This window comes from Rhodococcus indonesiensis (assembly GCF_047782815.1).
Lineage (GTDB): Bacteria > Actinomycetota > Actinomycetes > Mycobacteriales > Mycobacteriaceae > Rhodococcus > Rhodococcus indonesiensis.
On record NZ_CP180630.1, the window covers coordinates 5,343,552 to 5,536,171 of the forward strand.

At 68.7% G+C, this 192,620-nt stretch carries 169 protein-coding genes (1 of these 169 only partly in view); 69 read left to right on the forward strand and 100 right to left on the reverse strand.

The annotated features are described in order from the left end of the window. The 5 genes from dnaB to rpsF form a co-directional block, all read right to left on the reverse strand. Positions 1-1,597, reverse strand: the 5' portion of a protein-coding gene (gene dnaB / locus ACM26Y_RS24610; RefSeq protein WP_416062220.1) for a replicative DNA helicase. 614 nt of this gene lie to the left of the window's left edge; only the first 1,597 of its 2,211 coding nucleotides appear in the window; it begins with the start codon at positions 1,595-1,597; its stop codon lies beyond the left edge, outside the window. Positions 1,598-2,067: 470 nt separating this feature from the next. Next, positions 2,068-2,523, reverse strand: a complete 456-nt coding sequence (rplI, locus tag ACM26Y_RS24615; RefSeq protein ID WP_003938622.1) for a 50S ribosomal protein L9 — start codon at positions 2,521-2,523, stop codon at positions 2,068-2,070. 19 nt (positions 2,524-2,542) lie between these two features. Continuing rightward, positions 2,543-2,785 carry a 30S ribosomal protein S18 gene (rpsR, locus tag ACM26Y_RS24620; RefSeq protein WP_003938621.1) on the reverse strand — a complete coding sequence of 81 codons (243 nt, stop codon included), beginning with the start codon at positions 2,783-2,785 and terminating at the stop codon, positions 2,543-2,545. 43 nt (positions 2,786-2,828) lie between these two features. Further along, the gene (locus ACM26Y_RS24625; protein WP_010596250.1) at positions 2,829-3,341 is read right to left on the reverse strand and encodes a single-stranded DNA-binding protein; all 513 of its coding nucleotides are present in this window, start codon (positions 3,339-3,341) and stop codon (positions 2,829-2,831) included. 64 nt (positions 3,342-3,405) lie between these two features. After that, positions 3,406-3,693, reverse strand: coding sequence for a 30S ribosomal protein S6 (rpsF, locus tag ACM26Y_RS24630; RefSeq protein WP_003938619.1), 288 nt, complete (start codon positions 3,691-3,693; stop codon positions 3,406-3,408). Between the two features lie 130 nt (positions 3,694-3,823). Between rpsF and ACM26Y_RS24635 the strand changes: the two genes are divergently transcribed. The 3 genes from ACM26Y_RS24635 to ACM26Y_RS24645 all read left to right on the forward strand — a co-directional run bounded on the left by ACM26Y_RS24635 (position 3,824) and on the right by ACM26Y_RS24645 (position 6,066). Beyond that, on the forward strand, positions 3,824-5,167 hold the full coding sequence (locus tag ACM26Y_RS24635; RefSeq protein WP_416062221.1) for a glycosyltransferase 87 family protein: 1,344 nt from the start codon (positions 3,824-3,826) through the stop codon (positions 5,165-5,167). 123 nt (positions 5,168-5,290) lie between these two features. Next, positions 5,291-5,641: a CD225/dispanin family protein gene (locus ACM26Y_RS24640; RefSeq protein ID WP_003938617.1), complete on the forward strand. Its 351-nt coding sequence runs from the start codon at positions 5,291-5,293 to the stop codon at positions 5,639-5,641. 11 nt (positions 5,642-5,652) lie between these two features. Next, the gene (locus ACM26Y_RS24645; RefSeq protein WP_416062222.1) at positions 5,653-6,066 is read left to right on the forward strand and encodes a DUF2752 domain-containing protein; all 414 of its coding nucleotides are present in this window, start codon (positions 5,653-5,655) and stop codon (positions 6,064-6,066) included. Positions 6,067-6,150: 84 nt separating this feature from the next. On the opposite strand, the gene ACM26Y_RS24650 is transcribed toward ACM26Y_RS24645, so the two are convergent. The 3 genes from ACM26Y_RS24650 to ACM26Y_RS24660 form a co-directional block, all read right to left on the reverse strand. Then, positions 6,151-7,728 (reverse strand): glycosyltransferase family 87 protein, encoded by a 1,578-nt coding sequence (locus ACM26Y_RS24650; protein WP_289378397.1) that lies wholly within the window; start codon positions 7,726-7,728, stop codon positions 6,151-6,153. A 9-nt stretch (positions 7,729-7,737) separates the two neighbouring features. Then, complete coding sequence (locus ACM26Y_RS24655; RefSeq protein WP_416062223.1) at positions 7,738-10,290, reverse strand: transglycosylase domain-containing protein; 2,553 nt, start codon at positions 10,288-10,290, stop codon at positions 7,738-7,740. A gap of 340 nt (positions 10,291-10,630) precedes the next feature. After that, a complete protein-coding gene (locus ACM26Y_RS24660; protein ID WP_048771266.1) occupies positions 10,631-11,053 on the reverse strand; it encodes a DUF5318 domain-containing protein in 423 nt (140 codons plus the stop codon). A 97-nt stretch (positions 11,054-11,150) separates the two neighbouring features. Here ACM26Y_RS24660 and ACM26Y_RS24665 point away from each other — a divergent pair, with 97 nt between their 5' ends. The 3 genes from ACM26Y_RS24665 to ACM26Y_RS24675 all read left to right on the forward strand — a co-directional run bounded on the left by ACM26Y_RS24665 (position 11,151) and on the right by ACM26Y_RS24675 (position 13,016). Continuing rightward, positions 11,151-11,258 (forward strand): DUF1707 domain-containing protein, encoded by a 108-nt coding sequence (locus ACM26Y_RS24665; protein ID WP_416063750.1) that lies wholly within the window; start codon positions 11,151-11,153, stop codon positions 11,256-11,258. 119 nt (positions 11,259-11,377) lie between these two features. After that, entirely contained in the window at positions 11,378-11,935 is a 558-nt protein-coding gene (locus ACM26Y_RS24670; RefSeq protein ID WP_003934937.1) for a PadR family transcriptional regulator, read from the forward strand. Further along, positions 11,928-13,016, forward strand: a complete 1,089-nt coding sequence (locus tag ACM26Y_RS24675) for an inositol-3-phosphate synthase (RefSeq protein WP_003934938.1) — start codon at positions 11,928-11,930, stop codon at positions 13,014-13,016. The genes ACM26Y_RS24670 and ACM26Y_RS24675 overlap by 8 nt, the downstream gene beginning before the upstream one ends. A gap of 122 nt (positions 13,017-13,138) precedes the next feature. Here ACM26Y_RS24675 and ACM26Y_RS24680 read toward each other — a convergent pair whose 3' ends face one another. From ACM26Y_RS24680 to ACM26Y_RS24690, 3 genes are read right to left on the reverse strand one after another with little or no spacing between them, the layout of a single operon-like run. Beyond that, complete coding sequence (locus tag ACM26Y_RS24680) at positions 13,139-13,891, reverse strand: SDR family oxidoreductase (protein ID WP_289381461.1); 753 nt, start codon at positions 13,889-13,891, stop codon at positions 13,139-13,141. Continuing rightward, a complete protein-coding gene (locus ACM26Y_RS24685; RefSeq protein ID WP_003934941.1) occupies positions 13,888-14,958 on the reverse strand; it encodes a phosphotransferase family protein in 1,071 nt (356 codons plus the stop codon). The genes ACM26Y_RS24680 and ACM26Y_RS24685 overlap by 4 nt, the downstream gene beginning before the upstream one ends. Further along, a complete protein-coding gene (locus ACM26Y_RS24690; protein ID WP_416062224.1) occupies positions 14,955-16,205 on the reverse strand; it encodes an acyl-CoA dehydrogenase family protein in 1,251 nt (416 codons plus the stop codon). The genes ACM26Y_RS24685 and ACM26Y_RS24690 overlap by 4 nt, the downstream gene beginning before the upstream one ends. Before the next feature lie 82 nt (positions 16,206-16,287). Between ACM26Y_RS24690 and ACM26Y_RS24695 the strand changes: the two genes are divergently transcribed. Then, positions 16,288-16,851 carry a TetR/AcrR family transcriptional regulator gene (locus ACM26Y_RS24695; protein ID WP_371382751.1) on the forward strand — a complete coding sequence of 188 codons (564 nt, stop codon included), beginning with the start codon at positions 16,288-16,290 and terminating at the stop codon, positions 16,849-16,851. On the opposite strand, the gene ACM26Y_RS24700 is transcribed toward ACM26Y_RS24695, so the two are convergent. Next, positions 16,829-17,542 carry a class I SAM-dependent methyltransferase gene (locus ACM26Y_RS24700; protein WP_371382752.1) on the reverse strand — a complete coding sequence of 238 codons (714 nt, stop codon included), beginning with the start codon at positions 17,540-17,542 and terminating at the stop codon, positions 16,829-16,831. The genes ACM26Y_RS24695 and ACM26Y_RS24700 overlap by 23 nt on opposite strands. 116 nt (positions 17,543-17,658) lie before the next feature. On the opposite strand from ACM26Y_RS24700, the gene ACM26Y_RS24705 reads away from it, so the two are divergent. After that, positions 17,659-18,360 (forward strand): TetR/AcrR family transcriptional regulator, encoded by a 702-nt coding sequence (locus ACM26Y_RS24705; RefSeq protein ID WP_416062225.1) that lies wholly within the window; start codon positions 17,659-17,661, stop codon positions 18,358-18,360. On the opposite strand, the gene ACM26Y_RS24710 is transcribed toward ACM26Y_RS24705, so the two are convergent. The 6 genes from ACM26Y_RS24710 to ACM26Y_RS24735 all read right to left on the reverse strand — a co-directional run bounded on the left by ACM26Y_RS24710 (position 18,263) and on the right by ACM26Y_RS24735 (position 25,210). Further along, positions 18,263-20,404: a transglycosylase domain-containing protein gene (locus ACM26Y_RS24710; RefSeq protein ID WP_416062226.1), complete on the reverse strand. Its 2,142-nt coding sequence runs from the start codon at positions 20,402-20,404 to the stop codon at positions 18,263-18,265. The two genes, ACM26Y_RS24705 and ACM26Y_RS24710, sit on opposite strands and share 98 nt — an antisense overlap. 169 nt (positions 20,405-20,573) lie before the next feature. Then, positions 20,574-20,771 carry a hypothetical protein gene (locus tag ACM26Y_RS24715; RefSeq protein WP_054371784.1) on the reverse strand — a complete coding sequence of 66 codons (198 nt, stop codon included), beginning with the start codon at positions 20,769-20,771 and terminating at the stop codon, positions 20,574-20,576. Next, positions 20,768-21,619, reverse strand: coding sequence for a carbohydrate ABC transporter permease (locus ACM26Y_RS24720; protein ID WP_054371783.1), 852 nt, complete (start codon positions 21,617-21,619; stop codon positions 20,768-20,770). The genes ACM26Y_RS24715 and ACM26Y_RS24720 overlap by 4 nt, the downstream gene beginning before the upstream one ends. After that, positions 21,616-22,698 (reverse strand): carbohydrate ABC transporter permease, encoded by a 1,083-nt coding sequence (locus ACM26Y_RS24725; protein ID WP_054371782.1) that lies wholly within the window; start codon positions 22,696-22,698, stop codon positions 21,616-21,618. Before ACM26Y_RS24725 ends, ACM26Y_RS24720 begins: the two co-directional genes overlap by 4 nt. 14 nt (positions 22,699-22,712) lie before the next feature. Continuing rightward, positions 22,713-23,990: an ABC transporter substrate-binding protein gene (locus ACM26Y_RS24730; protein ID WP_289381449.1), complete on the reverse strand. Its 1,278-nt coding sequence runs from the start codon at positions 23,988-23,990 to the stop codon at positions 22,713-22,715. 146 nt (positions 23,991-24,136) lie between these two features. Beyond that, on the reverse strand, positions 24,137-25,210 hold the full coding sequence (locus ACM26Y_RS24735; RefSeq protein ID WP_003934949.1) for an ABC transporter ATP-binding protein: 1,074 nt from the start codon (positions 25,208-25,210) through the stop codon (positions 24,137-24,139). A gap of 89 nt (positions 25,211-25,299) precedes the next feature. Between ACM26Y_RS24735 and ACM26Y_RS24740 the strand changes: the two genes are divergently transcribed. Then, entirely contained in the window at positions 25,300-26,109 is an 810-nt protein-coding gene (locus tag ACM26Y_RS24740) for a DUF2786 domain-containing protein (RefSeq protein ID WP_416062227.1), read from the forward strand. Next, positions 26,106-26,621 carry a TIGR04338 family metallohydrolase gene (locus ACM26Y_RS24745; protein ID WP_203011262.1) on the forward strand — a complete coding sequence of 172 codons (516 nt, stop codon included), beginning with the start codon at positions 26,106-26,108 and terminating at the stop codon, positions 26,619-26,621. Before ACM26Y_RS24740 ends, ACM26Y_RS24745 begins: the two co-directional genes overlap by 4 nt. 4 nt (positions 26,622-26,625) lie before the next feature. On the opposite strand, the gene ACM26Y_RS24750 is transcribed toward ACM26Y_RS24745, so the two are convergent. Further along, the gene (locus tag ACM26Y_RS24750) at positions 26,626-26,847 is read right to left on the reverse strand and encodes a hypothetical protein (RefSeq protein WP_054371778.1); all 222 of its coding nucleotides are present in this window, start codon (positions 26,845-26,847) and stop codon (positions 26,626-26,628) included. Between the two features lie 294 nt (positions 26,848-27,141). Between ACM26Y_RS24750 and ACM26Y_RS24755 the strand changes: the two genes are divergently transcribed. From ACM26Y_RS24755 to ACM26Y_RS24800, 10 genes are read left to right on the forward strand one after another with little or no spacing between them, the layout of a single operon-like run. Beyond that, entirely contained in the window at positions 27,142-27,843 is a 702-nt protein-coding gene (locus ACM26Y_RS24755) for a hypothetical protein (protein WP_203011263.1), read from the forward strand. Positions 27,844-27,848: 5 nt separating this feature from the next. Further along, positions 27,849-29,099 (forward strand): SRPBCC family protein, encoded by a 1,251-nt coding sequence (locus ACM26Y_RS24760; RefSeq protein WP_416062228.1) that lies wholly within the window; start codon positions 27,849-27,851, stop codon positions 29,097-29,099. After that, on the forward strand, positions 29,096-29,509 hold the full coding sequence (gene gvpJ, locus ACM26Y_RS24765; protein ID WP_124258484.1) for a gas vesicle protein GvpJ: 414 nt from the start codon (positions 29,096-29,098) through the stop codon (positions 29,507-29,509). Before ACM26Y_RS24760 ends, gvpJ begins: the two co-directional genes overlap by 4 nt. Then, entirely contained in the window at positions 29,509-30,306 is a 798-nt protein-coding gene (locus ACM26Y_RS24770) for a GvpL/GvpF family gas vesicle protein (protein WP_124258483.1), read from the forward strand. The genes gvpJ and ACM26Y_RS24770 overlap by 1 nt, the downstream gene beginning before the upstream one ends. Positions 30,307-30,309: 3 nt before the next feature. Then, entirely contained in the window at positions 30,310-30,567 is a 258-nt protein-coding gene (locus ACM26Y_RS24775) for a gas vesicle protein GvpG (RefSeq protein ID WP_003934957.1), read from the forward strand. A gap of 6 nt (positions 30,568-30,573) precedes the next feature. Beyond that, positions 30,574-30,915 (forward strand): gas vesicle protein GvpO, encoded by a 342-nt coding sequence (gene gvpO / locus ACM26Y_RS24780; RefSeq protein WP_003934958.1) that lies wholly within the window; start codon positions 30,574-30,576, stop codon positions 30,913-30,915. Continuing rightward, on the forward strand, positions 30,912-31,301 hold the full coding sequence (locus tag ACM26Y_RS24785; RefSeq protein ID WP_119700212.1) for a gas vesicle protein: 390 nt from the start codon (positions 30,912-30,914) through the stop codon (positions 31,299-31,301). The genes gvpO and ACM26Y_RS24785 overlap by 4 nt, the downstream gene beginning before the upstream one ends. Then, a complete protein-coding gene (locus ACM26Y_RS24790) occupies positions 31,294-32,082 on the forward strand; it encodes a GvpL/GvpF family gas vesicle protein (RefSeq protein ID WP_416062229.1) in 789 nt (262 codons plus the stop codon). Before ACM26Y_RS24785 ends, ACM26Y_RS24790 begins: the two co-directional genes overlap by 8 nt. Continuing rightward, the gene (locus ACM26Y_RS24795; protein ID WP_003934961.1) at positions 32,079-32,315 is read left to right on the forward strand and encodes a gas vesicle protein; all 237 of its coding nucleotides are present in this window, start codon (positions 32,079-32,081) and stop codon (positions 32,313-32,315) included. The genes ACM26Y_RS24790 and ACM26Y_RS24795 overlap by 4 nt, the downstream gene beginning before the upstream one ends. Then, positions 32,308-32,601, forward strand: a complete 294-nt coding sequence (locus tag ACM26Y_RS24800; protein ID WP_054371770.1) for a gas vesicle protein K — start codon at positions 32,308-32,310, stop codon at positions 32,599-32,601. Before ACM26Y_RS24795 ends, ACM26Y_RS24800 begins: the two co-directional genes overlap by 8 nt. A 10-nt stretch (positions 32,602-32,611) precedes the next feature. Here ACM26Y_RS24800 and ACM26Y_RS24805 read toward each other — a convergent pair whose 3' ends face one another. Together ACM26Y_RS24805 and ACM26Y_RS24810 are read right to left on the reverse strand one after the other, a co-directional pair. Next, entirely contained in the window at positions 32,612-33,748 is a 1,137-nt protein-coding gene (locus ACM26Y_RS24805) for an acyl-CoA dehydrogenase family protein (protein ID WP_124258481.1), read from the reverse strand. 9 nt (positions 33,749-33,757) lie between these two features. Then, positions 33,758-34,930, reverse strand: coding sequence for an acyl-CoA dehydrogenase family protein (locus ACM26Y_RS24810; RefSeq protein ID WP_003934964.1), 1,173 nt, complete (start codon positions 34,928-34,930; stop codon positions 33,758-33,760). A 188-nt stretch (positions 34,931-35,118) separates the two neighbouring features. On the opposite strand from ACM26Y_RS24810, the gene ACM26Y_RS24815 reads away from it, so the two are divergent. Next, entirely contained in the window at positions 35,119-35,757 is a 639-nt protein-coding gene (locus tag ACM26Y_RS24815; RefSeq protein ID WP_416062230.1) for a TetR/AcrR family transcriptional regulator, read from the forward strand. Positions 35,758-35,763: 6 nt separating this feature from the next. Here the strand turns inward: ACM26Y_RS24815 and ACM26Y_RS24820 are convergent, their stop codons facing one another. Then, positions 35,764-36,240 carry a nitroreductase family deazaflavin-dependent oxidoreductase gene (locus ACM26Y_RS24820; protein WP_416062231.1) on the reverse strand — a complete coding sequence of 159 codons (477 nt, stop codon included), beginning with the start codon at positions 36,238-36,240 and terminating at the stop codon, positions 35,764-35,766. Positions 36,241-36,332: 92 nt separating this feature from the next. On the opposite strand from ACM26Y_RS24820, the gene ACM26Y_RS24825 reads away from it, so the two are divergent. The 7 genes from ACM26Y_RS24825 to ACM26Y_RS24855 all read left to right on the forward strand — a co-directional run bounded on the left by ACM26Y_RS24825 (position 36,333) and on the right by ACM26Y_RS24855 (position 45,757). After that, entirely contained in the window at positions 36,333-37,127 is a 795-nt protein-coding gene (locus ACM26Y_RS24825; protein ID WP_416062232.1) for an LLM class F420-dependent oxidoreductase, read from the forward strand. A 122-nt stretch (positions 37,128-37,249) separates the two neighbouring features. Continuing rightward, entirely contained in the window at positions 37,250-38,476 is a 1,227-nt protein-coding gene (locus tag ACM26Y_RS24830) for an acetyl-CoA acetyltransferase (protein WP_416062233.1), read from the forward strand. A gap of 10 nt (positions 38,477-38,486) precedes the next feature. Beyond that, positions 38,487-40,004, forward strand: coding sequence for a carotenoid oxygenase family protein (locus ACM26Y_RS24835; RefSeq protein ID WP_003934969.1), 1,518 nt, complete (start codon positions 38,487-38,489; stop codon positions 40,002-40,004). Positions 40,005-40,014: 10 nt separating this feature from the next. Next, positions 40,015-40,956 carry a winged helix-turn-helix transcriptional regulator gene (locus ACM26Y_RS24840; protein ID WP_416062234.1) on the forward strand — a complete coding sequence of 314 codons (942 nt, stop codon included), beginning with the start codon at positions 40,015-40,017 and terminating at the stop codon, positions 40,954-40,956. A gap of 36 nt (positions 40,957-40,992) precedes the next feature. Continuing rightward, entirely contained in the window at positions 40,993-42,795 is a 1,803-nt protein-coding gene (locus ACM26Y_RS24845; protein ID WP_416062235.1) for an ABC transporter substrate-binding protein/permease, read from the forward strand. 3 nt (positions 42,796-42,798) lie between these two features. Then, positions 42,799-43,542 carry an amino acid ABC transporter ATP-binding protein gene (locus ACM26Y_RS24850; protein ID WP_003934972.1) on the forward strand — a complete coding sequence of 248 codons (744 nt, stop codon included), beginning with the start codon at positions 42,799-42,801 and terminating at the stop codon, positions 43,540-43,542. Positions 43,543-43,678: 136 nt separating this feature from the next. Next, complete coding sequence (locus ACM26Y_RS24855) at positions 43,679-45,757, forward strand: PhoX family protein (protein WP_416062236.1); 2,079 nt, start codon at positions 43,679-43,681, stop codon at positions 45,755-45,757. 52 nt (positions 45,758-45,809) lie between these two features. Here ACM26Y_RS24855 and ACM26Y_RS24860 read toward each other — a convergent pair whose 3' ends face one another. From ACM26Y_RS24860 to ACM26Y_RS24900, 9 genes are all read right to left on the reverse strand, one after another. Continuing rightward, positions 45,810-46,529 carry a haloacid dehalogenase type II gene (locus tag ACM26Y_RS24860; protein ID WP_416062237.1) on the reverse strand — a complete coding sequence of 240 codons (720 nt, stop codon included), beginning with the start codon at positions 46,527-46,529 and terminating at the stop codon, positions 45,810-45,812. 37 nt (positions 46,530-46,566) lie between these two features. Further along, positions 46,567-47,862 carry a PucR family transcriptional regulator gene (locus tag ACM26Y_RS24865; protein WP_371382773.1) on the reverse strand — a complete coding sequence of 432 codons (1,296 nt, stop codon included), beginning with the start codon at positions 47,860-47,862 and terminating at the stop codon, positions 46,567-46,569. Next, a complete protein-coding gene (locus tag ACM26Y_RS24870) occupies positions 47,855-49,282 on the reverse strand; it encodes a phytoene desaturase family protein (RefSeq protein ID WP_416062238.1) in 1,428 nt (475 codons plus the stop codon). The genes ACM26Y_RS24865 and ACM26Y_RS24870 overlap by 8 nt, the downstream gene beginning before the upstream one ends. Beyond that, positions 49,279-51,066, reverse strand: a complete 1,788-nt coding sequence (locus ACM26Y_RS24875; protein ID WP_416062239.1) for a DUF3556 domain-containing protein — start codon at positions 51,064-51,066, stop codon at positions 49,279-49,281. Before ACM26Y_RS24875 ends, ACM26Y_RS24870 begins: the two co-directional genes overlap by 4 nt. Before the next feature lie 82 nt (positions 51,067-51,148). After that, entirely contained in the window at positions 51,149-52,609 is a 1,461-nt protein-coding gene (locus ACM26Y_RS24880) for a class I adenylate-forming enzyme family protein (RefSeq protein ID WP_416062240.1), read from the reverse strand. Positions 52,610-52,768: 159 nt separating this feature from the next. After that, positions 52,769-54,238 carry an amino acid permease gene (locus ACM26Y_RS24885; RefSeq protein WP_416062241.1) on the reverse strand — a complete coding sequence of 490 codons (1,470 nt, stop codon included), beginning with the start codon at positions 54,236-54,238 and terminating at the stop codon, positions 52,769-52,771. A gap of 170 nt (positions 54,239-54,408) precedes the next feature. Next, positions 54,409-55,776 (reverse strand): purine-cytosine permease family protein, encoded by a 1,368-nt coding sequence (locus ACM26Y_RS24890; RefSeq protein ID WP_416062242.1) that lies wholly within the window; start codon positions 55,774-55,776, stop codon positions 54,409-54,411. Between the two features lie 162 nt (positions 55,777-55,938). Then, entirely contained in the window at positions 55,939-57,900 is a 1,962-nt protein-coding gene (locus ACM26Y_RS24895) for a hydantoinase B/oxoprolinase family protein (protein ID WP_289380032.1), read from the reverse strand. Continuing rightward, positions 57,900-59,960, reverse strand: a complete 2,061-nt coding sequence (locus tag ACM26Y_RS24900) for a hydantoinase/oxoprolinase family protein (protein WP_371382779.1) — start codon at positions 59,958-59,960, stop codon at positions 57,900-57,902. The genes ACM26Y_RS24895 and ACM26Y_RS24900 overlap by 1 nt, the downstream gene beginning before the upstream one ends. Before the next feature lie 110 nt (positions 59,961-60,070). Between ACM26Y_RS24900 and ACM26Y_RS24905 the strand changes: the two genes are divergently transcribed. Further along, positions 60,071-61,630 carry a PucR family transcriptional regulator gene (locus ACM26Y_RS24905; protein ID WP_416062243.1) on the forward strand — a complete coding sequence of 520 codons (1,560 nt, stop codon included), beginning with the start codon at positions 60,071-60,073 and terminating at the stop codon, positions 61,628-61,630. A gap of 28 nt (positions 61,631-61,658) precedes the next feature. Further along, positions 61,659-63,209, forward strand: a complete 1,551-nt coding sequence (locus tag ACM26Y_RS24910) for a PucR family transcriptional regulator (RefSeq protein WP_416062244.1) — start codon at positions 61,659-61,661, stop codon at positions 63,207-63,209. A gap of 122 nt (positions 63,210-63,331) precedes the next feature. Here ACM26Y_RS24910 and ACM26Y_RS24915 read toward each other — a convergent pair whose 3' ends face one another. Then, positions 63,332-64,339, reverse strand: a complete 1,008-nt coding sequence (locus tag ACM26Y_RS24915) for an NADP-dependent oxidoreductase (RefSeq protein WP_416062245.1) — start codon at positions 64,337-64,339, stop codon at positions 63,332-63,334. 30 nt (positions 64,340-64,369) lie between these two features. Further along, complete coding sequence (locus ACM26Y_RS24920) at positions 64,370-65,305, reverse strand: amidohydrolase family protein (RefSeq protein ID WP_289380038.1); 936 nt, start codon at positions 65,303-65,305, stop codon at positions 64,370-64,372. A 230-nt stretch (positions 65,306-65,535) separates the two neighbouring features. On the opposite strand from ACM26Y_RS24920, the gene ACM26Y_RS24925 reads away from it, so the two are divergent. The 4 genes from ACM26Y_RS24925 to ACM26Y_RS24940 are packed head-to-tail and all read left to right on the forward strand — an operon-like array spanning position 65,536 to position 69,015. Next, entirely contained in the window at positions 65,536-66,528 is a 993-nt protein-coding gene (locus ACM26Y_RS24925; protein WP_416062246.1) for a zinc-binding dehydrogenase, read from the forward strand. Further along, the gene (locus ACM26Y_RS24930; RefSeq protein ID WP_416062247.1) at positions 66,525-66,971 is read left to right on the forward strand and encodes a hypothetical protein; all 447 of its coding nucleotides are present in this window, start codon (positions 66,525-66,527) and stop codon (positions 66,969-66,971) included. The genes ACM26Y_RS24925 and ACM26Y_RS24930 overlap by 4 nt, the downstream gene beginning before the upstream one ends. Before the next feature lie 3 nt (positions 66,972-66,974). Continuing rightward, on the forward strand, positions 66,975-67,337 hold the full coding sequence (locus ACM26Y_RS24935) for a hypothetical protein (protein ID WP_416062248.1): 363 nt from the start codon (positions 66,975-66,977) through the stop codon (positions 67,335-67,337). A 25-nt stretch (positions 67,338-67,362) separates the two neighbouring features. Further along, complete coding sequence (locus tag ACM26Y_RS24940) at positions 67,363-69,015, forward strand: 3-(methylthio)propionyl-CoA ligase (protein WP_416062249.1); 1,653 nt, start codon at positions 67,363-67,365, stop codon at positions 69,013-69,015. Between the two features lie 127 nt (positions 69,016-69,142). Here ACM26Y_RS24940 and ACM26Y_RS24945 read toward each other — a convergent pair whose 3' ends face one another. Then, positions 69,143-70,201: a YeiH family protein gene (locus tag ACM26Y_RS24945; RefSeq protein WP_416062250.1), complete on the reverse strand. Its 1,059-nt coding sequence runs from the start codon at positions 70,199-70,201 to the stop codon at positions 69,143-69,145. A gap of 99 nt (positions 70,202-70,300) precedes the next feature. Between ACM26Y_RS24945 and ACM26Y_RS24950 the strand changes: the two genes are divergently transcribed. Next, the gene (locus ACM26Y_RS24950) at positions 70,301-71,215 is read left to right on the forward strand and encodes a LysR substrate-binding domain-containing protein (protein WP_416062251.1); all 915 of its coding nucleotides are present in this window, start codon (positions 70,301-70,303) and stop codon (positions 71,213-71,215) included. A 335-nt stretch (positions 71,216-71,550) separates the two neighbouring features. On the opposite strand, the gene ACM26Y_RS24955 is transcribed toward ACM26Y_RS24950, so the two are convergent. From ACM26Y_RS24955 to ACM26Y_RS24985, 7 genes are all read right to left on the reverse strand, one after another. Beyond that, on the reverse strand, positions 71,551-72,981 hold the full coding sequence (locus tag ACM26Y_RS24955) for an NAD(P)(+) transhydrogenase (Re/Si-specific) subunit beta (RefSeq protein ID WP_416062252.1): 1,431 nt from the start codon (positions 72,979-72,981) through the stop codon (positions 71,551-71,553). Continuing rightward, entirely contained in the window at positions 72,978-73,319 is a 342-nt protein-coding gene (locus ACM26Y_RS24960) for an NAD(P) transhydrogenase subunit alpha (protein ID WP_003935203.1), read from the reverse strand. The genes ACM26Y_RS24955 and ACM26Y_RS24960 overlap by 4 nt, the downstream gene beginning before the upstream one ends. A 140-nt stretch (positions 73,320-73,459) precedes the next feature. Further along, complete coding sequence (locus ACM26Y_RS24965) at positions 73,460-74,605, reverse strand: Re/Si-specific NAD(P)(+) transhydrogenase subunit alpha (protein ID WP_416062253.1); 1,146 nt, start codon at positions 74,603-74,605, stop codon at positions 73,460-73,462. 97 nt (positions 74,606-74,702) lie between these two features. Further along, positions 74,703-75,698, reverse strand: a complete 996-nt coding sequence (locus ACM26Y_RS24970; RefSeq protein WP_416062254.1) for an ABC transporter substrate-binding protein — start codon at positions 75,696-75,698, stop codon at positions 74,703-74,705. 52 nt (positions 75,699-75,750) lie between these two features. Next, positions 75,751-76,587, reverse strand: a complete 837-nt coding sequence (locus ACM26Y_RS24975; protein WP_416062255.1) for an ABC transporter ATP-binding protein — start codon at positions 76,585-76,587, stop codon at positions 75,751-75,753. Positions 76,588-76,605: 18 nt separating this feature from the next. After that, positions 76,606-77,445, reverse strand: a complete 840-nt coding sequence (locus tag ACM26Y_RS24980; RefSeq protein WP_416062256.1) for an ABC transporter permease — start codon at positions 77,443-77,445, stop codon at positions 76,606-76,608. Positions 77,446-77,589: 144 nt separating this feature from the next. Further along, positions 77,590-78,384, reverse strand: a complete 795-nt coding sequence (locus ACM26Y_RS24985) for a TauD/TfdA dioxygenase family protein (protein WP_289378473.1) — start codon at positions 78,382-78,384, stop codon at positions 77,590-77,592. A gap of 244 nt (positions 78,385-78,628) precedes the next feature. Between ACM26Y_RS24985 and ACM26Y_RS24990 the strand changes: the two genes are divergently transcribed. Continuing rightward, positions 78,629-79,423 (forward strand): GntR family transcriptional regulator, encoded by a 795-nt coding sequence (locus ACM26Y_RS24990; RefSeq protein WP_289378475.1) that lies wholly within the window; start codon positions 78,629-78,631, stop codon positions 79,421-79,423. 79 nt (positions 79,424-79,502) lie between these two features. Here ACM26Y_RS24990 and ACM26Y_RS24995 read toward each other — a convergent pair whose 3' ends face one another. The 10 genes from ACM26Y_RS24995 to ACM26Y_RS25040 all read right to left on the reverse strand — a co-directional run bounded on the left by ACM26Y_RS24995 (position 79,503) and on the right by ACM26Y_RS25040 (position 92,085). Next, positions 79,503-82,754 carry a protein kinase domain-containing protein gene (locus ACM26Y_RS24995; RefSeq protein WP_416062257.1) on the reverse strand — a complete coding sequence of 1,084 codons (3,252 nt, stop codon included), beginning with the start codon at positions 82,752-82,754 and terminating at the stop codon, positions 79,503-79,505. Positions 82,755-83,366: 612 nt separating this feature from the next. Further along, positions 83,367-83,567, reverse strand: coding sequence for a hypothetical protein (locus tag ACM26Y_RS25000; RefSeq protein ID WP_416062258.1), 201 nt, complete (start codon positions 83,565-83,567; stop codon positions 83,367-83,369). A 63-nt stretch (positions 83,568-83,630) separates the two neighbouring features. Next, positions 83,631-84,791 carry a thiolase family protein gene (locus ACM26Y_RS25005; RefSeq protein WP_416062259.1) on the reverse strand — a complete coding sequence of 387 codons (1,161 nt, stop codon included), beginning with the start codon at positions 84,789-84,791 and terminating at the stop codon, positions 83,631-83,633. Between the two features lie 29 nt (positions 84,792-84,820). Continuing rightward, positions 84,821-85,600 (reverse strand): crotonase/enoyl-CoA hydratase family protein, encoded by a 780-nt coding sequence (locus ACM26Y_RS25010; RefSeq protein WP_416062260.1) that lies wholly within the window; start codon positions 85,598-85,600, stop codon positions 84,821-84,823. Next, entirely contained in the window at positions 85,597-86,361 is a 765-nt protein-coding gene (locus ACM26Y_RS25015; RefSeq protein WP_289378484.1) for an SDR family NAD(P)-dependent oxidoreductase, read from the reverse strand. Before ACM26Y_RS25015 ends, ACM26Y_RS25010 begins: the two co-directional genes overlap by 4 nt. A gap of 60 nt (positions 86,362-86,421) precedes the next feature. Beyond that, positions 86,422-87,570, reverse strand: a complete 1,149-nt coding sequence (locus ACM26Y_RS25020) for an acyl-CoA dehydrogenase family protein (protein ID WP_416062261.1) — start codon at positions 87,568-87,570, stop codon at positions 86,422-86,424. 46 nt (positions 87,571-87,616) lie between these two features. Continuing rightward, positions 87,617-88,807 (reverse strand): CaiB/BaiF CoA transferase family protein, encoded by a 1,191-nt coding sequence (locus tag ACM26Y_RS25025; RefSeq protein WP_416062262.1) that lies wholly within the window; start codon positions 88,805-88,807, stop codon positions 87,617-87,619. Next, positions 88,804-90,060 (reverse strand): MFS transporter, encoded by a 1,257-nt coding sequence (locus ACM26Y_RS25030; protein WP_416062263.1) that lies wholly within the window; start codon positions 90,058-90,060, stop codon positions 88,804-88,806. The genes ACM26Y_RS25025 and ACM26Y_RS25030 overlap by 4 nt, the downstream gene beginning before the upstream one ends. A 233-nt stretch (positions 90,061-90,293) precedes the next feature. Beyond that, on the reverse strand, positions 90,294-91,310 hold the full coding sequence (locus ACM26Y_RS25035; protein ID WP_416062264.1) for a LysR family transcriptional regulator: 1,017 nt from the start codon (positions 91,308-91,310) through the stop codon (positions 90,294-90,296). Between the two features lie 166 nt (positions 91,311-91,476). Further along, positions 91,477-92,085, reverse strand: coding sequence for a TetR/AcrR family transcriptional regulator (locus tag ACM26Y_RS25040; RefSeq protein ID WP_416062265.1), 609 nt, complete (start codon positions 92,083-92,085; stop codon positions 91,477-91,479). 142 nt (positions 92,086-92,227) lie between these two features. Here ACM26Y_RS25040 and ACM26Y_RS25045 point away from each other — a divergent pair, with 142 nt between their 5' ends. From ACM26Y_RS25045 to ACM26Y_RS25065, 5 genes are all read left to right on the forward strand, one after another. Continuing rightward, a complete protein-coding gene (locus ACM26Y_RS25045; RefSeq protein ID WP_416062266.1) occupies positions 92,228-93,445 on the forward strand; it encodes an acetyl-CoA C-acetyltransferase in 1,218 nt (405 codons plus the stop codon). A 15-nt stretch (positions 93,446-93,460) separates the two neighbouring features. After that, positions 93,461-94,192, forward strand: a complete 732-nt coding sequence (locus tag ACM26Y_RS25050) for an SDR family oxidoreductase (protein ID WP_416062267.1) — start codon at positions 93,461-93,463, stop codon at positions 94,190-94,192. Positions 94,193-94,214: 22 nt separating this feature from the next. Beyond that, positions 94,215-96,011, forward strand: a complete 1,797-nt coding sequence (locus ACM26Y_RS25055; protein WP_416062268.1) for an acyl-CoA dehydrogenase — start codon at positions 94,215-94,217, stop codon at positions 96,009-96,011. Positions 96,012-96,030: 19 nt separating this feature from the next. Beyond that, positions 96,031-96,792 carry an SDR family NAD(P)-dependent oxidoreductase gene (locus ACM26Y_RS25060; protein WP_416062269.1) on the forward strand — a complete coding sequence of 254 codons (762 nt, stop codon included), beginning with the start codon at positions 96,031-96,033 and terminating at the stop codon, positions 96,790-96,792. A 1,116-nt stretch (positions 96,793-97,908) separates the two neighbouring features. Continuing rightward, on the forward strand, positions 97,909-99,057 hold the full coding sequence (locus ACM26Y_RS25065) for a hypothetical protein (protein WP_416062270.1): 1,149 nt from the start codon (positions 97,909-97,911) through the stop codon (positions 99,055-99,057). A 919-nt stretch (positions 99,058-99,976) separates the two neighbouring features. Here the strand turns inward: ACM26Y_RS25065 and ACM26Y_RS25070 are convergent. The 5 genes from ACM26Y_RS25070 to gabT form a co-directional block, all read right to left on the reverse strand. Next, positions 99,977-100,771 carry an NAD(P)H-dependent oxidoreductase gene (locus tag ACM26Y_RS25070; RefSeq protein WP_416062271.1) on the reverse strand — a complete coding sequence of 265 codons (795 nt, stop codon included), beginning with the start codon at positions 100,769-100,771 and terminating at the stop codon, positions 99,977-99,979. 681 nt (positions 100,772-101,452) lie between these two features. Further along, positions 101,453-102,568 (reverse strand): CaiB/BaiF CoA transferase family protein, encoded by a 1,116-nt coding sequence (locus tag ACM26Y_RS25075; protein ID WP_416062272.1) that lies wholly within the window; start codon positions 102,566-102,568, stop codon positions 101,453-101,455. Beyond that, positions 102,565-104,031, reverse strand: a complete 1,467-nt coding sequence (locus ACM26Y_RS25080; protein WP_416062273.1) for an aldehyde dehydrogenase family protein — start codon at positions 104,029-104,031, stop codon at positions 102,565-102,567. The genes ACM26Y_RS25075 and ACM26Y_RS25080 overlap by 4 nt, the downstream gene beginning before the upstream one ends. A 32-nt stretch (positions 104,032-104,063) precedes the next feature. Then, positions 104,064-105,257, reverse strand: a complete 1,194-nt coding sequence (locus tag ACM26Y_RS25085; RefSeq protein WP_003934993.1) for an acyl-CoA dehydrogenase family protein — start codon at positions 105,255-105,257, stop codon at positions 104,064-104,066. Between the two features lie 34 nt (positions 105,258-105,291). Continuing rightward, a complete protein-coding gene (gene gabT, locus ACM26Y_RS25090) occupies positions 105,292-106,650 on the reverse strand; it encodes a 4-aminobutyrate--2-oxoglutarate transaminase (RefSeq protein ID WP_054370751.1) in 1,359 nt (452 codons plus the stop codon). Positions 106,651-106,828: 178 nt separating this feature from the next. Here gabT and ACM26Y_RS25095 point away from each other — a divergent pair, with 178 nt between their 5' ends. Then, positions 106,829-109,963 carry an NAD-glutamate dehydrogenase domain-containing protein gene (locus ACM26Y_RS25095; protein WP_416062274.1) on the forward strand — a complete coding sequence of 1,045 codons (3,135 nt, stop codon included), beginning with the start codon at positions 106,829-106,831 and terminating at the stop codon, positions 109,961-109,963. Positions 109,964-110,093: 130 nt separating this feature from the next. Here the strand turns inward: ACM26Y_RS25095 and ACM26Y_RS25100 are convergent, their stop codons facing one another. The 9 genes from ACM26Y_RS25100 to ACM26Y_RS25140 all read right to left on the reverse strand — a co-directional run bounded on the left by ACM26Y_RS25100 (position 110,094) and on the right by ACM26Y_RS25140 (position 119,370). Beyond that, on the reverse strand, positions 110,094-110,420 hold the full coding sequence (locus ACM26Y_RS25100) for a putative quinol monooxygenase (RefSeq protein WP_416062275.1): 327 nt from the start codon (positions 110,418-110,420) through the stop codon (positions 110,094-110,096). 106 nt (positions 110,421-110,526) lie between these two features. After that, positions 110,527-112,176 (reverse strand): chaperonin GroEL, encoded by a 1,650-nt coding sequence (gene groL / locus ACM26Y_RS25105; RefSeq protein WP_003934997.1) that lies wholly within the window; start codon positions 112,174-112,176, stop codon positions 110,527-110,529. Positions 112,177-112,212: 36 nt separating this feature from the next. Next, positions 112,213-113,238: an NAD(P)-dependent alcohol dehydrogenase gene (locus ACM26Y_RS25110; protein ID WP_003934998.1), complete on the reverse strand. Its 1,026-nt coding sequence runs from the start codon at positions 113,236-113,238 to the stop codon at positions 112,213-112,215. Beyond that, positions 113,235-113,993: an iron-sulfur cluster assembly protein gene (locus ACM26Y_RS25115; protein WP_054370756.1), complete on the reverse strand. Its 759-nt coding sequence runs from the start codon at positions 113,991-113,993 to the stop codon at positions 113,235-113,237. The genes ACM26Y_RS25110 and ACM26Y_RS25115 overlap by 4 nt, the downstream gene beginning before the upstream one ends. Then, positions 113,990-115,033, reverse strand: coding sequence for an amidohydrolase family protein (locus ACM26Y_RS25120; protein WP_003935000.1), 1,044 nt, complete (start codon positions 115,031-115,033; stop codon positions 113,990-113,992). Before ACM26Y_RS25120 ends, ACM26Y_RS25115 begins: the two co-directional genes overlap by 4 nt. Before the next feature lie 78 nt (positions 115,034-115,111). Next, on the reverse strand, positions 115,112-115,447 hold the full coding sequence (mimD, locus tag ACM26Y_RS25125; RefSeq protein ID WP_085999772.1) for a propane 2-monooxygenase effector subunit MimD: 336 nt from the start codon (positions 115,445-115,447) through the stop codon (positions 115,112-115,114). 2 nt (positions 115,448-115,449) lie between these two features. Then, positions 115,450-116,556 carry an aromatic/alkene monooxygenase hydroxylase subunit beta gene (locus ACM26Y_RS25130; protein WP_003935002.1) on the reverse strand — a complete coding sequence of 369 codons (1,107 nt, stop codon included), beginning with the start codon at positions 116,554-116,556 and terminating at the stop codon, positions 115,450-115,452. Positions 116,557-116,606: 50 nt separating this feature from the next. After that, on the reverse strand, positions 116,607-117,650 hold the full coding sequence (locus ACM26Y_RS25135; protein WP_371382789.1) for an FAD-binding oxidoreductase: 1,044 nt from the start codon (positions 117,648-117,650) through the stop codon (positions 116,607-116,609). Positions 117,651-117,741: 91 nt separating this feature from the next. Further along, positions 117,742-119,370 (reverse strand): methane monooxygenase, encoded by a 1,629-nt coding sequence (locus ACM26Y_RS25140; protein WP_010596327.1) that lies wholly within the window; start codon positions 119,368-119,370, stop codon positions 117,742-117,744. A gap of 162 nt (positions 119,371-119,532) precedes the next feature. Here ACM26Y_RS25140 and ACM26Y_RS25145 point away from each other — a divergent pair, with 162 nt between their 5' ends. Beyond that, a complete protein-coding gene (locus ACM26Y_RS25145) occupies positions 119,533-121,344 on the forward strand; it encodes a sigma-54-dependent Fis family transcriptional regulator (protein ID WP_416062276.1) in 1,812 nt (603 codons plus the stop codon). Between the two features lie 106 nt (positions 121,345-121,450). Next, complete coding sequence (locus ACM26Y_RS25150) at positions 121,451-122,908, forward strand: catalase (protein WP_416062277.1); 1,458 nt, start codon at positions 121,451-121,453, stop codon at positions 122,906-122,908. Between the two features lie 111 nt (positions 122,909-123,019). Here ACM26Y_RS25150 and ggh read toward each other — a convergent pair whose 3' ends face one another. Continuing rightward, positions 123,020-124,357, reverse strand: a complete 1,338-nt coding sequence (gene ggh, locus ACM26Y_RS25155; RefSeq protein WP_054370761.1) for a glucosylglycerate hydrolase — start codon at positions 124,355-124,357, stop codon at positions 123,020-123,022. 190 nt (positions 124,358-124,547) lie between these two features. Between ggh and ACM26Y_RS25160 the strand changes: the two genes are divergently transcribed. From ACM26Y_RS25160 to ACM26Y_RS25170, 3 genes are all read left to right on the forward strand, one after another. Next, entirely contained in the window at positions 124,548-125,657 is a 1,110-nt protein-coding gene (locus ACM26Y_RS25160) for an alcohol dehydrogenase catalytic domain-containing protein (protein WP_003935008.1), read from the forward strand. Between the two features lie 605 nt (positions 125,658-126,262). After that, the gene (gene ctaD, locus ACM26Y_RS25165) at positions 126,263-127,993 is read left to right on the forward strand and encodes a cytochrome c oxidase subunit I (protein WP_416062278.1); all 1,731 of its coding nucleotides are present in this window, start codon (positions 126,263-126,265) and stop codon (positions 127,991-127,993) included. Between the two features lies 1 nt (position 127,994). Then, positions 127,995-128,222: a hypothetical protein gene (locus ACM26Y_RS25170; protein WP_289378520.1), complete on the forward strand. Its 228-nt coding sequence runs from the start codon at positions 127,995-127,997 to the stop codon at positions 128,220-128,222. A 125-nt stretch (positions 128,223-128,347) separates the two neighbouring features. On the opposite strand, the gene ACM26Y_RS25175 is transcribed toward ACM26Y_RS25170, so the two are convergent. Genes ACM26Y_RS25175 through ACM26Y_RS25195 form a run of 5 tightly spaced genes read right to left on the reverse strand, consistent with a single transcriptional unit; the run spans position 128,348 to position 134,193 of the window. After that, positions 128,348-129,889: a bifunctional 3-(3-hydroxy-phenyl)propionate/3-hydroxycinnamic acid hydroxylase gene (locus ACM26Y_RS25175; RefSeq protein ID WP_416062279.1), complete on the reverse strand. Its 1,542-nt coding sequence runs from the start codon at positions 129,887-129,889 to the stop codon at positions 128,348-128,350. Next, positions 129,886-130,242: a DoxX family protein gene (locus ACM26Y_RS25180; RefSeq protein WP_416062280.1), complete on the reverse strand. Its 357-nt coding sequence runs from the start codon at positions 130,240-130,242 to the stop codon at positions 129,886-129,888. Before ACM26Y_RS25180 ends, ACM26Y_RS25175 begins: the two co-directional genes overlap by 4 nt. Beyond that, positions 130,239-132,128, reverse strand: coding sequence for an acyl-CoA synthetase (locus tag ACM26Y_RS25185; RefSeq protein WP_416062281.1), 1,890 nt, complete (start codon positions 132,126-132,128; stop codon positions 130,239-130,241). The genes ACM26Y_RS25180 and ACM26Y_RS25185 overlap by 4 nt, the downstream gene beginning before the upstream one ends. After that, positions 132,125-133,063: a fumarylacetoacetate hydrolase family protein gene (locus ACM26Y_RS25190; protein ID WP_416062282.1), complete on the reverse strand. Its 939-nt coding sequence runs from the start codon at positions 133,061-133,063 to the stop codon at positions 132,125-132,127. The genes ACM26Y_RS25185 and ACM26Y_RS25190 overlap by 4 nt, the downstream gene beginning before the upstream one ends. Next, complete coding sequence (locus ACM26Y_RS25195; protein WP_416062283.1) at positions 133,060-134,193, reverse strand: VOC family protein; 1,134 nt, start codon at positions 134,191-134,193, stop codon at positions 133,060-133,062. Before ACM26Y_RS25195 ends, ACM26Y_RS25190 begins: the two co-directional genes overlap by 4 nt. A gap of 395 nt (positions 134,194-134,588) precedes the next feature. Here ACM26Y_RS25195 and ACM26Y_RS25200 point away from each other — a divergent pair, with 395 nt between their 5' ends. From ACM26Y_RS25200 to ACM26Y_RS25210, 3 genes are all read left to right on the forward strand, one after another. Further along, positions 134,589-135,164 (forward strand): hypothetical protein, encoded by a 576-nt coding sequence (locus ACM26Y_RS25200; protein ID WP_416062284.1) that lies wholly within the window; start codon positions 134,589-134,591, stop codon positions 135,162-135,164. 118 nt (positions 135,165-135,282) lie between these two features. Continuing rightward, positions 135,283-135,939 (forward strand): TetR/AcrR family transcriptional regulator, encoded by a 657-nt coding sequence (locus ACM26Y_RS25205; RefSeq protein WP_003935017.1) that lies wholly within the window; start codon positions 135,283-135,285, stop codon positions 135,937-135,939. A gap of 114 nt (positions 135,940-136,053) precedes the next feature. Continuing rightward, positions 136,054-136,926: a spermidine synthase gene (locus ACM26Y_RS25210; protein WP_416062285.1), complete on the forward strand. Its 873-nt coding sequence runs from the start codon at positions 136,054-136,056 to the stop codon at positions 136,924-136,926. Between the two features lie 5 nt (positions 136,927-136,931). Here the strand turns inward: ACM26Y_RS25210 and ACM26Y_RS25215 are convergent, their stop codons facing one another. Beyond that, positions 136,932-137,960, reverse strand: coding sequence for a PHP domain-containing protein (locus tag ACM26Y_RS25215; protein WP_416062286.1), 1,029 nt, complete (start codon positions 137,958-137,960; stop codon positions 136,932-136,934). Between the two features lie 39 nt (positions 137,961-137,999). Between ACM26Y_RS25215 and ACM26Y_RS25220 the strand changes: the two genes are divergently transcribed. Next, on the forward strand, positions 138,000-138,662 hold the full coding sequence (locus ACM26Y_RS25220) for a SanA/YdcF family protein (protein WP_416062287.1): 663 nt from the start codon (positions 138,000-138,002) through the stop codon (positions 138,660-138,662). 9 nt (positions 138,663-138,671) lie between these two features. After that, entirely contained in the window at positions 138,672-139,343 is a 672-nt protein-coding gene (locus ACM26Y_RS25225) for an SDR family oxidoreductase (RefSeq protein WP_054370778.1), read from the forward strand. Between the two features lie 29 nt (positions 139,344-139,372). Here the strand turns inward: ACM26Y_RS25225 and ACM26Y_RS25230 are convergent, their stop codons facing one another. From ACM26Y_RS25230 to ACM26Y_RS25250, 5 genes are all read right to left on the reverse strand, one after another. After that, positions 139,373-140,398: a DUF6777 domain-containing protein gene (locus tag ACM26Y_RS25230; protein WP_416062288.1), complete on the reverse strand. Its 1,026-nt coding sequence runs from the start codon at positions 140,396-140,398 to the stop codon at positions 139,373-139,375. A 51-nt stretch (positions 140,399-140,449) separates the two neighbouring features. Then, the gene (locus ACM26Y_RS25235) at positions 140,450-141,730 is read right to left on the reverse strand and encodes a hemolysin family protein (protein ID WP_416062289.1); all 1,281 of its coding nucleotides are present in this window, start codon (positions 141,728-141,730) and stop codon (positions 140,450-140,452) included. Between the two features lie 134 nt (positions 141,731-141,864). Beyond that, positions 141,865-142,248 carry a nuclear transport factor 2 family protein gene (locus ACM26Y_RS25240; RefSeq protein ID WP_416062290.1) on the reverse strand — a complete coding sequence of 128 codons (384 nt, stop codon included), beginning with the start codon at positions 142,246-142,248 and terminating at the stop codon, positions 141,865-141,867. A gap of 148 nt (positions 142,249-142,396) precedes the next feature. Continuing rightward, positions 142,397-143,410, reverse strand: coding sequence for a hemolysin family protein (locus ACM26Y_RS25245; RefSeq protein WP_040782353.1), 1,014 nt, complete (start codon positions 143,408-143,410; stop codon positions 142,397-142,399). Continuing rightward, positions 143,403-144,773 (reverse strand): hemolysin family protein, encoded by a 1,371-nt coding sequence (locus ACM26Y_RS25250; protein WP_416062291.1) that lies wholly within the window; start codon positions 144,771-144,773, stop codon positions 143,403-143,405. Before ACM26Y_RS25250 ends, ACM26Y_RS25245 begins: the two co-directional genes overlap by 8 nt. Positions 144,774-145,048: 275 nt before the next feature. On the opposite strand from ACM26Y_RS25250, the gene ACM26Y_RS25255 reads away from it, so the two are divergent. Next, positions 145,049-145,864, forward strand: a complete 816-nt coding sequence (locus ACM26Y_RS25255; RefSeq protein ID WP_003936687.1) for an alpha/beta hydrolase — start codon at positions 145,049-145,051, stop codon at positions 145,862-145,864. Between the two features lie 40 nt (positions 145,865-145,904). On the opposite strand, the gene leuS is transcribed toward ACM26Y_RS25255, so the two are convergent. Continuing rightward, a complete protein-coding gene (leuS, locus tag ACM26Y_RS25260; RefSeq protein ID WP_416062292.1) occupies positions 145,905-148,766 on the reverse strand; it encodes a leucine--tRNA ligase in 2,862 nt (953 codons plus the stop codon). Between the two features lie 104 nt (positions 148,767-148,870). On the opposite strand from leuS, the gene ACM26Y_RS25265 reads away from it, so the two are divergent. Next, the gene (locus ACM26Y_RS25265; RefSeq protein ID WP_416062293.1) at positions 148,871-149,275 is read left to right on the forward strand and encodes an SdpI family protein; all 405 of its coding nucleotides are present in this window, start codon (positions 148,871-148,873) and stop codon (positions 149,273-149,275) included. A gap of 104 nt (positions 149,276-149,379) precedes the next feature. Continuing rightward, positions 149,380-150,513: a response regulator transcription factor gene (locus ACM26Y_RS25270; protein ID WP_416062294.1), complete on the forward strand. Its 1,134-nt coding sequence runs from the start codon at positions 149,380-149,382 to the stop codon at positions 150,511-150,513. Positions 150,514-150,536: 23 nt separating this feature from the next. On the opposite strand, the gene ACM26Y_RS25275 is transcribed toward ACM26Y_RS25270, so the two are convergent. Continuing rightward, positions 150,537-151,190 carry a hemerythrin domain-containing protein gene (locus tag ACM26Y_RS25275; protein ID WP_289381668.1) on the reverse strand — a complete coding sequence of 218 codons (654 nt, stop codon included), beginning with the start codon at positions 151,188-151,190 and terminating at the stop codon, positions 150,537-150,539. A gap of 116 nt (positions 151,191-151,306) precedes the next feature. On the opposite strand from ACM26Y_RS25275, the gene ACM26Y_RS25280 reads away from it, so the two are divergent. Both ACM26Y_RS25280 and ACM26Y_RS25285 read left to right on the forward strand, forming a co-directional pair. Beyond that, positions 151,307-152,260: a DUF1648 domain-containing protein gene (locus ACM26Y_RS25280; protein WP_416062295.1), complete on the forward strand. Its 954-nt coding sequence runs from the start codon at positions 151,307-151,309 to the stop codon at positions 152,258-152,260. Positions 152,261-152,373: 113 nt separating this feature from the next. Then, the gene (locus ACM26Y_RS25285; RefSeq protein ID WP_416062296.1) at positions 152,374-153,762 is read left to right on the forward strand and encodes a glutamate decarboxylase; all 1,389 of its coding nucleotides are present in this window, start codon (positions 152,374-152,376) and stop codon (positions 153,760-153,762) included. 52 nt (positions 153,763-153,814) lie between these two features. On the opposite strand, the gene ACM26Y_RS25290 is transcribed toward ACM26Y_RS25285, so the two are convergent. Further along, positions 153,815-154,423, reverse strand: a complete 609-nt coding sequence (locus ACM26Y_RS25290; protein ID WP_054370794.1) for a YqgE/AlgH family protein — start codon at positions 154,421-154,423, stop codon at positions 153,815-153,817. Between the two features lie 54 nt (positions 154,424-154,477). Then, a complete protein-coding gene (locus tag ACM26Y_RS25295; protein ID WP_119700239.1) occupies positions 154,478-155,173 on the reverse strand; it encodes a TetR/AcrR family transcriptional regulator in 696 nt (231 codons plus the stop codon). A 130-nt stretch (positions 155,174-155,303) separates the two neighbouring features. On the opposite strand from ACM26Y_RS25295, the gene ACM26Y_RS25300 reads away from it, so the two are divergent. Beyond that, positions 155,304-156,230: an NAD-dependent epimerase/dehydratase family protein gene (locus ACM26Y_RS25300; protein ID WP_416062297.1), complete on the forward strand. Its 927-nt coding sequence runs from the start codon at positions 155,304-155,306 to the stop codon at positions 156,228-156,230. A gap of 3 nt (positions 156,231-156,233) precedes the next feature. On the opposite strand, the gene ACM26Y_RS25305 is transcribed toward ACM26Y_RS25300, so the two are convergent. After that, positions 156,234-157,103 carry a class II glutamine amidotransferase gene (locus ACM26Y_RS25305; protein WP_003936677.1) on the reverse strand — a complete coding sequence of 290 codons (870 nt, stop codon included), beginning with the start codon at positions 157,101-157,103 and terminating at the stop codon, positions 156,234-156,236. A gap of 121 nt (positions 157,104-157,224) precedes the next feature. Between ACM26Y_RS25305 and ACM26Y_RS25310 the strand changes: the two genes are divergently transcribed. Then, the gene (locus ACM26Y_RS25310; RefSeq protein WP_416062298.1) at positions 157,225-158,502 is read left to right on the forward strand and encodes an MFS transporter; all 1,278 of its coding nucleotides are present in this window, start codon (positions 157,225-157,227) and stop codon (positions 158,500-158,502) included. A 73-nt stretch (positions 158,503-158,575) separates the two neighbouring features. After that, complete coding sequence (locus tag ACM26Y_RS25315; protein WP_416062299.1) at positions 158,576-160,093, forward strand: DUF4185 domain-containing protein; 1,518 nt, start codon at positions 158,576-158,578, stop codon at positions 160,091-160,093. Positions 160,094-160,170: 77 nt separating this feature from the next. Here ACM26Y_RS25315 and ACM26Y_RS25320 read toward each other — a convergent pair whose 3' ends face one another. The 8 genes from ACM26Y_RS25320 to ACM26Y_RS25355 form a co-directional block, all read right to left on the reverse strand. Beyond that, the gene (locus ACM26Y_RS25320; RefSeq protein ID WP_416062300.1) at positions 160,171-161,229 is read right to left on the reverse strand and encodes a sulfate/molybdate ABC transporter ATP-binding protein; all 1,059 of its coding nucleotides are present in this window, start codon (positions 161,227-161,229) and stop codon (positions 160,171-160,173) included. Beyond that, on the reverse strand, positions 161,226-162,020 hold the full coding sequence (locus ACM26Y_RS25325; protein WP_416062302.1) for an ABC transporter permease: 795 nt from the start codon (positions 162,018-162,020) through the stop codon (positions 161,226-161,228). Before ACM26Y_RS25325 ends, ACM26Y_RS25320 begins: the two co-directional genes overlap by 4 nt. Beyond that, positions 162,017-162,781 carry a molybdate ABC transporter substrate-binding protein gene (modA, locus tag ACM26Y_RS25330; protein ID WP_416062303.1) on the reverse strand — a complete coding sequence of 255 codons (765 nt, stop codon included), beginning with the start codon at positions 162,779-162,781 and terminating at the stop codon, positions 162,017-162,019. Before modA ends, ACM26Y_RS25325 begins: the two co-directional genes overlap by 4 nt. Continuing rightward, on the reverse strand, positions 162,778-163,182 hold the full coding sequence (locus ACM26Y_RS25335) for a TOBE domain-containing protein (RefSeq protein WP_124258689.1): 405 nt from the start codon (positions 163,180-163,182) through the stop codon (positions 162,778-162,780). The genes modA and ACM26Y_RS25335 overlap by 4 nt, the downstream gene beginning before the upstream one ends. Positions 163,183-163,243: 61 nt before the next feature. Beyond that, positions 163,244-167,314 carry a molybdopterin-dependent oxidoreductase gene (locus ACM26Y_RS25340; RefSeq protein ID WP_416062304.1) on the reverse strand — a complete coding sequence of 1,357 codons (4,071 nt, stop codon included), beginning with the start codon at positions 167,312-167,314 and terminating at the stop codon, positions 163,244-163,246. A gap of 241 nt (positions 167,315-167,555) precedes the next feature. After that, positions 167,556-169,742 carry a catalase/peroxidase HPI gene (gene katG, locus ACM26Y_RS25345; RefSeq protein WP_010595419.1) on the reverse strand — a complete coding sequence of 729 codons (2,187 nt, stop codon included), beginning with the start codon at positions 169,740-169,742 and terminating at the stop codon, positions 167,556-167,558. 39 nt (positions 169,743-169,781) lie between these two features. Beyond that, positions 169,782-170,225 carry a Fur family transcriptional regulator gene (locus ACM26Y_RS25350; protein WP_010595420.1) on the reverse strand — a complete coding sequence of 148 codons (444 nt, stop codon included), beginning with the start codon at positions 170,223-170,225 and terminating at the stop codon, positions 169,782-169,784. 105 nt (positions 170,226-170,330) lie between these two features. Next, a complete protein-coding gene (locus tag ACM26Y_RS25355; RefSeq protein WP_003936667.1) occupies positions 170,331-171,785 on the reverse strand; it encodes a CCA tRNA nucleotidyltransferase in 1,455 nt (484 codons plus the stop codon). Between the two features lie 98 nt (positions 171,786-171,883). Here ACM26Y_RS25355 and ACM26Y_RS25360 point away from each other — a divergent pair, with 98 nt between their 5' ends. The 5 genes from ACM26Y_RS25360 to ACM26Y_RS25380 all read left to right on the forward strand — a co-directional run bounded on the left by ACM26Y_RS25360 (position 171,884) and on the right by ACM26Y_RS25380 (position 179,995). Next, on the forward strand, positions 171,884-172,477 hold the full coding sequence (locus ACM26Y_RS25360; RefSeq protein ID WP_003936666.1) for an NUDIX hydrolase: 594 nt from the start codon (positions 171,884-171,886) through the stop codon (positions 172,475-172,477). Then, positions 172,474-174,807, forward strand: coding sequence for a glycoprotein (locus ACM26Y_RS25365; protein WP_416062305.1), 2,334 nt, complete (start codon positions 172,474-172,476; stop codon positions 174,805-174,807). The genes ACM26Y_RS25360 and ACM26Y_RS25365 overlap by 4 nt, the downstream gene beginning before the upstream one ends. After that, positions 174,804-178,628 carry a murein biosynthesis integral membrane protein MurJ gene (gene murJ / locus ACM26Y_RS25370; protein WP_416062306.1) on the forward strand — a complete coding sequence of 1,275 codons (3,825 nt, stop codon included), beginning with the start codon at positions 174,804-174,806 and terminating at the stop codon, positions 178,626-178,628. The genes ACM26Y_RS25365 and murJ overlap by 4 nt, the downstream gene beginning before the upstream one ends. An 83-nt stretch (positions 178,629-178,711) precedes the next feature. Then, the gene (sigM, locus tag ACM26Y_RS25375; protein ID WP_003936663.1) at positions 178,712-179,257 is read left to right on the forward strand and encodes an RNA polymerase sigma factor SigM; all 546 of its coding nucleotides are present in this window, start codon (positions 178,712-178,714) and stop codon (positions 179,255-179,257) included. A 54-nt stretch (positions 179,258-179,311) separates the two neighbouring features. Further along, positions 179,312-179,995 (forward strand): hypothetical protein, encoded by a 684-nt coding sequence (locus tag ACM26Y_RS25380; RefSeq protein ID WP_289381735.1) that lies wholly within the window; start codon positions 179,312-179,314, stop codon positions 179,993-179,995. 12 nt (positions 179,996-180,007) lie between these two features. Here the strand turns inward: ACM26Y_RS25380 and ACM26Y_RS25385 are convergent, their stop codons facing one another. Continuing rightward, positions 180,008-180,577, reverse strand: coding sequence for a TetR/AcrR family transcriptional regulator (locus ACM26Y_RS25385; RefSeq protein WP_003936661.1), 570 nt, complete (start codon positions 180,575-180,577; stop codon positions 180,008-180,010). Between the two features lie 81 nt (positions 180,578-180,658). Between ACM26Y_RS25385 and ACM26Y_RS25390 the strand changes: the two genes are divergently transcribed. The 4 genes from ACM26Y_RS25390 to ACM26Y_RS25405 all read left to right on the forward strand — a co-directional run bounded on the left by ACM26Y_RS25390 (position 180,659) and on the right by ACM26Y_RS25405 (position 185,010). Further along, complete coding sequence (locus tag ACM26Y_RS25390; protein ID WP_416062307.1) at positions 180,659-181,858, forward strand: NADH:flavin oxidoreductase; 1,200 nt, start codon at positions 180,659-180,661, stop codon at positions 181,856-181,858. A gap of 509 nt (positions 181,859-182,367) precedes the next feature. After that, positions 182,368-183,336, forward strand: coding sequence for a thioredoxin-disulfide reductase (gene trxB / locus ACM26Y_RS25395; protein ID WP_416062308.1), 969 nt, complete (start codon positions 182,368-182,370; stop codon positions 183,334-183,336). A 31-nt stretch (positions 183,337-183,367) separates the two neighbouring features. Beyond that, a complete protein-coding gene (gene trxA, locus ACM26Y_RS25400; protein WP_003936658.1) occupies positions 183,368-183,697 on the forward strand; it encodes a thioredoxin in 330 nt (109 codons plus the stop codon). Positions 183,698-183,825: 128 nt separating this feature from the next. Then, the gene (locus ACM26Y_RS25405) at positions 183,826-185,010 is read left to right on the forward strand and encodes an N-acetylmuramoyl-L-alanine amidase (RefSeq protein ID WP_289381730.1); all 1,185 of its coding nucleotides are present in this window, start codon (positions 183,826-183,828) and stop codon (positions 185,008-185,010) included. Positions 185,011-185,019: 9 nt separating this feature from the next. Here ACM26Y_RS25405 and ACM26Y_RS25410 read toward each other — a convergent pair whose 3' ends face one another. The 9 genes from ACM26Y_RS25410 to rpmH all read right to left on the reverse strand — a co-directional run bounded on the left by ACM26Y_RS25410 (position 185,020) and on the right by rpmH (position 192,007). After that, positions 185,020-185,709 (reverse strand): GNAT family N-acetyltransferase, encoded by a 690-nt coding sequence (locus tag ACM26Y_RS25410; protein ID WP_416062309.1) that lies wholly within the window; start codon positions 185,707-185,709, stop codon positions 185,020-185,022. A 57-nt stretch (positions 185,710-185,766) separates the two neighbouring features. Continuing rightward, positions 185,767-186,840 (reverse strand): ParB/RepB/Spo0J family partition protein, encoded by a 1,074-nt coding sequence (locus ACM26Y_RS25415; RefSeq protein WP_416062310.1) that lies wholly within the window; start codon positions 186,838-186,840, stop codon positions 185,767-185,769. Then, a complete protein-coding gene (locus ACM26Y_RS25420) occupies positions 186,837-187,841 on the reverse strand; it encodes a ParA family protein (RefSeq protein ID WP_040782345.1) in 1,005 nt (334 codons plus the stop codon). The genes ACM26Y_RS25415 and ACM26Y_RS25420 overlap by 4 nt, the downstream gene beginning before the upstream one ends. An 823-nt stretch (positions 187,842-188,664) precedes the next feature. Then, positions 188,665-189,345: a 16S rRNA (guanine(527)-N(7))-methyltransferase RsmG gene (gene rsmG / locus ACM26Y_RS25425; protein ID WP_040782341.1), complete on the reverse strand. Its 681-nt coding sequence runs from the start codon at positions 189,343-189,345 to the stop codon at positions 188,665-188,667. Positions 189,346-189,442: 97 nt separating this feature from the next. Then, a complete protein-coding gene (locus tag ACM26Y_RS25430; protein ID WP_003936652.1) occupies positions 189,443-189,988 on the reverse strand; it encodes a protein jag in 546 nt (181 codons plus the stop codon). Between the two features lie 21 nt (positions 189,989-190,009). Further along, positions 190,010-191,116: a membrane protein insertase YidC gene (yidC, locus tag ACM26Y_RS25435; RefSeq protein WP_003936651.1), complete on the reverse strand. Its 1,107-nt coding sequence runs from the start codon at positions 191,114-191,116 to the stop codon at positions 190,010-190,012. Positions 191,117-191,186: 70 nt separating this feature from the next. Next, the gene (yidD, locus tag ACM26Y_RS25440; protein WP_003936650.1) at positions 191,187-191,468 is read right to left on the reverse strand and encodes a membrane protein insertion efficiency factor YidD; all 282 of its coding nucleotides are present in this window, start codon (positions 191,466-191,468) and stop codon (positions 191,187-191,189) included. After that, positions 191,465-191,842 carry a ribonuclease P protein component gene (gene rnpA, locus ACM26Y_RS25445; RefSeq protein ID WP_416062311.1) on the reverse strand — a complete coding sequence of 126 codons (378 nt, stop codon included), beginning with the start codon at positions 191,840-191,842 and terminating at the stop codon, positions 191,465-191,467. The genes yidD and rnpA overlap by 4 nt, the downstream gene beginning before the upstream one ends. Before the next feature lie 21 nt (positions 191,843-191,863). After that, positions 191,864-192,007: a 50S ribosomal protein L34 gene (rpmH, locus tag ACM26Y_RS25450; RefSeq protein WP_003936647.1), complete on the reverse strand. Its 144-nt coding sequence runs from the start codon at positions 192,005-192,007 to the stop codon at positions 191,864-191,866. Between the last annotated feature and the right edge of the window lie 613 nt (positions 192,008-192,620).

The window sequence follows — 192,620 nt, forward strand, 5'->3', positions numbered from 1 at the left end:
GGGAGAACATGACAGAAGCCATGCCGTGCTTGACCGAGCAGGACCGCAGGAAGTCCATGCCGAGCGTGGAGTTGTGGGTGGGCACCATCGACCGCCCGGCAAGATACAGGTGCTCGCCGTCGACCTCGACGCACCGCACCGGCACGGACTCGACCGGACGGACGGCGACGATGCGACGCTGCCGCGGCACCGTCGTGCGGGTCTGCTTGTGCGCCTTGGCCTTGCTGGGGAGGACGAACACGTCGTCGTCGGTGGCGAATCGCACCGCCGATCCGGTGGCGGTGCAGGTGTAGCCGAGGCCGGCCAGCAGCTCGGCGACGTCGGCCCGCAGGCGGGCGCAGTCCGATTCGAATCGCACGGTGCCGTCGTCCTCGACGTGGCCACCGGCGTCGAGCAGACCGGCGAGCAGTTCGCGCCGCTGCTGTTCCGACGCCCGCTGGTAGGCACCGGGGATGTGCGCGCCGAGCGTCATGAGTTCCTCGGCGAATCCGCCCTCGCCCTGCACCCGCATGTGCACGTGGGGATCGGCCGACGGACCACCGAGCCAGGCGCCGAGAGTGAACGGGGCGACGGGCAGCTCGGCGACGGGCAGGTGCAGCGGAGCGACGTTGCCGACGATGTGGCCGGCGGAGAGCGAAGCCGCGAGCTCCCCGGTGGTGCGCACGCGCGACGGACCGCCGTCGGAGGTGAGCCACTGGTGCTGTTCGTCGGCGACGAGGACCGTGCCGTCGGAGAACTCCACCTCGAAGCAGGGGCGGCCGTGCAGCACGTCGGTGGCGGCCAGCACCCGGGTGGGACGGCCGTGGGCGTCGAGAAGTTCGTCGCCGACTGCGACCTCGCCCATGGTCGTCCAGCCGCCGGGCGTGGGCAGGGCGGTGTCGAGGGCCAGCGCCTTGCCGACGCCCGGGCGGGCAGCGACGATGATCATCTGCCCGGCGTGGAGACCGTTGGTGATCTCGTCGAGTTCGGCGAACCCGGTGGGCACGCCGAGGGAGATGCCGCCGCGGCTGGCGATCGAGTCGATCTCGTCCATGGTGGGCTGCAGCAGCTCTTCGAGCGGGACGAAGTCCTCGGAGGTGCGGCGCTCGGAGACCTCGAAGATCTCGGCCTGGGCGCGGTCGACGACCTCGGCGACGTCCTGCCCCTCGGAGCCGGCGTACCCGTACTGGACGATGCGGGTGCCGGCCTCGACGAGGCGGCGCAGGATGGCCTTCTCGGCGACGATCTCGGCGTAGTAGCTCGCGTTCGCGGCGGTGGGCACGGTCTGGGTCAGCGTCACCAGGTAGGCGGCGCCACCGATGCGGCGGAGCTCTCCGCGCCGGTCGAGTTCTGCCGACACCGTGACGGGGTCGGCCGGCTCACCACGGCTGTAGAGATCGAGGATCGAGTCGTACACCGCCTGGTGGGCGGGACGGTAGAAGTCGCCGGGCCGCAGTACTTCGAGCACGTCGGCGATGGCGTCCTTGCTGAGCAGCATCCCTCCGAGCACCGACTGCTCGGCGACCATGTCCTGCGGGGGCTGGCGGCCGAAGTCGCCCGCCGGCTCCTCCGGCGGTCCCGGGTACTCGGAATGGCCCCGATCGTCCACTACAGCCACGCGACGCCGTCCTTCCCCATCTCGGCACCTTCGCGGGGGACAGGCCCTGTCCAACCGCGCTCGTCACCACTTCTACCCGGCCCCACCGACACGTCCTTCGGACGCGCGCGCTCGACGTTAGGCACTGGGAACGCCCCGTCCAAATCCGCCTGTGCACACATCTGTGGATGAATTGTGGAAACGGGAGGACGGCCTTGTGCACCCCTTGGGGACAACCTGGGGACAACGCATCTCACACTCTGCATCGGTGCTGCTCAGAGGGAACAAATCGAGTTTCACACGTGTGGAGAACAACCCGCTCGGCGTGTCGCGCCGTATGTGTTTCCGGGCGTGTTACCCGGTTCCGACACCCGCGTCGCTATGCCGCAGGTCACAAACCTACCGGTACCCTTGGCGAGTTATCCACAGGCCCTATGGACAGACGACGAAGAGCCCTGCACCGGGGGCGCAGGGCTCTTCGAGGACCGGAATCAGGCGGCCACGACGTTCAGATCGAACTTCGCGGTCACGTCCGGGTGCAACTTCACGATCACCGTGTGCTTGCCGGTCGACTTGATGTGCGCCTTGGGCAGCTCGATGATGCGCTTGTCGACGACGGGGCCGCCGGCGGCCTTGACGGCACCGGCAACGTCCGCTGCGGTGACCGAGCCGAACAGCTTGCCCGAGTCGCCGGCGGTCTTCACAGCCAGGGTGACGTTCTCGAGGCCCTCGATCGCGGCCTTGAGCTCCTTGGCGTGATCGAGACCGCGCACCGCACGAGCCTCCTGAGCCCGGCGGATGCCCTCGACCTGCTTCTGGGCACCACGGGTGGCGACGATCGCCAGGCCGCGGGGCAGCAGGTAGTTGCGGCCGTAGCCGTCCTTGACCTCGACGGTGTCGCCAGGCGCACCGAGGTTGTCCACGTCGGCAGTGAGAATGAGCTTCATCGTGTGTCCCTCCCTTTCCTTAGCGAGCCGTCGAGACGTAAGGAAGCAGGGCCACCTCACGCGAGTTCTTCACAGCGATGGCAACGTCGCGCTGGTGCTGCACGCAGTTGCCCGTGACACGACGGGCGCGGATCTTGCCGCGGTCGCTGACGTACTTGCGCAGCAACGTCGTGTCCTTGTAGTCGATCTGCACGTTCTTTTCCTTGCAGAAGGTGCAGACCTTCTTCTTCAAAACCTTTTCGCGCGCGGGCGCCTTAGGCATGGTCTTTCTCCGTACTTTCCGAATGTTCCGATCGAAGGTCGGATCAGAACGGCGGCTCGTCGTCCCCGCCGAAGGAGCCCGCCGCCGGAGCGCTGCCCCACGGGTCGTCCCCGCCGGTGCTCGCGCCCGCACGGGCCCCGCCCGATCCTCCGGAGGAACCACCGAAGCCGCCCCCGCCACCGCCTCCGCCACGGCTGGCCTTGTTGACCTTGGCCGTCGCGTAGCGGAGCGAGGGGCCGATCTCGTCGACCTCGAGCTCCACGACAGTGCGCTTCTCGCCTTCACGCGTCTCGTAGCTGCGCTGCTTGAGCCGGCCCTGCACGATGACGCGCGAGCCACGGGTCAAGCTCTCGGCCACGTTCTCCGCTGCCTCACGCCAGATGTTGCAGCGCAGGAACAGCGCCTCGCCGTCTTTCCACTCGTTGGACTGACGGTCGAAGATGCGGGGCGTGGACGCGACGGTGAAGTTCGCGACCGCGGCCCCCGCCGGGGTGAAACGCAGCTCGGGATCAGCCGTCAGATTGCCGATGACGGTGATGACGGTGTCGCCTGCCATGTGGTTCCTCCTGCTGTGTGTGGAGTCCTGATGCGCCCGAGCCTACGGCCGGACGCCGACAGACTCACTTGCCGTGGCGCAGAACCTTGGTGCGGAGCACCGACTCGTTCAGGCCGAGCTGGCGATCCAGCTCTGCGACAGTGGCGGGCGTAGCGCTGATGTCGATCACCGCGTAGATGCCTTCGCTGTGCTTGGCGATCTCGTACGCGAGACGACGCTTACCCCACACGTCGACCTTGTCGATCTTGCCGCCGTCCTGGCGAACGACGTTGAGGAACGTATCCAGCGACGGGGCGACAGTGCGCTCGTCCAGGCTGGGGTCGAGAATGACCATCAGTTCGTAATGACGCATAAGACCTCATCACCTCCTATGGACTATGGGCGGTCACGGACGGTCCGTGACAGGAGGGTCGTTGCGTCAGCAACCCATGCAGGCTACACGACGCGCCCTTGACCAGCGAAATTGACCTAGGGTGAAGAACATGCGCACGAGTTCCCGGACGCCCGCGCTCGTCGCCGTCGCGACGTGCGCGCTCGCCATGTGGCTCGGCTACCTGAACAAGGCCCGCTGTGCCGGGCCGCCGTTCGACCCGCAGGGCCGCAGCGTGCGGTTCGACGCGGTCAAGGACGCCACGGTCTGCTATTCCGACATCCAGCAGTTGTGGATCGGGCGCGGCATCAACCTGCATCTGTTCCCGTTCCTCGACGGCGGGATCACCCGCGACGGCGTGCTCACCGGCGGCACCGTCGAGTACCCGGTGCTCAGCGGCATCCTCATGTGGGTCGGGGCCCTGCGTGCCCACACCGACGCCGAGTTCCTCCTGCACTCCGCGCTGCTGCTGGCGCCGTTCGGCCTGCTCGTCGCGTGGCTCCTCGGCCGGCTGGCCGGATGGGCCGCGCTGCTCTGGTCGGTCACGCCGCCGCTGGTGCTGTACGGCTTCCTCAACTGGGACCTGCCCGTCGTCGCGACCACCGTCGGGGCCGTCGCCGTGCTCGGGGTGCGACGCTGGTCCCTGCGCACCCGTGCGGTGGCCGCGGCCGTCCTGCTCGCGATCGGGTTCTGCCTCAAGGTGTATCCCGGCATCTTCGTCCTGCCGCTGATCGCGTACGTCCTCACCGGCGGGGACGAACCGCGACCCCGGCGCGACGTGCGCGGCGCGGTGACGGTGGGCGCCGCAGCGGCGGCCACGGTGATCGCCGTGAACCTGCCGTTCGCGCTGCTCGGGTATCCGGGGTGGCGGGCATCGTTCGAGTTCCAGGGCAACCGTGCGGCCGATGCCACGAGCAACTCGATCTGGTACTGGGGGCTGCGGCCGCTGGTCGGCGGCTACCAGGACACCGAGGTCACGGCCGAGTACAACGACATCGTCTCCGTCGTCTCGCCGTTGTCGATCTGCGCCGCCTTCGCGCTGGCGCTGTGGCTGGGGTGGCGGCGGTACCGCCGCGACGGCAGCTACCCGTGGGTCGCGGTCGGCGCCGCGATGCTGTGCGGATTCCTGCTGCTGCACAAGGTGCATTCGCCGCAGTACACCCTGTGGCTGCTGCCGTTCCTGGTGCTGTTGCGGGTGCGCTGGCCGCTGATCGTCTCGTACCTCACCGTGGACCTCGCCATCGGGATCGGGGTGTTCCTGTGGTTCGACGCGACCATGACCCACAGCGACACCACGATCCCGCTGCTGCTCACCCTCGTCGGGGTGTGGGGCCGGGCCGCGCTGCTCGTCGTGCTGTTCTTCGTGTTCGCCGGCGCACCGCTGCGCCGGCCCGGCCCGACCCCACCCGACGAGGAGCAACCCCGGATGCCGGCGATGAGCGGGGAACGCCGCTGAACACGTCCCGGCCGGGCAGCCGATGCGGTCGTCGTGGGTGCGGCAGCACCGAGGCTGGTCTACCCTTCCGCGCGGGGGGACTCGGAACAGGCCGAGATCCCGACGGGGTGATCGAGGACGAAGATGAGTGACTATCCGCAGTACCCGCCGAACAATCCGGGCGGGTATCCCCCGCCGGGCGGCTACGGGTACTACCCGGGGCCGCAGTTCGGGCCACCGCCCGACAACAACCTGGTGTGGGGCATTCTCACGACGATCCTGTGCTGCCTGCCGCTCGGCGTCGTCTCGATCATCAAGGCGAGCCAGGTCAATTCCCTCTGGGCGCAGGGCCAGTTCGATGCCGCGCGCCGATCGGCCGACGACGCGAAGAAGTGGGCGATCTGGTCGGTGGTGGCAAGCGTCGCGGTATGGGCGGTGATCGTCGTCTTCTACATCGTCGTCATCGCCGCGGCGGTTTCGTCGTCGAGTTACTGAGGCACCCGGCCGTGCAGACGCTCACCGCCCGGCTCGCCGCTCCCGTCGGGGTGGCGGCCGTGTCGGTGTGCGTGTGCGCGGCCGTCGCGTGGGCGGATCCGACGACGCCGGGTGGCCCGATTCCGCCGTGCCCGACCCGCGCGCTGTTCGGTATCTGGTGCCCCGGGTGCGGCTCGTCGCGAATGCTGTATTCGATGGTGCGCCTCGATGTTCCGGCAGCGCTGCGCTACAACGCCCTCGGTGTGGTCGCGGTGCTCCTGCTGGGGTGGTCGTTCGTCGTGTGGACGGCCGGCCGGGTCCGTGGCCGCCGGATCACCCAGTGGTACCAGTGGCGGTGGGCGCCGCAGATCGTGCTGTGGGCGGTGCTGGGCTGGTTCGTCGTCCGCAATCTCCCCGTCGCGCCCTTCGACGCGCTGCGCGTGTAGCGCACGGACGCGCGCCCGCGCGCGGAAGTTCATCCTGCGCATGTTCTTACGCGCGCGGGAAACACCTTTGCGCGCGGCTCTCAACTACGGCGCGGCACTCGACGCGGGTGTTCGTGGATCGGACGATTCGGGGGGCGATTTCCGCCGGGCGCCGGGCCGGAGCCGCTCCGGTATCCACCGCGGGGGAGCGTCGGGGGCGTGGTCGAGCACACCACCGACGGGATCGTCGACGAATCCGTAGCGCACGAGATCTTCGGCCGGACGGAGAATCTGCCGGACGACGAGCGCGCACAGCGCCACGACCGCGAGGTCGCGCAGCAGCACGGTCGTCGTGAACCACTGCTCGGGCAGACCCTTGTTCTCGGCACCGAGATAGAAGTACATGCGCGGCACCCAGACGAGGGCGTCGATCGTCATCCACGCCAGCAGGATCCGCCGGTGCGGCAGAGCCAGTACGGCCAGCGGCACCAGCCACAGCGAGTACTGGGGACTCCACACCTTGTTGGTGAGCAGGAACGCGGCGACCACCAGGAAGCACAACTGGGCGAGGCGGGGGCGGCGTGGAGCCGTCCACGCGAGCCACGCGATGCCGGCGCAGGCCACGGCGAACAACAACAGCGACACCGAGTTCAGTGTGGAGGTGTCCCAGCCGGACCACCCGGTCAGTGACCGCGCGACGTTGTAGATCGAATCGGGGTCCGCACCGCGTTCGGTGTTGAGCCGGAAGAACTCGGCCCAGCCGCGTGGGTAGAGGATCATGATCGGCAGGTTCACGGCGAGCCAGGCAGCCGCCGCGGCACCGGCCGCCTGTCCCAGCGCCCGCAGCTTCCCGGTGCGCAGGCACAGCAGCAGCAGCGGACCGAACAGCAGCAACGGGTACAGCTTGGTGGCGGCACCGAGTCCGAGCAGCACCCCGGCGAGCACCGGCCGCCGCCGTGCCCAGGCCAGCAGCCCACCGGCCGCGAAGGCGGTGGCGAGGGCGTCGAAGTTGGTGAAGGCGTGCACGACGACCAGCGGGGAGGCGGCGACGAGCGCCGCGTCCCAGATTCGCCGGCCGGCGGAGAGCGCGGTGGCCCACACGGTGACGAGCCAGGCCGCGGCGAGACCGACGGCGACGATGTCGAAGTAGATCGCCACCTGCAGGCCGCCCGGAAGCCACGACGCGGCGTCCCAGGCCTTCGCGGCCCGCATCGAGACGTACTGGTAGAGGCCGGCGAGGACCGGATACTCCATGTACCGGACCTGGGTCTGCCCGTCCGGCCCGGGTTCCTCCCACGACGTCTTGTACGGGAAGGCGCCGGCACTGAGACGTTCGGCGCCGTAGAGCGGCACGACGTCGGAGTAGCACATGGCGACGTACTGCCGGTTGCCGCTCCAGTCCAGCCCGAGCACGCCGTTCTCACCCACCGGCCCCTGCTGGATGCAGGCCGCCTTGGTGAACCAGCCGAGAGCGAGGAACACCACCGCCAGGAGCAGCAGCGCGCGCAGCGGCGTGAAGAACCGGGTGCGACCGAGCAGCGCGTACCGCCCGACGGGGCCGCCGATGGCGGTGGACAGACGCGACACCGTCGGGTCGGTCCATCCGGGTGCGTCGCGCCAGTCCGCGGAGCGGCGGTCGGCGACGAGCGGACCCGGCGACGCGAGCTCTCTCTTCTCGGTCACCCCGCGAGGCTACCCGCCGGGTGTGGCGCCGACGGGGTCCTCCTGGAAGCGGCTGTTGCCGGACTGCTCGTCTCCGCCGGCGCCGGTCGACTCGTCCTGCGTCCCGAAGCCCGGCGTGTCCTCCTCCGTGGTGGGGGCCGGGGTGGGCACCTGCCGGGTGGTGGTCTGCGGCGCCACGCCCGGCATGGGGATGGTCACGCCCGGGAGGATCTCGACGTTGCGGGTCGTGATCTCCGGCGGCGTGGGCAGCTCCGGCGTCGTCCGCTCGGTCGTCGTCGGGGTCTGCGTCGTGGTCCTCGGCGGCGCGGGCGCCGAGTACGCCGGCACACCGGCCTGTCCGGCGATCGGTTCGGGAGTGGGGAACTTCTCGACGTCGGTGCCTTGGAGGGCACCGTCCATCGTGTCCTTCCAGATGTCCGACGGCAGGCCGGACCCGTAGATCATGCCGCCCCAGCTGTTCTCCAGGGGCAGGCCCTGTTCGGTGCCGACCCACACGGCCGTCGACAGCGACGGCGTATAACCCACCATCCAGGCGTCCTTGTTCGAGCCGGTGTCGCCGAGCTGCGCGGTGCCGGTCTTGGCGGCGGACGGGCGGCCGCCGGCGAGGGCGTGTCCGTTGGAGTACGCGGCGATCGGCATCATCGCGGCGGTGGTGTTGTCGGCGACGGCCTCGTCGACCCGCTGTTCCCCGGCCGGGGTGCCGCGGTCGAGCAGCACGGTGCCGTCGGCGGTGACGACCTTCTGCACGAAGTAGGGCTCGTGGTAGGTGCCGGACGCGGCGAGCGTCGCATACGCCGACGCCATGTCGATCACGCGGGACTGGTACTGGCCGAGCACGATGCCGTAGTTGGGGCCGACGCCGCCCGGCTCGGTGAGGGTCTCGCCGACGCCGGGGATCTCCTCCGGGATGCCGAGCTGGTGCGCCATGTCGGCGATGGCCTGCGGGCCGTTGTCCATCTCGAGCATCATCCGGTAGAAGCTGGTGTTGAGCGACCGCTTCAGCGCCTCGGCGATGGTGCAGGTGCCGCAGTTCTCGCCCTCGACGTTGCCGATCGAGATGCCGTTGACGGTGAGCGGGCCGCTGTCGTACATCGCGGACAGCGGGTTGCCCTGGTCGAGGTTGGCAGCCAGGCCGAACACCTTGAACGACGAACCGGTCTGCAGACCGGACTGGGCGAAGTCGAAACCACCGCCGTTGTCGCCGCCGTAGTAGGCGCGGACGGCGCCGCTGCGCGGGTCGACGGACACGACGGCGGTGCGCAGCTCCTCCGGCTCGCCTTCCATGTTCGTGCGGACCGCGTCGAGCGCGGCCTCCTGCGCCTGCGGGTCGATCGTGGTGGTGATCTGGAGTCCCTCGGTGTTCAGGAGGTTCTCGTCGATGCCTTCTTCGGAGAGTTCCCGGAGCACCTGGTTGCGTAGCAGCCCCTCCGGTCCGTTGGACTGTCCGCCGTTGTCGACCTCGGCCAGCGGCACGTACCGCGGATACTGCATCGACGCCCGGTCGGCCTCGTCGAGGGTGCCGGCGGTCACCATCCCGTCGAGGACGTAGTTCCAGCGCGCCTGGGCGCCCTCGGGGTTGGTCTCCGGATCCAGCAGCGACGGCAGCTGGATGGAGGAGGCGAGCACGGCACCCTCCTCGACGGTGAGCTCGCCGACGGGCTTGCCGAAGTACGCCGTCGAGGCAGCAGCGATGCCGTACGCACCGCGCCCGAAGTAGATGGTGTTCAGGTAGGCGGCGAGGATGTCGTCCTTGGACCACTGGTTGGCCATCTTGGACGCGAGGACGAGTTCCTTCATCTTGCGGGTGAGGGTGCGCTCGGAGCCGACCAGCGCCGTCTTCACGTACTGCTGGGTGATGGTCGAGCCACCGCCGGCGCTCTCCCGGCCGAGGATGTTGTCGCGGGCCGCGCGGGCGAAGCCGCTGACCGAGAATCCGGGGTTGCTGTAGAAGTCGCGGTCCTCGGCGGCGAGCACGGCGTTGCGCACGTGCTCGGGGATCTCGTCGAGGCGCACCTCGGTGCGGTTGCCCTCAGGGGGCACCACCTTGGTGATGACGGTCGAACCGTCGGAAGCGAAGACGGTGGCGACCTGATTGGTCTTCAGGTCACCGGGACGCGGGACCTCCTGGACGACGTAGGCCAGCATGAACGCGAGGATCGGCAGCACCAGGGCCAGGGCCACGGCTACGTAGCCGACGCGCCGCACGGTGCGCCAGCGCGTCGACTTGGGGTCGCCCGGACCACGCGGCGGCTCGTCACCCCCGCCACGTGCGGTCGGGGGCGGGGTCGGCGGGCGCCCGCCGGGGGGCGCGCCGGCGGGCCGGTCGGGCGGCTGCTGAGGGTTGCGGTTCTGCACCGGCGGCCGGTTCTGCGGTGGAAGCTGCCGGGTCCGGTCGGCCGGCGATTGCTGCGGTCGCGGCCCGCGAGCGTCCGGCGACGGCATCCCTGCGGCCCCGTACTGGTGCGGGGGACGTTGCTGCGGCGGATACGGCTGGGGCCGCGGGCCGCCCTGCTGGGGGCGCGGCGGCTGCGGCGGGTACGGGCGTCCCTGCGGCGGGGGCATCCGCCGTTCGCCGGGCGGCGGGCCGCCGGGACCGCGCTGCGGTGGGGGACCCCCCACAGGTCCCGGTCGCCGCGGCGGCGGGGGACCGGCCGGTCCGTTCCCGTGCGGCGGCATCGGCCGTTCGCCCTGCGGGTCGTTGTGGGGGGAACTCACGTACTCATCTCCAACCGGTAGCGCGGACGCGCGGCACGCGTCCTCGTTTCACGTCTGCAGACTTCGGTCTCGTCGGGCAGCGCGCGTTCGGGCAGTGCAGTGTTCGGGCAGTGCAGTGTTCGGGCAGTGCGGTGTCGCCCGGGGACTTCACCGGGGACGGGGCGGTTCAGCAGGGGTCGCGCACGGCTCACTCGCTCGCGGTGCGGCGGCTCTGGCCGGTCGACCTGCGGCGGGGCCGCTTCGGAGCGGGCTCCGCCCCCAGGACATACGACTGGACGAGGTGGTTCCAGCTGCACGTGCGGCACACCTCGACCACGTGGACGGAGAACTCCTCCTGGCTGGCGGCCAGGCGGACCAGTTCCTCCGCGGTACGGGCCGACCCGGACACCGGGCCGAGCTTGTCGCCGAACACCCACGACACGAGTGTCAGCTGCTCCTTGCGGCAGATCGGGCAGACCACGTCACTGCCCCGACCGTGGAACTTGGCGGCGCGGAGCAGGTAGGGGCTGGCGTCGCACACCTCCGAGACGCCGGTCCGCCCCGAGTAGACCTGAGCGAGCAGCGACCTGCGCTGCAGCGCGTAGTCCACCACCTGCCGCTGTATCCGCACGGGTCCAGAGTACGTGCGGACGGCACGCGGGTGGGCGGGGTGTGGGCCGCGTGACTGTGCGACACGCACATATCGGACGTTCCAGGCTGCCCGGGTGGTGAGCCGACACACGCCTCGAACGCGGGCACGCGACACCGACCGGGCGCAAGCCTGCGGTCGTCTCGACACCGCCTACGCGGACGGTCGGCTCGACTTCGAACCCTGACATTCTTACCGATACCCGTTGTCACATGAACTTCTGTCAGTTATCGTCCTATATATCGGTGCGATATAATCGGTGATCGCATCACTCGGATAGTTCGACGACACGGTGGAGGAGGCCTCTTGCTCGAGCTGGCAATTCTCGGGCTGCTCCTCGAGTCGCCCATGCACGGCTACGAGCTCCGCAAACGACTGACCGGGCTGCTCGGCGCGTTCCGCGCCTTCTCCTACGGTTCCCTCTATCCGACGCTGCGACGGATGCAGGCCGACGGACTCATCGAGGAGGACTCGGGACCACCCGGCACCGTCAAGCGACGAGCCCGTCGCGTGTACCAGCTCACCCCGGAGGGCCGCAAGCGCTTCTCCGAGCTGGTGGCCGACACCGGTCCGCAGAACTACACCGACGACGGTTTCGGCGTGCACCTCGCCTTCTTCAGCCGCACCCCCGCCGAGGCGCGGATGCGGATCCTCGAGGGCAGGCGCCGCCAGGTCGAGGAGCGCAGGGAAGGGCTCCGCGACGCAATCGGACGGGCCAGCGGGACGTTGGATCGCTACACCCGTCAGCTTCATCAGCTCGGCCTCGAGTCCAGTGAGCGCGAGGTCCGCTGGCTCAACGAACTGATCGCCGCCGAGCAGTCGACAGCACAACGCAACAAAGAAGGAGAACCCGACCATGGGTGAGAACAGCACCTCGGTGCGCGTGGCCATTGTAGGCGTGGGGAACTGTGCCTCGTCCCTGGTCCAGGGCGTCGAGTACTACAAGGACGCGGAAGCGAACACCACCGTTCCCGGCCTGATGCACGTCGAGTTCGGCTCGTACCACGTGCGCGACGTCCAGTTCGTCGCCGCATTCGACGTGGACGCGAAGAAGGTCGGCTTCGACCTCTCCGAGGCGATCTTCGCCAGCGAGAACAACACCATCAAGATCGCCGACGTTCCGCCGAGCGGCGTCACCGTCCAGCGTGGCCACACCCTCGACGGCATCGGCAAGTACTACGCCGAGACCATCGAGCTCTCCGAGGCCGAGCCCGTGGACGTCGTCCAGGCGCTGAAGGACGCGGAGGTCGACGTGCTCGTGTCCTACCTCCCCGTCGGGTCCGAAGAGGCCGACAAGTTCTACGCCCAGTGCTGCATCGACGCCGGTGTCGCGTTCGTCAACGCGCTGCCCGTGTTCATCGCCTCCGACCCGGAGTGGGCCGCCAAGTTCACCGAGGCCGGCGTCCCGATCGTCGGCGACGACATCAAGTCGCAGGTCGGCGCCACCATCACCCACCGCGTGATGGCGAAGCTGTTCGAGGACCGCGGCGTGCAGCTCGACCGCACCATGCAGCTCAACGTCGGCGGCAACATGGACTTCAAGAACATGCTCGAGCGTGAGCGCCTCGAGTCGAAGAAGATCTCCAAGACCCAGGCCGTCACCTCCAACCTCAAGAAGGAGATGGGCGCCAACGACGTCCACATCGGCCCGTCCGATCACGTCGGCTGGCTCGACGACCGCAAGTGGGCGTACGTCCGCCTCGAGGGCCGCGCCTTCGGCGACGTGCCGCTGAACCTCGAGTACAAGCTCGAAGTGTGGGACTCGCCCAACTCCGCCGGCATCATCATCGACGCGATCCGCGCCGCGAAGATCGCCAAGGACCGCGGCATCGGCGGCCCCGTCCTGCCGGCGTCCGCCTACCTGATGAAGTCCCCCCCGGTCCAGATGGCCGACGACAAGGCCCGCGCCGAGCTCGAGGCCTTCATCATCGGTGCCGACGCCTGATCCCTAGCGTCACAACACCCCTCGCGGGTGGTAGTGGTAGTAACGGTGGTGGTGGTGGCCGAATGTCACATCGCGTCGATTAGATCGACCGAATGTGACATTCGGCCACACACGCGGCGTCGTCAGACCATCCGGCTGACGACGGACAGCGGCAGTACCTTCATCGCGTAGGCGATCGGTGTCCACGGCCAGGCCGGGACGTACGCCTTGTGCGGTTCCTTCTCGATCGCGGCCGCCAGTGCGCGGCAACCGGTCTCGGTGTCGACGATGAAGGGCACGTTCTTCACTTTCTCGTTGATCTCCGAGCGGATGAACCCCGGGAAGATCGTGCTCACCCGGATGCCCGTGCGCGCCAGGTCCGCACGCATTCCCTCCCCGAGCGCCGCGACGGCAGCCTTCGACGCCGCGTACGTCGTGAGATTGCGCGGCATCCCGCGCACCGCACTCACCGACGAGATCAGCACCACGTGACCGGCATTGCGGGGACGCATGAGTTCGAGGGCCGCCTCGCTCTGCGCCAGCGCACCGAGGAAATTGGTGTTTGCCGTCTGCGCATTGGCACGGAAGTAGCCCGTGCCCAAGGGCTGCCCCTTGCCCAGGCCCGCATTGACGACGACGCGGTCGAGGCCGCCGAGCTCGTCGTCGAACTCCCGGAAGACGGTGAACACGTCCTCGTGCCGGTCGACGTCGAGCCGCCGCACCGCGACGGTGATGCCCGGATGCTGCGCGAGCAGTTCGTCGCGCAACTCCTCGAGCCGCTCAGTCCGTCGCGCCGCGAGGGCGAGGTTGCGCCCCCGCGCGGCGAACTCGCGGGCCATGCCGGCGCCGAGGCCCGAGCTCGCCCCGGTGATGAGGATGTTCTGCCGCGTGCTCATGCTCGTCCCGCCTCGATGTCGTCGATCAGCTTGTTGCACCGCGAGTCCAGATAGCCCACGATCACCCAGAAGTCCTTGAATGCCGGGTTGGTGGTCTGCCCGTGGTGGTAGCGGTAGTAGATCTGCTGCGCGATCACCGCCAGCCGGAACAGGCCGAAGACCTCGTAGAAGCCCCAGTTGTCAACGGCCAGACCGGTCTTGCTCGAGTAGTAGTCGACGATCTCGCGTCGGGTGAGCATGCCCGGCAGATCCGACGGCTGCCGCTTGGTGGCGAGCAGCATCGGATCGTCGTCGGCCTGCACCCAGTAGGCGAGGGAGGAACCGAGGTCCATCAGCGGATCGCCGACGGTGGCCAGTTCCCAGTCCAGCACCGCGACGGGCTGCAGCGGGTCGTTCTCGTCGAGCACTACGTTGTCGAGCCGGAAGTCGCCGTGGATGACGGCCGAGGCCACGTCGGCGGGCTGGGTGTCGTTCAGCCACTTCGTGACCCGGGCGAAGTCCGGAACGTTCTCGGTGCGCGCCTTCTCGAAGCGCGCAGTCCAGCCCGACACCTGGCGCGCGACGTATCCGGAGCCGCGGCTGAATTCGCTCAGCCCCGTGGCCGCGGGATCGACGCCGTGCAGCTCGACGAGCAGGTCGACGATCCGCAGGCACAGGGTGCGGGTGCGCTCGGGGGTCAGGTCGAGTTCGGCCGGGGGGTTCGCCCGCAGGATCGTCCCCGGTACCCGTTCCATCACGTAGAAGTCGCTGCCGAGCACGCTGTGGTCGGTGCACAGGCCCACCATGCGCGGCACGTACCGGTAGGCGGGCGCGAGGAGCGACTGGATGCGGTACTCGCGGACCATGTCGTGACCGGAGGACGGCTTGGCCCCCACCGGCGGCCGGCGCAGCACGAGGTCCCGGTCGGGGTAACGCAGCAGGTATGTGAGATTCGATGCGCCACCGGAGAACTGGTGCACCTCCGGGAGTCCGGTGATGCCGGCGTGCTCGCCGAGCCAGGCCGCGACGGCCGCGACGTCGAACGCGTCCTCGTCGCGGACGGCGCGGGCGTTGTCGGGAATTGTCACTTGCGACCCTCCGGGTTGGTGTACTTGCCGAGTTCGAAGCGCGCCACCAGCCCCTGGTGCACCTCGTCGGGACCGTCGGCCAGGCGCAGTGCCCGCGCGGCCGTCCAGGCACCGGCGAGCGGGAAATCGTCCGAAAGTCCGGCGCCGCCGTGGATCTGGATGGCGAAGTCGACCACCTGCTGCACGACGCGCGGGGTGGCGACCTTGATCTCGGAGACGGCGGAGCGCGCGCCGGCCAGGCCCTGGGTGTCGAGCAGCCAGGCGGTGCGCAGCACGAGCAGCCGCAGCTGGTTGATCGCGATGCGGGCGTCGGCGATGCGTTCGCGGTTGCCGCCGAGGTTGACCAGGGGCTTGCCGAACGCGACGCGGTCGAGACCGCGCCGGCAGGCGAGTTCGAGGGCGTGTTCGGCGAGCCCGATCAGGCGCATGCAGTGGTGGACGCGGCCGGGACCGAGCCGGCCCTGGGCGATTTCGAATCCGCGGCCGGGTCCGGCGATGATCGCGTCGAGCGGCAGGCGCACGTCGGTGAACGACACCTCGCCGTGGCCGCCGGGCTCGTCGTAGAAGCCCATCGTGGACAGCATCCGTTCGACCTTCACCCCCGGGGTGTCGATCGGCACCAGCACCATCGAGTGCTGCTGATGCTTGGGCGCCTGGGGATCGGTGAGACCCATGAAGATCAGGATCTTGCAGTCGGGGCTGCCGATGCCCGTGCTCCACCACTTACGTCCGTTGAGCACCACCTCGTCGCCCTCGACGACGGCGGTGGCGGCCATGTTCGTCGCATCGGAGGAGGCGACACCGGGTTCGGTCATGCAGAACGCCGAGCGGATCTCGCCGTCGAGCAGGGGGCGCAGCCAGCGTTCCTTCTGCTCGGGGCTGCCGTAGTGGTACAGCACCTCCATGTTGCCGGTGTCCGGGGCGTCGCAGTTGAAGATCGACGACCGGAACGGGGAGCGGCCCATCTCCTCCGCGAGGGAGGCGTACTCGACATTCGTCAGTCCCGCTCCGAGTTCGGCGTCGGGGAGGAAGAGGTTCCACAGGCCCTGGGCGCGGGCCTTGCGCTGCAGTTCGCGGAACTCCTCGGGTACCGACCACGTCGCGTCACCCGAGGAGTCGCCGCGTGCCGCGAAGGGGGCGACCCGTTCGCGCCGCAGCTTTTCCTCCACGGGCACCACCTCGGTGGCGACGAAGTGGCGCAAGCGCTCGAGGTAGTCGCGCGAGCGTTCCGACTGACCGAAATCCATGAGGCCTCCGTAGCTCTAACTGAGCAATGCTTAGTTAGACTAGCCGGGCGCGCAGCACACCATCAAGAGGGAGGGACCACCCGTGAGCACCGAGAAGCGGCGGCGCCTTCCTCCGGAGGAACGCAAACGCCAGCTCGTCGCCATCGGCCTGCAGGAGCTCGCCACCCGCCCGATTCACGCCCTGTCCGTCGACCGGGTCGCCGAGATCGCCGGCATCTCCCGCGGCCTGCTGTTCCGCTACTTCCCCACCAAGCAGGACTACTACGTCGCGGTGGTCGCCGCCGCGGCGCGGCGCCTGCTGCGGGCCGCCGTCCCCGATCCCGACGACGCCGACCCGCTGCGCGCCGTCGTGCAGCCGTTCGTGGCGTTCATCGATCGGCACGGCCGGCACTATCAGGCGTTCTTCCACGGTGGATTCGGCACCGATCCGCAGATCCGGGCCATCCACGAGAACATGCGGAACACGATGGTCGAACGCACCGTCGCGGCGATCGGTATCGAGCCGACCCCGATGACGCGGATACGGATCCGGGGGTGGTGGTCGCTGGTCGAGTCCATGGCGATCGACCGGCTCGACGAGCCGTCCGTGACGGTCGGCGACGTCGTCGACCACGCCGTGCGGCTCATCCGCGAGGAGCGGGCTTGACGGCGATCAGACAGCCGGTCGACGGCCTGATCCGATGGAAGACCGGCTCGCCGAATCCGGTACTGCGCAGAGCGCCGGCGTAGCGACGGACGTCGACGGCGGCGATCGGGTCGCGGGCCACGTCCGAGGCGTCGGCCCCGCCGTGCCGGTGCCCCATCGCACGGGCCAGCACCCGCACCGCGAACGGGCGGACCCGGTCGGTGGGGAACATGTCCGCGAGCAGCAACCGGCCGCCGGGGCGGAGTACACGGAAGAACTGGGCCAGCGCGTGGTCGCGCCGATCCTCGGGAATGTGGTGCATCGAGAACGTCGCGGTCACCGCGTCGAACGACTCGTCCGGATCGTCGAGGTCCTGCGCCGTCCCGACGCGGAACTCGCACTGCGGCACGGTCCCCGCCCGGGCGGTCGCATGATCGATCATCGGCCGTGACGGGTCCACGCCCACCACACGGCCCGTGGGACCGACCCGCGCCGCCAGCACCCGGGCGAAATCACCTGGTCCGCAACCGATGTCGAGGACTCGCTGGCCGAGCTGCAGGTCGAGCAGGTCCGCCGCCGCGGCGTCGACCCGCGAACGTCGCCCGGCGAAGAAGACCGCGTTGAACGCGGCGTACCCGCGGACCCGGGTGATCAGCACCCCCGGCGCATCGTCGTGTACTTCGGGGCGTTGCCGGAATTCGTTGTGTGTCATGGCTCCATGGTGGAGGCGACGGTGGCACGGCACCAGGAGCGAAACCCCGGAAAGCGTCCGGTTCGGCACACTCGGGCGCACAATGTCCGGTAACGCCGACGATCGCAGGAGAACCCGTGCCTCCCCACCAGGACCGCCGTGTCCGGCGGACCCGCACCGAATTGCACCGCGCGCTGATCGAGCTGCTCACCGAGAAGGGATACGACCGCGTCTCGGTCCAGGACATCCTCGACCGCGCCGACGTGGGCCGCTCGACGTTCTACCATCACTTCCGCGATAAGGACGACCTGCTGGTGGTGAGCTGCACCGAATACATGCAGCGAGCCGTCGAGGAACGCGCCCGGGGACGGTCGTCGCCCTGGGAGCCGGTGCGCACCGTGTTCGACCTGTGTGAGGAGTACCCGCGGGTGTATGCGGCCCTGGCCGGCCGACGCAGCGACGCCGTGCTCGTGCGCGCCACCGCCCACATGGTCCACGAGGTCCTCACCCGTCACCTGGGTGCACCCCGCGGGGCGGACGACGCGGCGCTCGATCCCGCGGTGCAGTTCCTCGCGTGGGGGATCGTCGGCCTGTTCGGTCCGATCACCGCGGGGAAACTCACGGCAGCGCAGGCGTTCGCCACCTTCGAGGCCGCCGCGCAGCCGTGGCGGCGTGCAGGGTCCGAGTGGGTCCGCGACGATGCCACGGCGGCGGTGCCGCCCACACCCACGGCGGCGGTGCCTACCCCGGGATCTGGATCGTCACGCCCGGCAGCACCTCGATCTGCTGCGGCACCTGGATCTGCGGTGGCAGTTCCACCGGAGGTGCCGGGATCGTGATCGGCGGCAGCTCCGGCAGCTGCAGCTGGGGTAGCTGCACCGGGGCGGGGACGTTGTTCGACGGCGCCGTGACCCCGGTGTCGACCGGCACACCTGCCTGCCCGCCGATCGGATCGGGCCACGGGAAGCTCTCGACCTCGGTGCCCTCGAGGGCGCCGTCCATCGTGCCCTTCCAGATGTCCGACGGCAGCATCGAACCGTAGATCGACCCGCCCCAGCTGTTGGTGATGGCGGTGCCGTCCGGCGTGCCGACCCACACTGCCGTCGACAGCGACGGGGTGTACCCGACCATCCAGGCATCCTTGTTCAGTCCGGTGTCGCCGAGCTGGGTGGTACCGGTCTTCGCCGCCGACGGCCGCCCGCCCGCGAGCGCGTGTCCGCGCGAGTACGCGGCGATCGGCTGCATGGCTTGCGTGACGTTGTCCGCGACGGCCGGATCGAGGCGCTGCTCGCCCGGAGACGCGGGCCGGTCCAGCAGCACCTCACCCTCGGCGTTGACGACGCGCTGCACGAAGTAGGGCTGGTGGTAGGTCCCCGAGGCGGCGAGCGTGGCGTATGCCGACGCCATGTCGATCACCCGCGACTGGTACTGACCCAGCACGATGCCACCCTCCGGCGCGCCGCCGTTGTGGCTGAGCGTGGGGCCGTCGACGCCGGGAATCTCGAGCGGGATGCCGGCCTCGTGGGCGGCGTCGGCGATCTTCTGCGGCCCGTCCTCCATCGCCATCATCAACCGGTAGAAGCTGGTGTTCAGCGACCGCTTCAGCGCCTCGGCGATGGTGCACACCCCGCACGATTCGCCCTCGACGTTGCCGATCTCGAGATTGCCGACGGTCAACGGGGCGCTGCTGAACCGGGCGTTGAGGCCGATGCCGTCCTTCAGCGCCGCGACGAGACCGAACACCTTGAACGCCGAGCCGGTCTGCACCGGGGCCTGCGCGAAGTCGAACCCGGCCCCTTCCTCACCGCCGTAGTACGCCCGCACCGCGCCGGAGCGCGGATCGATCGACACCACGGCCGTGCGCAGGTTCGCCGGTTCTCCCTCGAGAGTCTCGCGCGCCGAATCGATCGCCGCCTGCTGCGCCCGCGGATCGATGGTCGTCGTGATCTGCAGGCCCTCGGTGCTGAGCACCTGGCCGCTGATGCCCGCCGCCTCGAGCTCGCGGATCACCTGGGTACGCAGCAACCCCTCCGGGCCGGTGGCAGCATCGGCCTGCGTCGCCTGGGCAGCCGGCACCGTCGGGGGGAACTCCTGCACGTCGCGTTCGGCGGTGTCGAGCTCGCCCATCTCGACCATGCCGTCGAGTACGTAGTTCCAGCGCGCCTCGATCGCCGGCCGGTTGAATTCGGGGTCGAGCGCCGACGGGGTCTGGATCACCCCGGCGAGCACGGCGCCCTCCGCGACCGACAGCTCACCGACCGGCTTGCCGAAGTACGCCTGCGCGGCGGCGGCGATGCCGTAGGCGCCGCGGCCGAAGTAGATGGTGTTCAGGTATGCCTGCAGGATCTCGTCCTTGGACCACTGCCTGGCCATCTTCGTCGAGATCACCAGTTCCCGCATCTTACGGGTGACGGTCCGGTCGGCGCCGACGAGCACGTTCTTCACGTACTGCTGGGTGATGGTGGACCCGCCGCCGGCGGTCTCCTTGCCGAGCACGTTGTCGCGGGCCGCGCGGGCGAAGCCGCTCACCGAGAAGCCCGGGTTGCTGTAGAAGTTGCGGTCCTCGGCCGAGAGCACGGCGTTGCGCACGTGCTCCGGGATCTCTGCCAGATCGACCTCGACACGGTTGCCCTCGGGTGGCACGATCCGGCTCAGCTCGGTGGTACCGTCCGCGGCGAGGACGGTCGCGACCTGGTTGGTCTTCATGTCCGACGGGCGGGGCACGTCCGTCGACATGTACGCCACCGCGAACATCAGCGCCGGCACGAGCACCAAAACGGCTACCAGGGCGAGCGCGAGGTTGCCGACGATGCGCCACCGCCGCGCTTTCGCGCCGGCGGCGGGTTTCCTGTGCTGGGGGTTCGACGGGGTCGTAGAACTCACACGTACCACTTTCTCGGATAGATCCGGGTCCGACGAATGATCGCACCCTCTCGACCGCATGGTACGGAGTTCCGCCCCGATGTGACGGGTACCGCAGGCCGCGCAGACCCGGTCCGGCCCGCGGTCCGGGGTCGAGAAACCGGCCCCGACCTGCGGCGCTGCGAGCCCCTCAGGAGCCGGTGCGCCGCCAGGCCCGGAACGTCAGCCCCCACGCCACCACGCACGCGAGCAGCAGCAGCGACGGGACGACACCGGGCGTGGCGGACAGCAACCCGGCGACCGCGCCGACCAGCGCCAGCAGCGTGACCATCGTCAGGAACCCGAGCAGCAGCTCGAGTCGCTGCCGGCGCGACGGCCGTCGGCTCACGACTTGACGCCGCCGGCGGTCAGTCCCGCGATGATGCGACGCTGGAAGATCAGCACCATCACCACCAGCGGCACCATCACCAGGGTGCCGCCCGCCATGATCGACGCATACGGGGTGACGTACGGGTCGGTTCCCGTGAAGCGGGCCATCGCCACCGTCACCGGGGCGGTCCTCTCCGTCGACAGCTGCGACATGAGCAGGAACTCGTTGACGGTCGCGATGAACGCGAGGATCGCGGTGGTGAACAGCGCGGGCGCCGCGAGCGGCAGCATGATCATCCGGAACGCCTGCCCCCGGCTGGCGCCGTCCATGCGGGCGGCCTCCTCGAGCTCCCACGGCAACTCGGAGAAGAACGACGTCAGGGTGTAGATCGTCAGCGGCAGCACGAACGAGATGTTCGGAATGATCAGGGCCTGGTACGTCCCGATCCAGTCCAGGTCGGTGAACAGCTGGAACAGCGGCGTCACCAGCGCGACGACGGGGAACATCGACGCACCGAGGATGATGCCGGTGACGAAGTACTTGCCGCGGAAGTCGTACCGCGACAGGGCGTAGGCGGTGAACACACCGACCAGCAGCGCGATCGCGGTGGTGGCCCCGGCGATGATCACACTGTTGAGCAGGGCCCGGGAGAAGTTGACCTTCGCCGACGGATCCAGGGCGTCCGCGAAGTTCTGCAGCGTCGGATTCGACGGCCACAGCGTGGTGCTGAAGGTGTCGGCCGGGTCGCGTAGCGCCGTGACGATCATCCAGTAGCACGGGGCAAGGCCCCACACGACGATGAGCGCGACGCCGACGTAGGTGCCGATACTGCCGCGCAGTGCCTTGCCGGTGCCCGGTCGGCTCATGCCGGGGTCCCCTTCCGCTGTTCTTCCTGCGTGCGCACCGCGTTGGCACCGAGGAACCGGACCAGGACGAACGCCACCGCGAAGATGATGAGGAACGTGATCGTCGACAGGGCCGACGCGGAGTTCGCGCCCTGACGCATCTGGTCGACCACCAGCACCGAAATGGTCGAGGTGGCCGGGTTGGAGCCCATCATGATGGCGGGCAGGTCGTACATGCGCAGCGCATCCATCGTGCGGAACAGGATCGCGACCATGAGCGCGGGCTTGACCAGCGGCAGCGTGATCTGGGTGAACCGCTGCCAGGCGGTGGCACCGTCGACCTTCGCCGCCTCGTACACGTCCGACGGGATCATCTGCAGCCCGGCCAGGATGAGCAGCGCCATGAACGGTGCGGTCTTCCACACGTCGGCGACGATGATCGCGAAGCGCGCGGGCCACGGGTCGGCGGTCCACAGGATCTCGGTGCCGAGGATCTGATTGGCGATGCCGTCGTTGGCGAAGATGAAGAACCACAGCTTCGCGGTGACCGCCGTCGGGATCGCCCACGGCACGAGCACGGACGCGCGCAGCAGCCCGCGACCGCGGAACGACTTCGCCATCACCAGCGCCATCGCGAACCCGATGACCGTCTCGAGCGCGACCGTCACCACGGTGAAGAAGAAGGTGTTGCCGACCGAACCCCAGAACTGCGAGCCGAGGGTGCCCGGTGGGCACGGGATCGAGCCCGTCGCGGTGCCGCAGGTCTGCGTGATCCAGCGGACGTAGTTCTCGAGTCCGACGAAGCCGCCGGTGACGAACCGGCCCGTCTCGGGGTCGAGTTTCTTCGCGTCGCCGTGGAACGACATCCATACCGCCCGGCCGAGCGGATACAGGATGACGACGGCCAGCACGACCAGGGTCGGCGCGACGAACGCCCACACCGGGATCCGCCGGCGCGGCTTCGCGGCCGCGGCCGGCGGCTCGGGGGGTTCGGGGGCTCGGTGCCGGCCGCCTCCACGGCCACGGTCGGGACCGATCACTGCGGTCCCGACCGTGGTGAGGGGCGACTGATCCGCGGGCTCGACCTGCGGCTTCGCCATGTACTACTCCTGCATCAGTTGCCGGCGGTCTCGATGCCGGCGCGGGTGTCCGCGAGCGCCTGGTCGACCGTCTTCTCACCGCGGATCGCCGCGTAGGCGTTGTCGCGGATGGCCTTGGAGACCTGCGAGTAGTACGGGGTGACCGGACGCGGCTGCGCGTTGGCCAGAGATTCCTTCAGGGTCGCGAAGTACGGGTACTGCTCGAGGATCTGCGGGTCGTCGTAGACCTCCTCGAGGACCGGCGCGCCGCCGGCCTCGGCGTAGTAGGTCTGCGACTTACGCGTCTGCATGAACTCGAGGAAGTCGCGGGCGGTCGCCGGCGCGTCGGAGAACGCGCTGATACCGACGTTGTAGCCGCCCAGGGTGGAGGCGCCGGGGCCGTCCACGCCCGGCAGCACGGCGATGCCGTAGCGGCCGGCGACCGACGAGGACTCACCGTCGGTGAAGAAGCCCGGCCAGGTCCGCATGAACAGGGCGCGGCCCTCGCCGAAGGCGTTCTGCGACTCGCCCTCGGTGTAGGTCTGTGCGGCTTCGGGGATGGTTCCGTCCTCGAACGAGTCGACGATGAACTGCAGGCCCTCGGCGGTCTTGTCGTCGATGGCCGGCGTGGTGCCGTCCTCGGCGACGAAGGCTCCGCCGTAGGCGTTGACGATCTCGGAGACGTTGACCGTCAGGCCTTCGTAGTTCTTGTACTGCCCGACGTAGCAGTCGATGCCCGCCTCCTGCGCCTTCGGGCACTGCTCCTTCAGCTCCGTCCACGTGGCCGGGGCCTTGTCGACCAGGTCCGTGCGGTAGTACAGGAACGCGCCGTTGGTGTTCTTCGGCGCCGCGTACAGGGTGCCGTTGTAGGTGGCCGAGTCGACCGTGGCGGGCAGCAGGCCGTCGGTCTCGATCGCGTAGTCGCCCTCGAGCGGCCGCAGCCAGCCGTTGGCCGCGAACTCGGCGGTGTTGGTGACGTCCACGGCGATGAGGTCGTACTCGTCACTCTGGGCCTGCATGCGCTGGGTGATGTCGTCGCGTTGCTGGTCCGCTTCCTTACCCAAGGGCTTGAAGGTGACCTGCTCGTCCGGGTTCTCCGCGTTCCAGTCGGCGATGATGCTCTCGAGTGCCGTGTTCAGCGGATCCTGACCCTCGACGATCGTGATCGGTCCGCGGCCCTCACCGCCGGCGGCGGTACCCCCTTCGCTGCCCGAGTCCGAGCCGCCGTCGGAGGAACAGGCCGTGAGCACCAGCATCGACGCGGCGGACGCCGCGACCGCTGCGCGGCGCATCGCCTTCGAGTTCAGAATCATGAATGACTCCCCGTTGAGATCGTGAGAAAACCCTCGTCGGCGGCACCGGGCCACCGACATCGGCCCTTACTCTGGCATGGAGGGCACCGAACTGCAGGCATTCCACCTGACCTTGATCGGTTCCGTGTCGGCGCCCCGGCACCCGGTCAGCCCAGGCGACGACCGTCGGATGTGGTGAAGACGTGCACCTGGTCGGGATCGAACCGCAGGTGCACCCGCTCGCCCTTCTGCGGCGGATTCCGCCAGTCCCCGCGCGCGACGATCTGCTGCGGACGGCCGGCGACCTGGGCGCGGCCGTAGACATAGGCGTCGGAGCCGAGTTCCTCGACGACGTCGACGTCCATCGCGAGACCGTCGGGTGCGATCTCGAAATGCTCGGGGCGGATGCCGACCACCACCTCGGACTCGGTGACCCGGCCGACGACGTCGCGCGGCACCTGCACGGCGGTGTCGCCGAGCATCACCCCGCGGTCGAAGACCGGCAGCGTGAACAGGTTCATCGCCGGTGATCCCATGAACCCGGCGACGAACACGTTGGCGGGCTTGTTGTAGAGCACGCGCGGCGAGGCGCACTGCTGCAGGATCCCCTTGTCGAGCACGGCGACGCGGTCGCCCATCGTCATCGCCTCCACCTGGTCGTGGGTGACGTAGACGGTGGTGGTGCCGAGGCGGCGCTGCAGCTGTGCGATCTGGGTGCGGGTCTGCACGCGCAGCTTCGCGTCGAGGTTGGACAACGGCTCGTCCATCAGGAACACCTGCGGTTGACGGACGATGGCGCGGCCCATGGCGACGCGCTGCCGCTGACCGCCGGACAGCGCCTTGGGTTTGCGGTCGAGGTACTGCTCGAGGTCGAGCATCTTCGCCACCTCCTCGACCCGCGCCCGGATCTCCGCCTTCGGTGTCTTGGCGAGCTTGAGCGCGAAGCCCATGTTCTCGGCGACGGACATGTGCGGATAGAGGGCGTAGTTCTGGAACACCATCGCGATGTCCCGGTCCTTGGGCTCCTGCGCCGTGACGTCGCGGCCCCCGATGAGGATGCGCCCACTGTGCACCTGTTCGAGCCCGGCGAGCATGCGCAGGGAGGTGGACTTGCCGCAGCCGGACGGGCCGACCAGGACGAGGAACTCGCCGTCCTCGATCTCGAGGTTCAGCGCGTCGACGGCAGGCGTGGTCGACCCGGGGAACAGACAGGTCGCGTGGTCGAAGGTCACTGGGGCCATGGCAGGAGAATAGGCGACCCCGTCGCCGTCGTGTCGTCTCGGATCGCCACAGGCCCGGAAAGGCACCGCGACAGGCGTAACCTGCCTGAGTGAGTTCGGAGAAGATGCTGACCCGCATCGGTGGCCTGCTCCGTCAGGCGGAATCCACCGACAACCCCCACGAGGCCGACGCATTCCTGGCCGCCGCGCAGCGGCTGGCCACGGCCGCGTCGGTGGATCTGGCGGTCGCGCGTGCCCACACGGCGAGCCGGGAGCGCCGGGCGACGCCGGTGCAGCGCCTGATCACGATCGGGGAGAGCGGGAAGAAGGGGTTGCGCACGTACGCGCAGCTGTTCCTGGCGATCGCCGCCGCCAACGACGTGCAGTGCGATATCACCACCACGTCGACGGTGATCTACGCCTACGGCTTCGCCTCCGACATCGACGTGTGCGAGGCCCTGTACTCGTCGCTGCTCGTGCAGATGGTCCGCGCCTCCGACGCCTACCTGCGTTCGGGTACCTACAAGGACGAGACGACCGTGCGCACGGTGGTCGAGATGCGCGGGGGGCGGCGGGTGCGGACGCGGGTGCGCCGGCCCGTCGCGGCCGTCACCGCGCGGCTGAACTTCCAGTCGGCTTTCGCGACGCGCATCGGGCAGCGGCTCTCGGACGCCAAACAGGACATCGAGCGGGAGGCGAGCGTCGACACCCCCGGGGCGGCCCTGGCGCTGCGCGACAAGCAGATCGAGCTGCGGGACTTCTACCGCAGCACGTCCGAGGCGCGCGGTAGCTGGCGCGGACCCGCGGTGGGGGTAGGGCACTCGTCCGACGCCCGTCGTGCCGGGGACCGGGCGGGGCGGCAGGCGCGCCTCGGTTCCGGCCCGGAACTGCCGGCCGCGGCCCGGAGGTTGCCGCGGTGACCCGGTTGCGCGACACCCAGAGGACTGCCGTCTACGAGGCGGAATCGTTGGTACGCACGATGTTCGACCGGGCCGACGAGCGCGGCCTGCGGGTGGTGGAGCTGGCCGGATCGCAGGTCACCCTGCCGGTGGAGCGGCGCTTCGCCTCCCTCGAGTCCATCCAGGCGTACGTGGACGCGGTGCTGGCGCTGAACTGGGTGCGGGCCCGCTGGCCGCGGGCGTCGGTGCGAGCACGCGTCCGGGCACGCGCCGGAAATTCTGCCGCCCACTACGAAAGCGATTGCGCCACAATCGCACTCCCGGAGCACCATGCCAACACCGCGTGGGCGTTCCGGGAGCTGGTGGTATTGCACGAGCTGGCACACCATCTGGATCCGTCCGATCCGGACGACCCGACCGAACCGCCGCACGGGCCCGCGTTCGTCGACCGGTTCCTGACCCTGGTCGGCGAGATCGTCGGGCCCGAGGCGGCGTTCGCCCTGCGCGCCTGCGGCATCGCCGCCTGCGAGTGACGGCTCAGCGGAGATCGGAACGATGTGACCTGTTCTTGAACCGCCCTTGGGCATTTCTTACCGCATGCGTGAGATTGTCACCGAACCCCTTGATTCGCCCGGAGACCTGACCGCGCCGACCCACGCTCTGCAGGTTCCTGTTCCCGGTCCGCTTGCCCAGGTTGTAGCGGGTCTTGCCGACCATTTCCTCGGCCTTGTGCATCATCCTGTTGGCGAGGTGAGCCATGGTGCCCTCCTTGTGGATTCCGGCGAGGACGGAGCCGCGCCCCATCGAGTGTTGCGATACCCGCGGCGCACCGCCCGGAAACGCCCCATGGGCATACCGATCGGTTCGTTATCACACCCCTGCCATGACGGATGGGTATTCCGGTCGATCGTCAGCGAATCGATGTTTGAAATGCGTAGTGTGGGATACATCACATTCGAACCGCACCGCGGGCCCACCGCATCGGACGAGACACCGTGCGCGACCGGAAACCTGCCCGCAACCGCGGCCACGTGCAGGCGAAGGAGAATGGTCATGAAAGGTGGGGCACGAGTCGCCGCCGGGGTGAGTATCGGATACTTCCTCGGTCGCACGCACAAGATGCGGCTGGCGTTGATGCTCGCGGGGGCAGGCCTGACGGGACGCCTGCCCAGCAACCCGCAGGACATCCTCAAGCGTGGGGCCTCGATGGTCGGGTCCTCACCGGAATTGGTCAAGATCACCGATTCGGTGCGGGGTGAGCTGATGAGCGCCGCCCGCGCGGCCGCGGTCACCGCCGCGAGCAATCGGATCGACTCACTCAACGAGCGACTCCAGCAGCGGGCCGCCGGGCGCCCCAAGGCTTCCGAGGAGGAGCCGGAGGAAGAGGAGTACGCCGGCGAGGAGCCCGAAGACGAGTACACAGAAGGCGAATACGAGGAGGAACCGGCCGAGGAGTCCGCCGAGGAGGAGTACCCGGAGGAGGAGTCCGAAGAGGAGGAAACGCCGGAAGAGGAAGAGGGCGCTCCGGAAGAGGCGGAGGAAGAGGAAGCCCCCAAGCCCGCGCGCCGACGGCCGGCCGCCAGGCGACGCACTGCCGAATCCGCGAGCCGTCCCAAGACATCCCGAGCCAAGAAGGCGAAGGAACCGGAGGAGTCCGGCGACGAGGACGAGGAGCCGGCGAAGCCCCGGCGCCGTAGTACCCGCGCCGAGGCATCCGCCTCGGGGCGCGCTCCGGTCCGGCGCACGAGGAAGTGAGTCCGATGACGCGATCACTCGAAGACGCCACCCGCCGGTTGGGCAAGACCGCCAGGGAGACGGCCGGCAAGGCCGGGAAGACCGCCACCGGCACTGCGGGACGGGCGGGAAAGACGGCGACGGGGGCGGCCGGCAGCGCCGGCAAAGCGGCACAGGATCTCTCGCCCACCAAGCACCTGCAGAAGTCGCTGCAGGGCTTGGCCGGCACGTTCGCCGAGCGTGCCCTGTCCACGGTCTCCGACAAGGTGACCGGAACGGCAGGGCGTCTCAACGACTATGCCGAGGGCGGCGGCGGGAATCTGCTCGGCGCGATCACCGGTGTGCAGAAGTCCGCCGAGGGCAAGTCGCCGATCACCGCGGCGCTGAGCGGCGGGTTCGATAACGTCAAGCAGACCGCCAAGGACAAGTTCGACGACGTCAAGGAATCCCTCGGCGGCGGCGAAGGCAAGGGTAAGGGCGGCGGCAACAAGAAGCTCAAGCTCACCAACATCGTCGAGCAGATCGACGTCGGTGTTCCGATCGACCTCGCCTACGACCTGTGGACGCAATTCGCCGACTGGCCGAAGTTCATGAAGAAGGTCGAGCAGGTCGAGCAGGCCTCCGACGAGAAGCTGCAATGGACCGGGAAGGTCTTCTGGTCCCGGCGCAACTGGGAGTCGACGATCCTCGAGCAGGTTCCGTTCGATCGGATCGTGTGGCGCTCGAAGGGCGCCAAGGGCTACATCGACGGGGCGGTGACCTTCCACGAACTCGCCGACAATCTGACCCGGATCATCATGGTGCTCGAGTACCACCCGCGGGGGTTGTTCGAGAAGACCGCCAACCTGTGGCGCGCTGTCGGTCGACGAGCGCGCTTGGAACTCAAGCACTTCGAGCGGCACGTGATGACGGAGGCAGTCCTGCACCCGGACGACGTCGTGGGCTGGCACGGGGAGATCCGTGACAGCGAGGTAGTCAAGGACGACGAGACCGCCCGGCGCGAGGAGGAGGAACGGGAACAGGAAGAGCAGGAGCAGGACGTCGGAGAGGAAGGCGCCGAGGACGAAGGCGCTGAGGACGAACTCTCCGACGAAGAGGACGAGGACGAACTCCCCGAGGAGCAGGACGAGGAGGACGAGGGTCTGCAGGACGACGAGGACGAAGGCATGCAGGACGAGACCGAGGAGGAGCCCGAAGAGGAGGACGAGGAGGAGGCACCGGCACGGCGGCGGCGCACGGGCACACGTAGGGGCGCCAGGCGAGGAGCACGCACATGACCATCCAACCCGCCGGCGGCGGGGGCGGAGGGGGCGGCGGCGGCACGATGGCCCGCCCGAACTCCTCCGGTCTCGCCGACGTCATCGACACCATCCTGGACAAGGGACTCGTCATCGACGCGTTCGTGCGAGTGTCGCTGGTGGGCATCGAGCTGCTGACCATCGACGCACGCATCGTCGTGGCCAGCGTCGACACCTATCTGCGGTTCGCCGAGGCGGTGAACCGCCTGGAAATCGCCGACAACGAGCCGAAGGGCCTGCCCGACCTCGTCGGTGACATCACCCAGGGCGGGTCCAAGCACAAGACCAAGGGCGCGCTCGAGGCCGCGGGCGAGAAGGTGATGGACTTCCTCGGCGACGTCGAGGACAAGCGGGAGACGGCAAGCCGACCGAAGCGAAGGGGGGATTGATGTCCACCGATCAGGCCGCAGAGGCACCCGAGAGCGAAGGCGGGCAGAGCACCGCCATGTACGTCTACGGCATCGTGCCGGCCGACGTGGAGCCCGAGGAGCACGCGAAGGGTGTGGGTGATCCGCAGAGCGACGTCACGGTGGTGCGTCACGGCGACGTCGCCGCCTTGGTCAGCGAGATCTCGGTCGACAGGCCCCTCGGCACGCCCGACGACCTGAAGGCGCACGCGGAACTGCTGGACGGTTCCGCGGCCGTCGTCCCCGTACTGCCGTTGCGGTTCGGGGCGGTGATGACCGACGCCGAGGCGGTCGAGAAGGAACTCCTCGAGGAGAACCACGACGAGCTGAAGGCTGCCCTCGACGAGCTGGAGGGCCGGGCACAGTTCGTGATCAAGGGCCGCTACGTCGAGAACGCCGTGCTGCGCGAGGTGCTCGACGAGAACTCCGAGGCCGCCCGGCTGCGCGAGGAGATCCGCGACAAGTCGGAGGACGCCACCCGCGACGCCCGAATGGCGCTCGGGGAGATCATCAACCAGGCGATCGAGGCCAAACGCGCCGAGGACACCCGCCGGGTGATCGACGCCCTCGAGGCCCTCGAACCGATGGTCAACGAGCGGCAGCCCACCCACGAGGAGGACGCGGCGCACATTGCCGTCCTCGTCGAACTCGACCGGCAGGACGAACTCGAGGAGGCGGTCGGCTCGCTCGCGCAGGAATGGGACGGCCGCGTCGAGATGACGCTGCTGGGCCCCATGGCGGCGTACGACTTCGTGATGAAGCGGGAACCGGAGGGCTGACGCATGGGACTGATCTCGGCCATCCTCACGCTGCCGCTGGCACCGGTCAAAGGCGTGCTCTGGCTCGGCGAAGTCATCCAGGACCAGGTCGAGCAGAAGATGCACGACCCCGCGACCATTCGCAAGGAACTCGAGGAGATCGACGAGGCGGCGGCGGCCGGACATCTGTCGGAAGAAGAGAAGGAGAAAGCACAGCAGGCGGTCCTGGACCGCATGATCCGGCCGGGCGGCGGCACGACACCCGCCGCGAGGGGGGAGTGAGAACCCGTGAGCGCCAAGGCCACGCCCGAGGATTCCGGCGACGTCCACGACGACGAGGAAGCGGGCGAGCTGCCACCCCTGACGGCAGCGCAGGCCGCCGCGGCCGCCCTCGAGCACCTCGTGGAGCTGACGTCCAAGGAGGCGCAGGGGGCCACCTCGGTGGAACCCACGGATCACGGCTGGACCGTGGAGGTCGAGGTGCTTGAGGACCGGCGCATTCCGTCGTCGGCGGACATGCTGGCCCTCTACGAGGTGGAGATCGACCTGGACGGAAACCTGCTGGCGTACCGCCGGACCAAACGGTACGGCCGCGGCAGCAGCGACATCGGCGAAAGGGACCGGCGATGACGGTGGTGGGGGGCAGTTCGTCGCCGCAGCCGTACGGGGGCGGCCATCAGTCGACGAACCTCGGCGACATCCTCGAACGGGTCCTCGACAAGGGCCTCGTGATCGCCGGGGACATCCAGGTGAACCTGCTCGACATCGAGTTGCTCACCATCAAACTGCGGCTGGTGGTCGCGTCGCTCGAAACGGCGAAGGCGGTGGGCATCGACTGGTGGGAATCGGATCCGTGGCTCAGCAGCAAGGCCCGCAACCGCGAGCTCGATCGGGAGGACGACAAGCTGGAACTCGAGAACCGGCGGCTGCGCGAGCGGATCGCCGAACTCGAGGCCGGGCAGGGCCGGCGCGCGGCCGTCGAGAGCGCCCGTGACGAAGAGGAGGACCGTGGCTGACGGAACGGGAGTGTGGCTGTACGCCGTGACGGACGACCGGCTCGCCGAGAAGGACCTCGGCGAGCTGACGGGCGTCGCCGGTGAGGTGGTACGCGCCGTGCGGTCCGGGGGGCTCACGGCCGTCGTGGGTTCGGTGCCGCTCGAGGTGTTCGGGGAGGAGGCGCTGAAGCGCCACCTCGAGGACCTGACCTGGCTGGAGGCGACGGCCCGGGCGCACGACGCGGTCGTCTCGGCCGTCGCACAGCGCGGCCCGGCGATCCCGCTGCGCCTGGCGACCGTCTACCTCGACGACGCCCGTGTGCGCGACCTGCTGGACGAGCGGCAGGCGGATTTCGAGTCGGCGCTGACCCTCGTGACCGGCCGCACCGAATGGGGGGTCAAGGCGTACGGCGACCGGCAGGCGCTCGCCGACGCGGTGGCGGAAGCGCAGATCGCAGGGAGCGCCAAGGGATCGGGCACGGCGTATCTGCTCCGCCGCCGCGCGCAGCTGGCCGCGCAGGAGTCCGTCGAACGCGACGCCGCGGCCCGCGCCGACGAGATCCACTCCCGGTTGCTGCGGAAGGCCGCCGCCGGACGGCGGCAGGCCGCGACAGATCCGGCGCTGAGCGGCCGCCGGGACTGGATGGTGCTCAACGGCACCTACCTGGTGGACGACGACCGCGCGGACGAGTTCGCCACCGCAGTCGAGGAACTCGGCAGGGAGTACCCGGGAATCCGGCTCGAGCTGACCGGGCCGTGGCCGCCCTACTCGTTCGCCGGCGTCGAACGGGAGACCACATGAAGCACGTCGACCCGTCCGTGGACGGCGAGCGCCGCATCGCCCTGATCGATCTGCTGGACCGGGTGCTCGCCGGCGGTGTCGTCATCACGGGCGACATCAAGCTCTCGATCGCGGACGTCGACATGGTGCAGATCTCGCTGCGGGCGCTCATCTCCTCCGTCAGCACACTGTCGGTCACGGCGATCGAGCCGCCCGTCCCGCGGGACGCCCTGGAGCTTCCGGCCGATGACTGAATTCGAGGGCATTCCGCCGCGTATCGACTCCGATCCCGAGTCGGTCGAGCGCGGGCTGGTCACGCTCGTGCTCACCCTCGTGGAGCTGCTGCGGCAACTGATGGAACGGCAGGCGCTGCGGCGCGTGGACGAGGGCGACCTGAGCGACGAGCAGATCGAGCGGATCGGCACCACCCTCATGCTGCTCGAGGAGCGCATGGGGGAGCTGCGCGACCATTTCGGGCTCACCCCCGAGGATCTCAACATCGACCTCGGACCGCTGGGGACGCTGCTGCCCCGGGAGTGAGCCCGCATCGTCACATGCCGGCGACCTCGATGCGGTCGTAGTCCGCGACGGACCCGGCGAGCACCCGCACGTGGTCCTCCATGGTGCCGAGCGTGTGCTCGATCGCGGTCAGCCGGCTCACGTAGTGGCCCACCGGGTATTCGGCGGTGATGCCGATACCGCCGTGCATCTGGATCGCCTCGTGCCCGAGCTTGCGCGCCGACCGGCCCACCTGGAGCTTCGCCCGCGACGCGATGGTCGGGTCGACGATGCCGTCGGCGAGAGCCATGGTGGCGTACAGACTCATGCTCGACGCCAGTTCGAGCAGCACGTACATGTCGGCCGCGCGGTGGGTCAGCGCCTGGAAACGGGCGAGCGGAGCACCGAACTGCTTGCGCTGCTTGAGGTAGTCGGTGGTCAGGCGGAGCGTCTCGGACAGCGCGCCGACGGCCTCCGCGCACAGCGCGGCCTGAGCCCGCACCTGGGCGGCGGTGATCGCCGCGGTGGCGTCCGCGGCCTCACCGAGCGGCACGGCAGCCGCCGAGTCGAGGACGAGTTGCGCGGCGCGGCGCTCGTCGTGGGTGCGGTACGCGGTGCGGGTGACGCCGGTCGCGTCGGCGTCGACGAGGAACAGCCCGACCCCACCGTCCGGCAGCTGCGCCGAGACCAGGAACGTCTCGGCGCAGTCCCCGTGCAGCACAGGGTTCTTGCGGCCGGTGAGGGCCCAGCCGTCATCGCTGCGGGCGGCGCTCGTGGCGACCTCGGCTGCCGGCCAGCGGCTGCCCGGTTCGTCGTGGGCGAACGCGAGCAGCAGCGCGCCCTCCGAGAGGCGCGGCAGGATGTCCGCGCGCTGCTCGTCGGTGCCGATCTCGGCGACGAGGCCGCCCGGCAGGAACACCGCGTTCAGGAGCGGTTCGGGGGCCAGCGCCCGGCCGATCTCGCCCATCACGGCCATGATCTCCACCGGGCCGGCACCCATTCCGCCGTGTTCCTCGGCGAACGGCAGGCCGAGCACGCCGAGTTCGGCGAGCTGGCGCCACACGTCGGCGCTCCAGCCGCGGTCGGTGTCGGCGACCTTGTTACGGGTCTCGGTGTCGTAGGTGCCCGAGAGCACGTCCCGGACCGTCTTGCGAAGCAGGTCCTGTTCGGTATCGAGTTCGAAGTTCATGACAGTGGCTCACAATCCGAGGATCGAGGAGGCAATGATCGAGCGCTGCACCTCACTCGATCCGCCGTAGATGGACACCTTGCGGTAGTTCAGGTAGGTCGGGGCGGTGCGCTGCGCCCACTCCGGCGAGTCGATACCCTCCGCGCCGACCGGCAGCGAGTCGGGACCGGCGATGTCGGTGAGCAGTTCGGTGACCGCCTGCTGCAGCTCCGAGCCGCGCAGCTTGAGCAGCGACGACGCCGGATTGGGCTTGCCGTCGGCGGAACCGGCGACCACCCGCAGCTGGGTGAGTTCGAGCGTGAGGAGCTCGTTCTCGATCTCGGCGAGGCGCGCGGCGAACAGCGGATCGTCGAGCAGGGTGCCGGATCCGGCCCGGGTCTGTGCGGCGAGCTGCTTGGCGCGGGCGAGCCGGACCTTGGTGGCCCCGACGCGGGCGATACCGGTGCGTTCGTTGCCGAGCAGGAACTTCGCGTAGCTCCAGCCCGCGTTCTCCTCGCCGACGAGGTTCTCGGCGGGGACGCGCACGTTCTCGAAGAAGACCTCGTTGACCTCGTAGCTGCCGTCGACGAGCTTGATCGGACGGACGGTCAGGCCGGGGGTGTTCATGTCGATGAGCAGCATCGAGATGCCGGCCTGCTTCTTCGGCGCATCCGGGTCGGTGCGCACCAGGCAGAAGATCCAGTCGGCGTGCTGGGCGAGGGTGGTCCACGTCTTCTGGCCGTTGACGATGTAGTCGTCGCCGTCGCGCACCGCGCGGGTCTTGAGGGAGGCCAGGTCGGAGCCGGCCTCGGGCTCCGAGAATCCCTGGCACCACCAAATGTCGAGGTTCGCGGTGGCGGGCAGGAAGCGTTCCTTGAGCTCCTGCGACCCGAAGTGCGCGATCACGGGACCGATCATGGATGCGTTGAACGGCAGCGGATCGGGCACGGAGGCGAGCTGCATCTCGTCGAGCCAGATGTGGCGCTGGACGGGGGTCCAGTCCTTGCCACCCCACTCGACCGGCCAGTTCGGCACCGCCAATCCCTTGGCGTTGAGGATCTGCTGACTCCGGACGACCTCGTCGCGTTCCAGGTGCCGGCCGGCAGCGACTTTCTCTCGGATCTCGGCGGGGAACTCGGTGGTGAAGAACGTGCGCAGTTCGTCGCGGAACGCGAGCTCTTCGTCGGTGAGCTTCAGGTTCATGGGGGCCTTCCGTCACGGTTGTGCCTGTGCGAGCGCAACACCGGCGACGACCGATCCCCGCGCCGCGCTACCCGATTCGCGAGGACGAGGGGGTGGTTCGCTCTGGTGCTGCCTACTCCCCGACTGTAACCTGACAGTGTAAGGTTGTCCAGGTCCGCCCCGGATTCGACGTCGAGGAGGGAGCGCCGATGGCCCGGCCCCGCACCCCGCTTCTGAGCCGCCCGCTCATCCGCGATACCGCGCTGCGCCTCGTCGACGAGCACGGCCTCGACGAACTGTCCATGCGCAAGATCGCCGCGGAGCTCGGTGTCCGCGCCCCGTCGCTCTACAGCCACTACGCGAACAAGGACGAGCTGCTCGACGACATCGCCGACCGGATCGGCGAGTCCGTCGACGTGGGCGGGTTCGACACCGACGACTGGCAGGACGCGCTACGCCGCTGGGCGAGGTCCTATCGCGCAGCCCTCGCCGAGCATCCGAATCTCGTTCCGTTCCTCGCACGCAGCCCCGGCCGGCGTGAGCTCGCCCTCGACCACGCCAACGCCGTGCACGGCGGCCTCACCCGGTGCGGCTGGCCCCCACGCACCGCAACCCTGATCGGCGCGTCGATCAAGTACCTCGTCGTCGGCTCGGCAATCGCCTCGTTCTCCGGGGGCTTCCTGGACGATCTCACCATCTACCGGGAACGCTATCCGCATCTGTCCCAGGCACACCGGCTGCGCGAACACGCGGACGAGATCGACCGCGACGGCTTCGAACTGGCACTCGAATCGTTCCTGCAGGGCCTGGCGCAGCGGTTCGCGAGCCGGGCCGGGGCAGACCGCTGACCCGCCTCAGGTACGCCGCAACCGCACGAACCGCAGATGCCGGCCTGCTTCCCGGTAGTCGGTCTCACTGCCGTCGACCTCGAACCCCATCGCCGCGCACAACCGCGGCGCGACCTTCGGGTGCCGGCGCCCGTACCGCGCCATGAACTCCGCGGCTTCCTCCGGACCGAGGAACTCGGCGGTCACCGCGACCCGTTCACGACCCGACTCGATCCGCGCCGCAGGGTGCGCCCGCAGGTTCCGGTACCAGTCGGTCTGCTGCCCGTGACCCACGGCGACGACGAACCCGCCGGACGTGTCCTCGTGGTTCACCACCTCGAGCACCGCCTGCCGGGGCGCACCGCTACGCCGGCCGACGTGGTGCAGCAGCAGGAATCTGCGGCCCAGCACTCGTCCCAGCCCGATCCGGTAGAGGTGGATCGGAGCGCGCAGGAATCGGCGGCGCAGCCCGGTCGGGGGTGCGGCAGGCTCGGTGAGGCGCATTCCTCCACTGTGCGCCCGGGCCGCCGGCCGCACCACCGGAACGCGGCCGCCGATCGGCTGCGAGACCTGCGCGACGGCCCTACCGTTGACCCATGCACCGTCCCATACGCATCGGTCTCCAACTCCAGCCCCAGCACCAGCCCGACTACGGCAGGATCCGCGACACCGTGCGCCGCGCCGAGGACGCGGGCGCCGACATCGTCTTCAACTGGGACCACTTCTATCCCCTCTCCGGAGACCCGGACGGCGCCCACTTCGAATGCTGGACGATGCTCGGGGCCTGGGCGGAGCAGACCGAGCGCGTCGAGATCGGAGCACTCGTCACCGGCGGTGGCTACCGCAACCCCGATCTGCTCGCCGACATGGCCCGCACCGTCGACCACATCAGCGGTGGCCGGCTCATCCTCGGCATCGGTGCCGGCTGGTTCGAGAAGGACTACGTCGAGTACGGCTACGACTTCGGCACCAAGGGCTCCCGGCTGAAACTGCTCGGCGAGTACCTGCCCCGGATCACCGCCCGCCTCGGCAAGCTCGAGCCGCAGCCCACCCGGCACATCCCGCTGCTCATCGGCGGCGGTGGGCCGCGTAAGACCATCCCGCTGGTCGCGCAGTACGCGGACATCTGGCACAGCTTCGGCGACCTCGACACCCACCGGGAGAAGGCCGAGATCCTCGCCGCGCGCTGCGCCGACGTCGGCCGTTCGCCGAACCAGATCGAACGGTCCGTGCCGTGGCGCGGCACGGAGAACGCGGCCGCGCTGGTCGACGCCGGCGTCACGCTGTTCACGGTGGGCGTGAGTGGACCCGACTACGACCTGACGGATCTCGTCGAGGCGATCGGGTGGCGGGACGAGAACTCCGCGCCGCCGCTCTCCGGCCTGGCCTGACACCGAGCCGCCGGGGACGCGACAGCCGGACTATCCGGTTCCCGGCCACCCGTACGCACCGTTGCGCCGGACCAGTCACTCTGTTTACTGTAGTTGAAACCACGGACGGTCGAACCCAGGCGGTGAGCGGCGTGAACCCTGAAGGCGTATGGATCGCCGGTGGATATCAATCCGACTTCGCGCGGAACCTCACCCGGGAAAATCTGACCGTCGCGGACCTCGTCGCCGAGACGGTGACGGAGACGCTGCGCGACGCCCGCATCGACGCCGCCGACGTCGGGGTGATCCACGTCGGCAACGCCTTCGGACAGCTCTACACCGGTCAGGGACACCTCGGCGGCATGCCGGCCTCCGTGCTGCCCGAACTGTGGGGGATCCCGGCCACCCGGCACGAGGGGGCCTGCGCGTCCGGCTCCTTGGCCGTGCTCGCCGCGACGGCCGATCTCGAGGCCGGGCGCTACGACTGCGCCCTCGTCCTCGGCGTCGAACTCGAGCGGTGTGTCCCCGGCGACGCCGGCACCCGGGTCATGGATGCCGCGGCCTGGGTGGGACAGGAGGGCTCCGAGGCGAAGTACATGTGGCCGTACATGTTCGACAGGATCGCCGACGAGTACGACCGCCGCTACGGCCTGGACGACGAGCACCTGTGGGCGATCGCGGAACTGAACGTCCGCAATGCGCGCGCCAATCCGAATGCCCAGACCCGCAACCGGACCTACGGACCCGGCAGCTTCGGCCCGGACGAGACCGCCAATCCGGTGGTCGAAGGACGACTCCGCAGGGCCGACTGCAGTCCGCTGACGGACGGGGCCGCGGGCGTGGTGCTGCTGAGCAACCGCTACCTGAGCCGGCACCCCCGCACCGTCGACGACATGACCCGCATCCTCGGGTGGGGACATCGCACGGTCGGACTGTCCTTGTCCGGCAAGCTCACCCGCGGCGGCGACGATCCCCTCGTCATGCCGCACGTGCGCGCCACGATCGTCGACGCGTTCGAGCGGAGCGGCATCGGCGGCGTCCGGGACCTCGACCTGATCGAAACACACGACTGCTTCACCGTCGGCGAATACCTCGCCGTCGACCACTTCGGGATCACCGCCCCCGGACAGAGCTGGCGGGCGATCGAGAACGGCGACCTCGAGATCGGCGGCCGCATCCCCGTGAACCCCAGCGGCGGACTCCTCGGCGGCGGGCACCCGGTCGGCGCCACCGGAGTCCGGATGCTGCTCGACTGCCACCGCCAGATCACCGGGCGCGCCGGCGACTACCAGGTCCCCGGCGCCGCACGAGCCGCGACCCTGAACATCGGCGGAAGCACGACCACCACGGTCAGTTTCGTCGTCGGCTGAAAGGACATCCATGGAACTCGAGATCCTGGGACGGGCACTGTCCACCCTGCCCGCGGACGACGACCACCCGTACCGCACCGGTCCGTGGCGTCCGCAGCACACCGAGCGTCGCGCCGACGACCTCGAGGTGGTCGGCGACCTGCCGGCCGACCTGGACGGCGTCTACCTGCGCAACACCGAAAACCCGGCGCACCCGGCACTCGAAGGTCTCTACCATCCGTTCGACGGGGACGGCATGGTGCACGTCGTCGGCTTCCGAGACGGAAAGGCATTCTACCGAAACAGATTCGTGAGGACCGACGGTTTCCTGGCCGAGCAGGAGGCCGGCGGCCCGTTGTGGGCGGGCATCGCCGAACGGCCACAGAACTCGATCCGCCAGGACGGCTGGGGCGCTCGCGGCCGCATGAAGGATGCCTCCAGCACGGACGTCACCGTGCACCGCGGCGTCGCCCTGACCAGTTTCTGGCAGTGCGGCGACCTCTACCGCCTCGACCCGACCACACTCGAGACCGTCGGCAAGGCCACGTGGGACGGCCGATTTCCCTCCGACTGGGGCGTTTCCGCGCATCCGAAGGCCGACGCCCGCACCGGCGAACTGCTGTTCTTCAACTACGGCACCGATGCCCCGTACATGCACTACGGCGTGGTCGATGCCGAGGACCGGCTGGTGCACTACGTCGACGTTCCCCTGCCCGGCCCCCGCCTGCCCCACGACATGGCGTTCACCGAGAACTACGCGATCCTCAACGACTGCCCCCTGTTCTGGATCCCGGAGGCTCTCGCATGCGGTAAGTACGTGCCGCGCTACCACCCCGACCTGCCGATGCGGCTCGGCGTCATACCCCGGCGCGGCCGGGCGGACCAGATCACCTGGTTCGACGCCGACCCGACCTACGTGCTGCACTGGACCAACGCCTACGAGGACGGCGACGAGATCGTGCTCGAGGGATTCCATCAGGAGACGCCGGAACCGCCGGACGACGGCACCGGAACGATCTACCGGCGGCTGTTCCGCTCACTGGCGCTCGACCGCATGGGCACCCACCTGCACCGCTGGCGGTTGAACCTGCGCACCGGTTCGCTCACCGAGGAGCGGCTGTCCGAGTCCGTCACCGAATTCGGAATGATCAATCCGCACCACGGCGGCGTCCGTCACCGCTACACCTACGCCGCGACGGGGGTACCGGGCTGGTTCCTCTTCGACGGGCTCGTCAAACACGACGTGCAGACCGGCGCAGAGGAGCACTACTCGTTCGGCGAGGGCGTCTTCGGCAGCGAGACGGTGATGGCGCCCCGCACCGGGTCCGCGGGCGAGGACGACGGCTACCTGATCACGATCACCACCGACATGAACCGGGACCGGTCCGAATGCCTGGTCTTCGACGCACAGCGACCCGCGGACGGACCGCTCGCGCGGATCCGACTGCCCGAACGGGTCTCGAGCGGCACCCACTCGACGTGGGCGGCGGGGTCGGACCTCCCGGGATGGCGGGACGCGGACCGGGCCGGCGACGTCCTGAACCTATGATCATGTGTCGATGGCAGGTTCCGGCACGGTCACCGAACTCGAGCCGGGCGGTGACAACGCGATCGCGGTCACCCTCGGCATCCTCGGCGACGAATGGAACCTGTGGATCCTGCGGTACGCGTTGCAGGGCGACCGCCGCTACCGGGACTGGATCGAGCGGGGGGAGATCTCCAACGCCGTGCTGACCGCGCGGCTGACCCGCCTCACCGACTCGGAACTCCTCGAGCGGGTGCAGTACCAGACGCGGCCGGCTCGGCACGAGTACCGGTTGACGGCGCGCGGCCACGGCGTGTGGCCGGTCCTGCTCACCATGTGGGCGTGGGAACAGCAGTGGGCGCCGGACCACAGGGGGCAGCTCCCGGCCCGGCGGCACACGGTCTGCGCCGCCCGGTTCACCCCGGTCCTCGTCTGCGGCCACTGCGACCGTCCCGTCGGCACGCCCGACGTCGAGGCGCAGCCCGGCCCCAGCGGGCAGTGGTCGCGGAGCGTGCCCGCGGCGACCGGGCGCCGCCGGTCCGGCCGCGCCCGCTCGCCGGAGATCCTGCCGCACACGATGGAACTGCTCGGCGACCGGTGGTCGGCGGCACTGCTCGGGGCGGCGTTCCTCGGCGCCACCCGCTACGGCCAGTTCGCCGAGCGCATGGGTGCGCCGCCGACGGTAGTCGCCGGCCGGCTCCGGCGCTTCACCGAACTCGGCGTGCTCCAGGAACTGCCCAATCCCGCCCGCCCGGCGTGGGTGACCTACCACCTGACCGACAAGGGGCGCGCGTTCTTCCCCGTCGTCGCCTGCATGATCGACTGGGGGCTGCGCTGGTTCCGCGCACCGGAGGGACCGGCGATCGTCCTGTGTCACCGCGAGTGCGACCACACCTTCACCCCCGTCCTGGCGTGCAGTCACTGCGGGGAGCGACTGCGGGCCTCCACGGTCTCGATCGAGCCGTCCGGCGGCTGACCCGCCCAGCGCCTCGATTCGGATTAGGCTCCCACCATGCCCGAATCCGTGATCGCGAAACGGAGCACCGTGGCAGCGCTGCTCCTGGCGGTGCTCCTGGCGCTGACCATGACGGCCTGCTCGTCGGGCGGTGATCGATCGTCTGCTCCGCAAGACCTGTGTTCCCCGCCCGGAGTCGGCTCGGCGTCCGCGGCACCGGCGAACCTGGACACGTCGGCCGCCGCCGCGGAGGACCGGTACACGACGCCGGACGTGGTGCCCCTGGACTCGATCGACGTCGCGCGGCTGAACCTCATCACCCCCGGGGTGCTCACCGTCGGTACGCTCTCCGACGCGCCGCCGAGCATCTGCGTGAACTCGAGCGGGGAATTCACGGGCTACGACAACGAACTGCTGAAGGCGATCGCGGAAAAGCTCGGCCTGCGTGTGCAGTTCGTGGGCACCGAATTCGCGGGCCTGCTCGCCCAGGTGGCCGGCCGGCGCTTCGACGTCGGCTCGTCGTCGATCACCACCACCGACGAACGCCGCCAGCTGGTCGGCTTCACCAACGGCTACGACTTCGGGTACTTCTCGCTGGTCGTGCAGAACGGCAGCCCGATCCGCGGGTTCGGCGACCTGAACGCCGCGACGCGCGTCGGGGTCGTGCAGGGCACCGTGCAGGACGACTACGTCGTCAACACCCTCGGCCTCGATCCGGTGAAGTTCCCGGACTACAACACCGCCTACGCGAACCTGAAGACCGGCCAGATCGACGCGTGGGTGGCGCCGTCGCAGCAGGCCGAGGGTGCCATCGCCCCCGGCGATCCCACATCGATCGTGCAGAACACCTTCAGCCTCAACAACTTCGTCGGCTGGGCCGTCGCGAGGGAGAACCAACCGCTGATCGACGCCCTGAACTCCGGGCTCGACGCGCTGATCGCCGACGGCACCTGGGCCGAGCTGTACACCCAATGGGTGCCCAGGGAACTGCCCGAGGGCTGGAAACCCGGCAGCAGGGCCGCGCCGGAACCGGACCTACCGGACTTCGCGGCGCTGGCCGCCGAGAATGCCGCCACCGGCGAGGAACCGGCGTCGACCGAACCGAAGTCCACGCTCGAGCAGCTGCGCGAGACGTTCTTCTCGTGGGAGCTGTACCGGGATGCCTTCCCGGATCTGTTGAAGACCGGGTTGCCCAACACGCTGATCCTCGCCGTCACCTCGGGCGTCGCCGGAACGATCCTCGGCATGCTGCTCGCCATGGCCGGGATCTCCCGCACCCGCTGGCTGCGCTGGCCCGCCCGCGTCTACACCGACGTCTTCCGCGGCCTGCCCGCCGTGGTGATCATCCTCCTCGTCGGCCTCGGCGCCGGACCGGTGGTGCAGGGCCTGACGGGCAACAACCCGTACTGGCTCGGCGCCGCCGCCCTGGCGCTGCTCGCGGCCGCCTACATCGGGGAAATCTTCCGGTCGGGCATCCAGTCGGTCGAACCGGGGCAGATGGAGGCTGCCCGCGCTCTGGGCTTCAGCTACCGCCGGGCGCTGACGCTGGTGGTGATCCCCCAGGGCGTGCGGCGCGTGCTGCCCGCGCTGATGAACCAGTTCATCTCGCTCATCAAGGACTCGTCGCTCATCTACTTCCTCGGCCTGCTGGCCACCCAGCGGGAACTGTTCGCCGTCGGCCGCGACCTGAACGCCCAGACCGGCAATCTCTCCCCGCTCGTCGCGGCGGGCCTGTTCTATCTGATCCTCACGGTGCCGCTGACGCACCTCGTGAACTACATCGACCACCGCCTGCGCACCGGCCGGCCCGAGGCCACCCTCGACCCGCTCGAACAGGAACTCGTCGTGGAGAGGGGCTGACCGATGCCGACCACCGTCCCCGAGAGCGTGTCCCTCACCGGGACCGGGCTGCACCTGGCCTTCGGAACCAACCGCGTGCTGCGCGGCGTCGACATCCACGTCGACGCCGGGAAGACCGTCACCGTGGTCGGCCCGTCCGGCTCGGGCAAGTCGACGCTGCTGCGCGTGCTCAACCGGCTGCACGAACCCGACGCCGGCGACATCCTCCTCGACGGCCGCTCGGTGCTGAAAGACAACCCCGACGAGCTGCGGCAGCGGATCGGGATGGTGTTCCAGCACTTCAACCTCTTCCCGCACAAGACGGTGGCCGAGAACATCGCGCTCGGCCCGCACAAGCTCAAGGGGCTGTCGAAGGAACGGGCCCGGGCACTCGCCCTCGAACAACTCGATCTGGTCGGCCTGAAACACAAGGCCGACTCCCGTCCCGGCAACCTGTCCGGCGGGCAGCAGCAGCGCGTCGCGATCGCCCGCGCCCTCGCGATGGCCCCGCAGGTGATGTTCTTCGACGAGGCCACCTCGGCGCTCGATCCGGAACTCGTCAAGGGCGTGCTCGCCCTCATGGCCGACCTCGCATCGGGCGGCATGACGATGGTGGTCGTCACCCACGAGATGGGCTTCGCCCGCTCGGTGTCGGACACCGTGGTGTTCATGGACCACGGTGCGGTAGTCGAGACCGGCGCGCCCGAGGAACTGTTCGACGCCCCGAAAACCGAGCGCCTGCAGCAGTTCCTGTCCCAGGTGCTGTAGACCGCTCCGGCCGGTGTGTCCCTTGGGCGGCTGGGGCAGCCCAAAGGACACACCGCACGTTCACCTCGTCTTTCCCTTCGCCTGGTTTCGGTCTCCTACGGTGCCCGCGTTGAACCGATTCGACGAGGGAGTACCTGTGAGTCCGAATTTCCTGCCGCTGATCGTCACGCACGACGGCAAGTCGTCACGCGCCGCCGTCACCTGCCGCTACAAGTGTGGCAACGCGTGTTCCCACGCCGTTCCCAACACCTCCGGTGGCGAGTACTTCGGTGACGTCGTGCGCACCGCCATGAGCCGGCGCGGCGTGCTGCGCGGCGGCGCGATGGCAGTGCTCGCGGTCGGAGCGGGCGGCGTGCTCGCCGCGTGTTCCGACGATGCGGGTAGCACCGGCGGCGGCGCCGCCACGTCGGGTCCGGCCGATCTCGGTCCTGCCCCCACCGGCACGGATTTCGTCGCGGTCGCGCCGAACACCGACGACGTCGTGACCGTTCCCGAAGGCTACGACCAGGCCGTCGTCATCCGGTGGGGCGACCCGGTGCTGCCCGACGCGCCCGCCTTCGACATCGGCAACCAGAGCGCGGCGGCGCAGGAGAAGCAGTTCGGCTACAACAACGACTTCGCCGGGTTGCTACCCGTCGACGGCGTGCCGAACACCTACCTGCTGGTGGTCAATCACGAGTACACGTCCGAGCCGTTCATGTTCGCCGGCTACGATCCCGACAACCCCACCGAGGAGCAGGTGCGCATCGGATGGGCCAATCACGGGCTGTCCGTCGTGCAGGTCAAGGGTGAATCCGGATCCGGTCGTCTCACACCGGAATTCGGTCCGTACAACCGGCGCATCACCGGTCTGACCGAGTTCCTCCTCACCGGTCCCGCCGCGGGCAGTGACCTGGTCCGGACCGCCGCCGATCCGACCGGCACCCGCGTGCTCGGCACCCTGAACAACTGCGCCGGCGGCCTCACCCCGTGGGGCACCGTGCTCTCCGGCGAGGAGAACTTCAACCAGTACTTCGCCAACGCCGAGAACGTCACCGATCCCGTCGCCGCGGAGCGACTCGCTCGCTACGGCCTCGAGGGCGGCGCGTCGGAACGCCTGTGGGAGCGCTTCGACCCGCGTTTCGACATCGTCGCCACCCCCAACGAGGTCAACCGGTTCGGGTGGGTCGTCGAGGTCAACCCCTGGGACGCGACGTCCGTGCCGGTCAAGCACACCGCGCTCGGTCGGTTCAAGCACGAGGCCGCGACGATCCACGTCACGGCCGACGGCACCGTCGTCTCCTACAGCGGCGACGACGAACGCTTCGACTACATGTACAAGTTCGTCTCCTCCCGCAGGATGCAGCCCGGCACGTCGCAGGCGGCGATGCGGCACAACATGACGCTGCTCGACGCCGGAACCCTGTACGTGGCCAAGCTGACCGGTGATGCGCCGGACGAGATCGACGGCAGCGGTGCGCTTCCCGCGTCCGGTGCGTTCACCGGCACGGGGGAGTGGATCCCGCTGCTGCGCACGGCCGAGGACGGCCGCGGCGAGTCCCTGGTCGACGGCATGACCGCCGAGGAGGTCGCGGTGTTCACCCGCCTGGCCGGGGACAAGGTCGGGGCCACGAAGATGGACCGGCCCGAGGACTTCGAGCCGAACCCCGTCACCGGCAAGGTCTACGTCGCGTTGACCAACAACACCAAGCGCGGCGAGGACGGCAAGGCCGCGGCCGACGTGGCGAACCCCCGCAACAACAACAAGAACGGGCAGGTGCTCGAGATCGACGACGATCACGCGGGCACGTCGTTCACCTGGAGCCTGCTGCTGGTCTGCGGCGATCCGGAGGCCGCCGACACCTACTTCGGCGGCTTCGACAAGGCGCAGGTCAGCCCGATCTCGTGCCCGGACAACCTCGCCTTCGATCCGCACGGCAACCTGTGGATCTCCACCGACGGCAACGCCCTGAAGTCCAACGACGGGCTGTTCAGCGTCGCGCTCGACGGTCCGCACCGCGGGGAGACCAAGCAGTTCCTCACCGTGCCCGTCGGTGCGGAGACATGCGGTCCGATCGTGCAGGAGAACCGCGTCGTCGTGTGTGTGCAGCACCCCGGCGAGACCGACGACGCCACGTGGGACGCCCCGTCGTCGCACTGGCCCGACGGCGGCACCGCCCAGCCGCGCCCGGCGGTCGTCGCGGCCTGGAAGTCCGACGGCCTGATCGGCGCCTGACCCCGTGCGCGCTTTTGGTAGCAGCCGCTACCAGAAGCGCGCACGGGCGCCGTCAGGCGCCGAGGCGGCGGGCGAGGTCGACCAGGTCGTCGGCGATCACGTCCCAGTCCTGTTCCGCGTGCAGATCCGTGGTCTGGTCCGGGCCGTGCTCGGTGGGTCGCGCGAAGAACGCGGTCCGCAGGCCGCAGGCCTGCGCGGCCGCGAGGTCCTCGTTGTGGGCGGCGCACATGCACACCTCGCCCGGCTCCAGGCCGAGAACCTCGGCCGTGCGGAGGTACGCCTCGGGCATCGGCTTGTACGCCTGCGCGACCTCGGCGCCGAGGACGGCGTCCCAGGGCAGACCGGCCCGTTTGGCGATGTCGACCATCATGCCGATGTTGCCGTTCGACAGCGGCGCGACGACGAAACGCCGCTTCAGCCGGGTCAGGCCCTCGACGGCGTCGGGCCACGGGTCGAGCCGGTGCCACGCGAGGTTGAGCCGATCGAGCTCGTCCCCCGGGACGCCGGCCGGATCGACGCCGACCTCGCGCAGGGCGTCCTCGAGGTTCTCCCGATGCAGCACGTCCAGGCGGACGAACGGCCGCGCGCCCGCCCGCACCGCCTCCATCGCCGGTTGATAGCGGGCCCGCCACGCGTCGGCGAACACGGCCGGGTCGGCGGCGCTTCCGTGGCGGGCCAGGAACGGCGCCGCCTCCCGCGCGATGCTGGTGCGCCAGTCCACCACAGTGCCGAACACGTCGAAGACCAGTGCCTTCACCCCGAAGATGCTCATACGCCGCATCCTCCCAGAACCGCCGGGCCGGTGCGCGTCAGCGCAGCACCGCATTTCCGAGGAACTCGCACGCCTGCAGCGCCAACGCGATGTCCAGCTTGTCGTGCACCGCGGGTGCGCTGGTCGGGTCGCCGAGCGCCTTGTTGATCCGGTACTTGACGGTGTTGCGGTGCAGGTTCAGTCGCTCCGCGGTGTGCAGGTGGCTCTCACCGGTGGCGAAGTAGGTGCCGAGGGTGACCCTCAGCATCGCGGCCTGCTCGGTGTCATCAGCGAGCGGACCGAGGATCTCGCCCACCCACGCGCGCGCGGCGTCGAGGTTGCGGGCGAGCAGCGACACCACCGCGACCCCGCGGTCCCCGAAGCCGACAACCCGCCGGGTGCACGTGGCCTGAGCCACCGCAATCGAATACGCGGCCTGGGCCTGCTCGTGGGAACGCCGGAAGCCGGCCAGGCCGGAGCCGGGCAGACCCACCGCGAGGCGACCGGCCGGATGGGAGCGCACGACGGTGCCGAGTGCCGCCGTGTCGATCACCGGCCGGCGCCGATCGAACGGGAGCCACGCCCACACCGTGCGCCGGTCGATGGCGGTGAGGATCGGCGGTGCGTCCGAGCCGAGTTGCACTGCCACCGCGCGCACCAGCCGGTCCAGCGGATTGAGGGCGCCGTCTGTGGATTCGGCTGTGGTCCAAGCAATCACCGCGACGTGACAGTGGCCGAGCCGGTACCGGGTCTCCGCCTCGAACGCCGCGGCGTCGGTCTCGGACCCGTCGACGAGACCGTGGATGAGGGCCGAGTGCACGTTGCCGCGCACGGCCGACCACCGGCGACGTTCCTTCTCGTACGCGTCGAACACGTACAGGGTGATCCAGTCGATGTACCGGTAGACCACCGCGGAGATGTACTCGACGACGTCGAGCGTCACCTGTGGCGGCAGGTTCATCGACCGCACCTCGTCGAAGCACAGCCGCATGAGGTCGTTCTGCCCCATGTGGTACGCCCGGACGAGGGAATGCGACGGCACGTCGCGCTGCGCGAGCCGGAGCGCGTATTCCACTGCTGCCGTGGTGGGTTGGAGGTGGTCGGCGGGGATCTCGTTGGTGAGCACGTGGATGATCGTCGCGATGTTGCCGTGCACGCTCGCCTCGAGGAGTTCGACGAGTTGCGGATCCTCGTCGAGGTGGGCGATCTCGCGCGCCATCATCGCGGTCATGGACCGGGTGATCTCCCGCTGGCGGGCATCGAACCGGCGCGCGACCTCGGCGACGACGCGCCGGACCTCGTCGGCGGCCGACGCTGCGCCCGCCGGCTGCCCCGAGAGCACCGGCTCAGTCACGGCCCGTGCTCCGCAGGTGCCGCAGCGCCGACTCGGCGGCGTTGTAGCCGCACATCCCGTGCGCGCCCGCCCCGGGTGGGGTGGAAGCCGAGCACAGGTACACCCCCGGAACCCCGGTGCTGTAGGGGTCCAGGGCAATCCGTGGCCGGAAGACCACCTGCAGGTCCGCGTTGGCGCCGCCGACGATGTCGCCGCCGATCTGGTTGGGGTTCTGCCGCGCGAGATCGGCCGGTGTGGTCGTCGAGGTCGCGACGACGCGGTCCCGGAACCCCGGCGCGAACCGCTCGATCTGCGCGACGATCGCGTCCGTCGCGTCACCGGTGTAGCCGGCCGGGACGTGGGCGTAGGCGTACACCGGGTTCAGGCCGCCCACCGAGCGGGTCGGGTCGGCGACGTACTGCTGGCCGAGCAGCACGAAGGGCTTGTCCGGCATGCGTCCCGTCGCGACGTCGCGTTCGGCCTGGGCGATCTCGGCGAACTCGCCGCCGAGGTGGACGGTCCCGGCCCGTCCGCAGTCCGGATCGGCCCACGGGATCGGGCCGTCGATCGCGAAATCGACCTTGAAGGCGCCGGGCGCATGCCGGAACCTGCGGTAGGACTTGGCGATCCGCGGCGGCATCATGTCGCCGAGGATGTCGAGGGCAGCGCCGGGCGCGACGTCGAGTAGGACGACGTCCGCCGGCGGCAGGTCCGCGGCGCGACGGACCCGGACGCCGGTGTGCACCTTGCCGCCGTGCTCGGCGAGCTGGGCTGTCAGGGCGCGCGCGATCGCGACGGAACCACCCTCGGCGACCGGCCACCCGTAGCGGTGTCCCGCGGCGGTGATCATCAGGCCCACGGCGGACGTCGCCGGGCGGTCCAGCCGGTGGTAGGCGTGGGCGGCGATGCCGCCGAACAGGGCTCGCCCCTTCGGGGTCCGGAACCAGCGGGCCGCGGCCGTCACGGGCAGCAGAGCCCGCGGCCCGAACGCCGCCAGCCGCAGCGGATGCCGGGGGACGTTCAGCACCGGTCGCATCAGGTCCGCGGCGAGTGCGTCGAACCCGGATGCGAGATCGGTGAACATCCGCCGCCACCGCGGCCCGTCCGCGCCGAGGCCCGCCGCGGTGACGTCGAGGGAGCGGTGCAGCAGAGCAGCCTCGCCCCCGTCGAGGGGATGGGCACAGTCGATCTCCGGCCACCGCCACCGCAGGCCGTACCGTTCGAGGCCGAGGGTCTGCAGGTAGGGGGAGCCGGCGCCCATCGGATGGAAGGCCGAGCAGTGGTCGTGGACCAGGCCGGGGACGGTGAGCTCGCCGGAGCGGGTACCGCCGCCGATCTCCTCGGCTGCCTCGAGGACCTGGACGTCCACACCGCGACGGGCGAGGTGGACGGCGGCGGCGAGCCCGTTGGGCCCGCTGCCGACCACGACCGCTGTACTCACGCCTTCACCTCCAACTGCCCGTCGTCTGTGCGGTCCATTGTCCACTGCACGTCGAACGGGATGGGTCCGTTGGGCAACCAGGGCTGCTCGGCGACGGCGTCGGCCACCCGATAGGTGCCGCGTTCGATCACGCCGAGGGCCGCGTCGATCACCTTGTACTCCTGGGTGCCCTTGTGGATGGGCTGCGATTCGATCCACGCGACGACGAACTCGCCGGGGGCGAAGTTGCAGCGGCGCTGGATGGCGGCGATGAGGTGCTCGTTGTGCAGGTGCCCGTCACCGAAGTTGAAGGCGACGATCGAGTTGCAGGAGAACTCGGCCTCGCGCAGGTCGTAGGTGTCGATGTCGTCCCCGAGGTGCCGCATCATCAGGGAGAACAGGGCCCGGCCCTGACTGTGCAGGGACCGCCAGCCGAGCAGCTGGTGCATCACCACGTCCGCGACGTCCTCGGGGTAGGTGGCGAGCAGCTGGGTGCGGGTGTTCTGCGCGCCACGGACGATGTGCCGGTTCAGCTTCTCCTCGGCGCCCGGCGCGAACGCCCAGGTGGCCGACGCCCAGTTGCCGGCGTACTGCCGCATCGACGGCAGGAACGACACCAGGTCGGGCCGCAGGTTGCCCAGCACCGGGAAGAAGCACAACGCGGCGGTGATCGCACCGGCCAGCCACAGCGACGACATGTCGGTCACGGCGTAACCGTCCCACGCGGGGAAGCCCCAGAACAGGAAGACCGCGGCGTAGGCGAACAGCAGGTTCCATTCCAGCGGCACCGCGAGCGGGAAGGTCGACGCGATGAAGAAGTGGAACGCCACCATCAGCAGCACGGCGAGCAGCGTGAGGGTGCGGTTCGTGGAGAACAGCAGCACGAGCGGGGTGGCGATCTCGACGAGGGTGCCCAGGACGTGCCCGACGCCGCTGGCCAGCACGGACGGGCGCAGATCGTTCGGGAAGTTGCGGTAGTGCGCGCGCTTGACCGTCTTGGACAGCATCCACGGCGTGTTGCTGATCATCGGCGGGATCACCATGGAGAAGTGGTGGCCGAACTTCGAGACGCCGGCACCGACCCAGACGGTGACGATGAGCAGCTTGAGGGCGACGATCATGTCGACGAACGGCAGGAAGGTGAAGAACACGAGCGCGGGCAGGTACTGCTCGCTGCGCGCGGCGATGAAGATCACCTTGTCGCGCAGGCCGATCAGGACGAGCAGCACGATGACCGGTGCCACGACGGTGGGCCGGACCAGTCCCGCGTTGTCGGCGACCACCGCGTCGATCGAAGCGGTGTGGACACCCGGAAGAACAATGGCGACAAGAAGAGTGACGATCAGGACGGCGTAGAGCGCGACGTCGCCGACGGTGCGGCGGTCACCGGCCGTGCCCGGCACCTTGTCCGGCCACGGTGGGAGCCGGATCGTGTCCGGTTTCAGCCAGGAATGGAATCCGCCGGTCATCGGCTTGAAGTGCCCGGCGAGCGGGCCCCACGAGCCGCCGATGCCGAGCGCCTCCACCAGCACCGTCCACAGGATCAGCTTCTGGTAGACGATCGGCTGGTTCCACCACGACGCTACGTCGAGCCACGACAGGCCCGAGGTCAGCGTCGCGAGGGCGGTGCCCGCACCGATGTAGAGGAACAGCAGCTTGAGGACGTAGACGGTGTGCACCATCTTCGGGGTGCCGAATCCGTGGTCGACCCAGTGGGTCGCCATGGCCCGCAACCGATCCCGGAACGGGAGCTGACAGAAGGTGGCGGGATCCACTTCCGGGAAGTGGCCGGTCTTGAAACCCATGGGAATTCGCCTTTCGGGTAGGGGTGGCCGCCCCACCGGCCCGGGGCCGGCGAGTCGGAGCGTGTGGTGTCTTCGGGAGCGATCAGGCGTGCACGGGAGCACCGTGGCTGCGCCGCAGGCCGGGCTTGTCGATCTTGCCGACGGGGTTGCGCGGCAGGGAGTCGACGACGTGTACCTCGGTGGGCACCTTGACCCTCGTCAGCCGTTCGGCGACGTGTGTGAGCAGTTCGGTCCCGGTGACGGCCCGGCCGGGACAGGCCACGACGTACGCGACGGGGACCTCGCCGTACACCTCGTGCGGCGCGCCGATCACCGCGGACTCGAGGACCGCGGGGTGGGTGGCGAGCGCGTTCTCGATCTCCTTGGGGTACAGGTTCTCCCCGCCGCGGATGATCATGTCCTTGATGCGGTCGACGAGGATGAGGTAGCCGTCCTCGTCGAGGCGTCCGACGTCGCCGGTGTGCAACCAGCCGTCGACGACGGTGCGGGCCGTCTCCTCGGGCCGGCCGAGATAGCCGCGCATCACGTTGGGGCCCTTGATGATCACCTCGCCGGTGGCACCGGGCGGCAGGTGCCGGCCGTCGGGTCCGGCTACGGCGATCTGCTGACCGGGCAGCGCGGGACCGACCGTGCCGAGTTTGCGGGGGCCGTCGACGGGGTTGCACGCCGACGCACAGGTACCCTCGGTGAGCCCGTAGCCCTCGACGACGACGAGCCCGAAGCGCTGCTCGACGCGGTCGAGGAGTTCCTTCGAGATCGGGGCCGCGCCGCAGATCGCGAAGCGCAGCGACGAGGTGTCCACCGGGGTGTCCTGCGGCTGGGAGACCAGCAGGGCGTAGATGGTGGGCACGGCCGAGAAGTAGGTCGGTCGGAGCCGGGCCACGTCGTCGAAGAAGCGGTCCGGGGAGAACCTGCCGGTGATGCTGAGCTGCGCCCCGGCCAGCAGGGGCGCGAGGAAGCTGACCGCGATCGCGTTGACGTGGAACAGCGGCAGGATCAGCAGGCAGTGATCGGTCTCGGTCAACCGCAGGTGCGTGCGGAAGGAGTCCGCCATGAACTGCAGGTTCGCGTGCGTGAGCTGCACGCCCTTCGGGCGGCCCGTGGAGCCGGAGGTGTAGATCAGCAGGGCGGTGTCGTCGGGTTCCGGGTCGGCGCCGGCCGCCCATCCCGAGGGAGCGGCGACGGCCATGTCGTCCACGTGGATCACCGGGCGGCCGCCCGACGGGGCGCCGGGACCGGCGTTCACGACGAGTGCGGCTCCGGCGTCGGCGATCTGGTACTCGGCCTCGCTCGCGGTGAAGGCCGGATTGACGGGGGTGGCCGTCGCGCGCAGCCGCCACGCCGCCATGAGGGCGACGAGCAGTTCGGCGCGGTTGGGCAGCATCACCGCGACGACGTCACCGGCCGCGATGCCGTGCTGCTGGAGCTGCGCCGCGAAACCGTCTACTCTGCGGGCGAATTCGGCGTAGGTGAGCTGCCGGTTGTCGTCCCGCACGCAGGGCCGGTCCGATTCGTGGTGCCACACCAGATATTCGATCGTCACTACCGTCGGTCCTCTCCTTTTCGGCTGACTACGACGGTAGTGACGGGGATCACGTCCCGGCTACGGCCTCGCGGGCTCGAGTTCCGGCCGGGTGTTGTCCTCCGAGCACAACACCGCGCCGCCGGCTGCGGAAGGCAGCCGGCGGCGCGGAGCGGATCGTCAGTGGGCCGGATCGCCCGAGGAGGCAGGTTGCGGTGCCGCCTCGACGTGCATCGCCCGGGCCAGTGCCACCTCCTCGGGCGGAGTGGTGCGTGCACCGCCGCGCCGGCGCAGATACCGGGTCTTGAGGTGGTACGCGGCGAGGATGACGGCGAGCGCGATCAGCGACTGCACCAGTTCGGCACGGGCGCCGGTGAACCACATGCCGACGAGGATCGCGACGATGCCGGCCGTCACGACGACGGGCAGGGCCGGGTAGAGCCACACCCGGAACTGCAGGATCTCCGGCGACGTGCGCTCCCAGCGGCGGCGCAGCACCAGTTCCGACAGGCAGATCATGATGTACACGAACAGGCAGATCGCACCGGACGACGTCACCAGGTACAGGAAGATGGTGTCGGGCCAGACGTACGCGGCGACGATGCACACGTATCCGACGAACGTGCACGAGAGCACGCCCTTGAGCGGAACGCCCTTGGAGTTGACCGCCGTCATCCAGGCCGGGGCGTCACGATGCGCGCCGAGCACGAACAGCATCCGCGATGCGGTGTAGAGCCCGGAGTTCAGGCACGAGAGCACGGCGACGAGGACGACGAAGTTGAGGATCTCGGCCGCTCCGGGGATGCCCAGCAGGTCGAGGGCGGAGACGAAGGGGGATTCGCCGACGACATAGCTGTCCCACGGCTGCATGGTGACGAGCAGGAACGTCGCACCGACGAAGAACGCGAGGATCCGGAACACGACGGTGCTGGTGGCGCGGCGGATCGCCGCGGCCGGCTCCTTCGACTCGGCCGCGGCGATCGTGACCAGCTCGGCGCCGGTCATCGAGAAGATGACGGCGACCACCCCGACCAGGACGGGGGTGAAGCCGTTCGGCAGGAAGCCGCCGTGGGCGGTCAGGTTGCCGAACGACAGGTCGGCCCCCGGCCAGACGCCCAGCACGTAGAGACCGGCCAGGACGAGGAACGCGATGATCACCGCGACCTTGATTCCGGCGAACCAGTACTCGGCCTCACCGAAGTTGCCGACCGACAACAGGTTCACCACGGTCATGATCAACAGTAGACCGGCCGCCATCAGCCACAGCGGAACACCGGGGAGCCAGCGGCCGAGCAGGGTGGCCCCGACCACGGCCTCGATTCCGACGACGACCACCCAGAAGTACCAGAACAGCCAGCCGGTGGCGAAGCCCGCCCAGTTGCCCATGGCGTCGCGGGCGTACTCGGTGAACGAGCCGGTGCAGGGTTTGGCGACGGCCATCTCCCCGAGCATCCGCATGACGAGGAAGACGATGAGCCCGCAGATCAGGCAGGTGAGGATGGCTCCGGGGCCGGCTTGGCCGATGATCGCGCTGATGCCCACGAAGAACCCCGCGCCGATCACCCCGCCCATGGACAGCATGGTGAGATGGCGCCTCTTCAGCGCATGCCCCAGGGTGTCGGACCTGTCGGCCGGTGAATCGGTGTGCACGGCACTCCCTTCGAGACCTGGTGTGCGGCGCCGTGGGGTGCCGGTTCCGGCGTCCCGGCGGCGCTGTCGCTCGGATGGGAGAACACTAAGACCACAATGTGACCCACGACATGTCCGCGATGTACACGTCTGTGGGCCACATTGGCCGCCGGGGCGATTGTCGGCCGGATTCAGACCGGTTGCGCCTCGTCCGGCGCCGCCTCGGGCTCCTGCGACGGCTCGGGTCCCTGCGCCACCTCGGGTTCCGAGGGCGCACGATCCGTCGATGTGAGCAGCACGTAGCTGCCCGCAGCCAGCAGCACCGTCACCACCGGGGCGAGCTGCGCCCACGTCGCGCTGACCTCCTGCACGGTGAGCACGATGCCCGCGACGGAGGAGATCAGCCACGCCAGTTCGCCGCCGGACGCGGTGCGGGGCATGACGCGACCCCGATCGCGCAGCACGTAGACCACCGCGATCGCCACCCACGCGGTGATGAGCACGCCCTGCCAGGCGAGGGCCTGCAGCAGGTATCCCAGCACGTCGGTGAGCATGAGCAGGTAGGCGAGCACGGCGGTGACCACCACCCACACCGCCCGGGGCACGTCGAGGCGCAGGGCCCGGTGGACGAACACCTGCAGGTTGGTGGAGGCGAGGTAGAAGTTGGCCGAGTTGATGCGGGTCTGGGACACGATGATCAGCAGCACGCCGGCGAAGCCGAGGGAGCCGACGACCGCCTCGACCACGCCGGTCTCGGTGCCGGCGATGTCCCAGGCGCCGAGGAGGTAGAGCCCGACGAGTCCGTTGACGCCGAAGGTCAGCGCGTAGAACACCCAGCCGAAGGTGACGGTGCCGTGGAAGCCGGCGTCGGCGCGGCGACCGAGCCGCGCGTAGTCGAAGGTGTACATCATCAGCACCCAGACGCCCATGTAGACGAGGTAGGCGGTGAGCCAGCCCGGAAGCGGACCCGACGCCACCGTGGCGGTGAGCCACCCGGTGGGGTAGCCCTGTTGCACGGTCGCGGCCACCACCACGGCGACCATGCCGACGAGGTAGAACGGCAGCAGGATCCCGTTGAGCTTGTCGAGCCATGCGGCCACGCCGCCGATCACCACGGGGATCATGTACACCGTGCACAGCAGGTACCACAGCCTGATGTCGCCGCCGAAGTACTCCTGCAGGGCCACGGCGACGATGGATCCTTCGAAGACCCCGTAGTAGAGCGCGGTGGCGGCGAACAGGGCCGGGGCGAGCAGTGAGCCGACGGCACCGAACATGCGCCGCGACAGCAGCTCGACGGACAGGCCGGTGTGGATCGCATAGCGGGAGAGCAGCAGATTGACGACGCCGAAGGTGGCGACGGAGGCGGCCATGCCGGCGAGGGTCGCCGGCACCCCGACCGCGCCGGCCGAGGCGACCGCGATGTAGAGCCAGAACATGGCGCTGAACATGGCCCACCAGGCCATCGTCAACGACCATCGGGACAGCCGACCGGATTCGGGCACGCGTTCGTGTTCCGCGGAGGATTCGGGAGCGGAGTCGGTGAGGTGATCGGACATGGGGTCGCCTCTCGAGGGGAGGGAATCCGAACCGGCGCAGGGGCGCACGACCGCCCGCGGCACGGGAGGTTCGGCAGGGGAGTCTTCGGGGAAGGGTGAGTCTTCGAGGAGGGGTGAGCGGAACCGAGGCGGGGCAGCGGGATCGCTGCCCCGCCTCAGGTTTCAGGACCAGTGCGCGACGGAACGGGTCTGCAGCAGGTCGCGGAACTGGGCAGTGGTGGTGGGCAGCAGTTCGCCGGTGCCCCAGTCGACGATCACGCCGTAACGGCGCACGAGGTCGAGCATGGACAGCTCACCGGTGCGGTAGCGGGCCGCGACGGATTCGGGGTCCTCGTCGAGCCAGTCCCGGCGTGCCGACCGGATCTCGGTCCGCATCCGGTCCGTCGCGTCCACGTCCAGCTCGTAGCGGTCGATCTCCGGGTCGACGGGGACGATCACCACGCCGTAGTCCAGGGCGGCGCGCTCGACGGAGACGTAGCCGTCGATCACGTCCTCGAGAACGGCCTCCGGGTCCCGCTGCAGCGGATCCCCGTAGCCCCCACCGCCCGCGGACGGCCGATCGAACGAATCACCTGATTGGACAGGAACATTGGAGAACACCGATCCGAGGAAACGCTCCTCGGGGGTGCCGCGGTTGAGCCAGACGCCGTGCGGGATGGACGGCAGACCACCCTCGATGCCCCAGGTGACCGAGCGGGAACGGTCACAGCAGTACGACATCACGCTGTTGTCACTGTCGGTGAGGACGCCGCCCTTGGACAGGCCGCACCCACCACGGTATTCGCCGGGCCCACCGGAATCGGTGATGATGGCGTGCTCGGTGGTGAGCACGGGGGTGAGGCGTTCCTGTCCCTCGCAAGGCTGCACGGCCAGGCCGATGCCGAACACCGGTGCAGTGGCGCTCGATCCGTCCTTCGAGCTGCGGCCTCCCCAGCCGCCGGCCATCCAGTCGTACCACATGAAGAACGGCCGCTCCTCGGTGCGGGCGTCGCGCCCACCGACGAGCAGGTACTCGAGGTTGAACGAACACGCGATGGCCCGGGAGGGCACGACCTTCGACCACAGTTCGAAGATCGCGTTCATGATCTTCTCGTAGGGGCCGGAGCAGAACCCGGTCACCGCGTGCGGCCAGCCGGCGTTGACGACGGTGCCTTCCGGCCCGAGGTCGGTGTGAATCGCGTTGTACAGGCCCGAGTTCAGCGGCACGTCGGGGAAGAAGGACTTGGTGCCCGCCACGATTCCGGAGAAGGCGGTGCCGTAGCCGCTGTTGAGGAAGCTGGCGACGGCGGGCGCACTGCCGGTCAGGTCGTAGCTGAGCTGGTCGCCCTCGATCGTCATGGTGACGCGGATCGGAACGAGGCCCTCGGGACGCGCCGGATCGGAGTCGAGGTAGTCCTCGGTGGTCCAGGTGCCGTCCGGCAGGTCGGCGACCCGGCTGCGCACGATGCGCTCGACGTAGTCCTGGACCTCGCGCATCGCATCGGTGACGGTGCCGCGACCGTATTTGTCTACCAGACGGTGGATTTCGCGTTCACACACGCCCGTCGCCTCGGCCTGGGCGTGCAGGTCGCCCATGCTGATCTCCGGCGACCGGGTGTTCGCGACGAGCAGTTTCGCGACGTCGGCGAGGAAGCGGCCCTCGTGCCACACCCGCACCGGGGTGATCCGCAGGCCCTCACCGAAATGTTCGGTGGCGGTCACGTCGAACGAGCCGGGGACGCTGCCGCCGATGTCGGCCCAGTGTCCCTTGTTCTGCGCGAAGGCGATGAGGACCCCGTCCGCGAAGATGGGCCGGACGAAGCTGACGTCGTTGAGGTGGGTGCCGCCCCGGTAGGGGTCGTTGACCATGAAGATGTCGCCGGGGTTGATGTCGGAGCCGAATTCCTCCAGCACGGCCTTGCACTGGAAGTGGAGGGTGCCGACGTGGACGGCGATGTCCTGGCTGCCCTGCATCACGGTGTTGCCCTCGGCGTCGCAGAGCGCGGAGGAGAAGTCCCGCGAGTAGATGACGAACGAGTAGCAGGTGCGCAGGATCTGCTCGGACATCAGGTCGACCGACGTGGCGAACGCGTTCTTGAGGACCTCGAACGTGACCGGATCGAGGGTGGGGGAGGTGGTGGTCATCAGGACTCCTGGATGTCGATGCGGATGTTCGCCCACTCGTCGATGGTGGCGGTGGTCCCCGGGGGGACGACGGTGGTGGAGTCGAGCTGGGTGATCACGGCGGGGCCGGGGATGCGCGTACCGAACTCCAGGGTGTCGCGGTCGAAGACGGGTGTGTCGAGCCGTCCGTGCACCTCGTCGAAGTAGACGCTGCGCCGTTCCACGGGCACTGGCTCCGCCGTGGTGGGTTCGGAGGTGCGCGGGAAGTTCGGCTTCGGTGTGGTACCCACCGCGCGCAGGCCGATCTGGTAGATCTCCACGGGCGTGTCGTCGCGCCGGAACGAGTAGTCCCGCTCGTGCTCCTCGTGGAATCGTTCGACCGCCTCCGCGAGGAAGCCGGGACCGCTGCCGGCGGTGACGGTGAGCGACCGCCACTGTCCCGCGTAGCGCATGCTGATGTGACGGTCGAGCACCATCCGATCGGGTGCGACCCCCTCGTGCCGAAGACGCTGTGTGCCCTCCTGTTCGAGGCGCAAGAACTCACGTTCGAGTGCGGTCGTGTCGATCTCGTCGACCCGGCCCTGGAACATCGCCGACAGGTCGTGCCGGATGTCGACGAGCAGGCACCCCTGCGCCGAGGTGATGCCCGGGTGGGGCGGCACCACGACGGTGGGAATGGACAGCTCCTTCGCGAGGGCCGCGCCGTGCAGGGCGCCCGCGCCGCCGCAGACGACGAGGACGAAGTCGCGCGGATCGTAGCCCCGGCGAATCGACAACAGCCGCACCGCATCCGCCATGTTGGCGTTGGCCACCTGGATGATGTTGCTCGCCGCGGTGTCGGCGTCGAGGCCGAGGGGTCCGGCCACGCTCTGCTTGATCGCGTTCTCCGCGGCCGCCACGTCCAGGGTGAGTCCACCGCCGATGAGGGCGGTGCCCAGGCGACCGAGCAGCACATTGGCGTCGGTGTTGGTCGGCTCGGTGCCGCCGCGCAGGTAGCAGGCCGGGCCGGGGGAGGCGCCGGCGGACTGCGGCCCGTTGCGCAGCGAGCCCGCCTCGTCGAGCCAGGCCAGCGATCCGCCACCCGCACCGATCGTGAGCACCTCGATGCTGGGGAAGGAGATGGGGAAGCCGTACTCGACCTGCCACTGCTTGGTGGTGCGGACCTCGCCGTCGTAGACGAGCGAGATGTCGGTGCTGGTGCCACCCATGTCCAGGCCGATCGCGTTGGGGTATCCGCAGCGGGTCGCGATGTCGGCCACGGCGATCGCGCCGGCGGCGATGCCCGAGGCGGCGAGGCGGACGGGGTACTTCTCCACCATCGCGGGGGTCATGGAACCGCCGCCGGAATGGAGCAGGAGCAGGTCGCCGTCGTACCCGTCGGTGCGCAACTGCGCTTCGAGCCGGTTGACGTATCCACTGACCAGCGGTGCGAGCACGGCGTTGGCCACGGTGGTGGAGGCGCGGTCGTACTCGAAGATCTCGGGAAGGATCTCGCTCGAGGTCGACACGGTGACGTCGGGCAGCTCGGCCTCGAGCAGGGCCCGTACGCGCTCCTCGTGAGCGCTGTTGACATAGCTGTTGATCAGGCACACCGCCACGGTCTTGATGTTCTTGCGGCGCAGGATCCGGGCGATCTCGCGGACCTCCGCCTCGTCGAGGGGGGTGACGACCTCGCCGGCGTAGTCGATGCGCTCGGTGACCTCGTACCGGTCACGGCGGCGGATGTAGGGGGTGCCGACGTCGACATACGTGTCCCACAGCTCGTCCTTGGTGCCGTCGCGGATCTCGAGCACGTCGCGGAACCCCCGGGTGGTGACCAGGGCCGCGGGCGGGAAGTTGCGGGTGATGAGCGCGTTGGTCGCGACGGTGGTGCCGTGGGAGAACAGAGTCACCTCGGCCAGGTCGATACCCGCGGTGCGCACACCGTCGATGACGGCGCGCATGGGATCGTCGGGGGTCGAGGGGACCTTCGCGATGCGGGTGGTCGATGCGCTCTCGTCGAAGATGCACACGTCCGTGAAGGTGCCGCCGACGTCCACGGCGACGCGCAGGTGGGGGTTGCGAGATGTGATCATCGTCATACTCCTGAATCGGGTGGACTCAGTATTCGACCTGGTCGGCAACCCATCAATTGGAGAAAGTGAATCGAGTTCCCCGAATCATTGGAGATTCTCACAGCGGAGGGAGAAAGATGTCGGGCATGCTTCCGGACCGTTTCCGGCTCGTCGACCTGCTGCTCGAACCCGACCTCGGGCTCCGGCTGGTGACCGACGCCGACCCCAATGTGGGAATCACCGGGGCGCACCCGATCGAGATCGAGAACCCGACCCGATGGTTGCGGCCGGGATCGATGATGCTCACCACCGGCTCGCGCTTTCCCGCCCTCGAGCACCCGCAGCAGGCCTGCCGCGAGCTGATCCGCGAACTCGTCGGGGCCGGCATCACCGCACTCGGGTACGGCGTGGGAGTGATCACCGGCGACATCCCCCGGTCCCTGCTCGACGAGGCCGAACGCCATCGGTTCGCCGTGGTGGCGATCCCGCCGGAACTGCCGTTCATGGAAGTGGTCGGACGCGTCAACGCGGCAGTGCAGGCGCAGGACTCGATGCTGCTGCGACGTACGCTGCAGATGCAGAACCACCTGCTCGAGGCGATGACCGCCGAGTCCCCCGAGGCCGACCTCGTGGCCCGCCTCTCCGGGCTGCTCCGCAGCAGCGTGGTCCTCTACAACGAGGTCGGCGACGTCGTGGCCTCGGCCGGCGGCGCGCCCGTGCACCTGATCCGCAATCAGTTGCGCGGCCGGGACGGGCGGCTGCTGTTCCGGGTGGGCCGGTGGTCGGTGAGCGCGCACTCGATCTCGCCGGGCGATCAGCACTACTGGCTGGCCCTCGCGTCCAAGAGCAACGAACTCGCCGACCCGCTCACCGCACCCGCGGTCGAGGTGTCGCTGCGGCTGCTCAACACGATCGAACGCACCCGCCAGCGCGCCACCATCGAGAACCGCGCGCGGCACGCCGCACTGGTGCGGGCACTGGCGTCGGGCGATCCGTCCGACACCGACACCGTCCTGGACCAGCTCGAGATGCTCCGATTCGGCCCCGAACCGGACATGCGGATGCTGGTCCTGTCCGCCGCCCCCGACTACGACAACCGCCGATGGGTGTTCCGGGCGAACTCCCTGCTCGACGCCGTCGAGTCGGACGTGTCGGGTCTGGCCCGCGACATCGGGTTGACCCTGCTGCTCGCCCGCGGCGACGACGGCCTGGTCGGAGTGGTCCCGGCGCGGGCCGAGGCCTTCGAGTCGTGGTCCCACAACCTCCCGCAGGGATTGACGTGCGGCTCGAGCGAGCCGTTCACCGATCCCGCGCGCGGGCCCGGCAAACTGCGGGAGGCGCGCTGGGCGCGACGGTCCGCCGAACGGCTCGGCAGAACCGCTCAGCGCTTCGAGGACGTGAGCCTCGCCGACTGGCTGCTGGCGGGCCGCGACCCGCAGCAGGCCCTCCGGCGCGCCACCACGGTGCTGGGCCCCCTGCTCGACGGTCACGACGACCTGGTCGACTTCCTCGTGCTGCACCTGGCCCGGGACCTGGACGTGGGGCGCACCGCACGGGAGCTGAACCTGCATCCGAACACCGTGCGGCACCGGGTGAAACGCGTCGAGGACCTGCTGGGCCGGTCCCTGCGTTCCCCGCGGGACGTCACCGACCTCCATTTGGCCCTCGAAGTACTCGCCGAACGCCCCACCTCATAGCCGCCCGGTGCGGGGAAGGATCGTCCTCATGGCCATCACCGTGCGTCGGCTCACGACGCTGCCGGAACTCGGGCTCACCCTCGTGGCGGGTCGCGACGGCGCCGACCGTGTCATCGAATGGGCCCATCCGATCGAGCTTCCCGACCCCACCCCGTGGCTCTCGGGCGGAGAGCTCGTCATGACCACCGGTCTGGAGATCGGTGCCGACGCCGACGCGCAGTTCGCGTACCTCCAGGGCCTGGTCGGGGCCGGATGTGTGGCATTGGCGTTCGACACCGGGACCCGGTTCGACCGCGTGCCCGACGGTCTTCGCGCCGCGGGTGACGCGCTCGGGTTCCCGGTACTCGCCGTGCCCGCCTCGACGCCGTTCATCGCCATCACCCGGGCGGTCATCGACGAACTGACCGCCGATCAGGTTCGCGCGGTGCAGCGGGTCGTCGATCAGCAGGAGCGGCTGGCCCGGGCCACGCTGCGCGGGGGCGTGCCCGCGGTGGTGACCGCGCTCGGCCAGGCACTCGCCGGCGTCGTCGCCGTCGTCGACCCCGACGATCGCGTGCTCGCGGAGTACGGCTCGGACACGAGCCGGGCGATCCGGCACGCCCGCGCGGTGTCGGAGTCGGCGTCCCGGTCGCCGCGGCGGCGGCAGCTGAGCAAGGTGCTGGCCGACGACGGCGGCCACTACACCGTGCAGAGCATCGCGGCCGCCCAGGACCTCTACGGATACCTCGCCGTCGGCACCGCGGAACCCCTCCCGCCGGCCGACCGCCTGCTCCTCGCGCACGCCGTGTCGCTGATCTCCATCGAACTCGGCAAGCCCGCGAAGGTGCAGAGCGCGGAGCAGCGGCTGCGGGCCGTCGTCACCCGGACGCTCTTCGACGCACCCGAACGCATGGACGCCGGCCTGCTCCGGTACTTCGGATTCGAGCCGGCCGACACCGTCGCGGTCGCCGTGCTGACCGAGGTCGGTCCGCTGCTGCCGGCGGAACGGCAGGTCGGCGCAGCCCTCGCCGCCGAGGGGATCCCCCACCTGACGGCCTCGGTCGGTGCGGATGTCGCGGTGGTCCTGCCGGCCGACCGGGCACGCGAGATCGCGGCACGGGTCCAGGACCGCGTCCGCGCGCAGCTCGGCCGCCCGGTGCGCTGCGGGCTGGGCGGCCCGTGCGCCGTGACGGACGCGAACACCAGTGTCCGTCAAGCGCTCTCGGCTGCCCGCGCGGTGCGGGACGGGGGCGGGGCACCGGTGGTGTTCGCCGAACTGGGCACCTTCTCCGTGTTGCTGGGCATGCAGGATCCGGATGCGCTGCAGGCCATCGCCCGCACCGGGCTGGAAGCCCTCGATGCCTACGACGAGAAGAACGGTGCGAGCGGACGATTGGTCGAGACCCTTGCCGCGTACCTCGCGCACAACGGTCAGGCCGAAACCACCGCCGTCGCGCTCGGCATCCACCGGCACACCCTGCGTAACCGGCTCGCCCGCATCGCCGAACTCACCGGGCGCGACCTCGACTCGATCCACACCCGGGTGGAGTGGTGGCTGGCCGTCAAGGCGCGCGAGATGCTGGACGGCCGTGGTGGATAGGCGCCGGCGGTGGCTGTCCCCAGCCGGTAGCTGTGAACGAGCCGACATCGGAGCGCGGCAAGTCGCCGCGGCCGCGCGGTCGGCATGCCGCGCGGCCCGGTATCGCGACTTTGCTCAGAGTTTCAAGATGCCGCCACTTCCACGAGTTGCTTCCCGAAATTCCTGCCGGTCAGCATCTCGATGAATGCCTTGGGCGCATTGTGCAGCCCCGGTGCGATGTCTTCTCGATAGCGCACCTTGCCTTCGCGTACCCACTGGCCGATCTCCGCGATGGCACCTGGCCAGTACTCACGGTGATCAGCGATGACGAAGGCAGACATGCTGACCCGGTGCACCAGCAGGTATCGCATGCCGGTGATGCCGTACGGTTCGTCGGCATTGTATTGACTTACGTTTCCACACAGTGCGATTCGAGCGTGATCATTGATGCGCGTCAGGACCGCATCGAAAATCGGACCGCCCACGTTCTCGAACAGTACGTCCACGTAATCCGGCGTAGCAGCGGCAAGCTGCTCGAGGAAATCGGGGGCGCGGTGGTCGAGACACTCGTCGAACCCGAGTTCTTCCCGGACATAGCGGCACTTTTCGGGACCGCCTGCGATGCCGATCGTTCGTGCACCACGGATCTTCGCGATCTGGCCGACGACGGAACCGACCGCCCCCGATGCAGCGGTCACGACGACTGTCTCTCCCGCCTTGGGCTTGGCCAACTCGAGCAGTCCATAGTGCGCGGTTGCACCCGTCATTCCGAGGACATGGAGAGCTGCGGAGGTCGGTCCTGCCTCGGTATCGACGATGCGGCATGTGCCGGGCGTGACGATCCCGTGTGTCTGCCATCCGAGCATGCCGGACACGATCGAGCCGACAGGTAGTGACGGCTCGTTGCTTTCGACGATTTCGCCGACGGCTGCACCAGGCATCAGATCGCCCGGGTTCAGATGAGGGACGTACGACCGCAACGGATCCATCATCGGTCGCATGTACGGGTCCAGTGACAGGTAGTGAGTCTTGACCACGGCCTCTCCGGGGCCCGGCACGGGTACGTCCACGCTGACGATGTCGAAGTCGTCCTCCGTCACCATTCCTTCGGGGTGACGGCGCATGCGGACCTGTACGTTCTGCTCGACCATAAGGTCTTCTCTCCTTCGCTGCTGTTCCGGTCAGCGGCCCAGGACGGGACGCAGCAAGCTCTCGGCGTTTCGGTACATGTATGCGTCGAGAGCGTCGTCGGTCAGATCCAGTTCGACGGTCCTGAGTACCGACTCTGCAACCCCGGCGAAGGAATAGGCGGAGGCGTAGACGAAACGATTGGGTAGCCAGTTCACACCCTCGACGAAGGTTTCACCACCCGGGGCGAACATGTAGACGTCGGGCGAGACGAATACGTTGTGGACACCGGTGGCCTCGCTCTTGAAGGCGAGCGCCACGGCCTCGTTGGCGTAGGGATAGCATCCGTGCCCGAGGATGACCGGCATCGACGGGTGCCGGCGGGCAACCCGGTCGAAGCGCACAGGGTCGGTGTAGCTGATGTCGGGTCCGGCAAGCGGACCGGACATGAACAGCAGTGGGATACCGAGATCGGCGATCTTCTCGTAGATCGGAAACAGGCGCTCGTCGTCGGCGTACATCGGTTCGCGGGCGAGGCCCGGTTCGAGGCAGACCCCGACGAGGCCGTGCTCCTTCGTCGCGACATCGAGTCCCTCGATGATCTCCTCTGTGGGCTTGTCGAAGTCGACCCCCGCAAGTCCGAGGACGCGGTGGTCGGTGCGTGCGCTCAGGTCCGCGAGGTCACTGTCTTCGATGTGCACGGGCACCGGACGGTTGACAGAGTGACGGCCGTTCATCACTCCCAACCGGACTCCTACCGAGTCCATTTCATCGACGAGCGCAGCAATCGCCCGGTCTTCGGCATGGGGGAACGGATCGGTGCTGATCGAGTACGAACGCGGGGTCGGCATCCCGAGGATCCGGTTGACTGCCCCGACGACGGTCGGCGTGAAGAAGTTGCGGTACGGACCGGTGGGCGGACGAAGGCGGAAGTCGATGATCTTGCCCCGGAGGCGGTCGAGGCGCTCGGCACTTCTGGTCTGGGTCATGTCCCCTCCTGAAATCGGGTGGTAGGGCTTCGACCTGACCTGGCAGGTCGCAAACCAGACCCTAGCCGCACTCACGTTTATTGTCGACATAAATTTTTAAGAGGTACATCTTGCCGACGCCCACCGCCCGGCCCACAGGCTGGCCGGGACGCGATTCGAGGTCGAGACCTCTAGCGATGTGCAGGAAGTTTTATTAATGTCGACATAATTCTCGGAGACTAGGAGGAGAGATGCGTGCTGCGCGTATCGTCGGTGAACCTGCCGGCGGGAAAGTGACCGTCCTGGAGGTGCCCTGCCCTGAGCCAGGCCCGGACGAAGTACTCGTGAGGGTGAAGGCATCGGCACTGAACCGAGGTGAAATTCTGCAGGCCGGTCGCGTCACCTCCGGCGATCCTGTCCCCATCGGGGTCGAGTTCGCCGGTGAGGTGGAACAGGTCGGGGCGCGAGTGAGCCGATGGCGTGTCGGTGATCGCGTCATGGGCCATGGAACGGGTGGACAGGCGGAGTACGTGGTGGCGGCGCCACTGGCCCTGATGCCGGTGCCGGACAACGTCTCCTGGGTGCAGGCCGCAGCTTTTCCCAATGTCTTCATCACCGCTCATGACGCATTGATCACCAATGCCCGGATGCAACCCGGGGAATCGGTCCTGGTGAATGCCGCATCGAGTGGTATCGGACTGGCTGCGATTCGCATCGCTCAGGCGATGGGGGCAGGCCGTATCGTCGCGACCACCCGTTCGAACGACAAGGCCGACCGCCTGAAGACATTGGGGCTCGACTGTGTCGTCAACGTCTCGACCCACGACCAGGTAGCCGAGGTCTCGGCCGCCACCGAGGGCGCAGGTGTCGATGTCATCATCGACTCGGTCGGCGGGACAGTGTTCGAAAGCAATCTCGAATGCCTTGCCGTACAAGGGCGCCTGGTGAACATCGGACGCCTCGGATCCGCGACCGCGTCCATCGACCTCAATGCCCTCTGGTTGAAAAGGCTACAGCTGATCGGCGTCACCTTCCGCACTCGCACCGAAACCGAACGCCTCGAGTGTGTGCAAGCCGCCGCACGCGACTTGATGACGCCGCTGGCCGCGGGACTGCTGAACACGCCGATCGATCGCACCTACCAACTCGGGGACATTGCTGCCGCGCACGAGTACATGAAGACCGATCAGCATTTCGGCAAGATTGTGTTGCTGGTGGATCCGGCGGCGGACGAAGCCGCATGAACATCGCATCGCACTTGGACAAGTTCGAGCGGCTGTGCCATCTGCGGGACCGACTTCATCCCCTCGAGGACTTCGAGCTGTGGTACTGGACCACGCTGACTGCCGGGACGAACGCGTACAACGCATGTTTGCACGACGCGGGCCTCACTCGCGACGACCGAGTGTTCTCCACGATCCCCGGAGTCCATGTGGCTCCTCAACCCGACGGCACATACCGGCGGATCCTGTGTGGTCTCGGCGATGTGAGCCATGTGGGCTGGCCACCCGTACCCCGACCGGTTCCGGCCGACATCGAGACGCTCGAGAGCGCCCTCGAGACCGTCGAGCACCATCGCGATCCCTGCCTACGGGGCTACCACATCCCGAACCAGCACATCGTCGACGAGTGCGAGCACGCGTTCTCGCAGATCCGGGCCATGCTGGCCGCTCGAACACGAGGATGACCGATGAACCCCGAACGACACCGCTACCTCGCACAGCGAATCGAGAAGTCGGTCGCACACTGTAGTGAGCAGGACTGGGAAATCACGATCGAAGCCGCGATGCTCGCGGGCACCCACTGGGCGAACTATGCCCTGCACAGACACGGTGTCTCCGCAGAGAACGAGGACATCGTCCACATGTCGATGCTCGTCGTGAACACCCTGCGCAAGTACAGGATCGTCGAGCCCGAGCTGCTCCGCGCTCTCGACGAGATCGAAGAACTGCGCCCGCTTCATGTCCGCGGCGACGCCGCCGGCAGCCGCGAGGCCGCACGCCGCGCGCGCGCTCTTCTCGATCAGATCTCGCTCCACGCCCAGCGCGTCTGACGCGCTACACAGACAGGAGTCCTCCGTGATAGGTCAGATGATGCAGCAACCCTTGCTCATTTCCTCCCTACTCCGACACGCAGAGCGCCACCACAGCCGGCAGGAGATCGTGTCGCGCCGCGTCGAGGGCGACATCCACCGCTACACGTTTCGCGATCTTGCGGATCGATCGAGAAGACTCGCACAGGCATTGGGACGCTTGGGCATCGAGCCGGGATCCCGCGTCGCGACCCTGGCCTGGAACGGCTACCGACATCTCGAACTCTACTATGCCGCTTCCGGCTCGGGGGCCGTCCTGCATACGGTCAATCCTCGACTCCACCCAGACCAGATGGCGTGGATCATCACCGACGCCGCCGACGACGTGCTCTTCTTCGATCTCACGTTTCTACCGCTCGTGCGTGAACTCGCTCCGCGACTCGCGAGCGTGCGACATTTCGTCGTCATGAGCGACCGCGATCATCTCCCCAGCGACACCGACGAATTCCTCGCATACGAAGACCTCGTCGGAGCCGAATCCGGCGACTACCAGTGGCCGACCTTCGACGAGAACACCGCCTCCTCCCTCTGCTACACCAGTGGCACGACAGGAAACCCCAAAGGAGTGCTCTACAGCCACCGATCGACCCTTCTCCATACGTTCGCTGTGTCTTTGCCCGACTCGATGGGCCTGTCGGCACGCGACACGGTGATGCCGGTAGTTCCGATGTTCCACGTCAACGCCTGGGGACTGCCGTACGCAGCATGCATGGTCGGAGCGAAGGTGGTCTTTCCCGGCGCCGATCTCGACGGTCGCTCCCTGCACGAACTGCAGGAAACCGAGCGGGTCACCCTCTCAGCGAGCGTGCCGACCGTGTGGCAAGGCCAGCTGCAGTACGCGCAGGACCACGGCGTGCGGTTCACCGCGCTCGAACGCGCCGTGATCGGAGGCGCGGCATGCCCACCCTCGATGTTGCGCCAACTCGAGCAGGAATACGGCGTCACCGTCATCCACGGCTGGGGCATGACCGAGACCAGCCCCTTCGGTACCGCATCTGTTCCGAAACCCTCGAGCGAAGGTCTCACGGTGGACGAACGCCTCGCGGTCCAGGCCAAGCAGGGTCGTTGCGTATTCGGGATGGATCTGAAGATCGTCGATGATGCCGGCAACGAGCTTCCTTGGGACGGCAGCAGTGCCGGCCACCTACACGCTCGCGGACCGTGGGTGCTCGAGACCTACTACCACCGCGAGGACATCGATCCCTTGGTCGACGGCTGGTTCCCGACCGGAGACATCGCCACCATCGACGCGGACGGCTTCATACAGATCACCGACCGCAGCAAGGACGTGATCAAGTCCGGCGGTGAATGGATCAGTTCCATCGACCTCGAGAACCTCGCCATGAACCACCCGGGCGTCGCAGCTGCGGCATGTATCGGAGTCCGGCATCGAAAATGGGACGAACGACCGCTGCTGGTGGTGGTCCGAACTCCTGAAGCGGACCTCACCGCAGCCGAACTCCTGGACTTCTTCGACGGCAGAATCGCCAAGTGGTGGCTGCCGGACGACGTGGTGTTCGTCGAGGCCCTCCCGATGGGTTCGACCGGTAAGGTTCTCAAAGCTCCTCTACGAGAGCAGTTCCGGGGCCATTTGACGACGGCCCGAACCACCGTACCGGTCAGGCCGTCCACGCCCTGAACTGTCGCTCTCGCCACCTCCGACGCGTTGCTCGCCACCCACCCGTGCGCGCATCCCCGCAGTCCTGCAGCAATCGGTGTCGCCTCCCGCGCCAGGAAGCGACACCGATTGCTGCAGAGCTCGGCACCTATACGGCCAGCAGCACTCCGGCCAGCGCGATCGAGGCCACCCACACGGTGGACGCGGCGGCAAGCACGAAGGGGCGCAGACCGACCTTCTTGATCAGCGACAATCGCACCCCGGCCCCGAGAGCGAACATCGCAGCTGTGAGCAGGAGCGTCTGAAGATCTTTGGCTACCGTCAACGCGTTGTCGGGCACCACTCCGATCGTCCGCAGGACGGCGCACACCAGGAAGCCGACCACGAAGAACGGCACCAGAGGCGGCCGGCCGCTCTCGTGGGTCGTGTCCGTTGCGCGCCGACGCTGCACCATGCTCAGAACTGCAATCACCGGTGCGAGCATCAGGACGCGGGCGAGCTTCACGATCGCAGCGACGGTGAGTGCGCCTCCCCCGATGATGCCGCCCACCGCCACCACCTGGGCTACCTCGTGGATCGCCCCGCCGGCCCACAGACCGGCCACGGTGGGTTCCATCCCCATCGCACCCGCGAGGAGAGGGACAGTCGGGATCATCAGCGTGCCGAAGATGACCACCAGTGCAACCGCGGTCAAGACCTCTTCTTCGTCCGCGTCGACGACGCCGTCCGCGGCTGCTACCGCCGCGGCGCCGCAGATAGAGAATCCGCATGCGACAAGGACGCGTTGTGTCCACGTCAACCCCAGCAATCCACCGACGAACATGGTGCCTGCGATACCCAGCGAAACGACGGCAACAACGACCGCCACCATCTTCCAACCCAGGCCGAAGATGTCGGACACCATCAGTTGCAGTCCGAGAAGGGCGATTCCGATACGCAGCAACTTCTTCGACGAGAAGGTCATTCCCGGCTGGAGTCGTTGTGGGATCGTGAGCAGATTGGCCACGATCGTGCCGATCACGATTGCAATCAACAGAGGGCTCACGGCCGGGAGAAATCGGCCCGCTGCCATCGAGAGCACGGCCACTGCCAGGCAGACCATGACACCGGGAGCTAGTTCACCGCCGAGTTTCCCGATCCGAATCGTATGTGCAGATGCGGCTCTGCGATGGCCGACGGTTCGTGTCTGCTCTTGTATGGGATTCATCTCTCCACCATCGGATATCCCGAAAGAATCTGGTAGACACCAAAAACCCTACAGGTCATATCTAATTGATATGCCTATTGCCGGAGGTGGGACCACATCGTGAACACCAGACACGTCGACATGCGCTCTCTGGAATTGCTCTCCGGGATCGAAGAATGCGGGAGTGTGGCGGCGGCAGGTCGCCGATTGGACATGACGCCGACGAATGCGTGGCGACACGTCCGGCAATTGGAACGAAGTATCGGCACCTCGTTGGTTCGTCGCGATCCGACAGGATCCACTCTGACCACGCAAGGAAGGACGGTCGTCGAGTCGGCACGAGAGGTGCTCGATGCGCTTGCGGAATTCTTCGCAGTGGCGGAAGGACTGCGACACGATCGGCATCCTGCGCTGGACGTGTGCGCCAGTACGACGATCGCGGAGCAACTGATGCCGCGTTGGCTTAGCTTGTATCGCAGAAAGTTTCATGACATCGAGACTCGATTGCAGGTCCGGAACTCGCGGCAGGTGCTCGAGCAGATGCACCATGGTTCCTGCCAGTTAGGCTTCGTCGAATGCCCCGATGTCCCAATGCATTTACATAGCGTAGTGATCGCCCGCGACCAACTCGTCGTGGTTGTGCATCCACACCACCCGTGGGCGCATCGGGATGTTCCGATCACCGCAGCGGAGTTGGCCGCTACCCCCATGTTGGTTCGCGAGGCCGGATCGGGAACACGGATGACCATCGATCGTGCATTAGGTGAGCACCGTGTGTCGCCGCTGCTCGAGTTGGGCAGTACAGGAGCGATCCGTTCCAGCGCACTGGCCGGAATGGGGCCGGCAGTAATGAGTAGCCTTGCTGTGGCGAACGATCTGGTCAGCGGCGCCCTGCAACCAGTCCCTGTACGCGATCTGAAACTCGAACGCGATCTCCGTGCGGTCTGGCGAGCCGACCGGCCGGTGCCGCTGGCCGCTCGTAATTTCCTCACCCTCATAAAACAATTCGGACGCGGCGCCATCTCCCATGGTTGACCGAATCGGGCAGCCCGTTTCCCGACCGAAGAAGCACCGGAGAACCCGGTCGACGCCAGAGGTTGCGCCGACGCCGAATGCACCGGCCCCGTGGGGACACGAACGTGTCGATCAGCAGGCGTACCGGCGGGCACGTGTGTCGACGGCGTAGCCGATCGACGATCGCCCTACGTCGAGTGGCTCAGCTGTTGGGTCGTCACCCTTGGGGAAAGCAACCCCGCCTGCCACTTGCGACGGTCGCACACGAGCGGGGCGTCCGCACGGTGTTTCCGTGCGGACGCCCCGGACGCGCCGATCTGCTTACGGCGCCTCGAGTTTTTACAGCGCCTCGGGTTTTACAGCGCCTTGAGTTCCTCGGTGACCTCGGAGACCATCTTCTTCGCGTCGCCGAACAGCATGGAGGTCTGATCGGCGGTGAACAGCGGGTTGTCGATGCCGGCGTACCCGGAGGACATCGAGCGCTTGAGCACGATCACCGACTTGGACTGGTCGACGTTGAGGATGGGCATGCCGTAGATCGGCGAGGACGAATCCTGCCGGGCGGCGGGGTTGGTGACGTCGTTGGCGCCGATGACGACGGTGACGTCGGTGCGGGAGAACTCCCCGTTGATGTCGTCCATCTCCTTGAGCGCCTCGTAGGGCACCTCGGCCTCGGCGAGCAGGACGTTCATGTGCCCGGGCATCCGGCCGGCGACCGGGTGGATGGCGTACTTGACCTCCACCCCCTTGTCCTCGAGCAGCGCCGCCATCTCCTTGACCGCGTGCTGCGCCTGCGCCACCGCCAGCCCGTACCCGGGCACCACGATGACCTGGTTGGCGTAGGCCATCTGGATCGCCGCATCCGAGGCGGAGGTGGCCTTGACGGTGCCGCCCGCCCCGGCCGGACCCGCGCCGGCGCCGCCGTCGCCGCCGAACGAGCCGAACACGATCGCCGGGATGGACCGGTTCATCGCCTTGGCCATCAGGTTGGTCAGGATCGACCCCGACGCGCCGACGATCATGCCGGCGACGATCATCGCCTGGTTGTTCAGCGCCAGACCCGCCGCCGCCGCCGACAGACCGGTCAGGGCGTTGAGCAGCGAGATCACCACGGGCATGTCCGCGCCGCCGATCGGCAGCACCACGAACAGACCCATCAGCCCGGCCACCACCAGCAGCCCCACGATCCACACCGCGGAGGTCGGGTCGTTCGCCGGATCGGCGCGCAGGCCGATGTACACCGCGATCGCGATCGCCGCCAGCGCGAGCACGATGTTCGCGACCTGGAAGGCCTTGGCCGCGCCGACCAGGCGGCGTTCGAGGTTCTTGTTCAGCAGTTCCTGCAGCTTGGCGAACGCCACCAGCGAGCCCCAGAACGAGACCGAGCCGACGATCGCGGCGAACAGCGAGCCGACCACCACGTGCACCGTCGGCGCCTCGTCGAGGGTGGTGAACCCGTCCGAGTCGAGGAACTCGGCCCAGGCGATCAGCGCGACGGTGCCGCCGCCGACACCGTTGAACAACGCCACCAGCTGCGGCATCGCGGTCATCTTCGTGCGCAGCGCCGGCGGCACCCCGAGCACCACACCGACGGCCAGGCCGGCGACGATCCAGATCCAGTTGTCGGTCTCGCGGATGTCGATCAGCACCGCCACCACCGCGACGGCCATGCCGGCGGCGGCGATGTAGTTGCCGCGCACCGCGGTCTTCGGACCGGTCAGGCCCATCAGACCGTAGATGAACATCGCGAACGCGACGATGTACAGGACGGAGACGAGGTAGCTCATTTCGCGTCGGCTCCCTTCTCCACCGGGGCGGCCGACACCGGCACCCGCTTCTTCGGTTTGAACATCCCCAGCATGCGGTCGGTGACGACGAACCCGCCGACGACGTTGAGCGTGCCGAACACCAGCGCCACGAACAGGATGACCTTGATGCTCCACGGGGCGTCGGCGGGCAGATGCCCGAACACCACCAGCGCACCGAGCACCACGATGCCGTGGATGGCGTTGGTGCCCGACATCAGCGGGGTGTGCAGCGTGTTGGGCACCTTGGAGATCACGGCGAAGCCCACGAACCCGGCCAGCACCAGGATCGCGATGTTCGCCAACAATTCCGTATACATCTATGCCCCCCACAGCGACGCGGAGTGTTCCTGCCATTCGTGTGGTTCGAGTAGCTCCACGGAACTGAGCCGTTCGAGTGTTCCGGCCGCGACATCCCCAGTCCACGACAGGGCGGTAGCGAGCAGAAGACGGATGTTGTTCAACGGAATGCTCCTGCCATCGTGGTCGAATCGTTCGTCGCGGTGCGCGGGGTGACGCACGCGCCGGCGAGGATCTCGTCCGAGAAGTCCGGCGCGAGCCCGCCGTCCTCGTCGAGCATCAGCTCGAGCAGGGCCACGACGTTCTTCGAATACAGCTGCGAGGCGTGCTCGGGCATGGTCGCCGGCAGGTTCAGCGGGCTGGCGATCGTCACCGCATGCTTGACCACCGTGCGTCCCGGCTCGGTCAGCTCGCAGTTGCCGCCGGTCTCCCCGGCCAGATCCACCACCACCGAGCCCGGCTTCATGCCCTCCACTGCGGCGGCGGTCACCAGCCGCGGCGCCGGCCGGCCCGGCACCAGCGCGGTGGTGATCACCACGTCGAAGCCCTTGATGGCCTCCTCGAGCGCCGCCTGCTGCTGCGCGCGTTCGTCCTCGGTGAGCTCGCGGGCGTACCCGCCCTCCCCGGCCGCGTCGATCCCGAGATCGAGCCACTGCGCCCCGACCGAACGGACCTGATCGGCGACCTCCGGCCGCACGTCGTACCCGGTGGTGCGCCCACCGAGGCGCTTGGCCGTGGCCAGCGCCTGCAGCCCGGCCACCCCCACACCGAGCACCAGCACCGTGGCGGGCTTGACCGTGCCCGCGGCGGTGGTGAGCATCGGGAAGAACCGGGTGGACTCCGACGCGGCGACCAGCACCGCCTTGTACCCGGCGACGTTCGCCTGCGACGACAACGCGTCCATCACCTGCGCCCGGGAGATCCGCGGGATCGACTCGACGGCGAACGCCTGCACCCCGGCCGCGGCGAGCGCACCGATCTGGTTCTCCGCATTGCGGGGGGCGAGGAACCCGATCAGGGTCTGCCCCGACCGCATCCGCGCGACCTCCGCGTCCGACGGCGGCGCCACCTTGAGCACCACGTCCGCCGACCACCCGTCCCCGATCCGCGCCCCGGCCTCGACATAGGCCTCGTCCGGGATCAGCGCACCGAGCCCGGCCCCGGCCTCGACGACCACGTCGAGCCCTTTTTTGATCAACGACGGCACGATCATCGGCACCAGCGCGACCCGCCGCTCGCCGTCGCCCGTTTCCCGAACGACACCGACGGTGGAATCGGGACGGGCCCCATGTCGAGTGATATTCATGAAATCGCTTTCCTTCGTCGAGCGAGTACCGACACCGACGTATGCGGCCGACCGATTGGAAACACTGCATCGGACAGGGGACGGTGCTCGCCCCGGTCTACTGCTGCTCACCGCACTCGGCCATCACGTGATCGGCATACGGCAGCTCCGATTTGTTCTCCTCGAGGATCCACTCGCTGACCTTGCTCCACTTCTCCTGATCGACCTGGTACGTCCAGGACAAATGCGTGCGATTCCAGATCTTTTCTGCAGTTTCCTCCGGCACCGCCAACAACGTGGACAGCTTCTGCACTCCCGCCTCACGATTCGCATCGTCCGAGATCCACGCGCCGGCGCGCTTCATAGCGGTGCAGAAGCCGTTCACGACCCCGGGATTCTGCTGTTGAAACGCTCCCGTGGTTGTCCACAGGGTCTGCATCCCGAACGTTCCAGCCTCGCCTCCGGTTCCGTCCAGTGAACTTGCCAAGGTGTGGACGTCGAGGCCGTGCTGTTCCAAGAGAGCGATCGTGGATGTCGCCCCCACCGTGGCGTCGACCTTGTGGTTGCGCACAGCTGGTTCCATGGTGGCACCTGAACCCACCGCGACGTATGTGACGCTGTCGGGATCGATTCCGTGATCGGCGAGTACGCTGCGCGCGAACTTCTCGGAAAAGCTCCCGCGCTGTACGACACCGACCTGCTTACCGGCGAGCTCCGCAATGTTCTCGATACCACTGTCCTTCAAAGTCACCAGGGACATATCGAGCTGCCCGAACGGTGGAATCGCGAGGATGTCCTGGCCCTGTGCCATGGCTGGCATCACATTCTCCGGCGTTCCGACGGCAATCTGGGTCGTGCCGCCGATGAGAGCCGCGGTCAATTCCGGCCCCGAAACGGAATTGACTGTTTCGACCCGCAATCCGGCATCGGCAAAGAACCCTTCGTCTTGCGCCACGAGGAGGGGAAAGGTGAGGGAGTTGCTGTTCATGTTGCCGACAGTGACCGATGCAACTCCGTCGTCGGCCGTGACCGATTCGGTTCCGCTGCATGCCACGAGGACACCCAGTGCAGCCACTGCGCCCACCAGGGTGATCGTCCGGCGGGATCTCGACATCGGTGCTCCTTGGAATAGTGAAGTTCGTACAGGCATGGTTCGGCGCATGGGATCAGTACAGTTGCGCGCGAAGACGCTCGTAGATCGACTGATATCGACTGTCCCCGGCGATGGTGGCGAGATCTCGTGGGCGGTCGAGTTCGACTCTCACGTCGTCGAGAACCTTTCCTTCGCCCATCAGCACGACTCGATCCGCCAATGCGACAGCCTCTCCCAGGTCGTGCGTTACGAAGATGACGGTGCGATGTTCCTCGCGCTGCCACAGCTGAAGGAACTCTTCTTGGACCGACAGTCGCGTGTTGACGTCCAACGCCGCGAACGGCTCGTCCATCAGCAGGACGTCAGGATCCAGCGCCCAGGTGCGAGCGAGCGCAACTCGCTGTCGCATTCCCTGCGACAGTTGCCACGGCCAGAGCTTTTCCGCCTCGTCCAGGTGCACTGCGTTCAGCCATCGACGGGCGATGCTGCGCCGCTCTGCCTTACCCATTCCGCGCAGTTCCAGCCCGTATTCCACGTTACGAAGCGCGGAACGCCAGGGCAACAATGCATCTCGCGCTGGCATGAAGCCGAGGTGATGTCGGGCGGAACGCGGCTTCTCGCCGACGACCGACACCGTCCCCTTGGTGGGTTCGACCAGGCCGGCAACCATATTGAGCAATGTCGTCTTCCCACAACCGCTGCGTCCCACCACGGCCGTGAATTCCCCTGCGGGAATAGACAGGTCGATGTCGGTCAGCACGGTCCGCGTACCACCCCGGGGGTCGGGAAAATCGACCTGCACGCCGGCGAGCACGATCGCGTCGTGACGGCGATCCTGCGTCGCATGCGCAGTGGGGGCAGAGCTTTGTTGCACCATCGATGTTGCGCTCACTTCTTCACTCCAGTTCATGTCCGAGTATCGGATCTGTCAGCGGTCGACGGGGGGCTGCCAACGCAGGAAACGGCGCTCAGCCAATCCCATAATCTGATTGAGAACTACTGCGATAGCCGCGAGTAGCAGGAGGATCGCATAGACGGCCTCCATCCGATAGGTTGCGGAGTACGTTGCAATCAACTGACCGAGTCCGTTTCGCGCCGAGATCAGTTCCGAACCGACCACCCCGAGCAGGGAGTAGATCAGCCCGAGACGGAGCCCTGCGAAGATGGCCGGGGTCGCCACCGGCAGAAGCACCTTCACGAATATCTGGTACTTGCGGGCTCCGAGGACCGTCGACATGCGTAGCCACTCCGCATCCGTGGAGCGCACGCCGGCGCGAGCTCCGGACAGAACCAGGAAGAACACCAACGTGGATGCCAAGGCGACCTTCGCGGAGGTGTTGATACCGAGAGCGACGATGAACAACGGCGCGAGAGCGATACGGGGCATGGCGTTGGCCGCTTCGAGATAGGGCGTGAGTACACGCTCTACCCTGGGCAGCAACCCCAAGGCCACCCCGACGATCACACCGACCGACCCGGCGAGAATCCAAGCGATCAGGACCGCGGTCATCGTGTACCGGGTGTTGCTCCAGAGCTCACCCGATTGAACTGCAGCGACAAAGTAGTCCCACGACTGTCCGGGAGACTTCGCAAGAACGGGGTCGAGCCATTGCTGTGTGGCCGTCAGCTGCCACAGCCCCAGCCATACCACCGCAAGCAGAATCTGTGCCGCGAAAACCGTCCCGTTCTCCCGGGAAATCCGTAGTTGCCTACTGCGGGAACGGGTGTGGTCTTTCTTCTGAGTCGAGGGATCGTCAGTGAGTTGCATGGATGCTCCGATTGGTAGCCACGGACATCGAACGACGATGACGTTCGTTCCGTCCGCTGTGATAGTCGGGGAGGTTTCTCGACTCGATCGGTCGGTCGCGCCGGCGCGCACCCGTGGCACCGTCCGCGTGAGTACCTCAGGGATTCAGATCGGCTTCTCGCCGTGGAGTGTGACGCGATTCAAGACGCGTTCTCGGTCGCCGTAGCCATGGACGGCGTAATGCATAGTGCATCGGTTGTCCCACATGACCACATCGCCTTCTCGCCAGCTGTGGCGATAGACGTTGTCGGGGGTGACCGAACTCTGATAGAGGTATTCGAGCAGAGCGTCGCCCTCCTCGCGGGTCCATCCTTCGAGGCACACGTTCTCGCGGTGCCCGACGTACAGCGCCTTCCTCCCGGTTTCGGGATGGGTGCGCACGAGCGGGTGTACCGCACTGGGGATTTCGGCCTGGTCGACTTCGAGCATGCGCCCGAGCCGTGTTCCGTGGAACCGAATCCGTAGCGTGTCGAGCACGTCCCTCATGGCTGGGCTCAGTCGCTCGTACGCGTGGTACTGGTTCGACCACATCGTGTCACCGCCGGCCGGCACGGTGACAGCAGAGAGAATCGAGATCTTCGGAGGCACCTCGGTGAACGCAGCGTCGTAGTGCCATGCCTCGGTCGCCGTCGTCTCCTTCTTGACGTTGGCGATCTGGACGACCTCAGGATTGCCGTCGAGTGGACTGAGCATCGCCGTGACGACGGGCTCACCCCACAACCGCGCAAAGTCCACCTGCGCAGAGGGCTTGATGTGCTGATCGGGGAATACCAGAGTGCAGTGGGCGAGAAACGCCTCCCGCAGGTCGTGGAACACTGCCGTGTCAATTGGCTCATCGAGCCGGATCCCCTCGACACGAGCCCCGATCGTACCGGTGAGGGGAGTGATCTCGAGCGTCATATCTTGACCTCTTCCGAAGAGCGCCTGAAGCGCGCGGCCAGCGAGTGCTACAGATCACAAGCTAACATCGACTAGTGTTTATGTCGACAAAAACTTTAGGACGGGCCGTTCGGGCTGCCGAAGTCCGCTAGGTGGCACACGCCAGGGGCCGGGTCGGATACAATTGTCGTCGACAATAAACTCAGCCCGTCCACCTGTGGCGCATGGGCACGGCGGCAACGGAATTCACGCAGGAGTGTGACGTATGGCGCGCCAACGAACTCAGGACCTACCCGATCTCTCCGCGCTCCTGCTTCCACGCAACGAGTGGATGGTCGCCATCGAACAGGCGGTTCTTCGTCGCCAGCAGGACGCCATAGCGGCCACCCCACTGCCGGAGCAGATCGCCGCCAAGCTCGCAGCACTGATCGTGCTCGATTTCGTCCATACAGGGCAACGACTCCTGGAACAGGAGATCAGCGCCGCGCTGAAGGTGAGTCGCGCACCCGTACGTGAGGCTCTACGCATCCTCGAGCGCGATCGCCTGGTCGAGTTCCAGGCTCGTCGCGGTGCGATGGTTCCGGTTCCCCATGCCAAAGACCTGCAGGACGTGTTCGATATCCGCTCCCGCCTGTACGGAATGATCCTCCGTGAGGAAATGCTGGAACAACACGACGACCTGGTCGAGCTGTTCGATCGGCACATCCCACGAATCCTGCGTGCATCCGACGAGTCGGTCGATGCGTACGCTGTCGCCACCTTCCTCCTCAACAGCGAAGTGGCGGAGCTGTCGGACAACCGAATTCTCGCCGATCTGCTGCAATCCGTGTCCCTGCAGACGCTGCGCTACGTGCGCTTGGCCCTTGCAGCCGACCCCGACACCATCCGGCTCAACCTCGAGGGCTGGCGAGCGCTGCATGAGGCAATCCGCGCCGGTGATGTCGAGAGGGCAGTGGATCTGGCCCGGACGAGAATCGCACGAATCCGAGCCTCCGCGGTGGAGCACCTCGGCAACGACGAGACGGACGCGGAGAACAGTTTCGTCGAGACCGGATCATGAGCGCACCCACTCGATTCTCAGCATGGGTGGTCCTGTCGCGCTATGGGTGACGTGCGGAATCTCCGGTACGGCACCGCGTTCAGGGGTGGTCCGGAGTATCGGACTGCTGCGTGACCCAGGCCGTGATCTGCGCTCGGGAGGATAGTCCGAGTTTCCCCACGATGTGTTCGACGTCGCGTCGAACGGTGCGTGGGGAGATCGCGAGTCGTGCAGCAATCTCCTTGTTTGTCAGGCCCTGTCCGACCAGGGCGGTGACCTGGAGCTCGCGTTGGGTCAACGTGGTTGCGGAACCGAGGTCGGGCGGCACGACCAGGGGATGCTCCTCCACGGCATAGGTCATCGCTTCCTCGGGACTCAGCGACTCGCCGACACGAACCGCAGCCGCGAATGCTCGCGAGCCGAGTACACGGCGTGTGGTGATCTCGCACTCCGTATGGGATTCGGTCAGATCAGGTATTTGAACGATGGAGGTGCCGACGCGCTGTCGAAGTGCTTCGGCTGAACCCAACAGGACAGCAGCACGCTGGAACCGTCGTTCCCGGGACGATATCCACGCGAGGATTTCCAGGCACCATGTGGCTGCGAACGGATCGTCGACCACAAGGGCCAGCTCGAGCCCGGTCCTCAGCAGATGGACTGCGCGATCGCGTCGGCCCTGCCGCCACATCACCAGCCCCAGGGTCAGGGAGGAGCGGCCCCGGTACACGGATTCGCCGTGCAATTCGGTGATCCGGATCGCCTCTTCCAGACAGTCGGTGGCGTCCTGGGAGTGTCCGAGTATCTCGTGCGCCAGCCCGAGCCCATGCAAGGCCGTGATCTGAGTAAAGACACTGCCTGTGTCACGCAAGACGGGGAGTGCTTCGGTGTACGCCCTGACGGCGCGTTCCGGATCGCCGTTGTGCAGGGCATGTACCGCGTCGGCGTGATGCACCAGGGCGACATCGAGTGCATTGTTCCGCGCCGCGGCCAGGGTGCGTGCTTCTTCGATCAGGGTCGCTGCCTGCTCGCAATCCTCGTGACGGCTGGCAAGGACACTGGCCGCATTCAGTGCCTTCACCCGTAGGGCGATGTCGTGGTCACTCTGGAGTGCGAGTGTCCGCTCGAGCCAGCGCCGTCCCTCCCGGAGCAGCCCCCGAGAGAGCCAGAACGGAAACAGAGCCGTGGCGATCTCGAGGCCAGTTGCGTCCGGAACACCACCGGTCGAGGCCAAGCCGAACTCCATCGCTTCACGCAGGTTCGGTCGTTCTCGCTCGAGTCGAGCGAGCCAGACGAGTTGGTGGGCGCTTATCCATTCGGACTCTGCTGCAACGGCCAGCCGGCGGTACCAGTGGTAGTGCCTCCTTCGAAGATCTACGAGCGTGCCGGCCTGCGACAACTTGTCGCGGCCGTAGTCACGCAGCGTTTCCAACATGCGGAAACGCGCCACGGTCCCGGCGTGCTCGCGGACGAGAATCGACTTGTCCACCAGCGATGCGAGAAGGTCGAGCAGTCCGATCGGCTCTGCATCGTACATACATACCTGCTCTGCGGCATCGAGTTCGAAACCGCCGGCAAACACCGACAGTCGACTCCAGAGCTGCTGTTCCGACGGAAGACATAGTGCGAAACTCCAGTCGATGCTCCACCGCAAGGTCTGTTGACGGGCCGGGGCGTTCCGGCTCCCTCGGGTCAGCAACTCGAACCGGTCGGTCAACCGCTCGAGAACCTGCTCGGGCGTCATCGTCCGCAGACGCGCGGCCGCCAATTCGATTGCCAGCGGCAGACCGTCCAGCCGAATACAGATTCGGTTGAGGGTGGCAGCGTTGTCCGGCGTGATTTCGAATCCGGGTACTGCGGTGGCAGCTCGCTCGGCAAACAGCGTCACTGCATCCCAGTCGGCCACGTCCACCGATGCCACTTCGTCTGCCTCATCCGGAACCGGGAGGGGCAATACCCGAAAAGCTACTTCACCTGCGATGGTCAGAGTTTCCCGACTCGTCGCGAGAATCCTCAGTTCTGGACAGGTACGCAACAGCGTCTCTGTCAGGTGTGCGACCGCATCGAGGATCTGCTCGCAATTGTCGAGCACCACCAGGGTTTCCCGCGCTTCGAAGAACGCCACGAGTGTCTGCACGTGTTTCGGCGAGCGGTTCCTGAGCCCCAACGCGTCCGCCACGACCTCGCCCAGTAACGAACCATCACGCAGTTCTCCCAATTCGACCAGTCGGACTCCGTCGGCGAAGGCTCGTCGAAGATCGCTCGCGACCCGCAGCGCCAGTCGGGTCTTGCCCACACCACCGACCCCCGTCAAGGTGACCAGCCGAGAGGTCGACAACAGCTTCTCGACCTGGGCGCGGTCCTTTCGCCGGCCCACGAAGCTGGTCAACTCCAGAGGAAGCCCCCCTTCGGCGGCCGAGTGCGGAGAGGGCACGGGCGGGACGGAAGGTGAGGGTCCCGACGACAATCGGGCAGCCGACCGCAGGTCCCGCGCTGTGTCGGTTCCGGGGTGTAGCGCCATCTCGTCGACCGGGTCACCACGGGACAGCTCGATCTGCTGCAGGGCTTCGCCCAGCATCGCCGGCGAGGGGCGTTCGGCTGGATCTCGGGACATCGCGCGTTCCACCAGGGCGGCGAAATCATCGTCGATACCGGATTCGCGCAGGTCCGGCGCTGGGTGCGTGGTGATCCGCAGGAACTGGGCCACCACCTGCTCGCCACTTCGACGCTCGAACGCTGCATGCCCCGTCAGCGCCGCGAACAGTGTCGCTCCCAGTCCGTAGACATCCGAGGCCGGACCCGGGGGATCACCTCGGAGGACCTCCGGAGCCGTGAAGGCCGGCGAGCCGGTGACCGTTCCGGTGGCGGTTTCGAAGCCCCCGGTGATGTGCGCAATGCCGAAGTCGGTCAGCGCCGGTTCGCCGTAGTCGGTGAGCAGGACATTACCGGGCTTGACGTCGCGATGCACGATCCCGAGCCGGTGAGCCGTCTCCAGCGCACCCGCCATCTTCACTCCCAATCTCAGCGCCTCTGTCACCGGCAGCGGACCGTGCCGGCGAATCCGCGCGTCGAGCGAATCCTGCGGATGGTAGGGCATCACCAGGTACGGACGCCCATTTTCAGTCACTCCGACCTCGAGTACATTCACCACGTTCGGGTGGCTGGTCAGTCGTCCCATCGCCTGCTGTTCCCGCAGAAACCGCGCACGGCTCTCGTCGTCCAGATCACCGGAGAGCACCTTCACCGCCACCGTCCGATCCAGAGCAGGCTGGGCGCAGCGATACACCACACCGAAGCCGCCGCGCCCGATCTCCCGGACGTCGTCGAACCCCGCCGAACGCAATTCCTCCCCCATCGGAGAGGCAACATCGCGCTGGGTTCGAAGCGGGTCACTGGGGGTCCCCAACGCGCTATCCGTCCCTGGACCGCCCTGGCATACCTGACATCGCCTCCCTACCTCTCGACAATGTCTCCCCAGATTATCGCCCCTGGCATCGCTCAGCGGAACCATGGCACGGGTGCGGGTCGAAAACACCGGGCGCGGCCGGCCTCGTCGACGTCACCAGTGATCAGGATCGGGTCGCTGCAGGCACGAGGACTCGTACCCCTCCGAGGTCCGGTCCCGCCCACCCAGCCGGATCAGCGGGCTGCGTGACGAACAGGAGGAACGATCTGCTGCCGGCACCCGGGGAGAGAAGCGGCCGAGAGACCACCACGCTGGAAGCACCACCGGTCCGACGCCGCTACGGCGACCGCTCCAGCGGGAGCACACGTTCGGTGACGAGATTGTTTGCGCAACAACTTCAGCCAGAACCCGCCCGCACGGTAGAACGAGGCAGTCCATTGCGACAGCGAGCAGCTCTGCTGCCGGAGGCGACTCCGGCCGACACCACCTGCGGGTGCCCGATGGGAGTTCGAAAGGACTTGTCTTTCAGCACTTCCGGGAATCGACCCGGGTGGGCCCTGGTCAGTACCTTGCCTCGATGCGGCACTCGCCGTTCCAGGAAGGCAGTTCTCCCAGATCGGGAGCCAACAAGCGGTCGAGCAGTACGATCGGTACGGCCAGCAACCACGAGATCGGGACGGCGAACAGCTTTTCACTTACAAACTTCATCTCAGGTCCTGAATCGAGAAAGACGGTGGAATAGTGACGGCTCGGGCGCCGCACGAGCAGACGGTGCCCGGAAGCGCGAGGGGTCCGGCAGTACGTTCGTGATCATCGGGGGCCGGTTCAGCGATCGGCGACGCTCTCGAAGATGGTGGCGTTGGCCATGCCGCCACCCTCACACATCGTCTGCAGCCCGTACCGGATGCCCTCGGCGCGCATGTGGTGGACGAGAGTGGTCGTCAGGCGCGCACCCGAGCCGCCGAGCGGATGGCCGAGTGCGATCGCCCCGCCCAGCGAGTTCACCCGATCCTCCGAGGCACCGGTTGCCCGGAGCCAGGCCCCGATGACACTGGCGAATGCCTCGTTGACCTCGAAGGCACCGATATCGTCGAGGGTCAGGCCTGCTCGATCGAGCACCCGCGCCGTCGCGGGAATCGGCCCGGCCAGCATGGTGACGGGATCGTCGCCGATCACTGTCGCGGTGTGCACCCGCGCCAGTGGTGTCAGTCCCAGCCGGCGGGCGCGCTCTCCGGACATCATCAGCAGCGCGGCTGCACCGTCCGAAATCTGAGATGCGTTGCCCGCAGTGACCCGCCCGTCCTCGTCGAGAACCGGATCCAGCTGACCGAGCTTGTCGAGCGTTGTGGCCCGGCGAATTCCTTCGTCGAATTCGAACTTCGTCCCGTCCGGCAGGGTCACCGGCACGATCTCGCCGGCGAAGCGACCGTCGTCGACCGCCTGGGCTGCTCGCTGGTGTGAGCGCAGACTGTACTCGTCGAGCCAGGTGCGGCTCAACTCGTACCGACCGGCGAGAGTCTCGGCGCCGCGAATCTGATTGAATTCGACGCCCTCGTACCGCCTGCGGATCGCGTCACTGTTCGGGTCTCCGAGGCCGACGCGCCGCGCAGATCCCATCGGGATCCGGGTCATCGATTCGACGCCGCCAGCAACGGCGATGTCGTACTGGCCGGAGATGATACCGGCAGCGGCGAAATGCACTGCCTGCTGGCTGGATCCGCACTGACGCTCGATGGTGGTGCCGGGAACCGACTCCGGCCAGCCCGAGGCGAGAACGGCGTTGCGGGCGATGTTGCCGGCTTGCTCGCCGACTTGGCCGACGCACCCCCACACGACGTCGTCCACAGCTCCGGGCTCGATGCCGGCGCGATCGAGGAGTGCGGTCAGGACCGTTGCGGACAGATCGACTGGGTGGACGTCCGCCAATCCGCCCTTGCGACGCCCGATGGGGCTCCGGACGGCTTCGACGATGACTGCGTCACGCATGTGTGTTCCTGTTCTCTCGTTCTCGGGGGTCACGACCCGGTCCAGACCGGAGTGCGTCGTTCGGTGAAGGCGGCGGCACCCTCGCGCGCGTCGTTCGAGTCGAACACCGGCATCACAATGCGCCTGGTGCGCTCGAAGGCCTCGGCGGGCGGCCAACCGGGCGACTCGGTGACCACCTTCTTGCTCGCCTGCACTGCAAGCGGGCCATTGGCGGCGATCGTTTCGGCGAGGGCGAGCGCTTCCTGCAGCACCTCGGATTCGGCGGCCAGACGGTTGACCAGGCCGAGCGGGTGCAGTTGAGCGGCCGTCATGGAAGCCCCGGTGAGAATCATCTCCAGTGCCACCGCACGCGGCAAACGTGCCGGCAGCCGGGTCAGGCCACCGGCGGCGGCGACCAGACCACGCCGTACCTCGGGCAGACCGAACGTGGCGGTCGGTGCGGCCACCACGAGATCGGCGGCAAGGACGATCTCGAATCCGCCGGCGAGCGCCGGGCCGTCGACAGCGGCGATCAACGGCTTGGCGGGAGGCGCCTCGACCAGGCCGGCGAACCCGCGACCCTCTACGCGGGGGCTCTCGCCCCGGAGGAATGCCTTGAGATCCATTCCGGCACAGAAGTACCCGCCGGCGCCGGCGAGTACGCCGACACTCAGATCCGGGTCGTTGTCGAGCCGGTCCATCGCCGATGCGAGCGCACTCGCCATCTCCCGGTCGACGGCGTTGCGGACGTTCGGACGGTTGAGCGTGACCACCAGCACCCGGCCCCGCCGTTCGGTCAGCACCACGCGCTCGGGAGTCCGGTCGGTCATCGGGGGGCCATCCGGATTGCGCCGTCGAGGCGGATCGTTTCGCCGTTGAGCATGCCGTTCTCGATGATGTGCGCGGCCAGCGAGGCGAACTCGGACGGCTCGCCGAGGCGCTGGGGGTGCGGGACCGAGGCGGCCAGGGCCTCGCGGATGTCGCTGCGGGCGTTCAGCAGAAGTGGGGTGGCGAACACACCGGGCGCGATCGTGCATACCCGGACCCCGACACTGGCAAGGTCGCGGGCCGCAGGCAGGGTCATCCCTACCACCCCGGCCTTGGACGTCGCGTAGTTGATCTGCCCGATCTGGCCCTCGAAGGCGGCGACGGACGCGGTCAGCACGCACACACCGCGGTCGCCGTCGAGCGGCTCGTTGGCAGCCATCGATTCGGCCGCATAGCGGAGCACGTTGAAGGTGCCGATGACATTGAGGCGTACGACCGACTCGAACGGTTCGAGGTCGGCGGCCTTGCCCTCTCTGGTGAGGATGCGCATGGGTTTGCCGCGGCCCGCGCAGTGCACGACGGCGCGTACCGGGCCATGCTCGGCGGCCGCGGCGAATGCCGTGGCGACGGCGTCCGAGTCGGTGACGTCGGTCGGCACGAACTGCGCGGCCGGGCCCAGCGACGCGGCCTGCTCGGCGCCGGGTGAGCCGGGAAGGTCGAGCAGGGTGACGGTGGCGCCGGACTCGACCAGACGGGTGGCGGTCGCCAGTCCGAGTCCGGATGCACCGCCGGTGACGACGGCGTTGATGTCCTTGATCTGCACTTCGATGATCCTTCGATGCGGTCCGGACGCGAGGCGACCGGAACGGGTGCGGTGAGAGGCTCAGAGCCCCATCGATTTCGAGATGACGCTCTTCATGACCTCGCTGGTGCCACCGAAGATCCGGGTGACCCGGGCATCGGCGTACAGCCGGGCGATGGGGTACTCGGTCATGTAGCCGTAGCCACCGTGCAGCTGCAGGCACTTGTCGATCACCCGGGCCTGCAGCTCGGTGCAGAACAGCTTCACCTTCGCTGCGTCCGCCGGGGTGAGTGTGCCGTTGTCGAGGGCGATGAGCGCCTGGTCGACCATCGATTGCCCCGCCTGCAGATCGGTCGCGCATTCGGCGAGTACGAACTTGGTGTTCTGGAAGTTGGCCAGCGGTGTGCCGAACACCTGGCGTTCCCGAGCGTATTCGAGGGCGAGGTCGACTGCCGCGGTGGCGGTGGCGAGACCGGTGATGGCGATCGACAGCCGCTCCTGTGGCAGGTTGTGCGCCAGCATCGCGAATGCGGCGCCCTCCTCGCCGAGGAGGTTCCTGGCCGGCACACGGACGTTGTCGAACGTCAACTCGGCAGTGTCGGACGACTTCATACCGATCTTGTGCAGGTTGCGGCCTCGGATGAATCCGGGCATGTCCCCCTCGACCACCAGCAGCGACAGTCCTTTGCGGCGGTTGTCCGGATCCTTGGAAGTACGTGCCACCACGATCACCAGTTCGGCATTGATTCCGCCGGTGATGAAGGTCTTGTTGCCGTTGAGGATGTAGTCGTCGCCGTCGCGGACGGCGGTGGTGGCGACCCCCGCGAGGTCCGAGCCGATGCCGGGTTCGGTCATGGCGATGGCGCTGACCAGGTTGCCGTCGGCGAAGCCCGGGAACCAACGGTCGCGCTGTTCCTCGTTGGCGTACTCGAGGAAATACGGCAGCACCGTGTTCAGATGCACCTGGAACCCGCCGAGCGAGGCCGCGGCGTAGCCGATCTCCTCGTAGACGACGGTATTGAACAAGAAGCTGTCGATACCGCCGCCCCCGTACTGCTCGGGCACCTGCAGACCGTTGATACCGATCTCTGCGGTCTTCTTGTAGAAGTCGCGGGGGATGCAGCCCTGGGCTTCCCAGTCGGGCAGGTTCGGAGTGATCTCCTTGGCGATGAACTGGCGGACCGTGTCGCGGAAGGCGTCGTGGTCTTCGGTGAAGATGGTGCGTTGCATGGTGATTCCTTTGAGAAGCGGGGCTGTCGGAAGAGAGTTCCGGTGCCTAGCGGAGGTGGACGATGCCGGAGGATTCCAGGGCGTCGACCGCGGCGGGGGGGTAGCCGAGTTCGGCGAGCAGCTCGGCGGTGTGCTGACCCAGGTCCGGGTCGCCTTCGCTGCCGGGCTTGGGCATGCTGCCCAGGTGCCAGGGTGACCCGAGGGCGGTGTGCGATGCCCCGTCCGTGTCGCTGACCTCGATGAACAACCCGGACGCTTCGACGTCGGCGCTGCGCATGGCCTCGGGGTAGGTGTTGATCCTGCCGGCCACGACTCCGTTGGTGGTCAGCAACTCCATGGCCTCGTCGCTCGTCATCGTCGAGAATGCGCTGCGCAGCTCGACCAGCATTGCCTGCCGGTTCGCCACCCGTAGGGTGTTGCTTGCAAAGCGGGGGTCCTCGGCCAGGTCGGGGCGCCCGATGAGGCGACACAATCGGTGGAAGTGCACGTCCGAGTAGGCGGACAGGACCAGGTTTCCGTCCTTGGTTGTCATCACGTCCGCGGCGGGGGCGATACTGGGTTGCCCGTTGCCCTTTCGGATGGGCTCCTCGCCGGTGATCAGGTACTGGCCCCAGTTCGTGCCCTGCAGGTGGAGGGCGACTTCGAGCAGGGAGACTTCGACGGTGTCGCCTTCCCCGGTGCGGAGCCGGCGCACATATGCCGCGAGGATCGCCTGCGCGCACACGTAACCGGAGGCGACGTCGACGATCTGGGCCCCCACCTTCTGGGGTTCACTGTCGGCTTCCCCGGTGACCCACATCATTCCGCTCTCGGCCTGCGCCGCGATGTCGAGTCCGGGTCGGTACTTCGACGGTCCGTGCAGACCGAATCCACTGACCGTCGCGTAGACCATCCAGGGGTGGGCGGCGAGAATCTGCTCGGCGCCGAGTCCGAACGACTCCATGACCCCCGGGCGCAGGTTCTGCACCACGATGTCGGCGCCGGCGATCAGTTTCCGGGCGATCTCCTGTGCCTGCGGATCCTTCAGGTCCAGCGCCATGGACCGCTTGCCGCGGTTGTAGTTCTGCAGCATGGCCTCGCCGGCTGGTCCGATCCCGCGGGCGGACTCGCCGTGCACCGGCTCGACCTTGATCACGTCCGCCCCGAGGTCCACGAGGATCTGCGTGGCGGCGGGGGCTGCGATGAACTGCCCGAAGTCGATGACGCGGACACCGTCCAGCGGCTTGTCGATGCTCATGCTGTCTCCTCGACTCGACGGCGGATGAGGGTGATGTCGCGCTCGGGGTTGACCAGGAAGATTGCGATGACCGCCCCGACGACCATCAGGGCGCCGCTGGACTGGAAGCCGATCGCATAGCCGGTGATCTTGTCGACGGACGAGCCGACAGCGAAGCCGAGCACGAGCGGCGCGACCATGCCTGAGATGCTTGCGACCGCCGAGAGCATGCCCAGAACCATCCCGCGCTTCTTCGCCTGGACGACGTCCGCGATCGCGGAGAGTGCCACACCGAAGGCTGCGGTGTTCAACGAGAACGCGAGAGCGATCAGGACCAGCTGCAGTCCGCCCTGGGGGAGCAGCGTGAACCCGGCCATCGAGACTCCGGCGCCGGCGACGAGTGCTGCACTGAAGTAGCCGCGGGCGATCCGTCGGGAGACGCCCCGCGAGATCAGCCGGCCGGAGAACCAGCCCGCGGCGACAGCGCCGCCGGCGGCGAGCCCGTAGGGCAGCATCATGAGTTGACCGGCGGTGGCGGTGTCGTAGCCCAGGCCTTCCTGGAGATAGACGGGCAGCCATGCGATCTTCAGGGTGGTCGACCAGTACGAGCTGAACATCAGTACCGCGATGCCGACAACGGTGCCGGTCTTCAGGATCGTCTTGTAGGGTGCGTCGACAGTCTCGACAACCACCGTCGAAACCGGAGCTGTTTCGCCTTCGCCGGCGCTGCGGCCGAGGATCAGCCAGGCCCCCGCCCACAGGATGCCGATCGCGATGAGTACATAGAACGCGGCGTGCCAGTCCCAGTAGAAGATGATCCAGGTGAGCACCGGGGCGGCGAGCAGAGTGCCGATCGAGGCGCCCGCGGAGACGAAGCCGCCCGCCATCGCCCGCTTCTCCGGCGGGAACCAGGAGTGTGCGGCATGATTGGCCAGCGCGAACGCAGGTCCTTCGGCGAATCCGAGGATCACTCGGCAGGCGATGAGGACGCCGAAGCTGACCGTGCCGAGCAGCGGGATCATCGTTGCGACCCAGGTCAGCATCAGACCGGCGAGCAGCCAGCGGAGACTCACCCGAGACGAGAGCCAGCCGAAGAACAGGGCGCCGGCAGCGAACAACCAGAAGAAGCTGCTCTGCAGGAGTCCGAACTGCTGCGAGCTCAGCCCCAGGTCGCGCTGAATCTGCACCCCGGCGAACGCGATGACGGATTTGTCCGCGTGATTGATGAGCATGAAGAGGACGAGAAGACCGACGACGAGCCAGGCACGTCGCATCTGCATCGACCGTGGTGGCCGTGACCGTACCGACGGATTCGTCGGCGCTGTTGTGTGCATCGTGGGATCCCTCCGAGAACGAGCGGCGGTGGCGCACCGACGAGCGGGGGCAATGTCCACTCCGAAGGATGATCATCCAGGTGAGGACCCGGGCGCGCCGCAATGACGTGATGTGGTACACACCATTCAAGGCGTAGGGATCGATCGGGTCAAAGACTAAAAAAGTAGAAGATCTACTGCAATTGCCTATGAATCATGGAGGCTCTGACATTGTCTTCCCGTAGTCGGCGGTCACCTTCTTCGCGCGTCAGCCTTCCCGCTTCGACCAGGGACAGTCCGTCTGCCATGTATCCCGCGACGGACTGGGCGAACTCCTCGAACGATGCCCGGGCGCAGACCAGGAACTCGGTCGATGCCTCCGTGATCCGTCCGGGTCGGTGGACGACGCCCATCTTGCGGGTCAGGCGCGGCGAGAGTTCCCGGACGACTCCGCCGCGGAGGATCGCGTCGAGCCCGCTACGCAGCGCGACAATCGACACCCCACCACCGGCAAGGACGATCGGCAGCACGGCGCCACGCTGGCGCACCTCCACAGCGACATCCGGCTCGACTCCGTGCAGGCGCAACGAGCGCTCGATGAAGTCGCGGGTCGCTGTACCGCGCCCGCTCATCACGAAAGGGACTCCGGACAACTGCTCGATCGGCACCGGGTCCGGCCACCGCGCATCGGTTCCCGGCGGACACACCAGGACCAGGTGCTGATCGATCAGTTCCTCGCCCACCAGCTCCTCGGCGGGCAGAGGCAGCGCGAGAATGCCCAACTCACACGCTCCCGACTTGACCAGCGATACGACATCGGTGGTCTCGTCGCGTTCCTCGACGTGGAAACGGATGTCCGGGTACTGATGGCGAAACTTTGCCACCCACACCGACAGTGGATCCGAGGACAGATCCGACAGCGAAGCCACGTCGATCCGGCCACCGCGCATCGCACCGACATCTCGGACTGCATTCTCCGCAGCGCCCACCTCGCGCAGGATGGTGCGGGCCGGGCCGACGAGCGCCTCGCCGGCCGGCGCCAGTACCAGCCCCCGCCCGACCCGGTGGAACAACTCGACACCAAGATCCTTCTCGAGCTTGCGCACCGCCTGTGACAAGGACGGCTGCGCCACCCGCAACTGTGCCGCGGCTCGTGTCACCCCGCCGTTGTCCACGACGGCGAGGAAGTACTCGATCTGGCGCAGGTCCATGTCCCGAATCTAGAGGCTGAGCCGGGCGTGGCGTTCGATGTCGAAAGAACCATCGGACAGCATCTGCAATCCAACCGTCCCGGATGCGAGGCTGTGAGCGTTGTCGCCGACCGCGAAGCCGGATGCCCGATACAGAACGGTCGGGTAAACACACGGGTGCGAGACATCAGATATTCCCGACCATCCGCAGCGCAAGCTCGACAAACCGCTCCGCCAGCACCTCGGCATCGGAGTATGCGTTCGAAGGGAACCAGCGACTGACGTCGATGCCCAGCGAGGTGATCGCCAGTGTGGCCGCCGCAGAATCGAGGATGTGGAATTCGCCTGATGCGCCGCCGAATTCGAGGATGCGCTCGAACACCCTCGATGTCGCACGCCTGATCTCGGCGATTGTCTTGAAGTGCTCGTCGGACAGGGCTCGCAACTCGTATTGGACAACCCGCGCAATTGCATGATGGTGCGCATGCCACTTGACGTAGGCCGATACCGCGGCGGTCAGCTGGTCACGCGGACTCGTCGCCGAGTCGGCTGCTCGGGTGATCGTGTCGAGGACTGCGCGGTGGCCCTCGAGGGCGATGGCGAAGAGGAGCGACTCCTTGGTCTTGTAATGCGGGTACACCGCGCCGGGACTGAGGTCGAGACGTGCAGCGATTTCTCTGGTACTGGCCGCTCCGTATCCCTTGGCGGCAAAGACCTCGGTGGCTGCGGCGCGTATCCGTGCCGCAGCCTTCGACGTGCCCACCTCGTAGGCGGGGTCCTCCAGTGGTGTGTCCACGCCTACAACTGCTTTCCGGACGGGGGAGGGGTTGACAGAGCTCCGTTCACGAGACCAGTATATGCAAACGCATAGAAAATATGCGGTCGCATACTTTCAGGTGCTGTCTTCCGCACCCCTCCTCCACCGATCAGGAGTCGCCATGCCCGAGGCCGTCATCGTTTCCGTCGCCCGTTCACCGATCGGACGTGCCGGGAAGGGGTCCCTGGTGGACATGCGGCCGGACGATCTTGTCGCACAGATGGTCGCCGCGGCGCTGGCGAAGGTGCCGGAACTCGATCCCACGGACATCGACGACCTGCTTCTCGGCTGCGGCCTGCCCGGTGGTGAACAAGGCTTCAACATGGCCCGCAATGTCGCGGTCGAGCTGGGCTACGACTTTCTGCCCGGCACCACCGTCACCCGCTACTGCTCGTCGTCGTTGCAGACCACTCGCATGGCGCTGCACGCGATCAAGGCCGGAGAGGGAGAGGTATTCGTCTCGGCCGGGGTCGAGACGGTGTCGCGGTTCGTCAAAGGCACCTCCGACTCGCTGCCCGACACCCATAATCCGCTCTACGCCGACGCGCAGGTCCGTACCACCGAACTCGCCCGAGGCGGACAGCAGTGGGTCGATCCCCGTAAGGAGGGACAGATCCCCGACCCTTACATCGCTATGGGCCAGACCGCCGAGAACGTCGCCCAGATCACCGGTATCTCCCGCGAGGAGCAGGACCGATGGGCGGTGCGCTCGCAGAACCGCGCCGAGGAAGCCCTCGAGTCCGGCTTCTTCGAACGGGAGATCATCCCGGTTACGCTGCCTGACGGCACTGTCGTCTCCACCGACGACGGACCACGTCCGGGCACCACGTACGAAGCCGTGAGCCGGCTCCAGCCGGTCTTTCGTCCCGACGGCACCGTCACGGCAGGCAACGCCTGTCCCCTCAACGACGGCGCCGCCGCCCTGGTGATCATGTCCGACACCAAGGCGAACGAACTCGGCCTGACGTCGCTGGCGCGGATCGTCTCGACCGGCGTATCCGGTCTGTCGCCGGAGATCATGGGCCTCGGTCCGATCGAGGCCACCCGCAAGGCCCTTGCCCTCGCCGGCATGACAGTGTCCGACATCGACCTGTTCGAGATCAACGAGGCATTTGCCGTGCAGGTTCTGGGCTCGGCCCGGGAACTCGGCATAGACGAGGACAAACTCAACATCTCCGGCGGTGCGATCGCTCTCGGACACCCATTCGGTATGACCGGAGCCCGAATCACCGCGACCCTGCTCAACAACTTGCAGTCCCACGACAAGCAGTTCGGTGTCGAGACCATGTGCGTCGGCGGGGGCCAGGGTATGGCCATGGTCCTCGAGCGACTTCACTGACAGACAGGAAAGATCATGGGAAACATTACTTTCGACTTCACCGGCAAATCGGTTGTCGTCACCGGCGCCGCCCGCGGAATCGGCCGGGCCCTCGCCGGCCACTTCGCCGACGCCAAGGCGACGGTGTTCATGGTGGACTTCGACAAGGACGAGCTCGATCAGGCCGCCCGCGAGGTCGGAGCCGTCGGCATCCCCGCCGATGTCGGCAACACCGAGGACGTCGAGCGGGTCGTCGCCACTGTGATCGACGAGACCGGCCGGGTAGATGTCCTGGTCAACAATGCCGGCATCCTGCGGGACAGGGTGCTGTGGAAGCTGACCGACGACGACTGGAACCAGGTCCTCGAGGTCCATGCCGGTGGAACATTCCGGTTCACCCGGGCCTGTGTGCCGCATTTCCGCAGACAGAAGTTCGGGCGGGTCGTCAACGTCACCTCCTACACCGGGCTGCACGGCAATCGCGGCCAAGCCAACTACGCCACCGCCAAGGCCGGCATCATCGGATTCACCAAGACCGCCGCGAAAGAACTCGCCGCATTCGGCGTCACCGTCAACGCGATCTCTCCGAACGCGGCCACCCGGATGACGGCCTCCATCCCACACGAGAAGATCGCCGAGGTCACCGGCCCGATCCCGCGGTTCGCCGACCCCTCCGAGATGGCCGACGCGATCTGCTTCCTCGCTTCCGAGGAGGCCGGCTACATCACCGGCGTCGTCCTCCCGGTCGACGGCGGACTCTCCCTCTGACGCCACCATCGAACGGACACCCATGACCGACGTACTCTCCCGGCGCGACCTCGACTTCCTGCTGTACGAATGGCTGGACGTGGTATCGCTGACCACCCGCAAGCGTTTCGCCGACCACTCCAAGGACACCTTCGACGCGATGCTGGACCTCAGCGCCGACATCGCACACAAGCATTTTGCCCCGCACAACAAGAAGGCCGATGCCAACGAACCGACCATGCGTCCGGACGGCACCGTCGAGATGATCCCGGAGGTCAAGCAGGCACTCGACATCTTCGCGGCCGCCGGCCTGACCGCCGGGCAGTTCGACGACAGTGTCGGAGGTATGCAACTGCCCGCTACGGTGGCACGGGCAGCAATGGCTTGGTTCCAGGCAGCGAACGCCGGCACCGCGGCATATCCGTTCCTGACCGCCGCCAACGCCAATCTCATCGCGACCTACGGCACCACACAGCAGATCGACGACTTCGTTCGTCCGATGGTCGCAGGTCGCTGGTTCGGAACGATGTGCCTGTCCGAACCGCAGGCCGGATCTTCGTTGGCGGACATCACCACTCGGGCAGTACGCCAGGACGACGGCAGCTATCGGTTGACCGGGACGAAGATGTGGATCTCAGGCGGTGATCACGAACTGTCCGAGAACATCGTGCATCTGGTCCTGGCGAGGACTCCCGATGGCGCTGCCGGAGTCAAGGGCATCTCGTTGTTCATCGTGCCCAAGTTCCTTCCCGCACCCGGCGGCCGACGGGGGGAGCGCAACGATGTCGTCCTCGTCGGACTCAATCACAAGATGGGCAACCGGGGAACCACCAACACCTTGTTGTCCTTCGGGGACGGAACACACTCACCGCGCGGTCAGGCCGGAGCGATCGGATTCCTTGTCGGAGAGGAACATCGCGGGCTGTCCTACATGTTCCAGATGATGAACGAAGCCCGGATCGGCGTGGGATTCGTCGCCACAGCACTCGGCTACGCCGGGTACCTGCAGTCGCTGGAGTACGCGAAGGTACGGACTCAAGGTCGAGCGATCGGCGCGAAGGACCCGTCGGCGGCGCCGGTCCCGATCATCGACCATGCCGACGTGCGCCGGATGCTGCTGGCACAGAAATCCTATGTAGAAGGTGCTCTCGCGCTGGGTCTTTACTGCGCTCGCCTGGTCGACGAGCAGGACTCCGCCCTCGATGAGCCCGCCGCCGCAGATGCCGGCCTGCTACTCGACGTCCTGACACCGATCGCCAAGAGTTGGCCGTCGCAGTGGTGTCTGGAGGCCAACAGCCTGGCAATCCAGATACACGGCGGGTACGGCTACACCCGCGACTACGACGTCGAACAGTTCTACCGCGACAATCGCCTGAATCCGATCCACGAGGGCACACACGCCATCCAGGGACTGGATCTGCTCGGACGCAAAGTCGCCATGCGCGATGGCGCCGCGATGACGCTGCTCGGATCGAAGATCGCCGAAACGATCGGACGAGCACGACGAGTCGGCTCCGACGCCGCGCAGTACGCGGACGAACTCGAACATGTGTGGAATCGGATGGTCGCGGTCACGGACACCTTGCTCTCGGAGCCGGACAAGGCGGCCGCACTCGCGAACTCTTCGATCTACCTCGAGGCGTTCGGCCACACGGTCGTCGCGTGGATCTGGCTCGAGCAGCTCACTGCGGTCGATGACAAGGTCGGCGCCTTCTACGACGGCAAGCGGGCCGCCGTTCACTACTTCTACAACTACGAACTCGCCAAGGTCGGTCCGCAGATCGAGCTCTTGGGACGCGTGGACCGCTCCCTGGTCGACTTGAACCCCGGTGTCTTCTGACTTCCGAAGGACAATACCCATGAATGTGCTCGACAAGTTCCGCCTCGACGGCCGTGTCGTCGTAGTCACCGGTGCATCGTCCGGTCTCGGTGTCGCATTCGCGAAGGCATGCGCCGATGCCGGCGCGGACATCGTCCTGGCAGCCCGACGGGCGGACAAGCTCGACGACACTGCCGACCTCGTTCGCGCCTCAGGCCGCCGGGCACTGACCGTGGCCACCGACGTCGTGGATCCCGATCAGTGCAACGCGATGGTGGCGGCGGCGATGAACGAGTTCGGTCACGTCGACGTCCTCATCAACAATGCAGGGATCGGAACGGCCGTTCCGGCCCTCCGCGAGACGCCGGAGCAGTTCCGATCGGTGATCGACATCAATCTGAACGGTTCCTACTGGGCCACGCAGGCATGTGGCCGAGTCATGCAGCCGGGAAGTTCGATCGTCAACATCTCCAGCGTCATCGGGCTCACCACGGCTGGATTACCGCAAGCAGCCTACAGTGCGAGTAAGGCTGCCGTCATCGGCTTGACACGGGATCTGGCTCAGCAGTGGGGATCGCGCAAGGGAATTCGTGTCAATGCAATCGCCCCGGGATTCTTCGCCACCGAGATGACCGAGCAATACAGCGACGGATACCTCGAGTCGCTGTCACGGCGCATGGTCCTCGGCCGGACCGGCGACCCGATCGAACTCGCTGCGACAGTAGTCTGGCTGGCCTCCGACGCAGCCGGTTACGTCACCGGCCAGACGATCGCGGTCGACGGCGGTGTCACCATTGCCTGACGGCGTCGAGGCTTGGATCTGTAGAGGATTCGTGCACCTTCATCCCGGTCATCCTCAGGCCTGACATCCCGAGCCGGCCGGGGACGGGTGAGCCCGCCGCCGTGGACCCGCGGAGCCGGTTCCGGACCACCGCCTCGCTGTTCTCCCGTCCGGACATCGACAGACCGCACGGACAGACCGCACGCTCACTGGTGCAGTACCGCATCGCACGCCTACACTCGCGCCGGGATCACCCTCCGGAGGGTGCGCAATGCCCTGAGCTACGGCACACATTCGCGACCACCTCGGCCGAGGGCGGAGTGTCGGCCTCGAGCTGCGGCAGCTTGTCGAACATCCGCCAGGTGCGAACGGCCTCACGCAGCGCCCGCGGAGGCCCCTGTCGGCCCTTCGACGGCAGCGATGTTCACGGTGCACACACACCCCCCGCGTCCGGCCGGCGGCACACAACCGATCGACCAGAGCGCGATCCAGGTGTCGCGAGGATGTGCAATCGCGGGGCCGGGTAGTCGCGAGCACAGTGCCCCTCGACGACGAACACGCCCGGACAGGACCCACAGGCCCAGGCTCGTGCGTTGGCGGGGTGGGTGGCCCCCGACCCCGGAAATCTGCGTTCCTTCCCGTGAGCATCATGGGTGCGCGAGAACCAAGGTCTTCGGACGTCGACTCGTGCGGGCGAGCATAGGTTCCGAAACAGCGCGTCGGTCCCGCATGCCGAACGGTATCGCTCCGGAACTCGCGGGAGCGAGAGAAGACCTTCCACCTGCTGCGCTGTGCGTCATCAGCACCGGGTGAGTGGAGCCAGGCATCGAGGCTCGGAAGTGCGGGTCGGCAAGGCCGTCGATACGAAGGCCGATGCAACACGCCGCAACGCTTGTGACGTGTGGTCGATTGGAGTGTGCTCCGAGTCACATTCTCACGGGAAGGACACTCCGATGCGCCACGCTCCCGCGGCCGGTTCCGAACTGGGCCGCCCGAACTGACGAAGAATCCGTCACGAAGCAACCCGCGATCCGCCGGCCGACTTCCGACGGACCGCCGGGTGATTCACCGAGCTTCTCGACCGTCGATATCCTCCACCCTCGATTCGAGGGCATCACAGAAGGTTCCGGTATCCCCATGTCCGAACGCTCACACGCCGGCACGTCCCCGGGGTGGCTCGCATTCGGTGTCGTCGACACCGCCGTGGTCGTCACCGTTTCCGTTGCGGCGTGGTACCTGCTCGCCGACCCGCAGTTCAGTCCGTTCGATCTGTATCCGCTACCGTTCAATGCCCTCCTGTTCTGGGCTCTCCTGTTCGTCGTGTGGGCCGGATTCAACCTGGAGTTCTGGGGATTCGATCGGCTACGGCAGCCGTGGCGCGGACTGGTGTTCCTCGGCGCCACCTCGGTTTTCGCCGTCGTCGTCACCTATGTCCTCGCGAGCGGGATCGGCCACCTGTATCCCGACTTCGCGGCCGACCGTCCCGACGGCCTGGGCTACTTCACGGGTGCGCTGTTCGTCCTGTTCGGTTTCTCCACGTGGGTTCTGGTGGTGCTCAACTGGGGGCACTGGCCGTGGACCGATCTGGGTCTGAAACAGCCGTGGGTCGGTGCCTGCGAGGTCGTCACCCTCCTCGTCCCGACCGCCCTGCTCTATTTCGTACTGGGTGTACCCGCGGTCTCGGACACCGTCCGGGAGGGGGCGGCGCTGTTCGACGTCGACACACTGCTCGGCTGGTACTACTCGATCATCGTCGCGATCGTGCTCACCGGGCAGACCCTGGAGAACTGGCCGTGGCGGCTGGCCGGGAGCCGCATGCGGATCGCGCTGGTCTCGACGATCGGCAACATCGCGCTCGGCACCATGTTGTTCGCGGCACTGCGCGCCGTGTGCACGGTGCTCGTCGGCGCCGGCACGGCCGCCGATCCGGGCTTCCCGATCGATCAGTTCCCGGCCCAGCTGGGCGTGTGCTGGGTGGCATGGATGATTCTGTGGGCCAACGCTTTCGGAAACAAGCCGACGGAGGCCGGGGCCGTGGCGAATCTGGTGTCCCGCGTGGCGATCACGTTCGCTCTCGCCGTGATCACGTTCGTCCTCTACTACTACGTGGTCGCCGAGATCGTGCTGCACGAGCCAGCTGTCGCCGACGGCCTGCACGGCAACGCCCTCGGGTTCATGGACCTGTTCGCGTTGGTGACGCTTCTGTACGTCGTCGGCTTCGAGTCCTTCGGGATCCGACGACCCCCTGTTCCCGCACCCGAGGATCGCGTCGTCGCGCATCCTTGATCCGACGGTCCCGCCGCCGTGCGACGCCCGTCCCGCCGCGGCCGGACGCGACGGGACGGGCACTCCTCCGGGCAGCTCCGGTCAGTCCGCGGCTCCACCCAGGGGTGGTGGAGCCGACCGGTACCGGACTGGAGTCCTGGAGGAGGTCAACGGGTTTCCGACCTGCGGCGTGGCACTTCCGGGCACGGACACCACGGCGTCGAGACCGAGTCGGCAGAATCGCCGGCTCAGCTCTGCGTGGCGTCGAAGGCTGCCCGATCCGAGTGGGCAGCGCAACTCGGTGCGGACGTCGATGGTGGCGCGGAACTATCGAGCGAGGTGGTTGTCGGTGGCCAGACCCGGAGGCGTGCGAGGCGGACAGACTTCCTTTGAACTTGTCGGGGGCGATCAGACCCCCCACCGGGGACTTCTTCCTTCGTGGGTGCCTTCGAGGTTGTCGGTAAGCAGGAAGAGCGCTCACCGCGTCCATGCTTCGGGATTGACCACGTGCGGTGGGAGGTCACCACGGGCCATGGCGATCGCATTTTCTGCGCACAGTCGAGCCATCTCGGCGCGCACGGACACGGTTGCACTTCCTACATGGGGGAGGAAGCCGAGGCCGGTGGAGGCGTCGGCGAGGACCGGAAAGGCCGATAGGGCGGGGAGTCGGTTGTAGAGTCCTACCGCCGTGTAGTCGATACGATGGCGCTCGGCGAGGGTGGTGATCCTGCCGGCGGCGATGGCGCGGGTGCGGCGCTGTCTTCGGCGATCACTGTGGGCACCGGTACGGCGGTTTCGGCCGCGCGGACATGACGGTTACTTCGCGGTACATGTCGTGGGCGGTGCTCAGGACACGGTCGAGCGGTGGGCGGTGTGAGCCGTCGAGACAACAAATTGGAGGCCCGACGACGTCAGCTTCGACTGGTCGACGGGCGCTCGGTCATGGTGTGACCGAGGGAGCGGCGGCAGCGTGGCTCTCGGGTGGTGGCTGGGGTCGGTCGAAACTGCGACCGAGGTCGTAGGCCTGCCGAAGGTACTGTTGCACCTTTTCGGGCGTCGCCGCTGTGGCGGCGTAGAAGTACACGTGTTCCACGTCCTGGATGCCGGGGAACCGGAAGCCCCACTCGTCGAGGACCTTGCCGATGGCGTCCCGGACTCCGGTGTCGTAGGAGTCCTTGTCGAAGATCGTGGAGGTCATGATGAGTACCCGTCTGTGCTCGAGCAGCGGGATCCGACCGTTGACGTCGCCGTGCCAGCCCTCGGAGGTGAGACCGAAGGCAAAGTCCAGCGTCCAGACCCGGTCGATCCAGCCTTTGAGTATCGAGGGGAAGTTGCAGTAGTGAATCGGTGCGATGAAGGCCAGGGCGTCGGCGGCGGCGACCTTGGCCTGCTGCGCGAGGACGTCTTTGGGCATGCGGCTGCGGATCAACGCGGCGATTTCGGCCGGTGACTTGCCCCTGAGTGCCCGCTGGGCCAGCCACCGCTGCCCAGGCCATCGGCAGGAGTCCAGCACGCGGCTGCGTAGATCCATCTGCTCGAGGATGTCGGCAGGGATGTCGGGGCTGGTGTAGCTGGCTACGTCCCGGTCTCTGAATACGGGGTCGAACTTGATTGCGTACAGGTCGATGACCTCACTGGTGTGCCCGGCTTCCTGGAGGCCCGCGGTGAACCGATCGAGCACGCCGTGGCAGAACGAGTGTGGGTCGTGGTGTGCGTAGATGGTCAGCACCTTCATGACAGGGTCCTTCCCGTTCGGTCCTGCTGTGACCGGATGTCCTTCGGTCCGTAGGCCGACTGTGGGCCTTGTCTGGTCCTGCGGACAGAGCCAAAGGTCCTCTCGTCCCGACCGAACGAGGGTCGATGTCCGTCGGGCAAGCCTGCGAGGGACCCCTTCGAGGCGCCCTGGGGTGACGAGGCGGCACCGCAGAAGCCGCGACTTCCTGATCTCGATCGTCGGGAAGCCGTGACCGCGCAGCGCTGTGCGTCATGAGCCAGCCGACGAGGAATTACGACTGCGAAAGCTCCCCTGATGACGACGAGCATCGACCGTGAGGCGCTCCGTAGGAAGTATGCGAATGAGCGCGACAAGCGAATTCGGCCGGACGGTTGCGATCAGTACATTCGTCTCGATCGCGTGCACGGGGATCGCGTGACCCCTACCTGCCGGTCACGGCGACGGCAAGGCGGGGCGCGGTGATCACCGCCGCCCTGTCCCGTCGCCGATTCGCCCTGCCGATGCCGATCATGTGGTCCGGTCCAGAGTTGGCCGGCATGGGCTCCGAAGGCTGCCCGGATGCCACAGCGACGCCGGGAGACAGTGGATACTCCGCCACCGGGGTCACGCGCTGACGCCGTGCGACGCCCGTCCCGCCGCGGCCGGACGCGACGGGACGGGCACTCCTCCAGGCCTCTGCGGTCAGTCCGCGGCCCCACCCAGGGGTGGTGGAGCCGACCGGTACCGGACCGGAGTCCTGGAGAAGGTCAACGGGTTTCCGACCTGCGGCGTGGCACTTCCGGGCACCGACACCACGGCGTCGAGACCGAGACGCCGGGCGAACTCGAAGGCCTCGGCGACATCGTTGATGGGCCCGGCCGGAACACCCACGCGGGAGAGTTCGTCGTACCAGTGGTCGGCGCCGGCCGTAGTAAGGATCGAGGTGATCTCCTCGCTCAGTTCCTCGCGATGCGCGACACGCAGCGGGTTGCTGCAGAACCGCGGGTCGGTGGCAAACTCCGGCGCGCCGATCGTCTCGGCGAGCCGGGCGAACTGCTTGTCGTTGCCCACCGCCAGCGCCAGCGGCCGGTCCTTGGTCGGGAACACCTCGTACGGGGCGATGCTGGGGTGCCGGTTTCCGATGATGCCCGGCACCACCCCGGCACCGAGGTACGCCGAGCCCTGGTTGACGAGCGAGGACAGCAGCGCGGCAAGGAGGTTGGTCTCGACGCGTTGCCCCTCGCCGGTGCGCTCGCGGTGGTGCAGCGCAGCGAGGATCCCGGCGAGGGCGTGCAGGCCCGTGAGCACGTCGACGACCGCGACGCCCACCTTCGTGGGCGTGCCGGCCTCGGGTCCGGTGATGCTCATGAGTCCGCCGACGGCCTGCACGAGCAGGTCGTAGCCCGGCAGGGCCGCTCCGTCGCCGCTCCCGAACCCGGTGACGGAGCAGTAGATCAGCCCCGGGTTGACGTCGACCAGGTCGTCGTAGCCGAGGCCGAGCCGCTCCATGGTGCCCGCACGGAAGTTCTCGACCACGATGTCCGCGCGCGCGACGATCCGGCGGGCTTCGGCCCGGCCCTGCTCCGACGCGAGGTCGAGGACCACGGAGGTCTTGTTGCGGTTCACCGAGTTGAAGTACGTGGCCGTGCCGGCGTCGTCGTAGGGGGGTCCCCATGCCCGGGTGTCGTCGCCGGTGCCGGGGCGTTCGATCTTGACGACCTCGGCGCCCATGTCCGCGAGCATCATCGTGGCGTAGGGACCGGCGAGGACCCGGGTGAAATCGGCGACGACGATGCCGTCGAGTGCGCCTCGGCTCATGCGATCGGCCTCCCGCCGCGAAGGTAGACGGTCGTGGTGTGGGTGAAGAACTCCCGTGCGGCGCGGCCCTGTTCCTTCGGGCCGTACCCGCTCTTCTTCGCGCCGCCGAACGGGACGTGCGGATCGGCGCCGGCGGATTCGGAGTTGATGTGCAGGATGCCCACGTCCAGGTCCTCGAGCGCCCCGAGCGCGCGGGTGAGGTCCTGGGTGAACACCGCCGCCGACAAGCCGTAGTCGCTGTCGTCGGCGAGCGCGAACGCCGCCTCGGCGTCCGTCGCGCGGCACACGGCCAGGACGGGTCCGAACAACTCCTCCCGCCACACGTCGAGCCCGGTGCCGGGCAGCTCGAGCACGGTGGGCGGCACGTAGAACCCGGCCGCGAGTTCACCGTCCTCGTACGGTCGCCCGCCGAACAGCACCCGGGCACCCTGCCGGACCGCCTCGTCGACACCTGCCTGGATCGACGTCCGCGCCGCGGCGTCGACCACCGGACCCATGTGGACCTGCTCGTCCAGGGGATTGCCGACGGTCCACTTCCCGATCCGGGCGACGAGTTCACCGACGAACTCGTCGGCGACGTCGTCGGTGACGATCAGCCGCGAGGTCGCCGTGCACTTCTGCCCCGACGACCGGAACGCACCGAGCAGCACCTGCTCGGCGGCGAGATCGAGGTCCGCGTCGCCGAGCACGACGGCCGCGTTCTTGCCCCCCATCTCCGCCTGCACCGGCACGCCCCGCGCGGCCCCGGCCGCCGCGAGGCTCCGGCCGACCGCCGTGGAACCGGTGAAGGTCAGCGCGTCGATCCCCGGATGATCGGCGATGCCGGCGCCGACCGCGCGGCCGCCGACGACGAGGTTGAGCACGCCGGGCGGCAGGCCCGCGTCGGCGAGGGCCTGCGCGAGCCGCATCGCCAGCAGCGGCACGGTGCCCGCCGGCTTCCACACCACGGTGTTGCCGTAGGTCAGTGCCGGGGCGATCTTCCAGGCGGGTATGGCGATGGGGAAGTTGAAGGGGGTGATGACACCGACCACGCCGACGGGCTTGCGCGCGACCAGGATCTGTTCCCCGCGCCGCGGGGAGGCGAACACCTCACCGGCCTCCCGGTCGCCCTCGCCCCCGTAGAAGCGCAGGATCTGGGCGGCGCGGAGCACCTCGGCCACGCCCTCGCCGCGCGTCTTGCCCTCCTCGCGGGCGAGTTCCGCGCCCCACTGCGAGGCGGACGATTCGACGACGGCGGCCGCCCGGGCCAGGACGGCACCGCGTTCGTGCGCCGGGGTCTTCGCCCAGTGCCGGGCCGCGGCGCGCGCGGCGGCGACGGCCCGGTCGACATCGTCGCCGGTGGCCGCGCGGCCGTGGGCGACGGTGACGTCCGGTTCGGCGGGGCTGATGCTGGTCAGGGTCTCGGCCCCGCCGTCGAACCACTCACCGTCGATGTAGTGTTGCAGCAGAACGGGTGTCGTCATGGCGTGTCCCTTCGACGCGTCGACGGTGCGGATCAGCGGAATGCGGCGTGACCGGTCAGCGCGCGACCGATCGAGAGCAGGTGCATCTCGCTGGTGCCCTCGTAGGTCAGCACCGATTCGAGGTTGTTGGCGTGCCGCAGCGGCGAGTACTCGAGGGTGATTCCGCTGGCGCCGAGGATGGTCCGGCATTCGCGGGCGATGGCCAGGGCCTCGCGGACGTTGTTGAGCTTGCCGAGGCTGATCTGCTCGGGAGTGACCCCGGATTCGTCCTTGAGGCGGCCGAGGTGCAGCGCGAGCAGGAATCCCTTGCCGAGCTCGAGCGTCATGTCGGCCAGCTTCTCCTGGGTGAGCTGGTAGGAGGCGAGCGGACGATCGAAGACCTCGCGGGAGGCGGCGTAGTCCAACGCGGTCTCGAGGCTGTTGCGGGCGGCGCCGAGCGCGCCGAACACGATCCCGAACCGGGCCTCGTTGAGGCAGGACAGGGGAGCGCCGAGTCCGCGGGCGAGCGGCAGCTCGGCCGACGCCGGCAGGCGCACGTTGTCGAGCACCAGCTCGGAGGTCACCGAGGCCCGCAGCGACAGCTTCCGGTGGATCGGGTTGGCGGTGAAGCCGGGGGTGTCGGTGGGCACGACGAACCCGCGCACGCCCTCGTCGGTCTGCGCCCACACCGTGGCGACGTCCGCGAGATTGCCGTTGGTGATCCACATCTTGGTGCCGGTGAGGATCCAGTCCGACCCGTCCCGGCGGGCGCGGGTGCGCATTCCCCCGGGGTTGGAACCGAAGTCGGGTTCCGTCAGGCCGAAGCACCCGATAGCGTCGCCGGAGGCGAGCCGGGGCAGCCAGTGCTCCTTCTGCTCGTCGGACCCGTAGCGGTGGATCGAGAACATCGACAGCGAGCCCTGCACCGAGACGAAGCTGCGAAATCCGCTGTCGCCGGCCTCGAGTTCCAGGCAGGCCAGGCCGTAGCTGACGGCGTTGGTGCCGGCGCACCCGTATCCGTCCAGGTGCATGCCGAGGACGCCGAGGGCACCGAACTCCTTCGCCAGTTCCTTGGGCAGCGTGGCGGATTCGAACCAGTTGCCGACCTCGGGGGCGAGCCGGGTCTCGACGAAGCGCCGGACGGTGGCGGCGATGTCGCGTTCGTCGGCGTCGAGCAGGGTGTCGGCGCCGAGGAGTTCGAGCGGCCGCAGGGGGCCGGTCGTGCGTGCGGGTGCGGTGGTGGTCATGTGCTGGTCCTCGGGGGTAGAAGAGCGGTGGTGGTCAGAGGGCGGCGAACGCGTCGCGCAGCACCGAGAATGCCTCGGTGAGCAGCGCATCGGAGATCGACAGCGGAGGCAGGAACCGGAGCACGTTCCCGAAGGTGCCGGCGGTCAGGGTGAGGACTCCGTGGGCCTGGCAGTACCGGGCGATCTCCGCAACGGCCTCGCGGTTGGGGGTGGTCGTACCGGGCTCGACGAGCTCGACGGCGACCATGGCGCCGCGGCCCCGGACCTCGCCGACGACGGGGTGGCGGGTGCCGATCTCGCGCAGTTCCCGGAGCATCAGCGCGCCGATCTCCTGAGCGCGGTCGAGCAGGTGCTCGGCCTCGATCGTCTCGAAGACGCCGAGCGCCGCGGCACACGCGGCGGGGTTGCCGCTGTAGGTGCCGCCGATGCCGCCCGGATGGGCGCGGTCCATGATCTCGGCCCGGCCGGTGACGGCCGCGAGCGGGAATCCGCCGGCGAGTCCCTTCGCCGTGACGATCAGATCCGGTACGAGGCCCTCGTGCTCGCACGCGAACCAGGCTCCGGTGCGGGCGATTCCGGTCTGGACCTCGTCGGCGACGACGAGGATGCCGCGGTCCCGGCAGAAGTCGGCGATGCGCCGCAGGAATCCGTCCGCGGGAACGATGAACCCGCCTTCGCCCTGGATGGGTTCGACGACGACGCACGCCACCTGGTCCGCGCCGATCTGGGCGTCGACGAGCAGCCGGAACTGCTCGAACGCCTCGTCCGCGGCGCGGTCGGGCCCGCTCGGCCACCGGTAGGGGTAGGCCATCGGCGCGCGGTAGACCTCCGGGGCGAACGGACCGAAGGAGTGCTTGTAGGGCTGGTTCTTCGCCGTCATGGTCATCGTCATCAGCGTGCGGCCGTGGAAGGCGTGGTCGAACGTGACCACGGCGGACCGGCCGGTCGCTGCGCGGGCGTACTTCACGGCGTTCTCCACGGCCTCGCTGCCGGTGTTGAACAGGGCCGTGCGCTTGGCGTGCGTGCCCGGGGTCAGGCGGTTGAGGGCTTCGGCGACCTCGATGTACGGCTCGTAGGGGGTGGCGAGGAAGCAGGTGTGGGTGAACTGCTGCAGCTGCGCGGTGGCGCGTTCGACGACCCGCGGCGCGGAGTTGCCGACGGTGGTGACGGCGATCCCGGAGCCGAGGTCGATGAAGGAGTTCCCGTCCACGTCGACGAGCACACCCCCGCCCCCGGCTGCCGCGTAGATCTCGGCGCCACTCGTCAGGCCCGCCGGCAGCGCGTCGGCGCGGCGCTGCGCCAGCTCACGCGACCGGGGTCCCGGGATTTCCGTCACGATGCGGCGAGCCTGCTCGAGCCCGGGGCCACCCCGTACGAGTTCGACTGCGGTCATGTCCTTCTCCCTCCGTCGGTTTCCTCGAACTGTAGGAGCGCGGACGCCGGGTCTCTGATGGACCTCGAGTACAAGTTTTGCGATCTGTATGGACACCGCGTACATGTCCGTCCTGGGCGGCCCGCCGCAGACTGACGGCACACCACGGCCCACACCGGGTGACCGAAAGGACAGACCGATGATCACCGCCCCCACGCACCCGTACGAACCGGCGCCCACCGACGTCGCCGGGGCAGCGCGGCACCTCGCGCACGCGCAGGATGCCGGACCGGCCCTGCTGTTCGTGGAGGACTCGTCCTCCGACGGCACCGCCTGTGCCGTCATGCGATGGCCGGGACGGGATCCGCTGCTCGCCGACTCCGTCCACACGTTCGAGCACTTCGGACTGCGGATCGACGATCACGAGCTCCTGACGGCCGGCGATCCGGACCGCCGGGTGCATCGGTTCGCGTTCGTCACGCCCCCGGAGTGGGAACCGGATTCGCCGCGCCGGGTGGCGGCGGTCTTCGACGCCCATGCGCAGGGCCGCACCGTCGTCGACGGGTACTCCCGCCTCGCCGTCGTCGCCGAGGTGGACGTGCGGGACATCGCCCTGGTCCGCGCCGCCGCCCGCTTCGCCCGCCAGGCGGGACTGATCATGTCGGAACGGTACGTCGTCGACACGCTCTGCCGGCATGCCGGATTCGTCGAGGCCCTCGTCGCCTGCTTCGCCGCGCGCTTCGACCCGGACCGGCACGACCGGGACGACGCCGCCGAACAGGCGCTCGCCGAGCGGCGCGGCGCGGCGGAAAGCCTCGACGAGGACCGCATCCTGCGCAGCCTGGAGTCGTTCGTCACCGCCACCGTGCGCACCAACTGGTACCAGCGCGACGAACACGGTGCGGCGAAACCGTACGGGTCGTTCATGCTCGAGTCCGCTCGTCTCGCCGACCCCGGACCGGTCGTTCCGCACCGCGAGATCTTCGTCCACTCCGACGACGTGGAGGGCATCCACGTGCGGAGCGGCACCGTCGCCCGGGGTGGGCTACGGTTCTCGGACCGTCCGGAGGACTACCGCACCGAGGTCCTCGGTCTGATGAAGACCCAGGTCGTGAAGAACGCTCCCATCGTCCCCGTCGGCGCCAAGGGCGCGTTCGTCCGCACGAGCCCGGATATTTCGCCCGCCCAGGCCTATTCGACGTTCGTCCGGGGCATGCTCGACCTCGCCGACAACATCGTCGACGGACGGATCGTGCACCCGGGCCGCACCGTCGTCCACGGCGGGGACGACGCCTATCTGGTGGTGGCCGCCGACAAGGGCACCGCCCGGTTCTCCGACCTGGCGAACTCCATCGCCGCGGAGTACGACTACTGGCTCGGCGACGCCTTCGCCTCGGGCGGATCGAGCGGATACGACCACAAGGCGATGGGCATCACCGCGCGCGGCGCGTGGGTCGCGGTCCGCGAGCACTTCGCCGACCTCGGCGTCGACGTCGACACCACCGAGGTAACGGCGGTGGGGATCGGGGACATGTCCGGCGACGTCTTCGGCAACGGGATGCTGCTCTCCCCGCACCTGCGCCTCGTCGGTGCCTTCGATCACCGGCACATCTTTCTCGATCCCGACCCCGACCCGGCTCGCGCCCACGCGGAGCGCCGCCGGCTGTTCGAGCTCCCCGGATCGAGCTGGGACGACTACGACCGCGACGTCCTCTCCGCCGGGGGCGGCGTGTGGCCCCGCTCCGCGAAGTCCGTCACCGTCCCGGAACCGGCACGGCGCCTGCTCGGACTGCCCCACCCGACCACCACCCCGGACGAATTGATCAAGGCGCTGCTGACGGCGCCGGTGGATCTGCTCTGGAATGGCGGTGTCGGCACCTACGTCAAGGCCTTCTCCGAAAGCCACACGGATGCAGCCGATCCGGCAAACGACCCCGTCCGTGTCGATGCCTCGCAGCTGCGGTGTCGCGTGGTCGGCGAGGGCGGCAACCTCGGCTTCACGCAGCGGGCGCGCATCGAGTTCGCGGCTGCGGGCGGGCGTGTCAATGCGGACTTCATCGACAACGCGGCCGGTGTGGCCACCTCCGACGCCGAGGTGAATCTGAAGATCGCTCTCGAATCTGCCCGGCGCAGAGGAGGTCTGACCCTCGAGGAGCGCAACCGGCTGCTCGACGACGCCCGCGACGAGGTGGCCCGGACGGTGTTGCGCACGAACCGGGACCAGTCGGTGGCGCTCGGCCTCGCCGTCTCGCGCGCGGCCCGGCTGCTCGGCAGGCACGAGCGGCTCATCATCCACCTCGAGACCGGTGGCGGGCTCCGGCGCAGCACCGAGGTGCTGCCCACCGTGCAGGAACTGGCCGCGCGAGCGGGCGCCGGCCGGGGGTTGACCAGGCCGGAGATCGCGGTGCTGCTCGCCCGGTCGAAGAACGTCGTCTGCCGGGATCTGCTCGAGTCGGATGTGCCCGACGACCCCGTCTTCGCGGACGTCGCCCTCGAGTACTTCCCTGCCGGCATGCGCGACGTGCTGCGGGACGAGATCCGGGACCATCCCCTGCGCCGCGAGATCGTCGCGACCCGGATCGCCTCCGATCTCGTCGATCACGTCGGTCCGGGGATGATCTATCAGCTCGAGGAACGGCTCGGGGTGCGCACGCCGGCGGTCGCCCGGGCCTACGCGGTGATCCGGGCGGTGTTCGACACCGACCGGTTGTGGGCCGAGGCACGCGACGGCGCCGGGTCCGGCGCCGAGCGCTGGGAACGCCTCGGCGCCGTACAGGGATTCGTCGAGCATGCCGCCTCGTGGATCCTGCGGCTGCGGCCGTCGCCGCTCGACGTGACCGCCGAGATCACGCGGCTGCGTGCCGGGGTCGAGGATCTGCTCGCAGATGCCGTGGCCGGCGACGGACCCGACTTCCGGCTTCTCGGCGAGTGTCCGGCCCTGGTCGACACCTCGCACACGCTGGACTGCCCGGCCCGCCTCGTCGCCCGGGTGCACACCGCCACGGGCTCGCTGCTCGGGATCGACGGGCTGTCACCGGACCTGTCCACCGGATCCCACACCTGGTGGGACAGCACGGCGATCGCCACCGTGCGGGACGAACTCGCCGACCGTCACCACGGTCTCGTCGCCGCGATCCTGCGCCGGGACGGCGCGCCGACCGGTCCGGCGGACGTCGACGAGGTCTTGGCGCGGTGGCAGGAGCGGGTCCCGGACGCGATCGCCCGGGTCACGCGCCTGACCACCGAACTTCGCGAGAACGGACTCGTCGATCTGCCGCGGGCATGCACGCTCGGTGCGGAACTGCGCCTGCTCGTGCGCGCGACGGAGCGGTGAACGCGTGGTGCCCCTTCGGACGGGGAGATCCGAAGGGGCACCACGGCGGCGAGCCGCCCGAATGTGACGGCGGCGAGCCGCCCGAATGTGACGGCGGCGAGCCGCCCGAATGTGACGGCGGCGAGCCGTGTCAGCCGACCGTCTCGAGTTCACCCATGCGGGCCCACTCGACGCCGGGGAGCTCGGTGTTGAGGATCCTCGGCGTCTCGCTCAGTGCGGGGCGCATGGCGTCGAGCCCTTTGCGGAAGTGGTCGGCATTGACGTGGGCGGCGCCGGCCTCGCCGTCTCGGAACGCCTCGACGAGCACGTACTCGGCGGGATCGTCGACGCTGCGGGACCACTCGAACCACAGATTGCCCGGCTCGGTCCTCGTCGCCTCGGTGAATTCTCTTGTGAGCGAGAGCCAGTCGTCCTGATACTCGGGACGGACCCGGAACTTGACCACGATGAAGATCATTGCGCACTCCGATTCTGTCGAGCAGTGATGGACACGGCGGCGGCCGGTCGCCCCGGAGGGAAGCGACCGACGGGACCCGGCCGCCGCCGAGACCGTCCCCCGGCGATCAGTAGATGTTGGACGGGCGGACCATGCCCTCGGCCAGGTCCCCGAAGCCGGGCGCATGGATGGCGCCGGGATTGCCGACGACCTCCTCCACGATCGCGGTCTCGGTGGTGATGAGCAGCGCCGCGATGGACGCGGCGCTCTCGAGCGCGGCGCGGGTGACCTTGAGGGGGTCGACGACCCCCTCTGCGAACATGTCGCCGTACTCGCCGGTGAGGGCATCGAACCCGTGCCCCGACGGCAGGCCCGCGACAACCTCGACGACCTCGTCGCCGTCGAAGCCGGCGTTGATCGCGATCCACCGCAGAGGCTCGGGCAACGCCCGCCGCACGACGTCCCGGCCGATGCCCTCGTCGCCCGGCAGCTCGAGGTCGGCCAGCGCGCGGTGTGCCTGGCCGAGCGCGGTGCCGCCGCCGGCCACGATGCCGTCCTCGAGGGCGGCCCGGGTGGCGGCGAGGGCGTCCTCGACGCGCAGCATGCGCTCCTTGAGTTCGACGCTCGTGGCGCCGCCGACCCGGATCACGGCGACCCGGCCGGTGAGCCGGGCGATACGCAGCTGGAGGCTGTCCTGGTCGGCATCGATCCGGGCCCGGCCCAGCTGCGCCTCGAGCTGCGCGACCCGGGCCTCGAGCAGCTTCGCATCGCCGTGGCCGCCGACGATGGTCGTGTCGTTCTCGGTGACGGTGATGCGGTCGCAGGACCCGAGGTGCTCGCGCGTCACCTCGGACAGCTCGACGCCGGTGTCCTTGGCGATGACGTGCCCGCCCAGGGCCACCGCGAGGTCCTGCAGCTCGGCGACCCGCCGGTGCCCGAAGCCGGGCGCGCGCACGACGACGGACTGCATCGTCTTGTGCATGTTGCCGCCGACGAGCAGCTGCAGCGCCGGGCCGTCGACGTCCTCGGCGAGCACGACGAGGGGCCGGTCGGCGCGTTTGGCGGCCTCGATGCTCGGCATGATGTCCTGCACCTGGTTGATCTTCTTGTTGGTGAGCAGGATCAACGGATTGTCGTGGACCGCTTCCATGCGTTCCGGGTCGGTGACCATGTAGCCGGAGATGTAGCCGTGGTCGAATTCGATGCCGTCGACGACGGTCACCGACATCCCGAGGGTGTCGCTCTCCTCGGTGGTGACGATGCCGGATCTGCCGACGTACGAGACGGCCTCGGCGATGGCCTCGCCGATTGTCTCGTCGTCACTGGCGGCGAGCGTCGCGACGCGCTGCAGGTCCGCGCGGTCCTCGACCGGCACGGACCGGTCGCGCAGCGCCTCGACCACGACGGGCACGGTGCGTTCGATGCCGCGGCGCACCCGCATCGGGTTGGCACCGGCGTCGACGGCGCGCAGGCCCTCGCGGACCATGGCCTGCGCGAGCACCGTCGCGGTCGTGGTGCCGTCACCGACCACGCCGTTGGTCTTCATCGCCACTTCCTTGACCAGTTGCGCACCCATGTTGGCGAACGGGTCCCGCAGCTGGATCTCCCGGGCGATCGTGACGCCGTCGTTGGTGATGGTGGGCGGGCCGGTGAGCTTTTCGAGCACCGCGTTGCGGCCCTTCGGACCGAGCGTCACCTTGACCGCGTCCGCGAGGGCGTTGACCCCGTACTCGAGCAGGGTGCGTGCTTCCTGGGCGAACCGCAGATCCTTTGCCATGATCGGGTTCCTTTCGTGTCGAGTGTGGGATGCGGTTCAGGGGATCAGGATCGCGCGGCCACGGACCCGTCCCGCGTCGAGGTCGTCGATCGCCTGCTGGAACTGCTCGAGCGGGTATTTCGTGGTGTGCAGGGTGACCTTTCCGCCGGCGGCGAGGGCCATGAGTTCCTGCAGGTCGTTGTAGGAGCCGACGAGATTGCCGATGAAGTTGATCTCGGTGGAGACCACGTCGATCGTGGGCACGTCGATGTTCTCGCCGTAACCGACGACGTAGTAGTTGCCGGCGCGGCGCAGCATCGCGACACCGTCCTTCGTGGCGCCGCCCTCACCGACGAAGTCCACGACGGCTTCGGCGCCGCGCCCACCGGTGAGTTCCAGGATCTGCTGCACGTGGGTGCCGTCGGCGACGATGCCGTGGTCGGCGCCGATCTCGACGGCCAGGGCGACCGCAGCGGGATTGCGGTCCACCACGACGAGAGTGACCGCCGACATCGCCTTCAGCACCTGGATGCCGATGTGGCCGAGGCCGCCCGCGCCGATCATGACGCACACGTCGCCCGGCCGCGTCGCGCGCGCCGCCTTGGCGACGGCGTGGTAGGCCGTGAGCCCGGCGTCGGCGAGCGCCGCGACGTCGGACGGCTCGAGCGAATCGTCGATCCGGACCACGCTGCGTGCGGTGGTGCGCAGGTACTCGGCGTAACCGCCGTTGGTGTCGATGCCGGGGAACCGGCTGTTCTCGCAGTGCACGTCGTCGCCGAACCGGCACGCGCGGCAGAGCCCGCACGTGATGAGGGGATGGAGGATGACCTTGTCGCCGACGGCCACGTTCGTGACCGCGTCACCCACGGCATGCACCCAGCCGGCGTTCTCGTGGCCGATCGTGTACGGCAGGGCGACGCCGCTCTTCTCGGCCCACTGCCCCTCGAGGATGTGGATGTCGGTGCGGCACACCCCAGCCCCACCGATGCGGACGACGACGTCGAGCGGACCCTCGACCTTCGGCTCGGGGATGTCTTCGAGTTGGAGCTTGGTGTGGTAGCCCACCACCTGCACGGCCTTCATGAAACCCTCCTGACGGGTGCAAAAGAACTGGTCCGGGTGTCGACCACCCGCGGCGTTGCCGATGCGCCGTCGTCGTCGGCGTACCGGGTGGCGAGCAGGCCCCGGCAGAAGTGCGAATTCCCCTCCATCGAGATCCGCACGGACTTTGCGAAACGCAGCCGCATCGGCACCGCCTCGCGGGGGATCGGGCGCCCGTCGTCGTCGACGAACACCCGGCCGGCCGGGCACAGGCTCAGGCCGATGTCGAACCGTCGCCGCATCAGCGCCGACTTGTGCCGGCCGGGCGGCAGGTCGCTCAGCGTCAGCGACGGGATGTCGTCGACGGTGAGAGACGAGTGCTGCAACAGGGATTCGAGGCAGCGCTCCAGCGCGGCGAGGTGTGCCTTGCGCCGGAACGTGCGGCGCAGCTCGTCGAGGTTCTCCTCCGCCTCGGAGCCGAAGGTGCCCCGGTAGCCGGCGTCGGCGGCGAGCCCCGCGTTGATCTTGCCGCTGTCGTGGTGGTCGTCCAGCAGGATCCGCACCTCGCCGATGCCCTCGATCGTCCGAAGGGCGTCCTGGGCGTCGGAGGCCATGAGGTACGCGAAGTTCGGTGAACAGAACGCGGTGGGTAGCCGCAGATGCACGGTGACCCCGTCGTCGTCGAGAACCACCGACCGCACGAAACCGAGATCGGTGATCGGCTCGTCCAGTTCGGGGTCGACCACCGTGCCGAGCGCGGCGAGCACGTCGTCGCCGGCCACCGGCGCGGCGGTCACGACGACACCGCCTGCTGTGCTCCCGCCGCCACCTCCACGCCTTCCTGGCCGGCCGGCTCGGGCAGCCGCAGGTGTTCCGGAACGTCGATGTCGTAGAGCGCCGCGGCGTTGAGGCCGAGGATCTTCTTCTTCTGCTCGATCGTGATCGGCGCGTATTCGGTCATGTCCTCGGGGATCTGGAAGTCGACGAACTTCTCGATCAGCCACTTCGGTGTCCACAGCGCGTAGTCGCTGGAGAACAGGATCTTGTCCTCGCCGAGCCAGTAGAGCAGTTCGCCGATGATCTGCGCGAAGTAGCGGGGGCGGGTGTGGATGAACGGAATTGCCACGGCCAGACCGCCGTACACGTTGGATTCCTGGGTCGCGATCCAGCAGAAGTCCTCGAGCCGGGGCAAGCCCACGTGCTCGACGACGAACCGCAGCTCGAGGTAGTCGGTGGCGACCTTGTCGACGTCGGCGACGTCGAAGGCGTCCCGGTCGAGCGGGCGGATGGTCGGGCCCTTGTGCACGTGGATGTTCTTGATGCCCAGCTCGATGCACTCCTCGAGGTAGCGCCGGGACCACGGGTCGTCGAGCTTGTAGCCGCGGGAGTCACCGTGCCATTCGGCGGTGTACAGCTTGACGCCCTGGAGGTTCATCCGTTCGGCGTCCCGGCGTAGCTGCTCGAGTCCGGCCTCGCCGTGGCGCGGGTCGTAGGCGTGGTTGTAGGTGAGCTTGTCCGGGTGCTTGCGGGTGAGCTCGAACGCCTCCTCGGTCTGCCCGAAGCCCTTGTGGTAGAACTCGCTCAGCAGGGTGGCCTGGAAGATCGCGTGATCCACGTGCCCGTCCACGAAGAGGTCCTTCATGAGGCGTTCGCCACCGTAGTAGGTGTAGGTGTCGTAGTCCCACACCTCCTCCTCGGGGCTGAGGTTCTTGTGGTAGTCGTAGAAGCAGTCGATGAACTGCCGTCCGTGCACGTTCTTCTGGTTCGACTCGCGGCCGTCCCAGATGTGCACGTGGCCGTCCACGACGAAGTACTGCTGGCCGTCCTTCTCGTACATCGCTTCCCTCGTTCTGTCGTGTGCCGGTGGTGGATCGGGAACCGTCCGGGCCCGGCGGGCGGGCCCGGACGGCCGGGGTCAGTGCGCCGTGAGATCGAATCCGATGTACTCGGCGGCGTCCTCGGGGCTGGCGAAGAGCATGGTCTTGTCGTCGAGGTGCACCATGCGCCCGTAGTGGGTGGAGCTGATCTCCTCGAAGATCGATCCGTCGAAGTCCTCCCCGAGGGCGTCGGTGAGCTCGGCGTAGTCGAACTCGAGACGGTTCACGCCGTCGACGCGGATCATCGACGGGTACTCCGTCAGCTCCACGCCCTCCTTGGTGCCCATGACGTCGGCGACGACGCGTCCGATCGGGGTGTTCATCAGGGTGACGCCACACATATTGGAGAACTCGGTGGCCGATCCGAATTGCATGCTCACTGGTCCAACTCCTTCGGGATGTCGAGCCCGAGATCCTCGAGCAGGGAACGGAACTTGGCTTCGGCGGCGTCGAGGCTGGAGGCGAACGTGACCGCCTTGTCCGCCGGCTGGGACCAGATCGGCTGCAGGGCGCGCGCGGCGTCGAGGCAGCGCGGCACCCACGTCGCCAGCCACGTCCCGAACAATTCCTTGTTCGACTCCCCGTGCTGCTCGTCGCGGACGAGCATCCGGAAGAGGTTGCGCGTGTAGGCGAGATCCCGGTCGTAGTCGTGCTCCCCGGTGCCGACGATCGTCGGGGTGATGTAGTCACCGTTGCGGGCGGCGATCTGCATGATCAGTTCGGTGCGGAACAGCGAGCCGACGAGCTGCTCGAAGACGATGTTGGTGGCGAAGAGCAGCTCGCACCAGTCCGGCACCGCGGTCAGCCGCTCGACGACCTCGCGGGTGGGCTGCCATTCCGGTGCGGACTGCCAGACCTCCCGGTGGGCGGCTCCGTCGAACGGGATCCCGGCCTCGGACAGGTCGAGGTTGAACAGCGCCAGGTCCTGCGCGAACCGCATCTTGTGTGCCGCATTGACCGCCACCGCGGTGTTGATCATGTTCGTGGGGCCGGAGCGCTGGATGGAGGTGAACACGTGCAGCGCCAGACCGTTCTCCGCGTGCATCCAGGCGCCGAGATTGCGCTCGATGAACTTCAGCCACGGCGTGTTCCAGCCGTCGTAGGCGCGGGCCCGCTTGGCGTTCTGCAGGCACAGGTCGACCTGACGCACGACCGCGGCGTTGTTGCGGTAGATCGTCTGGTCCCACTCCTCGTTGGGGTCGAGGAAGGCATGCCAGTTCGACGACTTCGCGGTCGTCCATTCCTTGGGGTATCCGCCCGGCCCGTCGCCGAAGCCGTAGATCCAGCCCTGCGACAGGTGCCGCTCAGGATCGGGCTGCACGTCGACGGTGACGTCCTCGTACATCGTCGAACGCTTCTTGGCCGGCGTGTAGTAGGTGAAGGTGCGGCTGCGGGAGCTGGGGAATTCCAGCGCGCCGGCTTCGGAGTCGGTGAACTCGATCTTCGGGAAGCTTCGGTGCTTGGATTCGGTGGTTGCGGTCATCTCGTTTCTCACTTCTGTCGGTGAAGGAGCGGTGTGGTTTCCTACGGCGACTACTCGAAGGCCGGGCTGGTGAACTTGTCGTAGAAGATCTGGTCCTTCGGGGTGTTGTGCACCTCGAGCAGTTCCAGAGCCGCATCGACCATGGGCGGTGGCCCGCAGAGGTAGACCTCGCACCGGTGGATCTCCGGCTCGCGGCGGCCCACGACGTCGGTGACGTTGCCCTCCTCGAAGTCCGGCAGGCCGGACGGTGCCGGCTCCGCCGACTCCGAGAGGCAGGGTGTGAACACGAAGTCCGTCAGCGTCTTTCCCAATTCGAGAATCTCGTCGAGGTAGAACAGATCCGCCGGCGTGCGGGCACCGTAGTAGAACCGGACGGGCCGGGTGCTGCCGGTCTCGCTCAGGTGCCGCAGGAGCGAGAGGATCGGGGCCATGCCGGCGCCGCCGCCGATGAAGACGATCGGCAGGACGTGGCCGTCCTTGATGGTGAAGGATCCGTAGGGCCCGGTGAGCGCGATCTCGTCGCCTACCGAGATACCGTCCTCGAGCAGGCCGGCGAACTTGCCGCCGGGGTACTTCTTGACGAGGAACTCGACATGCCCCGGCGTCGATCGGGTCGTCGCCATGGAGAAGGACCGGTGTTCCTCGGTTCCCGGTATCTGCAGGTCGGAGTACTGACCGGGTTTGAAGTCGTACTCCGCAGGCTCGACGGGCTGCAATTGCAGCGACACGATGTCCTTGGTCATCGGCTCGATCGCGGTGATTCGGGTGCGCACTTCCTGGATGGGGATACCACCCAGGAGCTCGTCCTCGTCGAAATTGAGCAGTTCGATGGTGCAGTCACTGTAGGCCGTCGAGCGGCAGAGCAGAACGTGCCCTTCGTCGGTCTCGGCGTCGTTGCAGGCGAACGTCGAGTAGTCCTCCATCTGGATATCACCGTCGAGGACAAAGGATTTGCAGGCCGAGCAGCGACCCTCCCGGCAGCCGTGCATCAGGTGGATGCCCTGCCGGAAGGCGGCGTCGAGGATGTACTCGTCCTCGCCGACCTCCATCTCGATGTCGACGGGCTCGAAGTTGATACGGTGCGTGTCGGCCACGGGGGTGTCTCCTGGGCTCGTGAATTGCTGTGCTGGTGGTATCGGCGGGCGGCGCCGGGATGCGGCTCGGCGCCGCCCGCCGGGCCCGGTGTCAGAGCGGCGTGGCGCCGGCGCGGTACTCCGCGATGTGCGCTGCGCGCTCCTCGTCCGTCATCTGGTTCAACAGGACGTTCGGGCTCTGGAAGGTGTTGCCCCGCACGTCGTCGAGGGTCCACATCTTCTTCGGGTCGAGATCGAGGTGCGGCTGACCGACGAGGGTCTTGCCGTCGTCGCGCACATACCCGAGGTCCTGCACGATGTCGGCGAGATCCTTGTCGTGGTGCAGGGTCTCCCATTCCCGGAAACCGGTGAGGCGACCCATGTTCGGCGTCGGCCGACCTTCGTACTCACCGCGGAACGCGACGGCGTCGGTCCAGTAGCACGTCTCCGAGCAGTAGGTCCGCCACTGGTCGTCGACCTTCTCCACGACCATGTCCTCGCGGACGAGGGCCGGCACCATGCAGGTCCAGCAGCGGTGCGGGTACTGGTATCCGACTTCCTCGAACGCGATCGGCTTGTTGCGGCCGGGGTAGGCGAGACGGTTGTAGTTCTCCCACCACTTGCCGAACTTGGAGTACCAGCCGGGGTACTTCTCCTCGAACCATTCGAAGTCCGCGTCGGTCATGGCGTCGATCCGCCAGTAGTTCACCGGCCAGCCCGTCGCGAAGAACCGGGCCACCTCGTGGACGTAGCCCTTCTCGGTGATGCGCTTCCACGCCTCCTCGACGAGGTCGTGCGGAATGGTCAGCCCGTACTTCTCGAGGGGGAGCAGATAGCTGCGGTAGTAGTCGTCGTAGATCCACCGCCGCCACATCTCGGCGTAACTCTCACGGTCCTTGCGGCGGTCCTTGGTGCCGTACTCGATGAACGTGCCGATCGCGGCGTCGACCACGCAGTGGTTGTTCCACCAGGCGTAGCGCAGGTCGCGCTCGAGCAGTGGCCGGTTCCGCTCGTCGGCCAGGGCCATGAGCAGGATCGAGTATCCGTTGGAGATGTGCCGCGACTCGTCGGACTGCACCGAGTGGAACACGGTGGGCAGCAGGTAGTCACCATTGGCGGCGGCCTCGTCGGGCATCGCCACGAACAGGGTGTTCGTAAAGGCGGTCTCCGCGACCACGGTCAGGTAGATGTTGGCCGCGGTGATCGCGTCACCGGTGATGAAGCCCTCCCCGAACTGCCGGCCGATGGTGCCCGCATAGTTGTTCGCGAACGCCTTCTCGGTCATGTCGAACCCGGCGGGATCGATGTAGTTGTTCATGTAGAGCTTCTTGAGATTCATCTGGATCGTCGAGTGCCGGACCTCGTCGATCATCTGCACCGCGAGCCCGTTGTGGATCTCGGGATTGGGCACCGCGTCGATGGCCATCGGCATCGCACGGGCCGCGGAGATCTCCGGGAACGGGATGATCGAGAGGAACAGCTTCTGCCACTCCAGCCAGCGCTGCTGGACCTGGCGGAACATGTTGCCGCGGATCGCGCCGTCCATCGCGCCGTAGACCCGGTTGTCCTTCTCCTCCTCCATGGGGAAGTAGGACCGCATGATCTGCTTGAGAGGGTCCTTCTTGGGGGCCTTCTCGAACGTGTAGTCGGTGCCGAAGCGGGTGGCCGGCGTCGCGAACGTCGGTTCCCACGTCAGCTCGGTGATCTTTGCATGGGCCTTGGTCAGGCTCTGCCTACTCAATGTGCGCCTCCTGGATCGGGAGCCGGCTCTGTGCCAGCCGTGGACGGTGGGTGTGGGTGCAGATACAACCCCCGTGTGCAACCCCGATCTGTCTCAATGTGAGACTCAGGTCACAATCGATGTGATTACCTTTGCTCTTGCGGGACCCGAGGAGAAGGTGGCGTGACAACTCCGGACGACCGGGAGATCGAAGTGGGTGAACACAACCGGAGCGGTTCCCAGGACGGGCATTCGCTTCAGGAAGCGGGCAATTCGGTCCGTGCGGGCGACTTCCCCGATCTCGGCGACCGGCGGGTCCGCAACTGGCTGCGGGTGTCCTGGTTGCGTTCCCGGGAAGCCAAGGTCGATGCCGATCGCCCGGCCGCGGACTACGTCGAATCCCTCCCCACCGACACCGTCCTCACCCGGGCAGCCCGGCCGGTGCTGCGCGCGTTGGCGGCGGAGATCGAGAACGAACCCGTGAGTCTGATCCTCACCGACGGCAAAGGCACCGTACTCAGCCGCTACGGCGGCGACCGTCGCCTGCTCGGCGCGCTGGACCGGGTCCAGCTCGCGCCGGGTTTCCGGTACTCCGAGTCCCAGGTCGGCACCAACGGCATCGGCACCGCGCTCGAGGTCGGCGCGCCGCTGCTCATCCGGGGCGACGAGCACTACAGCGGGCATCTGCGCAGGTTCTCCTGCGCGGGCGCACTCGTGACCCATCCGATCACCGGGGCCCTGCTGGGCGTGGTGGACCTGACCACCGAGGCGGAGAACACGAACTCGCTGCTGCTCTCGTTCGCCAAACTCGCCGCCACCCGCATCCGGGAGCGGATCCTCGAGGAGGCCAACGAACTGGACCGGGCGCTGCTGCACGACTACCACGCCGCGTGCCAGCACTCGGGTCGTCCGGTCATCGCGATCGGCGACGAGGTCCTGATGATGAACGCCCTCACCCAGCAGCGGTTCGACTCGCGCGACCAGGCCGCGATCATCGACCGGACCCGCGACGCGCGGGGACGGCACGAGCCGTTCACCCTGCTCGCCGACCTGCCGAGCGGGATCACGGCCCGCCTGTCCTACCAGCCCACCTTCGTCGACGACCGGCTCGCCGGGGGCGTCGTGCGGATCAAGGAGCAGCTTGCCCGGAGCCGGGCGACCCGGACCGTCGCCCCGCCCGCGCCCCGCGCCCTGGCCGGCCGCAGCGCCCAGTGGCAGCGGACCGTCGAAGGTGTCGTCGAGGCGTGCCGGCGCAGCGAATGGCTCGTCCTCGACGGTGAGCCGGGCGTCGGGAAGACCGCCCTGATCCGGGCGGCGCACGACCACGTCCGGCCCGAGCGCACCCTGACGGTCCTCGACGCGGCCCGGCTCGACGGCGACGAGCTGTCCGAACGCGCGGGCGCCACCCTCGACGACGGCGGCGACCTCGCCGTGCTGCACGCCCACGTCCTCGGCGACGACCAGCTCGCGGCGCTCGCGTCGTTCCTGCAGACCGTCGCCCAGGACACGCAGGCGCCCGCGCCGTGGGTCGCCCTGACCATGCAGCCACCGCAGGAGGAGAGCGACACCCACTCCGTGCTGCGGCTGTTCCCGAAGACGATCTCGGTACCGCCGTTGCGGCACCACCTCGAGGACGTTCCCGACCTCGTGCGGTTCCTCCTCGATGCCGCCGGCGCCACCGAACTCACGCTGTCCCCGGCCGCGGCGAACCAGCTCATGCGGCTGTCGTGGGGCGGCAACGTGACCCATCTGCGCAGCGTCCTCGACGAGCTCTGCCGGCGTCGGCGCTCCGGGACCGTCGAGCCGGCCGACCTGCCCGCCGAGTGCCGGGCGACGACCCGCCGGAGCCTGACCCGGCTCGAGTCGCTCGAGCGGGACGCGATCGTGGAGGCACTGGCGCTGCACGGTGGCGACAAGGTGGCCGCCGCGAAGGCCCTCGGCATGTCGCGGGCGACGATCTACCGCAAGATACGCGAATTCGGCATCACTCTCTGATTCCGAGCGTGCGTGTCAAATTGAGACGACCGGACCCTGCTGCGCACGAAACACTCCTGAGCGCAGAGACGTTCACCCCACCAGGGTGACCAGACAGGAGTGATCGATGACCGACCACAACGGACTCACCACCGCTGCCGGCGCACCGGTGCCGGACAACCAGAACAGTCTCACGGCCGGGGCCCGCGGACCCATGCTCCTCCAGGACGTGTGGTTCCTCGAGAAGCTCGCGCACTTCGACCGCGAGGTGATCCCCGAACGGCGCATGCACGCAAAGGGTTCCGGCGCGTTCGGCACCTTCCGCGTCACCCACGACATCACCCGGCACACCCGGGCCGCGCTGTTCTCCGAGATCGGCAAGCAGACCGAGGTGTTCGTCCGGTTCTCCACCGTCGCCGGTGAGCGCGGCGCCGCCGACGCGGAGCGCGACATCCGCGGCTTCGCCGTGCGCTTCTACACCGAGGAGGGCAACTGGGACGTCGTCGGCAACAACACCCCGGTGTTCTTCTTCCGCGATCCGCTCAAGTTCCCCGACCTCAACCATGCCGTGAAGCGCGATCCGCGGACCAACCTTCGCGACCCCGAGAACAACTGGGACTTCTGGACCAACCTGCCGGAAGCCCTGCACCAGATCACGATCGTGATGTCCGACCGCGGCATCCCCGACGGCTACCGGCACATGCACGGGTTCGGTTCGCACACTTTCTCGTTCGTCGACGCCGCGGGCACCCGATCGTGGGTGAAGTTTCATTTCCGCACCCAGCAGGGCATCCGGAACCTCACCGACGACGAGGCCGCGGCCGTGATCGCCGGCGACCGCGAATCCGCCCAGCGGGACCTGTACGAGGCGATCGAGACCGGGAACTACCCGAAATGGACGCTGTACGTGCAGATCATGCCCGAGGCCGACGCGGCGACCTACCGGTACCACCCCTTCGACCTGACCAAGGTGTGGTCCAAGAAGGACTACCCGCTCATCGAGGTGGGGGAGCTGGAGCTGAACCGCAACCCGGACAACTACCACGCCGACGTCGAGCAGGCCGCGTTCTCCCCTGCGAACGTCGTTCCGGGCATCGGGTTCTCGCCCGACCGGATGCTGCAGGGCCGGCTCTTCTCGTACGGGGACGCCGCACGATACCGGCTCGGCGTCAACCACCATCAGATCCCGGTGAACTGCCCCCGGGCCGCCGCCCACGTGAACTCCTTCCACCGCGACGGCGCGATGCGGGTGGACGGCAACCAGGGCAGCGTCCCGAGCATCGAGCCGAACTCGTACGGCCGGTTCCAAGAACAACGCGGGTACGCCGACCCGCCGTTGACCGTCGGTGCCGTCGCGGACCGGTTCGACTACCGCGCAGACGACGACAACTATTTCGAGCAGCCCGGAATACTGTTCCGGAACATGACCGCCGAGCAGCAGACCGTACTGTTCGACAACACCGCACGCGCGATCACCGGGGCATCGGTGACGACGATCGAACGGCACATCGCCAACTGCACCCAGGCCGATCCGGCCTACGGTGAGGGGGTTCGCAAGGCCTGCGAGGCACTGGGGGCGTTGTGAGCGGCCGGTGATCCGTCCGGCGCGGCAGGCAGCCGCTCGCCCCTGGGTCGTTCGCCGCGTCGATTGCCTGCGCGGCCGACCGGGGGGCGCGCGGCTGTCGGCGCGGCCGGCTCAGCCCAGCCAGTCCAGCACCGCGGCCGCGGTCCACGACTGCTGCATACTGCCGAGCGGCTCGCCGGTGAACGGCTCGTAGTACTCGGCGAACGAGCCGTCGCTCGCCTGCCGCAGGCCCTCCGCCCGCAGCAGATGGGCGCGCTCCGCCCAGCCGCGGCGGGCGAACGTCCAGGAGAACAGCCAGGTCATCACCGGCCACACCGGTCCGCGCCAGTACTCGCGCGGACGGAAGTCCCGGGAGACGGGGGAAGTGGAGGGTGGCACGGCGTAGCGCAGGTCGGGGTGCCCGCAGAACTTCGGGCCCTCGAAGGTGCGAACCAGGGTCCGTTCGGTGCCGGGCGGCAGACCGCCGCACAGCAACGGCGCGAACATCGCGATCGTGTCGGTGGCCATCCAGCGGCCGCTGCGCAGATCGAAGTCCTTGGCGGCGCCGGTACGCGGATCGGTGGTGTCGAGCACGCCGCGACGGAACCGGTCCGCGTACTCGTGCAGCTCACGCACGTCCGCATTCGGGCACGAATGCTCCTCCCCGATGACGGCGAGCACCTCGCACGCCAGCGCGAACACGGCGCTGACGAACACGTCCTCGACGGCGAAGCTCATGGCCGTGGCCAAGGCGTCGTCGTCGTAGCGCACTTCCTTCATCTCCTCGAGCAGCCACAGGTAGCGGGCGTACTCGGCGTCGGTGGGCCGCTGACTCGCGTCGCCGACATGGGCGAGATCCTCGCGCCGGAACGTCGGCACCGCCCCCGCGACGACGTTGGCGTACGCCGCGTCCCACCGGGGCGAGTTGTCCATGCCGGATTCCCAGCCGTGATAGAGCGCGATCCGGCCGTTGCCGTCGAGGTCGCGGGCCCGGGCCAGCCACCGGTGCCAGCGCACCAGGTCGGGCCAGCGACGGTCCAGAAACTCTTCGGCGACGGCACGGGTGGTGCGCCCGTGCCGGCGGCTGTGGTCGAGGATCCGCTGCACCGCGATGGCGTGCACGGGTGGCTGGGTGATGCCGGAGGTCTGTGGGCCCCGCGGGGCAGCGGCGGCCAGGTCGGTGCAGGCCCACCGCGCCGGTCCCGGAAAGTAGCCGTCCACCCCGCTCGCGAACACGATGTGCGGGATCATGCCGTTGCGCCACTGCGCCGACAGCAGGGTGTCGAGCTCGACGACGGCCCGCTCGACGCTCAGCGGGGCCAGCCCCACGGCGACGAACGCCGCGTCCCAGCTCCACATGTGCGGATACAGCTTCGGGGCGGCGCTGGTCATCGTGCCGAGGTCGTTGCCGCGCAGCAGATAGGCAGCCCGCGCGGCGAGCTGGGTGTGGGTGAATCCGCGGTCCGGCATCGCATCATTGTGCGACCGGTCCGGCGTGGGCGCGCGCCGAGGGGCAGCCGGACCACCGGAAATCGGACAGCCACACACGTCCCGACCGGTGTCGATGTCCGGAACCCTGCGCTCGGTGCCGACCCCGGTCCCCGCACGAGAACTACGGTGGATTCCGGAACCACCCCCGAGACCCGAGGAGTACCGGAGCATGAGGATCACCGGCGCAGTCCTGGAGGAGATCGGCCGGCCGCGGCCGTTCGCCGAGTCGAAGCCGATCAGCCTGTCGGAACTCGAGCTCGACCCGCCGGGACCGACCGAGCTTCTGGTACGGATCGAGGCGGCCGGGGTGTGTCACTCCGATCTGAGCGTCGTGGACGGCAACCGGGTGCGTCCCGTGCCGATGCTGCTCGGACACGAGGCGGCCGGACGGGTCGTCGAGGTGGGTTCGGCCGTCGACGACTTCCGGGTGGGGCAGCGGGTGGTCATGTCGTTCCTGCCACGGTGCGAGGCGTGCGACAACTGCGCCGAGGACGGCCGGTTGCCCTGCACCGCCGGGTCCGCCACCAACAACGCCGGGGAACTGCTGCACGGGGGCCGGCGCCTGCACCGTGACGGTCACCCGGTGCACCATCACCTCGGCGTCTCGGGTTTCGCGACGCACGCGGTGATCGACCGCGCGTCGGCCGTCGCAGTCGACGACGACGTGCCACCCGACGTCGCCGCGGTGCTCGGCTGTGCCGTGCTCACCGGCGGGGGCGCCGTCCTCAACGCGGCCCGGCCGCGGCCGCAGGACAGCATCGCGATCGTCGGGCTCGGTGGTGTCGGCATGGCCGCTCTCCTCACGGCTGTCGCGCAGGGTGTCTCGCGCATCGTCGCGATCGATACTCTCGACGACAAGCTCGCCCGTGCTCGCGAACTGGGGGCACACGAGACCTACACGCCAGCCGAGGCGCTCGACCGGGGCGTCGCCGCCCGGTACGTCGTCGAGTGTGCCGGCAGCGCACGCGCGTTCGAAACCGCGTTCGCTCTCACGGCACCCGGTGGCACGACCGTGACGGTCGGTCTGCCCGCTCCGACCGCGACGGCCGTGATCTCTCCGTTGACGGTGACCGCGGAGGCTCGCACGATCGTCGGCAGCTACCTGGGCTCGGCCGTGCCGCGCCGCGACATCCCCGAGTACGCGCGCATGTGGCGCGAGGGCCGGCTCCCGGTGGAGGAACTGATCTCCTCCCGGATCCCCCTCTCGCGCATCAACGAGGCCATGGACCAGCTCGCGGACGGGCTGGCCGTACGTCAGGTCGTCTTGTTCGACGACTGAGCCCGGACGCCGGCCGGTCCGGGACCAAGGTCCCGGACAGGATGTCTTGTGGGAACCGATTTCTCCCGACGGCCGAGCCGCCGGGGACGTCGTGCCCGGGCGTCCCCGCCACTCGGTCCCCCGCTCGGCGCCGGACTGCTCCGGCCGATGGGCGCATGCGACGGGAGTCTTCGGACCCTTTTCTCCGAGCCCACGGTCCCTCCGGCCGTGCCGGAGCCGACGTGTGATTCTCGTTTCGCCGGTGCGCGGCGGGTGCCTGGACCGCTCGCGGGCGCGCGTATCCACAGCTGTGGAAAAACCTGTTGATCAGTAATTTTCGGCCCGGCCGACGACGACCTCGGCACCCGAAACGGTCCCGCGCGTCCGGTGCAGCCGCCGTTGCTCGGCGCGTCTCGCCGAGACCACGCCGGGTCGTGTACGTGCTCCACGTCTCATTGCCGATGTCGATGCGGCGGTGCAAGAGTCAGCGCGCCGACGGTCGGCGGCTCCGCTCCGGGCGCCTGCGCCGCCGGTCGAACGGGAGGTCGCGAATCCAGCCTCTCGCGGCAGCAGTTCGGAACTCGATGCCCCGCCGGACGGCGGGCCCGAAGGCAGGAGTCGTGGTCATGGTCGATGTCGCGCCGATACTGAGGACGCCGGACGCGCAGCGGCCGTATCCACCCACCCACCGCCCGAAAGGCTCGAGGATCCTCGAGGTCGTCACCTCCACCGACCACAAGGTGATCGGTGTGATGTACATCGTGGCGGCCTTCGCGTGGTTCCTCGTCGGCGGTCTCATGGCGCTGCTCATCCGGGGTGAGCTCGCCGTGCCCGGTCTGCAGTTCCTGTCGAACGAGCAGTACAACCAGCTGTTCACGATGCACGGCACGATCATGCTGCTGCTCTATGCGACCCCGGTGTTCTTCGGCTTCGCCAATTATCTGCTGCCCCTGCAGATCGGGGCGCCGGACGTGGCCTTCCCCCGGCTGAACGCGGTGGGCTTCTGGCTGTACGTCTTCGGCGGGCTCATGGCCGCGGGCGGTTTCCTCACCCCCGGCGGGGCCGCGGACTTCGGGTGGACGGCGTATGTGCCGCTGACGAATTCACTGCACTCGCCCGGAGTCGGGGCGGACCTGTGGATCCTCGGTCTCACCGTCGGCGGCCTGGGCACGATCCTCGGCGCGGTCAATCTCATCACCACCATCGTGTGCCTGCGCGCCCCCGGCATGACCATGTTCCGGATGCCGATCTTCACCTGGAACACCTTCATCGCCTCGCTGCTGATCCTGCTGATCTTCCCGCTGCTGGCCGCGGCGCTGATCGCCCTGTTCGTCGACCGGCAGTTCGGCGCTCACGTCTTCGATCCCGGCACGGGCGGTGTCATGTTGTGGCAGCACCTGTTCTGGTTCTTCGGTCACCCCGAGGTGTACGTGCTGGCGCTGCCGTTCTTCGGCATCGTCTCGGAGATCTTCCCGGTCTTCTCCCGCAAGCCGATCTTCGGTTACACCGGCCTGGTCTACGCGACCCTGGCGATCGCGGCGCTTTCGATCGCGGTGTGGGCGCACCACATGTACGCCACCGGCGCCGTGCTGTTGCCGTACTTCTCCTTCATGACGTTCCTGATCGCGGTGCCCACCGGCGTGAAGTTCTTCAACTGGATCGGCACCATGTGGAAGGGGCAGCTGACGTTCGAGTCGCCGATGCTGTTCTCGGTCGGCTTTATCGTCACCTTCCTGTTCGGCGGCCTGTCCGGCGTCATCCTCGCCAGCCCGCCGCTCGACTTCCAGCTGCACGAGTCGTATTTCGTCGTGGCGCACTTCCACTACGTGCTCTTCGGGACGATCGCCTTCGCCACCTACGCCGGCATCTACTTCTGGTTCCCGAAGATGACCGGGCGCATGCTCGACGAGCGCCTCGCCAAGTGGCACTTCTGGCTGACCTTCGCCGGCTTCCACACCACGTTCCTGGTGCAGCACTGGCTGGGCAACGAGAGCATGCCGCGTCGCTACGCCGACTACCTGCCGTCGGACGGGTTCACCACCTTGAACATCGTCTCGACCATCGGTGCCTTCGTGCTCGGCGCCTCGACCCTGCCGTTCCTGTGGAACGTGTTCAAGAGCTACCGGTACGGGCAGGTCGTCACGGTCGACGACCCGTGGGGCTACGGCAACTCCCTCGAGTGGGCGACGAGCTGCCCGCCGCCGCGGCACAACTTCACCGAGCTGCCGCGCATCCGCTCCGAGCGGCCCGCGTTCGAGCTGCACTACCCGCACATGAGCGAGAAGATGCGCTCCGAGGCCCACGTGGGCTGGGGTTCGCACGCCCAGACCGCCCGCGCGCTCGAGGGGACGCGCTGACATGGAGGACGGACGCCGGTTCCGCCGGTACGCGACGCTCGGCGAGACCCGTACCCGGCCCGACCCGACGGCCCTGCTGGTCGCGATGCTGGTGCTGGCGGTGCTGCTCGCCTCCCCGTGGTGGCTGTCGCCGGTCCCGGCCGTGCTGCTGATCGTCGCGGCGGCCGTCGGAACGGTCGCGGTCGGCGCTACGAGCCGGCGGACGATCGTGCCGACCCGGTGGTCTTGACCTTTCGATCACCGGGCGGAGGGCCGACCACCCACACCAGCTCCCCCGAGGGGCCCCGGCCCGGCGCGTGTACGCGGCGGGCCGGTAGCTCGGAACCTCCGGACGAGTCCGCAGTGGAGACTCGCTCACCGTGCGAGAAGAGTCGGCATGTAGCCGGTGTGGAAGCGGGGCAGTGCGGCACAGAGCCCGGACAGGTTGTTGCCGCTACGAAGGACGGTGCCGTCGGGCCGGACGATGGCAGCGCGCGCGTGGCCGCGACGTAGCCAGCGGTGCAGGTCGCTGCCTGGTCGAACCAGTAGGAGTCTGCCACCACGCCGGTCGATGTCGGTGCGTTGTTCCGCGGTCGGGGAGACAGAGGTGACCACCGCGAACCGGCCGGCGACGACCTCGGTGAATCGGCGACCCTCGCCGAGGACCGGATTCGGGATCAATCGGCCCGCTCGGCTTCCGCGCAGCCGAGGTCGCTCGATCAGACCCGAGCGGTGAAGAGCGGGTGTCTCACCGGCCATGATCTTGTCGCCGAGGCCCGGCACGCCGTGCAACAGCGGCAAGACGACGCGGCGGAGGAGGTTGCCGAGGTCGCCACCCTCGGTCATGGCCGTTCCGACGAACTTGGCCCGCCGGATCAGCGCCAGCGCGTGGGGTTTGCGTTCGATCTCGTAGGTGTCGAGTGTGCTCTCGGGCAGGTCGCCGCCGAGAACGCCGGCGAGCTTCCAGGCGAGGTTCATAGCGTCGCGCATCCCTGCCCCCATTCCCTGTCCGACGAACGGTGGTGTGAGATGGGCGGCGTCGCCGAGCAGGAACACGTGCCGGTCGCGCCATCGGTCCGCGATCCGCGCTCGAAAGGTGTACTCGGCCACGCGGACGAGCTCCAGGTCCTCGATCGGTGTGGTCCTCGTCCACGGCGAGATCAGAGGATGCAGCCGGGTCATCTCGCGGTAGTCGTCGGCGGTCTCACCGGGCTTCAGACGGAACTCCCAGCGGTAGCGCGTTTCTCCGATCCGCATGTACGTCGCCGCGCGTACGGGGTCGCACACCTGGTGCACACCCTCCCATTCGCCCAGGTCTGCGGTGGTGGCGACGTCGACAACCAGCCAGCGTTGTTCGAACTTCAGGTCCCGCATCGTTGTCTGGATCCGGTCTCTGACCATGCTGTTGGCGCCGTCGCAGCCCAACACGTATCCGGCCCGCACCGATTCGTGCACACCGGTGCTTCGGTCGGTGAAATCGACTCGAACGCCGCCGGTCTCGTCGTGGGCGAACCCGGTGACTTCGACGTTGCCGCGCAGAGTTGCCCCGGGATACCGGGTCAGATTGGCGCGCAGGAGCTCCTCGAACTGCGGCTGGTCGAACATGTTCGCCTCCGGGTAGCCGTGCATACCCGGACCGGGTGCACGGTGGAACTCGGTGAGAACTCGCATGTTCCGGTCGAGAAGCCGCAACCCGAGGCACGGCCGGGAGATCGCCGCGAACTCGTCGGCGATCCCGAGGTGCGCCACGATCCGGTGGATCTCCCCGTCGAGGTGGACCGCTCGCGGCTGCGCATAGACGCCCTCCCAGCGCTCGAGTATCAGGCACTCGACGCCGTGGCGGGCAAGCAGGGTGGCGGCGGTCAGTCCGGTGGGCCCGGCACCGACGATGACGACCGGGACGGCCTGCCCGCTCATCGGATCGATCCGAACAGGACGAGGAGGTAGGCGAGGATCAGCGCACCGACGACGACGGCGGGCATCATCTCACGCAGGCCGTCACCGCTGCGTACGTGCGTGACGACGGCCCCTACCATCAGCAGCAGGAGCCCGACGCCGGCTGCGGCGCCCAGCGCCGGCACGAGCCCGCCGAGCAGGAGCCCGGCAGCACCGGCGACCTCGAGCGCACCGATACCCCGATACGTGCCGACGGACATTCCCACATGGGCTGCCCGTTCCCGCATCGGCGAGATCGCCGACATCTTGCTCACGCCGAGCGTGAAATAGAGGAGGGCGAGTGAGGTGGCCAGAACCATTGATGCGACGGTCATTTGCGCACCATTACCTTCCAGTCGACGGCGTATCGGTCCAGGATCGCTTCGACGGCCGGTTCACCGGCCGATCCGTGGACCTCGATGGTGGCAAGGATCGAACCGTTCACCACGGACGCGTGAACGCTGTCGACACCTGCGATGGGGGCGAGAGCATGCTCGAGTTCGCGCCGTGTCGCGTCGGCACGCAGCGCGAGCTTGTAGGGCTTGCCGACCGCGGTGACGGGCAATGCGTCGAGGATGGTGACCGAGGCGGGTGCCGCGGCCCGTTCGGGGACGTGCTCACCCGCCCAGACCCGTAGCTCCTCATCGGTGACGCGGGAGTCTGCGACGACGGTGACGTACGCGACGGGCACTTCGCCGGCGTGCGCGTCGGGGCGTCCGACGGCGTTGACCGCGGTCACCTCGGGGTGGGCCGACAGGGCGTCTTCGATGATCGCCGGATCGATGTTGTGCCCGCCCCGGATGATGACGTCCTTGGCGCGTCCCATCAGGTAGACGAAGCCGTCGTCGTCGACACGGGCCAGGTCGCCGGTGTCGAGCCAGCCGTCGATCAGTTTGCCCATGCCGTCGAGAACAGGTCCGTATTCGTCGCGACCGGTGACATAACCCGCGAACACCGTCGGTCCGCTGACGGCGAGGATTCCCGTCGCTCCGGTGGGGAGCTCTTCCCAGGAGCCGTCGTCGCGGACGCGTACCACTTTGACGTGTTGGTAAGGCATCGGCAGCCCGACCGAGCCGGGGCGTGGCGCGTCGGTGAACGTGCGGACACTCGCGCAGGTCGCTTCCGTCAGACCGTAGCCTTCGAGAAGGGGCACACCGGTGTGGTGCTGGAAGGTCACCCTGACGGCAGCCGGTAGCGGCGACGCTCCGACGATCGCCGATCGCAGGCTGCTGATGTCGGCATCGACCGGGTGCTGGGCGAGTGTCGCGTATACGGTGGGCACCGCGCTCATCACCGCGATGCGATAGTGCTCGACGATCTTCCAGAACTCGCGAGACAGCGCCGGGTCGCGGTAGCCGAGCGGGCCGGCCCACACCACGTGCTGCCCTTTGAACAGTGGTGCCAGCAATGTGACCATCAGCGCATTGACATGGAACAGCGGTAGGGCCGCGAACACGACGGAGTCGCAGTCCCACGACGAGTTCGCGGCCAGCATCCACGAATTGGCGATCTCGTTGCCGTGGGTGTGGGCGGCCAGCTTCGGGACGCCGGTGGTACCGCCGGTGTGGAACAGCGCGGCCAAGTCGACCGCACGGGGAGGATCACCGACGAAGCCGGAGGAGTCGATACGGGCCGAGAGCGCATCGAGGTAGCCGACCCGCACCCCGTCGACCTCGGGCAGGACCGCAGGCGCTCCGGTGGCGCCGGTGGGCCGCAGCGCCAGCACCGCGTCCACCCCTCCGCCCACGGCAATCTCGTGCGCGGCTTTCCAGGTGTCGGCCGCCAGTTCCGGGCCGGCCGCCACGAGCACGCGTGCACCCGAGCGGCGCAACAGTTCGGCGATGTGCTGCGGCGACTGTCCGGCGTTGAGGGGTGCAGCGATGCCCGCGAGTTGCGTGGCGAGAGTCGCGGGGATCGATTCGGCGCAGTTGGGCGCCATCAGCGCCACCGCGTCGTGGCGCCGCACGCCGAGCCGATGGAACAGATTTGCGTAACGATGAACATCGGCAAGAAGTTCGGAGAAGCTGCGCTGCAACGGCTCCCGCCACCGCGTGCCGTCGGGCAGGACCGTGAGGGCGATGCAATCCGGCCACAGCCGGGCCGCTCGGGTGAGCAGCGCGTAGGTGGACTCCGGGAGCCCCCGATCCCGCAGCGGCACAGCCTCGATGGCAGGCAGATCTGTGGGAGCCGCGTATCGCGGCCAGAGCAGGTCGGTGCTCATCGCGCGTACCTCACCACCGTGCGCTGGCGCCCCAGGTCGATGGTCCCGTCGTCGGTGGCGACGGACGCTTCGATGAGGTCACCGTCCTGCAGATAGTTCGAATTCCTCGCCTGCCCCGCGAAGAAGAGCTTCCACTTGACGGCCGGCGGCAGCAGCGAAGCGAGGATTTCGAGTGGCTTCGGTGGGGCGCTCAGCGCCGTTCCGACCGGCGTTCCGGTCAGCAGCAGGTCTCCGGCGTCGAGGCGTTGAAAGCGGGTCAACGCCTGCAACGTCTCGGCAGGCTGGTAGATCATGTCGGCCACGGTCATGTTCTGGCGCGGCTCCCCGTTGACCCACAGTCGCAGGCGCAGGTCGGTGAACCGCTTCAGTTCGTCGGCGTCCAGCAGTACGAGCGCGGGCCCGACCGGGGTGAACGTCGGGTACGACTTGGCCTCGTAGAACTGCGTTTTGGGAAGCTGGACGTCACGCGCGGAGATGTCGTTGGTGACGACCAGGCCGGCAACGTGATCGGCGAGAGTGTCTGCGGTGATCGTGGTGCCGACGGGCAGCTCGCGCCCGAAGACCAGTCCGATCTCCACCTCGTAGTCCAGTAGCCGGACGTGGGCGGGACGGATCACGTCGTCGTGGGGTCCGCTGATCGAACCGGACGACTTGCGGAAGAAGGTCAGCGGAGTGGTGTCGGGGTTCATCCCGGCGTCCTCGACATGCGAGGCGAAGTTCGTCATCTGTGCGACCACTCGGCAGGGCGCCGTGACCGGGGAGAGCAACGAGAGGGACTCGACGGGCACGGTGCCCTCGCCGGCGGCAGCCGCCTCGACCGCTGGTCGGTCGGCCAGCAACTGAGCGGTGGTGGTGGCCGCGGTGTCGACTTGTGCGGCACCCGTGGGTGTGACGACCCACCAGGCATCGGCGGTGCGGAGGACGGAGATGGTCATGAGCTCGCAACTTTCAGGAGGCCGCGTAGGCGGGACAGATCGAATTCGTTGTCGGCGCGCAGCGCATCGACGATGGCGCGCAGTTCCCGAAGCGAATCCCGACCGGGTTTCGATCCGAGGAAGTCCTTGGTGGCGGGCGGCCCCCACTGGGCCAGTCCGGACGCGGTCATCGGTGCCCAGCCGACGTCGAGGGTGTTGTCGAAGAGATCGCCGTCGCTGAAGTGCTCGACCATGAATCCGTCGGGGTCACGCCAGTAGTCGAAGATCTGACTGCCCTGGATATGTCGGCCGATACCCCAGGACCGGCGGTAGCCGCGGTCGAGCAGGTACTCGCCTCCTGCCGCGAGGGAGTCCAGGTCGGCGACCTGGTATGCCGAATGCACGTAGCGGTTGGACGGTCCGAGAACCATCGCGAGGGTGTGATGGTCGGTGGGCGTGGCACCCCGGTCGCAGCGGATGAAGCTCATGACCGGGCCCCGGGCCCGTTGCCCGGGGTAGTAGAGGAAGTCGCTGACGATCAGTCCGAAGTGCTCGAGATACCAATCGAGCGTTTCGCGGTACTTCGTCGTCTGCAATACGACATGTCCGAGCCGTTGCACGGTGGCCGGTGCGCGGGGTGGGCGCTGGGTGGCATTCACCCGCCCGGCGTCGTGCCCGAAGTTGAACCGGAGCGGAGCCTGGGCGGGTAGCGCGGGCAGATCGAATGTGCCGGACACGACGCGCACTCCCAGGGCGCTCGGATCGACGAGATCGACGGCGATCCCGCCGAGGCTCTCGGGGAGGGGCACCACCGCACTGCCGACCGCGTCCGCGAGTCGCAGCACGTCGGTCGGGTCGGCCGCCCGGAAGGCGGGACCGACGAACCGCGATCGCGGGCCTCGGCGGATGAGCACGCAGGGCGACCCGGGGTCTGTCCCGCGCAACTGCAGTTCGTGTGCGGTTCGAAGCGCCGTCGAGAAACCGAAGGCATGGGCGAACGCCTCCGCCCGCTCGAGGTCGGGCTTCTCGAACTCCAGCCACGCCAGGTCGTGCACCTTGATGATCGGATCGGCGGCCCGGCCCCGATGCTCGCCCGCCAGGCCGCCCTGCTCACTGTGCAGACCGGTATGGGGGTCGTGGTGGACGTTCATCGATCACTCCCTTCAAGTTATGATGATATCGTCACTTACGAGGATATCGTCAGTCAAGCGTTTTTGAGGAATTCGTCACAATTGAGGGCGCTCAGCATGCGCATGGTCGGGTCAGCGGTGAGTTCTCCCACGCGGCGGGGGGGACCCCGAAGTCATGGCTCGACAGCCCGTTCCGGGGGCGCCGTGGTCGACTTCGTCGCACTGGGCGATCGGCGGTGGCCGGGCCCTCTCGAGGGCCGGCCGGCCGCTCGCGACGTGTCACCCCGTTCATGTCGACGCCGACCATTTCGACGCCGGCAGGGGAATTGCCACCGCGTCTCGGGGGCGGACCCAGCACGTCGGACAACCCCGGGCAGGTTCGTCGTCGGCGGGATGCTCATGACTGGAAGGTGAGGGTGCAGCAGTTGCTCGGACAAGGCAGATTCAAACCGATCGACGTGGTGAGCGAAGTGACCAGCGCGGCCGAGACGAACCGGAACGGGATTCCCGTGGAGCATGTCGTCGCGCTCCTGCGCGAGCGCGTGTACGGCGCGATGACGTGTTTGGCGACACTCGCCGTCCTCGTCCGCTACACGGCCCCCGAGACGAGCCCATGGGCTCCGTTCCTGGATGTCGCGGTGGCCACCGGCGGGCTCTGGGCGGCGAGCCTGCTGGCCGACTGGGTAGCACACCTCGGCGCGCACCACAGCGCTCCGCGCGGGAGGGCAGCGCTGCGGATGCTGCAGGCCTCCGGCCAGATTGTGGCGGCCGCGGTCTTGCCCCTGCTGATACTGGCGGCCGCCGCCGTCGGACTGCTGAGCACATCCACAGCGATGTGGATCGCGATGGGGATCCTCGTCGTCGAGCTCGGCGTAATTGCTCTTCTTGCCGTGCGGATGGCCCAGTTACGTTGGTGGCAGCAGCTGTCGACCATCATCGGCATGGTCGGTGCGGGAGTACTCGTGGTGGGAATCAAGATTCTCGCCCACTAGGTTGGACCGCGCCTGGCGACACATCGGGGCGTTCACCGAGGTTGAGGAATTCGTCAATATTGATGAGACGCCCGTAATATGGGCGTGGTCAGGCGGATCAGGAGAAGGGCGGACAGGCATGACCGAGCAGATCACCGATGCACCGAACCGCCTGGACCGACGCAAGGCGCGGACCCGTGCCGCACTCGTACGCGCAGCCCAATCATTCATGGCGGCAGGGAAACTGACCGCCCCGATCCTCGAGATCACCCAAGCCGCAGATGTCGGGATGGGGTCGTTCTACAACCACTTCAAGACAAAGGAGGAGCTTTTCCACGCTGCCGTGGAGGAGGCCCTCGACCGCCATGGCGCGGCGCTCGACGAACTGACCGCGGAGCTGGACGACCCTGCCCAGGTCTTCGCGCAGAGCTTCCGTCTGACCGGACGCCTCCATCGCAGGAATCCCGAACTGAGCAAGGTCCTGCTCAGCAACGGCCTGAGTCTGGTCAGCTCGGACAAAGGCCTGGCGCCGAGAGCTCGCCGAGACATCGAGGCAGCTTCCCGCTCGGGACGGTTCAGCGTGCGCGATCCCGAACTGGCCCTGACCATCGCAGCAGGGGCTGCACTGTGCCTGGGTCAACTGCTGCACGACCACCCCGAACGTGACGACGCGGAGGCCACCGACCAGGTCACCGAGGACCTGCTGCGCATGTTCGGCGTCTCGGCCGACGAAGCCCACGACATCTGCCGACGCCCCTTACCCGACGATCGACCTCGGGACGCAATCGGCACATAGCGTGCGCCGAGATGTCCGGACCTCCCGGTTGCTGTGCACACGCCGCCTCCAGCGACTCGGCCTGCCCGGCGACCGGCTCCCGACGGTCCTCCCGGCCCGGCTACCCTCGATCCCATGGGCAGGCAGCGGGAGCGTCGGGCCGCGGCGGGGTCCGGTCGCGGTCCGGCCGAGGGCATCCACGACATCGACACCGGCACCTGTGAACTCGTCAAGGATCGGTACCGGCCCGACGGCTGGGTGCTCGAGGTCAACGGCGTGCCCAGCTCCCATATCGATCTCACCGATCCCACGCTGCTCGAGTTCGAGTACATGCGGTGGATCGCTCACCTGCTCGAGTCGCAACGGCCGCGCGACGAACGGCTGCGGGTCCTGCACCTCGGCGGCGGGGCCTGCACGATGGCCCGCTACCTCGCCGCCACCTACCCGGACGCGCGGCAGGTGGTGGTCGAGATCGACGGCCGGCTCGCCGAATTGGTGCGGGACTGGTTCGACCTGCCCCGCGCCCCGCTGCTGCGGATTCGGGTGGGGGAGGCCCGCGCGGTCCTGACCTCCCTGACCGACGCGACCCGCGACGTGATCATCCGCGACGTCTTCGCGATCAACCGCACGCCCGTCGCGCTGACCACCGTCGAGTTCACCCGGCACGCCCGCCGGGTCCTCGATGCGGGCGGTGTCTACGTCGTCAACTGCGGTGACACCCGGGATCTGACCACCGCCCGGCGGGAAGCAGCCACCATCGGCAGCGTCTTCGCGCACACCGCGATCATCGCCGATCCCGCGATGCTCAAGGGCCGGCGCTACGGCAACATCGTCATCGCCGGCAGCGACGCACCGCTCGGCGAGTCACCGGCACTCGCCCGCGAACTGCTCGGCGGCGGCGTGCCCGCCCAGGTGTGGACCGACGCGCAGGTCCGCCGGTTCGCCGCCGACGCCCGCGTCCTTCTCGACGCCGAGTGCCGCCCGGACGGCGAAGTCGCGGCCGGCTGACCTCGTCACCGGGACCGGCCCGCGGTCCAGGCGAGCAGGTCGTCGACCGGCCAGGCGTTGACCACGTCCTCGGGTTCCACCCCGCGTTCGGCGGCGCGTTCACAGCCGTACCCGATCCAGTCCAGCTGACCGGGCGCGTGCGCGTCGGTGTCGATCGCGAAGCGGCAGCCGAGATTCAGCGCCAGGTCGATCAGCCGCTCCGGCGGGTCCTGCCGCTCGGGGCGGGCGTTGATCTCCACCGCCGTGCCGTGATCGCGGCACGCCGAGAACACCGCCTCGGCGTCGAAACGCGACTCCGGGCGGGTGCCGCGACCGCCCTGCACCAGCCGGCCCGTGCAGTGCCCGAGCACGTCGACGTGTGGATTCTGCACCGCCTTCAGCATCCGCTTCGTCATGATCGACCGGTCGGCCCGCAGATTCGAGTGCACGCTGGCCACCACGATGTCGAGTTCGGCCAACAGTCCCTCGTCCTGGTCGAGCGTGCCGTCGTCGAGGATGTCCACCTCGATCCCGGTGAGAATGCGGAAGGAGCTGCCGCTGTCGGCGAAGACCCGATTGAGATCGGCGACGACTCCCAGCTGGTTGCGCAGCCGCTCGGCGGTGAGACCGTTGGCCACCTTCAGCCGGGGTGAGTGGTCGGTCAGCGCGCAGTACCGGCGTCCGAGCGCTGCGGCGGTCCGCATCATCTCGGCGATCGGGCTGCCGCCGTCCGACCAGTCCGAGTGCACGTGGAGATCGCCCTGCAGGGCCTCGAGCAGGCCCACGCCGCCGCGGCCGATCGGCTCGGCCTCCTCGCGCAGTTGTCGCAGGTAGGCGGGTACGCCGTCGGAGGATTCGCGGATCACGGTGGCGGTCTTCGGCCCGATTCCGGACAGGGCCGTCCAGCTGTCCGCCCGGCGCCTCGCGGCACGTTCGTCCGGGTCGAGCCGGGCGACGATGTCGGCGGCGTGGCGGTACGCCTTCACGCGGTAGCTCTCGGCGCGGTCGCGTTCGAGCCAGAACGCGACCTCCCGCAGGGCGTCCACCGGGTCCATGCGTCCATTCTCGCCACGGTGGTCCGTAGCGTGGGGCGCATGCGCACAAATGCGAGGTGGCGACGGACACTGGCCGGAACCGCGATGGGGGTGGCCGGCGGGACGCTGGTACTGGCCGGCGTCGCCGCCCGGGTCGCGACGCCCGCGGCCGGCCGGTTGTACACCGTCGCCGATGCGCCGAGCGCGCCGGTGGTGATCGTGCCGGGTGCCCGCGTCCGGAACGGATGGCCCATGGCGATGCTGCGCGGACGCCTCGACGTGGCTGTCGCGCTGCTCGCGGACGGCCGCGCCTGCCGCGTGCTCGTCTCGGGCGACGCGGCAGGCCGCTCCGGGGACGAGATCGCGGCGATGACCGGCTATCTGGTGGAGCACGGCGTGGGACGGGAAGTGATCGCCACCGACCCGTACGGGCTCGACACGTACGACACCTGCCTGCGCGCCGCGCAGGTCTACGGGGTGACGACGGCGGTGATCGCCACCCAGGGATTCCATCTGCCGCGGGCCGTCGCGCTGGGGAGGCGGGCGGGGATCGACATGGCCGGGGTGATCGCGGAGTGCGACTGCCGGCTGCGCACCCGGGTGCGCAACGTCCTGCGTGAGTATGTGCTGTCGCGTCCGAAAGCACTTGTGGAGATGTATTTTCCGCGCCCTCCGCGCGTGACGGCGACCGCGGGCGAGGCGTCGGCCGGGATCCTCGCCTAGGGTCGTCGCATGCGACCTTCAGCCCTGATCACCGGTGGCAGCCGCGGCGTCGGCGCCGCCATCGCCCGGGAACTCGCCCCCAGCCACGACCTGCTGCTCGGCGGCCGCCGCGCGGAGTCGCTCCGGGCGATCTGCGCGGAGCTTCCGCAGGCGGCCCCGTGGCCGGTCGACCTGCTCGACCACGAGGCGGTGGCCGCGGCCTGCTCGGGAATCGACCGGTTGGACGTGCTGGTGCACAACGCGGGGCTCGCCGAACTCGGGACGATCGCCGACGGCGGAATCGCGCAGTGGCGGGAGATGTTCGAGGCGAACGTGGTGGCGGTGGTGGAGCTGACGCGGCTGCTCCTGCCGGCGCTCCGGGCTACGAAAGGCCATGTCGTGCTGCTCAATTCGGGGGCCGGGCTGAACGCGAAGGCCGGCTGGGGCGCATACGCCGCCAGCAAGTTCGCGTTGCGGGCCTTCGCCGACGTCCTGCGGCAGGAGGAGCCGGCGCTGCGGGTGACGTCGGTGCATCCGGGCCGGATCGACACCGACATGCAGCGTGCGATCGTTGAGAGCGAGGGCCGGACCTACGAACCGGAGCGCTTCCTGAAGGCGTCGACCGTGGCACTGGCGGTGGGGCAGGCCGTTCGGACCCCGTCGGACGCGCACCCGACCGAGATCGTACTGCGGCCCCGCTAGCCGTCGGCGCCGGAACGACAGCGTCGGCGTCAGAACGGCAGTGGAATCACGACCGGCGCCCCGTTCGGCAACTGGATGCGGATCTGGGGTGGCGGCGGTGGGGCAGGGGCCGGTACCGGGGCAGGGGCCGGTGCCGGAGGAGGTGGCTCCGGCGCAGGCGGTGGGGGAGGTGGTGGTGGGGGTGGCGGCGGTGGCGGCGGTGGAGGCGGTGGTTCCGGTGGCGGCGCCGGTGCCCGCGGCGCGGGCGCTGCGATCTCCGCGTCCGGCGCCGGCGGTACGGGTGCCGGTTCCGGTGCGGGCGGCGGTAGCGGGTCGGCAGCCCCGGGCGCCGGCTGCTTGGGACCGGCACCGATGGGCACCGCCAGCAGATTCCCGGTGGTGACGTCGACGACGGTCAGTTCGCCGACCGGCGCGGCTCCCGGCTGCACGACGAACAACCGCTCCTCGTCGAGGCCGGACCAGCGTTCCCCTTCGATCTCCTGACCCGAGGACAGAACGGGGGAGAGCAGGGGACTGCCCGGCGCACATCGCACGCGGGGCACTCCCCGGTCGTCGACCAGCACGACGGTTCCGGTCTCGAGGACCGACTGCACGGGCACCGCACGTCCCTCGCGGTACTCGTGATCGGTGACCCGGGTGTCCGCCCGCAGCAGCACCGGTGTCAGTGTGCGCAGGTATCCGCGGGCGTCGGCGATGTCGAACACGTCGAGCCAGGCCTCCCGCTTGACCGGGTCCTGCTCGAGCGTGCCGGCGAGCCGCTCCCGGTCGCACAGCTCACGCTCGAGGCTGCCGCCGTAGAGTCCGGTCCGGTCCCCGGACACCGTCACCGGGCCACCGTCGGGCACGGGAAGCTCGGCCTGCGGTGCCGGTGGAACGGCGACCGGCACCTGATCCGGCAGGAGCAGACCGCTCCACGGATGCTCGCCCCGCGAGGTCGCCAGGTCCAGGCGAACCAGCTCGGTCCGCGACGGACCGTCCGTGGAGCATCCCCCCACGGCGAGCGCAGTCAGCGCGAGTACCATCCCGAATCCGCGCGCAGCGGTGCCGGCGGCCACCCGCCCATGGTAGGCGGAACCCCTCCGCGCCTCGGGTGCTTTCGGTCGGCTTCAGCCGTCGGACGTCAGGCGCACGCGGGCGATCCGGTGGCCGTCCAGTTCGCTCACGGTGAGACGGTGACCGTCGAGGGTGATGCTGTCGCCGAGTCGTGGCAGGCGCTGGAGGCGGTGGACCACGCACCCCGCGACGGTCTCGTAGGGGCCCTTCGGCAGCCCAATTCCGGTGGCGCGTTCGAAGTCCTCGACGATCAGCAGACCGTCCACCTGCTGCGTGCCGGCCTGCGCCGGCGCGGACGGGGGCGCAGCCTGCTGGGTGGGTTCGAATTCGTCGCCGATCTCGCCGACGATCTCCTCGACGATGTCTTCGAGTGTCGCGATTCCGGCGGTGCCGCCGTACTCGTCGACGACTTGGACGATCTGGTCGTTGGTGTGTCGCATCAGCGACAGTGTCGCGAGCGCGGGTTTGGAGGCGGGCAGCGAGAGGATGGGCCGGCACACGTCGGCGACGGTCGGGGCGGTCGCCGGATCGGCGAGCAGCAGGTCACGCAGGTGCACGAAGCCCACGACGTCGTCGAGCGACGTGCCGACGACCGGATACCGGCTGTGCGCGCCTGCCAGTGCCTGTTCGCACGCCGCCGGGAGCGGGGTGTCGGCGGGTAGGAAGTCGACCTCGGTGCGCGGGCGCATCACCTCGAGCAGCGATCGCTGTCCGGCGTCGAACACCTCGGCGAGCACCGTGCGCTCGTCCTCCGGCACCGCCGAATGGCTGAGCAACAGATCGCGCAACTCCTCGTGGGTGATCTCCTCGGTCCGGCGCGCCGGATCGGCTCCGAGCAGCCGGACGAGCCCGTCCGTGGAGACCGACAACAGCCAGATCACCGGTCGCATCAGGGTGGCGAACCGGTCCAGGGCCGGTGCGGTCAGCAACGACACCCCGGTGGACCGTTGCAGGGCGATGCGCTTGGGGACGAGTTCACCGAGGACCAGGGAGAGGTAGGCGATCACCAGCGTGGTGCCGGTCAAGGCGACGGCGCTCGCCGCTGCGGCGGGCAGCCCCCACGATTCGAGCGAGGGGACGAGATCGGGGGCGATGGTGGAGGCACCGTAGGCGGCGGAGAAGAATCCGGCCACGGTGACGCCGATCTGCACCGCGGACAGGAAGCGGTTGGGGTTCTTCGCCAGCTCGGCCGTCCGGCGACCCCGCCGGCCCCGCTCCTCGAGCGCACGGATCTGGCTCTCCCGCAGAGACACCAGGGCCAGCTCGGTGCCGGCGAAGACGCCGCCGATCAGGACGAACACCAGGACCAGGAGGATGTCGGCGAACGCGGTCATGGCGGCCACCCGGGACCGTCGGCCATGTCGTGTCACCTCATCGGGAAGACGCGGGATACGACTTCCAGTCTAGGAGAGCCCCGACTATTCGGACACCGGCCGCACCTCGGGGCGGATGTTCCACGTGAAACAGCTCAGGAGGCGGGGACGGTCTGCATGTCCTCCTGGCTCCAGTAGGCCTTCATGCTGGTGATCCGGGCGTCGTCGTCGAACGTCATGACGTCGACGACCTCCATGACGAGGTCCTGCTCGCCGAGATGCGTGGTCAGCCGGAAGAGAAAGGCGGCGTTGCCGCCGGCGATCTTCAGGGTGAGCAGCTCGCCGGTCTGGTTGAGCGGCTCGATCATCGCGTAGAACTCGCGCAGGGCCGCCTCGGTGGTGCGCACGTCGGTGCCCACCGGGTCCTCGACCGTGGCTCCGGGAGCGTAGAGGGCGAGCACCTCGTCGGTGGTCCCCTTGGCCACCGACCTGATGTAGGACTCGACGGTGGCGCGGATCGCGGCGGGAGTGGGGGCCATGCGGAAACCTCCGTTGCTAGAACGCGTTCTAGCAACGGAGGTTAGCAGCGCACGCCGGGACTGGGAATGCCCGGCGTGCGCCGCTGCCTCGCGGCTGTGGGCCCGGAACGGCTCAGGGGCCCGGAACGGCTCAGGCGCTCGGAACGGCTCAGGCGTCCGCGTCGACCGTCGGCAGCAGCCGTTCGAGGACGTCGGCGAGGGTGATCAACCCGACCACCTGTCCGTCGTCGGTGACGGTAGCCAGGTGGTTGCGGGTCTCGCGCATGGTGCGCAGCGCCTCGTACACCGGCACCGTCGCCTCGAGCGTCAGCGCCGGGCGCATCAACTCGGCGGCGGTGATCCCCGCCGCGGCGTGCAGACTGTCCCGCACGTGCACCACCCCGTCCACATGTCCGTTGCCGCGCACGAGCAGGCGCAGGTGCCCGGTGCGCCGGGCGGTGTCCTGGATCTGCGCGGCGTCCGCGTCGGGCCGGACACTGCTCGGGCGGGCGTTGGGGCGGACGATGTCGCCGACGGTCAGCGCCTCGAGTTCGAGGGCGCTGGTCAGGTGGCCGTGGTAGCGCTCGTCGAGGGTGCCCACGGTGGCCGAGTGCTCGACCAGGTGCCGCAACGCATCCGGGTCCTGTCCGGTACCGACCTGGTCGACCGGGACGACACCGACCCGCCGCAGGCACCAGTTGGCCAGGTGGTTGAGCTGCACGATGACCGGGCGGGTGACCCACATGAACGCCCGCATCGGAAGCGCGAGCAGGGTCGCCGACTTCTCCGGGTGCGCGATCGCCCAGGACTTCGGGGCCATCTCGCCGACCACCAGATGCAGGAACGTCACGATGATCAGCGCCAGGACGAACCCGGCGACGTCCGCCAGCCACAGCGGCGCACCCCAGTTCTCGAAGGCCGGGGTGAGCCAATGGTGCACGGCGGGCTTGGTCACCGCGCCGAGGGCCAGGGTGCACACGGTGATGCCGAGCTGGGACCCGGCGAGCAGGACCGACAGTTCCGAGGCGCTGCGCAACGCCGCACGGGCCGAGCGGCTGTGCGGGGCGGCGTCCTCGAGGCGGTGCCGGCGCGCGGCGATGAGCGCGAACTCCACCGCGACGAAGAAGGCACTCGCCGCGATCAGGCCGACCGTCACCGCGAGCACGATCCAGGGGTTACTCATCGTCGCTCACCTCGTGATCGGTCCGTACGGTCACCAGCACCGACGCCGGCACGTGCCGGTCGATCCCACGGACCTCCGCGAGCAGGGTCCGCGTCGGGGGCGAGTTCCCGTGCACCAGTTCGGCCGGATCGGGTTCGAGCGGGATCGCGACGGTGTCGCCGACGGCGGGCAGGCCGCCGAACTCGGCGATGACCAGCCCGGCGAGGGTCTCGAAGTCGCCCTCCGGCAGCTCGTGGCCGAGGGTGCGGGCGACCTCGTCGAGGTGCACGTCGCCGCGGATCACCCAGCCCTCACCCTGACGGGTGATCACCTGCGTCTCGACGGCGGTGTCGTGCTCGTCGGCGATCTCCCCGACGAGTTCCTCGGCCATGTCCTCGACGGTGACGATCCCGGCGAAGCCGCCGTACTCGTCGACCACCAGGGCCATCTCCTCGTGCCCCTCGGTGAGCCGGGCCAGCACGTCCGGCAGCGGCAGGGTGGTGGGCACGATCACCGCGGGCCGGCACACCGCTCCGGCCGTCCCGGCCGAGGTGTCACGTGCGAGCAGATCGTGCAGGTGCACGACCCCGCGCAGATCGTCGGCGGACTCACCGACCACCGGGTACCGGGTGTGCCCCGCGCTCATCCGCGTCAGCACCTGCGTGATCGGCTCCCCGGCCCGGACGTAGTCCACCCGCGCCCGCGGGATCATGGCGTGCTCGGCGGTGCGGGTCGGGAAGTCGAGGATCCGGTCGAGCAGCGTCGACAACTCCTTGGGCAGCTCGCCGGCCTCCCGGGATTCGGCCACGATGTGCTCGAGGTCGCGGACGGTGGCCGAGTGCTCCACGTCGTGCACCGGTTCGATCCGCAGCGCGCGCAGCAGCAGGTTCGACGAGGCGTCGAACAACTTGATCAGCCAGCCGAACAGTTTCAGATACAGCGTGGTCGACAGCGCCAGCCACCGCGCGACCGGCTCGGGCCGTGCGATGGCCAGGTTCTTCGGGAACAGCTCACCGAACACCATCTGCACCACGGTCGAGAACAGCACCGCCAGCACCGTGCCGACCGCCACTCCGACCGCGGTGGGGATCCCGACACCGCCGAGGAGTTCGCCGAGGCCGCTGCCGATGAGCGGTTCGGCGACGTAGCCGACGAGCAGGCCGGTGACCGTGATGCCCAGCTGAGCGCCGGAGAGCATGAAGGAGGTGCGGCGGGTGACCGACAGGGCGCGGGCAGCGGCAGTGTCACCGGCTTCGGCACGCGCCTTGAGCCGGGACCGGTCCACCGCCATGTAGGCGAATTCCTGGGCCACGAAATAGCCGGTCAGGGCCGTGATGGCCAGGACCACGAGGATGCCGAGTGCGATACCGAGGGCGGTCAGCACGGTCGGCTCCGATGGGCGGCGACGGACGGGCCGTCACTCGGGGGCGGGGAGGGTCTTCGAGGTTTGCGCTTGGCGCGTCTCATGGCTCTCTCTGCGATAGACGACGAATTCCTGTCACAGAATACGACGAACCGGGCCGCGGACGAGTTCCCGCGTGCGATGCCGACCCGGTCACAGCGTCCGGTGTCGGGCCCGACACCCGGCGCGGATACCGCGCCGGAGCCGCCGGTAGTGCTTGGCTGTCCTGGCACACGGCCACACCACGAGGAGCCTCGATGAGCGAGACCACCACCTTCCCCCTGCCCGGGCACGCCGGCACTCTGGACGCCCGGTGCTGGTACCACGACCACCCGCGGTACGTCGTGCTGCTGTGCCACGGCTACGGCGAGCACGCCGGTCGCTACGAGTACGTGGCGACCCGGCTGGTCGCCGACGGTGCCGTGGTCTACGCCGTCGACCATGCAGGGCACGGGCTCAGCGACGGCGAACGCGTCCTGATCGAGGATTTCGAGAGGGTCGTCGACGACTTCCGCCTGCTCCACGCCAAAGCCCGCAGCGAGCATCCCGGCCTGCCCGTGGTGCTCGTCGGGCACTCGATGGGCGGGATGATCGCCGCCCGGTACGCGCAGCGCTACGGCTCCGAACTCGCCGCGGTGGTCCTGTCCGGCCCGGTGCTGGGCCGCTGGCCCGCGCTCGAAGCGATGCTCGCGGCGGAGGAGATCCCGGACGCCCCCATCGACCCGTCGACGCTGTCACGCGATCCGGAGGTGGGCCGCGCATACGTGGAGGATCCGCTCGTGTGGCACGGCCCGTTCAAGCGGCCGACCGTCGAGGCGCTGCAGTACTGTCTCGACGCGATCACCGCCGCCGGTGCTGTCGGCGACGTGCCCGTGCTGTGGCTGCACGGCGAGGACGACCTGCTCGTCCCGATCGCGGGCAGCCGCGAGGGCTGGGCCACGTTTGCCGGACCGCGGTCGACGTCGAAGGTGTATCCCGGTGCGCGGCACGAGATCTTCAACGAGACCAACCGCGACGAGGTGCTCGACGACGTGGTCGATTTCGTGCGCGGTGTCCTTCCGGATCGGAGGTGATCCGGAAGGACACCATGTCAGCCCACCGTGTCACAGCGCGTCAGCGCACCACGTTCACCATCTTGCCCGGCACGACGATCACCTTCCGGGGCGCCGCACCCTCGAGGAGAGCGGTGATCTTCTCGTCCGCGAGGGCGGCGGCCTCGATCGCCTCCCGGGCCGCGTCCGCCGGCACGGTGATGCGGCTGCGCACCTTGCCGTTGACCTGGATCGGGTACTCGACCGTGTCCTCGACGAGCCACTTCTCGTCCGCGACGGGGAAGGGGCCGTGCGCGAGCGACTCGGTGTGCCCGAGCCGGGACCACAGTTCCTCGGCGAGGTGCGGGGCGACGGGCGCCAGCATGAGCACGAGCGGTTCCACCGCCGTCCGCGGCGCACCGTCCGGGTACGCCTTGGTGAGGTGGTTGGTGTACTCGATCAGCTTGGCGATGGCAGTATTGTCGCGCAGGCCCGCGTAGTCGTCGGACACACCCGCGATCGCTTTGTTGAGGGCGCGCAGGGTCTCGTCGGTCGGCTCGGCGTCGGTGACCCGCAGCGTGCCGGTCTCCTCGTCGATCGCGGCTCGCCACACCCGCTGCAGGAACCGCTGCGCGCCGACGACGTCCTTGGTCGCCCACGGCCGGGACTGGTCCAGCGGGCCCATCGACATCTCGTACACCCGCAGCGTGTCGGCGCCGTAGTCGTCGCAGATCTGGTCCGGCCCGACGGAGTTCTTCAGGGACTTGCCCATCTTGCCGTACTCGCGGCGCACTTCCTCGCCCTGGTAGAGGAACTTCCCGTCGCGCTCCTCGACCTCCTCGGCGGGCACGTACACGCCACGCGAATCGGTGTAGGCGTACGCCTGGATGTAGCCCTGGTTGAACAGACGCCGGTACGGCTCGGACGAGGTGACGTAGCCGAGGTCGAACAGCACCTTGTGCCAGAACCGCGCGTAGAGCAGGTGCAGCACGGCGTGCTCGACACCGCCGACGTACAGGTCGACGCCGCCGGGGTCGTGCGGACCGTGGATCTGCGGACGCGGACCGGTCCAGTACGCCTCGTTCTCCTTGGCGCAGAACTCGTCGCTGTTCGTCGGATCGATGTAGCGGAGCTGGTACCACGAGCTGCCGGCCCACTGCGGCATCACGTTGGTGTCGCGCGTGTAGTGCTGCAGCCCCTCACCGAGGTCGAGCTCGACGTTCACCCACTCCTCGGCCTTGGCCAGCGGCGGCGACGGCTCGGAGCTCGCGTCCTCGGGATCGAACGACACCGGCGCATAGTCCTCGACGTCCGGAAGTTCCACCGGCAGAGCCGATTCCGGCAGGGCGTGCGGGTTGCCGTCGGCGTCGTAGACGATGGGGAACGGCTCGCCCCAGTACCGCTGCCGCGCGAACAGCCAGTCCCGCAGCTTGTACTGGATGGTGCCGGTGCCCGCGCCGGACTCCTCGAGCGTCGCGATGATCGCCTTCTTCGCGTCCGCGACGCTCAGCCCGTTCAGCTCACCGGAGTTCACGAGGGTTCCGTCGCCGGTGTACGCCTCTTGCGAAATATCGCCTCCCGCAATCACTTCCACGATCGGCAGACCGAACTCGGTGGCGAACTCCCAGTCGCGCTGATCGTGACCGGGCACGGCCATGATCGCGCCCGTGCCGTACCCGGTGAGCACGTAGTCCGCGATGAACACCGGCAGCACCTGCCCGTTCACCGGGTTGACGGCGTAGGCGCCGAGGAAGACGCCGGTCTTCTCCTTGCTCTCCTGTCGCTCGAGATCGGACTTCGCGGCGATCGACGCCCGGTAGCCGGCGACGGCCTCGGCGGGGGTGGCAGCGCCACCGGTCCAGCGCTCGTCGACCCCCTCCGGCCACGCGCCGGCGACGATCTGGTCGACGAGCGCGTGCTCGGGCGCCAGCGTGACGTAGGTGGCGCCGAACAGGGTGTCGGGGCGGGTGGTGAACACCTCGATGTCGTGGCCGGTCTTTGCATCGCCCGCGCCCCGCACCGCGAACTTCACCTGCGCCCCGTGCGAGCGCCCGATCCAGTTGCGCTGCATGGTCTTGACCTTCTCGGGCCAGTCCAGGTACTCGAGGTCGTCGATGAGCCGGTCGGAGTAGGCGGTGATCCGCATCATCCACTGCTGCAGGTGCTTGCGGAACACCGGGAAGTTGCCGCGCTCGGAGCGGCCGTCGGCGGTGACCTCCTCGTTGGCCAGCACCGTGCCCAGACCCGGGCACCAGTTGACGAGGGAGTCCGAGCGGTACACCAGCCGGTACTCGTCGAGGGCGGCGAGCCGCTCGGCCTGCGACAGCGACGACCAGTCGCGTCCGTCCGCGAGCGTGCGGGTGCCGGCGTCGAGTTCGGCGGCGAGCTCGTCGATGCGGCGAGCCCGGTTCTGCTCCGGGTCGTACCAGGCGTTGTAGATCGTCAGGAAGATCCACTGGGTCCAGTGGTAGAAGTCGACGTCCGTCGTGGCGACCGAGCGGCGCTCGTCGTGGCCCAGCCCCAGCCGGCGCAGCTGCCGCTGCATGTTCTCGATGTTGGCTTCGGTCGTGGTGCGCGGGTGCGTGCCGGTCTGCACCGCGTACTGCTCGGCCGGCAGTCCGAACGCGTCGTAGCCGAGCGTGTGCAGGACGTTGTGGCCCAGCATGCGGTGGTACCGGGCGTAGACGTCGGTGGCGATGTAACCGAGCGGATGCCCGACGTGCAGGCCGGACCCCGAGGGGTAGGGGAACATGTCCTGCACGAACAGCTTGTCGTCGGGGACGTCGCCGGCGAGCGGACCGACCGGGTTCGGCGCGTTGAACGTGCCACGCTCGCGCCACTGATCCTGCCACCGCTGCTCGATCCGACCGGCGAGATCGGCGGTGTATCGGTGCTGCGGGGTGGCGTCGGACGACGATGTGGAGGGCTGCACAGGACGAGTCACGGTGGTCGCTATCTACTTGGCTGACGTCGGTTACCTCCGACCAGGGTAGAGCGTGGCCTGCCCCGGCCCGACCAGCGGCTGCGTCTCCCACGTATCCTCGAGGGGTGTTGATCGTCGCCCTCGTACTGTTCGTGCTCGCTCTCGTCGTCGCCGGGGTCGCCGCCGCGGGTCTGACCGGACGGCTGCCGCGCAACCGGTGGGCGGGTGTGCGTACTGCGGAGGCCCTGCGCGACGAGAAGACGTTCGCCCTGGCCAACAAGGTCGCCGCTCCCAGCCAGCTCGGTGCGGCGGGCCTGCTCGTCCTCGGCGGCGTGGGCGCGCTCACGCTCGACACGGTCCCGGGCCTGATCGCTGTCGTGGGCGCCGGTATCGCCGCCTTCTTCACCGCCGGTGTCGGCGGTTCCATCGGTGCCCGCGTCGCGGCCGCCAGCGCGCCGGCCGAGACCGCCGGCTGCGGCGCGTCGTGCGGGGCGTGCAGCCTGCGCGGCGCCTGCGAGCCGACCGCCTGAGCAAGGCCCCCGCCTGAGCGCAGCGGGAGGCGCGGCGACACCGCCCGAGCGCAAGGATCTGCGGGAGGGTTCCCGAGCGCGCGTTCGGGCGCGATACTGACAGGGTGACCCCGGCACTGGCCGGCGCCCGATTGAGGTCCACGATCCGCGATGCGGCCGCCGCGGCGACGGACTCGACCGAGTTCCGGGAGGTCGTCCTGGACGCGATCCGCGCCCGGGTGCCCTACGACGGTGTCTGTCTGGCCACCATCGATCCCGCCGTGCTGATCCCCACCGCGCTGACGACGCGCGGCTACGAGACACCGCGGGTGTACGCGACGGCCCTGGAACTGGAGTACGGTCCCGATCCGGAGCCGAGCCGCTTCGGCTCGCTGGTGGGGCGGGCGGTCCCCATCCGCACCCTCCGGCAGGTGACGGGCGACCATGTGACGAGCAGCCGCCACTACGCCGACCTGCTCGCGCCGAGCGGCCTGCACGACGAGGTCCGCATGCTCTTCCGCGGTCGCGACGGCGCGTGCTGGGGCGCGTGCACGATGGCCAGGCGACCGGGTTCGGAGTTCGCCGACGAGGAACTCGACACTCTGGGCGCCGTCCTCGTCGACATCGGGGAAGGGTTGCGCACCACGTTGTTCCGCAGCAGCGCGCATGTCCCGGCCCCAGGCCCGGACGGACCGGCGGTGGCGATCGTCGGACCCGACGACGAGTTCGAGTCGGTCACCGCTTCCGCCCTGGAGTACTTCGAACGACTCGGCTGGGGCCCGCGCGGCAATCCCGAGACCGGTGCGCCCGCGGTGTCTGCAGCATTGTGGCTGCGGCGCTCGGGGGCGGATGCCACCGTCCTGCGGGCCCGTACCCTCGACGGGGAATGGCTCGTGATCCGCGTCGGACGATTCGACAGCGAGCATCCGCCCCGGCGGGTGCTGATGACCGTGGAACGGGCGCAGCTACCCGAGATCGTCACCCTGGTGGCGGCGGCACACGGACTGACGCGGCGTGAATCCGAGGTTCTCGCCTTGCTTCTCGCCGGCAAGACCCGTCACGAGATCGCCCGCTCGCTGGGCATCAGCCCGTACACCGTGCAGGACCATCTGAAGGCGGTGTTCGCCAAGACCGGCGTCAACAGCCGCGCGACCCTGGTCGCCAAGCTCGCACAAACCGAGTACGTGCCCCGTCTGGGCACCCCCGTCGGCGCCGACGGCTTCTTCGAGCAGCCGCAGCAGCCGGACCCGGTGAACTGAAGCCGGCGCCTCGGGGGCGGCCGTCACCCCCAGCGGCGTACGCGCTGGTAGCGCGGGTTCCACCAGAAGCGGTGGACGAGCCGCAGCGGCACGGGCAATTCGCTCAGCACCCGGCGCGCCTGCTCGGGGGTGGCGCCCTCGACGACGTACGGCCCCAGCTGCGCGATGTCGCTGTAGGCAAGTTCCTTCACCGAGGCCTTGGAGAGCGCGCGCCATTCCGGGACGGTGATCACCTCCCGGATGAGCGGGAACGCGTCGCGCTCCTCGTGCGCGAGGTGCGACCGCAGCAGTCCGACGAGGTCGTCGATGCGATGAGGCACCTGCTCCGGCCCGTGCTCCCGATCGTCGAACGCCGCCTCGAGCGCGGCGAGCGTCGGATCGATGAGAGAGTGCTCGGCCTCCATGTCGTCGAGCACCACGAGATCGTCCGGCCGGTCGGCGAGTTTGCGGCGCATCAGCGGCCAGATGTGCGTGTCCTCGATCCGGTGATGGTGGTGCAGTTCCCGGCTGAAACCGTGCCAGCCGACCAGCAGCGCATCGTGGACTTCGTCGGTCTCGGTGCCGTAGGTCTGTGCCACGTTCGCCAGGCGTCCGACGTCGCGCCGGAACGCCGCGTGCAGCAATGTCATCACGTCCATGTCGTCGTCGGTCAGGGCAGTGGACTTGGTGGTGGTCATGTCGGCCTCGATCCTGTCGTGCTCGAGTTCTCTCTACGAGCCTGCAGCCCCGGGCACAGGCCCTCAATCCCCCGTTCGTGGGGGTGGTCGACGACGCCGTTTCCTACGCTGGGGCCGTGACCACCCGCCGCGTGATCGACCCCGCCGGGGCCCTGTTCGGACTGGGCCTGCCCCTCGTCGCCGCCGCGGCGACACTGCTGCTGACCCGGGTGTGGGAATCGCGGCTGCCCCCGCGGATCGCGACGCACTGGTCCGGGTCCGCACCGGACGGACTCTCGGACCCGGTCTCGTTCTCGTGGACGATGGCGCTGGTGATCCTGCTGGTCGGCGGCGGCTGCAGCGCGATCGCGGCGCTGGCCCCCGCGATGCTGCTGATGCGCCGCTACATGCTGGTGCTCGGTCTCGGCGTGACCGGCCTGCTGTCCACCCTGGGTGCGACGGTGCTCGCGAGCCAACTGGACACCCCGGCCGAACAGGCACGGCTGCCGATGTGGAGTATCGGCGCGGGCGTCGCGCTCGGCGTCGCCGCCGGGGTGCTCGGCGCGTCCCGGTTGCGGGATCACCGGGTCCGGCGGCCGGCAACCGGCCGCCCGGATCCGGCGCTGCCGCGGGGGCCGGTCGAGCTGCCGATCGTCGAGCAGGTCGGTACCGGGACGCGCACCACTGTGGCGCTTGCGGCGCTGGTGGTGGCACCTGCCGTCGTCGTGTGCGGCGCGGCGCGCAGCTGGTGGCCACTGGCGATCTTCCTGCCGGTCGCCGCGCTCGTGCTGAGCCTGCTGCGCTTCCGCGTCGTCGTCGACGGCGCGGGCGTGCGGGTGCAGAACCTGGGAATGACGGCGGTGGACTACGACCTCGACGAGATCGTCGGCGCGCGGGTCGCGCACGTGCGTCCCTTCCAGGACTGGGGTGGGTGGGGACTGCGCACCAAGGGGCGGGGCCGGTACGGCCTCGTCACGATCACGGGTCCCGCGCTGGTGCTCATCGTCGCCGGCGGGCAGGAGTTCACCGTCACCGCGGCGCAGGCGGAACGCATGGCCGGCGCGCTGAACGCGCTCGCCGACCGTCGCTGACCGACCGTCGGCGGATGCCGCTTCCCGAACACGCCGCGAGTCCGCGGCCGATCCGGTCTAATGGGAGCGATTGCCGACGAGTACAGCGATAGCCGACGAGTACGGAGGCCGACGTGAGCCATCGGAAGCGGTTGCACCCGGACGGAGTCCTCGCACCGGCGTACACCGGGCGCCTCGACAGCGAGCCGGTTCCGGCGCTACGGTTGCCGGCGCACTCGATGGACCCGGCGGAGGCGTACCGGTACATCCACGACGAACTGATGCTCGACGGCAGTTCGCGGCTGAACCTCGCCACATTCGTCACCACGTGGATGGAGCCGCAGGCCGGCGTGCTCATGGCCGAGACGTTCGACAAGAACCTCATCGACAAGGACGAGTATCCGGCGACGTCGGCGATGGAGGAGCGCTGCGTGGCGATGGTCGCCGAGCTGTTCCACGCGCCGGGCCTGTCCGACGTCGACCCGGGTACGGCGACGGGCGTGTCCACGATCGGCTCGAGCGAGGCGGTGATGCTCGCCGGGCTGGCGCTCAAATGGCGCTGGCGGGCCCGGCGGCAGGCCGCGGGACAGGACACAGCACGCCCGAACCTGGTGCTGGGCAGCAACGTTCAGGTGGTGTGGGAGAAGTTCTGCCGCTACTTCGACGTGGAGGCGAAGTATCTGCCGATGGAACCCGGACGGTACGTCGTCACCCCGGAGCAGGTGCGAGAGGCGGTGGACGAGAACACGATCGGGGTGGTCGCGATCCTCGGCACGACGTACACCGGTGAGCTGGAGCCGGTCGCCGAGATCGCCGCCACGCTCGACGACGTGGCCGCCTCGGGAGGTCCCGACGTGCCGCTGCACGTGGATGCGGCCAGTGGGGGCTTCGTCGTGCCGTTCCTGCAGCCGAAACTGAAGTGGGACTTCCGGGTGCCGCGCGTGGTATCGATCAACGTCAGCGGCCACAAGTACGGACTGACCTATCCGGGCATCGGATTCGTGGTGTGGCGCGACAAGGAACACCTGCCCGAGGAACTGGTCTTCCGGGTCAACTATCTCGGCGGCGACATGCCCACCTTCACCCTGAACTTCTCGCGGCCGGGAAACCAGATCGTCGGCCAGTACTACAACTTCCTGCGGCTCGGCCGCGACGGGTATCGCCGGGTGATGGAGACGCTGCGCTCCACCGCCAGCCGCCTGGCCGAGCAGCTCGCCGGGCTGGAGGGAATGCGCGTGATCTCCGACGGTACCGCCATCCCGGTGATCGCATTCGAGCTGACCGGCGATCCGGGGTTCACCGTATTCGACATCTCGCACGAGCTGCGGGCGGGCGGCTGGCAGGTGCCCGCGTACACCATGCCGGCCGACGCCGAGGAGGTTGCGGTGCTGCGGATCGTGGTCCGGGAGGGGTTCAGTGCCGACCTCGCGCGGCAGCTGTTCGCCGACATCGAACGGGTGTGTACCGAATTGCGCAAGGAGGGTCCGCTCCGGCACTCCAGCGAGCAGCACTTCGCGCACTGAGCTCTCACTTCGCGCACCGGGCCCTCACTTCGCACACCGAGCCCTGGAGCGTTCAGTTCCGTTCGACCTCGATGGGGTGGGTGGCCAGCAGCGCGAGCGGCAGCGGCTGCCGGCGCAGCACCCGCGCCCACAGGTCGACCCGGGGCGGCCCGAGGATGTCCTGGGGGAGGGCGGAGATGACCATCCAGTCGTCGTTGCCGAGCTCGCCGTCGAGCTGCCCGGCGCTCCATCCGGCGTAGCCGGCGAAGATGCGGATGCCTTCGACGAGCGGGGCGATGACGGCCGGATCGGAGTCGAGGTCGATCATGACCACCCGCCCGTCGATCCGGCGCACCCCCGGCACCCCGTCGACCGAGACGCCGACGCGCAGCGTACCCAGGCACAGAGCAGAGTCCCGCCGGACGGGACCGCCGACGTAGAGCGCCTTGGGCGCGGCGCTGAGCTCCGTCCACTGCGGCAACACGGCTTGGACCGCGGTGTCGCTGGTGCGGTTGAGCACCACGCCGAGACTGCCCACGTCCCCGTGCTCGACGATGTAGACGACGGTGCGCCGGAAGGTCGGCTCGACGAGGTCGGTGGCCGACACGAGCAGCGTTCCGGGTCGGACGGCCGGTGTCGCCGGTGCCGTGCGGTCCTCGGGTTCGTCCTGATGCTGCGCCACCCCGACATCATCCCACCGTCGCCGACGCGGCGTGGCGGCAAGGCGGGGAGACGTTCAGGAGAGACCGGCGGTCTCGGCGAGTACCGCGAGGTGATGGTCGAACAACTGCTCGGGGTCGGTGAAGGAGTCGGTGCCGTACTGGCCGAAGACCTCGAAGTTCACGGCCCCGAACAGGGCAGCCCAGACCAGCACACCGCGGGCCAGGGCCGCGTCGGGGACACCGGAACCGAGTGCGGCGCGGATCCGGCCGAGATCGGTGGTGAGGCTGTCCGGCACGGCGACGGTGGCCGGGACGCGGAGGGCGCCGGCGGCGTACGCGGCGTCGAGGATACGGACGAGCCGGACGACGACGCGGGTGCCCGGGCCCGTGGTCTGCTCTGCGGGAGCGTGGTACCCGGGAACCGGACTGCCGAACAACAGGGCGTAGCGCGCGGGTTCGCGTAGCGCCCAGGTCCGCACCGCGCGGCCGAGGACGCGGAACTGCTCGGCGTGGGCGTCGACGGCGACGTCGGCGAGCGCGTCGTCGACGGTGTCGGCGAGTTCGGTGTAGCCGTCGACGACGAGGAGGGTGAGCAGTTCGTCGCGGCTCGCGACGTAGCGGTACACCGCCGAGGAGACGACGCCGAGGTCGCGGGCGACGGCGCGCAACGACAGGGCGGCGGCGCCGTGGGTGGCGAGATGTTCGCGGCCGATCCGCAGGATGTCGGCCATCGTCTGCCGGCGGGCGCGGGCGCGGGGGGTTCCGGTCATGGCTTTCACCCTGCCAGATTCGTGAGCACTGTCAACAAAAGTGAGCACTGCTCTTGACTTTCCTCGCCGCGGCGCGCATTGTTGTCCCCGAACAGAGAGCAGTGCTCACACTTCGAAGGAGCTGGACACCATGTCGAATCTGCAGGTCGTCACCGGCGCCGGTCCCGTCGGCTGGACCGTCGCCGAACAACTCGCCGACCGGGGCCACCGCGTCCGCGTCCTCACCCGGTCCGGCAGTGGTCCGGAACATCCGCTCGTCGAGCGCCGCCGGGTCGACGTCTCCGATCCCGCCCGGCTCGGTCCCGCCCTCGAGGGCGCCGGGGCCGTGTACCACTGCATCCACGGCTCCGCCTACCGCGCCGACACCTGGGAACGCGAACTGCCGGACGCGGAGCACACCGTTCTCGAGGCGGCCGGGCGCACGGGCGCAGTCGTGGTCTTCCCCGAGAGCCTGTACTCGTACAGCGAACCCGAACGGGTCATGACCGAGGCGTCGCCGCGCGCGAGCACCACCGGCAAGCGGGGGGTACGGGCCCGGTTGCTGGACCGCCGTGCCGAGAGCGACACCCCGACCGTCAGCGTGGTCGCGTCCGACTTCTTCGGACCCCACGCCCGCAACGCCCACGCGGGCGAGCGGATGGTGCCGACCGTCCTGGCCGGGCGCAGCCCCCGCGTACTCGGCTCACCCGACGTCCCGCACTCGTTCACCTACGTGCCGGACCTGGCGGCCGCCATGATCGCGGCCGCGGCGAAGCCGGCGGCGTGGAACCGCGTCCTGCACGCCCCCACCGGCCCGGCCGACACCCAGCGCGAACTCGTCGCCGCGTTCGCCGCCGCGGCGCAGATGCCGGCTCCGAAGGTGGGCACGATCCCCACCTGGCTGCTGCGTGCCGCCGCACTGGTGAACCGCGACGCCCGCGAACTGGCCGAGATGCTCTACCAGTTCACCGATCCGTTCGTCATGGACTCCACGTACAGCGAGGAACTCCTCGGCCTGCGCCCGACGCCGCTGCCCGAGGCCGCGGCCGCGACGGTGCAGTGGTGGCGCGAGCAGTGAAGCTCACTTCCCGGTCTGGGACGCGGCCGCCCGCTCGTCGAGGTCCGCAAGGGTGATCGGGTGCCGCGGGGGCTCGTCGACGACGACGGTGCGGGTCACCCGGAGTTCGCCGTCGACGTGCAGCAACTCCCCGCTGCGCAGGTCCGACCAACCCGGATCCTCGTCCATTCGCTCGCTGGCGACCACGACCGCCGGTTGCCGCGCCAGGTGGCCCGAACGCACGCGGACCGTGCCGGCCTCGCTGGCATGCTCGAGGTGGCGGCCTCCGTGCGGGCCACCGGCGGGACGCTCGAGGACGAACAGGTCGTGGGTGTCCGGATACCGCAGCGCCCACAGCTCCGTCGCGGTCGTCAGGACCACGTTCAATGCGTAGACGGGCAGATTTTCGGCGGCCCACCGGACCGCGGCCGTCAGGCCGGCACCGACGTCGCCGCCGTGCTCGTCGATGCGGCGGGTGACGAGCGCGAAGAACCGCTCCGAGTCCGTCTCGCCCGCCACGAGATCGCGGTACGGGCCGAGTTCGGCCTCGAGCCGCGGCAGGTCGCCGAGGACACCGTTGTGGGCGAACAGCCGCCCGCGCTGCTCGAACGGATGCGTGTTGCCCACGTCGAGACCCCCGGTCGAGGCGAACCGGATGTGCGCGACGAACGTCTGGGAACGCCGCTCCTTCGCCTCGGTGGCGAACGCGCGGTCCTCGTACGCCGCCAGCGGTTGCTTCTCCACCACCGGGCGGCCGTCGTCGGCGAACGTTCCGAGACCGGTGCCGTCGGGTTCGCGCCGGCTCTGGCGGGCCAGCGAATCGGACGCGTCGAGCAGCCAGAACGTGGCGTGTACCCGGTGCGGCGCGGCGGTCAGCCCGAACAGTCGGCACATGGCGGTGGGTCCCCTCTTCCGGAAGTTGCCGGTTGCGCCGAGGGTAGGCCGGGGGACGTGGCGGGGGAGGCAGAACCGTCGCAGCGAGACGACCCGCGCCGGACGGATAGTGTCGGACACTGTGCGGGAGTCGAGGCGGCAGGCGTGGCGCTCCACGGCGACGGCGCTGCGCCGGTCGCCCGGACTGGCCCGCCTGACGACCGTCCGCTTCGCCAGTCAGTTCGGTGACGGGCTGTTCCAGGCGGCGCTCGGTGGGGCGATCCTGTTCAATCCCGAGCGCCAGACCGATCCCGCCGCGATAGCGGCCGGATTCGCGGTGCTGCTGCTGCCGTACTCGGTGGTCGGACCGTTCGCCGGCGCCCTGCTCGACCGGTGGGACCGTCGCCTGGTGCTGGTCGTCGCCAACGCCCTGCGCGGCGTGCTCATCCTCGCGATGTCGGCGCTGCTGCTCACCGGTGGCGGTTCCACCCCACTGCTGCTGCTCGCCCTCGCCGCCGTCGGTGTCAGTCGCTTCGTGCTCGCCGGGGTCTCGGCGTCCGTCCCGCATGTGGTGCGTCAATCATGGCTGGTGCCGGTCAATTCCGTGCTCGCCACGGTGGGCTCGGGAATCTCCGCGGTCGGGGCCGGCGTCGCGGTCACCACGATCGGTCTCGTGGGGGAGGGCGACTTCGGTTCCGGGGTGGCTGTGGCCCTCGGCGTCAGCGGATCCGTGGTTGCCGCGCTCGCCGCCGGCGGCTTCGCCCGTCACGCGCTCGGTCCCGACCGGGCCGTGCAGCGTCACCCGATCCGCGCCGTCGCCGCCGGCCTGCACACCGGCGCCACGGCGGTGTGGGAGGCGCCGGGCGTCACCGTCGCGATGATCGGCATCGGCGCGCACCGCATCGTCTTCGGCATCGACACGCTCGTCATGGTGCTGGTGCTGCGCGACGCCGACGGTGCCACACTGCCGGGCGGGCTCGTCGGGTTCGGTGTCGCCGTCGGAGCCACCGCCGCCGGGATGCTCGTCGCGGCGGTCGCCGCCCCGCTCGTCATCCCCCGCCTCGGCCGGCCCCGCACCGTCGTCACGGCACTGGCGTGTGCGGGCATCGTCCAGCTCGTCCTGGTCACCGGGTTCGACGAGACGGCACTGCTCGCCGCCGCGTTCCTGCTGGGTCTCGCCGGTCAGACCGTCAAGCTCACCGGGGACGCCGCGATGCAGATCGAGATCGACGACGCCCGGCGCGGACAGGTGTTCGCCCTGCAGGACACCGTGTTCAACATGGCATTTCTCGCGGCGATCGTCGCGGCCGCCCTGGTCGTCGCGCCGGACGGCCGCAGCACGCTGCTCGCGCTCGCCGGAGTGGCGGTGTATGCCGGCGGGCTCGTCGCGGCAACGGCGGTTCGCCGCCTGCGCATGTGAGTCTCCACGGTTTCGGGCGCCGGATTTGTTAGGTTCGCGGGGCATTTTCCCGAGCATCCCGGAGGAGAACGCCATGGCACGCAGGCACCGCACACCGCTGTCGGCGCTCGCCCTGGTCTCGTTGGCTCTGCCGCTGCTCGCGGTGCCCGGCCACGCATCGGCCGCCCCGCCGGTCAACTCGTGCGGGGAACAGGGCTTCGACCCGGCCGTGGAGCCGCCGGACCCCGGCGCGCCGCAGCTGCCGCGGATCGACATCCCGCCCGTCGTGAAGATTCCCCTGCCGTACCCCGAGATCGTCCCGGTCCCGGTCCCCGGACCGGAACCCGACGACACCCGCGTGCCGCAGGAGCCGTTACCCGCCGATCCGTGCGCCGACCCGTGCCCGGATCCGGGTCTCGCGCCGGACGCTCCCGATGCCCTCTCGAGTGGCTCGAGTGGGTCCGCCGGCTCGAGCGGATCCTCGAGTTTCCTGCCGCGCGTCGAACTCGATCCGCAGCCGGAGACGATCCCGATCCCCGTGCCCGGCCCGCCGGGTGCACCCGTCCCGCCGGCCCCGCCCCGGGAGAATCCGCCGTTCGAGCCGGGCACGGTCACCGCCCGTCCGTCCGCGCCCGTCGTCGGCGACGTCGAACTGGTTTCCCAGCTCACCGGTCCCGGCTCGGAGAATCGCACCGACGCGCGCTGGGCCGTGCACGGCACCGATCTCGGCATCGTGTGGGAGACGCGCCCCGGCGAGGTGGCCCTCGCCTTCGGCGACACCTTCGGTGCGCAATGGTCCCCGCCGGGCGGGGCCGGCGGCGACTGGCGCAGCAACGTCCTGGCGTTCAGCCGCGATGCGGACCTGTCGGACGGCCTCACCATCGACGCGATGGTGCAGGACAGCCCGTGCCACGCCGCGGAGATCCTCGATGCGCGGCATGTGAAGAACTTCGAGACCACCGTCATCCCCACCTCCGGATTCGCGATCGGCGACCGCCAGTACCTGAGTTACATGTCCGTGCGACGGTGGAGCGTCGTGCCGGGCATGTGGTACACGAACCACGGCGGCATCGCCTACTCCGACGACCACGGACAGACATGGGTGAAGGATCCACATGCCCGCTGGGACAACGTGTTCGGACTGGGCCGGTTCCAGGTGGCGACGATGGTGCCGCACGGCGACCACGTCTACATGTTCGGCACTCCGAACGGCCGCATCGGATCGGTGGGCCTGGCCCGCGTGCCGGTCGACGGCGTGCTCAACCCTTCCGCGTACCAGTACTGGGTACACGACCGCTGGATGCCGGTCTTCGAGCAGCTCGCCACCCCGCTCGCCGACGGAGCGGCGAGCGAACTGTCGGTGCGGTTCGACGCCGCGCGGGGCCGCTGGCAGATGAGCTACCTGGACCCGATCGCCGGCAACATCGTGCTGCGCGAATCGGATTCACCTCAGGGCCACTGGTCCGATGCCACACCGCTGGTACGGACGACCGACTACCCGAAAGCCTACGGCGGCTTCATGCACCCCTGGTCCGACGGCACGGACCTGTACTTCACCGTGTCGGAGTGGGACAGTTACAACGTCTACCTGATGCGCGCCCGCCTGGGCTGAATCCGACTGCGCCGCAGCGGCGCCGAGCGAACGTACCGTTCACCTCCGCAGCCCGGCGGAACGGTACGTTCGCCCGGTCAGCGGGCGGCGTGGATGCGGACTTCGGTGGCCTTGACGACGAACCACACCGTCGCACCGGGTGCGATGGCGAGATCGGCGGCTGCGGACGTGGTGACCTCGGCGGTGATCCCGGACTCGGCGGCGCGGACGAGGACGGTGGCACCGCGGACCTCCAGTTCGTCGACGACGACGGCGAACGAGTTGCGGGGGCTGCCGTGCGGCTCGTCGGGATAGACCGCGACGGCCGCGGGGGTGAACACCGCGGCCGCCGAATCCCCCGGCACGCAGTCGTCGTCGGGCACACCCCGCACCCGGCCGACGACGGTGTCGACGCCGTCCGCGGTGAGGGTGCCGGCGAGCAGGTTCAGTCCCGCGATGCGGGCCGCGAACGCGCTGCGCGGCCGGGACAGCACGTCGCGCACCGTGCCTGCCTCGACGATCCGGCCCCGGTCGACGACGACGGCACGATCCGCGAGGGCGAGGGCGTCGAGCGGGTCGTGGGTGACCACGAGTGCCGTGCGTCCGGCGTCCTTCAGGACCGTGCGCAGCAGCGACCGCACGGCCGGGGCGGCCGTCACGTCGAGGGCGGCCAACGGTTCGTCCAGCAGCAGCAGCCGTGGGTCGGCGGCCAGGGCGCGGGCGATCGCGACGCGCTGGGCCTGGCCGCCCGAGAGCTGGTGCGGCTTCCGGTCGGCGAGGTCCGTCGCGCCGACGGCGGCGAGTTGCCGCCACGCCGCCGCGCGGGCGGCCGATCGGCCGCGGCCGGTGCTGCGGGGAGCGAATGCGACGTTGTCGAGGACGCTCAGGTGCGGGAACAGCAGGGGCTGCTGGGCGAGCAGCGCCACCGCGCGACGGTGCGGCGGCACGGCCACGCCCGTCGCCGTGTCGGTGAGAACCCGCCCGTCGACTTCGACGCGGCCGTCGTCGGGCTGCAGCAGCCCCGCGATCACGTTCAGCACGGTCGACTTTCCCGCACCGTTGGGTCCCAGGACGGCGAGCACGGTACCGGACTCCGCGTCGACTGCGAGGTCGACGTCGCGGGACTCGACCCGGGCCCGCAACAGCAGTCCGGTCACAGCCCACCCGCTGTCCGTCGCCCCCGCACGGCCACGACGATCACGAGCGCGACCACGACGAGCAGCAGCGACAGCGCCACCGCGGCGTCGGCGTCGGTCTCGCGCTGGAGGTAGATCTCGAGCGGCAACGTGCGGGTGACGCCCTGAAGGCTGCCGGCGAAGGTGAGGGTGGCGCCGAATTCGCCGAGTGCCCGGGCGAAGGCGAGGACGGTGCCGGACGCGAGTCCCGGCAGCACGAGGGGGAGGGTGACCCGCCGGAAGACGGTGGTCGGTCGTGCCCCCAGCGTTGCGGCGACCGCCTCGTACCGGGTGCCGGCGGTGCGCAGAGCACCCTCGAGACTTATCACCAGGAACGGTAGCGCGACGAACGTCTGCGCGAGGACCACAGCCGTGGTGGAGAACGCGATCCGGATTCCGAGCAGCTCGAGGTACTCGCCGATCAGTCCCCGGCGACCGAAGGTGTAGAGCAGCGCGATGCCACCGACGACGGGCGGCAGCACGAGTGGCAGCAGCACGAGCGAGCGCAGCACCGGAAGGCCGCGAAAGGTGCTGCGTGCGAGCACGGTCGCCATCGGCACGCCGAGCAGGACGCACAGCACCGTAGCGGCACCCGCGGTGCGCATGCTCAAGGTCAGGGCCTGCAGGGAGGCCTCCGATGTCACCAGATCCGGGAAGTGCCGCCAGTCGACGGCGAGGATCAGCGACAACAGCGGCACGGCGACGAACAGTCCGCCGACGAGCGCGGGGACGTAGATCCACGCCGGCAGCCCCGCCGGACGGACGCGCGTCACGGGGCCGCGAATCCGTACTCGGACAGGATTCGTCGCCCGTCCGGTCCGGTGACGTACGCGACGAACGCCGCAGCCGGGGCATTCTCGGCATCGGCGAGGACGGCGACGGGGTAGGTGTTGACGGCCGCGGCAGACTCGGGGAACGGCACGGTGGTCACGGCGTCACCGGCCTGTCGGGCGTCGGTGACGTACACCAACCCGGCGTCGGCCTGGCCGCTGGTCACCTTGCCCAGCACGTCCGTCACCGACGACTCCTCGCTGACCGGAGCGAGGTCGACACCCGTGGCCTGCTCGATACGGGCCGTCGCCGCGCCGCACGGCACCTGCGGCGCGCACACGACGACGTCGGCTCCGGGCCGGCTCAGGTCCGCGAAACCGGTGGTGCCGAGCGGGTTGCCCGGCTCGGTGACGATGGTGAGGGTGTTGGCCGCGAAGTCCACGGGATCGCCCGCGACGAGACCGGCGTCGACGGCCTCGGTCATGTTGGCGGTGTCGGCGGTGGCGAGGACGTCCGCCTCGGCCCCCTGCGACAGGCGGGCGACGAGATCCGACGAGCCCGCGAAGTCGAACACGACGCGGGTGCCCGGATTGCGGGCCTCGAAGTCCGCACCGATCTCCCGGAAGGGAGCCTGCAGCGACGCGGCTGCGTACACGGTGAGCTCACCCGCGGCCCCGGACGGTGACGCCGGGTCGCCGCCGATCTCCCCGGCGCATCCGGCGAGGGCGAGCGCGGTGACGACAACTGCGAGAGCGCGTGTCACGATGTCCCTCCGGGAGTCTCGACGATGACGGTCGTGGCCTTGACGACGGCGACCGCGAGGCTGCCCGGTTCGAGGCCGAGTTCCCGGACGGCCTCGCTGCTCATCAGCGAGACGACGCGGTGCGGGCCACACTGCATCTCCACCTGCGCCATGACGGTGTCGGCGACCACCCGGGTGACGATCCCTGCGAACCGGTTGCGGGCGGAGCTGCCCACGCCGAGCAGATCGGGCGCCTCGTCCGCCTGCCGCCGGGCGAACTCGGCGAGGTCGGCTCCCTCGACGATCTTGCGCCCGGCCCCGTCCTTGCCGGCCGGCAGGGTGCCCTGGTCGATCCATCGGCGGACGGTGTCGTCGCTGACGCCGAGCAGCCGCGCGGCGTCCTTGATGCGAATCTGCGTCACGATGCAGACATTACTTCCGCATCTGCGGACCTATCAACCGATGGAGTAACGAATCTGTGGATCAGTACACGTCGCGCACGTAGCGCTTCTCCGCGGCGAGCTGCTCGACGTACGACTCGGCGTCCGTCTCGCCGAGCCGGCCGTGCACCTGCACCACCTCGCGCAGCGTCTCGTCGACGTCCTTCGCCATCCGGCTCGCGTCGCCGCACACGTAGAAGTGGGCGCCGTCCTGCAACCACTTCCACAGCTGCGCTCCGTGCTCGCGCATCCGGTCCTGCACGTAGATCTTCTGTCGCTGGTCGCGGGAGAAGGCGAGATCGAGCCGGGTCAGGAAGCCGTCGGCGTGCATTGCCTCGATCTCGTCCCGGTACAGGTAGTCGGTCGACGACCGCTGATCGCCGAAGAACAGCCAGTTCCGGCCGGTGTGGCCCAGCTCGCGGCGATCGTGCAGAAAGGCCCGGAACGGTGCGATACCCGTACCGGGTCCGACCATGATCATCGGGGTGTCCGGTGTCCGGGGCGGCCGGAAGTGCGTGCTGCGCTGGACGAAGATGGGAATGTCGACGCCGTGACTGTGGTCGGCGAGGAAGCTCGAGCACACCCCCGCCCGGGCGATGCCCTCGTAGTTGTACCGCACCACCGAGACGGTCAGCTGCACCTCGCGGGGGTTGGTCCGCGGGCTCGACGAGATCGAGTACAGGCGGGGCTGCAACCGCTTGAGCACGGGCAGCCATTCCGCGATCGGCGCCTTGAACGGATACGCCGCGATCACGTCCATCGCCTGCTTGCCCCACAACCACCGTTGCAACTCGATCTTGTTGCCCGGCCGCAGCAGCTTCGCCAGTTCCGCACTCTGGGTCTGCTCGTGGACGAACCGCAGCAGCTCGGGGGTCACGCGAGCGATCTCGAGGTGCCGGGTCACGGCCTCGCGCAGCGGAATGGTCGGCAGATCGGGGAATTCCACGGGTGTTTCCGGATCGAGCGCGGTGACCTGGAGCCACTCGTCGACCGCCTCGGGTCCGTTGGTGGGCATGACACCCAGCGCGTCGCCCGCCTCGTACACGAAATCCGGGTCGTACAACTCGAATCCGAACTGGCGCACATCCTTCGACGAACCCGACCCGCTGAGCGGCACGTTCCGGGTCAGCCGGGTGACGAGCGGTGCCTTCCGGCTGTAGGCGGGTCCGGACGTCGCCGGCGGTCCCGGGGCGGCCGGGACCGGCACGGTCCCGTCGAGGCGCACGAGTTGCTCGACCGTGGCGAGCCATTCGCCGGCCGGTCCCTCGTAGTCGGGTTCGCAGTCCACCCGCTGCGTGAGCCGGGTGGCCCCGAGTTCGGCGAGGCGCTCGTCGATGCGGCGGCCGTGGCCGCAGAAGTCGTCGTAGCTCGAGTCTCCGAACGCCAGTACGGCGTAACGGGTGTCGGGGAGGCGGGGGGTGTCGTCCCGGTCGAGAGCGTTCCAGAACGCGGCGCCGTTGTCCGGCGCGTCACCGTCGCCGAACGTACTGGTGACGACGAGCAGATCGCGCACCCCGGTCAGCGTGGACACGTCGACGTCGTTCATCCCGGTCAGGGTGACCGACCTGCCCGCGGCGCGCAGCCGCTCGGCGCACAGCCGGGCGAACTCCTCGGCGTTGCCGGTCTGCGAGGCCCACACCACGACCACCGGCGCCGCCTCGTCGGTCTCGATCCCGTCGGACTCGTCGCGGTCCTCCGCGGTGTGCGAGAAGTGACCCGCCAGCATCCCGTCCACCCAGGCGCGGGTGGCGGCCGGCAACGGAGCGGACGCCGGGAGCACGGGGACACCCGCCTGCCCGGACTCCCGGAAACCCGCCAGAAATCCGGTCAGATAGTGCTTTCCGACCTCGTCGAGCACCGGCCGTGCCGTATCTCCCAGCCCGAGTGCGGAGGCGAGACGGTCGGCCGAGGCGTCCGGCGAGTCGTCCCCGGCCGACGTCGCGACCTTGGTCAGCGACACCGCGCACACCTTGAACTCCGGCTGCAGCGACGCGGGATCGACGGCGTCGTTGGTGACCGCGTTGACCGCCAGGTTCTCCCCGAACATGTCGTTCCAGTGGAACGGGGCGAAGCAGCATCCCGGCCGGACCCGGTCGGTGACCACGGCCGGCAGCACCGCCCGGCCGCGACGGGACGCGATCTCCACCTGGTCGCCGTCGGATATCGAGAGTCGCTGCGCGTCGGCAGGATTGACTTCGACGAAGGGACCGGGGTTCAGTTTCCCGAGCTTGGCGACCTTTCCCGTTTTGGTGAGGGTGTGCCACTGGTGCTGGACGCGGCCGGTATTGAGAACGACGGGGAAGTCGTCGTCGGGCATCTCGGCCGGCGGTATGTGGGGGCGGGCATGGAACACGGCCTTGCCGGTGGCGGTGGCGAACCGCAACCGGGGGAGAGAGCCGTCCCCGGACCTGAGCAGGGTCTGGCTCACGCCGTCGTTGAGATAGCGGATCGGGTTCCGGTCGGTCGCGCCGTCCGGCGGGCACGGCCACTGCACGGGGGTCTCGCGCAGCCGGTCGTAGGTGATCCCGCGCAGGTCGTATCCGGTCTTCGGGTTCCGGAAACGCCTGATCTCCTCGAAGACCTCTTCGGAGCAGGAGTAGGTGAACGCCTCGGCGTAGCCCATCGCGCAGGCGACGCGCGCGATGATCTGCCAGTCCGGCAGGGCCTGCCCGACCGGGTCGATCGCCTGTCGCAACAGCGTCAGGTTGCGCTCGGAGTTGACCATCACCCCCTCCGACTCCGCCCACAGGGCTCCCGGCAGCAGGATGTCGGCGTACGCGGTGGTCTCGGTCTCGAGGAAGACGTCCTGTGCGACGACGACCTCCGCCCGCTCGAGCGCTTCGACGACGGTGCGTCGATTGGCTACGGACGCAACCGGATTGGTGCAGATGATCCAGCAGGCCCGGATGTCACCGGCGGCCATCTGCTCGAACATGTCGATCGTGCCCTTGCCGACGGTGGTGGGGATGGCACCGGCCGGCAGCCCCCACTGCTGTTCGACGAAGGCTCGCTCGGCGTCGTCGAGAACGGACCGCTGCCCCGGCAGACCGGGTCCCATGTACCCCATCTCGCGCCCGCCCATGGCGTTGGGCTGACCGGTGAGCGAGAAGGGGCCGCTGCCGGTGCGGCAGATCGCGCCGGTGGCCAGGTGCAGGTTGCAGATCGCATTGGTGTTCCAGGTGCCGTGCGTGCTCTGGTTCAGGCCCATCGTCCAGCACGACATCCAGTTGCCCGCCTCGCCGATCCACCGCGCGGCCGTGCGGATGTCGTCCTCGGCCAGTCCGGTGATCTCCGCGACCCGCTCGGGCGTGTAGTCCGCGAGGAAGGCCCTCATGGCCTCCCAGCCTTCGGTGAACTCCGCCACGAAGGCCCGGTCGACGTGCCCGTTCTCGACGATCAGGTGCAACAGGCCGTTGAGCAGCGCCAGATCGGTCCCGGGCGCGATCTGCAGGAACAGGTCCGCCTTCTCCGCGGTGGGGGTGCGCCGGGGGTCGACGACGACGAGTCTGGCACCGGCCTTGACCCGGTTCATCATCCTGAGGAAGAGGATGGGATGGCAGTCGGCCATGTTCGCGCCGCTGACGAAGAACAGGTCGGCGTGGTCGAAGTCCTGGTAGGAGCCGGGCGGGCCGTCCGCGCCGAGCGACTGCTTGTAGCCGGTGCCGGCGCCGGCCATGCACAACCGGGAGTTGGACTCGATGTTGTTGGTACCGACGAATCCCTTCGCGAGCTTGGTCACCAGGTACTGCGCCTCGAGCGACATCTGTCCGGAGACGTAGAAGGACAGGGCGTCGGGGCCGTGCTCGTCGAGCACCCCCCGCAACCGGCGGGCGGTGTCGGCGATCGCGGCGTCGACGTCCACGGGCACCGGGGTGGCCCCGCGTTCGGTGCGACGGTACGCGGTCTCCATGCGTCCGCCGGCGGCCATCATCTCCGCGCTGGTCGCCCCCTTCGTGCAGAGGCGCCCGAAGTTGGTGGGGTGGTCCTTGTCGCCGTACGCGTCGAGCACGCGGCGGGCACCGGTGGCGGGATCGAGGCCGACCTCGAGCACCATGCCGCAGCCCACGCCGCAGTATGAGCAGGCGGTCTTGACCTTCGTGATCTCGCCCTGCATCGAACCGCTCCTCACCTGGGTCGGCCACGTTCCTCCGGCCGGGTCTCATGCTCCCGACCCCGTGTTTCGTGGGCATTAACCGTGGTGAGTCCCCGGTGACATCTGGCTCACGATTCGCCGTCCGGACCGGTGAGAGGGTGCGCGCGCACTCCGAACGCGCGGCATCCCGCCGGCTGACACAGCCGGCGGGATGCCGCCCCAGGTGTGGAGGATCGGCCGGGGGAAGGCCGATCCTCGAGGATCAGGTGAGGTCGAACCGGTCGAGGTTCATCACCTTGTTCCATGCCGCGACGAAGTCCTGGACGAACTTCTGCTGCGCGTCGGCGCTGCCGTAGACCTCGGCGATTCCACGCAACTGCGAGTTCGAACCGAAGACCAGGTCGACGGCCGTGGCTGTCCACCTGACCTCACCCGAAGCCCGGTCGCGGCCCTCGTAGACGTTCTCGGTCGACTCGGACACCTTCCACTCCGTGCGCATGTCGAGCAGGTTCACGAAGAAGTCGGTGGTCAGTGCCTCGGGCCGATCGGTGAACACGCCGTGGGCGGATTGCCCGAAGTTGGCGTTCAGGGCCCGGAGTCCGCCGACGAGCACCGTCATCTCCGGAGCGGTCAGCGTCAACAGGTTCGCCCGGTCCAGCAGCAACCGTTCCGGCGGCTGCTTCTCACCGTCGCGCAGGTAGTTGCGGAACCCGTCGGCCCGGGGCTCGAGTACGGCGAACGACTCCGTATCGGTCTGTTCCTGCGAGGCATCGGTGCGGCCCGGCGAGAACGGGACCGTGATCTCGACACCGGCGTTCTTCGCCGCCTGTTCGACTGCGGCGCAGCCGGCCAGGACGATCAGATCGGCGAGCGAGACCTTCTTCGCGGACTGACCGCTGTCGAAGTCCTGCCGGATCTGCTCGAGGGCCTGCAGTACCTCGGCCACCCGGCCGGGTTCGTTGATCTCCCAGTTCTTCTGCGGCTCGAGGCGGATGCGGGCACCGTTGGCCCCGCCGCGCTTGTCGGTGCCACGGAAGCTCGCCGCCGACGCCCACGCGGTGGCGACCAGCTGCGGGATGGACAGTCCCGACTCGAGGATCTTGGTCTTCAGGGCGGCGATGTCGTCCGCGCCGATCAGTTCGTGATCGACCGCGGGAACCGGGTCCTGCCACAGCTGCGCCTCGGGGACCCACGGTCCGAGGTAGCGCGTGACCGGCCCCATGTCGCGGTGCAGCAGCTTGTACCAGGCCTTGGCGAACTCCTCCTCGAATTCCTTCGGGTTGTCCAGCCAGCGACGGGTGATCGGCCCGTAGATCGGGTCGAACCGCAGCGACAGATCCGTGGTCAGCATCACCGGTGTGTGACGCTTGGACGCATCGTGGGCGTCGGGGACGGCGTCGGCGGCGGCCCCGTCCTTCGGGATCCACTGCCACGCGCCGGCGGGGCTCTTGGTCTTCTCCCACTCGTAGCCGTACAGGGTTTCGAGGTAGGTGTTGTCCCATTGCCGCGGGGTGGGGGTCCAGGCGCCCTCGAGCCCGCTGGTGATCGCGTCCCCGCCGACGCCGGTGCCGTAGGAGTTCTTCCAGCCCAGGCCCATCTGCTCGATGGGGGCGGCCTCGGGCTCGGGACCGACGTGGTCGGCGGTCGCGGCACCGTGGGTCTTGCCGATGGTGTGCCCGCCCGCGATGAGTGCCGCCGTCTCGATGTCGTTCATCGCCATCCGGCCGAACGTCTCCCGGATGTCGATGGCCGCGGCGAGCGGATCCGGATTACCGTTGGGCCCTTCGGGATTGACGTAGATCAACCCCATCTGCACGGCGCCGAGCGGGCCGGACAGTTCCCGCTCGCCGCTGTACCGCTCGTCCCCGAGCCAGGTGTCCTCGGGGCCCCAGAACACCTCGTCGGGCTCCCAGATGTCCTCGCGGCCGAAGGCGAAACCGAACGTCTCGAATCCCATGGATTCGTACGCGCAGTTGCCGGCGAAGATCAGCAGATCCGCCCAGGAGAGCTTGCGGCCGTACTTCTGCTTGATCGGCCACAGCAGCCGGCGCGCCTTGTCGAGGCTCGCGTTGTCGGGCCAGCTGTTGAGGGGAGCGAAGCGCTGGGCGCCCTTGCCGCCACCGCCCCGGCCGTCGGCGATGCGGTACGTGCCCGCGGCATGCCAGCTCATCCGGATGAACAGCGGGCCGTAGTGGCCGTAGTCGGCCGGCCACCACGGCTGCGACGTCGTCATCAGCGCGAAGATGTCCTGTTTGAGGGCCTCGACGTCGAGGCTTGCGAACTCGTCGGCGTAGTTGTAGTCCGGTCCCATCGGATTGGACAGGGGCGAATGCTGGTGGAGGACCTGCAGATCCAGCTGGTTGGGCCACCAGTCCCGGTTGGTCCTGGGCCGATGCGGCTTCGGCTCGGGAGACGGGATTACCGGATTTTCGCTTTCACTGTTGGACACGTCGGCCCTTCCTTCCGGATGCGGTGAATCTGACGGTGATCACGGATGTGACCGCGAAGCGTGAGCTGCCGAGCAGTCGGGGCACGTGCCCCAGTAGATGACCTCCGCCTCGTCGACGTGGAAGCCGCTGTGGTCGGACGCCGTCAGACAGGGCGCCTCGCCGACGGCACAGTCGACGTCGACGATGGCCCCGCAGGACCGGCAGACGAGGTGGTGGTGGTTGTCCCCGACCCGCGACTCGTAGCGTGCGACGGAACCGGACGGCTGGATCCGCCGCACCAGACCTGCACCGGTCAGGGCGTGCAGCACGTCGTACACGGTCTGCCGGGACACGTCCGGCAGACCGGTGCGCACGGCCCCGAAGATCGTCTCCGTGTCGGCATGCGGGTGCTCGTGCACCGCCTCCAGCACTGCGATCCGGGGCCGGGTCACGCGCAGCTCCGCCGTACGCAATTGCTCCACGAATTCCTGCGTCGAGGGCACGGGGATACTATGACGCACTTTTCTGGAATGAGTCATGACTTTGACGCAATCGCAGCATGATCAGAATTCGCGCGTATGCCCGGGGCGGCCGCGGCTACCCGGCCGCTAGGACTTCGGTTGCTGCGACCACCACTTCAACAGCTCGGCCTCGGCCTCGTCGCGATCGAGGGGTCCACGGTCGAGCCGCAGCTCCTTGAGGAACTTCCACGCCTGCCCCACCTGCGGGCCGGGCTTCAGGCCGAGCAGTTCCATGATGGCGTTGCCGTCGAGGTCGGGCCGGACCTTCGCCAGGTCCTCCTGCTCGGCGATCCGCTCGATGCGTGTCTCGAGATCGTCGTACGTGGCCTGCAGCGCCGCGGCCCGGCGCTTGTTGCGGGTGGTGCAGTCCGCCCGGACCAGCTTGTGCAGCCGGGGCAGCAGATCACCGGCGTCGTGCACGTAGCGACGGACCGCCGAATCCGTCCACTGGCCCTTGCCGTAGCCGTGGAACCGCAGGTGCAGGAACACGAGCTGACCGACGTCGTCGATCATCTGCTTGGAGTACTTCAGCGCCCGCATCCGTTTGCGGACGAGCTTGGCGCCGACGACCTCGTGGTGGTGGAAGCTGACCCCACCGCCCGGCTCGTTGCGCTTCGTCGCGGGCTTGCCGATGTCGTGCAGCAGGGCTGCCCAGCGCAGCACGAGGTCGGGGTCGCCGTCCTCGAGGTCGATGGCCTGCCGGAGCACGGTCAGCGAATGCCAGTACACGTCCTTGTGCTGATGGTGCTCGTCGATCTCGAGCTTCATCGCCGGGATCTCCGGGATCACCCGCTCGGCGAGACCCGTCTCGACCATGATGTCGATGCCCTCGATGGGGTAGTCACCGAGGATCAGCTTGTCGAGTTCGGCCTGCACCCGCTCGGCGCTGATCCGCAGGATCTCGTCGGCCATGGCCACGATCGCGTCGTGGACGCGTTCGGCCAGCCCGAACCCCAGCTGGGAGACGAACCGCGCCGCGCGCAGCATCCGCAGCGGGTCGTCGTGGAACGACTCGCTCGGCAGCGCGGGAGTGTCGATGACCCCGGCGATCAGGGCATCCATTCCGCCGAGCGGATCGACGAAGTCCTCCGCGCCGGTCGGGCCGATGCGCACGGCCATGGCGTTGACGGTGAAGTCGCGCCGGACGAGGTCGTCCTCGAGGCGGGTGCCGTACTCGACGATCGGATGGCGGGTGACGCGGTCGTACGCGTCGCTGCGGAACGTGGTGATCTCGATCTGCTCCGGTCCCTTGACCGCGCTGATCGTGCCGAAGTCGATGCCGGTGTCCCACTGGTGGTCGGCCCAGCCGCGCAGCAACGCCTGCACCTGCTCGGGTCGCGCGTCGGTGGTGAAGTCGAGATCGGTGCCGAGGCGACCGAGGACCGCGTCCCGGACGCTCCCTCCCACCAGGTAGAGCTCGTGACCGGCGGCGGTGAAGCGCGCACCGAGCGGCGCCAGGATGTCCGACAGCGCACGCAGCGTCGCGTCGGCCCCGGCGAGCAGTCGGGCGCGCCGCTCGGTGTCGGTGGAGGGAGAGTTCACGTCTTCGAACCTTACCGAGGTGGCCGAACGCACCGGTGCGCGCTCCGGACGTGCCTGGTTGAACCGCCGGGCGCGTCCCGCCAACTAGTATCGATGAGGTGTCGCCCGCAGAACGTGCCAACCGCAACCGCCGCACCTCGCGGCGGCGTGGCGCGGGCGCCAAGTCCGGTGGCCGGCCCACCTCCGACACGTCGAAGCCTCACCTGCGCACGGTCCGCGAGACCTCGGCCGGGGGACTGGTGGTCGACGGCCTCGGCGGACCCCCCGAGAAATTGTGCGCGGCGTTGATCGGACGCACCGACCGGCGGGGCCGGCTGCTGTGGTCGCTGCCGAAGGGACACATCGAGAAGGGCGAGACCGCCGAGCAGACGGCGATGCGCGAGGTCCACGAGGAGACCGGCATCCACGGCACCGTCCTCGCCACCCTCGGCAGCATCGACTACTGGTTCGTCACCGAGGGCCGGCGCGTCCACAAGACCGTGCACCACTACCTGCTGCGCTACCTGGACGGCGAGCTCTCCGACGCCGACGTCGAGGTCACCGAGGTGGCCTGGGTCCCGCTGCCGGAGCTGCGCTCACGCCTGGCGTACGCGGACGAGCGCAGGCTCGCCGACGTCGCCGACCAGTTGATCGCCGAGATGGATCCGTCGATGCTGCTCGGACCCGGCGGACCGGAGGCCCGTCTCGGATGACGTCGGCAGCTCGCCGGGCCGCGGCGGCCGTTCTCGCCGTGCTCGCGCTCGTCCTGACGACGGCGGGCGTGTCCGTCGCCCAGCCGCGCAGCGACGCGTCCGATGCGCCGCGCTTCCTGGAACTGCGCATCGACTCGGTGACGCCGACGACGGTGTCCACCAGCAGCGAGCCGGTGGTGACGGTGAGCGGCACGCTCGAGAACGTCGGGGACCGCGACGTCGAGGACATCGCCGTGCGGCTGCAGCGTGCCCCGGCGGCCGGCTCGGCCGAGGAGCTGCGCACCGCGCTGACCTGGGATCAGACCGCCTACGACCGCACGGGCCCGTTCGAGCCGGTCGCCGACGTCCTCGAGCAGGGTGAGCAGCGGCAGTTCCGTCTCGAACTGGCGCTGCGCTCGGCGCAGGACCCGTCGCTGGAAATCGATACGCCCGGGGTGTACCCGCTGCTCGTCAACGTCAACGGCGCTCCCGAGTACGGCGGTCAGGCCCGGCTCGACGACGCCCGGTTCCTGCTGCCCGTGCTCGGAGTGCCCCCGAGCGAGAACCGGACGGACCGCCCCGTGCCGCCGGACACGTCCGCCCCCGTAGGAGTCACGATGATGTGGCCGCTCGCGGACCGGCCACGCCTCGCGGCGGGGGTGCCCGGCTCGGCGACGGACCCGGTCCGCCTCGTCGACGACGACCTCGCGACGTCGCTCGCCGACGGCGGTCGCCTCGACGGATTGCTCGACGCCGCCGAGCGGGCGGTCACCGCCGAGGACCGCCGCGTCGCCGACGCGCTGTGCCTGGCCGTCGACCCCGACCTACTCGTCACCGTCGCCAACATGACCCGCGGCTATCTGGTGGTCGAGGACCCCGCCGAGCCGATGGGCGAGGCCCGTGACGGGGAGGGGGCGGCGGCGGCCGCCGCATGGCTGGAACGGTTGCGTGCCGTCGCCGGCTCGATGTGCACGGTGGCGGTGCCGTTCGCCCAGGTCGATACCGCCGCCCTCGCCGAACTCGACGACGCATCACTGGCCGGACCCGCCCTCGCCGCCCCCACCGGGATCGTGAACACGATCCTCGGGATCACGACGACCCGTAGCGACGTGGTCTGGCCCGATGCCGGGGTCCTGACCGAGAAGGCGGGGGCGTTGCTCGCCGCCGACGGCCCGGTGACGGCCCTGCTCGCCGACACCGCGGTCGACGCCGCGGACTCGGCCGCGGGCACGGGTCCCGTGCCCGTGCGGGGGGTGGACGGTCTGTCCACCGTCCTGTTCGACAGCGCCGCCGCGACCGCGCTCGCGGCGCTCGGTGACGCACCGCAGACGCCGTCGTTCACCGCCGAGGACGCCCGCTACGACCTCACCGAGGACTCCCCGGCCGCCCGTCTGCAGGATGCGCTGGGCGCCCTGAGCTGGCCCACGCTGCGCACCGGGGACGACGCCACCCGGACCGTGTCCACCGGCGCGCCCGCGGTCCCGGAATCCGTGCTGTTCGTGCCGCCGCAGTCGTGGAGCGCCTCCGGCGACGACGCCGCCGCGGTCCTGTCGATGGTCGGCACGCTGATCCGCTCGGGCCTGGCCACCGCGCGTCCGTTCGACACCCTGTTCGCACCGGTGCCCGGCGACGCCCCCACCGTCGCGCTGTCCTACCCGGAGCAGGCCATCGTCGACGGCGCCTCGGCCGAGGTGCTGGACACGGCCCGCGAGCAGGCGCCCCGGCTGGATGCGTTCGAGGAGGCGCTCGTCGAGGATCCCCAGGCACAGCTGACACCGCAGCAGTTCACCGCGCCGTTGCGCGAGGATCTGCTGCGGGCGATGAGTCTGGCGGGCCGGCGCGGGCCCGACCCCGGTGCCGCAGCACGCGACGCGGTGCGGCGCGGCGACGAGGTCCGCGACGCCGTCGACGGGATGTTCGCGGGAGTGACCGTGCTCTCACCGGGTGGTGTCTACACGCTGACCTCGGAACAGAGTCCCCTACTGTTGGTCGCGCGCAACGATCTGCCGGTGGGCATCACCGTGCGGCTGCACGTGGACGCCCCGTCGGCGATGAAGATCACCGACATCGGACCCACGCAGCTGCCGCCGCGGGGCAGCCGCACCCTCACGGTGCCGGCGCAGATCAGCGATTCGCGGAAGATCGGTGTCGAGTTCGCCCTGACCACGGAGTCCGGGCTGCCGCTCGGCACCCCGACGAACGTGACGGTACGGTCCAACGCGTACGGCCAGGTTCTCGCGATCGTCACCGGCTGTGCGGGAGCGCTGCTGCTGTTCCTGGCGGGCCGTCGTCTCCTGCACCGCTTCCGCGGCGAGCCCGATCCAGCCGACGAAGGGTACGAGAAGAAATGACCGGGAATCCGACCCGTGAGGACGTCGCCCCGCCCGCCCCCGCGGCGGCGGAGCCGGCCCCGCGCAAGAACCCCGGCCTCCTCGCCGCGACCGGCTCGATCGCCTTCGCCACCCTGATCAGCCGCATCACCGGCTTCGTCAAGCAGGTGCTGCTGCTGACCCTGCTCGGTGCCGCCGTCGCCAGCTCCTACACGGTCGCCGCCCAGATCCCGAACATGATCTCCGAGCTGGTGCTCGGTGCCGTCCTCACCTCGATCGTCGTGCCGGTGCTGGTCCGCGCCGAACGCGAGGATCCGGACGGCGGTACGGCCTTCGTCCGGCGCCTGTTCACCGTCTCCGTCACCGTGCTCGGGCTCGCCGCGCTGCTGGCCACCGCCGCCGCGCCGGTCCTCGTCACCCGGTTCTTCCTCGACGACACGGGCAAGGTGTCGACGACTCTGACCACGGCGCTGACGTATCTGCTGTTGCCGGCCATCCTGTTCTACGGCCTGTCGGCGCTGCTCACCGCCATCCTGAACACCCGGCAGGTGTTCAAACCGGGCGCGTGGGCGCCGGTGCTGAACAACGTCGTCGTCATCACGGTTCTCGTCCTGTACTTCCTGCTGCCCGGGGAGATCACCCTCGACCCGGTGCGGATGAGCGACCCGCATCTGCTGCTGCTCGGCTGCGGCGTCACCCTCGGTGTGGTGACCCAGGCGATGTCCCTGGTGCCGGCGCTGCGCCGCGAGGGGATCAGCATCAAGCCGCTGTGGGGACTCGACGACCGGCTGCGCCAGTTCGGCGGCATGGCCGCGGCCATCGTGCTGTACGTGCTCATCAGCCAGGCGGGCATGGTGTTCGCGACCCACGTCTCGTCGAGTGCCGACGCGGCCGGCCCGGCGATCTACAACAACGCGTGGCTGCTGCTGCAGCTGCCGTACGGCGTGCTCGGCGTCACGGTGCTCACGGCGATCATGCCGCGGCTGAGCCGCAATGCCGCCGCGGAGGACACCCCCGCCGTGGTGGACGACCTGTCGGTCGCGACCCGGCTGACGATGATCGCGCTCATCCCGATCGTCGTGTTCTTCACGGTTGCCGGCCCGCAGATCGGCACGGCCCTGTACGGCTACGGCAGCTTCGGCGAGGGCAACGCCGAACGGCTCGGCCAGGCCGTCAGCTGGTCGGCGTTCACCCTGATCCCGTACGCCCTCGTCCTCATTCATCTGCGCGTGTTCTACGCGCGCGAGCAGGCGTGGACCCCCACGTGGATCATCCTCGGCATCACCGCCGTGAAGATCGCCCTGTCCGCCCTCGCGCCCGTCGTCGCCCGTAACGACGACCAGGTGGTGCTGCTGCTGGGCGTGGCGACGGGCCTGGCGTTCACGGTCGGGGCGGGCATCGGTGGGTTCCTGCTGCACCGCGCCCTCGGCGATCTGCGGATGGCGAACGTGGGCCGGACCCTGTGGCACGTGGTGACCGCGTCGGCCGCAGGCGTGGTGGCGATGCTGATCGCCGATCGGCTGCTGCGACTCGGTGCGCTCAGCGACCGGTTCGGCGGCGTCGGTTCGATGGTGCGGGTCGCGATCACCGGCGCACTGATGCTGCTGGTGACCCTCACGGTCATGTGGCTGCTGAAGGTGCCCGAGATCCTGGCGATCACCGCGGCGGTCCGGCGCAAGGTCGACGCGCTGCGCGGTCGCACGCCCGTCGAACCGGAGGTCGCCGACGCCGACGCCGACGAGATCGCCGAACTCGAGGCGAACCGGGAGTCCGAGGCGGAGAAGACCATCGTGTTGCCGCGTCTGGACTACGGCGACTACGGGGTGGCTCCCTACGACGCGGTCACCGAGGTGATTCCCGCGCTCCGGGACCTGCCGAGCCACATCGATGCACACGGGCAACTCCCGTACCCTGGTCGACGGCAGGTTCGGACCGCCCGGGACGGATCGCGCCGGTTCGCGGATGCCGGACGGCCTCCCGGTTACCTCCGGGGCGGGCGAGTCGAACAAGAAGGAGTGAGGGTGAGCGACGATCACGCTACCGGTAAGTCCACGGTCGATGAGTCCGCATCGACCGATCCGGGTTCGGTGTCCACGGACGCCGACGGCACCCGGTCCCCGCAGGCCGGCACGCCCGATCGTTCCACCTCGTCCCAGAAGTCCGTCGGCGGGACGGCCGACGGCCGGTCCGGTTCCGGTCGGCCGCGGCGCGATCCCCACGTCGACACCGGCGTCGTCCCCGTCGGCTCGCCCCAGCTGCCGCCCCTGCGGGTGCCCGGGTCCGCGCCGCGCACTCCGATGCGCGGGCCGAAACTGATCCCCGGCGCGTCGGTCGCCGGCGGTCGCTACCGTCTGCTCGCGCCGCACGGCGGCGCGCGCGGTCTGCGCTTCTGGCAGGCCCAGGACGTCAAACTCGACCGTGAGGTGGCGCTGACGTTCGTCGACGCCGAGCAGCGCGCCGGGGACGTGACCGGCCCCGACGGCCCGCAGGCGATCCTGTCGCGCACGCTGCGGCTGGGCCGGATCAACTCACCGGGGCTCGCCCGGGTACTCGACGTGGTCCGCGGCAGTTCGGGCGGCATCGTCGTCTCGGAGTGGACGCCCGGCCGTTCGCTGCGCGAGATGTCCGGCACCGAGCCGTCCCCGCTCGGTGCGGCACGCGCGGTGCAGGCCCTCGCGGCCGCGGCCGAGGCTGCGCACCGCGGCGGCGGTGCCCTCTCGATCGACCACCCCGACCGGATCCGCATCAGTGTCGCCGGCGACGCGGTGCTGGCCTTCCCCGCCACCTTCGCCGACGCGGACGTGACCTCCGACGTCCGGGGCCTCGGCGCGAGCCTCTACGGCCTGATCACCGCGCGCTGGCCGCTGCCCGAGCAGGCCGCGCCCGGGCAGCAGCCCCCGGCCCAGACCGGCGGCACGATCGGCGGGATGCGTCCCGCGGACCTGACCGCCGAGGGCATCCCGGTAGAACCCCGCGCGCTGCGGCCGGAGGTGCCGTTCGAGATCTCTGCGGTCGCGGTGCGCGCGCTCGCGGCCGACGGCGGCATCCGGACGGCGGCCACCGTGCAGCACATCCTCGGCCAAGCCTCGGTCGTGGACCAGAAGACCGACATGATCCCGGCGCTGCGGCTCGGGCAGCGCACTGCCGGTGCCACCAACCACGCGCTCGCGGACCCGGAGGCCCTCGCCGAGGAGAAGAAGCGGTCCGAGCGGATGCTGTTCGCGCTCGTCGGTCTCGGCATCACCACCGTGGTGCTCCTCGCCCTGATCGGCTGGTGGATCGCGAACCTGCTCGCGGGGGGCAGCTCCGACGAGCCGCTCACGAGTCAGGACTTCGGACTCACCCCGACCACCGAGGCCCCGTCGGAACCGGTGGCCCAGGCACCGGCGCCGGCCGCAGCCGCGGGACCGGTGGCGGCCTCGGCGGTGTCGGTGTTCTCCCCTCAGGGCACTCCGGACTCGCCGGCGACGGCGCGATTGGCGATCGACGGCGATCCCTCGACGGAGTGGAGCACCGACGCCTACTTCCAGCCGTTCCCCGCGCTGAAGAACGGAGTGGGCCTGATGGTGGCGCTGGCCGAGCCGGCGGCGCTGTCGTCGGTGTCGGTGACGTCGGACAGCCCGGGCACGAAGGTCGAGATCCGCAGCGCGCCGTCGGACCAGGCGTCCCTGGACCAGACCCAGGTGATCGGTTCGGCGACACTGCGTTCCGGCGTCACGGAGATCCCTGTCGAGTCCGAGGGACGCACCTCCGACGTGCTGGTGTGGATCACGGGCCTGAGCACGTCCGGTGGCGGCAACAAGAGCTCGATCGCCGAGGTGACGTTCACCGCCGCCGAGTAGCCCGGCGCTCGCACCCCCGGTAGCCCACCTCGATCGGCTACCATCCGCGCGTGCGAATTTTGGGGGGGATCGCAGGAATTGCCATGTCCGACGCCGAATTGCTGGCGGCGCACGTGGCGGGGGACCGACGTGCGTTCGCGCACCTGCTCGAACGGCACTACGACCATCTGTGGCAGGTGGCGCGCCGCACCAGCTACTCGCCGGAGGATGCGGCGGACGCCCTGCAGGAGGCGTTGCTGTCGGCGCATCGTACGGCGGGGAAATTCCGGAACAACGCGGCGGTGCGCAGCTGGCTGCACACCATCGTGGTGAACGCATGCCTGGACCGTATCCGGCGCAACCGGGCACGACCTACGGTTCCGCTGTACGACGACCACACCGACGTCCGTGACGAACGAAATCGCATCGCGGAGCGGGAGATTGCGCTCGACATCGAGGCGGCGCTGGGCGCCTTGCCGCCGGACCAGCGTGCCGCAGTCGTCGCGGTCGACGTGGAAGGCCGGTCGGTGAGCGAGGCGGCCCGGCGGCTCGGCGTCCCCGAGGGCACCGTCAAGAGCCGGTGCGCGCGGGGGCGTCGTCGGCTTGCGGTGCTTCTCGGCGACCTGCGAGAGACGGGGAACCGATCGTGATCGGTGACCGTCTTATCCTGGTGAGGGCACCCGAGGAGGCGGAGAGGACAGCGGATGACCGAGGACGAGCTGCCGCAGCCGCCGTATTCTGCCGACCTGCTCGCCGATCTGCACGCCGGGGTTCTGGACGACGATGTGGCCGCCCGGTTGTGGCCGGCGGTGCGACGGGATCCGGACGCCATGACGGTGATCGCCGCGCTCGACTCCGTCGGCCGCCGCCTGCGGGCTCTGGGTGAAGCCGAAGACGCCGGGGGGCCGTCGATCCCGCCGGACGTCGCGGCCCGGATCGATGCGGCGCTGACCGCCGAGGCCGCCGCGCGCCGCCGCCGACGACTCGCTGCGGCCGGCGCCGGGATCGCCGCCGCGGCCGCGGTGGCGATCGGATTCGCCGTCGTCGCCCACGGCGCGGACCGTCCCGGGCTTCCGGCGTCGACAGCTGCGCCTGCCGTCATCGCACCCGACACCGACGTACTCGATCCGGCGACGTGGCGCGCGATGATCGGCTCCGCGGACACCGGGCCTCTGTCGGACCGGAATTCCCTCCGGGAATGCCTCGCGGCCAACGGAATCGACGAGTCACGACCGCTACTGGGGGCGCGCACGATCCGCTTCGAAGGCCGGGAGGCGGTGGCACTGCTCCTCGGTGACCCCGCGTCGCCGCGGTTGACGGCGCTGGTGGTGGGCACCGGGTGCGGCGCCTCCGACCCGGCCACTCTGGTGGTCCATGGGATCGGTTGAGTCGCAAGAAGTTCAATCGTCGGCGACAGGGATCAGCAGGTCGAGGATCCGTGCCCGCAGGGCGGCCGTATCGTCCTCGGCGGCAACGATGCTCGCGAACATCGCCGCACCCGCGGCAAGGACGAGCACGGCACGCGCGTCGAGGTCGGCGCGGGAGGAGCCGTCGGAGAACAGGGCCGTGCTCGGGCCGCTGAAGTTGCGCCACAGCGTGTTCCGCAGATCTTCGTGATCGCGGAGCGCCCCGATCAGCCCGGGCAGGGCAGCTCGGACGTCGGGGCGGGCGAACAGGTCCGCACTGCCCTGAACCACCCATTCGATCCAGCCGCGACGGTCCGTCCCCTCGATCGGTGCCAGGTCCGGTGCGGAACCGAGAATCGAGTCGAGCACGAGGTGCGCCTTGGACGGCCACCGCCGGGCCAGCGCCGCCCGGCTCACCCCGGCGCGGGCTGCGATACCGCGCAGGCTCAGGCGCTCCCAGCCGACCTCGAGCAGCATCTCACGGGTCACGGCGAGGACCTCGGTGTCGATACGTGGATCGCGGGGGCGGCCGGCGGGCGCGGGGGAGCGGTCGAATGTGGTCATCACCGGTGATTGTGGCGCACGGCACGTCGCCGCACTATAGTTGCAACACGTTACAGAACCACTGGCATCGAAAGTAGGGGCATGACCTCGTCGCGACCTGCCGTGTTCGAGCCCGCCCGGCTCGGGCCGCTCACCCTGCGCAACCGCATCCTCAAGGCCGCGACCTTCGAAGGCGTCATGCCCGGCGGCCGCGTCACCGACGAACTCGTCGAGTTCCATGCCGAGGTCGCTCGCGGTGGTACCGCCCTGACCACCGTCGCATACTGCGCCGTCGCACCCGGCGGACGCGTGCATCGCAACACCGTCGTCCTCGACCGCGACACCGTCCCGGGCCTGCGGCGGCTCACCGACGCCGTGCACGCCGAGGGCGCGCTCGCCTCGGCGCAGATCGGTCATGCCGGCCTCGTCGCCAACCAGATCTCCAACGGGACGAAGACCCTCGCTCCGTCCACCCGCGTCAGCGCCCCCGCGATGGGCCTGGTGCGGGGCGCGAGCCTCGAGCAACTCGATCAGGTCGTCGCCGACTTCGAGAACGCGACCCGCTACGCCGTCGAGGCCGGATTCGACGCGCTCGAGGTGCATCTGGGGCACAACTATCTGCTCAGCTCGTTCCTCAGCCCGAATCTCAACAAGCGCGGCGATCGCTACGGCGGCAGTCTCGAGAAGCGAACCGCGTTTCCCCGGCGCGTTCTCGAGGCCGTCCGAAAAGCAGCCGGCGACTCGGTCGCCGTCATCGTCAAGTTCAACATGACGGACGGCGTCCCGAAGGGACTGTGGCTGCACGAGAGCCTGCCGATGGCGCGACTGATCGAATCCGACGGTCACGTCGACGCAATGGAACTCACGGGCGGCAGCTCGCTGCTCAACGGCATGTACTTCTTCCGCGGCGACGTCCCGATGGCCGAGTTCGTCGCGTCCCAGCCCCGACTCGTCGGACTGGGGCTACGGTTCTACGGGCCGAGGCTCTTCCCGGCCTACCCCTTCGAGGAAGCGTTCTTCCTCCCGATGGCCCGGCAGTTCCGGGCTGAACTGAGCATGCCGCTCATCCTCCTCGGCGGCATCAACCGGATCGACACCATCGAGAACGCGCTCGACGAGGGATTCGATTTCGTCGCGATGGGCCGAGCGCTGTTGCGCGACCCGTACCTCGTCAACAGGTTCCGGGACGAACACGTGCGCGAGGGGCTGTGCATCCACTGCAACAAGTGCATGCCGACCATCTACACCGGAACCCGCTGCGTCGTGCGCGAAGCCCTGCGCGAGGTGGAACACCCCGCCTGACGCACGCGGGATCCTCACGCGGACCGAGGCTCCGCGGCGTTCAGGCACGAGATACGCGCTCCCTGAGTCGAACCCGGTGCGGTCCCTGCCCGGCGCCGATCGCGACGCTCGTGCGTCACACCGCTCGGCCGGAGCACACGGACGATTCGCGCGCCCGGCTCCCGGCGGGCGTGGCCGGGGCCGTCGACATGCCGGGCATCGGCCCGGACGCGCGTGGGGGAGGGGACCGGATGCCGGGACGACACGGCACGGCTTCGACGGTCATATCGTCAACGTGACGATTCGACCTCCGGGTGCCGGGCTCCCGCCCCAGCCCGGCTGACAGCGGGGCAGAATACGCCGCACTGTGGCGTGACGCACGGCACGCGAGGAACAACACCCCTTACCCTGTTGTTGACCCATGTTGTGGACCACTGACGTTGTGGACCGCTGACGTCCCGGTCACGGGCCTTCAGGCTCGTCCGTCAAGTACCAGCAGGCAGAAGTACCAGCAGACACGGAAGGCTCGCATGACCACTGATTCCACGATCCACGACCTTGTCATCGTCGGTTCGGGTCCGGCCGGATACACCGCCGGGATCTATGCCGCCCGTGCCGAGCTGAAGCCGCTGCTGTTCGAGGGAACCCAGTTCGGCGGCGCCCTGATGACCACCACCGAAGTCGAGAACTTTCCCGGCTTCCGCGAGGGCATCATGGGGCCGGACCTGATGGATCAGATGCGCGAGCAGGCCCTGCGTTTCGGCGCCGACATCCGCACCGAGGACGTCGACGAACTCGACCTGACCGGCGACGTCAAGAAGGTCGTCGCCAACGGACAGACCTACCAGGCCCGCGCCGTCATCCTCGCGATGGGTGCCGCCGCCCGCTACCTCGGCATCCCGGGGGAGGAACAGCTCCTCGGACGCGGTGTGTCCGCCTGCGCCACCTGCGACGGCTTCTTCTTCCGCGACCAGGACATCGCCGTCGTCGGCGGCGGCGACTCCGCGATGGAGGAAGCGACCTTCCTGACCCGCTTCGCCCGCAGCGTCACCCTCGTCCACCGTCGCGAGGAGTTCCGCGCCTCGAAGATCATGCTCGACCGTGCCCGCGCGAACGAGAAGATCCGCATCGTCACCAACGCCAAGCCCGTCGAGGTGCTCGGCGATACCTCCGTCACCGGTCTGGTCCTCGAGGACACCGTCACGGGCGAACGCAGCACCCTTCCGGTGACCGGCATGTTCGTCGCGATCGGCCACGACCCCCGCAGCGAACTCGTCCGCGGACAGGTCGACGTCGACGACGCCGGCTACGTGAAGGTGCAGCAGCCGACGACCGCCACCAACCTGCCGGGTGTGTTCGCCGCCGGTGACCTCGTCGACCACCTCTACCGCCAGGCGATCACCGCCGCCGGCACCGGCTGCTCCGCCTCGCTCGATGCCGAGCGCTGGCTCGCCGAACTGCCGGACCACCACCCGATCACCGTCAACGCCGGATACTGATCCCTTCCCCCCTCATCGAGTAGGAGCCATCGTGGCCGACAAGAACACCGTCACCATCTCCGACGCCTCGTTCGTCGAGGACGTCCTGCAGTCCGACAAGCCGGTACTGGTCGATTTCTGGGCCACCTGGTGCGGCCCGTGCAAGATGGTGGCTCCCGTTCTCGAGGAGATCGCCGGAGAGCACTCCGACAAGCTCAAGATCGCCAAGCTCGACATCGACGCCAACCCCGCTGCGGCGCGCGACTACAAGGTCATGTCGATCCCGACGATGATCCTGTTCTCCGGCGGCAAGCCGGTGAAGACCATCGTCGGCGCGAAGGGCAAGGCGGCCCTCCTCCGCGACCTCGCCGACGTACTCTGAATCGCCGTTTTCCACGTCGACACGGATGCGCCCGGATTATTCGTGGTCCGGGCGCATCTGCGACAATCGAACGATGGTCTGGTGGAACACCGGGCACAGCAGGTCAGCAGCACGGAAAGGGCCGAGACATGCACCGACTGCGCTACGGCGACCATGGCCCTGCCGTCGCCGAAATCCGGAGCACCCTCACCGGCCTCGGATTTCTGCACGGCGAGTCCGACGTCGCCGCCGGCGACAGCTGGGTGGGCTCCGATGCGGTGTTCGACCGTGAGCTCGACAGCGCGGTGCGCGCGTTCCAGCAGCATCGTGGCCTGCTCGTCGACGGCATCGTCGGTCCCGCCACGTACCGGTCGCTGAAGGAAGCCTCGTACCGGCTCGGCGCCCGCACCCTCATCTATCAGCTCTCCGCCCCGCTCTACGGCGACGACGTCGCGACCTTGCAGCGGCGTCTGCAGGACCTCGGGTTCTACGTGGACCGGGTCGACGGCTACTTCGGACCGCGCACCCACGAGGCGCTGAGTTCCTTCCAGCGGGAGATCGGTCTCGCGCCCGACGGCATCTGCGGTCCCGAGACCCTCCGTTCGCTGGAGCTGCTCGGCACCCGGGTCACCGGTGGGTCTCCGCACGCCATCAGCGAGGAGGAGATCGTCCGCCGGTCCGGTCCGCACCTGAGCGGCAAACGCATCGTCATCGATCCCGGCCTCGGCGGGCGCGACCACGGCATCATCGTGCGCAGCCCGCACGGCGACATCTCCGAGGCCGACATCCTCTGGGACCTCGCTCGTCGCCTCGAGGGCCGCATGGCCGCGACGGGAATGGAGACCTTCCTCTCCCGGCCGTATCACGCGAACCCGTCGAACATCGAGCGGGCCGGAACTTCCAACGCGTTCGGCGCCGATCTGATGATCTCCCTGCGTTGCGACAGCAGCCCCAACTCGGCCGCGAGCGGTATCGCGAGCTTCCACTACGGCAATGCGCACGGCTCCGAGTCGATGATCGGCCAGGTGCTCACCGGGTTCATCCAACGCGAAGTGACCGCACGCACGCCGCTGCGGGACTGCCGCAGCCACGGCCGCACGTGGGATCTGCTGCGCCTGACGAATATGCCGACCGTGCAGATCGATCTCGGGTATCTCACGAACGCGCAGGACGCCTCGGTCCTGGCCAACCCTCGTTCACGCGACATCATCGCGGAAGCGATCCTCATCTCGGTGAAGCGTCTGTACCTGCTGGGGCAGGACGATCAGCCCACCGGCACCTACACCTTCGCCGAACTGCTCGCCGAGGAGCTGTCGATCACCGAGACCCGCTGAGCGGTTCGCTCAGCGGGCCGCCCCCACGGGCGTGCGGTCCGAGATGCCCGCGACGGTGAGTGCGGCCTCCTCGAGCAGACGGTCCAGGGCCGCTTCCACGCCCATCTTCCATTCGTGATCGCGATCGAGTTCGAGTCGCAACCTGGGGTAACGGTGGTGGGGGGCGATCACCTCGAAGCCCATGTCCTCGAGGAATCCAGCCTCGATCATGCACTCGGTGGGGGAGCAGTCCCGGGCCGCCGTTGCGCCGGGGACATCGCTCTCCGGCTCTCCGTCGGACCGGTACCCGAAGGCCTCGATCGCGCGTACGTTGCGGCGGATCAGATCGGAGATCACCGCGCGGATCAGTCCCGTGCCGAGGTCGCTGTCCTCCGCGAGCGGTTCGATCCGCATGGTGGTCAGCAGAACGGCATCCGCGCTCACCGGGGAGGTCGGGAACAGGTGGGCACGCGGCACCATGTTCGGCGGGGCGTAGAACGCGCTGCCGGCGGGCTTGTCGTCGAGCGTGGCGACCTGGGCGCAGGAACCCCACTGGAGCATGACCATCGACAGCCACGCCTCCTTCTCGAACTCCGGATCGTAGAACCCGCCCGCGTCGCGTACCGCCGCGGGATCCATCTCCCAGAACACACAGCGTCGGGCGTGTGCCGACAGCTGGTCCATTCCGCCCAGGGTGAGAGTTGTGACTCGAGTCGACACTGGGTTACTCAGCCTCCATGTCCGTATCCTCGACTGTCGTCCTGACGTGCCGAGGCGTCAAGAGGGGTCGGCCTGAGTTTCCATCATCGCCACGATCCGCTCCAGGTCGTCGACCGAACCGAACTCCACGACGATCTTGCCCTTGCGCTTGCCCAGGCTGACCGTGACCCGGGTGTCGAAGGAATTGGACAGGCGCTCCGCGACGTCCTGCAGGCCGGGCATCTGGATGGGCTTGCGGCGCTGCTGAGGCGCGGTGTCCTTCCCGTCGCCGCGATTCGCCAGCATGACCGCTTCTTCGGTGGCCCGGACGGAGAGTCCCTCGGCGACGATACGGGCCGCGAGAACCTCCTGCGCGTCGGGCCCGGCCTCGAGGGACAGCAGGGCGCGGGCATGCCCCGCGGACAGCACCCCCGCCGCGACCCGTCGCTGGACGGGGATCGGCAGCTTGAGCAAGCGGATCATGTTCGTCACCACGGGACGGGACCGTCCGATGCGGGCCGCGAGTTCCTCGTGGGTGACCCCGAACTCTTCGAGCAACTGCTGATAGGCCGCGGCTTCCTCCAGCGGATTGAGCTGGACGCGGTGGATGTTCTCGAGCAGCGCGTCGCGCAGGAGGGACTGATCGTCGGTCTCACGGACGATCGCCGGAATGGTGGCGAGCCCGGCCTCCTGGCCGGCACGCCACCGGCGCTCACCCATGACGAGCTGGTACCGCTCGCCGTCGATCCTGCGCACGACGATGGGCTGCATGAGCCCGAACTCGCGGATGGAGTGGACCAGCTCGGCGAGCGCCTCCTCGTCGAAGACCTGCCGCGGCTGTCGCGGATTCGGTTCGATCTTGTCCGCGTCGATCTCGAGGTAGACCGCGCCGGCGGGGGAGGGGAGTGGTGCCGGCGTGGGCGCCGGACCGCCGTCGCCCTCGGTTGTCATGCCCCCGGTTTTCGTGTCATCGGTCCTGGTGCTCCCGGACTTCGTCGGTGCGGTGGCAGCAGCCTTCTTCGACGCGGTCTTGCGGTTGTCGCCGATGATCACGTCCGCCGCAGCGTTACCGAGACCGGGGGCGGCCGCCGGGCCGGTCGGAATCAGCGACGCCAGACCCCGACCCAACCCGCCCTTGCGTGTCGCGCTCATTCGTTCCCCTGCTTCTCGTTCCGGTACCCACGTGCGGCCAGTTCGCGTCCCGCGTCGAGGTAGCTCATCGCACCGCGCGAACCTGGATCGTAGTCGAGGACGGTCATCCCGTACCCGGGAGCTTCCGAGACCCGCACGCTGCGGGGGATGACAGAGCGAAGCACCGCGCTGCCGAAGTGGGCACGCACCTCCTCCGCCACCTGATCGGCGAGCTTCGTGCGGCCGTCGTACATCGTGAGCAGCACGGTGGAGACGTGCAGCTCGGGATTGAGGTGCGACTGGACCAGCTCGATGTTGCGCAGCAACTGGCCGACGCCCTCGAGCGCGTAGTACTCGCACTGGATAGGAATGAGCACCTCTTTCGCCGCGACGAGCGCATTGACGGTGAGGAGACCCAGTGACGGGGGACAGTCGATGATCACGTAGTCGAAGTCCTGGTCGCCCAGCGCAGCCGCGGAGAGGGCGTTCTTCAGACGGTTCTCGCGCGCCACCATCGAGACGAGTTCGATCTCGGCGCCGGCGAGATCGATCGTGGCCGGGATGCAGAACAGGCGCTCGCTGTGCGGGCTCTGCTGGACGGCTTCGGCCGCCTTGACCTCACCGAGAAGCACCTCGTAGCTCGACGGGATGCCGGAGTGGTGTGGCACTCCGAGAGCGGTGCTGGCGTTGCCCTGAGGATCGAGATCGACGACGAGGACGGTCAACCCCTGGACGGCGAGGGCGGAGGCGAGGTTCACAGTGGACGTGGTCTTGCCGACCCCGCCCTTCTGATTCGCGATCGTGATCACTCGACGGTGGGCCGGTTTGGGGAGAGCGTTCACGGAACTCGGGTGCAGCACCTGACTGGCCCGGTGCGCAGCGGCGCCGATCGGGGTGTCCAGCGGGGAGAGTCCCTCGTACGGAATCGGAGAGAACTCGTCCTCGGCGGACTCGGACGCGGCTGCCATCGTCCTCTGCGTCTCGGTTTCACGTGAAACAGCGGATTCAGATCCACCCGACATTGACCGCTCCTTTGTTGTCGACACCCGCACGGTACATCCCCCTCGCGACACCACGCCGGTGATCCGCGCTCGATCGCCGCGGCCGGTCACCGTTTCGGTCCCACGGGGGGTGGAGTGAGCCGAGGCGCAGTGACTGATGCCCGAACTCGGAAAGGGGAGCGCGCCGGCGAGGGTTGGCGACCGTTGCCGGCTCACTCCCTTTCCTCGTTTCGACTCAGTATCCCATCCGCCTTCCGCGGGGGTGCGACGACGTCGCCGACGGATCTCGTTTCACGTGAAATCCGCTGTTTCACGTGAAACCGAAAAGAGCGGGTTTCACGTGAAACAACGCTCCGCCCTCGGCGCCAGATCCGGCGCGAAGGAGGGAGCTACTGTCACAGTGACGATTTGAACGAGGGTAGGGGGAAGGGCGCGTGCCGCAACAGATCTGCCCTTCCGGACTCACCTGACCACTGGCTCCAACAGTCAAGGCCGCCAACAACTTCGGTGACTCTTCCTGCCGAAGAGGTCGACAGGCGGTGGATGTGAACAGGATCGGCCATACCAGAGCGAATTTCGGCCAGGATCGGGGGCCGGAACCGTGACGCGACGGGGAGACCCACCGCGGGTCCTCGAGCCCGGGGTCTCGAGACCGAATCTCGAGGCGGGGGTCACGAGCGGCGCGCGGTCCAGCCTTCGAATGGGGGCCCGACGGGGGATGAACAATCCACGCCGACAGGCACTCTTCATCGCCTCGAGTCCCTCGAGGCACGCATCCTCTCGAGTGCGATGCTCGAGAGAGTCTTTCACTCGAGAGCGCGGAGCGGTTTCACGTGAAACCGGATCAATGCTTCTTGCGCCGCCGAATCGGCCGCGGCATCCGCTCGGCCTTCACCACGAGGGTGGGTGTCTCGAGCAGACCCACACCACACTCGAGGACCTCGAGGTTGCCGGCACCGAGACGGGCCAGCTCGTCACGGTCACGCTCGATCTCCTCCGCCGCGCTGGAACCCTTGAGTGCCAGCATCCGCCCGCCCTCGTGCACGAGCGGCAGCGACCATTTGGCGAGTTTCGCCAGGGGGGCCACGGCACGGGAGGTGACGACATCCGACCCACCGGCCTCCTTCACGACGCCGGGCTGCTCCGCACGCCCGCGAATGACGAGCACATTGGTCAGGCCGTGCGCTTCGACGAACTCGGCGAGATACACCGACCGACGCAGCAACGGCTCGACGAGGATCACGTGCAGATCGGGACGGGCGATGGCCAGGGGGATACCCGGCAGACCGGCACCGCTGCCCACGTCGACGACACGTTCACCCTCGTCGATCAGCTCACCGAGCACGGCGCAGTTGAGCAGGTGACGGTCCCACAGTCGGGGGACCTCGCGCGGTCCGATGAGTCCACGCTCCACACCGTCGGTCGCGAGCGAATCCCGGTACTGCTCCGCGAGACCGAGTCGCTCACCGAAGACGCGAACGGCGACCTCGTGAATGCGTCCCTCGTCCTGTTCCACGTGAAACATCCTCTCCCGGCGACCACCTCGCCTCGAGAGAAGGGAGGGATCCCGGCGTCGCGCGCCGAGATCCCTCCCTCCTGCTGTCCGGTCGAACTGCTGTCGGTCAGTCCTTGACGACGACGACCCGGCGCTGCGGCTCGGCGCCCTCGCTCTCGCTGGAGACACCGTCGATCCTGGCCACCGCGTCGTGAACGATCTTGCGCTCGAAGGGCGTCATCGGAGTCAGCTCCTCACGCTCTCCGGTCTCCAGGACACGCTTCGCGGCAGCGGTGCCCAGCGCGCTGAGCTCGGCCCGCTTGCCGGCTCGCCAGCCGGCGATGTCGAGCATCAGCTTGCTGCGTTCACCGGTGACCTGCTGCACGGCGAGACGGGTGAGCTCCTGCAGGGCGTCGAGGACCTCACCGTCGCGACCGACGAGCTTGGACAGGTCCTTGCCGCCGTCGATGCTCACGACCGCGCGATCGCCCTCCACGTCGAGGTCGATGTCGCCGTCGAAGTCCAGCACGTCGAGCAGTTGCTCGAGGTAGTCACCGGCGATCTCGCCCTCCTCGACCAGCAGATCGTCCTCGGAGTCGGAATCCGCATCGAGATCCGGCGTCTCGGTGGTCACGTCGGCATCCTCCTGTGCCTTGTCCAGGTCACTGGCCATGATTCGCTCTCTCTTCTTCGGTCAGCGCCGCTTGCGCTTGGAGTTCTTCGAGCCGCCGGGGCGTTTCGATCCGGCCGCATTCTTGGGGGATCCGGACGGCGGCGCGGACGGCTCGGCACCGCCGGACGCGTCGTCCGCGCCCGTCTTCTCCAGGGAGACCTCCGACGTACCAGCGGTGCCCTCCGTACCGGTGGACGCAGTCTTCTTCTTCGTCGTCCGATCGGGACGGGCGCCGGGCTTGGGAGCGTTGTCGCTGCGGCGTGCGATCGCGGCCTGCTTCTTGGCCTCTTCTTCCTGGTCGATCTTGCGGAAGACGATGTGCTGCTGCGCGTAGGTCCAGATGTTGTTGCTCACCCAGTACAGCAGGATGGCGATCGGCAGGAACGGACCACCGACGATGACGCCGAGCGGGAACACGTACAGCGCCAGCTTGTTCATGATCGCGGCCTGAGGATTGGCCGCGGCCTGCGCACTCTGCCGGGCGACGGAGGCACGAGAGTTGAAGTGCGTCGCGATGCCCGCCACGATCATGAGCGGGATGGCGACGAGCGCGATGTCGAGCCGGGACGGAATCCCGCCGAACGGCTCGAACGCCACCAGCGATGCCTCGGGCTGCGTGATCCACGCCGAGATCGGCGCACCGAACAGGCGCGCACTGAGGAACGACTGCACGTCCTCCGGGCTGAACGCATAGTTGCCGAGCTGCGCGTTCTCCTCCGGGGACAGCCCGAGCTGACCGAAGCCTTCACCGGTGCGGTTGAACGAGCGCAGCACGTGGAACAGACCGATGAACACCGGCGCCTGCAGCAACACCGGGAGGCAACCCATCAGCGGGTTGAAGCCGTGCTCCTTCTGCAGTTTCTGGAGCTCGACGGCCTGCCGCTGCCGGTCGTTGGAGTACTTCTTCTGCAGCGCCTTGATCTGCGGTTGCAGTTCCTGCATCTGCCGCGTCGTCCGGACCTGCTTGACGAACGGCTTGTACAGGATCGCCCGCAGCGTGAAGACGAGGAAGACCACGGACAGCGCCCAGGTCGCACCGTCGTCGGGTTCCAGTCCGGGCAGTGCCGTGAATACGTTGTGCCAGACCCAGAGGATCCAGGACACGGGATAGTAGATGAAGTCGAGCACGGCTCTATGTACTCCTCAGGTCGTCCAAGGTCGCCACCCAGCGGCGTCGGTCCGAAGTCTTCAGTGCCGGTCAGGGATCCCGGTCGACCGATCGATGCCGCCGCTCGGGTACCGGATCCCAGCCCCCAGGGTGCCAGGGCGCGCACTTGAGCAGCCGGACGACCGTCAATACGGCGCCCACCACGAACCCGCGGGTACGCAACGCCTCGACGGCATACTCGCTGCAGGTGGGGGTGAAACGGCAGGTCGGCATGCGCGTCGGGGACACGTACGTGCGGTAGAGCTCGATGCAGAAGATCAACATTCGCGCCGGTGCGGAGCGCACCGACTGCAGCACCTCGCCCGCGTTCATCCCGGCCGCCGCGCCGTCTCGACCAGGCCCAGGCGGGCGAGGCCGGAGCGAACCTGCCGGTCGAGTTCGTGTGAGGACGCCGAGGCGGCACCGGGCAGAGCCCGGACGACGACGTCAGCGCCGGCGGGAACCTCGTCGACGAGCGTCGCACAGATATGACGAAGCCGGCGTGCGACTCGATGTCGAATCACCGCCGGCCCGACAGCCTTGCTCACGACGAATCCGAATCGTGGACCGCCGAAACTCACCACCAGCTCGGCCTGCTCCCGCTCGATCGCGTGCACGACCAGGTCTCGCCGTCCCTGTCGGCGGCCGCGACGAACTGTCTCGGAGAAGTCCGCGCGGCGCCGCAGGCGATACGGCTCAGGTAGCACCCCGAGCTCCCGGAATCGGGATCAGGCGGTGAGCGAAGAGCGGCCCTTGCGGCGGCGCGCCGACACGATCGCGCGGCCCGCACGGGTCCGCATCCGGAGACGGAAGCCGTGAACGCGCGCGCGGCGTCGGTTGTTCGGCTGGAACGTCCGCTTGCCCTTGGCCACGGTCAACACTCCTCGAAGTTCTGTGACGCCGGTCGGCGTCCTCGGTCCAACGTGTACGAAAATCGCATGAACACGTGCCGTACGCGAAAAGAGAACACTGCGTGGCAGCACGGATCCGTCACTGCTGTATGAGTGACTGTTCGAGGCTACTCGGCGGCAAGCACGAAATCAAACCGCGACGACGCGGCACACGCAAGACGACACGCCGCACGCCATTTTCCCCCCTCGTCACGTTCGCAACACGAAGTCGCGTGACCCCGTTCATGCTCCGGTACGCTCCCGTTCATGGTTTCGCCGGGGCAGTTCCTCGTCGCCCACCACCGCGGTGAGCAGGGCCGATCACCCCTGCCCCGCGGGCACCGGCGTTGCGCCCGGCCGCCGAGCCGGGCGGGAACCGGAATCCGCAGTCGCTAGCCCGGGGCCACGCGCGCCGGGCGTCTCGAGACATGTCACACTGGACACTTCGGATCCGAGCCGGTCGTCGCGGCTGCTCATCCGTCCGCCTCGACCTCGACAACTCCCCAGCCTCATCCACAGGGCGCCACCCTGTGGTTGTCCACATCTGTGGATAATCGTGTGGAATTCGGACCGAGAGAACTGGGGAGGACGCGAC

Bases quoted from the DNA above. Each gene is read 5' to 3' on its own strand.
- ACM26Y_RS25195 (WP_416062283.1), bottom strand. From the start codon at position 134,193: ATGAACGTCCACCACGACCCCCATACCGGTCTGCACAGTGAGCAGGGC.
- ACM26Y_RS24980 (WP_416062256.1), bottom strand. From the start codon at position 77,445: ATGCAACTCACTGACGATCCCTCGACTCAGAAGAAAGACCACACCCGT.
- ACM26Y_RS24945 (WP_416062250.1), bottom strand. From the start codon at position 70,201: ATGAATCCCATACAAGAGCAGACACGAACCGTCGGCCATCGCAGAGCC.
- ACM26Y_RS24955 (WP_416062252.1), bottom strand. From the start codon at position 72,981: ATGAGCTACCTCGTCTCCGTCCTGTACATCGTCGCGTTCGCGATGTTC.
- ACM26Y_RS25380 (WP_289381735.1), top strand. From the start codon at position 179,312: ATGACCGAGGACGAGCTGCCGCAGCCGCCGTATTCTGCCGACCTGCTC.
- ACM26Y_RS25025 (WP_416062262.1), bottom strand. From the start codon at position 88,807: ATGAGCATCGACAAGCCGCTGGACGGTGTCCGCGTCATCGACTTCGGG.
- ACM26Y_RS24915 (WP_416062245.1), bottom strand. From the start codon at position 64,339: ATGGTCGAGCAGAACGTACAGGTCCGCATGCGCCGTCACCCCGAAGGA.
- yidD (WP_003936650.1), bottom strand. From the start codon at position 191,468: ATGAACGCGGGCGAGGTGCTGCAGTCGGTGCGCTCCGCACCGGCGCGA.
- ACM26Y_RS24770 (WP_124258483.1), top strand. From the start codon at position 29,509: ATGTCCACCGATCAGGCCGCAGAGGCACCCGAGAGCGAAGGCGGGCAG.
- ACM26Y_RS24800 (WP_054371770.1), top strand. From the start codon at position 32,308: ATGACTGAATTCGAGGGCATTCCGCCGCGTATCGACTCCGATCCCGAG.
- ACM26Y_RS25220 (WP_416062287.1), top strand. From the start codon at position 138,000: ATGCGCACAAATGCGAGGTGGCGACGGACACTGGCCGGAACCGCGATG.
- ACM26Y_RS24625 (WP_010596250.1), bottom strand. From the start codon at position 3,341: ATGGCAGGCGACACCGTCATCACCGTCATCGGCAATCTGACGGCTGAT.
- ACM26Y_RS24805 (WP_124258481.1), bottom strand. From the start codon at position 33,748: ATGAACTTCGAACTCGATACCGAACAGGACCTGCTTCGCAAGACGGTC.
- ACM26Y_RS25235 (WP_416062289.1), bottom strand. From the start codon at position 141,730: ATGACCGCGTTCGCCGACATCCTCCTGGTCCTGGTGTTCGTCCTGATC.
- ACM26Y_RS25365 (WP_416062305.1), top strand. From the start codon at position 172,474: ATGACGTCGGCAGCTCGCCGGGCCGCGGCGGCCGTTCTCGCCGTGCTC.
- ACM26Y_RS24965 (WP_416062253.1), bottom strand. From the start codon at position 74,605: ATGAATATCACTCGACATGGGGCCCGTCCCGATTCCACCGTCGGTGTC.
- ACM26Y_RS25010 (WP_416062260.1), bottom strand. From the start codon at position 85,600: ATGACCGACCGGACTCCCGAGCGCGTGGTGCTGACCGAACGGCGGGGC.
- ACM26Y_RS24825 (WP_416062232.1), top strand. From the start codon at position 36,333: ATGCACCGTCCCATACGCATCGGTCTCCAACTCCAGCCCCAGCACCAG.
- ACM26Y_RS25100 (WP_416062275.1), bottom strand. From the start codon at position 110,420: ATGATCTTCATCGTGGTCAAGTTCCGGGTCCGTCCCGAGTATCAGGAC.
- ACM26Y_RS24925 (WP_416062246.1), top strand. From the start codon at position 65,536: ATGCGTGCTGCGCGTATCGTCGGTGAACCTGCCGGCGGGAAAGTGACC.
- gvpJ (WP_124258484.1), top strand. From the start codon at position 29,096: ATGACCATCCAACCCGCCGGCGGCGGGGGCGGAGGGGGCGGCGGCGGC.
- ACM26Y_RS25075 (WP_416062272.1), bottom strand. From the start codon at position 102,568: ATGAGCCGAGGCGCACTCGACGGCATCGTCGTCGCCGATTTCACCCGG.
- ACM26Y_RS24930 (WP_416062247.1), top strand. From the start codon at position 66,525: ATGAACATCGCATCGCACTTGGACAAGTTCGAGCGGCTGTGCCATCTG.
- ACM26Y_RS24910 (WP_416062244.1), top strand. From the start codon at position 61,659: ATGGCCATCACCGTGCGTCGGCTCACGACGCTGCCGGAACTCGGGCTC.
- ACM26Y_RS24895 (WP_289380032.1), bottom strand. From the start codon at position 57,900: ATGACCACCACCTCCCCCACCCTCGATCCGGTCACGTTCGAGGTCCTC.
- ctaD (WP_416062278.1), top strand. From the start codon at position 126,263: ATGGTCGATGTCGCGCCGATACTGAGGACGCCGGACGCGCAGCGGCCG.
- trxB (WP_416062308.1), top strand. From the start codon at position 182,368: ATGACCACTGATTCCACGATCCACGACCTTGTCATCGTCGGTTCGGGT.
- ACM26Y_RS25305 (WP_003936677.1), bottom strand. From the start codon at position 157,103: ATGTGCCGACTGTTCGGGCTGACCGCCGCGCCGCACCGGGTACACGCC.
- ACM26Y_RS24845 (WP_416062235.1), top strand. From the start codon at position 40,993: ATGCCCGAATCCGTGATCGCGAAACGGAGCACCGTGGCAGCGCTGCTC.
- ACM26Y_RS24720 (WP_054371783.1), bottom strand. From the start codon at position 21,619: ATGAGCCGACCGGGCACCGGCAAGGCACTGCGCGGCAGTATCGGCACC.
- gabT (WP_054370751.1), bottom strand. From the start codon at position 106,650: ATGACCGCAGTCGAACTCGTACGGGGTGGCCCCGGGCTCGAGCAGGCT.
- ACM26Y_RS25315 (WP_416062299.1), top strand. From the start codon at position 158,576: ATGGCACGCAGGCACCGCACACCGCTGTCGGCGCTCGCCCTGGTCTCG.
- rpsR (WP_003938621.1), bottom strand. From the start codon at position 2,785: ATGCCTAAGGCGCCCGCGCGCGAAAAGGTTTTGAAGAAGAAGGTCTGC.
- ACM26Y_RS25020 (WP_416062261.1), bottom strand. From the start codon at position 87,570: ATGCAACGCACCATCTTCACCGAAGACCACGACGCCTTCCGCGACACG.
- ACM26Y_RS25050 (WP_416062267.1), top strand. From the start codon at position 93,461: ATGGGAAACATTACTTTCGACTTCACCGGCAAATCGGTTGTCGTCACC.
- ACM26Y_RS24995 (WP_416062257.1), bottom strand. From the start codon at position 82,754: ATGGGGGAGGAATTGCGTTCGGCGGGGTTCGACGACGTCCGGGAGATC.
- ACM26Y_RS25295 (WP_119700239.1), bottom strand. From the start codon at position 155,173: ATGACCGGAACCCCCCGCGCCCGCGCCCGCCGGCAGACGATGGCCGAC.
- ACM26Y_RS24935 (WP_416062248.1), top strand. From the start codon at position 66,975: ATGAACCCCGAACGACACCGCTACCTCGCACAGCGAATCGAGAAGTCG.
- ACM26Y_RS24775 (WP_003934957.1), top strand. From the start codon at position 30,310: ATGGGACTGATCTCGGCCATCCTCACGCTGCCGCTGGCACCGGTCAAA.
- ACM26Y_RS24975 (WP_416062255.1), bottom strand. From the start codon at position 76,587: ATGAACTGGAGTGAAGAAGTGAGCGCAACATCGATGGTGCAACAAAGC.
- ACM26Y_RS25065 (WP_416062270.1), top strand. From the start codon at position 97,909: ATGTCCGAACGCTCACACGCCGGCACGTCCCCGGGGTGGCTCGCATTC.
- ACM26Y_RS24820 (WP_416062231.1), bottom strand. From the start codon at position 36,240: ATGCGCCTCACCGAGCCTGCCGCACCCCCGACCGGGCTGCGCCGCCGA.
- ACM26Y_RS24655 (WP_416062223.1), bottom strand. From the start codon at position 10,290: ATGCCCCCGCCGCAGGGACGCCCGTACCCGCCGCAGCCGCCGCGCCCC.
- murJ (WP_416062306.1), top strand. From the start codon at position 174,804: ATGACCGGGAATCCGACCCGTGAGGACGTCGCCCCGCCCGCCCCCGCG.
- ACM26Y_RS25255 (WP_003936687.1), top strand. From the start codon at position 145,049: ATGAGCGAGACCACCACCTTCCCCCTGCCCGGGCACGCCGGCACTCTG.
- ACM26Y_RS25420 (WP_040782345.1), bottom strand. From the start codon at position 187,841: ATGTCGGGTGGATCTGAATCCGCTGTTTCACGTGAAACCGAGACGCAG.
- ACM26Y_RS24905 (WP_416062243.1), top strand. From the start codon at position 60,071: ATGTCGGGCATGCTTCCGGACCGTTTCCGGCTCGTCGACCTGCTGCTC.
- ACM26Y_RS24900 (WP_371382779.1), bottom strand. From the start codon at position 59,960: ATGACGATGATCACATCTCGCAACCCCCACCTGCGCGTCGCCGTGGAC.
- ACM26Y_RS25205 (WP_003935017.1), top strand. From the start codon at position 135,283: ATGACCGAGCAGATCACCGATGCACCGAACCGCCTGGACCGACGCAAG.
- rpsF (WP_003938619.1), bottom strand. From the start codon at position 3,693: ATGCGTCATTACGAACTGATGGTCATTCTCGACCCCAGCCTGGACGAG.
- ACM26Y_RS25225 (WP_054370778.1), top strand. From the start codon at position 138,672: ATGCGACCTTCAGCCCTGATCACCGGTGGCAGCCGCGGCGTCGGCGCC.
- ggh (WP_054370761.1), bottom strand. From the start codon at position 124,357: ATGCCGGACCGCGGATTCACCCACACCCAGCTCGCCGCGCGGGCTGCC.
- ACM26Y_RS24970 (WP_416062254.1), bottom strand. From the start codon at position 75,698: ATGTCGAGATCCCGCCGGACGATCACCCTGGTGGGCGCAGTGGCTGCA.
- ACM26Y_RS25150 (WP_416062277.1), top strand. From the start codon at position 121,451: ATGACCGACCACAACGGACTCACCACCGCTGCCGGCGCACCGGTGCCG.
- ACM26Y_RS25210 (WP_416062285.1), top strand. From the start codon at position 136,054: ATGGGCAGGCAGCGGGAGCGTCGGGCCGCGGCGGGGTCCGGTCGCGGT.
- ACM26Y_RS24920 (WP_289380038.1), bottom strand. From the start codon at position 65,305: ATGACCCAGACCAGAAGTGCCGAGCGCCTCGACCGCCTCCGGGGCAAG.
- ACM26Y_RS24990 (WP_289378475.1), top strand. From the start codon at position 78,629: ATGGCGCGCCAACGAACTCAGGACCTACCCGATCTCTCCGCGCTCCTG.
- ACM26Y_RS25130 (WP_003935002.1), bottom strand. From the start codon at position 116,556: ATGACCGCAACCACCGAATCCAAGCACCGAAGCTTCCCGAAGATCGAG.
- ACM26Y_RS24795 (WP_003934961.1), top strand. From the start codon at position 32,079: ATGAAGCACGTCGACCCGTCCGTGGACGGCGAGCGCCGCATCGCCCTG.
- ACM26Y_RS24690 (WP_416062224.1), bottom strand. From the start codon at position 16,205: ATGGATTTCGGTCAGTCGGAACGCTCGCGCGACTACCTCGAGCGCTTG.
- ACM26Y_RS25120 (WP_003935000.1), bottom strand. From the start codon at position 115,033: ATGTACGAGAAGGACGGCCAGCAGTACTTCGTCGTGGACGGCCACGTG.
- ACM26Y_RS24635 (WP_416062221.1), top strand. From the start codon at position 3,824: ATGCGCACGAGTTCCCGGACGCCCGCGCTCGTCGCCGTCGCGACGTGC.
- ACM26Y_RS24810 (WP_003934964.1), bottom strand. From the start codon at position 34,930: ATGAACCTGAAGCTCACCGACGAAGAGCTCGCGTTCCGCGACGAACTG.
- ACM26Y_RS25070 (WP_416062271.1), bottom strand. From the start codon at position 100,771: ATGAAGGTGCTGACCATCTACGCACACCACGACCCACACTCGTTCTGC.
- ACM26Y_RS24840 (WP_416062234.1), top strand. From the start codon at position 40,015: ATGGCAGGTTCCGGCACGGTCACCGAACTCGAGCCGGGCGGTGACAAC.
- ACM26Y_RS24725 (WP_054371782.1), bottom strand. From the start codon at position 22,698: ATGGCGAAGCCGCAGGTCGAGCCCGCGGATCAGTCGCCCCTCACCACG.
- ACM26Y_RS25390 (WP_416062307.1), top strand. From the start codon at position 180,659: ATGACCTCGTCGCGACCTGCCGTGTTCGAGCCCGCCCGGCTCGGGCCG.
- sigM (WP_003936663.1), top strand. From the start codon at position 178,712: ATGTCCGACGCCGAATTGCTGGCGGCGCACGTGGCGGGGGACCGACGT.
- ACM26Y_RS24860 (WP_416062237.1), bottom strand. From the start codon at position 46,529: ATGAGCATCTTCGGGGTGAAGGCACTGGTCTTCGACGTGTTCGGCACT.
- ACM26Y_RS24675 (WP_003934938.1), top strand. From the start codon at position 11,928: ATGGGTGAGAACAGCACCTCGGTGCGCGTGGCCATTGTAGGCGTGGGG.
- ACM26Y_RS25085 (WP_003934993.1), bottom strand. From the start codon at position 105,257: ATGACCACCACCGCACCCGCACGCACGACCGGCCCCCTGCGGCCGCTC.
- ACM26Y_RS25430 (WP_003936652.1), bottom strand. From the start codon at position 189,988: ATGGCCAGTGACCTGGACAAGGCACAGGAGGATGCCGACGTGACCACC.
- ACM26Y_RS25300 (WP_416062297.1), top strand. From the start codon at position 155,304: ATGTCGAATCTGCAGGTCGTCACCGGCGCCGGTCCCGTCGGCTGGACC.
- ACM26Y_RS25095 (WP_416062274.1), top strand. From the start codon at position 106,829: ATGATCACCGCCCCCACGCACCCGTACGAACCGGCGCCCACCGACGTC.
- ACM26Y_RS25080 (WP_416062273.1), bottom strand. From the start codon at position 104,031: ATGACGACACCCGTTCTGCTGCAACACTACATCGACGGTGAGTGGTTC.
- rsmG (WP_040782341.1), bottom strand. From the start codon at position 189,345: ATGTTTCACGTGGAACAGGACGAGGGACGCATTCACGAGGTCGCCGTT.
- ACM26Y_RS24760 (WP_416062228.1), top strand. From the start codon at position 27,849: ATGACGCGATCACTCGAAGACGCCACCCGCCGGTTGGGCAAGACCGCC.
- groL (WP_003934997.1), bottom strand. From the start codon at position 112,176: ATGGCAAAGGATCTGCGGTTCGCCCAGGAAGCACGCACCCTGCTCGAG.
- ACM26Y_RS25275 (WP_289381668.1), bottom strand. From the start codon at position 151,190: ATGACCACCACCAAGTCCACTGCCCTGACCGACGACGACATGGACGTG.
- ACM26Y_RS25175 (WP_416062279.1), bottom strand. From the start codon at position 129,889: ATGAGCGGGCAGGCCGTCCCGGTCGTCATCGTCGGTGCCGGGCCCACC.
- ACM26Y_RS24890 (WP_416062242.1), bottom strand. From the start codon at position 55,776: ATGTCCGATCACCTCACCGACTCCGCTCCCGAATCCTCCGCGGAACAC.
- ACM26Y_RS25045 (WP_416062266.1), top strand. From the start codon at position 92,228: ATGCCCGAGGCCGTCATCGTTTCCGTCGCCCGTTCACCGATCGGACGT.
- ACM26Y_RS25160 (WP_003935008.1), top strand. From the start codon at position 124,548: ATGAGGATCACCGGCGCAGTCCTGGAGGAGATCGGCCGGCCGCGGCCG.
- mimD (WP_085999772.1), bottom strand. From the start codon at position 115,447: ATGCAATTCGGATCGGCCACCGAGTTCTCCAATATGTGTGGCGTCACC.
- ACM26Y_RS25415 (WP_416062310.1), bottom strand. From the start codon at position 186,840: ATGAGCGCGACACGCAAGGGCGGGTTGGGTCGGGGTCTGGCGTCGCTG.
- ACM26Y_RS24850 (WP_003934972.1), top strand. From the start codon at position 42,799: ATGCCGACCACCGTCCCCGAGAGCGTGTCCCTCACCGGGACCGGGCTG.
- ACM26Y_RS25030 (WP_416062263.1), bottom strand. From the start codon at position 90,060: ATGCGACGTGCCTGGCTCGTCGTCGGTCTTCTCGTCCTCTTCATGCTC.
- ACM26Y_RS24755 (WP_203011263.1), top strand. From the start codon at position 27,142: ATGAAAGGTGGGGCACGAGTCGCCGCCGGGGTGAGTATCGGATACTTC.
- ACM26Y_RS25185 (WP_416062281.1), bottom strand. From the start codon at position 132,128: ATGAGCACCGACCTGCTCTGGCCGCGATACGCGGCTCCCACAGATCTG.
- ACM26Y_RS25055 (WP_416062268.1), top strand. From the start codon at position 94,215: ATGACCGACGTACTCTCCCGGCGCGACCTCGACTTCCTGCTGTACGAA.
- ACM26Y_RS24985 (WP_289378473.1), bottom strand. From the start codon at position 78,384: ATGACGCTCGAGATCACTCCCCTCACCGGTACGATCGGGGCTCGTGTC.
- ACM26Y_RS24785 (WP_119700212.1), top strand. From the start codon at position 30,912: ATGACGGTGGTGGGGGGCAGTTCGTCGCCGCAGCCGTACGGGGGCGGC.
- ACM26Y_RS25170 (WP_289378520.1), top strand. From the start codon at position 127,995: ATGGAGGACGGACGCCGGTTCCGCCGGTACGCGACGCTCGGCGAGACC.
- ACM26Y_RS25240 (WP_416062290.1), bottom strand. From the start codon at position 142,248: ATGGCCCCCACTCCCGCCGCGATCCGCGCCACCGTCGAGTCCTACATC.
- ACM26Y_RS24640 (WP_003938617.1), top strand. From the start codon at position 5,291: ATGAGTGACTATCCGCAGTACCCGCCGAACAATCCGGGCGGGTATCCC.
- ACM26Y_RS24700 (WP_371382752.1), bottom strand. From the start codon at position 17,542: ATGACACACAACGAATTCCGGCAACGCCCCGAAGTACACGACGATGCG.
- ACM26Y_RS25190 (WP_416062282.1), bottom strand. From the start codon at position 133,063: ATGACCATCTCCGTCCTCCGCACCGCCGATGCCTGGTGGGTCGTCACA.
- ACM26Y_RS25060 (WP_416062269.1), top strand. From the start codon at position 96,031: ATGAATGTGCTCGACAAGTTCCGCCTCGACGGCCGTGTCGTCGTAGTC.
- rplI (WP_003938622.1), bottom strand. From the start codon at position 2,523: ATGAAGCTCATTCTCACTGCCGACGTGGACAACCTCGGTGCGCCTGGC.
- ACM26Y_RS25340 (WP_416062304.1), bottom strand. From the start codon at position 167,314: ATGCAGGGCGAGATCACGAAGGTCAAGACCGCCTGCTCATACTGCGGC.
- ACM26Y_RS24680 (WP_289381461.1), bottom strand. From the start codon at position 13,891: ATGAGCACGCGGCAGAACATCCTCATCACCGGGGCGAGCTCGGGCCTC.
- ACM26Y_RS25245 (WP_040782353.1), bottom strand. From the start codon at position 143,410: ATGAGTAACCCCTGGATCGTGCTCGCGGTGACGGTCGGCCTGATCGCG.
- ACM26Y_RS24735 (WP_003934949.1), bottom strand. From the start codon at position 25,210: ATGGCCCCAGTGACCTTCGACCACGCGACCTGTCTGTTCCCCGGGTCG.
- ACM26Y_RS25215 (WP_416062286.1), bottom strand. From the start codon at position 137,960: ATGGACCCGGTGGACGCCCTGCGGGAGGTCGCGTTCTGGCTCGAACGC.
- ACM26Y_RS25405 (WP_289381730.1), top strand. From the start codon at position 183,826: ATGCACCGACTGCGCTACGGCGACCATGGCCCTGCCGTCGCCGAAATC.
- ACM26Y_RS24750 (WP_054371778.1), bottom strand. From the start codon at position 26,847: ATGGCTCACCTCGCCAACAGGATGATGCACAAGGCCGAGGAAATGGTC.
- ACM26Y_RS25385 (WP_003936661.1), bottom strand. From the start codon at position 180,577: ATGACCACATTCGACCGCTCCCCCGCGCCCGCCGGCCGCCCCCGCGAT.
- ACM26Y_RS25180 (WP_416062280.1), bottom strand. From the start codon at position 130,242: ATGACCGTCGCATCAATGGTTCTGGCCACCTCACTCGCCCTCCTCTAT.
- ACM26Y_RS24835 (WP_003934969.1), top strand. From the start codon at position 38,487: ATGGAACTCGAGATCCTGGGACGGGCACTGTCCACCCTGCCCGCGGAC.
- ACM26Y_RS24875 (WP_416062239.1), bottom strand. From the start codon at position 51,066: ATGGGTTTCAAGACCGGCCACTTCCCGGAAGTGGATCCCGCCACCTTC.
- ACM26Y_RS24815 (WP_416062230.1), top strand. From the start codon at position 35,119: ATGGCCCGGCCCCGCACCCCGCTTCTGAGCCGCCCGCTCATCCGCGAT.
- ACM26Y_RS24960 (WP_003935203.1), bottom strand. From the start codon at position 73,319: ATGTATACGGAATTGTTGGCGAACATCGCGATCCTGGTGCTGGCCGGG.
- ACM26Y_RS25110 (WP_003934998.1), bottom strand. From the start codon at position 113,238: ATGAAGGCCGTGCAGGTGGTGGGCTACCACACCAAGCTCCAACTCGAA.
- ACM26Y_RS25035 (WP_416062264.1), bottom strand. From the start codon at position 91,310: ATGGACCTGCGCCAGATCGAGTACTTCCTCGCCGTCGTGGACAACGGC.
- ACM26Y_RS25005 (WP_416062259.1), bottom strand. From the start codon at position 84,791: ATGCGTGACGCAGTCATCGTCGAAGCCGTCCGGAGCCCCATCGGGCGT.
- ACM26Y_RS24730 (WP_289381449.1), bottom strand. From the start codon at position 23,990: ATGATTCTGAACTCGAAGGCGATGCGCCGCGCAGCGGTCGCGGCGTCC.